Source organism: Acinetobacter sp. PK01 (assembly GCF_022819285.1).
GTDB lineage: Bacteria > Pseudomonadota > Gammaproteobacteria > Pseudomonadales > Moraxellaceae > Acinetobacter > Acinetobacter tandoii.
The window spans coordinates 807,399-1,038,084 of sequence record NZ_CP094643.1 but is presented as its reverse complement, the minus strand read 5'-3'; the positions used below and the strand labels follow the sequence as shown (position 1 = coordinate 1,038,084).

Annotated in this window: 200 protein-coding genes, 1 tRNA gene and 10 pseudogenes (2 of these 211 only partly in view); 77 read left to right on the top strand and 134 right to left on the bottom strand. The window is 39.6% G+C overall.

The genetic code is table 11. The annotated features are described in order from the left end of the window. Nucleotides 1–2,755, bottom strand: the 5' portion of a protein-coding gene (locus MP622_RS04960) for a translocation/assembly module TamB domain-containing protein (protein ID WP_243792820.1). Its footprint begins 1,766 nt before the window's first position; 2,755 of the gene's 4,521 nt are visible here — the first part of the coding sequence; the start codon lies at nt 2,753–2,755; its stop codon lies beyond the left edge, outside the window. Nucleotides 2,756–2,787: 32 nt separating this feature from the next. Next, the gene (locus MP622_RS04955) at nt 2,788–5,556 is read right to left on the bottom strand and encodes a BamA/TamA family outer membrane protein (protein ID WP_151505003.1); all 2,769 of its coding nucleotides are present in this window, start codon (nt 5,554–5,556) and stop codon (nt 2,788–2,790) included. Between the two features lie 201 nt (nt 5,557–5,757). Here MP622_RS04955 and MP622_RS04950 point away from each other — a divergent pair, with 201 nt between their 5' ends. After that, on the top strand, nt 5,758–7,077 hold the full coding sequence (locus MP622_RS04950; protein WP_243792818.1) for an MFS transporter: 1,320 nt from the start codon (nt 5,758–5,760) through the stop codon (nt 7,075–7,077). A 4-nt stretch (nt 7,078–7,081) separates the two neighbouring features. Then, nucleotides 7,082–7,717 (top strand): 2-polyprenyl-3-methyl-6-methoxy-1,4-benzoquinone monooxygenase, encoded by a 636-nt coding sequence (coq7, locus tag MP622_RS04945; RefSeq protein WP_044740395.1) that lies wholly within the window; start codon nt 7,082–7,084, stop codon nt 7,715–7,717. A 68-nt stretch (nt 7,718–7,785) separates the two neighbouring features. On the opposite strand, the gene MP622_RS04940 is transcribed toward coq7, so the two are convergent. The 5 genes from MP622_RS04940 to MP622_RS04920 form a co-directional block, all read right to left on the bottom strand. Beyond that, complete coding sequence (locus MP622_RS04940) at nt 7,786–8,310, bottom strand: hypothetical protein (protein ID WP_243792815.1); 525 nt, start codon at nt 8,308–8,310, stop codon at nt 7,786–7,788. 65 nt (nt 8,311–8,375) lie between these two features. After that, nucleotides 8,376–8,825, bottom strand: coding sequence for a 2-amino-4-hydroxy-6-hydroxymethyldihydropteridine diphosphokinase (locus MP622_RS04935; RefSeq protein WP_104442023.1), 450 nt, complete (start codon nt 8,823–8,825; stop codon nt 8,376–8,378). Continuing rightward, the gene (gene folB / locus MP622_RS04930; protein ID WP_044740393.1) at nt 8,782–9,162 is read right to left on the bottom strand and encodes a dihydroneopterin aldolase; all 381 of its coding nucleotides are present in this window, start codon (nt 9,160–9,162) and stop codon (nt 8,782–8,784) included. Before folB ends, MP622_RS04935 begins: the two co-directional genes overlap by 44 nt. Before the next feature lie 83 nt (nt 9,163–9,245). After that, complete coding sequence (locus MP622_RS04925; protein WP_044740467.1) at nt 9,246–10,544, bottom strand: AarF/UbiB family protein; 1,299 nt, start codon at nt 10,542–10,544, stop codon at nt 9,246–9,248. Nucleotides 10,545–10,592: 48 nt separating this feature from the next. Beyond that, nucleotides 10,593–11,336 (bottom strand): HesA/MoeB/ThiF family protein, encoded by a 744-nt coding sequence (locus tag MP622_RS04920; RefSeq protein ID WP_243793458.1) that lies wholly within the window; start codon nt 11,334–11,336, stop codon nt 10,593–10,595. 260 nt (nt 11,337–11,596) lie between these two features. Here MP622_RS04920 and MP622_RS04915 point away from each other — a divergent pair, with 260 nt between their 5' ends. Next, the gene (locus MP622_RS04915) at nt 11,597–12,076 is read left to right on the top strand and encodes a spore coat U domain-containing protein (protein WP_243792813.1); all 480 of its coding nucleotides are present in this window, start codon (nt 11,597–11,599) and stop codon (nt 12,074–12,076) included. On the opposite strand, the gene MP622_RS04910 is transcribed toward MP622_RS04915, so the two are convergent. From MP622_RS04910 to MP622_RS04880, 7 genes are all read right to left on the bottom strand, one after another. Then, entirely contained in the window at nt 12,073–13,086 is a 1,014-nt protein-coding gene (locus MP622_RS04910; RefSeq protein ID WP_243792810.1) for a spore coat protein U domain-containing protein, read from the bottom strand. The two genes, MP622_RS04915 and MP622_RS04910, sit on opposite strands and share 4 nt — an antisense overlap. Next, a complete protein-coding gene (locus MP622_RS04905) occupies nt 13,077–15,368 on the bottom strand; it encodes a fimbria/pilus outer membrane usher protein (RefSeq protein ID WP_243792808.1) in 2,292 nt (763 codons plus the stop codon). The genes MP622_RS04910 and MP622_RS04905 overlap by 10 nt, the downstream gene beginning before the upstream one ends. A gap of 93 nt (nt 15,369–15,461) precedes the next feature. Then, nucleotides 15,462–16,187 (bottom strand): fimbria/pilus periplasmic chaperone, encoded by a 726-nt coding sequence (locus MP622_RS04900; protein ID WP_243792806.1) that lies wholly within the window; start codon nt 16,185–16,187, stop codon nt 15,462–15,464. A 33-nt stretch (nt 16,188–16,220) separates the two neighbouring features. Further along, entirely contained in the window at nt 16,221–16,691 is a 471-nt protein-coding gene (locus MP622_RS04895; protein ID WP_044740387.1) for a spore coat U domain-containing protein, read from the bottom strand. 198 nt (nt 16,692–16,889) lie between these two features. Then, on the bottom strand, nt 16,890–18,533 hold the full coding sequence (locus tag MP622_RS04890; protein WP_243792804.1) for an AMP-binding protein: 1,644 nt from the start codon (nt 18,531–18,533) through the stop codon (nt 16,890–16,892). Between the two features lie 195 nt (nt 18,534–18,728). Next, on the bottom strand, nt 18,729–19,865 hold the full coding sequence (locus MP622_RS04885; RefSeq protein ID WP_243792803.1) for an acyl-CoA dehydrogenase: 1,137 nt from the start codon (nt 19,863–19,865) through the stop codon (nt 18,729–18,731). Nucleotides 19,866–19,946: 81 nt separating this feature from the next. Beyond that, nucleotides 19,947–20,717 (bottom strand): 3-hydroxyacyl-CoA dehydrogenase, encoded by a 771-nt coding sequence (locus MP622_RS04880; RefSeq protein ID WP_243792796.1) that lies wholly within the window; start codon nt 20,715–20,717, stop codon nt 19,947–19,949. Between the two features lie 140 nt (nt 20,718–20,857). Between MP622_RS04880 and MP622_RS04875 the strand changes: the two genes are divergently transcribed. From MP622_RS04875 to MP622_RS04865, 3 genes are all read left to right on the top strand, one after another. Beyond that, a complete protein-coding gene (locus tag MP622_RS04875) occupies nt 20,858–21,877 on the top strand; it encodes an AraC family transcriptional regulator (protein ID WP_243792795.1) in 1,020 nt (339 codons plus the stop codon). Nucleotides 21,878–22,053: 176 nt separating this feature from the next. Further along, entirely contained in the window at nt 22,054–22,404 is a 351-nt protein-coding gene (locus MP622_RS04870) for a hypothetical protein (RefSeq protein WP_016166392.1), read from the top strand. A 137-nt stretch (nt 22,405–22,541) separates the two neighbouring features. Continuing rightward, complete coding sequence (locus MP622_RS04865) at nt 22,542–23,453, top strand: bestrophin family protein (protein WP_151504967.1); 912 nt, start codon at nt 22,542–22,544, stop codon at nt 23,451–23,453. Nucleotides 23,454–23,565: 112 nt separating this feature from the next. Here MP622_RS04865 and prmC read toward each other — a convergent pair whose 3' ends face one another. Both prmC and prfA read right to left on the bottom strand, forming a co-directional pair. Then, nucleotides 23,566–24,381 carry a peptide chain release factor N(5)-glutamine methyltransferase gene (gene prmC / locus MP622_RS04860; protein ID WP_151504968.1) on the bottom strand — a complete coding sequence of 272 codons (816 nt, stop codon included), beginning with the start codon at nt 24,379–24,381 and terminating at the stop codon, nt 23,566–23,568. Next, nucleotides 24,381–25,469 (bottom strand): peptide chain release factor 1, encoded by a 1,089-nt coding sequence (prfA, locus tag MP622_RS04855; RefSeq protein ID WP_151504969.1) that lies wholly within the window; start codon nt 25,467–25,469, stop codon nt 24,381–24,383. The genes prmC and prfA overlap by 1 nt, the downstream gene beginning before the upstream one ends. A gap of 353 nt (nt 25,470–25,822) precedes the next feature. On the opposite strand from prfA, the gene MP622_RS04850 reads away from it, so the two are divergent. The 4 genes from MP622_RS04850 to MP622_RS04835 all read left to right on the top strand — a co-directional run bounded on the left by MP622_RS04850 (nt 25,823) and on the right by MP622_RS04835 (nt 28,878). After that, the gene (locus MP622_RS04850) at nt 25,823–26,254 is read left to right on the top strand and encodes a glycine zipper domain-containing protein (protein WP_243792793.1); all 432 of its coding nucleotides are present in this window, start codon (nt 25,823–25,825) and stop codon (nt 26,252–26,254) included. 228 nt (nt 26,255–26,482) lie between these two features. Next, nucleotides 26,483–26,992 (top strand): hypothetical protein, encoded by a 510-nt coding sequence (locus tag MP622_RS04845; protein ID WP_016166397.1) that lies wholly within the window; start codon nt 26,483–26,485, stop codon nt 26,990–26,992. A gap of 125 nt (nt 26,993–27,117) precedes the next feature. Further along, complete coding sequence (locus MP622_RS04840) at nt 27,118–28,122, top strand: LLM class flavin-dependent oxidoreductase (protein ID WP_243792791.1); 1,005 nt, start codon at nt 27,118–27,120, stop codon at nt 28,120–28,122. Nucleotides 28,123–28,311: 189 nt separating this feature from the next. Further along, nucleotides 28,312–28,878, top strand: coding sequence for a flavoprotein (locus MP622_RS04835; protein WP_243792789.1), 567 nt, complete (start codon nt 28,312–28,314; stop codon nt 28,876–28,878). A 126-nt stretch (nt 28,879–29,004) separates the two neighbouring features. On the opposite strand, the gene MP622_RS04830 is transcribed toward MP622_RS04835, so the two are convergent. Then, the gene (locus MP622_RS04830) at nt 29,005–29,841 is read right to left on the bottom strand and encodes a pyruvate, water dikinase regulatory protein (protein ID WP_044740377.1); all 837 of its coding nucleotides are present in this window, start codon (nt 29,839–29,841) and stop codon (nt 29,005–29,007) included. A gap of 155 nt (nt 29,842–29,996) precedes the next feature. Between MP622_RS04830 and ppsA the strand changes: the two genes are divergently transcribed. The 12 genes from ppsA (at nt 29,997) to alr (ending at nt 42,749) form a co-directional block, all read left to right on the top strand. After that, nucleotides 29,997–32,375 (top strand): phosphoenolpyruvate synthase, encoded by a 2,379-nt coding sequence (gene ppsA / locus MP622_RS04825; RefSeq protein ID WP_044740376.1) that lies wholly within the window; start codon nt 29,997–29,999, stop codon nt 32,373–32,375. A 71-nt stretch (nt 32,376–32,446) separates the two neighbouring features. Continuing rightward, nucleotides 32,447–33,202: an RDD family protein gene (locus MP622_RS04820; RefSeq protein ID WP_151504973.1), complete on the top strand. Its 756-nt coding sequence runs from the start codon at nt 32,447–32,449 to the stop codon at nt 33,200–33,202. A 301-nt stretch (nt 33,203–33,503) separates the two neighbouring features. Further along, nucleotides 33,504–34,574 carry a ubiquinol oxidase subunit II gene (gene cyoA, locus MP622_RS04815; RefSeq protein ID WP_243792788.1) on the top strand — a complete coding sequence of 357 codons (1,071 nt, stop codon included), beginning with the start codon at nt 33,504–33,506 and terminating at the stop codon, nt 34,572–34,574. A 3-nt stretch (nt 34,575–34,577) separates the two neighbouring features. Further along, complete coding sequence (gene cyoB, locus MP622_RS04810; protein WP_044740373.1) at nt 34,578–36,566, top strand: cytochrome o ubiquinol oxidase subunit I; 1,989 nt, start codon at nt 34,578–34,580, stop codon at nt 36,564–36,566. Between the two features lie 4 nt (nt 36,567–36,570). Continuing rightward, nucleotides 36,571–37,191: a cytochrome o ubiquinol oxidase subunit III gene (gene cyoC / locus MP622_RS04805; RefSeq protein WP_016166405.1), complete on the top strand. Its 621-nt coding sequence runs from the start codon at nt 36,571–36,573 to the stop codon at nt 37,189–37,191. Continuing rightward, nucleotides 37,191–37,520, top strand: a complete 330-nt coding sequence (cyoD, locus tag MP622_RS04800) for a cytochrome o ubiquinol oxidase subunit IV (protein WP_016166406.1) — start codon at nt 37,191–37,193, stop codon at nt 37,518–37,520. The genes cyoC and cyoD overlap by 1 nt, the downstream gene beginning before the upstream one ends. 10 nt (nt 37,521–37,530) lie before the next feature. Then, a complete protein-coding gene (gene cyoE, locus MP622_RS04795) occupies nt 37,531–38,409 on the top strand; it encodes a heme o synthase (RefSeq protein WP_243792787.1) in 879 nt (292 codons plus the stop codon). A gap of 259 nt (nt 38,410–38,668) precedes the next feature. Further along, entirely contained in the window at nt 38,669–39,058 is a 390-nt protein-coding gene (rpsF, locus tag MP622_RS04790) for a 30S ribosomal protein S6 (RefSeq protein ID WP_016166408.1), read from the top strand. Nucleotides 39,059–39,069: 11 nt separating this feature from the next. Further along, entirely contained in the window at nt 39,070–39,297 is a 228-nt protein-coding gene (gene rpsR, locus MP622_RS04785; RefSeq protein WP_004278792.1) for a 30S ribosomal protein S18, read from the top strand. Nucleotides 39,298–39,306: 9 nt separating this feature from the next. Continuing rightward, complete coding sequence (rplI, locus tag MP622_RS04780) at nt 39,307–39,753, top strand: 50S ribosomal protein L9 (RefSeq protein ID WP_016166409.1); 447 nt, start codon at nt 39,307–39,309, stop codon at nt 39,751–39,753. A gap of 201 nt (nt 39,754–39,954) precedes the next feature. Next, nucleotides 39,955–41,400, top strand: coding sequence for a replicative DNA helicase (gene dnaB / locus MP622_RS04775; RefSeq protein WP_044740372.1), 1,446 nt, complete (start codon nt 39,955–39,957; stop codon nt 41,398–41,400). Between the two features lie 278 nt (nt 41,401–41,678). Further along, complete coding sequence (alr, locus tag MP622_RS04770; protein WP_243792786.1) at nt 41,679–42,749, top strand: alanine racemase; 1,071 nt, start codon at nt 41,679–41,681, stop codon at nt 42,747–42,749. A 72-nt stretch (nt 42,750–42,821) separates the two neighbouring features. Here the strand turns inward: alr and MP622_RS04765 are convergent, their stop codons facing one another. The 5 genes from MP622_RS04765 to MP622_RS04745 form a co-directional block, all read right to left on the bottom strand. Further along, nucleotides 42,822–43,244, bottom strand: a complete 423-nt coding sequence (locus tag MP622_RS04765) for a BLUF domain-containing protein (protein WP_243792784.1) — start codon at nt 43,242–43,244, stop codon at nt 42,822–42,824. Nucleotides 43,245–43,335: 91 nt separating this feature from the next. Next, a complete protein-coding gene (locus MP622_RS04760; protein WP_243792782.1) occupies nt 43,336–44,070 on the bottom strand; it encodes a proteasome-type protease in 735 nt (244 codons plus the stop codon). A gap of 23 nt (nt 44,071–44,093) precedes the next feature. Then, a complete protein-coding gene (locus MP622_RS04755; protein WP_243792781.1) occupies nt 44,094–44,876 on the bottom strand; it encodes a transglutaminase family protein in 783 nt (260 codons plus the stop codon). Beyond that, entirely contained in the window at nt 44,873–45,475 is a 603-nt protein-coding gene (locus tag MP622_RS04750; protein ID WP_243792779.1) for an alpha-E domain-containing protein, read from the bottom strand. The genes MP622_RS04755 and MP622_RS04750 overlap by 4 nt, the downstream gene beginning before the upstream one ends. Nucleotides 45,476–45,503: 28 nt before the next feature. Further along, entirely contained in the window at nt 45,504–47,051 is a 1,548-nt protein-coding gene (locus MP622_RS04745; protein WP_347881057.1) for a circularly permuted type 2 ATP-grasp protein, read from the bottom strand. A gap of 259 nt (nt 47,052–47,310) precedes the next feature. On the opposite strand from MP622_RS04745, the gene MP622_RS04740 reads away from it, so the two are divergent. Beyond that, nucleotides 47,311–48,303, top strand: a complete 993-nt coding sequence (locus MP622_RS04740) for a WYL domain-containing protein (protein WP_243792776.1) — start codon at nt 47,311–47,313, stop codon at nt 48,301–48,303. Between the two features lie 394 nt (nt 48,304–48,697). Here the strand turns inward: MP622_RS04740 and MP622_RS04735 are convergent, their stop codons facing one another. The 9 genes from MP622_RS04735 to madL form a co-directional block, all read right to left on the bottom strand. Further along, on the bottom strand, nt 48,698–49,621 hold the full coding sequence (locus tag MP622_RS04735) for an acyltransferase domain-containing protein (protein WP_243792774.1): 924 nt from the start codon (nt 49,619–49,621) through the stop codon (nt 48,698–48,700). Further along, nucleotides 49,599–50,474, bottom strand: a complete 876-nt coding sequence (gene mdcB, locus MP622_RS04730; RefSeq protein WP_243792773.1) for a triphosphoribosyl-dephospho-CoA synthase MdcB — start codon at nt 50,472–50,474, stop codon at nt 49,599–49,601. The genes MP622_RS04735 and mdcB overlap by 23 nt, the downstream gene beginning before the upstream one ends. Continuing rightward, complete coding sequence (gene mdcG / locus MP622_RS04725) at nt 50,452–51,132, bottom strand: malonate decarboxylase holo-[acyl-carrier-protein] synthase (protein WP_243792772.1); 681 nt, start codon at nt 51,130–51,132, stop codon at nt 50,452–50,454. The genes mdcB and mdcG overlap by 23 nt, the downstream gene beginning before the upstream one ends. A gap of 10 nt (nt 51,133–51,142) precedes the next feature. Next, the gene (gene mdcE, locus MP622_RS04720; protein ID WP_243792769.1) at nt 51,143–51,859 is read right to left on the bottom strand and encodes a biotin-independent malonate decarboxylase subunit gamma; all 717 of its coding nucleotides are present in this window, start codon (nt 51,857–51,859) and stop codon (nt 51,143–51,145) included. 4 nt (nt 51,860–51,863) lie between these two features. Further along, a complete protein-coding gene (locus MP622_RS04715) occupies nt 51,864–52,751 on the bottom strand; it encodes a biotin-independent malonate decarboxylase subunit beta (RefSeq protein WP_243792765.1) in 888 nt (295 codons plus the stop codon). 3 nt (nt 52,752–52,754) lie between these two features. Further along, complete coding sequence (gene mdcC, locus MP622_RS04710; protein ID WP_016166424.1) at nt 52,755–53,063, bottom strand: malonate decarboxylase acyl carrier protein; 309 nt, start codon at nt 53,061–53,063, stop codon at nt 52,755–52,757. 5 nt (nt 53,064–53,068) lie between these two features. Then, complete coding sequence (gene mdcA / locus MP622_RS04705) at nt 53,069–54,724, bottom strand: malonate decarboxylase subunit alpha (RefSeq protein WP_016166425.1); 1,656 nt, start codon at nt 54,722–54,724, stop codon at nt 53,069–53,071. A gap of 21 nt (nt 54,725–54,745) precedes the next feature. After that, complete coding sequence (gene madM, locus MP622_RS04700; protein ID WP_243792763.1) at nt 54,746–55,507, bottom strand: malonate transporter subunit MadM; 762 nt, start codon at nt 55,505–55,507, stop codon at nt 54,746–54,748. A gap of 61 nt (nt 55,508–55,568) precedes the next feature. Then, nucleotides 55,569–55,970 carry a malonate transporter subunit MadL gene (gene madL, locus MP622_RS04695; protein WP_243792761.1) on the bottom strand — a complete coding sequence of 134 codons (402 nt, stop codon included), beginning with the start codon at nt 55,968–55,970 and terminating at the stop codon, nt 55,569–55,571. A gap of 136 nt (nt 55,971–56,106) precedes the next feature. Between madL and MP622_RS04690 the strand changes: the two genes are divergently transcribed. Beyond that, nucleotides 56,107–56,781, top strand: a complete 675-nt coding sequence (locus MP622_RS04690) for a GntR family transcriptional regulator (protein ID WP_016166428.1) — start codon at nt 56,107–56,109, stop codon at nt 56,779–56,781. A gap of 60 nt (nt 56,782–56,841) precedes the next feature. Here the strand turns inward: MP622_RS04690 and MP622_RS04685 are convergent, their stop codons facing one another. From MP622_RS04685 to MP622_RS04660, 6 genes are all read right to left on the bottom strand, one after another. After that, a complete protein-coding gene (locus tag MP622_RS04685; RefSeq protein WP_016166429.1) occupies nt 56,842–57,672 on the bottom strand; it encodes an SDR family oxidoreductase in 831 nt (276 codons plus the stop codon). Nucleotides 57,673–57,707: 35 nt separating this feature from the next. Then, nucleotides 57,708–58,586: a TauD/TfdA family dioxygenase gene (locus MP622_RS04680; RefSeq protein WP_243792760.1), complete on the bottom strand. Its 879-nt coding sequence runs from the start codon at nt 58,584–58,586 to the stop codon at nt 57,708–57,710. A gap of 90 nt (nt 58,587–58,676) precedes the next feature. After that, entirely contained in the window at nt 58,677–60,200 is a 1,524-nt protein-coding gene (locus MP622_RS04675; protein ID WP_243792759.1) for an AMP-binding protein, read from the bottom strand. After that, nucleotides 60,197–60,802 carry a thermostable hemolysin gene (locus MP622_RS04670; protein WP_243792758.1) on the bottom strand — a complete coding sequence of 202 codons (606 nt, stop codon included), beginning with the start codon at nt 60,800–60,802 and terminating at the stop codon, nt 60,197–60,199. Before MP622_RS04670 ends, MP622_RS04675 begins: the two co-directional genes overlap by 4 nt. Nucleotides 60,803–61,466: 664 nt before the next feature. Then, nucleotides 61,467–63,185 (bottom strand): GMC family oxidoreductase, encoded by a 1,719-nt coding sequence (locus MP622_RS04665; RefSeq protein WP_243792756.1) that lies wholly within the window; start codon nt 63,183–63,185, stop codon nt 61,467–61,469. Between the two features lie 109 nt (nt 63,186–63,294). Next, nucleotides 63,295–64,740, bottom strand: a complete 1,446-nt coding sequence (locus tag MP622_RS04660; RefSeq protein ID WP_044740357.1) for a coniferyl aldehyde dehydrogenase — start codon at nt 64,738–64,740, stop codon at nt 63,295–63,297. 148 nt (nt 64,741–64,888) lie between these two features. On the opposite strand from MP622_RS04660, the gene MP622_RS04655 reads away from it, so the two are divergent. Next, nucleotides 64,889–65,908 carry an AraC family transcriptional regulator gene (locus MP622_RS04655; RefSeq protein ID WP_243792755.1) on the top strand — a complete coding sequence of 340 codons (1,020 nt, stop codon included), beginning with the start codon at nt 64,889–64,891 and terminating at the stop codon, nt 65,906–65,908. Between the two features lie 197 nt (nt 65,909–66,105). On the opposite strand, the gene MP622_RS04650 is transcribed toward MP622_RS04655, so the two are convergent. From MP622_RS04650 to MP622_RS04640, 3 genes are all read right to left on the bottom strand, one after another. Beyond that, the gene (locus tag MP622_RS04650) at nt 66,106–66,885 is read right to left on the bottom strand and encodes a sulfite exporter TauE/SafE family protein (RefSeq protein WP_016166437.1); all 780 of its coding nucleotides are present in this window, start codon (nt 66,883–66,885) and stop codon (nt 66,106–66,108) included. 109 nt (nt 66,886–66,994) lie between these two features. After that, complete coding sequence (locus tag MP622_RS04645) at nt 66,995–68,650, bottom strand: bifunctional protein tyrosine phosphatase family protein/NAD(P)/FAD-dependent oxidoreductase (protein ID WP_243792753.1); 1,656 nt, start codon at nt 68,648–68,650, stop codon at nt 66,995–66,997. A 12-nt stretch (nt 68,651–68,662) separates the two neighbouring features. Next, nucleotides 68,663–69,346: an MBL fold metallo-hydrolase gene (locus tag MP622_RS04640; protein ID WP_243792751.1), complete on the bottom strand. Its 684-nt coding sequence runs from the start codon at nt 69,344–69,346 to the stop codon at nt 68,663–68,665. Between the two features lie 193 nt (nt 69,347–69,539). Between MP622_RS04640 and MP622_RS04635 the strand changes: the two genes are divergently transcribed. After that, nucleotides 69,540–70,829, top strand: a complete 1,290-nt coding sequence (locus MP622_RS04635; RefSeq protein ID WP_243792746.1) for a sigma-54 dependent transcriptional regulator — start codon at nt 69,540–69,542, stop codon at nt 70,827–70,829. Nucleotides 70,830–70,925: 96 nt separating this feature from the next. Here the strand turns inward: MP622_RS04635 and MP622_RS04630 are convergent, their stop codons facing one another. Further along, on the bottom strand, nt 70,926–71,579 hold the full coding sequence (locus tag MP622_RS04630; protein WP_243792745.1) for an NAD(P)H-dependent oxidoreductase: 654 nt from the start codon (nt 71,577–71,579) through the stop codon (nt 70,926–70,928). Between the two features lie 122 nt (nt 71,580–71,701). On the opposite strand from MP622_RS04630, the gene MP622_RS04625 reads away from it, so the two are divergent. The 4 genes from MP622_RS04625 (at nt 71,702) to antC (ending at nt 75,424) form a co-directional block, all read left to right on the top strand. Next, nucleotides 71,702–72,310: a TetR/AcrR family transcriptional regulator gene (locus MP622_RS04625; RefSeq protein WP_044740351.1), complete on the top strand. Its 609-nt coding sequence runs from the start codon at nt 71,702–71,704 to the stop codon at nt 72,308–72,310. 161 nt (nt 72,311–72,471) lie between these two features. Next, nucleotides 72,472–73,887: an anthranilate 1,2-dioxygenase large subunit gene (gene antA / locus MP622_RS04620; protein WP_243792744.1), complete on the top strand. Its 1,416-nt coding sequence runs from the start codon at nt 72,472–72,474 to the stop codon at nt 73,885–73,887. Nucleotides 73,888–73,889: 2 nt separating this feature from the next. Next, entirely contained in the window at nt 73,890–74,381 is a 492-nt protein-coding gene (gene antB, locus MP622_RS04615) for an anthranilate 1,2-dioxygenase small subunit (RefSeq protein ID WP_044740349.1), read from the top strand. A gap of 5 nt (nt 74,382–74,386) precedes the next feature. Then, entirely contained in the window at nt 74,387–75,424 is a 1,038-nt protein-coding gene (antC, locus tag MP622_RS04610; RefSeq protein WP_243793457.1) for an anthranilate 1,2-dioxygenase electron transfer component AntC, read from the top strand. Between the two features lie 188 nt (nt 75,425–75,612). Here antC and MP622_RS04605 read toward each other — a convergent pair whose 3' ends face one another. The 9 genes from MP622_RS04605 to MP622_RS04565 are packed head-to-tail and all read right to left on the bottom strand — an operon-like array spanning nt 75,613 to nt 83,366. Then, nucleotides 75,613–76,566 carry a p-hydroxyphenylacetate 3-hydroxylase reductase component gene (locus tag MP622_RS04605; protein WP_243792743.1) on the bottom strand — a complete coding sequence of 318 codons (954 nt, stop codon included), beginning with the start codon at nt 76,564–76,566 and terminating at the stop codon, nt 75,613–75,615. 37 nt (nt 76,567–76,603) lie between these two features. Beyond that, complete coding sequence (locus MP622_RS04600; protein ID WP_243792741.1) at nt 76,604–77,557, bottom strand: PDR/VanB family oxidoreductase; 954 nt, start codon at nt 77,555–77,557, stop codon at nt 76,604–76,606. 36 nt (nt 77,558–77,593) lie between these two features. Then, nucleotides 77,594–78,331 (bottom strand): SDR family oxidoreductase, encoded by a 738-nt coding sequence (locus MP622_RS04595; protein ID WP_243792740.1) that lies wholly within the window; start codon nt 78,329–78,331, stop codon nt 77,594–77,596. A 10-nt stretch (nt 78,332–78,341) separates the two neighbouring features. Beyond that, nucleotides 78,342–78,827, bottom strand: coding sequence for an aromatic-ring-hydroxylating dioxygenase subunit beta (locus tag MP622_RS04590; RefSeq protein WP_243792739.1), 486 nt, complete (start codon nt 78,825–78,827; stop codon nt 78,342–78,344). A gap of 10 nt (nt 78,828–78,837) precedes the next feature. After that, nucleotides 78,838–80,115, bottom strand: a complete 1,278-nt coding sequence (locus MP622_RS04585) for an aromatic ring-hydroxylating dioxygenase subunit alpha (protein ID WP_243792738.1) — start codon at nt 80,113–80,115, stop codon at nt 78,838–78,840. A gap of 28 nt (nt 80,116–80,143) precedes the next feature. Next, the gene (locus MP622_RS04580; protein ID WP_243792736.1) at nt 80,144–80,671 is read right to left on the bottom strand and encodes a nuclear transport factor 2 family protein; all 528 of its coding nucleotides are present in this window, start codon (nt 80,669–80,671) and stop codon (nt 80,144–80,146) included. A gap of 10 nt (nt 80,672–80,681) precedes the next feature. Then, nucleotides 80,682–81,041, bottom strand: a complete 360-nt coding sequence (locus MP622_RS04575) for a hypothetical protein (RefSeq protein WP_016166452.1) — start codon at nt 81,039–81,041, stop codon at nt 80,682–80,684. 27 nt (nt 81,042–81,068) lie between these two features. Next, nucleotides 81,069–82,217, bottom strand: a complete 1,149-nt coding sequence (locus MP622_RS04570; RefSeq protein ID WP_243793451.1) for an acyl-CoA dehydrogenase family protein — start codon at nt 82,215–82,217, stop codon at nt 81,069–81,071. 45 nt (nt 82,218–82,262) lie between these two features. Continuing rightward, complete coding sequence (locus MP622_RS04565) at nt 82,263–83,366, bottom strand: amidase (RefSeq protein WP_243792735.1); 1,104 nt, start codon at nt 83,364–83,366, stop codon at nt 82,263–82,265. Between the two features lie 147 nt (nt 83,367–83,513). On the opposite strand from MP622_RS04565, the gene MP622_RS04560 reads away from it, so the two are divergent. The 3 genes from MP622_RS04560 (at nt 83,514) to MP622_RS04550 (ending at nt 87,112) form a co-directional block, all read left to right on the top strand. Then, nucleotides 83,514–83,981, top strand: coding sequence for a MarR family winged helix-turn-helix transcriptional regulator (locus MP622_RS04560; RefSeq protein WP_016166455.1), 468 nt, complete (start codon nt 83,514–83,516; stop codon nt 83,979–83,981). Between the two features lie 394 nt (nt 83,982–84,375). Next, the gene (locus MP622_RS04555) at nt 84,376–85,728 is read left to right on the top strand and encodes an MFS transporter (RefSeq protein ID WP_243792734.1); all 1,353 of its coding nucleotides are present in this window, start codon (nt 84,376–84,378) and stop codon (nt 85,726–85,728) included. Nucleotides 85,729–85,843: 115 nt separating this feature from the next. Beyond that, entirely contained in the window at nt 85,844–87,112 is a 1,269-nt protein-coding gene (locus MP622_RS04550; RefSeq protein ID WP_243792732.1) for an OprD family outer membrane porin, read from the top strand. An 84-nt stretch (nt 87,113–87,196) separates the two neighbouring features. On the opposite strand, the gene MP622_RS04545 is transcribed toward MP622_RS04550, so the two are convergent. Continuing rightward, on the bottom strand, nt 87,197–88,108 hold the full coding sequence (locus tag MP622_RS04545; RefSeq protein WP_016166458.1) for a LysR family transcriptional regulator: 912 nt from the start codon (nt 88,106–88,108) through the stop codon (nt 87,197–87,199). A gap of 100 nt (nt 88,109–88,208) precedes the next feature. Here MP622_RS04545 and MP622_RS04540 point away from each other — a divergent pair, with 100 nt between their 5' ends. The 8 genes from MP622_RS04540 (at nt 88,209) to MP622_RS04505 (ending at nt 96,087) form a co-directional block, all read left to right on the top strand. Then, on the top strand, nt 88,209–89,372 hold the full coding sequence (locus tag MP622_RS04540; RefSeq protein ID WP_016166459.1) for a muconate/chloromuconate family cycloisomerase: 1,164 nt from the start codon (nt 88,209–88,211) through the stop codon (nt 89,370–89,372). Further along, nucleotides 89,332–89,622: a muconolactone Delta-isomerase gene (catC, locus tag MP622_RS04535; RefSeq protein ID WP_016166460.1), complete on the top strand. Its 291-nt coding sequence runs from the start codon at nt 89,332–89,334 to the stop codon at nt 89,620–89,622. Before MP622_RS04540 ends, catC begins: the two co-directional genes overlap by 41 nt. Before the next feature lie 122 nt (nt 89,623–89,744). Next, nucleotides 89,745–90,665, top strand: a complete 921-nt coding sequence (gene catA / locus MP622_RS04530; protein ID WP_243792731.1) for a catechol 1,2-dioxygenase — start codon at nt 89,745–89,747, stop codon at nt 90,663–90,665. Between the two features lie 159 nt (nt 90,666–90,824). Continuing rightward, nucleotides 90,825–91,505, top strand: coding sequence for a 3-oxoacid CoA-transferase subunit A (locus MP622_RS04525; protein ID WP_243792729.1), 681 nt, complete (start codon nt 90,825–90,827; stop codon nt 91,503–91,505). A gap of 13 nt (nt 91,506–91,518) precedes the next feature. Next, complete coding sequence (locus tag MP622_RS04520) at nt 91,519–92,169, top strand: 3-oxoacid CoA-transferase subunit B (protein WP_104441951.1); 651 nt, start codon at nt 91,519–91,521, stop codon at nt 92,167–92,169. Between the two features lie 454 nt (nt 92,170–92,623). Next, complete coding sequence (gene pcaF, locus MP622_RS04515; RefSeq protein ID WP_243792727.1) at nt 92,624–93,829, top strand: 3-oxoadipyl-CoA thiolase; 1,206 nt, start codon at nt 92,624–92,626, stop codon at nt 93,827–93,829. A 62-nt stretch (nt 93,830–93,891) separates the two neighbouring features. Then, complete coding sequence (gene pcaD, locus MP622_RS04510; protein ID WP_243792725.1) at nt 93,892–94,683, top strand: 3-oxoadipate enol-lactonase; 792 nt, start codon at nt 93,892–93,894, stop codon at nt 94,681–94,683. A 384-nt stretch (nt 94,684–95,067) separates the two neighbouring features. Continuing rightward, the gene (locus tag MP622_RS04505) at nt 95,068–96,087 is read left to right on the top strand and encodes an AraC family transcriptional regulator (RefSeq protein WP_243792724.1); all 1,020 of its coding nucleotides are present in this window, start codon (nt 95,068–95,070) and stop codon (nt 96,085–96,087) included. A 78-nt stretch (nt 96,088–96,165) separates the two neighbouring features. Here MP622_RS04505 and MP622_RS04500 read toward each other — a convergent pair whose 3' ends face one another. The 5 genes from MP622_RS04500 to MP622_RS04480 are packed head-to-tail and all read right to left on the bottom strand — an operon-like array spanning nt 96,166 to nt 101,054. After that, nucleotides 96,166–97,113, bottom strand: coding sequence for a transporter (locus tag MP622_RS04500; RefSeq protein ID WP_243792723.1), 948 nt, complete (start codon nt 97,111–97,113; stop codon nt 96,166–96,168). 49 nt (nt 97,114–97,162) lie between these two features. Beyond that, nucleotides 97,163–97,693 carry a flavin reductase family protein gene (locus tag MP622_RS04495; protein ID WP_161932772.1) on the bottom strand — a complete coding sequence of 177 codons (531 nt, stop codon included), beginning with the start codon at nt 97,691–97,693 and terminating at the stop codon, nt 97,163–97,165. Between the two features lie 29 nt (nt 97,694–97,722). Beyond that, nucleotides 97,723–98,961 carry a styrene monooxygenase/indole monooxygenase family protein gene (locus MP622_RS04490; RefSeq protein ID WP_243792720.1) on the bottom strand — a complete coding sequence of 413 codons (1,239 nt, stop codon included), beginning with the start codon at nt 98,959–98,961 and terminating at the stop codon, nt 97,723–97,725. A gap of 45 nt (nt 98,962–99,006) precedes the next feature. Continuing rightward, the gene (locus MP622_RS04485) at nt 99,007–99,792 is read right to left on the bottom strand and encodes an SDR family oxidoreductase (protein WP_243792719.1); all 786 of its coding nucleotides are present in this window, start codon (nt 99,790–99,792) and stop codon (nt 99,007–99,009) included. A 2-nt stretch (nt 99,793–99,794) separates the two neighbouring features. Beyond that, on the bottom strand, nt 99,795–101,054 hold the full coding sequence (locus MP622_RS04480; RefSeq protein ID WP_243792718.1) for a dienelactone hydrolase family protein: 1,260 nt from the start codon (nt 101,052–101,054) through the stop codon (nt 99,795–99,797). Between the two features lie 464 nt (nt 101,055–101,518). Between MP622_RS04480 and MP622_RS04475 the strand changes: the two genes are divergently transcribed. Next, nucleotides 101,519–102,859 carry an aromatic acid/H+ symport family MFS transporter gene (locus MP622_RS04475; RefSeq protein ID WP_243792717.1) on the top strand — a complete coding sequence of 447 codons (1,341 nt, stop codon included), beginning with the start codon at nt 101,519–101,521 and terminating at the stop codon, nt 102,857–102,859. Between the two features lie 70 nt (nt 102,860–102,929). On the opposite strand, the gene MP622_RS04470 is transcribed toward MP622_RS04475, so the two are convergent. After that, nucleotides 102,930–103,919, bottom strand: coding sequence for an AraC family transcriptional regulator (locus MP622_RS04470; RefSeq protein ID WP_243792716.1), 990 nt, complete (start codon nt 103,917–103,919; stop codon nt 102,930–102,932). Nucleotides 103,920–104,374: 455 nt separating this feature from the next. Next, nucleotides 104,375–105,850 (bottom strand): PLP-dependent aminotransferase family protein, encoded by a 1,476-nt coding sequence (locus MP622_RS04465; protein ID WP_243792715.1) that lies wholly within the window; start codon nt 105,848–105,850, stop codon nt 104,375–104,377. Between the two features lie 105 nt (nt 105,851–105,955). Between MP622_RS04465 and MP622_RS04460 the strand changes: the two genes are divergently transcribed. Beyond that, nucleotides 105,956–107,182: a benzoate/H(+) symporter BenE family transporter gene (locus MP622_RS04460; RefSeq protein ID WP_243792714.1), complete on the top strand. Its 1,227-nt coding sequence runs from the start codon at nt 105,956–105,958 to the stop codon at nt 107,180–107,182. Nucleotides 107,183–107,346: 164 nt separating this feature from the next. Beyond that, nucleotides 107,347–107,799, top strand: a complete 453-nt coding sequence (locus MP622_RS04455) for a GNAT family N-acetyltransferase (RefSeq protein WP_243792713.1) — start codon at nt 107,347–107,349, stop codon at nt 107,797–107,799. Between the two features lie 56 nt (nt 107,800–107,855). Here the strand turns inward: MP622_RS04455 and MP622_RS04450 are convergent, their stop codons facing one another. Next, entirely contained in the window at nt 107,856–109,319 is a 1,464-nt protein-coding gene (locus MP622_RS04450) for a PLP-dependent aminotransferase family protein (RefSeq protein WP_243792712.1), read from the bottom strand. A 90-nt stretch (nt 109,320–109,409) separates the two neighbouring features. On the opposite strand from MP622_RS04450, the gene MP622_RS04445 reads away from it, so the two are divergent. From MP622_RS04445 to MP622_RS04435, 3 genes and pseudogenes are all read left to right on the top strand, one after another. Further along, nucleotides 109,410–110,186, top strand: coding sequence for an aldolase (locus MP622_RS04445; RefSeq protein ID WP_243792711.1), 777 nt, complete (start codon nt 109,410–109,412; stop codon nt 110,184–110,186). A 12-nt stretch (nt 110,187–110,198) separates the two neighbouring features. Then, nucleotides 110,199–111,083, top strand: a complete 885-nt coding sequence (locus MP622_RS04440; protein ID WP_243792710.1) for a dihydrodipicolinate synthase family protein — start codon at nt 110,199–110,201, stop codon at nt 111,081–111,083. An 81-nt stretch (nt 111,084–111,164) separates the two neighbouring features. Next, nucleotides 111,165–111,697: pseudogene (locus MP622_RS04435) on the top strand (sigma 54-interacting transcriptional regulator); the annotation flags it as partial. 562 nt (nt 111,698–112,259) lie between these two features. On the opposite strand, the gene MP622_RS04430 reads toward MP622_RS04435, so the two are convergent. The 9 genes from MP622_RS04430 to MP622_RS04390 form a co-directional block, all read right to left on the bottom strand. Further along, complete coding sequence (locus MP622_RS04430; RefSeq protein ID WP_044737992.1) at nt 112,260–113,375, bottom strand: NAD(P)-dependent alcohol dehydrogenase; 1,116 nt, start codon at nt 113,373–113,375, stop codon at nt 112,260–112,262. Nucleotides 113,376–113,408: 33 nt separating this feature from the next. Beyond that, on the bottom strand, nt 113,409–114,863 hold the full coding sequence (locus MP622_RS04425; protein WP_243792709.1) for a benzaldehyde dehydrogenase: 1,455 nt from the start codon (nt 114,861–114,863) through the stop codon (nt 113,409–113,411). A 101-nt stretch (nt 114,864–114,964) separates the two neighbouring features. Next, nucleotides 114,965–115,846 carry a transporter gene (locus MP622_RS04420; protein ID WP_243792708.1) on the bottom strand — a complete coding sequence of 294 codons (882 nt, stop codon included), beginning with the start codon at nt 115,844–115,846 and terminating at the stop codon, nt 114,965–114,967. A 372-nt stretch (nt 115,847–116,218) separates the two neighbouring features. Beyond that, nucleotides 116,219–118,015: a sigma 54-interacting transcriptional regulator gene (locus MP622_RS04415; protein ID WP_243792707.1), complete on the bottom strand. Its 1,797-nt coding sequence runs from the start codon at nt 118,013–118,015 to the stop codon at nt 116,219–116,221. A 248-nt stretch (nt 118,016–118,263) separates the two neighbouring features. Further along, on the bottom strand, nt 118,264–119,190 hold the full coding sequence (locus tag MP622_RS04410; RefSeq protein ID WP_243792706.1) for a hypothetical protein: 927 nt from the start codon (nt 119,188–119,190) through the stop codon (nt 118,264–118,266). Between the two features lie 20 nt (nt 119,191–119,210). Then, the gene (locus tag MP622_RS04405; RefSeq protein ID WP_243792705.1) at nt 119,211–119,921 is read right to left on the bottom strand and encodes an LrgB family protein; all 711 of its coding nucleotides are present in this window, start codon (nt 119,919–119,921) and stop codon (nt 119,211–119,213) included. After that, nucleotides 119,914–120,318 (bottom strand): CidA/LrgA family protein, encoded by a 405-nt coding sequence (locus tag MP622_RS04400; RefSeq protein WP_104441938.1) that lies wholly within the window; start codon nt 120,316–120,318, stop codon nt 119,914–119,916. The genes MP622_RS04405 and MP622_RS04400 overlap by 8 nt, the downstream gene beginning before the upstream one ends. Further along, a complete protein-coding gene (locus MP622_RS04395) occupies nt 120,318–121,970 on the bottom strand; it encodes a nitrite/sulfite reductase (RefSeq protein WP_104441937.1) in 1,653 nt (550 codons plus the stop codon). The genes MP622_RS04400 and MP622_RS04395 overlap by 1 nt, the downstream gene beginning before the upstream one ends. 66 nt (nt 121,971–122,036) lie before the next feature. Further along, nucleotides 122,037–122,858: a hypothetical protein gene (locus MP622_RS04390; protein ID WP_243792704.1), complete on the bottom strand. Its 822-nt coding sequence runs from the start codon at nt 122,856–122,858 to the stop codon at nt 122,037–122,039. A 291-nt stretch (nt 122,859–123,149) separates the two neighbouring features. Between MP622_RS04390 and MP622_RS04385 the strand changes: the two genes are divergently transcribed. The 4 genes from MP622_RS04385 (at nt 123,150) to MP622_RS04370 (ending at nt 127,227) form a co-directional block, all read left to right on the top strand. Beyond that, complete coding sequence (locus MP622_RS04385; protein WP_243792703.1) at nt 123,150–124,607, top strand: cytochrome ubiquinol oxidase subunit I; 1,458 nt, start codon at nt 123,150–123,152, stop codon at nt 124,605–124,607. Further along, entirely contained in the window at nt 124,600–125,604 is a 1,005-nt protein-coding gene (gene cydB, locus MP622_RS04380; RefSeq protein WP_044737982.1) for a cytochrome d ubiquinol oxidase subunit II, read from the top strand. Before MP622_RS04385 ends, cydB begins: the two co-directional genes overlap by 8 nt. Nucleotides 125,605–125,618: 14 nt before the next feature. After that, the gene (locus tag MP622_RS04375) at nt 125,619–125,741 is read left to right on the top strand and encodes a DUF2474 family protein (protein WP_104441935.1); all 123 of its coding nucleotides are present in this window, start codon (nt 125,619–125,621) and stop codon (nt 125,739–125,741) included. Between the two features lie 70 nt (nt 125,742–125,811). Then, nucleotides 125,812–127,227, top strand: coding sequence for a PLP-dependent aminotransferase family protein (locus MP622_RS04370; protein ID WP_243792702.1), 1,416 nt, complete (start codon nt 125,812–125,814; stop codon nt 127,225–127,227). Nucleotides 127,228–127,547: 320 nt separating this feature from the next. On the opposite strand, the gene MP622_RS04365 is transcribed toward MP622_RS04370, so the two are convergent. Continuing rightward, complete coding sequence (locus tag MP622_RS04365) at nt 127,548–128,570, bottom strand: AraC family transcriptional regulator (protein ID WP_044737980.1); 1,023 nt, start codon at nt 128,568–128,570, stop codon at nt 127,548–127,550. A gap of 101 nt (nt 128,571–128,671) precedes the next feature. On the opposite strand from MP622_RS04365, the gene MP622_RS04360 reads away from it, so the two are divergent. Further along, on the top strand, nt 128,672–130,162 hold the full coding sequence (locus tag MP622_RS04360; RefSeq protein WP_151503970.1) for an NAD(P)/FAD-dependent oxidoreductase: 1,491 nt from the start codon (nt 128,672–128,674) through the stop codon (nt 130,160–130,162). 76 nt (nt 130,163–130,238) lie between these two features. After that, nucleotides 130,239–131,141: an alpha/beta fold hydrolase gene (locus MP622_RS04355; RefSeq protein ID WP_243792701.1), complete on the top strand. Its 903-nt coding sequence runs from the start codon at nt 130,239–130,241 to the stop codon at nt 131,139–131,141. Between the two features lie 174 nt (nt 131,142–131,315). On the opposite strand, the pseudogene MP622_RS04350 reads toward MP622_RS04355, so the two are convergent. From MP622_RS04350 to MP622_RS04340, 3 genes and pseudogenes are all read right to left on the bottom strand, one after another. After that, a pseudogene (locus MP622_RS04350) lies at nt 131,316–132,083 on the bottom strand (LLM class flavin-dependent oxidoreductase); the annotation flags it as partial. 53 nt (nt 132,084–132,136) lie between these two features. Further along, nucleotides 132,137–132,376 carry a sensor histidine kinase gene (locus MP622_RS04345; protein ID WP_044737976.1) on the bottom strand — a complete coding sequence of 80 codons (240 nt, stop codon included), beginning with the start codon at nt 132,374–132,376 and terminating at the stop codon, nt 132,137–132,139. Between the two features lie 166 nt (nt 132,377–132,542). Continuing rightward, a complete protein-coding gene (locus tag MP622_RS04340; RefSeq protein WP_243792700.1) occupies nt 132,543–134,111 on the bottom strand; it encodes an MFS transporter in 1,569 nt (522 codons plus the stop codon). A 135-nt stretch (nt 134,112–134,246) separates the two neighbouring features. Here MP622_RS04340 and MP622_RS04335 point away from each other — a divergent pair, with 135 nt between their 5' ends. Beyond that, nucleotides 134,247–135,149, top strand: a complete 903-nt coding sequence (locus tag MP622_RS04335; protein ID WP_243792699.1) for a LysR family transcriptional regulator — start codon at nt 134,247–134,249, stop codon at nt 135,147–135,149. A 163-nt stretch (nt 135,150–135,312) separates the two neighbouring features. Here the strand turns inward: MP622_RS04335 and MP622_RS04330 are convergent. Beyond that, nucleotides 135,313–135,519 (bottom strand): annotated as a pseudogene (locus MP622_RS04330) (transposase); the annotation flags it as partial. 90 nt (nt 135,520–135,609) lie between these two features. On the opposite strand from MP622_RS04330, the pseudogene MP622_RS04325 reads away from it, so the two are divergent. Further along, a pseudogene (locus MP622_RS04325) lies at nt 135,610–136,496 on the top strand (IS982 family transposase). Between the two features lie 35 nt (nt 136,497–136,531). Here the strand turns inward: MP622_RS04325 and MP622_RS04320 are convergent. The 10 genes and pseudogenes from MP622_RS04320 to MP622_RS04275 all read right to left on the bottom strand — a co-directional run bounded on the left by MP622_RS04320 (nt 136,532) and on the right by MP622_RS04275 (nt 150,325). Continuing rightward, nucleotides 136,532–136,924 (bottom strand): hypothetical protein, encoded by a 393-nt coding sequence (locus MP622_RS04320; protein WP_243792698.1) that lies wholly within the window; start codon nt 136,922–136,924, stop codon nt 136,532–136,534. 1,248 nt (nt 136,925–138,172) lie between these two features. Continuing rightward, the gene (locus MP622_RS04315; protein ID WP_243792697.1) at nt 138,173–138,829 is read right to left on the bottom strand and encodes a hypothetical protein; all 657 of its coding nucleotides are present in this window, start codon (nt 138,827–138,829) and stop codon (nt 138,173–138,175) included. Between the two features lie 221 nt (nt 138,830–139,050). Then, nucleotides 139,051–139,374: pseudogene (locus MP622_RS04310) on the bottom strand (hypothetical protein); the annotation flags it as partial. A 181-nt stretch (nt 139,375–139,555) separates the two neighbouring features. Beyond that, complete coding sequence (locus MP622_RS04305; protein WP_243792696.1) at nt 139,556–139,954, bottom strand: hypothetical protein; 399 nt, start codon at nt 139,952–139,954, stop codon at nt 139,556–139,558. Further along, a pseudogene (locus MP622_RS04300) lies at nt 139,954–140,922 on the bottom strand (RHS repeat-associated core domain-containing protein); the annotation flags it as partial. The gene MP622_RS04305 and the pseudogene MP622_RS04300, both read right to left, overlap by 1 nt. A gap of 305 nt (nt 140,923–141,227) precedes the next feature. Beyond that, nucleotides 141,228–141,566, bottom strand: a pseudogene (locus tag MP622_RS04295) (hypothetical protein); the annotation flags it as partial. A 177-nt stretch (nt 141,567–141,743) separates the two neighbouring features. Beyond that, a complete protein-coding gene (locus tag MP622_RS04290) occupies nt 141,744–142,088 on the bottom strand; it encodes a hypothetical protein (protein ID WP_243792695.1) in 345 nt (114 codons plus the stop codon). Between the two features lie 35 nt (nt 142,089–142,123). Then, entirely contained in the window at nt 142,124–142,519 is a 396-nt protein-coding gene (locus MP622_RS04285) for a hypothetical protein (RefSeq protein ID WP_005111383.1), read from the bottom strand. Continuing rightward, nucleotides 142,507–147,288, bottom strand: coding sequence for an RHS repeat-associated core domain-containing protein (locus tag MP622_RS04280; RefSeq protein WP_243792694.1), 4,782 nt, complete (start codon nt 147,286–147,288; stop codon nt 142,507–142,509). Before MP622_RS04280 ends, MP622_RS04285 begins: the two co-directional genes overlap by 13 nt. A gap of 7 nt (nt 147,289–147,295) precedes the next feature. Beyond that, nucleotides 147,296–150,325, bottom strand: a complete 3,030-nt coding sequence (locus tag MP622_RS04275) for a type VI secretion system Vgr family protein (RefSeq protein WP_243792693.1) — start codon at nt 150,323–150,325, stop codon at nt 147,296–147,298. 116 nt (nt 150,326–150,441) lie between these two features. Between MP622_RS04275 and MP622_RS04270 the strand changes: the two are divergent. After that, nucleotides 150,442–150,631 (top strand): annotated as a pseudogene (locus tag MP622_RS04270) (transposase); the annotation flags it as partial. A 10-nt stretch (nt 150,632–150,641) separates the two neighbouring features. Here the strand turns inward: MP622_RS04270 and MP622_RS04265 are convergent. Then, a pseudogene (locus tag MP622_RS04265) lies at nt 150,642–150,809 on the bottom strand (IS982 family transposase); the annotation flags it as partial. Between the two features lie 309 nt (nt 150,810–151,118). On the opposite strand from MP622_RS04265, the gene mutS reads away from it, so the two are divergent. After that, entirely contained in the window at nt 151,119–153,755 is a 2,637-nt protein-coding gene (mutS, locus tag MP622_RS04260; RefSeq protein ID WP_243792692.1) for a DNA mismatch repair protein MutS, read from the top strand. A gap of 59 nt (nt 153,756–153,814) precedes the next feature. Here mutS and MP622_RS04255 read toward each other — a convergent pair whose 3' ends face one another. Beyond that, nucleotides 153,815–154,408, bottom strand: a complete 594-nt coding sequence (locus MP622_RS04255) for a GNAT family protein (RefSeq protein ID WP_016166503.1) — start codon at nt 154,406–154,408, stop codon at nt 153,815–153,817. 19 nt (nt 154,409–154,427) lie between these two features. Then, the gene (locus MP622_RS04250; protein ID WP_243792691.1) at nt 154,428–155,063 is read right to left on the bottom strand and encodes an FMN-binding negative transcriptional regulator; all 636 of its coding nucleotides are present in this window, start codon (nt 155,061–155,063) and stop codon (nt 154,428–154,430) included. Nucleotides 155,064–155,179: 116 nt separating this feature from the next. Between MP622_RS04250 and MP622_RS04245 the strand changes: the two genes are divergently transcribed. From MP622_RS04245 to MP622_RS04230, 4 genes are all read left to right on the top strand, one after another. After that, the gene (locus MP622_RS04245) at nt 155,180–156,661 is read left to right on the top strand and encodes a PLP-dependent aminotransferase family protein (RefSeq protein WP_243792690.1); all 1,482 of its coding nucleotides are present in this window, start codon (nt 155,180–155,182) and stop codon (nt 156,659–156,661) included. Nucleotides 156,662–157,081: 420 nt separating this feature from the next. Then, the gene (gene fdxA / locus MP622_RS04240) at nt 157,082–157,405 is read left to right on the top strand and encodes a ferredoxin FdxA (protein ID WP_004938070.1); all 324 of its coding nucleotides are present in this window, start codon (nt 157,082–157,084) and stop codon (nt 157,403–157,405) included. A 135-nt stretch (nt 157,406–157,540) separates the two neighbouring features. Next, nucleotides 157,541–158,257, top strand: a complete 717-nt coding sequence (locus MP622_RS04235) for a D-Ala-D-Ala carboxypeptidase family metallohydrolase (protein WP_044737941.1) — start codon at nt 157,541–157,543, stop codon at nt 158,255–158,257. Nucleotides 158,258–158,383: 126 nt separating this feature from the next. After that, a complete protein-coding gene (locus MP622_RS04230; protein ID WP_243792689.1) occupies nt 158,384–159,049 on the top strand; it encodes an O-methyltransferase in 666 nt (221 codons plus the stop codon). Between the two features lie 127 nt (nt 159,050–159,176). On the opposite strand, the gene MP622_RS04225 is transcribed toward MP622_RS04230, so the two are convergent. The 8 genes from MP622_RS04225 to MP622_RS04190 all read right to left on the bottom strand — a co-directional run bounded on the left by MP622_RS04225 (nt 159,177) and on the right by MP622_RS04190 (nt 164,889). Beyond that, nucleotides 159,177–160,019: a universal stress protein gene (locus MP622_RS04225; protein ID WP_044737939.1), complete on the bottom strand. Its 843-nt coding sequence runs from the start codon at nt 160,017–160,019 to the stop codon at nt 159,177–159,179. 122 nt (nt 160,020–160,141) lie between these two features. Next, a complete protein-coding gene (locus MP622_RS04220) occupies nt 160,142–160,759 on the bottom strand; it encodes a DapH/DapD/GlmU-related protein (protein WP_243792688.1) in 618 nt (205 codons plus the stop codon). After that, on the bottom strand, nt 160,752–161,348 hold the full coding sequence (locus MP622_RS04215) for a YigZ family protein (protein WP_044737937.1): 597 nt from the start codon (nt 161,346–161,348) through the stop codon (nt 160,752–160,754). Before MP622_RS04215 ends, MP622_RS04220 begins: the two co-directional genes overlap by 8 nt. A gap of 125 nt (nt 161,349–161,473) precedes the next feature. Further along, nucleotides 161,474–162,220, bottom strand: coding sequence for an LPS export ABC transporter ATP-binding protein (gene lptB / locus MP622_RS04210; protein ID WP_016166511.1), 747 nt, complete (start codon nt 162,218–162,220; stop codon nt 161,474–161,476). Next, complete coding sequence (gene lptA, locus MP622_RS04205) at nt 162,220–162,786, bottom strand: lipopolysaccharide transport periplasmic protein LptA (RefSeq protein WP_016166512.1); 567 nt, start codon at nt 162,784–162,786, stop codon at nt 162,220–162,222. The genes lptB and lptA overlap by 1 nt, the downstream gene beginning before the upstream one ends. After that, on the bottom strand, nt 162,770–163,324 hold the full coding sequence (gene lptC / locus MP622_RS04200) for an LPS export ABC transporter periplasmic protein LptC (RefSeq protein WP_243792687.1): 555 nt from the start codon (nt 163,322–163,324) through the stop codon (nt 162,770–162,772). Before lptC ends, lptA begins: the two co-directional genes overlap by 17 nt. Before the next feature lie 44 nt (nt 163,325–163,368). Beyond that, nucleotides 163,369–163,908: an HAD-IIIA family hydrolase gene (locus MP622_RS04195; protein WP_044737935.1), complete on the bottom strand. Its 540-nt coding sequence runs from the start codon at nt 163,906–163,908 to the stop codon at nt 163,369–163,371. 3 nt (nt 163,909–163,911) lie between these two features. Then, nucleotides 163,912–164,889: a KpsF/GutQ family sugar-phosphate isomerase gene (locus MP622_RS04190; RefSeq protein WP_243793449.1), complete on the bottom strand. Its 978-nt coding sequence runs from the start codon at nt 164,887–164,889 to the stop codon at nt 163,912–163,914. Between the two features lie 255 nt (nt 164,890–165,144). Between MP622_RS04190 and cysS the strand changes: the two genes are divergently transcribed. Together cysS and MP622_RS04180 are read left to right on the top strand one after the other, a co-directional pair. Further along, nucleotides 165,145–166,566 (top strand): cysteine--tRNA ligase, encoded by a 1,422-nt coding sequence (cysS, locus tag MP622_RS04185; RefSeq protein WP_243792686.1) that lies wholly within the window; start codon nt 165,145–165,147, stop codon nt 166,564–166,566. A 64-nt stretch (nt 166,567–166,630) separates the two neighbouring features. Next, nucleotides 166,631–166,706: transfer RNA gene (locus tag MP622_RS04180), tRNA-Gly, on the top strand. Nucleotides 166,707–166,863: 157 nt separating this feature from the next. Here the strand turns inward: MP622_RS04180 and MP622_RS04175 are convergent. After that, nucleotides 166,864–167,241 (bottom strand): MerR family transcriptional regulator, encoded by a 378-nt coding sequence (locus tag MP622_RS04175; protein ID WP_016166517.1) that lies wholly within the window; start codon nt 167,239–167,241, stop codon nt 166,864–166,866. 95 nt (nt 167,242–167,336) lie between these two features. Here MP622_RS04175 and MP622_RS04170 point away from each other — a divergent pair, with 95 nt between their 5' ends. Further along, nucleotides 167,337–168,407 (top strand): SDR family oxidoreductase, encoded by a 1,071-nt coding sequence (locus tag MP622_RS04170; protein ID WP_243792684.1) that lies wholly within the window; start codon nt 167,337–167,339, stop codon nt 168,405–168,407. Between the two features lie 512 nt (nt 168,408–168,919). Here MP622_RS04170 and MP622_RS04165 read toward each other — a convergent pair. Then, nucleotides 168,920–170,755 (bottom strand): DUF1302 domain-containing protein, encoded by a 1,836-nt coding sequence (locus tag MP622_RS04165; protein ID WP_243792683.1) that lies wholly within the window; start codon nt 170,753–170,755, stop codon nt 168,920–168,922. A 276-nt stretch (nt 170,756–171,031) separates the two neighbouring features. Then, nucleotides 171,032–171,619 (bottom strand): alpha/beta hydrolase, encoded by a 588-nt coding sequence (locus MP622_RS04160; RefSeq protein WP_243792681.1) that lies wholly within the window; start codon nt 171,617–171,619, stop codon nt 171,032–171,034. Nucleotides 171,620–171,885: 266 nt separating this feature from the next. Here MP622_RS04160 and MP622_RS04155 point away from each other — a divergent pair, with 266 nt between their 5' ends. Beyond that, nucleotides 171,886–172,902 carry an AraC family transcriptional regulator gene (locus MP622_RS04155; protein WP_016166521.1) on the top strand — a complete coding sequence of 339 codons (1,017 nt, stop codon included), beginning with the start codon at nt 171,886–171,888 and terminating at the stop codon, nt 172,900–172,902. Nucleotides 172,903–172,978: 76 nt separating this feature from the next. Here the strand turns inward: MP622_RS04155 and MP622_RS04150 are convergent, their stop codons facing one another. From MP622_RS04150 to MP622_RS04045, 22 genes are all read right to left on the bottom strand, one after another. After that, nucleotides 172,979–173,980 carry a YeiH family protein gene (locus MP622_RS04150; RefSeq protein ID WP_243793447.1) on the bottom strand — a complete coding sequence of 334 codons (1,002 nt, stop codon included), beginning with the start codon at nt 173,978–173,980 and terminating at the stop codon, nt 172,979–172,981. Between the two features lie 28 nt (nt 173,981–174,008). Beyond that, complete coding sequence (locus MP622_RS04145; protein ID WP_044740627.1) at nt 174,009–174,326, bottom strand: Rieske 2Fe-2S domain-containing protein; 318 nt, start codon at nt 174,324–174,326, stop codon at nt 174,009–174,011. Then, the gene (locus MP622_RS04140) at nt 174,323–174,976 is read right to left on the bottom strand and encodes a DsbA family oxidoreductase (protein WP_151503952.1); all 654 of its coding nucleotides are present in this window, start codon (nt 174,974–174,976) and stop codon (nt 174,323–174,325) included. The genes MP622_RS04145 and MP622_RS04140 overlap by 4 nt, the downstream gene beginning before the upstream one ends. Next, nucleotides 174,976–176,307 (bottom strand): MFS transporter, encoded by a 1,332-nt coding sequence (locus MP622_RS04135; protein ID WP_044740625.1) that lies wholly within the window; start codon nt 176,305–176,307, stop codon nt 174,976–174,978. Before MP622_RS04135 ends, MP622_RS04140 begins: the two co-directional genes overlap by 1 nt. Nucleotides 176,308–176,453: 146 nt before the next feature. Continuing rightward, nucleotides 176,454–177,557: a 3-keto-5-aminohexanoate cleavage protein gene (locus MP622_RS04130; protein ID WP_044740624.1), complete on the bottom strand. Its 1,104-nt coding sequence runs from the start codon at nt 177,555–177,557 to the stop codon at nt 176,454–176,456. Nucleotides 177,558–177,617: 60 nt separating this feature from the next. Further along, on the bottom strand, nt 177,618–178,466 hold the full coding sequence (locus tag MP622_RS04125; RefSeq protein WP_044740623.1) for a TauD/TfdA family dioxygenase: 849 nt from the start codon (nt 178,464–178,466) through the stop codon (nt 177,618–177,620). Between the two features lie 12 nt (nt 178,467–178,478). Continuing rightward, the gene (locus MP622_RS04120) at nt 178,479–179,465 is read right to left on the bottom strand and encodes a quinone oxidoreductase (protein ID WP_243792679.1); all 987 of its coding nucleotides are present in this window, start codon (nt 179,463–179,465) and stop codon (nt 178,479–178,481) included. A gap of 378 nt (nt 179,466–179,843) precedes the next feature. Then, nucleotides 179,844–181,160 (bottom strand): NAD(P)/FAD-dependent oxidoreductase, encoded by a 1,317-nt coding sequence (locus tag MP622_RS04115; RefSeq protein ID WP_243792677.1) that lies wholly within the window; start codon nt 181,158–181,160, stop codon nt 179,844–179,846. A 648-nt stretch (nt 181,161–181,808) separates the two neighbouring features. Beyond that, a complete protein-coding gene (locus MP622_RS04110) occupies nt 181,809–184,028 on the bottom strand; it encodes an OsmC domain/YcaO domain-containing protein (RefSeq protein ID WP_016166530.1) in 2,220 nt (739 codons plus the stop codon). Nucleotides 184,029–184,457: 429 nt separating this feature from the next. Further along, nucleotides 184,458–184,913 carry a copper resistance protein NlpE N-terminal domain-containing protein gene (locus tag MP622_RS04105; protein ID WP_243792675.1) on the bottom strand — a complete coding sequence of 152 codons (456 nt, stop codon included), beginning with the start codon at nt 184,911–184,913 and terminating at the stop codon, nt 184,458–184,460. Further along, nucleotides 184,914–187,094 carry a TonB-dependent receptor gene (locus MP622_RS04100; RefSeq protein ID WP_243792673.1) on the bottom strand — a complete coding sequence of 727 codons (2,181 nt, stop codon included), beginning with the start codon at nt 187,092–187,094 and terminating at the stop codon, nt 184,914–184,916. 78 nt (nt 187,095–187,172) lie between these two features. Next, entirely contained in the window at nt 187,173–187,595 is a 423-nt protein-coding gene (locus tag MP622_RS04095; protein WP_243793446.1) for a DUF2946 family protein, read from the bottom strand. Between the two features lie 328 nt (nt 187,596–187,923). Beyond that, nucleotides 187,924–189,321, bottom strand: coding sequence for a glutamine synthetase family protein (locus MP622_RS04090; protein ID WP_243792672.1), 1,398 nt, complete (start codon nt 189,319–189,321; stop codon nt 187,924–187,926). Between the two features lie 333 nt (nt 189,322–189,654). Beyond that, nucleotides 189,655–190,455 carry a glutamate racemase gene (murI, locus tag MP622_RS04085; RefSeq protein ID WP_151503948.1) on the bottom strand — a complete coding sequence of 267 codons (801 nt, stop codon included), beginning with the start codon at nt 190,453–190,455 and terminating at the stop codon, nt 189,655–189,657. A gap of 23 nt (nt 190,456–190,478) precedes the next feature. After that, nucleotides 190,479–191,117 carry an HAD family hydrolase gene (locus MP622_RS04080; protein WP_243792670.1) on the bottom strand — a complete coding sequence of 213 codons (639 nt, stop codon included), beginning with the start codon at nt 191,115–191,117 and terminating at the stop codon, nt 190,479–190,481. A 105-nt stretch (nt 191,118–191,222) separates the two neighbouring features. After that, nucleotides 191,223–192,146 carry a formimidoylglutamase gene (hutG, locus tag MP622_RS04075; protein WP_243792668.1) on the bottom strand — a complete coding sequence of 308 codons (924 nt, stop codon included), beginning with the start codon at nt 192,144–192,146 and terminating at the stop codon, nt 191,223–191,225. A 10-nt stretch (nt 192,147–192,156) separates the two neighbouring features. Beyond that, a complete protein-coding gene (gene hutI, locus MP622_RS04070; RefSeq protein WP_243792667.1) occupies nt 192,157–193,362 on the bottom strand; it encodes an imidazolonepropionase in 1,206 nt (401 codons plus the stop codon). Between the two features lie 52 nt (nt 193,363–193,414). Beyond that, nucleotides 193,415–194,827 carry an amino acid permease gene (locus MP622_RS04065; RefSeq protein WP_243792665.1) on the bottom strand — a complete coding sequence of 471 codons (1,413 nt, stop codon included), beginning with the start codon at nt 194,825–194,827 and terminating at the stop codon, nt 193,415–193,417. 74 nt (nt 194,828–194,901) lie between these two features. Then, on the bottom strand, nt 194,902–196,431 hold the full coding sequence (hutH, locus tag MP622_RS04060) for a histidine ammonia-lyase (protein ID WP_243792663.1): 1,530 nt from the start codon (nt 196,429–196,431) through the stop codon (nt 194,902–194,904). Nucleotides 196,432–196,518: 87 nt separating this feature from the next. Continuing rightward, entirely contained in the window at nt 196,519–198,195 is a 1,677-nt protein-coding gene (hutU, locus tag MP622_RS04055) for a urocanate hydratase (RefSeq protein ID WP_243792661.1), read from the bottom strand. A 412-nt stretch (nt 198,196–198,607) separates the two neighbouring features. Then, nucleotides 198,608–199,357 (bottom strand): histidine utilization repressor, encoded by a 750-nt coding sequence (hutC, locus tag MP622_RS04050; protein ID WP_104442357.1) that lies wholly within the window; start codon nt 199,355–199,357, stop codon nt 198,608–198,610. Nucleotides 199,358–199,695: 338 nt separating this feature from the next. Next, the gene (locus MP622_RS04045) at nt 199,696–201,918 is read right to left on the bottom strand and encodes a TonB-dependent siderophore receptor (protein WP_243792660.1); all 2,223 of its coding nucleotides are present in this window, start codon (nt 201,916–201,918) and stop codon (nt 199,696–199,698) included. A 295-nt stretch (nt 201,919–202,213) separates the two neighbouring features. On the opposite strand from MP622_RS04045, the gene MP622_RS04040 reads away from it, so the two are divergent. The 3 genes from MP622_RS04040 (at nt 202,214) to MP622_RS04030 (ending at nt 204,106) form a co-directional block, all read left to right on the top strand. After that, nucleotides 202,214–202,633 carry a DUF1398 family protein gene (locus MP622_RS04040; RefSeq protein ID WP_243792658.1) on the top strand — a complete coding sequence of 140 codons (420 nt, stop codon included), beginning with the start codon at nt 202,214–202,216 and terminating at the stop codon, nt 202,631–202,633. 457 nt (nt 202,634–203,090) lie between these two features. Continuing rightward, nucleotides 203,091–203,690, top strand: a complete 600-nt coding sequence (locus MP622_RS04035) for a TetR/AcrR family transcriptional regulator (protein ID WP_016166542.1) — start codon at nt 203,091–203,093, stop codon at nt 203,688–203,690. 113 nt (nt 203,691–203,803) lie between these two features. Then, nucleotides 203,804–204,106 carry a monooxygenase gene (locus MP622_RS04030; RefSeq protein ID WP_151503942.1) on the top strand — a complete coding sequence of 101 codons (303 nt, stop codon included), beginning with the start codon at nt 203,804–203,806 and terminating at the stop codon, nt 204,104–204,106. A 20-nt stretch (nt 204,107–204,126) separates the two neighbouring features. Here the strand turns inward: MP622_RS04030 and MP622_RS04025 are convergent, their stop codons facing one another. Next, complete coding sequence (locus tag MP622_RS04025; protein WP_016166544.1) at nt 204,127–204,369, bottom strand: hypothetical protein; 243 nt, start codon at nt 204,367–204,369, stop codon at nt 204,127–204,129. A 304-nt stretch (nt 204,370–204,673) separates the two neighbouring features. Here MP622_RS04025 and MP622_RS04020 point away from each other — a divergent pair, with 304 nt between their 5' ends. After that, a complete protein-coding gene (locus tag MP622_RS04020; protein ID WP_016166545.1) occupies nt 204,674–204,865 on the top strand; it encodes a hypothetical protein in 192 nt (63 codons plus the stop codon). Here the strand turns inward: MP622_RS04020 and MP622_RS04015 are convergent. After that, nucleotides 204,849–205,481 (bottom strand): LysE family transporter, encoded by a 633-nt coding sequence (locus MP622_RS04015; protein ID WP_243792657.1) that lies wholly within the window; start codon nt 205,479–205,481, stop codon nt 204,849–204,851. The two genes, MP622_RS04020 and MP622_RS04015, sit on opposite strands and share 17 nt — an antisense overlap. A gap of 140 nt (nt 205,482–205,621) precedes the next feature. After that, the gene (locus tag MP622_RS04010) at nt 205,622–206,200 is read right to left on the bottom strand and encodes an FxsA family protein (RefSeq protein ID WP_044740606.1); all 579 of its coding nucleotides are present in this window, start codon (nt 206,198–206,200) and stop codon (nt 205,622–205,624) included. A 355-nt stretch (nt 206,201–206,555) separates the two neighbouring features. Here MP622_RS04010 and MP622_RS04005 point away from each other — a divergent pair. Both MP622_RS04005 and ruvC read left to right on the top strand, forming a co-directional pair. Continuing rightward, a pseudogene (locus MP622_RS04005) lies at nt 206,556–208,649 on the top strand (TonB-dependent siderophore receptor). A 231-nt stretch (nt 208,650–208,880) separates the two neighbouring features. Further along, on the top strand, nt 208,881–209,426 hold the full coding sequence (gene ruvC, locus MP622_RS04000) for a crossover junction endodeoxyribonuclease RuvC (protein ID WP_016166549.1): 546 nt from the start codon (nt 208,881–208,883) through the stop codon (nt 209,424–209,426). 17 nt (nt 209,427–209,443) lie between these two features. Here the strand turns inward: ruvC and MP622_RS03995 are convergent, their stop codons facing one another. Together MP622_RS03995 and MP622_RS03990 are read right to left on the bottom strand one after the other, a co-directional pair. Beyond that, entirely contained in the window at nt 209,444–209,722 is a 279-nt protein-coding gene (locus MP622_RS03995) for an acylphosphatase (protein WP_151503938.1), read from the bottom strand. Between the two features lies 1 nt (nt 209,723). Next, nucleotides 209,724–211,214, bottom strand: coding sequence for an NAD(P)H-hydrate dehydratase (locus MP622_RS03990; RefSeq protein WP_243792655.1), 1,491 nt, complete (start codon nt 211,212–211,214; stop codon nt 209,724–209,726). Nucleotides 211,215–211,235: 21 nt separating this feature from the next. Between MP622_RS03990 and queG the strand changes: the two genes are divergently transcribed. Both queG and bioB read left to right on the top strand, forming a co-directional pair. After that, nucleotides 211,236–212,336 (top strand): tRNA epoxyqueuosine(34) reductase QueG, encoded by a 1,101-nt coding sequence (queG, locus tag MP622_RS03985; protein WP_243792653.1) that lies wholly within the window; start codon nt 211,236–211,238, stop codon nt 212,334–212,336. Between the two features lie 299 nt (nt 212,337–212,635). Further along, nucleotides 212,636–213,625, top strand: coding sequence for a biotin synthase BioB (bioB, locus tag MP622_RS03980; RefSeq protein ID WP_243792651.1), 990 nt, complete (start codon nt 212,636–212,638; stop codon nt 213,623–213,625). A gap of 108 nt (nt 213,626–213,733) precedes the next feature. Here bioB and MP622_RS03975 read toward each other — a convergent pair whose 3' ends face one another. From MP622_RS03975 to MP622_RS03950, 6 genes are all read right to left on the bottom strand, one after another. After that, a complete protein-coding gene (locus MP622_RS03975; RefSeq protein ID WP_016166554.1) occupies nt 213,734–213,958 on the bottom strand; it encodes a hypothetical protein in 225 nt (74 codons plus the stop codon). Nucleotides 213,959–214,409: 451 nt separating this feature from the next. Continuing rightward, nucleotides 214,410–215,111, bottom strand: coding sequence for a VIT family protein (locus tag MP622_RS03970; protein ID WP_151503934.1), 702 nt, complete (start codon nt 215,109–215,111; stop codon nt 214,410–214,412). A 187-nt stretch (nt 215,112–215,298) separates the two neighbouring features. Continuing rightward, a complete protein-coding gene (locus MP622_RS03965; RefSeq protein WP_243792650.1) occupies nt 215,299–216,759 on the bottom strand; it encodes an OmpA family protein in 1,461 nt (486 codons plus the stop codon). Between the two features lie 156 nt (nt 216,760–216,915). Further along, a complete protein-coding gene (locus MP622_RS03960; RefSeq protein WP_243792648.1) occupies nt 216,916–218,151 on the bottom strand; it encodes a dihydroorotase in 1,236 nt (411 codons plus the stop codon). 9 nt (nt 218,152–218,160) lie between these two features. Then, nucleotides 218,161–219,177, bottom strand: coding sequence for an aspartate carbamoyltransferase catalytic subunit (locus tag MP622_RS03955; RefSeq protein WP_243792646.1), 1,017 nt, complete (start codon nt 219,175–219,177; stop codon nt 218,161–218,163). A gap of 249 nt (nt 219,178–219,426) precedes the next feature. Then, nucleotides 219,427–219,780 carry a hypothetical protein gene (locus tag MP622_RS03950; protein ID WP_171492386.1) on the bottom strand — a complete coding sequence of 118 codons (354 nt, stop codon included), beginning with the start codon at nt 219,778–219,780 and terminating at the stop codon, nt 219,427–219,429. A 252-nt stretch (nt 219,781–220,032) separates the two neighbouring features. Here MP622_RS03950 and rlmKL point away from each other — a divergent pair, with 252 nt between their 5' ends. Further along, a complete protein-coding gene (gene rlmKL, locus MP622_RS03945; protein ID WP_243792644.1) occupies nt 220,033–222,237 on the top strand; it encodes a bifunctional 23S rRNA (guanine(2069)-N(7))-methyltransferase RlmK/23S rRNA (guanine(2445)-N(2))-methyltransferase RlmL in 2,205 nt (734 codons plus the stop codon). A 57-nt stretch (nt 222,238–222,294) separates the two neighbouring features. On the opposite strand, the gene MP622_RS03940 is transcribed toward rlmKL, so the two are convergent. Further along, complete coding sequence (locus MP622_RS03940; RefSeq protein WP_243792642.1) at nt 222,295–223,578, bottom strand: dicarboxylate/amino acid:cation symporter; 1,284 nt, start codon at nt 223,576–223,578, stop codon at nt 222,295–222,297. A 528-nt stretch (nt 223,579–224,106) separates the two neighbouring features. On the opposite strand from MP622_RS03940, the gene MP622_RS03935 reads away from it, so the two are divergent. From MP622_RS03935 to MP622_RS03925, 3 genes are read left to right on the top strand one after another with little or no spacing between them, the layout of a single operon-like run. Beyond that, nucleotides 224,107–224,355: a hypothetical protein gene (locus MP622_RS03935; RefSeq protein ID WP_243792641.1), complete on the top strand. Its 249-nt coding sequence runs from the start codon at nt 224,107–224,109 to the stop codon at nt 224,353–224,355. Continuing rightward, nucleotides 224,285–225,007 (top strand): TauD/TfdA family dioxygenase, encoded by a 723-nt coding sequence (locus MP622_RS03930; protein WP_243792639.1) that lies wholly within the window; start codon nt 224,285–224,287, stop codon nt 225,005–225,007. The genes MP622_RS03935 and MP622_RS03930 overlap by 71 nt, the downstream gene beginning before the upstream one ends. Nucleotides 225,008–225,018: 11 nt before the next feature. Beyond that, complete coding sequence (locus MP622_RS03925) at nt 225,019–225,924, top strand: AEC family transporter (RefSeq protein ID WP_243792637.1); 906 nt, start codon at nt 225,019–225,021, stop codon at nt 225,922–225,924. Between the two features lie 211 nt (nt 225,925–226,135). Here MP622_RS03925 and MP622_RS03920 read toward each other — a convergent pair whose 3' ends face one another. The 3 genes from MP622_RS03920 to MP622_RS03910 form a co-directional block, all read right to left on the bottom strand. Next, entirely contained in the window at nt 226,136–227,425 is a 1,290-nt protein-coding gene (locus tag MP622_RS03920) for a DUF945 family protein (protein ID WP_243792635.1), read from the bottom strand. Nucleotides 227,426–227,635: 210 nt separating this feature from the next. Then, on the bottom strand, nt 227,636–230,215 hold the full coding sequence (clpB, locus tag MP622_RS03915; RefSeq protein WP_151503927.1) for an ATP-dependent chaperone ClpB: 2,580 nt from the start codon (nt 230,213–230,215) through the stop codon (nt 227,636–227,638). Nucleotides 230,216–230,509: 294 nt separating this feature from the next. After that, nucleotides 230,510–230,686: the 3' end of an OsmC family protein gene (locus MP622_RS03910; RefSeq protein ID WP_044738505.1), read on the bottom strand. 246 nt of this gene lie beyond the right edge of the window; the window shows 177 of its 423 coding nt (coding positions 247–423); its start codon lies off the right edge, out of view — the gene reads right to left on this strand; its stop codon occupies nt 230,510–230,512.

The window sequence follows — 230,686 nt, the reverse complement described above, 5'->3', positions numbered from 1 at the left end:
GTTGCACCAAACGTACGCGAACCGAGTCAAAGTCACCCTTTTGAATCTGACCTAACCATGAGTTATTACCATTAAACCCACCAGCAAGCTGTACATAAAAATTACTAAATCGGTTATTGCCTTGGACCTTTAATACATGTGCTTTTCTCGTTCCTGCAAGTGAAACTACACCATGTTGGATTTCTCTATTGCCACTTCGTAAATTTGTCATTTCAGCTTTAAGCAATGTTGGTGTAATTTCAGAAGTTGGTAACTGACCTTGTACGCGCAATTTTTGCATACTCAGAATATTACCCACTCTAAAATCATCAACTGCAAGATTTGCCGTTGCCTGTAAACGCGGTTGCGACTGTATATTAAGATAACCGTAAGCTCTACCTCTTAAGCCGCCATACAGTTCGTATAATGCAGGTGCATTAATTTTAAGTCTTAAATTTTGCGCATTGCCTGTGGCTTGAATTTGGTTATTTGCATAAGACATATACAAATTATTGGCTTCAAAGTGCTGTGGTAAAAAACCTTTTTGCGTGTTATTTAAAACCAAAGCCAAATTACCCGTACCACGTACAGGCTTATTATTAATATAGCCTGCTACATTCAACTTCTGAATATTGATACGTTTGAGTGCATCAGACCAAAAGCCTTCTGTTTGAACAATACCTGATATTTCACCACGAACCGTAGAGACGAAATACTGAGGTTTAAAGCGGACCAATGAAGCATTAATATTCCAACCTATCCCCTTGCTTAAATCGACTTTACCTTGTGCAAGAATTTTACCAGCAATACCATCATGTTGAAGTTGATCGATTTTAAGTAGCTGAGGTGTACCAGAAATTTTAACTTTTAACAGTCCGGTACTTTCTTGGATTTTGCTCGATTTTAATGCACCATCGTAATTTACTGCAAAGCTTTTAAAGCCACCACCTACTTTAGCATCATGAAAAAGTACAGCTACTGTACTTTTACCTGTGAGTTGTACAGTTTCTTGTTGAGCCTGTTGTGGTAAATGCCCAATCAGGTTAATTCCTTTAAGCTCAATAATATGTTGATTCGGTTTTGCATATCCGCTCGCCTGTATTTGACCATTAACTAAATCGACTGGTGCAGCAGTAACAACAGTTTGTGGGTTGAAATCTTGAGCCTTAAGCTTAGCATCCCATTTTAATTGCGTTTTCTCTGTAGGCAAAATGACATTCGCCTGCCCACTTAAACTCCCTTTATTGGCAACATAACTAAAACTTGGCACTTTTAATATATTTTGCTTAATATTGAGTTGCGCCTTATATTGACCTGCTGGAAGTAAGGCTGATTCATGCTGACTAATCACCGAAGAAACCACCACATTTTGCTGACCTTCAATTAAGCGAAGCTGAACATCGCCTGAATCACTCTTTAGCCACCCAATATAAGGCATCGCACGATCAATATTTCTCCACGCAACGTCAAGTAACATTGGTTGATGCTGTTTCGGTTTCGCTTCATTCTGATTTAATTTTAAATTCCAAGTTTCATATTGATCAAAATCAACCAAACCTGTCAGATGTAACCCTTTTTCTAAACGACCAGTCGAAGCAATTTTTGCATCAAGGCTTGGCGGTAAGAAATCTTTAACTACTTGCGGAATCAACTTATCTTTTGGGTTAATTTTATTTAAACGTCCCTGTACATCCCAATGTACATGCTTTTCCCAACTGACCAGACCCTTGGCATCAACTGTTCCATTCATCACTTGACCATTAAACTGGTCAATGTTCAATTGATGTACCAAGTCCGTGTGCATAGCAGCAGTATATTTACCTTTTGGAAGATTTTGTCCTGTTAAATCAGTTGATAATCCGAGATTGAGGCGTTGTATATCCCCTTGATAACGAAGAACACCTGCTTGGGTAAATAATTTTTGATCGGTCAGTAATGGCCAGTGATAATTTTCGAACTTTAATTGTCCAAACATAGGAACATGACTACGAACGGGATGTACAACCCCCCAACCAGACAGCAAATCAGGTGTGTTAGTCGCAAATCCAGCTGTAACCGTATCCAAACTTCCTTTCGCAACAACCTGAATATCACGAACATTTAGACTATGATTTAACGCTGGAATATTCACTATTGCTTTTGCATGTAATGGATATTTACCCTGAAAATCCATATTTCCAGTCGCATTTTTAATGGCTACATAGCCCATATCCGCACTAGAGTCTTCAAACTCTAATTTGGTGTTGGACCATAATGCTTCATTTAATTGAATATCTTTAAAGTTCACTGATGCTGCATGTGTTTTAATCAATAAATGATCAACATCTGCATGATCTAAACGAAGGGTAAATGGCAACTTAATTTCTTTAAACTGAAAAGGCTCATTACTGGGTGCCGTTTTGGTGATGACCTGCAAATTACGGACATCGGCACTATATAAATGAACTTCTTTATGAACCAAAGCCCTCCACCCTAAAGTCACTTCGGCACGATCAATCTTCACATCTACCGCAGACAAGGTCACCAAAATATTTTTTAAAACAATGCCTTTTAAAAGATTACCACCTTCATATTCATAATGAATAATATGTTGCCGTTCCAACACGCGATTCAGGAGAAACTTACTTCCTTTGTCGGTCGAAAACATGATGGCAAAAGCAGATACAAGCAAAATTACCAAAAGGAGTAGCGTTAAAAGGACACTCCTCATAACACGACGCTTTTTAGGCAGTGGTGATTCGGGCAATTCTTGTTTTTGCTGTTCTACTTCAGCCATAACCTTCTCAAGTATAAAATTAAGTTTAAATTTTAAAGTGGTGAACCAATAAAGAAATGCACGCGAATTGGATGATCTTCATCCGAAATACCCGATGCAACATCTATGCGTAAAGGCCCAATAGGAGATGCCCAGCGAATGCCTAGACCAACGCTATATTCTGTATCATTACTAAAGTTTTTATCATACGCATTACCAAAGTCACTAAATAATGCTGCACGCCATCCATCTTTAAATTGATAGTTATATTCGAGTGAACCAACTGCTAAAGCTTGCCCCCCAATTTTATAACCATCCACTTCTGGTGTTAAACTCTTATAGTCAAAACCACGAATAGATTGATCTCCACCCGCAAAATACCGAAGATTATAAGGAATTTTATTAAAGTCTTCAGTCACGATATAGCCCAAGTCACTACGGCCTATAAACTGGTGGTCATTATTTTCACCCAAGGAATAAATGAATCGCCAGCCTGCATTTAATATTGCCATATTTGCATCAGATAAAAGTGCCTCACTTCCGACTTCTACTTTATAAATTTGTCGAAAGCCTTTTGTTGGATTTACACGTTTATCTGAATCTACACGTGAAGCTTCATAACCTACCAGCAACGATTGTTGCTCCGTATCCGAGCTCGCTAAAAATGCATCAGGAATATCACTTTCATCAATTACCCCATTTTGGCTTAGACGGTCTAATCGATAACGCAAACCAAATGTATGCTGCCAATTGCCCACGGAACGCTTAATAATACGGTCCGCCCCGACAACCGCAGATTCGATGGTTAAACTATTCCCCTGAGCAACACCATCTCGCTCTTCACGCTCATATCCTCCGACTAAACTAATATAATCGTTTAATGGATGGTTATATGGAATGTTATAGCGGGTATCCACCGCTTGTCGAATTTGTGATAACTCTAAGTTCGCATCAAATGAGTGACCTCTTGAGTTCACAATAGCTCGACGATAAGTCGTTCTTAATCTTGCACCTGTATCCGAACCCCAGCCTAAACCAACTTCAGCATTATTTAAACGGTCTGCATTTAAAGTAACAATTACTGGTACTTTTTTCTCATCACGTGCTTGTATTTTCAGTCGTTCATCTTCTTCTAAACGAGATTCTTGAGCGGCTCTCTGCTGTTTAATATCAGGACCAAGTTCCTTATCATTTGCACCAGCAAATTGATCTTCGTTGACCACAGATTGCGTTACTTCCTTCGCAGAATTTACGTCTTTTTGGTCTTGAACTTGCAAATCGCTACTTGCAATTTTTTCTTGGTCAACTAAGGCTTGCAAATCTGGTGGAAGCTCTAAAGGCAACTCAACGGGGTCAGGACGTACCGCATCAACCAAAGTATAGTTAAAATAGCGTGAATTGGTTAAATTGTTTGCTAAAGTATTCACACGCCACAATGCATAATCCGCACCATCCTCCCATGGCACCATCATCTTTAAGATATCCATATCCAGCGGGAATGGTTTAGCGGGATCACTCATGCGAAATTCTACGTCAGCAAGCTTATAACGTTCACCCGTTTCAAACCGCAAATTAATGTCAGCCAAGTCTTGAGGCTGAGCAACTTTCACATCATGCAAACGCCAATAGGCGTCAAAATAACCGTTGTTTGTAGAAGCATCGACAATCCGTTTTTTTGTATTTTCATACTGCCCGTGATTGAATACATCTCCAATATCTAAGTCTGGTAACACGCTAATGACTTGGAACTGCGGACTATTGGCACCGCCACCACTAAATTCAATGTTCTGACTATTAACCAAAACGGGCATATTCGGTTTAATGCTAACTTTGACACGACTTTCGCTGGTTTTGTGGAACTGAAATTCAGCATGATAAAATCCTACGGCCTGAGCAGCTAAATTGGCTAAACTTCTTAACTGAGGTAAAGCTGCATTAAAATCACCATAAGATTCCTGCGTAAAGCTAGACAGTTTCGCACCCACGTTATTTTTTAAATTTAAAAGTGCTTGTTGATACTCTTTTTCAGGCAAATCTGGATTAGTATTTTTTGCATCCACTATGACAATTTCAGCTTTAATCCGCGGCACTTTCGTCGAAGTCAGCTCATTTTTAGACGGCCTAAATTTATAATACCAACGTTTTAAAAAGCCCTTTTCTTCTACTGCAGGTTCCGTGACTAAGCCTAATTCTGGCAATGTTTTACCTGACTCATTTGCCTCTACGACAATTTGGCTGTCCGCCTGAATACGATTCATTAATTGGTCGACATTTACTGGCGCCTGATTAATTTCGGTCAGTTCCTGCGGAGTCGGATTACGTATTACTACTTCTTGAGTCTGACCTGCACGATATCTTTCTGCCTCAGCCTTTGCTTCGTTCGCTACTTTATAAATTTCATTTGCCATACCCTGATCGACGGGTGTTTCAGGCAGCTCTTCTAAATCTTCAAAGGCAATTGGCTTAAAAGCATCGATTTGACCATTCTGTTGGATTTGATCTTGGAGCATTACATAACTATCAGGTACTGAATCCTTATTTTGATAGTTTTCAACTTTTTCTAGTTGCTCCGCTTGGCTTAAATTCTGCGTCTGTGCTTCTGCTTGAATTTGTGCATTCAGCTCATCTTTAGCCGCCTGCTCAATATGGGACGTGGCTGCATTTTTAGGTTGTACCACACTCATCTCTTGAGCGAAGCCATGTTGGGCAAAAAACATTAAAAAAGCGCTCAAACACAAACTTTTATTGGTATGATTCAACTCCAAGATAGAGTTCATACTTAGGGTTAAAGTCGACTTTTTAAAATTGGTTTTTACAAGCATAGAATACTCTAAACTCATGATGGGTCTAATCAACAGCCCTTCGTATTTGTAATGAAAAGTTTAAAATTTACACTGGCTAAAGAACTCAATTTTATTGATTTTTTCACCACAGCATAGGATTAAAATATCATACATGATTTTCATGGCTATTTTACCAGATGCTCACATTTCTTAATAAAACTTTATGAAGTTCACATTGTCATGGAAAAAAAAGAACATCTTTTAAGCACTCGTCGTTTTTTACCGATGTTTATGACTCAGTTTTTAGGCGCATTAAACGACAATGTTTATAAACAAGCCTTGTTGTTGGTGATTACCTATGGATGGATTAATCAGCAAAGTGCCAGTGTAAGTACACTCAATAACCTTGCAGCACTATTGTTTATTCTCCCTTACTTCATTTTTTCAGCAACAGCGGGACAAATTGCTGACAAATATGAACGTGCGCGCTTGGTGCGCGGTATTAAAATTCTTGAAATCATTATTATGTTGATTGGTAGTGCAGGTTTTTTGCTTGGACATTTATGGCTATTGCTACTCGCGCTGTTCCTGATGGGCACGCACTCTACCTTTTTTGGCCCTATTAAATATGCAATCTTGCCCGAAATATTAAAACCAAATGAATTGATGTCGGGGAATGCCTTATTTCAATCGGGTACTTCAATGGCTATCTTAATTGGTATGATTTTGGGCGGTGCTGTTATTTCTGCTTCAGATGGTAATTTACTCTGGATTAGTTTGACGATCGTTACGATTGCGATTCTGGGTTACCTCTCTAGCCGTTTTATTCTTAAGCAAAATGTCACCACACCTGATTTAGAAATTGATTGGAACTTTTTCAGAACCAGTTTTCAAACATTAAAGTATGCAAAGAGCATTCCGCTCATTTATTTAGTGCTATTGGGGAACTCTTGGTATTGGTTTTACGGAGCAACCTATTTAACTCAAATCCCACAACTAACGCAGCAAAATTTACATGCATCTGAAAATGTCGTCAGTCTTCTATTAACCTTTTTCTCTGTAGGAATCGGTATTGGTTCATTATTATGTCGCAGAATTGGTGGCACAGAAGTTAATTTAAAAATGGTTCCAATTGGTGCCATTGGCTTAACGGTATTTGCCTTATATTTGGCTGCCAGTCTCACTTTTGTTCCTGTACGCACAGGGGAACTCCTACATCTTGCCGATGTATTCCAGCAAGGTTGGAGTTATTACCATGTCATGTTGGCGGTTACTCTACTTGGAATTAGTGGCGGTTTTTACATTGTTCCACTGTATGCCATGATGCAAGCGTATTCACCTCGATCACATCGTGCACGTGTTGTTGCTGCAAACAACATATTAAATGCAGTGTTTATGGTCAGCTCGGCTATTTTTTCTATTATCATTTTAAGTATTTTAAAAATTGATATTAAAATACTGTTCTGTATTACCGCTGTACTTAGTGCAATATTTAGCGTTTGGCTATTGGTTCGTTTAAAACCACTAGTCAACACAGCTCAAGTCTCTTTAGAGGATTAACCCTATGCGTCACTATACGGGCATTGATAAGCTCATTAACTCTTTTGACCAAGCACTTCGCAGTCTCGTGCCAGGGACGACAGCAGCTCAGCGAGAAAATCCTGCTGTTCCAGAAGAAACGCAATTGGCTGTAAGTGAAGCACGTCATGTGGCAGGACTCATGCGTGTCAACCATAGTGGTGAAGTATGTGCTCAAGCGTTATATCATGGGCAAGCTCTCACGGCTAAACTGCCGAATGTCCGCCTTGAAATGGAAAAAGCGGCTCTTGAAGAGCAAGATCATTTAGCATGGTGTGAAGACCGCTTAAAAGAGCTCGATAGCCACACTAGTCTACTCAATCCTATCTGGTATAGCTTGTCTTTTGGTATGGGGGCACTCGCTGGTATTGCAGGTGACAAATACAGTCTAGGTTTTGTGGCTGAAACTGAACGCCAAGTCAGTCTGCATTTACAACATCATATTAGTCAACTGCCTGCTCAAGATAACCGTTCACGTAAAATTTTAGAACAAATGAATGAAGATGAGCTGCATCATCGTGATACAGCGCTCAATGCTGGTGGTGTAGATTTGCCTATGCCTGTTCGCATGACCATGACCGCCATTTCAAAACTCATGACTAAAACCAGTTATTTTATTTAACTGACTCAATATATTTTGCAGTAAAAAGCAGTGCCAAATGACACTGCTTTTTACATTTTCAAATTTCGTTATTGAATTAGAACCCTGTTTCCACTTTGTTGCAAGTTACCTGTATATTTAGGTTCTAGTGAAGGGTTACCTGGATAACTTCGACCATTAAACTTTAGAATGACTTGTCCCGAACCACGTGAATAAACCGACAAATCTGACCAACCTTGCGTCTTACTATTTAAAACCACAATGGGTACATCAGCTACAGTCATTTTACTGTGGGGCTGAAATTTATCACGACTCATGCCCTGATAAACCAATACTGTACATCCGCCTGAGCCACACCAATTTGTACCTTTCAACATCACAATCGCATCTTGAATACCATCTTGATTCAAATCATAGAATGCATACTGATATAGAGGCTGTTCCTGAAGAGACAAATAGACGGCTTGTTTGAGCGCATGCAGCATCGTTTCATCACCAGCCAAATCCGTTATAGAAATTGGTGGTGTCGTTTGTGTATTTTCCATAGGAGTATTTGAGCTACATCCCACGACTAGACCACTCAGCAGTGTACATAGAAAAAGATGAATTTTCATAACAGCAAATCTCTTACAGCTGATTCAATATTCATTTTAAAATAGTCAATAAAACAACCTCGTTTTTATATGTTAATAACTTCTAGACATTTAATTGTAGGGAACTCATGTTTTGAATCCTCAAAACTTGGATGTGACCAAACATCCGCCATCGGAATTTTCACATCGAGTGCTAAAGGCATTTTTTTAGGGTTAAATTGCATCTGCTCTAATGACATTCCCCATGCAATCAGATCAACATCCAATGATATTTGATGAGATGGACGAACACGACCTGTATCTGCTTCCCATTGCTTTAATTGTGCAATAATTTGCTCAGGGGTTAATTTTGAATGTAATAGGCAAGCTGCATTCCAATAGTCTGCCCCTACACCATCACGGCATGGAATCACATAAATTTTAGAAAACTCAACCACACCAAGCCCACATATCTGATGATAGGCATAACGAAAATTGTGTTGGGAATTAAGATTACTCGCCAGTGCTAAGGCGTAAATCGTTTCGGTGGCGTTCAATACGAATTCCTACAGAATTGGCTTCTGCAATAATGGCAGGCTTACGAATCGTAATTTTAATCGATTCTATCGCAGGATAGGTAGAAAAAAGCGCATTAAGTACCAATTTTGCAGCATGTTCAATTAATTTAGGCTGAGCTTTTTGGATCACTTCTGCAGAAATGCTACAAATTTCAGCATAATTTAATGTGTCTTCAAGTTCATCCGAACTGGCTGCTGCTTCTAAATCAGCATGAATGGTCAAATCTAACATTAAAGGTTGAATGATCTGTCGCTCCCAATTAAAGCAACCTACCACGGTATTCACCTTTAAGCCTTCAATGACTATCGCATCCATAAAACATGATCCTTAAATCTCAAACTATTCATGGCTTAATGGCTTTGCCTTTTAGCCATGAATAGATAATAGAAATTTGAATATTAATTTTTCAACATCAAACTTGGATCGATAGTTTGCACCATTTGCAAACGTTGGTCTGCATAAATATCAGTATAAGGTGCAAGGACGCGCATAAATCGATCAAAATACAGCATTTGTTTGAACAATAAGGCAAAATCACGCGGGAAGCGGATACCATGACGCTCACCAACAGCAACCATGTCCATCATAATGTCATTTAAGTCCGCTGGGTTAGAACTCAAAATTTCTTGAGGATCTGCCAACAAAACTCCACTAAATAGTCGTTCCAAATCTGCAGCTAAAACCTGAGTATCAATAGCGACATCAGTCATCCCCATTTTGAGCATGTTCTCTGCCATGAGCTTATAGTCTGTCCGTTGCAATGCATCCATAAATGCCATACAAGCGGTCCAAACTTCAGGTTTCAACTGCCCCACAATACCAAAGTCGATAAAACCAATACGTCCATCTTCGAGTAGCATTAAATTGCCTGCATGCAAGTCTGCATGGAAGCTATTACACATCATTAGACTACCAAACCAAGTATTCATTGCTGTAATCAGAACTTGCGATGGATCTTTAGAGTATTTTTTTACCACTTCAAAATCAGTCAGAGGTACACCAAATAAACGTTGCATCGTCAACACGCGACGGGTTGAAAACTGATGATAAACTTTGGGTGCAGTTGCAGCTTTATTATTCGTCACATTCAAATAATTGACAAAATCATCAATATTTTGAGCTTCTTCAATAAAATCAACTTCACGAACCATACGGGTTTTAATTTCATCGACAATGTCTGCCAATGAAGCAAATTTAACTTTGGGTACTGCTTTTTCCAAAATTTTGGTGGCCCAGTGCAAGACATTCAAATCGGTATAGAGAATTGTTTCTACACCTGGTTTTTGAACTTTGAGTACGACATCTTCACCTGTAACCAACTTTGCAGCATGTACCTGTGCAATTGAAGCAGATGCCAGCGGCTTTTCCTCAATTGAAGCAAAGATTTCATCTAAATTTCGACCAGCAAATTCAGAGGCTAAAACCTGTTGAACATAGCTAAACGGTAAAGATGGCGTCTGGTCTAAGCAACCTTGAAATTCTTCTACAAACTCACGAGGAAATAACGATGGTGTACTTGCAATAAATTGCCCAAGCTTGATATAGGTCGAACCTAAATCTTCAAAAGTTTCACGCATTAATTTGGCATTACTTGGCTTTTCAGTTGCATATTTAAAGCCAGCCTTTGCCGCAACAACTGCGGTTTCCCCCATACGGGCAACGGAACGCAGTCCATCGAGCCAGATATTATTTTTCATCATATTTAAATGTGGTTAAAAATTCATAGTCGTGAGTTTAACAAAAAATTAAGACTCTAAGGTCGATCTTGCCTGACAGTCTGAACAATTTTGGTCTCTCTCAAATGCCAAGATTCGCTGTTTCATAGTTAAACCATCCCAAAGCAACAGTTTCTGAAGTAATGGCATACGGTTTAAACCTAAGTACAATAAAGCATGATGCGCTTGCAAACTGGCCATCACATTCGGCGTGGTCGAAAGCACACCCGAATCGGCACAGCGTAGGCTTTCATTGTGATGCTGTTCTTTAGGGAATAAGCAGTTATAACAGGCAGAGTTCCCTTCAACCATGAATAATTGCCCTTGAAAACCAATTGCTGATGCACTAATCAAGGCGACATTCAACTGTTTACAAGTTTGGTTGACCAAATATCGTGTGGTGAAATTATCGCAACCATCAAGCACTAAATCTTGCTCGCTGACCAATGACATCGCATTGGTTTCATCAAGTTTGGCGACATGATGTTCAACCCGAATATATGGATTTATTTGAATTAAGCGCTTTGCTAGAATTTCTGATTTATAAAAACCAATGTCCGGTTGAGTAAATGCAATTTGTCGCTGTAAATTACTGATCTCAATATGGTCTGCATCAATTAGGGTTATTTTACCAACCCCTGCTCGTGCTAATAACTCTGCAACTGTACAGCCAATTCCCCCACATCCTACAATCAGAACATTCGCTAATTTTAGTTTTTCTTGTGCGTCTAAATCCCAACCTTCTAACAAAATTTGTCGGCTATACAAATGCATTTCTTCGTCTGTTAATTCCAGATCATTCTCAGGTACTAAATTCACTGTTCTTCCGTTGAAGGGGTTATGACTGCTGGTCAATTATAATGGATAACTTGGCGTTGCCGACTAAATTTTATTACACTTAATAAGTGACTTAGTGCACTAATTCAGCATTATTAAGTTAAAATATGAACAGTTACCACGTCTAATTTCGGACGAAGTTATTTATTTCAGGTATGCTGAAATAAAACGTATAAATGTAAAAAAACCCGCACGTTATGAAATTATATTATTCTGCTTTTTTCGTCTGTACTCTAGCAGCAGCATCTGTTTATATTTATGCTGCGCAACAAGACTCAACTTCATTTAATGTCAGCATCACCATTAAAGAGATGTGTAATATCACAACAGGGAATGGAACAGACTTAGATTTTGGTACAGTCAGTCGTGCCTCGAACCCCAATATGCAAAGTACACACCTTGCTGTAACTTGTACACAAGGTACACCTTATAATATCGCTCTACAAAGTCAACGAAAGATGACTTCCACAGAAGTCAATAATGTCAGTATTCCTTACAACCTTTATCAAGATGCCAATAGAACTACCCTTTGGGGAGCTGAAGCTCAAAATGCTTATCGCAATATAGGTACAGGTAGAACACAAACCGTACCAGTATGGGGCACAATAAATCACTCCGATACAGATGTACCTGCTGGGGTTTATAGCGATAAAGTCACTGCTGTGATTACCTACTAATAAGTTAATGTGACCGTGATGGTATCTTGATAATCTCCTGGCGGAACACTCAAGGCACTAGGTGGAACTTTGCCATAAATTTGAATTGTTTGCATCCCATTCGTCCCTGTTCCCTGTGAAGTATTCATACTATTCCAAAACTGCTTATAACTCACATCTTGGTAAAGATCATAGGCAATGTAGTCTGTACCATTTCGCATACGGCGAGTTTTACCATCATAATTCAGCCCTTGATCCAACCCTACCTTCCATGTTGTATTGAGTGGGCAAGATAAACTGACAGTTGTACTACTCATAACCCCTTTAGATAAATCATCAATATGCCCAAAATTTAAGTCTGAGGCTGCCATAAGGTTGCAACTATTTTCATAGTTGGCAGTTACGCTTAGGCTATTTGATGTTTGATTTGAAGATTGCTTTGCCATCACATCTTCTGTAGTTGGCTGTTTCTCTTCGCTAAAGCCGTACAATAAGGTGACCGCAACATCATTATTATTTCTAAAACTACCTGCGGTGACATTTTGACCCGAATATACTCGTCCATATAAAGGCAAATCGAATACTTTGGTATTTTGATTGACTGATATGGTTTTATAAATACACTGTAGCGTTGATAAATCAGCTTTAGTATCAATACGTTTCGTTAAAGCAGCATCATAAAACAGGTCATAAGCTAAATAACTCTGTGGCCAAGTGGAATAATTAACCATCAAACGTCTGTTATTGAGTAAACCCAATCCACCTGCTGTTGCATATGGGCACAATGCAACATTCACCGTTTGTTTATGGCCATATTGATTACACGTTACTTGCCAGTTGGTGTAATTACTTTTACCGTTACTCGAAACGGAACCAAAATTTAAGGCTGGACCTGACAGCCAACAGCTTCCCGTAGCTGCATGTACAGAAGAACTCAACAAAGTTGTACTAAAAATGATAATGACTGCAAATAGGCTATATAAACTCAACGCTCGAATTATTGTTTTTTGAGAGAAAAGACTTACTGACATTGTACGCTCCCCATATCCAGAAAGCCGTATTGTTGACTAAAATCTGGTAGAACCACATTACATACCTGTCCATCTTGCTCAACATAAAGTTGTTGCGATGATGGATTTTCGAGATAGATCATTCCGTCACGTCCCACAATCGTGTGTTCTATTGACTCCAAATTCGGCAAAGTATCTTGTACCCAAACACGACTACCCATTTTCATTGGAATACCTTGCGGATCTGTTACGCTCAATTGAATTGCACGCATTTTATAAATTGGAAATTGAATCACCACACCGCTAGCGTTATATGGCACTGCATCTATACGTGTAGTTTCAATTTTATATTCCAATGGCAAGTCTAAGGTATCAATCGAAATATCATTATGTTGATAGGGATTTAATGTATCGATGAGCATTAAACCCTTTCGATTAGTTTTACCAACCACTCGATTTTCTAAGCGAACTGGAATGTCAGAAACCCCTTCGGTCGAAACCACAGCAAAAGAGTTAAGCGATTGTCTCATTGGGAACACTGACTTTTCCATCATCACCAAACTGCCTCGGGCAGAACCGACCACTGTAGTATAGTCTTCCGAATGAGTTTTAGCGCTTTGTAAACCGACATCCCATTCACCCGTCTGCGTTTCACGCTGAATCTGCCCTTGCAAGCTATAGTTGTTGTTATCACTAAACTCAAGACTCGTTTGCCAACCCCAATCATCTTCATTCTGTATTGCTGTTTTACGAATATTGGCAGAAAACTTATTTCGGTCGGCATCCTGCTGAGCATTTAAGGTCGCATTGACCTGACGATCCAAAGGTATATTTAAAGAGAGAAAGAAGGTGTTTTCTTGTTCATTTAAATTTCGAGTCATATTTAAAGTTAAATATTTCTTTGAAGGAAAGTAGTAAGACCAGTTAAAAACCAAATATTCATTTTCAGAATTCTGATTTTTTTGTGCTACATAACTTCCACCAAATTGACCATAATCTGTATTTACACCTAAGAAAACATGATCAGACTGCTTAATATAACCATAACCTAGAGCACTAGCTAAATCACCAAAATCACCATCACTTTTTTGATGTTGTAGAGAAAAATTCACATAAGGATTGTTCCACTCATAACCTACAGCATAAGATTGCCCTAAGTTTTGATTGAGATCGCTATAGCTATAAGCCCCATTGATTAGGCCCCAAGTATTTGGCAAACGGTGGATGACACCAAATCCTGCCAAAGCGACATCACGTGAATATTCAGCATGACTCTCAATAGTCGTATTATTACTTAAACCATGCCTTAATGTTGCATTTACTACAGGATCATCTGAATAACTAAATGATTTAACTGCATAATCGAGCTTATGGACCCCCAGATTAACCTCCCAATCAGTCAAACCTTTTTGCAATAATTGTGAAGTACCAAATAATGAGAAATTTACAACTCGCTGCTGACCATTTAAATCGGTTATGAGAAGCTGTGCATTACCTGCCCCAGTAATAGAGGGTGATGCTTGTATATCGAATTGCCCAGGAAGTACATCACTGGTACTTTGTTGTATACCATTAATTAATAAATCAACTGTCGAAGGTACAAGCACTGAACCTTTAAAGGACTCCAGTGGTGATGTGACTTGATAAGGTTGTAAACTGAAATTTTTAGCTATTTTGATTCCCGAAATACGTGTTGAACGCGTCCACTCTAAAGCACGGGATTGACTATCACCGACTGTCAAAGTAATTGCTTGATCAGCAAAATCTTTTTGCCAATAGGTATCTAAAATTTGGCTTAAAAGCTCATTCGTCGTTTTGGTTTTTGTATAAGCATGATTGGCAGAAATACTGAATGTATTCCCTGTCCCTATACCAAATAACCGCAATTCATTCCATCCACTTAAAGACCAGACATCGTCTGTAACTTGAGAATAAAGATCATAATTAAACAATAGACCTGGCTTAATCTGTGCAGGATTAACTTTGGCAGGCGGAATTTGCTCGTAGCCCAAAGTGGTACGTGCTTTTAAAACCTCAACAGGTACAGTGAGTTCAATGTTCTGCTCTGCTGAATTATATTGATAACTAAGCCCTTTAATTTGGGATAAAGCAACGAAACCTGTGTAACCTAAAGCATCCACAGCGTGAATGCTTAACTGTAATTCTTGTAGTGTTTCTCGAGAAATTAATAAATCTTGTGGTGTCTGAATAAAATGCCCATAGACTGGACTAGATGCCTGATTCAATACCACACTTAAATACAGTTCTTGCTGATCAACAACATCAGAACTAGGGTGAATCATCTCATTTGCCAGAGTGACTTGTGCATGTAATGAAGATGTGCATAACAGAGCTCGACATAGAGCACAACGGTAAACAAACTTGTTCATCACCAATTATGGAATAAGTAATGTCTGAGCTAAACCATCGGCATTTATTCGCGCTTCAAACCTACCTTTAGGCTGCATTTGTGCATGAGATGGAATATCCCACTGCATGGTTTGACCATTCAGAACATACCCTACCAAACCCTGAATTAACGGAATTTTTTCACCATTTGGGTTGATATAGCTTAATTCACTTAAACGAATATGGCTTTTACCATTATTCTGAACACTAAGCTTTTGATTACTATAATTAAATATGACTTGATCAAGTGAGGTTAAGCCACTTTTAGATGGTGTAATTTCTGTCGATTGAACAAATACAGGAATAGAATATTGTAATAGAAGCTGCAATCCAGTTTGTTGATTACCATGACTTGAGTTCGGAAGTTCATCAATCAATAATCGATAAGTCTGCTCTTGCACTGTATTCTGCACATTCATGCTTAATACACGAATCAATTGACGGTCACCTGCTTTTATTTCAGTTATTGAAGGACTGGCGACCAAATCTCTTGAAGCATTCAGTTGATCTTTGCCTGCTTCTTGCGTCCAACTGAGCACTCGTGTTTGTGCACGAATCGGTTGATCACTAGTGTTCGTTAACCAAATCTCTTTGGCTTTTTCACCGGTGGAAAATGTCACTGAAATAGGTGAAACTTGCAAACTCGCAGCCGAAAGATTGAATGAACAAAGTGAAACAATAGCTGCACAAATACTTGGAATAAATTTGTTCATATATTGCGTCACTCTATTTATTCTACTTCAAACTTAGTAAGTTACTGTCGCAACCACTGTATCTACATAGTTACCCGCTTCAACGTTCGTATCGCCTGCCAATTTAGCATAGACAGGAATTGCTTGGTCTTTACCACTACCTGTTTTACCTAATAAATTGATTGCATCCCATTCTGTTTTACGTGCTGCATCTTGATACAATTTGTACGGAACTTTACTGGTTGATCCAGTATTTGTATTCTGCATTGCACCTGTACCAGCTAAGGCAATTTTATAAGGTGTATTTAATGTACAAGTCACATTCAATTGACCCGTAGCAGTACTATCCGTACTGCTTGAGCGATCAACAGCAGCAAATACCACATCATCTTTAGAGGTAAATTTACAAGATTCATTAACCGTAATCTTTACTTGAAACTGAGTTGTATCCGTTCCTGCAGCATGTGCAGCAATAGAAGAAAATGCAAAAGTAGCAATAACTGAAGAAAGAATGATTTTTTTCATAAACAACCCCAAAAAAGTGACTTATGACACAGTTACACAAGAATGTTTGGCATTATATCGTTCATTTATTGTCTGTAAAGGCTTTTTACAAATTTTAATCACATGAAAAATATTTTTAAATTACTTAAAAAATAGAGTAAATGATTAAAAAAACGCCCCGTAGGGCGCAAGAGCAAAATTAGTTGAGTTTAAAAGTTATTAACATGCGTGCTGTATTTGCTGTAACGCAATCTCTTGTTGTTTTAAAAGATTACGTTGGATTTTACCACTCGATGTTTTAGGTAAACTTTCTACAAATTCAATTTCTTTAGGATAAGCATGTTTTGATAAGCGAGAACGAACATATTGCTGTAATTTTTGATTCAAATCTTCACTCGGCTGATATTGCGGCTTCAAGACAACAAATGCTTTCACAATTTCAGTACGTTCTGGGTCTGGTTTACCAATGACAGCAGACTCCAGCACTTCCTCACACTCTAATAATGTACTTTCCACATCAAAAGGCCCCACACGATAGCCTGACGTTGTAATGACATCATCATCACGTCCAATAAAATCTATACCGCCATACTCATTCAGTTGAACCATATCACCTGTCAAATAATAGTTACCGACAAAGGATTTACGATTCTGCCCATCATAGCCCTTAAACCAGAATAAAGCGGATTTAGAACAGTCGATTGCCAAAGTCCCTACTTCTCCCTGTTTTACTTCCTGATGCTGTGCATTCAGGACTGCGAAGCGATGCCCAGGGATGGCAAAGCCCGCAGAACCCACTTTTTTCGGATGTGCTAATGCATGATGATTCGCAATGACCATTCCAAGTTCTGTTTGGCCATATTGATCATAAATATTGACGTCTAAATCATGGTTAAACCAATGAATCACTTCTGGCGTCAGTGGTTCACCAGCACTACTTACTACACGTAAATGTTGTTTAATTGACCCATTAAATTTCTCTTTGAATCCAAAGAACATTCGAAAAGCAGTCGGTGAACCTGTCAAATTAGAAACCTTATGTTTTTGAATCACTTGAATGGCTTGATCTACATTAAATGCGCGCTCATCCATAATAATGCTATGACCTAAACTGAGCGGACCAGTAATGCCATAATACAAACCATAAGCCCAACCTGGATCTGCCAGATTCCAAAAAGAATCTTCTTCACGTAAATCTACAGCATGAGTCATATATCCCTTAAATGCTAAAATCGCACGTAATGGTACTGGAACCGATTTCGCCAAACCTGTCGTACCTGATGTAAACATCATCAAAAAGTCATCATCAAAATCCCGCATTACCGCAGGACATTCTGCATCTTTCGCATTAAGTTCTTGCCAGAAATCTGCATCGGTTTTAAGGCTTTGTTTATCATGATGTACAGTCAAAATTTGAGCAATATGAATATGATTCAGCTTAGACCGTTGTTCAGAATTGGTCACAATCAGTTTTGTTTTAGCAACCTCAATACGATGCTCAATGGCCTTAGACTCAAATGCAGTAAATAAAGGCTGATAAATTGCACCAATACGCCAAGTTGCTAGAACAGTAATCAGTAATTCAGGGGTTCGTGGCAAAAGCCCTGCAATACAATCACCTGCCTGAATTCCAGATTGCAAAAAATAGTTTGCCAATTTACCTGAAGCTTCATCCAACTGCTCAAAGCTCCAACGTTCTGATTCACCCTGTTTACCTTCCCAGATTAAAGCCGTTTTATGTTGTCCTAAATAACGTGCACAACATTCAACATAAGCATTTATGGCTTGCGGAGTTCCGACTAAATGATCTTGAATTGCTTTTTCAAGACTAAATTCTTGATGGGCTTCTACTAACGTCTTCATGACTTGAACCTCTTCCTGATACAAAGCATCTCGCCTTGTTGCTTAGCTTTTATTGTTTTCCACAATCTATTCTAAAATAGGGTGATCTGTACTTAGCTAATCATGCCTTGATGGCTGCATCAATTTCCAAATCCATCAATCTGATTGCTGTTTTATGCACATCAAGAACAAGACATCTTTGATGTGCATAATGGCTTAAATATGAGTAATTTCTCGGGCAATCAACAGTCTTTGTATATCGGATGCACCTTCATAAATTTGGCTAACACGCACATCTCGATAAATACGTTCCACTGGAAAATCATTTACATAGCCATAGCCGCCATAAATTTGAATCGCGTCGGAACAGACTCTTTCTGCCATAGTAGATGCAAACAATTTGGCCATTGAGGCTTCTTTTAAACAGGGCTGTCCAGCATCTTTTAAACTTGCAGCATGCAAAATCAGTTGTCGTGCTGCTTCAATTTGTGTTGCCATGTCGGCTAAACGGAAAGCCACAGCTTGATGCTGTACCAACTCCACTCCAAAAGCCTTACGTTCATTGGCATATTCAATAGCCGAATCTAAAGCCGCGCGAGCCATACCAACTGACTGCGCCGCAATACCAATACGACCCGACTCTAAGTTGGATAATGCAATCTTGTAGCCTTGACCTTCTTCACCCAATATATTTTCAGCAGGAATTCGGCAATTCTCAAACACAATAGTGGCTGTGTCTGAACAATGCTGCCCCATTTTTTCCTCAATTCGCGACACGATATACCCCGGGGTATCCGTTGGTACGAGGAAGCAAGAAATGCCTTTTTTCCCTGCGGACTTATCCGTCACAGCAAAAACTATTGCTAACTGCGCATGCTTGCCTGTCGTAATAAACTGCTTTGTTCCATTCAAAACCCATGTATCACCCTCACGCTCTGCACGACATTGCAATGCCCCAGCATCAGAGCCTGCCTGCGGCTCAGTTAAGCAAAAGCAGCCTAACCACTCTCCTGTTGCCAATTTTGCTAGATATTTCTGCTTTTGTTGTTCTGTACCATATTTATAGGTAATGCCACATGGCAATGAATTTTGAACACTAACAATTGTGGAAATTGCACCATCACCCGCTGCAATTTCTTCAAGGGCCAAGACCAGTGATACATAATCCAGACCTGCACCACCCCATTCTGGCGGTATGGTCATACCCAACGCACCGAGTTCACCTAACTGCTTTAACTCTTCGGCAGGAAATTGCCCAGTTCTATCACGCTCAGCCGCTGTCGGTTTCAGTTGTGTCTGTGAAAAATCGCGCAACATCTCCTGAACCATTTTTTGTTCATCATTTAAAATCATGTAAATACTCTTATCAATTTTCTATTCTTTCTTTTGCACATCCCAATTGTACAAACTTATTATCTATACACGTATTTAGCTTTATTTTGGTGCCATACGAATCGCACCATCTAGACGAATCACTTCACCATTCAAATACGTATTTTCAACAATGTGCCCAACCAGACTTGCAAATTCTTCAGGTTTGGCTAAACGTGGTGGAAACGGCACCATTTGTCCCAAAGCATCTTGTACATTTTGCGGCATACCTTTAAGCATAGGCGTTTCCATAATGCCAGGTGCAATGGTCATTACACGTATCGCATTCCGTGCCAGTTCACGTGCAAGCGGTAAAGTCATAGCCACAATTGCACCTTTTGATGCCGAATAAGCTGCTTGACCAATTTGACCATCGTATGCGGCAACGGAGGCTGTATTAATAATCACACCTCGATCTTCTTCGTCGTTTTGTAATTCATACTTCGCCATCAATTCCGCAGCAAAACGAATCATATTAAAGCTACCTGTGACATTCACTTCTAGGACTTTTTGAAACATCGCCAAGTCATGTAAACCATCACGCCCTAATACTTTTGCCGACGGCGCAATGCCAGCACAGTTCACCAAGCCATTCAGTTGACCAAAATCTTGCTCTACATTTAAAAAGAAAGATTTCACGGTTTGTTCATTGGTGACATCTAAAGGATAGAACTTCGCATTTTCCCCTAAATGTTGTTTTAAGGCATAGCCTAGTTCTTGATTCATATCAACAAAAGCAACACGAGCACCTGCATGAACCAGATATTTAACTGTGGCAGCACCTAAACCTGAAGCACCGCCTGTGACTACAAAAACTTTATTTTGAATTTTCATTTCCCTGTCCTATCTTTTTGAAAGTTCATACTCGACTTTAACTGCAGAGTAAACACTGTCAAGCTTGAGTACAATTTCCAAATATTGCATTCTTAATGATGGATTTGGACAGTGGAATGTCTGGAGATTTGGATTTTTACATGCGTGAACCACAATTAAATTTCGATAAAGGCAGTATTTCGATGAGTCTAGTACAGGAAGCTGTACTTTCTGCGCATCATCAAGGACACAATATTCAGGAAATCTTACACAGTGCAGGAATTCCCGCAGAATTAATGCAATCCAATAAGGCCCGTGTATCTATTTCACAATATGCACAACTTTGGATTGAACTGGCTAATCGTATGAACGATGAGTTTTTTGGTATGGATCACCATGCTTTAAGGCGTGGCAGTTATCAATTTATTTCTAAAGCTGTTATTCAGAGTGAAACCGTTGAAAAAGCACTGAAAGATATATTAAAGTTTTTTAATTTGGTGTTGGATGATTTCCAAAGTGAATTAATTCTTGAACAGCATGTTGCACGTATTATTATTCATGATAAAAAGCAGCCAAAGCGCATGTTTAGTTATGCAACCTACCTGATGTTAATTCATACTTTAATGTGTTGGTTAGCCAGTCAACGTATTCCCCTCAACTCAATCCAACTCAAGTGTGAAAAACCTTTAACAGATGAAGATTATCGCATTCGATTCTGTTCCAATATTGCCTATTCTACTCAGCAAAACGTCGTCGAGTTTGATCGAGACTATTTAAAGATCAAAATTAAACAAGATAAAAAATCGTGGTATGAGTTTATTTCACAAACGCCACACAATCTCTTGGTCCGCTTTAAAAATCCACATGCACTCAGTACCCAAGTACGTAAATATCTACTTCAAGCCCCACCCGCAGAATGGATTGAACTGAATGTACTGGCACAACAACTTAATATGTCTGAGGCAACCGTACGCCGCCGACTGAATAGTGAAGGTTGTAATTATCAACAATTAAAAAATGATATTCGTCGTGATACAGCAATAGAACTTTTAACTAAAACTGATAAACCCCTGCATGAAATTAGTGATGAACTGAATTTTCATGACCCAAGTGCTTTTCATCGTGCCTTTAAAAAATGGACTGGACTGAGCCCTGGTGCTTATCGTCAATCCAAAGAATAAGCACGCTCACAACGAAATGATAAAGCCATAACTTTTTTATTACTGCTCAGTCATCTAGATTGAATTGCAAATTTCGCCATATTAGTATATTTTTCACTCAATTCTAAAGCATAACTTTATGCTTATTTTCGGCTGTCCTCCTCCTGTTTTATCACCTTAACTTAAAGGTAAACATTATGTTTAAGATGATTGATGTACTAGATCAAAATCTCGTGCAAAATTTTACCCATTCTCTAAACTCCCCAACTGAATTAGATGAATTATTCTGTCAAAGCTTGTTGAATGTTTCTGAAATTGAGCTACAAAATGTGATTGCCCAATTTTTCTCGCAACATGATGCTATGGCAAAAGCAAAGGCACTCGAACTGAGTGATGAAGCTATTCTGCGCTTACGTACAGGTGAGAACCTAACTCAAGGCACAACGCTTACTCATACCTCTAAAATTGTCGCACTCTGTCTGGCAGAAGAAATTGATGCATTATCGAAAGTTGAGATTTCCGAAATTTCATCAGACTATTTCGTTTAATACATTATTTTAGCTATTAGAATGAACTGGAAAAGACGACATTGATGTCGTCTTTTCTTATAAATGATTTCACTGTCTCTTGCACAGCACAGTTTGTCTGTGGAACACTGTTCTTGTTATAGTGATGGTGTAGATCAATGATTGTTAGAGATAAAAATAATAGTTTCAAATTACTTTTCGCATGGTCTGGCACCATACTTCCTAAAGTACTCCCTGCACTATTAATCGTCATATTGATTTCAGCGATTCTGGTCTACCTATCTTCACATCAATACTTCACTATCCCTGCGGTTCCAGCGATTGGCTTTACCATTTTCGGTATCATCCTCTCCATCTTTTTAAGCTTCCGTAACAACGCCTGTTATGACCGTTGGTGGGAAGGACGTAAACTCTGGGGTGCATTAATTGCCAATTCACGACATATCTCTCGTGATTCGCATGTTCTCAGTAATGAACGTCGCAATATCTTGATGTATCGTGTCATGCTATTTACTCACTTATTACGTGATCGTCTTAGAGCTCAACCTCAATCTTTCGAGTTTTATCACGATAAAGTGGATTTCAATTCAACACAGTTGCAACAACTCAGCAAAAAAATTAATGCTGCGCAATATGTGCTTGAAGCTATTCAAAAAGATTTAGTCCTTGCATTACGTAACGCAGAAGTATCGGACATTATTTATAATAGTTTAAATCAGCATATTGTCGATTTAGGCAATATTCAGGCTGGATGCGATCGTATTTTAAGTACTCCTTTACCCTATTCATATTCAGTACTTTTACATCGTACCGTTTATTGTTTCTGCTTTATTTTACCCTTTAGCCTAGAAGCGAGTTTAGGCATTTGGACTCCAATTTTAGTGGGCTTAATTGCTTATTTATTTTTAGGCTTAGATGCACTGAGTGCACAAATTGAAGAGCCTTTTGGATTACAAGACAATGATCTGCCATTAAATTCAATTGTGCGTTTAATCGAACGAGAAATGTCAGAATCACTTGAAGTTGAATTACCTCCCGCAATTCAACCAATGAATCATAATTTAACTTAAGTCTTGCACCGTTTAATACTCTGTGGCTTTATTTAAAGCCTTATTCAATCAAATTAAAAAAGCACAACTGTTGGGTCGTGCTTTTTAATTTTACAAGTATAAAACGCGATAATTACTGCAGTTGCCCCAAAGTCACACGGTCATTACCACCATAATCTTTGACAGTTCTGACCTCTTTAAAACCCGAATTTTTAAAGATATTACGTACCGCTTCACCCTGATCATAGCCATGCTCAAGTACAATCCAACCTTGTGCAGCTAGCCACTTTTTGCCCTGCTGAATAATATGTTCAATATCCGCCAAGCCTTGTTTTTCCGCAACCAAAGCTCGTTCAGGTTCAGCAGCTAAACTCAGCATGTGCTCATCTTTTGCATCAATATATGGCGGATTAGACACAATCACATCAAAATATTGACGATTCAACGCAGCAAACCAACTGCCTAAAAAGAACTTCACCTGTGTTAGATCATGCTTTTCGGCATTTTGCAGGGCTACTTCTAATGTCGGTTCATAAATGTCTGTTGCAATGACAGACCAGTTAGGACGTTCGCTCGCCAGAGACAATGCGATTGCCCCCGTACCTGTACCTAAATCCACAACACGTGTGTCTTCGGGTAAATCCAGACGTAAAACGGTTTCTACCAATACTTCAGTATCTGGGCGAGGCACCAAAGTATCCTGAGTCACGATCAGGTCTAAGGTCCAAAATGGTTGAGAACCCGTGACATAAGCCAAAGGTTCACCTGCTGCAATCCGAGCCAAACCATTTACATAATCTTGCTCTTGCTCTGCGGTAAGTTCTTGTGCAGATTTGAGTGATAAATCAAAAGCATCAATTTTGAGAATATGCTCAAGTAACCAAGCATTCTCTTGACGCTCATAACTTTCAGCCTCTCCACGTAAGGCTAATGCCTGTGCAATATTCATTAGCCACCGTTTTGTTGAGCTAGCATTGCCAATTGATCTGCCTGATATTCACGGTGCAGACTATCAAGCAATTCGTTTAAATCACCTTCCATCACAGCATCTAACTTATATAAAGTTAAGTTGATGCGATGGTCAGTCATACGACCTTGCGGATAGTTATAAGTACGGATTCGTTCAGAACGATCACCCGAACCTACCAAATCTCGACGCATTTCAGAAGTCGCTGCATCAGCCGCAGCACGTTTTGCATTTTCTAAACGTGAAGCCAGTAAAGCCATCGCTTTGGCTTTGTTTTTATGCTGTGACCGTTCTTCCTGACATTCCACCACAGTTCCAGTAGGAATATGGGTAATACGAACAGCCGAATCAGTTTTGTTGACGTGCTGACCACCCGCACCTGAAGCACGGTAAGTATCAATACGCAAGTCTGAAGGATTGATATCTACAGTCGTATCTACATCAATCTCAGGTAAAATCGCAACTGTACACGCTGAAGTGTGTACACGACCTTGTGACTCTGTCGCAGGGACACGTTGTACACGGTGAGCGCCACTTTCAAACTTCAAGCGACCATATACCCCTTCACCATTCACTAGGCAGATAACTTCTTTGTAGCCGCCATGTTCGCCTTCATTTTCTGAAAGCACCTCTATACGCCAACCTTTCGACTCAGCATACTTACTGTACATACGGAATAAATCACCAGAGAAAATAGCGGCTTCATCACCACCAGTTCCTGCACGGATTTCTAAATAGGCCGAATTTGCATCATTTGGATCCTTAGGAATCATCAAGATATTAAGATCAGCTTCGAGCTGTTCAATAATAGCCTTATTTTCCTTAATTTCTTCTTGAGCCATTTCTTTAAAATCTGGATCAGACAACATAGCATTTGCTGTTTCAATATCAGCTTCTGCTTGTCTATACTTTGCCCAGACTTCCGTAATTTCTGTTAGATCATTATGTTCGCGTGACAATTGACGAAAACGCTTGTTATCCGAAATAACCTCAGCATCAGCCAATAGTGCTGTTAACTCTTCATGACGGTCAGAAAGCTGATCTAATCGCAAACGTAACGATTCTTTCATTGTTTAATCTATCTCAATAGCTCAAGCAGTCTAAATTAGGCTGCATAATTTCAAATTTGAGCATAGTTTACCGATTCTGCCCTTTAATTGACATATCTATTATGCTGATAAATAAGCTTTGGAACCTTTCACATTGCTCATATTTTACTTTTTTCTGCTCTTCAAAAAGTTGTTGCTTATTTACCCATACAATGATTAATCAGCCATAAAATGAACGATTTTAATTAAACTCATACAAAGCACTTACCTAACAGTACAACTTAGTGTCTTGCTCTCCACATTTATGACGATGCGTTTTGTTAGATTTGCCACATCAAAAAATTTCGTCCGCATTTTTGGACATGGAGAATACGATGAAATTGAATGCCGTTTTATTAAGCACCGCATTGGCTGCCTCTTCAATGTTTGCAATGAATACTCACGCTGATAGCACAACACGTGTTGCAGCAGCAAGCGCACTAGGTAGTGTTGCGGGTACTGCTGTAGGTAAAAGCATGGGTGGTACTACAGGTGCTACAATTGGTGCTGTACTCGGTGGTGCGGGCGGCGCAACGGTAGCAAGTGATCGCCGAAACCGCACAGAATCTGCTATTGGTGGTGCTTTAGGTGGTGGTACAGGTTATACCGTCGGTAAAAGCATGGGTGGTACTAGCGGTGGTTACATTGGTTCTGCACTAGGTGCTGCGGGTGGTGCTGCTTTAGGGAACAAAATTTCTAAAGACAAAGCTGAAGAAAAGGCCAAATCTTCACGTAAATGGAAAAAACGTCACCGTCACTACCGTTAATCGCTTCAGTTCCATCATTCAAGCACCATTAGGTGCTTGTCTTACGTTGGGTTAGAACAGCGAGATCTGAAACTGAAGTATTGGGTTCTAAATTGTGAATTTGTTATGAAGAAACAATACAAAGTAATGACAAAAGCCTCATGCTCAAACACAAAGTCCTTCATTTTAATCCGCTCAACTCTTTTAGATTGGACTTAAGCACATAGCACTTTAAAAATGGAGTTTGCAATGAAACTGAATCATTTAATTTACGCCTCATTAATCGCGACCACAATGATGGGAACTGCATATGCCGATAATGGTACTCGTGTTGCAGCAACATCTGCCTTAGGTAGTGTCGCAGGCACAGCAATCGGCAAACAACTAGGCGGTACTACTGGCGCTACAATTGGCGCTGCACTTGGTGGTGCAGGTGGTGCTGCGGTGGCAAGTGATCGCCGTAACCGCACATCTGCGGCGATTGGTGGAGGTCTTGGTGGTGCTGGTGGTTATACTGTAGGTAAAAATGTTGCTGGAACCAATGGTGGCTATGTTGGTGCCGCTTTAGGTGCCGCAGGTGGTTCAGCGCTAGGACGTAAAGTAGCTGAAGATCGCCGTGATGATGAACGCTATGATAATCGTGGCTATCGCTCAGATCGTAATTATCGCTATAACGATGCACGTTACAATGATCGCTATTACCGTCATGACAACGGACGCCATTTGGGTCACCACAAGAAAAAACGTTGGGATGATTAATCCAACACACTACAAAGCATCTTCGGATGCTTTTATTTTGCGCTCAAGCAATATATCGAAATTAAACGATATACAATAACCCACTTATATCGTATTATTTCGATATATAGTTTTCGAGTCTGGATATGCCTACTCTACAAAATACCCAATTTTCAATTCTGGAACTAGCCCCAGTCCGCGATGATAAAAGTATTGCCTTTTCTCTGCATCACGCCCTTGAGCTTGCTCAACACGCTGAAAAATTGGGCTTTGAACGCTTCTGGTTAGCCGAACATCACAATATGGATGGTATTGCCAGTTCCGCTACAGCCGTATTACTAGGCTATATTCTTGCCAACACGCAAACACTTAAAGTCGGTTCAGGTGGAATTATGCTGCCTAATCATGCACCGCTTGTTGTTGCTGAACAATTTGGGACTTTAGCCACACTTTATCCTAACCGTATTGAGCTTGGTTTAGGTCGTGCACCTGGTACAGATCAAGTGACTATGCGTGCTTTACGTCGTGGGCGCCAAGAAACTGAGGATCAATTTCCACAAGATGTCGCGGAAATATTACAGTACTTTAAAGCGCCTGAAGAACATCAAAAAATTGTTGCTACACCAGGTCAATCTACCCATGTGCCTGTTTGGCTTTTAGGATCTAGCCTTTTTAGTGCCCAACTTGCTGCGCGTTTAGGACTTCCTTACTCTTTCGCATCGCACTTTGCACCAAGAATGCTCGGGCAAGCGATTCAACTTTACCGCGATAATTTCCAACCATCAGAATATCTGGATCAACCTTATGTTTCGATGGGCGTGCCCACAGTCATTGCAGACACCGATGAAGAAGCTCAATATCTTGCAACAAGTGCCTTCCAACGTGTACTTGCCTTAATGCGAGGACATAGCCTAAAACTTAAACCGCCTGTAGAAAGCATGCAAAATCTATGGTCACCCGTCGAAAAAATGTCAGTGAATAACTTCTTTGCCTTAGCACAAATTGGGTCGGCCCAAACTGTAAAAGAAGGTCTTGAAGATTTACTCAAGACCTATCAAGTAGATGAATTTATTTTCACCTGTGATATCTATGATACTGAAAAGCGTTTAAAAAACTTTAGCTACCTGATGGATATCAAAAATAATATTTGATTAAACCCATTTGAATGCCATCAAGCCTAAGAAGAATCATTCTTAGGCTTTTAATATTTTTCACAATCGAAATCCTTCAATCCGTCAAAAATGACTCCCGAGTTGCTGAATCAACTTTACGCAGCAGATGAATTAATATTCAATTAGAAAACAAAAATTCTGACAATAAAAAATGATTAAGGGATAATCATGCAACAATTTAGTAAGCTGAATACTTCCGGCTATATTTTTCAACATCAAAAACAAGATTATGAAGTATTTAAAGGACTAATCCGAACATCAGCAGAACTAAGCCTAGATACATGCATCGAGCAAAGAGTTGCAATCATTGGGATCGATCAAAAAATTGCAGCATTGCTTGAAAAAATTCGTAATGTTTCAAGCTCGGTGTATGTTTTTCAGATACAACCTGCCCTCATTCTTCCACAGTCAGAGCAACGATATAGCCGTTATGTACACCATCCATTACTCTTTAAAAACAAGCGCCTCATCAACCCCCGTATCAAAAGCATTTTAGCCCTGCGTTTTTTGGATTCTCAAATTCAGGACAACTGGCTAAAACGACAACTAACGCCAAATATTACGCGTGAAAAGAAAGAATTTCTGAAATCTGATGATTATTATCACGCCTTGCAACAAGAAAAATGTCAACTTATTACTTGGCCAGTCAAAAAAATTACAGAAAGCTGCATTGAATGTGTAGATGGCTCTATTTATCCTGTCGACTTAATTATTACAACGAATTTGCATCAATAATTGCAGAGAATTTCAAATGAAGTTTCATATTTATAATTAAAATAAGTGCAAAAAAAACCCAATCTAATTATTTAAATTGGGTATTAATTCATTCAATTTTTATATGAATAGCGGCGTAATTTAATACTATCCGATTCGACGTTTTAAACCGGTCATTTGTAAGACACGCGTAGAAATTTCTTCAATCGACATTTCAGATACATTCAGATATTTAATCCCTTCTGAGATATAAATACCTTCAATTGCGCGCAACTCCATTTGACATTGGCTAAAGCTTGCATAGCGGCTATTGGCTTTACGCTCTGAGCGAATCGCAACCAAACGCTCAGCATCAATCATGAGTCCAAACAGCTTATGCTTATGCGCTTTCAGCACAGAAGGCAAACGATTGTCATCTAAATCTTCTTCCGTAAGTGGGTAATTTGCTACACGAATTCCAAATTGTAATGACAAATAAATGGATGTTGGTGTCTTCCCTGAACGAGAAACACCAATCAGAATTAAGTCAGCTTTATCATAATGACGAGTACGTGCGCCATCATCATTATCAAGTGCAAAATGTACAGCATCAATACGTGCTTTATAAGACTCCGAATCGGTCACGGCATGCGTTTGTCCGACTAAAGTTGTAGGTGGTGTACCCAACTCTTCAGACAACTTACTAATAAGCCCTTCAAACACATCCAAATTCACAGCATTCGCCGTATTAATAATATCTCGCACATAAGGATCTACTAAGGTATCGAACACCAAAGGCTGCTGTCCATCACGCTCAGCTCTTTGATTTATCTCAGAAACTACATTCATAGCAGCTTCTTCAGACGTAATATAAGGGATAATATGAATGTCAAAATCTACATTTGGAAACTGGGCCAGTAAAGAGTGTCCAAGCGTTTCTGCTGTAATCGCAGTTCCATCAGAAATAAAAAACACACTTCGCTTTATTTGTTTACCTTCTGACATTAAAATTCTCCTCGAATATTTGTCTAAGTGCTATATAATCATTATAGTAAACTGATCTTACATGACTGTCGCTTAGTAAAATTAAAAAGCTAAGCAGATTTGTTTTAAATTCATGCCAAGATAGTGATTAATACTGCAAAAGTGGAGTAACAACTTTGGAAGCGCGCGTAATAGGTCTAGAAAAATTAGGGAAACACGATGTAGAGCTCGTGGGTGGGAAAAACTCATCACTGGGTGAGATGATTAGCCATCTAGCGAATGCAGGTGTATCAGTACCTGGAGGCTTTGCTACCACTGCTGCCGCGTATCGTGAATTTCTCGAGCAAAGTGGCCTTAACGCTAAAATTAACGCAGAACTTGCAGCATTAAATGTTGATGATGTTGTTGCACTTGCAGAAACTGGTGCAAAAATCCGTCAATGGATTGTCGACACCCCGCTTACTGCAGATCTCGAAAAGGAAGTCCGCGACGCTTTCGCCACCCTTTCAAACGGCAACCCTGATATCGCGGTTGCCGTTCGTTCATCTGCGACAGCAGAAGACTTACCTGATGCGTCTTTTGCAGGTCAGCAGGAAACCTTCTTAAACATCCGTGGTATTGACAACGTTCTTATTGCGATTAAAGAAGTCTTTGCTTCACTTTATAATGACCGTGCTATTGCTTACCGTGTTCACCAAAACTTCGCGCATGACATCGTTGCATTATCTGCGGGTATCCAGCGAATGGTTCGTTCTGAAACTGGTGCAGCGGGTGTAATGTTCACTCTAGATACAGAATCAGGCTTCCGTGATGCTGTATTCATTACTGCTTCATATGGTTTAGGCGAAATGGTTGTACAGGGCGCAGTAAACCCTGATGAATTCTATATTTCTAAACCACTTCTGAAAAATGGCAAACATGCTATTTTACGTCGTAATCTTGGTTCTAAACACCAAAAAATGGTATATGGCGAAGAAGGTGCTGCCGGCAAATCAGTGGTCGTCGTGGATGTTGAAAAAGCAGAACGCCAACAATTTGCATTAAATGATCACGAGCTTCAAGAGCTTGCTAAACAAGCCCTGATCATCGAAGAGCACTATCAAGCACCTATGGATATTGAATGGGCTAAAGATGGTGACGACGGTCAAATCTATATCGTTCAAGCACGTCCAGAAACAGTTAAAAGCCGTGAAAATGTCGGCACCATGGAACGTTACCTACTTAAGCAAAAAGGTACTGTAATTTGCGAAGGTCGCTCAATCGGTCAACGTATCGGCTCTGGCAAAGTACGCATCGTGACGTCTATTAAAGAAATGGACAAAGTACAAGAAGGTGACGTACTTGTTTCAGACATGACTGACCCAGACTGGGAACCAGTAATGAAACGTGCTGCTGCGATTGTTACAAACCGTGGTGGTCGTACTTGTCATGCAGCAATTATTGCTCGTGAACTTGGTGTACCTGCAATCGTAGGTTGTGGTAATGCAACCGAGGTTTTAACCGACGGACAAGAAGTGACTGTTTCATGTGCTGAAGGTGATACAGGCTTTATTTATGAAGGTTCGTTAGATTTCGAAATTCAACGTAACTCTATTAACTCAATGCCAAAACTTCCGTTCAAAATCATGATGAACGTAGGTAACCCTGACCGTGCATTTGACTTTGCTCAAATTCCTAACGAAGGTATTGGTCTTGCACGTTTAGAGTTCATTATTAACCGTATGATCGGCGTACACCCTAAAGCGTTATTGAACATTGACAGCTTGCCACGTGAAACTCGTGCAGCAGTTTTGGCTCGTACTGCAGGTTATGCTTCTCCTATCGAATTCTACGTTGAAAAACTTGTAGAAGGTATTTCTACACTTGCTGCGGCATTTGCTGATAAGCCCGTGATTGTTCGTATGTCTGACTTTAAGTCAAACGAATATGCGAACCTAATTGGCGGTAAGCTTTATGAACCAGAAGAAGAAAACCCAATGCTTGGTTTCCGTGGTGCAAGCCGTTATGTATCTGACAACTTCCGTGATTGTTTCGAATTAGAATGTCGTGCATTGAAAAAAGCACGCGATGAAATGGGCTTGACCAATATTCAAATCATGATTCCATTCGTTCGTACTGTACATGAAGCAAAACGTGTCATCGAATTGCTTGCTCAAAATGGTCTTAAACGTGGTGAAAATGGTCTTAAAGTGATCATGATGTGTGAATTACCAACTAACGCACTGTTAGCTGAACAATTCCTTGAACACTTTGATGGCTTCTCTATCGGTTCTAACGACTTGACTCAGCTTACATTGGGTCTGGATCGTGACTCAGGTATTGTTTCTCACCTGTTTGATGAACGTGATGCGGCAGTTAAAGCATTGCTTTCTATGGCAATTCATGCATGTCGCAAAGCTGGCAAATATGTTGGTATTTGTGGTCAAGGACCATCTGATCATCCTGACCTTGCAAAATGGTTGATGGAACAAGGAATTGAGTCAGTTTCTCTTAACCCAGACTCAGTTTTAGACACTTGGTTCTTCCTTGCAGAAGAAAAAGCTCAACAAGCTTAAGAAAACATGTTAAAAAAAGACCCATTAGTTGGGTCTTTTTTTCTCTTTTCATTTTTTGAGATTTTATTTTTATGCAAATTTACTTGGCACGTAATAATCAACAAGCTGGTCCGTATACTTTAGAACAGTTGAATCAAATGCTTGCCAGCCAACAAGTACTCTTAACAGATTTAGCTTGGCATGAAGGTATGACCGAATGGAAAGCTTTAGGTGAATTAACCCAAGGGAAACTTGTATACACACCAACAGGTTATGTTCCTCCAACACACACGCCGTTACATAACCCCACAATTATCCAAACTAAAGTTGAAGGCAACGTATCTAAAACTGAACTTGCATCAGTCAATATTCGCGCATTAGCAAAAATCATTGATTTATTACTTTGGTTGCCTGCGGCAGCAATTCCTTCTTTCTTTCTTAACGCCAATCAGGTGAATGAGCTAGCTAGCATTCAGCAAAAAATGCAAGCCGCAGATACATCCACTCAAGCAATGCAATTGCAACATCAACTTTTTGCGCTTATTCCAATTGAAGCTTGGCAAACAATGTTTGCCTATATCATTATTATGTTGGCTATTCAGGCGTTCTTTTTAGCAAAGTCTGGGCAAAGCATTGGTAAAAAGTTAACTCGAATTCAAATTGTAGATGCTGATAGCGGTGAAAAAGTTAATTTGACGCGAATCTTCCTGTTACGCAGTATTGTATTTATCATTTTAAATATGCTGTTTATGCCGTTTATTACGATTGCCGATTATTTATTCGCATTCGGTAAAAAGCGACAAACATTGCATGATAAACTAGCAAAAACCATCGTGATAAAGCAATAAACGTGACAAAAATAAAGGGATGATCGGTTCATCCCTTTTTTTATACATAAGTTTGATATTTCAATAAAAAAAAACCAAAAACATCCAATTCCGACCACTAAAATCAGGTTTTATAACAGACATTTAAAGCGACTTTATATATAGCTTAGTTTAACGATATCAGGCATAATGCCCTACAACGTAGCGGTGCCACATGCTTGAGAAGTTTTTTTTATTCAAAAATCAAAATTCTCAATCATGCGACACTTTAATCGCTATCCCATATTATTTAGGGAATGGGACTCTTCACCGAGGTTGTAAAATGAGACAAACGATTTTAGCTGTATTGTCTTTATCAACGATTGCTGCACTCTTAACTGGGTGTGGTGGTGATATGGTACTTCTAAACTCTAAAGGTCCAGTTGCACAAGGTCAAAGTGACTTGATGATGACTGCGATCTATTTAATGCTATTGGTCGTAATTCCTTCGATCTTAATGGCATTATGGTTTGGTTGGAAATATCGCTCGTCGAATAAAGATGCAGACTATAAACCTACTTGGGCACACTCAACTGCTATTGAAATTGTAGTTTGGGGTGTTCCAGTTATTATTATTGGTATTCTAGCTTGGTTAACTTGGTGGGGTTCACACAAGTATGACCCGTACCGCCCAATCGATTCTGATAAAGCACCATTAACAGTTCAAGTTATCGCTGAACAGTTTAAGTGGATCTTTATCTATCCTGAGCAAGAAATTGCGACTGTTAACGAAATTCGCTTCCCAGAGAAAACTCCTGTGAACTTGCGTTTGACGTCTAACTTCACAATGAACTCGTTCTTCATTCCTGCACTTTCTGGCCAAATTTATACCATGGCTGGTATGCAAACTCACCTGCATTTGTTAGCAAATGAAACTAGCCCAGCTGAAGGCTACCGCGGTTTCTCTTCTAACTACTCAGGTTATGGCTTCTCGCAAATGCGTTTCCGTGCGCATTCAGTGACTGAAGCTCAGTTTGCTGATTGGGTCGCAGCGGTGAAAGCAGGCAACGGTACTTCAATTAACCCTGCTGCAATTCAGAAAGGTGTTTTAGACCAAGCCGAATTCGCAACCTTGCGTGATGGCAACCGTTCGCATCATCAGATCGAAGTTCTTATCGCTAAAGCGACTACTCCTGAAGAAAAGGCTGCTGCTGAAGCAATGAAGCCTTATCCAACTAAGCCACATCCAGTGACTTACTACTCTTCTGTTGAGAAAGGCTTATTTGAATCAGTGATCAACAAATACATGAGTAACTATCACGGTGCTGATCATTCAGCTACTGCGAGTGCTCACGGGGCTGCTGCTGACGCACATGCCGTAGTTGAACCTGCTTCATCGGCTGTAGGGGAATAAGACATGAGCTTCTTAGGTAAGTTAGGTCCAGACTCGATTCCACACGATCCAATCGTGTTGGTAACGGTTGCATTAATGATTTTAGGTGGTATCGTTGCTGTCGCAGGTATTACCTACTTCAAAAAATGGAGCTACTTGTGGAACGAATGGTTCACATCTGTAGACCATAAAAAAATTGGTATCATGTATATTTTGGTATCTGTGGTCATGTTACTTCGTGGCTTCGCAGATGCGATCATGATGCGCTTACAACTTTTCCTCGCTCGTGGTGGCGGTGAAGGTTACTTACACCCAGAACACTATGACCAGATCTTCACCGCTCACGGTGTAATCATGATCTTCTTCGTAGCAATGGGTCTTGTTGTTGGCTTAATGAACATCTCTGTACCTTTACAGATTGGTGCTCGTGACGTTGCCTTCCCATTGTTAAACTCTGTAAGTTTCTGGCTATTCGCTGGTGCTGCTGGCTTAATGATGGTTTCACTTGCTTTAGGTGAATTCGCTGCTACAGGTTGGATGGCTTACCCTCCTCTTTCTGGCATTGAATACTCTCCTGGTGTTGGTGTTGACTACTATATCTGGGCGTTACAGATTTCAGGTTTAGGTACGCTTTTAACTGGTGTTAACTTCTTTGTTACCATCATCAAAATGCGCGCACCTGGCATGAAACTTATGGATATGCCAATTTTCACTTGGACTGCACTTTGTACAGCAGTTCTGATTATTGCTGCATTCCCAGTGTTAACTGCAACAATTGCAATGTTATCTCTAGATCGTTACTTCGGCTTCCATTTCTTCACAAATGAGCTTGGCGGTAGCCCAATGCTTTATGTGAACTTGATCTGGACATGGGGTCACCCAGAAGTATATATCTTGGTATTACCAGCGTTTGGTATTTACTCAGAAGTTGTATCAACATTTGCTCGCAAAACGTTGTTCGGCTACAAGTCTATGGTGTATGCAACAGTTGCAATTACAGTATTGTCATTTGTTGTATGGCTTCACCACTTCTTTACCATGGGTGCAGGTGCCAACGTTAACGCGTTCTTCGGTATCATGACTATGGTTATTGCGATCCCGACTGGTGTGAAAATCTTCTCTTGGTTATTCACCATGTATAAAGGTCGCATTACGTACACAACTCCAATGCTATGGACACTTGGTTTCCTTGTGACTTTTGGTATCGGTGGTTTGACTGGTGTATTAATGGCTGTTCCACCTGCGGACTTCCTTGTACACAACTCTTTATTCCTTATCGCTCACTTCCATAACGTAATTATTGGTGGTGTTGTGTTCGCAATGTTTGCGGGTATCATTTTCTACTGGCCAAAAATGTTTGGTTGGAAGCTTAATGAAGCTTGGGGTAAAGCAGCATTCTGGTTCTGGTTCTTCGGTTTCTATTTTGCATTCATGCCGCTTTATATCCTTGGCTTCATGGGTATGACTCGTCGTTTGAATACATATGACAACCCTGAATGGGATCCGTACATCACAATCGCATTGTTTGGTGCAGTATTAATCGCAATCGGTATTGCATGTTTCTTAATGCAAATCATTGTTGGTTTCTTACAACGCCATGACAACATGGACGTTACAGGCGATCCATGGGATGGTCGTGTACTTGAATGGTCTACATCTTCACCTGCTCCGTTCTATAACTTTGCTCATCTTCCAAAAATCAGCGGTATCGATACATTCTGGAATGACAAAGAGAATGGTGTTGCTTATGCACGTCCAACGTCTTATGAAGATGTACATATGCCAACGAACCGTGCTGCTGGCTTTGTAATCGCAATGTTTATTACTGTTATGGGCTTCGGTTTAATCTGGCACATTTGGTGGTTAGTTGTCGTGACCTTTGTTGCTGCAATCATCAGCTTCATCGTAAGCTCTTTCACTAAGAAAGTTGATTACTATGTTCCTGCTGCTGAAGTTGAGCGCATTGAAAACGAACGCTATGCGATTCTTGAAAAACACTTGAAGAAGGACTAAGACAATGGCTGAAGTACTTCATCACGATAACCACGGACACGATGAACATCATCATCATGATGATACAGACATTACTGTCTTTGGTTTCTGGTCTTACTTGATGAGTGACTTGATCCTATTCGGTACACTCTTCATTGCTTTCGTTGTATTAAGTGGTCATGTTCCACCAGGTACCCCAAGTGCTAAAGAACTATTCGGCGAGTCTTTAGGTTTCGTATTAACAGAAACTTTTGCTCTCTTAATTTCTTCAGTTACATTTGGTTTTGCTGTACTTGCATCATACAAAAAGAATGTTAGCCAAGTTTTAATTTGGTTAGCAATTACTTGGGTATTTGGTGCATCATTCATTGGCATGGAACTGTACGAGTTTAATCACCTTGTACATGCTGGTCATGGTCCAAGCACAAGTGCGTTCTTATCTGCGTTCTTCACTTTAGTTGGTACGCATGGTATTCACGTAACTTCTGGTTTGGTATGGATGATCGTGTTAATGGTTCAAATCAAAAAATATGGTTTGACATTACCGAATACACGTCGCCTTGCTTGCTTGAGCTTGTTCTGGCACTTCCTTGACATCGTATGGATCTGTGTATTCAGCGTAGTTTATTTGCGGGGAGTTCTCTAATGGGTCACGATAATCATGCGTCTGATGCAGCTCACGGCACCGTGAAGCAATATACTATTGGTTTTATTGTCTCTGTGGTATTAACCATTGTTCCATTCTATATGGCAATGAACCCAGAAAACTTCGGTCGTGGCGCAACCCTTGCAGTAGTTGGTATTACTGCAGTTGCTCAGGTTCTTGTACAATTGATTTTCTTCTTGCACATGAACTCATCTGCAGAGCAACGTTGGAACGTAATTGCATTTATTTATACAATTCTTACAATTGCCGTTCTTTTGATCGGTTCTGTATGGGTTATGAATTACCTCCACTTCAACATGATGCTCTAAACTGGTTGTCATGTTAAAAAAGTATTTATTCCTGACTAAACCAGGAATTCTCTTTGGTAACTTCGTTACCACTTTGGGCGGCTTCTTCTTAGCCGCCCAAGGTTCTGTAGATTTCCTTTTACTTCTGATTACACTACTAGCTACAACTTTGGTTGTTGCATCAGGATGTGTAGTTAACAATGTCATTGATCAAGACATTGACCAGAAGATGCAACGTACTCAAAACCGTGCACTTGTTAAAAAAACGATTAGTCCTAGTGTGGCACTGATTTTTGCCGCAGCTTTAGGTCTTTTAGGCTTTGGCATGTTATGGTTTTTTGTCAATGCATATGCTTTTGGTTTTGCTGTTCTTGGTTTTGTTGTTTATGTTGGGTTTTATAGTCTTTGGAGCAAACGTACCACCATTCACCAAACAGTGATTGGAAGTATCTCTGGTGCAAGTCCACCTGTGATTGGTTACACGGCTGTTTCTAACGAATTCGATGTAGCTGCTTTGCTTATTTTCTTAGCTTATGCACTTTGGCAAATGCCTCATTCATGGGGAATTGCAATCTATCGTTTCGATGACTACAAAAATGCAGGTATTCCTATTTTACCTGTTGCACGTTCAGTTTTTCGTACTAAAGTCGAAAGTCTGATTTATGTACTTTTATTTGCAGCAGTATTAAATGGGTTATATTGCTTTGGTTATACAAACTTATTCTTCTTGATTACTTTTAATGGTTTATGTGCTTATTGGGTATATTTATCAATTATTGGTTTTAAGGCCGAGAATGATCAAGTTTGGGCTAAACGTTATTTCTTGTATTCTGTGATTCTGATCACGGCATTAAGTTTTAGCTTTAGTTTTAGCTATGTAAGCCCTGCCCCGCATTTACCCCTGTTTTAAAAGATAGAGACCTCCTCTCTATCTTTTAAAGCTGGTCTTCATTTCTATACATAATTACTATTTGTAAGTTAATATCTATTCCACACCTAGATAAATCTTCTATATCGCCACTTCTTTGCGCATAAATTTAATATTGCTTGAATTTTATTGCCAAACCTTCTAAAATTCACCCCTCGCATCTAATGCGACACAACCTTGGTTGTGACTCCTTGCTTCTAACAATTACGTTAGGGGCTGTATAATCCGTAAGGAGCTGACAATGCGTCACTACGAAATCGTACTTCTGGTACACCCAGATCAAAGCGATCAAGTTGTGGGTATGGTAGAACGTTACCTAACTCACATCAAAGAAGCTGAAGGTCAAATCCACCGTCTTGAAGACTGGGGTCGTCGTCAATTGGCTTACCCAATCAACAAGATCCACAAAGCTCACTACATTCTTATGAATGTTGAGTGTGGTCAAACTACTCTTGATGAGTTAGAAGAATTGTTCCGTTACAACGACGCGATCCTTCGTAGCTTAATCATCCGTCGTGAAAACGCAATCACTGAAGAGTCATTATTGGCTAAGAGTGCTGAAGAAAAGCGTGCGCGTAAAGCTCAACGTGAAGAAGCACAACTAGCTGCTCAAGACTCTGCTGAAGCATAAGGAGAACATCAATGGCACGTTTTTACCGTCGTCGCAAGTTCTGCCGCTTTACAGCTGAGAACGTTACGTACATCGACTACAAAGATATCGACACTTTAAAACAGTACATCACTGAAAATGGCAAGATTGTTCCTAGCCGTATTACAGGTACTAAAGCTCGTTACCAACGTCAATTAGCGCTTGCTATTAAACAAGCTCGCTACTTGTCTTTGATCCCTTACACTGACAATCATAAGTGAGGTTGAGCTGTGGATATTATCTTATTACAACGCATTAAAAACCTTGGTAAATTAGGCGACAAAGTATCAGTTAAAGCTGGTTACGGTCGTAACTTCTTGATCCCTCAAGGTAAAGCTGTAGCTGCAACTGAAGCTAACACTGCTGCTTTTGAAGCTCGTCGCGCTGAACTTGAAAAACAAGAAGCTGAAGTATTAGGTGCTGCTACTGCACGTGCTGATCAATTGAACGAAGTTAACATCGTTATCACTGCTAAAGCTGGTGACGAAGGTAAACTTTTCGGTTCTATCGGTACGCGTGACATCGCTGACGCTTTAACTAATGCTGGTCTTGTTGTTGACCGTGCAGAAGTTCGTTTACCAAACGGCGCTCTTCGTCACACTGGCGAATTCAACATCGCAATCCAATTGCACCATGATGTTGTTGCTGAAGTTCTCGTTACTATCGTATCTGAGTAATTTCTTGCAAGAAAAAAGGGCATGCTCACGCATGCTCTTTTTTTATCTCTACATTTTTCTAATCTTCAAATGTCAGGCTAAAATCAGCTGAAATTTTGATTCTATTTTTATATCAGAGTGCGTATTATTGATGAAATTATCATGATGCGATGCACTTCAATATGCATGATTCATCCCTGCTTTTATCTTTAGGTTTTTGATATGTCTCAGGCGAATGCCACTGCTACACCAAACTCACCCAAAGCAGACAACAAAATAAATGAGTCGAATCAACTCAAAGAATTTCGTACACCACCACATAATTTAGCTATTGAACAGGCTGTACTTGCAGCACTAATGACTGTTGCTGAGTCATTTGAGCAAGTAAGTGATGTGCTCAATGAACAAGATTTTTATGCAACACGCCATAAGTACATTTATCGTGCAATTGAAAAACTTGCACAAGAAAATTCTCCTTATGATGCAGTATTGGTGAATGACTGGTTAATTAAGCAAAATTTGCTTGATGCAATTGGTGGTGAAGAATATTTAATGCAACTTATGGCAGACTCTCCTTCAAGTTTTTATAACCTTGAAACCTATGCCAATAAAATTAAAGAATTCTCGACTTTACGCAATATGATTAAAGTCAGCTCTGAAATTTTACAAAATGCCTATGACACCAAAGGTCGTAGTGTGAGTGAAATTTTAGATTTAGCTGAGACCAATATTTTCTCAATTGCCGAACAGCACAATAATAATAAGAAAAATTCAGGTCCTAAAGCCATCAACACTGTTGTTGCAGATGTCTTTGATAAATTAAATGAATTGTCACAGCTAGATGGCAATATCACTGGTTTAACAACAGGTTTTGTTGAATTAGACAATAAAACCTCAGGTATGCAAGCGGGAGACATGATTATTGTCGCAGCGCGTCCATCTATGGGGAAAACTACTTTTGCCATGAACTTGGTTGAAAGTGTATTGTTTAACTGTGACTTACCCGCGTTGGTGTTCTCAATGGAAATGCCCGCGGACTCGATTGCTATGCGTTTAATTTCTGCATACGGCAAAGTACATCAAGGGCATTTACGTTCAGGCAAACTCGACGGTGATGAATGGTCTAAAGTCACAGGTACGATTTTACAGCTACAAGAGAAGCATCTGTATATTGATGACTCTTCTGCCCTACCTCCAACTGAATTACGTGCTCGTGCGCGTCGTATCGCCAAACAGCATGGTGGTAAATTGGGCTGTATCATGGTCGACTACTTACAATTAATGAAAGTCCCTGGTATGGGTGATAACCGTGTTGGTGAAATTGGTGAAATTTCTCGTAGCTTAAAAGCTCTTGCAAAAGAAATGCAGTGTCCCGTCATTGCTTTATCACAGCTTAACCGCTCTCTGGAAAACCGTCCTAATAAGCGCCCAGTCATGTCTGACTTGCGTGAATCAGGTGCGATTGAGCAGGATGCCGACTTAATTATGTTTATTTACCGTGACGAGGTTTATAACAAAGAGTCGAAGGAAGCTGGTACGGCTGAAATTATTATTGGTAAGCAGCGTAATGGCCCGATTGGTACAGTCCGATTGGCTTTCGAAGGTCAATATACACGTTTTAGTAACTTATCGCCTGAGTACTATAGTCAGTACGATGATGAAGAATAAAAAATGGGCACTCAGCCCATTTTTTATTTACTCATGAATAATGCAAATAGCATCATTTTACAATCGTCTTTATCGAACAAAACCGATAACTCATAGATTTAAATAGAATAAAGCCATGAAATAAGATGGGTATTTGATTTTTATAGGTCTACAATAACTAACGTATTTTATGGATATTTGCCTGAACGGTAATACCCTTCCATGTTTCTGATTCGATGACTTGAAATAAAACCCTAGTTTTAATCTTGCCATTCTCTATTCCCAAAGGAGTCATTCGGGTGCGCCAAGCAACAGTTTGTATTGATCAATCAGCACTTCAATATAATTTAAACCGTGTTAAACAACTTGCCCCTAAGGCAAAAATCGTGAGCATGGTCAAAGCCAATGCTTATGGACATGGTATCAAAGACTGTCTTGCAGCCTTGAATAATACCGATGCTTTTGGTGTCGCCTGCTTGCAAGAGGCAGTAGAAATTCGTGCCTTAGGCTATGAACAACCGATTACATTAATTGAAGGAATATTTTCAGCGGATGAAATGCCGACTGTCATAGAACAAAAGCTTGAATGTGTCGTGCATCAACAACAACAAGTGAACTGGTTACTTGCCCATCAAGAGCAATACAATGCACTTGGACTTAAAGTCTGGATTAAACTCAATAGCGGCATGAACCGACTTGGTTTTAAAGCAAGTGAAATTATTGCCGTCATTAACACTCTAAAAGCGGCTGGTTTTACCTGTGTATTAACTATGCATTTTGCTAATGCTGATGCCGATCACCCCTTAAATGAACAGCAAATTGCACAATTTATTGATATAAAACAAAGTTGTGCTCCAATTCTGGCTTCATGCTGTAATTCTGCTGCAATTTACCGTTGGCCTGAACTCCATTTTGATTATGTTCGCCCAGGCATTATGCTGTATGGTGCAACACCATTTGCAGACCAAACAGTAAGAGACTTAGACTTACAACCTGTCATGACTTTTACTGCTGCAGTTATTGCCTTGAATCATATCCAAAAAGGCGAAAAAGTGGGCTATGGTTCAACCTATACTGCAACACAAAATACCGATTTGGCTATTGTTTCTATTGGCTATGGCGATGGTTACCCGCGTGCATATGTCAAACAAAATTATGTAGTAATTGAAGGGAAAATGCTTCCTGTTGTCGGACGTGTAGCGATGGATATGGTTGCTATTGATGTTACAGGGTTAAAAGTTGCTCTAGGCACACCTGTTGAGCTTTGGGGCAAACAACGTTTGGTCGATGATGTTGCTGATGCAAATGGTACCATTGGGTATGAGATTTTATGCCGTTTGAGCCAACGCCCTCATCGAATAGTGAAATAATAAAATATTGCTTTAGATACTGCTTTCTTCGATGAGTGGTATCTAGGGTTGTATGGCTGAGCTGAATAGAATTTATAATTGCTGTTCTGGAATACGATATAACAACTGCAAAAAAAGCTGTAATGATTCATGTTGCAGCAATAAAGGATTAAATGTGCTAGATCCCAATTGCTCAAAATAATGATGTACTTCTGAATGCCGACCTATATATTTCATACTCCAATCTGAAAAATGCGAATCACTCAGAATGTATTGTTGTGACAATATCGTTAAATCAAAGTGTCGTTGATCTTTTTCTATTTTATTCAACAAATTTAAAACCGAATCTTGTTCTCCTTCCAAACATTGGAAGAAGCAGCCATCTGCATAACACAATACGCCTTTGATCTTCAGCTTTACGTTAAAATCTCGGGCTTCTGATAGAATGTCTCTTAAATCTTGTAGTAGTGTTTCGGGGTGAAATTTGGCCTGACTGGCATAGCAAAGTTGGTACATTTTTGATTTCCTATCTTATTGTTTTATTGATTGTATAAATAAAAGCATAGCGCGATTTTTCGCGCTATGCTTTAAAAATAATAATACATGATTATTTAAAATAATCTTCCGACGGCTTTGGTAAATTCTGTAATCCACTCCGTAGTGTATCTGACCATTCCTTACTAATATGTTCGAAGTAAGGGTCTTCTTCTGTGATTCGCTTACCTTCAGGAATATGTAAACTGTTCTTGTTATAGATGAGCGCATCAAGTGGCATACCCACCGATACGTTTGAGCGCAATGTCGAATCAAATGAAATTAAGCTGCAACGTAAAGCTTCACTGAGTGGCATATCATAACTTAAGGCACGATCTAAAATTGGCTTACCATATTTGCTTTCTCCAATCTGGAAATAAGGTGTATCGCTGGTTGCACAAATAAAATTACCTTGTGGGTAAATATTATAAAGCTGCATTTCTGCTTGACCAATTTGTCCACCTACCAACAAACTACAGTAATAATTACTTTGTTCCTGCGTGTTTTCAGTTACATCTGCAATGACCTTTTGCAAGGTATGACCGACCAATTCAGCTACTTCAAACATGGTATTTACACTATATAAATTTGGTGTTTGTTGTAATTCTAAATGGTTTTTTAGATGTCCAATCACGGCCTGCGTTGTCGCTAAATTACCCGATGTTTGAATCGTGATAAAACGTTCGCCTTCAATTCCAAATGTATAAAGCTTTCGAAATACAGAAATATGATCTACTCCCGCATTCGTTCGCGTGTCACTGATAAAGACGAGACCTTCTTTTAATCTAAGCGCACAACAATAAGTCATCTCTTCCCCTTAACTTACATCCATTAACATGCAAGTACTTGAACAATTGAGTGCATCGTTTCAATTCCCCCTTTTTCGCGCACTCCACGAATTGGGGCAACATCCCAATAATCTCGACCAATTGCCACATAAATATGCTTGTCTGGGCTAAAAGTCTGGTTACTGATATCGAAACAATACCATGTGTTTCCCAGAAATACTTCCGCCCATGCGTGACTGGCAAGGTGTGATGTATTTGGCACAAATAAATAACCTGAAACATAACGCGCTGGCAAGCCCAAAGCTTTGCACATCGCAATAAAAACATGACTATGGTCTTGGCATACCCCCTGACGATTATGAAATGCTTCAATGGCAGACGTATTGACTGAAGTGTGATTTGGAATATAAGGAATATGCTGCAAAATGGCTTCAGCAAGTTTAGCCAAATTTTCATGCGTAAATTCAGGTACAAAACGATGCGCAAATTCTTTCATTTCCGCATTGCACATGGTCGTTGGCGTTGGTTGTAAGAATTGATAAGGATTTAGATGATCTATTAGACCCATCACCGAAGGCTGCTTATTCAGCTCAACAATGCCCTGCGCCATAATTGTCATTTGCTCATAAGCATAACGTTGTGAACTGGTAATCCAGATGTTATTGAACGAATCTCTCTTCGTACAACGCTCACCTGGCACACTGACATCCCAGTAATGCACATTCTGATGTGCATTATTCAATGGGGTCATTTTAATATACTGAATACTATTACATGCCTGTTCAGTATATTGATAGTGTGTCTGGTGATTGATCATGAGTTTCATGCATTCACCTCAAAGAAATATTGAATTTGGTCACTAAAGTTATAAAAATTCATTTGATCAGGTTGAGCTTTAAGTTGTTGCCAAGCCGTATCTAAACTATCCCAACCCATTTGCGCTAAAACTTCGATTAATGCTGCAATTTGCACTAAGGTTTGTGTCTGATCTTGCTTTAAGCGAAGTTGTCGATCTAGTTTCTCTAAAGTTTGCCCCAAAGAATAGAACAAGAAAGTTTCTTCAGGCTCAGTTTCTAGGACTTCACGACAATCTGCAATCACATCACAAATACACGTCGAACTCGCACTCGCATTCCGAATATATTGATTGAGTTCTGCATAGGTTTTTGCAGAAAAAACGCCTCTCAATTCTTGAACATTGTCTTTGGCAAACTGAAACTGTTGAATAAATGAATAAGGTTGTTCTGGGTCTAATACCAATTCATTTAGCGAGCTTGCATCAAATGCAGGTAAACAAAAAGCATGGGCATAAGACACAGCTTTCTGATCATCCATAAATGGAAATTGCTGACATAAATATTCAATACGCGTTAAATAACGACCTAACCAAAAAATTTGCTGTGCATTCGTGCTGAGTAAGATCATGAAATTGCTCCTTCATTGTTTTGGTTACTTATGAATGTAAATGGTCTACAACCCATGTATCTTTAATGCCACCACCCTGTGAAGAATTCACCACAAGAGAGCCTTCTTGCATTGCCATGCGTGTTAACCCCCCCGGTACAATTTCGGTACGATAAGGTGAACTCAGCACAAATGGACGCAAGTCAATATGACGTTCTGATAACCCTGTATCAGTTAACATCGGACAAACTGACAAATCCAATGTAGGTTGAGCAATGTACAAATGTGGCGTTGCTAAAATTTTATCTTTGAAAGTCGCAATTTGCTGTGCAGAAGCATGTGGCCCGATGAGCATGCCATATCCTCCTGAACCCTGTGCTTCTTTCACAACCAGTTGAGCTAAGTTGTCTAATACATATTCAAGGTCTTTGCTTTCACGACATTGATAAGTCGGTACATTTTTAAGGACAGGTTGTTCAGCTAAATAAAACTGAATCATTTTATCGACGTACGGATAAATGGATTTGTCATCTGCAACTCCTGTACCAGGCGCATTTGCAATCACGACATTCTTTTGTAAATAGGCAGACATTAAACCCGCAACACCAAGTGTACTGTCAGGCATAAAACACAATGGATCGAGATAATCATCATCAATACGTCGATAAATTACATCAACTTGCTGTTTGCCTCGCACCGTTTTGACATAAACCTTATCGTTTTCGACGTAAAGGTCACGCGATGTTACTAAAGGCACACCCATTTCCCTTGCCAAAAAAGAATGCTCATAATATGCGCTGTTAAAACGACCTGGCGTTAAAATGACAATAAAGGGATTATCGTTAAAGGCATTTTCGGCCAATATTTCTTTCAGTAGTAATGGATAATGCTCAATACCTTGTAAGTTATTTTGCAAACACAATTCAGGCATCAGTTTTTGGCTGATTTTTCGGCTTTCCAACATATAAGACACACCCGATGGCGTTCTTAAATTATCCTCAAGCACATAAAACTCACCATGACGATCTCGGACAATATCAATGCCACTAATTTGGCTGTAAATTTTGCCTTTTAAGCTCTGATTACACATATGTGGCTGAAAAGCCTCATGCTTGAGAACTTGTAGTTCAGGCACAATACCTGCTTTAAGAATATCTTGCTGATGATAAATATCATGTAAAAACAGATTTAAAGCCTTGACGCGTTGTGCACAGCCAAGCGATATCTTATTCCATTGCTTTTTCGCAATTACTCGTGGGATCACATCATAAGGAATGGTACGCTCTGTGCCTTCTGCTTCTCCATATACCGTAAATGTAATGCCTTCATATAAAAAATGCGCTTTGGCATGCTGATTTAAAGCTTGTAATTCATCTAAATTGTATTGTGAAAGCCAATGTTCAATTTTTGCGCAAGCGGTTTCTGAAACTGCTTGATCATCTAACATTTCATTAAAAAAAACAGAGTTCGTTCGCTCAAAAAGTAACTGTGTCTTCTCCTGCGGTTTTGCTACACCCTCCACTTTTGCTGTCAATTGCTTATTATTCACTTCTAGTGATAAACCATTAATATCTAAAATCTCTTTTTCATTAAGCATATGACCCTCTTTATAGTTATAGCCAAACTCATTTTTTATTAAGCAATAAGAATGCCACTCCTTGCATCTCTTATACTGATTTACTATTAATCCATTCTTTTCACTTCGACTCAATGTCATTTCTGCTTGATCTTGTGTCTAAATTTATTGAACTTTCTTTGCCCGATTCGGTGATAAATACTTGCCAATTCAGTTAGGTTTTCTTATTGTGTTTAACACTGTCTTGTTAATTCCCCACTTATTTATTTTTATTTGAATTATGTCTGCACAAGAAAAAGAAACATCGAATAGCCTTTATCGACAATGGCAAATCCTGTCCCGTCTTTCTACAGGAAAATGGATGGGAACTCGTGAAATACAGGAAATTTTGCAAAGAGAAGGCATCGATATCAGCTTGCGCACCATTCAGCGTGATTTGAATCAGATTTCACAGCGATTTCCAATTGAGAGCAACAAAACCGTTCCACAGGGATGGCGTTGGCGTTCTGATGCGCCGATTCAAAGTTTGCCCCATATGACCAGTTCTCAAGCCGTCACTTTTATGATGGTTGAGGAACACTTAAAGCACCTTCTTCCTCCAAGTTTACTGGAAGAAATGAATCCGTGGTTTGATTTGGCTCGTCGTAGTTTATCTACCCAAAATAATGTACGCCAATGGATTAATCGAGTACGTATAGTTCCTGCTAATCAACCTTTAATTCCACCTGTGGTGGATCGTGCTGCACAACAAGCTATTTATGAAGGTTTATTACAAGACAAACAATTGGAATGTGTTTATCAAAAACGTCCTCAAGCTGAAGAAAGCGTTTATACATTGAACCCTTTGGCATTGGTGCAAAAAGGTGCAACTATTTATTTAATTTGCACTCGCTATGATAAAACCGATATTCAAACTTTTGCTTTGCACCGTTTTAAGTCAGCCAAAGTACTAGATTCTCGTGCACTACATCCTGTCAATTTCGACATTGATGCCTATATTGACTCAGGTGCACTTGGATTTAGAGTCGACTATAACAAACCAACAGATAATGTTGCTTTAAAACTGACCATTCCAGAATGCGAGTCACATTATTTTGAAGAAAGCCAATTAAGTCGAGATCAGGTGATTACTCCACTTGAGCATAATCTGGTTCAAATTTCTGCAACGATTCCTTTTACCTCTCAACTCACGTGGTGGCTTCGCAGTTTTGGTAATAAAATTCAGAAAATTGAGCCTGAAGATGTTGAACGTGTAGTCCGACAACTTGACTGAAATGATTGTGGCAAAAATTTCTAGGCAAAAAAAAGTCCCAACTATTGGGACTTTATAATTTTATTGTATTTATCTGTTTTAATTTATAATCTTGCGTGGTGAAAGTTTTAGACATTATGTTTCTGAACCCCGACTCATATTGTCTACATCGATTGTATTTTTTGCTGCACATGGGATGGTTCAGCAAGCAAGTTCTCCTCGGTTATATCGAATGGATTTAGTGGTCATCACTGGTTTCTCCGTGTGGTTTAAGTTCATTTAATATACTGAATCTTCTACTTGACCTGAAATAAGCAATTGTTCCAATCAAATCATATTTTCTGCTTAAATCAATTTATGCAAATCATCTAATAAATGAGATCATCAATAAAACGTCATCTTGTGTTTATTTTATTTAAGAATAAATATTCTGCTGCTTTTCAATCCAAAGTTCTAAACCAGAAAACGTCTTAAAATCATCCACTGCTCTTACATTTAGATGTGGACTACGCTCCAATACCATTTTACTTAAAGCATTGCCTGGCCCAATTTCTAACACAATATCGGGCTGGTTTTCTTGCATAGCGGTTAAACACGAATCCCAATCTATGGCATGGTTCATTTGATCAATCAGCGCTTCGACTGCATCGCAGCTTTTAAAATATTTATGCCCACCTGAACCACTAATGATAGGTACTTCCAAACGATTAAACAGATGCTGTTGTAAAACCTGCCGATAAGGAGCTACAGCACCATTCATTAAAGAGGTATGGGAAGGAATACTGACATTCAGTCGCTTCACCGAATGTGTTCCCACCTGTTTAAGTTGTTGTGTCAATTGTTGTAAGTTCGATGCCAGACCACCGACAATAAAATGGCTATCGCTAATTTTTATTGATAATTCAGTCTCTATGTTTGCCAAAATGGGGGATACCCCTACCCAATTCATGCCCTGAATAGCCAACAAACCACTCGGTACATGCACCGCGTTTGACATCAATATGCCCCGCTGTCGGGCTAAATAAAGTCCTTGTGCAAAATCTGTTTGAGTTGAGCAAATCAGTGCACTTAATTCACCAAGTGAGTAACCTGAAAAACTCATCGTTTCTTCTAAGCAATGTTTTAACTTTTGCCAGCGACACCACTGTAGGGCAAAAATAAAGGGTTGAGCAAAATCATTACAATACAAATCTGTCTCAGATAAGTCAGCCTTAAACAACTCAGGCAGATGTTGCGTGAGCTGCAAGTTGACATCTAACTCTATAGCAAGGTCTTTCAATTGCTGAACATGAGCTAAGTTCTGCACCCCTTGCCCACTAAATAATATTGCGAAATTCATGTTCCACCTTCAGCATGAACAAAGTTACCCCCAATAAGTCTGCACTTCCGCCAGGACTAAGATGATGTTGAACAAAGTAATCTTCGATTCTTTTCACTTCTTGCATCCAGTCGACTTGTAGTACCCCACCGCGTACCAAAAACTGCTTCGCCATATCTTGCACAATATATAGAGCCGATAAACCGCCACGCCAAACAATATTGGTATCTTGTAAATGAGACATTAATGCAAATAAAGCTTGAAGCGATGCACGCTTTTTATCTTCTGTTTTTGCATAAATCTCTAAATAATGTGGAACTGCAACATCTAACACTGTTTTAAAACCTGAAGCGACTTCCTCAATTGCACCTGTAATGCCGTATTGACTGCGCATGCGTTGCCCGTGGCTGTTGGGATTACGCTCTAGATGATGGAGTAATTCCTCTTGCCATGTTTGCTGAATCATACGACTAATCGAAATCGCATTCAGTGCAATATCTTGAGCAAAGCATTTTCCTACTGCTGCGCTGGCAAATCCTAAATTAAAAATAGCCCCTTTGTGGGTGTTAATCTGTGCAGTTGCATCCATCATTTTTTGTTCAGCTTGAATGCCACATTGCCGAATATTATCAAAAGCAACGTGCTGATAACCATTCAAACATTGGGATTGAAAATAACCCTGTAAAGCGTCAATACTGCGCTGAAATAATGGAAAATCCATATCAGTATGACTGCCCTGTGTTGTCGGACATACTAAACCGGGCTTTTGTTCTAAACTCACTTCTTCATAAAGCGCTGTTCGCGCTAAATGATCTAATCGCATAGCATACTGTGAAATATCCAATACACAGTCATGCTTCTGTATAATCTGCATCTTCAAGCGTACCTTCTAATAATTGTTCTAATCTCAGCATATCCACCCGCTGCAATCCTTTTACAATAATGCTCTGCGATTGGTCTGGATAAATCATCAGGAGTTCATTAAACGATACATGCCAAGCTGGGTGTATTTGGATTTCTCCATCCAAACGTATCTGGCTCAGTGCTTGAGCCTGTTGAAGCAGATTTAGAATCGCTGAAATTTGTGTTAAATCTTTTGGATATAACACCAAATCCAAGTCGGATGTTGAACGTACATAGGCTTCTTTAGTGAGATATTCATAGGCATAAGACCCGTAGACATACACTTCGCAGCCAAGCTGTTGCAAAGCCTCGGCAAAATCATGAATTACTGTATCTGAAAAGGTGTTTGCATGCTCTTTTAAGAGCATATGTAAAGATAGTGGTCGGGCGATCAGTTCAATTTCAGTAATATCGACTAAACAAGCAACCCGATATTTACACCCCTCAACAAAGCAGTTGATCGCCAGCTTAACTTGTCCATCAGCCGAACTTTCCTGCCGACATACCGTCATTGGAATGTGCTGATTCAACAACTGGTACACTTTTTGTCTAGCAGGTTCAGGTAAGGAACTATCCAAAAAATGTAATGTTGCTGAATCATAGAGATAAGCTAAGTCATGACGATCCATATTCTACTCCTTAGCTGAGTGCTACTTTCTCGACAATTTGATTACAAAGCATTCGCCCCTGACGTTGCTGACCAACTACACGGCGCTGATCTGTCATATAACTTTCGAGATGTTGCTGTTGATTGACTAATGCTTGACTCACCCAATCGGTGTCCAAGTTTTCCCATACGGCGTTGATAGCGCCCATCTTGTAGAAATTTTCGACTCCTGGGGCAAAGATGGCTGAGCTTTGCGACAGTTGTTTCAACTTTTCTACAGGAATTTTGGTGACACGCGCCATCGCGTTCAGATCCATGACTTTGACCTGAGAATCGCTCAGTGCATACACTTCATTTGCCATTAATCCATAAGACAGGAAGCCACCACTGACAGCTTGACCGAAAATAATGGCAAGATTGGCATGTCCACTACGGCGTAATAAATCTACACATGAAGCTAAATGTGCAAAAGTACGATTGAGACACAACAATTCATCGGCACGGGAAAGATCTTGTCCTTGCGTATCTACAATAAAAACCACAGGAGTTTGATCACCTTGTTGTACCAATTTTAAAATTTCAGAAGACAACTGAATGGCAATGTCTTGATTAATCGGCGCGGCATTAACCGTACCCAAAATTCGTACTGGGCCAACCGCAGTCTGTGCATCCCCTTTAATGACATAACCCTCAATCTGATAATTCAGTTGATTTGGAAAAAGTTGTTTCAAAACTAATTCTGTATTCATTGCATCATCCTTGCTTTAGCATCACGACTTCATGCGCCGATAGCATTGGAATTTTTTCTGGCTGAGCAATGCCCATTTCATGCCAAATCTGTAAGCCATCGTTTTTACCAAACCAGCGTTGCTGTTGTTGCTCAAGCTGTTGCTGTTGCTGCAATAATTGTTCTAAGTCTAGAGGGGCCGTCTTAACATCTAGCTGCGTTAAAATCGCATCGCGAATATCTGTAATATCATCCTCAACCAAAGCTTGTACATGATTGAGTAAATAACGATGTTTACCACCTGTGACACGCCAAACCAAAGCACGGTCTTTCGAGTCAAATTCTTCCACGCCTTTGACCGTTTCAATCACTTCTGGACCCGATAAAGCCAAACGCCCTTCTTCTGTCATGATGATGGCACTGCTCAAACATGCACTAATACCCATACCACCAAAAGCACCACAGGTTCCACCAATCACCGTAATAATCGGAATACCTGCATGTCGCACTTGCAACATGGCACGCATGATTTCTGAAATTGCGATCAGGCCCGCATTGGCTTCATGTAAACGCACACCACCTGAATCCACAAAGAACACCACGGCTTGTGATTGATCCTGAATGGCTTTTTGTAAAAGACCGACTATTTTTGCCCCGTGGATTTCCCCCACGGCACCGCCCATGAACTGTCCTTCTTGGGCAATAATATGAATTGGGGTTTGATTGATCGCTGCTGTACCTATAATCACACCATCATCAAAACTGCCTGGAATGTCCAAAGCAGACAAGTGCGGACTGACTTCGATTTCGGTCGGCTTCAAGATTTCTTTAAAGCTGTTTTCATCGACCACAGCTTGAATACGTACACGTGCGGTTTTTTCATAAAAACTGTTTTTGAGCATCACTTGATCCATGTTCTATACTCCCTTAAACATAGATATTGCTTGGCTTAAGCGCAGGTTCACTACCGCTGGGGTCGCCCCCATATCATTTAACTGAAATTTAAGCCCTGCTACCGCATGACGTTGTGCAAACTCATTCAGTACAGACTGCCAAACATGTTGAAAACCAACGGCTGACGTAGTGACTTCAATCTGACAAATATCTGCCTGATCATGCTGTGAAACTAAGACTTCTAAATTTCCAGAACCAACCACACCACAAATAACAGCCGCCTGTTCAGCACTCAGCGGTGCTGATTGCAATTCAAATTTTAACTTTTCCATGTCAATCACCAGTTTCTAAAGCGGCTTGGGGGGCTATATAAACCACCCGACCATTTAACTAAATCTTTCACCGATTTTGCTGCGAGCAAATCACGACTCACTTGTGTCGGATCAATGCCTAAATCTTCTGGACGTTGAATAATGCCGCGCTGACGTAATTCTTCAACTTTCGCTGTATCACGCTTCATCCCCACTGGGGTATAACCTGCTACACCACGAATCGCTTGTTCCCGTTCTTCTGGGGTCCGACATAACAGTAAGTTGGCAATGCCTTCTTCCGTCACAATATGGGTCACGTCTTCGCCATAAATCATGATTGGTGGGAGTTCGCTGTCCATTTTGTCTTGTAACTGCCACGCATCTAACTCTTCTACAAAGACAGGATGCATATGTTCACGGTACGTTTCGACCAACTGCACTACCAGTTTGCGACCTTTTATGAGTTTGCCGTCCACCGCTTCACGCCCTGCTTTGGTATAGGCATAACTGGCATGACGACGTCCATGCGGGTCAGAACCCATATTCGGTGCCCCCCCAAAACCAGAAATACGGTCTACCGTCGCGGTTGAGCTGTTGCCTTGCAAATCAATTTGTAATGTTGAACCAATGAACAAATCACACGCATATAAACCCGCAGTTTGACTAAAGGCACGATTCGAGCGCATGCTGCCATCACTACCCGTAAAGAACACATCTGGACGTTCTTTAATATAGTCTTCCATCCCGACTTCAGAACCAAAGCTATGAATTGATTCGACAAAACCACTTTCAATTGCTGGAATTAAAGTTGGGTGCGGATTCAAAGCCCAATTGGTACAGATCTGCCCCTTTAACCCCAATGAAGCCGCATAAGTAGGCAGCAATAATTCAATCGCCGCAGTATCAAAACCAATGCCATGATTTAATCGTTGAATTTGATATGGTGCATAGATACCTTTAATAACCATCATCGCCATTAAAATTTGCACTTCGGTAATTTGTGCAGGATCACGAGTAAATAACGGTTCTATATAGTTGTGCTTGGGACTTTCAATATAAAAATCGACCCAATCCGCAGGCACATCCACACGAGGTAACTTATCGACAATTTCATTGACCTGCGCAATCACAATGCCGCTTTTAAATGCAGTCGCTTCAATAATTGCAGGCGTATCTTCTGTATTGGCACCCGTATATAAATTTCCTTGACGGTCTGCCGCATGTGCCGTGATTAAACACACATTTGGAGTGAGGTCGATAAAATAACGCCCGTATAACTCTAAATAGGTATGAATTGATCCGATACTAATTCTTTGCTGCTGAACCAATTGAGCCAGACGCAAACTTTGTGGGCCAGCAAAAGAAAAATCAACTTTAGAAGCAATACCCTTTTCAAAGACGTCTATGTGACTCGGTAAAGCCAATACAGACTGAACAATGTGTAAATTATTCACCACATCTGGATTACATTGACTTAAGCTCTTGGAGAGAAAATCTGCCTGTTTCTGGTTATTGCCTTCTAAACACACTCGATCTCCGCAAGCAATGACCGTTTCTAATAGTTCAATGACACGTGCATGTTCAACTTTCTTTTCAAAGCCTTTTTGCTTTGCTTGATTGAGTTTTTCTTGTCTACGGGTTCTCTGCTTATCCCATAAATGCTTCTTAACCATCTGGTTCATGTTGACACCTTTATGCTTTGATTAACCGAAAATGGCATTGATCGTGAGGAAAAATACCGATGGAGCGAGCAAACAACCCAAACCTGTATAGAATGTTGCAACTAAAGCACCATAAGGAACTAAGCGCACATCTGTACCTGCCAAGCCAGCCGCTGTACCACTGGTTGTACCCGCCAGACCACCAAAAACCATGGCAGAACGAGGGCTTTTTAAATACATGAATTTTGCAAGTAATGGTGTTCCGACCATAAAGAACACTGACTTAATCAAACCAATCGCAATTGATAACGCAATTACTTCTGAGCTTGCACCCACTGCTGTGCCTGTTACTGGGCCCACGATATAGGTCATTGCGCCTGCACCAATTGTGGTCATAGATGCTGGATCTTTATAGCCCATGAGCCAAGCGACCATAGCACCAATCACAAAGGGAATCACACAACCCAACAGCAGCGCGATCAGGCCAACTTTGCCTGCTTTCTTGACTTCTTTTACATCGACTTCAAATGCAGTAGAAGCAATTGCCAAGTCACGTAACATGGCGCCACCAAGCAAAGCAAAACCACCAAAAATTGCGATGTCTGAAATGCCTTTTTCACCTTGGGTATATACGCCTGCAAAGTACGCCAAAACCAAGCCCATGGTGATGGCAATCGCTGAACTTTGTAATTTACCTTTGGTCAGATATTTTGAGAGGAGATGCGAGACATACATCATCAACCCCGTTACTGCCAACGCTGTGACTAACGCATTTTTCGTCAATACTGTGACTATTTCTTCCATTACGTTTCTTCCTTGTAACCTAACCAACCGTTTTTATTCTGTATCCATGCCTGACTGGCTGTTAGACCGCTTTTTCTACTGTTTCAACTGACCATTCATAGGTTGCATAATCACCGCTAGATTTGTTTAACCAACGAATGACCAATACCGTACCAATGAGTGAAGCGACAGAAACAATCAGTCCCAACATACCGCCTGATAAAGCGGCAACTACGTTTTGCCCTGCTGACATGGCAACCACGATTGGAATGTACATCCCTGACCAATACAACACACCGAACTGTGTGACTTGTGGCAGGTGTCCACGTTTTGCTAAAAGCTCCTTTGAGATAATGAGTAAAATCATGGCAATTGCGACACCACCAACATTGGCTTTAACGCCAAGTGCCATACCTAGAATATTGCCTAGATAAACACCGAGTAGATGGCAGACTGCCAGTATGGCTGTTCCGTAAATAATCATCGCTGAATCCTCCCTGGATCATGCTTTGCTTCTAATAATCTGACTTATAATTTGCTATAGTTATAGCCTATCTGTATTCAGTGTACAATGTTTTGTACTCAAATAAACATAAATTGTATACAATTTTTGGTGGTGTATGACTTCTATTGCAGAACTCCCTCTTTCTATTCAAATTAGTAAAAAGTTAGAGGACGATATTATTTATGGTTTCTTCTTACCTGGAACCAAACTTGATGAACAAGAACTGTGTGATCGCTATGGTGCTTCTCGTACCCCAATTCGTGAGGCATTAAAGCTTCTTGCAGCCGAAGGTCTGGTCGAAATTCGCCCACGTCGTGGCGCCATTATTCCGACCATTAACCCATTAACTTTATGTGAAATGTTTGAAGTGATGGCTGAATTAGAAGCCATGTGTGGACGTTTAGCCGCACGTCGTATTCAACCTGAAGAAAAACAAGAATTACAGCGTTTGCATCTATTGTGTCAGGATTATTTAAAGCAAAATGATTCAGAAAACTATTATGAAGCCAACCGCTTATTTCACTTTGCCATTTATCAGGCCAGTCATAATGCTTTTTTAATTGAACAAGCATCCACCTTACATAAACGTTTACATCCCTATCGACGACTACAGCTTCGTGTAAATAATCGAATGAATAATTCTTTTTCGGAACACAATGCCATTTTAGATGCCATTTTTGCAGGTGATGAACAACAAGCTGAAGATTTATTGAAAGCCCATGTGGTCATTCAGGGTCAAAAATTTACAGACTTTATTTCAACAATCGAGAGTATTCAGCCCAAAAGTTAGTCTTTTGTAGAGATTCGAGCACCCAGATAGGTGCTCGTCAGTTCAGCCACTTAAAACAGTTCACGTTGATGAAACCGTCGTGATTTTTGGGTGGTTCAATTCTGCAAAATTTTGAATTTTATCAATGTCTTTTTGAATCGAGCTCGACACCACATTCGGTAGCACCTGATTCACTTTGACAAAGATTTTTTCAGGATATCCCACTTGATAGTACAACTTATCGTTCTGTAAAAATTGATATAGCTCTTCAGCTACAAAAGCAGGGCTGTCCATTTTTACACCCAGCTTTGCATTCATTTCCACTACTACTGGACTGTTCATGGTGGTGGCGGTTGCCCGAGGTGAAAAGTATTTAAACTGAATCGGTGAGTTGGAATATTCACGTGCCAAGGCTTCGGTTGCACCGCGTAAGGCAAATTTACTGGCACAATAACTCACATAACCTGGGTAACCAATACTGCCAAAAGTCGAACCCATGTTAATAATTTGACTTGGTGCAGTTTTCGACATTAATGGAATAATGTGCTGAATCAATTGCAGTGGATAAACCACGTTAATCAGCATCATCTGTTCAATCGCGTCGCTAGATTGATGACTAAACAAAGAAAAATCATTCACCCCTGCATTATTAATATAGTAATTAATGTGAATCTTTTGCTGCGTCAGTGCTTGAATAAATTGTTCACGACTCTCGGCATCGCTCAAATCGCAACGCAGACTTTGTAGCTTTAATTGAGGATATTGTGCTTTAAGCTCTGCCTGCATAACTTGTAATGCTTCAGCATTACGTGCCACAAGTATCACGTTCACATTGTTTTTACATAAATTTTCAACGATAGCTTTACCTATGCCACCTGTTGCCCCAACAATCACTGCAGTTAAATTTGACATAACCCTATTCCTTTTCATTGTATTAAGACTAGTGCTTAAAATGTTTCGTTCAATCCTAAACCCATACTGATATAGAGTTTACGCTGCTCAAGAGGGACTAAAATTTCACGTCGACCATGCATAAAACGTTTGTTGTCGATAATCGCAACATCACCATCTTGCCATTCAATTTCCTGCGTATGCTGTTCGCAAAGTTCCGCAAGTTCTGTAATCAGTTCCTGACTTATCTCGCGACCATCCGCAAAAGTAAATTTCGGTTTTTGATAATTGTAGGAGGGTCCCAAAATGGTATTGGCAAATGCAGGCACGCCTTTCAAATTATCATGGCGAATCATGTTCATTTGCAGATGGTATTCCACACCTTGATCGTGAGAGGGAGTGATCGTTTGTCCTGGAATCATCCGAATAAACTTATTTAAATCCTCCCAAGTTACCGAATCCACCTCCGCAATATTGAAAGCAGTCGCCACATATTTCTGCCAAATCTGTTTTGGTAAATAGCGGCTAATGGTCATCGGTGCAGCAAACTTTTGTTTTAACGGCTCGGATAAGTTTTTCCATACTACATGTCCATCACACACAGTGGTCTGTGAACCTTGAGAAGCACTCACTTCACTAAAAAAAGCAATAATATCTGGAGGTAATGGCGTAGAACCATTTTCAATATGCAACCCAACAGCCTGAGTGCCTGCATCCACTTTCTGAGATTGTTGCGTGATATTTTCACGAGCAGGATCATAAGTCAGCTTTTGGCATAAGGCTGTCATCAACTCACTAAAACGGTGCACGTCATAATGTTCATGTCTGAGTAAAATCCAACCTTGCTCACGTAAGGTATTTTTAATTTCTGCATGGCTTGATGGTGAATAGCTGTCGCTATGCTCAAGGTCAAATACGGATTGTTCAATATTCATATCTTTACTCACTATTTAGTGAAATTTTATGCGTGGAAATTAAATCTTCAGGTCTTATTGCGGCTATCGTTTGCTTAGCTGAACGACAGCTCATTGAAGCGATAAATACTGCCCAAATTGCTTTTTAATTTCGTTGCGTCTCAATTTCCCGTTGTCGGTTAACATCTGATTATTCAGTGAAAATGGTTCTGATGATCGATACCATTGCTTAATTTGGGCATAGTCAGGCATGCGGTCATTCGCTTTCTGTATCGCTTGCGCTAACATGCCATCCGATACATTGTCTTTGGCATAAATCACGGCAGAAAGATAAGGCTGTGCTTCCCCAAAGATAGCAATCTGATTAATTTCGGGTTCACTCGAACCATTCGATTCCACCCATTCAGGTGAAATATTGCGCCCAAAACTACTGACAATAATTTGCTTAATACGACCCGTAATAAACAGATAACCGTCTTTATCAAAGAAGCCTGCATCACCTGTGTGAATCAGAGGATCAACTGCAACCTCATTGAGATAACCCTGCATGGCATTGCCGCGTACTACCACCTCACCATTGTCCGCAATTTGCACATCTACATGGGGTAATGGTTTGCCGACACTGCCAATTTTTCTGGCATTCGGCAAATTGAGGCTAACCACTGAAGCGCATTCTGATAGTCCATAACCCTCATAAACAGGCAAATTCAACTGTTGCGACTGCAACAACAAATCAGTCGAAACCTTACCACCACCAACTGCAATAAATTTCAAACTCGCAAAAGCCTGAGCACCAAATTGCTGAATATATTCCACCATTGCCTTGAGCATTTGCGGCAACAAAATCACGCTCTGAATCTGGTATTGCTGTACCGTTGCTGCAAAGTTTTCCACCTTAAACTCATGGTTCGATACCAGTCCAAAATGACTGACATTATCGACTACAATTGAACGTCCCATATTCAAGGCAACATAAATGCCTGCAATGTTTTCCAATAAAGTAGCAAATGGAATCAAACATAAATGTCGTCCCAATTGGCTCGACTGTAATGCTGCACTGAGCGATTCTGTAATCGACTGAATCGTGTCTTCCGCCAGACATACCCCTTTAGGTGTACCTGTGCTGCCTGAGGTGTAAGTAATCTTTGCAGGAACGACAGAATCCATCGTTGTTGGTGCAGTCACATTTAAACGAATAAAAGTGCCAGAAGCCTGTTCAGCATTAAGTAATTGTTGAATACGGCCTTGCTCACTCAAGGTATGCAACCATGTATGATTTTGCGCCACACAATCAAGGTGATACGCTGACAGGGTAAGATTTACATCTGCCATAAAAATCGTATCGACTGCACTGTCTTTTAACAGATGTAAAATCTGCTGAGCACTAAAAAATAGAGGGATCGGAATCACGGTAATCCCTGCTTTTTTAGCAGCTAAATCAATCAACACCCAATCAATACTATTCATGCCCCAGATCGCAAGTTTCTGCGTCTGTAACAGCCCCAGTTCCTTACTGAGGCGTTCCATAGCATGATGAAGTTCTGCATAACTTACTGTACGTACTTCGGTCACAATCGCTTCACGTTTAGGCGTTTGTTTAGCATACGCTGCAATAACATCGAAAAGTTGATTCATAGACTTCCCCCACTGATTGCAGCATGATTCACTTTGAAATCATAATGTTGTTGGGTTACAGCCAAAGCATCAGCAACATTAATTGCCAACACCAATGGTTTTTGCTGATAGTAATTTCCCCACTGTTTTTTGGCTTCACCCAACACTTCAGGATTTGCCTTTTCTAATACATGAAAATGCAACCCCATTTGCTGTAGTACATAACGTACGGCTATCGTACCCGTACATACCGCCCACTCGACTTCCGCTACCGTGAGATAGAACACCAAAAATGCCACGATCATTTTGGCGTATTCCATGTTCTGAGAGGCCAGATTACCAATTTCTACAATCTTGTCTCGCGCCACATCGCGTTGAATCATTTTTGTTAACGTTTGTTCAATCGGTTGTACGAGGTACTGCTCTAAAAATGCCTGATGGGACTTGAGCGGTTCAATGCCAATCGCCACTTGAGTTTGATGCTGAAATTCCCCTACAAATAAGGTGGAGGAATAATGTGATAATGTTGCTTTATGCATTTCCTGATACTTAGTACTGATAAAAGCTTCCACCTGTTTTCGCTCAGGTTGGCCTTCTTGCACAGCATGAATATGGAGCATCATCTTTTTTTGATGTGACACGACTCGATAATTTTTCTGACAGTTTAATCCATTCAAATATTCTAGTTTTAATACAGAATTTTCATAAATTTTATGATTTTTATAATAATTCAGACCACTAAATGTAGTTGAAAATTTTTTCCCAAAGATGAATGTCGTCATAGTCATCTCGCCATAAATTGATTCATTAAAAAATAAGTTTTTAAACTTAAAATTTACTTAAATATTTATGACAATTTTATGACAACCACAACTCTTAATAATTTATTTATTTTTATATTCAAACACTTATATTATTTCAGCTTCATTACATGAGATTTAAGATACAAAACAACATATTGTAAACCATGACCCACAATCTAACTGAAAATTATTATCTTTTACACTATTCATTATACTCACCGAGTGCTGATGAGATATTTTACAAAGCCTAATTCGAAAAACTAAAATAAATACACACTAAACAATTAAAATAATTATATTTTATTAAAATATATAAAGTATAAAATTACCATCTCCATTTTTTTAATTCACTCAAATGAAATTGATTATAGCTTACACTTAGTTTTAGTCTTGAAAAATACTAAAAAATTTTTTTAATAAAACAATATATTGGATAATTTGACCTATAACTACCCATTGAGTCATAGGTCAAATATTGAATCTATTAAGCTTGAGCCAAGGCAATCGCTAAGTCACCCGTACCTTTTAATTCCGAGACTTGCCCATCTAAAGGCTGACTGAACTGAATACGCTTGATCTTCGAAGCTTTTTGTTCAGAAAAGACTGGAATTTGGCTCATGGCAAATTCAGACAATGCAGTAATGGTTAAAGATGGATTTACCCCTAAATTACCTGGGACAATTGAGCCATCAATCACACGTAGGTTTTTATAACCAAATACTTGCCCTGTAAAATCAACCACACCATTTGACTGGTCACGCCCCATCGGCACACCACTCATAATATGAGCTGTGGTAGGTGTTCCCAATATAATTTCTGTCAATGCAGAACCAGGTTCTCCACCCAGTTTTTCAGCAATCAGTTTGGTCGCTTTTTCAGCCGCAGGGAATGAAACCGTCAATGGTGTGTCTTCAGGCTTTTGAACTGCAGTAATACTATTTTTAAACAATCGATACCACTTACGGCGCCATTCCAGATGAATAAAGGCTTCTGACTTTTGCATGACCAATAAGATAATAGAATTTTTAGCTTTGCCCTTATAACGCAGGACTTTATAAGTTTTCCAAGGGTGTAACAAGGTATTGAATACAAACTTCATAAAACGAATAAAACCTTGTCCTGTGACCATAGGTACATAAGGAATGTAGATCCAAGAAGCATCCGCCCCTTCAGGAAAACGAGTCACCTCAATATTGGTATCTTCATCGACTGAAATAAAGGAACTGATCGCTACGCCATCATCTAATCGTTCACGCGTGTTGTTCGCTGTGGTTAAGGTTTCCGAATTGGTGCGAATCTCTTGCCCTAAGAGTTTCGAGATATTCGGTAAAGTCTTGTGTTGATCCCGCATCTTGAGCAGCATCGGCACAGTACCCATGACTCCCGCGGACAGCACCACACCACGACTGCGTAGACTATATTGACGAACCTGCTTCCCTAGTATTTCTTTAACAATGATTTCATAACCTGCACTACCATCTTCATTCAGCGGGGTAATTTTGATGACTTCAGAACTTGGACGAATCTCAACCCCATTACGTTCGGCAAAATACAGATAATTCTTCATCAAGGTGTTTTTCGAATTATTACGGCAACCCAACATACATGCACCACAGTAATTGCAAGTTTTACGTTCTGGTCCATCACCATTGAAATACGGGTCCTTCACTGCTTTATTTTGTTGACCATCCGCTTGCGGAAAAAAGACGCCAGTAGTCACCGTTTTAAAAGAATTGGCATAGCCCATTTCGCTTGCGACTGCTTTTAAGGTATGGTCTGCTACATTGGTATAGGTATTATGGGTTGTTCCTAACATGCGCTGCGCCAAACCGTAAAATGGTTTGAGCGTTTCTTTCCAGTCTTTCCGAATTTTAGTCCATGCCTCTGACTCAAAAACCGCATCGGGTGGAATCAAATGTACATTGGCATAAATTTGTGAGCCGCCACCGACCCCTACGCCATGTAAGATGGTTGTCTTACTGGTAAAGGTAAATTGCATGGTGCCTTTGAATCCTAATTCAGGCATCCACAAATAATTTTTGGTATCTAAATTGGTGGTTGGAAAATCATGGTCTTCGCGGCGTAAACCTTTCTCTAAGATCAGGACGTTATAGCCTTTTTCACTTAAGCGTAGCGCACTGACCGAACCACCAAAACCAGATCCAATGACAATCTGATCAAAATCAAAATGTTGATCACCCATTCTATTAACTCCTTTAATAGCTTTTTTTATTTTTAAACATGCATCAGCCCTGAGCTTCAAAAATTATTCTGAAGCTCAACTGCCCTATTTAAGGGTTTAAACAGTAAAACTAAGACTTCATACGAATTAAAAAATTCAGCACCCAAGTGGCAAACTTGCCATACGGCGGCGCCAGAAACTTCAAACTCGAAAACCCTGCCTGATAAAATACTGGGCGCATTTTTGAGAACGTGAGAAAGCCTTCATAACCATGATAATGCCCCATCCCACTTGCCCCCACACCACCAAAAGGCAAGTCATGTTGTCCAACGTGGAATAATGCATCATTTACAGACACACCTCCCGACATGACATGACTAATATAGAACTCGACTAAGCGTTTATTGTGACTAAATGGATAAAATGCCAATGGTCGATCACGATGTACAATGTAATCGACCACTTGATCAGGGCTTTGATAGGTTTTCACCATCAAAATGGGACCAAAGGTTTCACGCGTATCAATTTCCATCTCAGCAGTGCTGTTGAGCACCAAAGTCAGCGGAATTTTTCGTGTTGCAGCATCGGCTTCTTGTTGGTTTAAATTAATCAGCGTTGCCCCTTTGGCTTCAGCGTCAGCTAGACTGTGAACTAAACGCTGGTAAGCACGATGATCAATCACCGAAGTATAATCTTTACTATGAATATCAGGCACATGCTCTTGCACCCAAGCCTTCGCAGTTTCAATAAATTCCTGAAGTTTCGATTCATGCACAAATAAATAATCGACATTGGTACAAATTTGTCCCGCATTAAACTGCTTCACGAACATAATCCGCTCAACCGCTTTGTCGGTAGGATATTCTGGATCGATGACCGCAGGTGATTTACCACCGAGTTCCAAAGTCACAGGAGTTAAGTTTTCAGCCGCAGCCGCCATTACTTTACGTCCTGTAGTACCAGAACCCGTAAACATCAGATGATCAAATGGCAGTTTTGAAAATGCGACACCAACTTCGCCTGTTTCATCAAAAATTTGTAATTTTTCTTTGGCAAAATATTTAGGGCTAATCTCAATAAGCAACTCTGCCAAATGACGTGAATTTTCCGACATTTTCACCATAGCGGTATTCCCCGCAGCAAACACGGCAGACAATTGCGAGAACATCAAATTGACTGGAAAATTCCACGGCACAATAACGCCAATCACACCCAGTGGTTGAGGAATTAGGCGATTCTTGGCACCAAAGTACATGCTGTGATCGACTCTACGCTTTTGTACCTTCGTCCATTGGTTCAAATGTTTAATACTGCTATTAATATCGTCAGTAGCCGTAATAATTTCTGCCAGTAAAGTTTCATGACGTGAACGATTGCCATAATCACGATTTAAAGCTTCAATAATCGCTTCCCGATGATTATTGATCATGGCCTTTAAATTCAATAAATGCTGTTTGCGTTGTGAATTGCTTTCAATGCCTTGCTGATGAAAGCTCGTGCGCTGTAATTGGAAACAGTCTTGTAATGTCTGTTCGATAACTGTTTGCTCTAAATGCGACTGAACTGTAAGTTCCATAGTCTTTCCTTTTAATGGCTAACGGTGGTAGACGCGTTCTTATGCCTAAATGGAGAAAATCTCTTACTCTACTCTAACAAAACACTTGAATTGAGCTTGACTTTTTAGGACACTAACTTGATCTTTTAGGACATTCAGGATCATTGTTATGGCAAGTTATATCCGTGCAGCCAGCCTTGGCGGGTTCGAAGAACTTGTTCGTAGTTACAGTGTAAATCCTATAGAAATATTAAAACAAGTCGGTATTTTGCCATCTTTACTACGCGATCCAGATGCTTTCATTCATTATGATCATTATTTAAGTTTATTAGAAAATGCTGCTTTGCACTGCCAAGAAGAATGTTTTGGTTTAAAACTTGGCGCACTACAAAATATTAGCACGATTGGTTTAATTGGCGTGTATATGTCCCGACAATCGACTATTTTAGATGCATTACGTGTTGCACAGAAATATGTCTATCTGCATGCTGAAGGCGTGGTTTTTCATGTCAGCGAAGTGAGTGAACAACTTTGTAAACTCTCTTTTGTTCGCTTAAGTGAATACAATGTCGAAGTCCCACAAAAGTCACAACTGGCAATCTGCCTCGTGACTAACATTTTAAAAGATTTGATTGGACCCGCATGGCATGCCGAAAAAATTCATCTTAAGCAACATGCTCCCAAACACCCTAAAGTATTTACTGACCATTTCGCTTGCCGAGTTGAGTTCAAAACAGAAGAAGATGCACTGTATTTTCCAGCCAGTTTTTTAACGCATAAACCTTATGCGTTTAATGAAGATCTGGTAGATCAACTGATCGTACAGCGACTGGAAACGCAAAGTAGTACCAAAGGTGATAACGACACTTCTCTAATTGAAAGCTCAGTTCGCATGTTAATGGCAACAGGTGACTGTAGTATTGAAAATATTGCTTTATGTATGGGCATGCATCCAAAAAAGTTACAACGGCTCTTAAAAATGCAAGGCACGACTTATCGAGGCTTGCTCGAAAACGTCCGCAAGAAAGAAGCGCTTCGTATGATTAACGCGGGTAATGTCAGTCTCACAGATCTAGCCTTACAACTCGGTTATGCAGAACTCTCCATTTTCAGTCGTAATTTTAAACATTGGTTTGGCACAAGTCCTTCCGAATGGCGTGATCACAATAAACAAGCGTTTACACATTAAAACCATATTGAGTCTTTGAGCATAATTCGATTAGCTTCAACGCATTCACACATAGAATATGCTCTTCATCATGATGAGCGATTGGTAGATGTCGTAATATTGCTATAAAAAGTAAAGCTAAGGATGACGACCCATCCTTAGCTTTACTTTTTATCTTCAGTTGTAGATTTATCGTCTTATATCAATCTTGGGATACATCAAGCCAGCACTTTAACCAACATTGAAATAGCGACCACAATCACAGTTATGGCAAAAATCTTTTGAATAACGCTTGATGGCACAAGGTTTGTTGCTTTACGTCCTAATAACATACCCACAATACAGGCAATCACAAAGGTTACTGAAATACTGATAGGATACTGAAAACCATCCAATACATGGATTGAAATACTTACACCACCGATCAAGAAGATAATCATCAGTGAAGTTGCAACAATACTATTCATGTCTAGATCAGTAGCCTTGCGCAATGCAGGCACAATCACGAAGCCTCCGCCTACACCTAGTAGTCCAGTCAACAACCCTGCAACCACACCAATAAAACCCAATACAGAAGCTGTTTTGAAATTCCAGATGAGTCGTCCAGTCGATTTATTCACTTTACAAGGTGGATTTTCCATATCATTGACTTTATTAAAAAAGACTCGATAAGCCACCACCAACATCACTAAGCTAAAAGCAATACTCAACCAGACTGGAGAAATGATATTAGAAAGCTGTACACCATAACGTGCTGAAGGAATACTAATCAGTGCAATCCAAATCGCAGCACGATAACGCACGATTTTTTTGAAGAAACCCTGAATTGTTCCCACAAAAGCGGATAAGGTAACAGCCAATAAGCCAACTGGGGCTGCCTGAGCTACACTCCATCCCTGACTCGCCATCAGTGCAGGAACTGCGAGTATTCCTCCGCCAGCACCCGTCATGCCAAGCAAACATCCTATTGCCAAGCCTTCTAAAACTAACAACCACATGGTTCTAGACCTCTTTACCTCATGGTGGACTCTTTTTTAAATAAAAGAGTCCCTCACCCATCTGTAAAATTACAGATAGGGACTGGTTTTTTTATGGAGTTAAAAATAATTAGCGTTTAGGTTTAACCATCCATTCATGCCCTTTGAGCATGCCATCCCAATACATCGGTGGAAGAATCTGCTCTTTTAACAGCCATGCCAATCGTGTCGGTTGTTCACCATTAAGCAGCCATTTTGGAAAGCTTGGGAGCAATTTTCCACCATAACCAAACTCGGCCAGTACAATTTTTCCACGCTCTACAGTCAGTGGGCATGAACCATAACCATCGTATTGGGCAAAATTGGTACCACCTTGTAAATACTCCAGTACATTCACAGCCACAATCGGTGCCTGCTTACGTGCTGCGGCGGCTGTTTTGGCATTTGGTGCATTCATGACATCACCCAAAGCAAAAATATGCGGATATTGGGTATGCTGTAAGGTATGTTGATCGACACTGACCCAACCTGCCTGATCGACTAAATTACTTGCCCGAATAAAGTCTGGAGCTTGCTGTGGTGGTACCACATGAATCATGTCAAAATCGGTTTCAATAATAGGACTGTTTTCACCATTCAGTTGCTTAAACCAAGCTCGCTTTTGTCGACCATCCACCTTGATGAGTTGATGGTTAAAATGCAAATTAGCGTCATAACGTTTGACATATTCCATCAAGGCAGGCACATAGGCTGGCACGCCAAATAACGCTGCACCCGTATTGTAAAAATCAATCTGGATATCTTTAAGTACGCTCTGCTTTTGCCAATGATCCGCAGATAAATACATGGCTTTCTGCGGTGCACCCGCGCATTTAATTGGCATCGGCGGTTGGGTAAAAACTGCCTTACCGCTTTTCATTTCTCGGACTAACTGCCAAGTGTAAGGGGCTAAATCATAACGATAGTTAGAAGTCACACCATTTTTGCCCAAGGTTTCAACCAAGCCCTCAATACCATGCCAATTTAGTTTTAACCCTGGGCAAACCACCAAGACCTCATAATTCAGCGGCTTGCACCCTTCCAACAGCACTTGCTTATTGTCTGGATCAAAAGCTGCCACTGCCGCTTTAATCCATTGCACTTGTTTTGGAATTAAACTGGCCATGGTTCGCACAGTTTTTTCAGGCTTAAAAATACCACCTCCCACCATGGTCCAACCCGGTTGGTAGTAATGAACTTCTGCGGGATCTATAATGGCGATGTCTAAATTCGGCTGACGTGAAAGTAAGCTTGACGCCACAGAAATACCCGCAGCACCACCACCGACAATGACCACACTCAACTTTGGAATATGTTCTTGTGCATGTGCCGATTGCTTTAAAATACGGGGGATTACACCTTGCAAGTCGTATCCTAAAGTTCTTGCTGTCAATAACATTTGCTCTAGGGTCTGATCTGTTACTTGAGACAACGCCCAAAGGGTAATAGACCGTGTTCCAGATCGGCAATATGCCAATAATGGCTTTTGCGCCTGTAGATACAGGTGTTTGAATTCCTCGGCTTGCTCATCAGTCACTTTACCGCTCACCACAGGCAAATACTGAATTTGAATCCCGTAAGGTTGTAAAGCCTGTTCAATTTCAGCCACATTCGGTTGATCGGGACCTTCACCATCAGGACGATTACAAAAGATGGTTTTAATGCCACGTGCTGCGATCAATTCAATGTCTTGCGTAGTAATTTGATCGGCAACCCAAAATTCAGTATTGACTTGTTTTAATTGCATCTTCTCTCTCCTTTACTGACCACAAGCTTTATTGGCAGGTAATGCGATATCAATTTTTTTTGGATAAGGAAGATTTAAATTGTTCATAATTTCTACAAATTCAGCTTTACTTTTGCCTGCGCCCAAACGTGAATTGTGCAGACGCTCATGCCCGACTGTCGAAGCCAAACGACCTTTATAATCATGACCTGGGTAAACAATAGTCTCGTCTGGCAAAGTAAAGATTTGAGTATGAATGCTGTCATACAAGATTTCGGCATTGCCTTCCTGAAAGTCGGTACGTCCGCAACCATCAATCAGTAAAGCATCCCCTGTAAACACCATACCCTCAGCAACATAACTGGTACATGCATTGGTGTGCCCTGGGGTATAACGTGCTTCAATATTTATTTCACCTATCCGAATCACACTTTGATCGGTGATAAATATATCGCCACAGTTCACACCTGAATTGCGATGCAATACAGTCTTACAGCCAAACTTTTCACGTAATAAATTGGCAGCGGTAACATGATCCGCATGGACATGCGTATCCAAACTATAGACCAGTGTTAAGTTATGCATTTCTAAATACTGGGTATAGATGTCTATTTCAGAAGCAACTGGGTCAATCAATACTGCTTCACGTGTCTGCTCTGAAGCCAATAGATAAGTATAAGTTGAACTTTCTACTTCAAAAAATTGATGAAAGATCATGTTGTAACACCTGAATAAATACGTTTCTTTATTCTTAAATTGCAAACTCAGTGCCAACTTTTAGCTTTTTTAATTATATTCATTAAAAACAATATATTAAAGTTTAAATTATAAATTTAATCGTCTCTACCATTTCACCATTGTTTCATTTTATGTTTCAATAAGAAACAATTGAAACAGATAGTGAAACATTATGCTAACACTTAGTTTTACCTTACAAACTCAGCTAGAATTATTTTTAGAACAATTACAAAGTCTTATTGATGAAAGTTTGATCTTGATTCAAGAACAGCAGAGTCAAAACTTTATTTACGAATATGGCACATCCGAATTTAATAAAAAAACTATCACGACATTTAAAAATTTAATTCAAAATACACAACTACAAACTAGGCTGATTCATCTGCCTGAAAGCTCTGCACAATATTTATTGACTAGAAAAAAACTCGATGTCCTTGATCAACAGTTTGTAGGCGAAATTTTTGTATTACAGCCTGTCTCTTTAAATACGTTAAACCCAAAGCCTGTAACATCTTTATCTCTGCATGAGACTTTTCATAGCCAGTCAAGTTCGATGCAGCATATGTTCTCCATTATTGAGCGGGTTGCGATTACCGAATTTCCTGTATTGGTTCGGGGCGAATCAGGCAGTGGAAAAGAACTTGTGGCACAGGCTATTCATCAATACAGTCAAAGAAAAAAGCATCCGTTTATTGCCATCAACTGTGCTGCGCTCAATGCCAGTCTGTTAGAAAGTGAATTATTTGGGCATGTTAAAGGAGCTTTTACTGGCGCAATCCGTGAACATAAAGGTGTCTTTGAACGTGCGGCAGGTGGTACCTTATTTCTGGATGAAATTGCCGAAATTCCACTGGAACTACAAGCCAAATTATTACGGGTACTCGAAACAGGAGAGTTCACGCCTTTAGGTGGTGAAAAATCGTTAAAGTCGAATGTCCGTATTATTGCAGCGACTCATCGTGCACTACGTGAAGAAGTCAAGTCAGGACGCTTCCGCCAAGACTTGCTCTACCGTTTAAGGGTCATCCCGATTTTCGTACCGCCACTGCGTGAACGCAAAGAAGATATCCCTTTGATTGCCGAGTTTCTACTGAATGAACATCGGACTTCAGCACAAGCCCCTCTTCTTTCAGAGGATACCTTGCAAACTTTAATGGCATATGACTGGCCGGGGAATGTCCGCGAACTCAAGAATACGTTGTTATATGCACTGGCAATGGCGAATGGTCGTACCGCAATTACGATTTCTGATTTACCTGATGAGATCATTCATGGAGCACAAGATTCTGAATCTACAACTGAAACAAATGAGCAACCTATACGAATCAACTCCACAAAACTGGATGCCTATACCTTGCAGCAAACTCTCAAAAAATATCAATATGACTTGGGATTGACAGCACAGGCTCTAGGAATTAGCCGAACCAGTTTGTGGCGCTACCGCAAGAAATTTGGAATATAAACCTCTTTTCATGCGGGCTTTAGTCATTTGTAGAAAATAGAATCTGTTTTGCATTGAGTGTGGATAGGATACTTTTGCCTTACTATTTCAATGTTTTCAATGACTGAAATAAAGCCGAAGCCGTTGCACTAATCCTGGATCGGATTTTTTCATCAAGTTGGCATAATCACGTTGAGCCAGTTCTTTCATTAATCCCAGCCAGATTTGACGTTGCGCTAAACTAGAACCTCGTATAGAACCCAAATAATGTGTTTTTACCGACCCTACACCACAAAACTTTAATATCGTATCTTTAAGTTGTCGTGTGCTCGGTTCGCCAAAATACCATTTATACGTCCAACCTGGTTGGTCTAAGGTGGTAATGATTTTGGCCGTTTTGCGTTTTAAATGCCCACGAATACGGTTGCTGTTTTCAAAATAACTAAAGGCCTGACTAGGAAGAAATAAACGATCAATAAACCCTTTCGCTACAGCAGGTAAACCACCCCACCACACTGGGAAAATCCAAACCAAATGATCCGCACTCATTATTTTAGACCATGCTGCTTGTAAATCAGGTTCAAGCTCCATTCTTTGTTCATAACCATATTTCAGATTTGGATCAAAATGTAATTTACCAATTTCAATCACTTCAACCTGCAAGTCAGATGGTACAGCTTCAATATAGGCTTGCATTAAAGCTTGATTAAAACTGGTTGATGATGGATGAGCATTGATGACCACTATTTTTCTTTTCAACTGCTTACTCATATTCTTCTCTAGGTTAGAACAGATTTATCTTTTCAGATATCACATGATATCCGAAATAGACCTAGCCAAAATAACGCTTAAAGTTTAAGATATCAAGTGATATTTGAAATTTAAATTAATCTATGAAACCCACAAAAATTTCTCGTGATGAAAAACAAATTCAAACTAGAAATCAGTTAATTGAAGCAGGCTTTCATCTTATATCTGAGCAAGGCTATAGTGCGGTATCTATCCGGAATCTTTCAAAAAAGGCGGGCTATACGCAAGGTGCTTTTTATTCAAATTTTGAGCACAAAGAAGATTTTTTACTGACCTTAATGAAAATTCAATTTGAACAAGAAAATCTGCAATTACAGAAAATTATTACTCAGACACATTTGACGCAGTCTGATTTAATGGCCGCACTCGAACAGTGGTTCATCGAATTTTTCCAGAATGATGAATGGCTGAAAATTTCAATTGAATTGCAATTATATGCGGCACGTGACGAATTATTTTCCAATGAATATCAGCAAGTTTGGCAGAATCATCAGGCGCAAGTTTCTGAAGTTTTACAACAACTCATTCCAAATTTTTCTGCGGCAGAGTCAGCTCAGCATGAACATAAGCTTCTCGAAATTATCTCTTTGAGTTATGGCTTAGCGCTTCAATATATGATTTTTAAAGATGATGTGCATAAATATGTAAATATTATGATGCAGCAACTCACCCAAATAATGCCAGCTCGTTAAAGTTGGCTCTTTCAATACCTATCCCCTCATCAACCCCCGCATCTAAGCGCTTTAAAATAAAAGCAGCACAGACTGGATAAACATCTGGAAAAAGTGGATAGAGACAAGTGCTTAATCACGTTTCAATCAAGCTAAAGCTGATTGACTAAAGGATTGAGCACATGACCTCATCAAATTTACAACAATGGAATGACTTGGTGGATGGATGCATCGATTTCCGCCCTCAAGATGGTGTGTTTCGCGTCGCAAGGGATATGTTTACCCAACCAGAACTGTTCGATCTGGAAATGGAATTCATTTTTGAAAAAGTCTGGATTTATGCCTGCCATGAAAGTGAAATTCCCAACAAACATGACTTTTTGACCGTTCAAATTGGACGTCAGCCCATTATTGTCAGTCGTGATGGCAACGGCGAGTTACATGCCATGGTCAATGCCTGCGAACACCGTGGTGCAACACTTACCCGTGTTGCGAAAGGCAATCAATCGACTTTTACCTGCCCGTTCCATGCATGGTGCTATAAATCGGATGGTCGTTTGGTCAAAGTCAAAGCACCAAGTGAATACTGTGAAGATTTTGATAAATCAAGCCGTGGGCTTAAACAAGGACGCATTGCGAGTTATCGGGGTTTTGTGTTTGTTAGCCTAGACACGCAAGCCACAGATACCTTAGAAGATTTCTTGGGCGATGCCAAAATTTTCCTTGATTTAATGGTGAATCAATCCCCAACGGGAGAACTTGAAGTTCTACAAGGCAAATCAGCCTATACCTTTGCAGGGAACTGGAAACTGCAAAATGAAAATGGCTTAGATGGCTATCATGTCAGTACAGTGCATTATAACTATGTTTCTACGGTGCAACATCGTCAGCAAGTAAATGCTGCCAAAGGTGGAGAAATGGATACCCTCGATTACAGTAAATTGGGGGCTGGCGATGCTGAAACTGACGATGGCTGGTTTAGTTTTAAAAATGGACATAGTGTTTTATTCAGTGATATGCCAAATCCAACGGTACGTCCAGGTTATGAAACCGTTATGCCCTATATGGTCGAGAAATATGGTCAAAAATATGCTGAATGGGCAATGCATCGTTTAAGAAACTTGAACCTGTACCCTAGCTTATTCTTTATGGACCAAATTAGCTCGCAACTCCGAATTGTCCGCCCTGTGGCTTGGAACAAAACCGAAGTCATCAGCCAATGTATCGGTGTAAAAGGTGAATCCGTTGAAGCACGTCGTAACCGTATCCGTCAATTTGAAGATTTCTTTAATGTTTCAGGTTTAGGCACCCCTGATGACTTGGTCGAATTCCGTGAACAGCAAAAAGGGTTTCAAGCCCGACTAGAACGTTGGAGTGACATTTCACGTGGTTATCAAGCTTGGGAATATGGTCCAAGCAAAAACTCAATTGATTTGGGCATTGAACCTGTTATCACAGGGCGTGAATTTACCCATGAGGGTCTCTATGTCAATCAACATGGTCATTGGCAACGCCTAATGCTCGATGGCTTCAAGAAAAAGTCATTAAAAATGTTCGACATCACTTTTCAAAATCAAAACGTAGCGGATGAGGTGTAACCATGTCACAACAACTACAATTTGCAGTTTCTCAATTTTTGTATAAAAAATCAGAGCTTTGCGATAAATATGACTGGGATGCCTATCTTGATCTTTATGATGAGGACAGTGAATATCACATTCCACAGTGGATTGATGACCACAATTATGTGCAAGATCCGAATCAAGGCTTGTCCTATATTTACTATGCGGATCGCTCAGGTTTAGAAGACCGTGTATTTCGCATTCGTACAGGTAAAGCTGCATCGGCGAATCCTTTACCTCGCACCTTTCACAGCATTAACAATGTGCAGGTACAAACTCGTGAAGATGGTTTGGTTGAAGCCAAAGTGGCTTGGCATACCTTATATAATCGCCAAGGTTTGGAAGGTTCCTTCTATGGTCATGCGACTTATCTACTCCGTCAAACAGAGCAAAGCTTCAAGATTCGTCGTCAGCACAGCATTTTGCTGAATGACAAAATTGATTCTGTTTTAGACTTCTACCACGTTTAAGGAGCATAGAAATGGGACATTCTGTTGCTTTAAATTTTGCCGATGGTAAAACCTTTTTCATCTCTGTGAACCAAGACGAATTGCTACTTGATGCAGCGGTTCGACAGGGGATTAATTTACCACTCGATTGCCGTGAAGGCGTGTGTGGAACCTGCCAAGGAAAATGTGAAACGGGTATCTATGCGCAAGATTATGTCGATGAAGATGCTTTAAGTGAACGTGATTTGGCAGAACGAAAAATGTTGGCTTGCCAAACTCGAGTAAAGTCTGATGCCGCATTTTATTTTGATCATAATTCAAGCATCTGTAATGCGGGTGAAACTTTAAAAATCGCAACAACAGTCACTGCCGTTGAATTGGTTTCAGAGACTACCGCCATTTTACATTTGGACGCTAGTAGCTTTAGCACTCAACTACAATTCTTAGCTGGGCAATATGCGCGTTTGCAGATTCCAGACACGGATGACTGGCGCTCTTACTCCTTTGCTAACCGACCAAACGCCACAAACCAATTACAATTTTTAATTCGCCTATTACCCGATGGCGTAATGAGCAATTACTTACGCGAGCGCTGTCAAATAGGTCAGACGCTACTGATTGAAGCACCTTTAGGCAGCTTCTATTTACGTGAAATAGAACGCCCACTGGTCTTTATTGCAGGTGGTACAGGATTATCCGCATTTTTAGGTATGCTCGACAATTTGGTTGAACAACCGAATACCCCACCGATTCAACTTTATTATGGAGTCAATTCAGAGTCAGATTTATGCGAGCAACAGCGTTTACATCACTATACTGAGCGATTTTCGAACTTTAGTTATCACCCGATTGTGACCAAGGCATCAGATGAGTGGCAAGGCAAAGCGGGTTATATTCATGAACATTTGAACAAAGTACAACTGGCAGAACAAGCATTCGATATGTATTTATGTGGTCCGCCACCAATGATTGAAGCCGTTAAAAGTTGGCTTGATGAACAATCCTTACAAGACTATCGACTGTATAGTGAAAAGTTTTTACAGAGTAATACTGCACGAACCTAATTTTAAAACCTAAATTATGCATTCTTCATGGTAATTTCTAGTAAATAACCCCAAAAGAGCCAAGATTATCCTTGGCTCTTTTTTGTCACATCAAAATACGTATCTGATAAACATATATTCGGTCTTAAACATCAATACAGAGATCAAATAAAACTGATAAATCCGAAGATTTATCAGTACATTTTTGCTTAAGCCACACCAGCAAAGTCACGCAACATGCTAATGAATGCTTCTTTTTCCTGTTGTGGATATTTTTCAAACACTCCATTTTGATGGCTATCAGCGATTTCAAACAGATATTGTGCTGTTTGTTTGCCCTTTTCTGTCAATTGATACAAGTTCTCGTGATCTGAAAGTAGCCCTTCACGTTTTAAAATTTCCGCTGCGCGTTCTACTTCTTGCATCGGCATAGCAATATCCCGTGGTAAATCTTCCTTGCTCGAAGCAGTTCCGCTGGCAAGCACTAACAGCAATCGAGATTCACTGGTACGAAAACCCGATGCCAATTGCTTCGGAATATAATCCGTTTGATAGGCTTTAAAGGCACGGCTCATTAAATAACAAACATTGTTATATAAATGCCCTTGTTGTGGAATTTCAGAAAGTGTTGGTTCACTGTGTTTTAGCTTTAAACTTGGATGTGGCATCACGCATGAATATGCACCTTGGTGATAGACCAAAGGACTGCGCCCTTGATCATGAAATTTCACCACTTTACCAATCATAATCCAGTGATCGCCCCCTTCAATCACTTGATGGCGTTCACATTCAAATATGGCAGAACAGTTTTCTAATAATAAACTCGCACCTTCACCTTCTTGATAATTGGTTCCTTCAAACTTATCAATATTGCGGCGTGAAAACTTGTTGGACAGTTCAATTTGCGAACCTGATAAAATATTGACAGCAAAATGTGTTGCTTGCTCAAACACAGAAAAACTAGATGATTTTTTATCAATGCTCCATAAAATCAGCGGTGGATCGAGTGACACTGAGTTAAAACTATTGGCAGTTACCCCGACTTTTTCACCCTGTTCATTTTGCGCAGTGATAATGGTCACACCCGTTGCAAAATTGCCCAATGCGCGTCGGAATTGCAAAGGATCTATACTTAACGGTTGTACTTTTTGTATTACATTCATCTTTTTCTCCTTAATTTCCATATCACAAGGGAAAGGCTTAAATATCTAAAACTAAACGGGAGGATTTGGAACGAGAGCAGCAGACCAAAATTTGTTCATTACTGGCTTTTTCTTCATCGGTAAAATACACATCACGATGATCGGGTTCACCTTCAATCACATCACACATACAGGTACCACAGACCCCTTGCTCACAAGACATTTCAATGTTGATGCCTTGTTTGGCTAGTGCCTGCAAAATGGTTTCCCCCGCATCCACCAAAATAATTTTCCCACTACGCTCAGCGACCACTTCAAACGCATCCCCAGAAGTATCCGTTTCAACTTGGAAATATTCTTTATGAATCTGAGCTTGGGGAAAGTTATGCGTCGTAGCGAGATTAATTACCCAGTCCATAAAACCCACAGGGCCGCAAGTATAAATATGACTTGCTAAATCAATATGCTGAATCGCAGCTTCAAAAAACTGTCGATGGCTCGCTCCTTCAGATTTAAAGTGGAACGTTGTAAATTGTGCTAGTTCGCCATTTTTAATTTCATTGACAAAGGCACAACGGTCTTCGCTCGCACCGCAATAATGCAGCTCGAAAGATGCACCCTCATGCGCTAATTGATATGCCATGGTGATGAGCGGTGTAATGCCAATGCCTCCACCGATCAACACCGTATGTTTCGCTGGGTACAATGGAAATAAATTTTTGGGTGCACTCACCTGAATGTGCATTCCATCTTTTAAATCATCAAAAGCTGAAATTGAACCACCTCGTGATTCTGCATCTCTTAAAATGCCTAATCTGAACTTGCCAGCCTGATTTGGATTTTGGCAAAGCGAGTATTGACGAACCAGACCATTCGGTAAGTGCACATCAATATGGGCACCTGCTTCAATTTTAGGTAATACTTCGGCATTGGCAGACTCAAATTCCATGACAGCAATATTGCCACCTTCTACATGGTGGTTTTTTACGACAACATCATAAAGTGTAGTCATTTTTGTTTTCTCCTTTTCACTTGCTTGGCATAAGGCTTAGCGCATGAATAAACCACCATTAATATCCCAAGTTGCGCCTGTGACGAACCCAGCATTTGGACTTGCCAATAACGCGCAGGTTTCGGCAATAAACGACATATTGCCTAATGCTTTAACAGGAATATTCTGGATAAATTGTTCCATTTTTTCGTCTGACACTACGCTATGCACAATGGCTGATTCCATTGGCCCAGGAGCAACGGCATTTACTGTCACACCTTTAGCTGCAAATTCTTTAGCAAAGATTTTGGTTAAAGTCACAATGGCACCTTTGCTCGCTGCATAATGTGCGCCTGTTGCCGTACCACCATTTTGCCCTGCCAAAGACGCCATATTAATAATGCGCCCATAGCCTTTTTGCGCCATGTACTGACCAACAATTTGGCAGGACTGGAATGTACCGCGCTGATTAACTTGGGTAATCCAGTCAAAATCAGCAGCCGTAATCTCCAAAACTGGGGTTGCCTTAGTGACCGTCGCGTTATTGATCAACACATCAAGCTTTGCAAATTTTTGTTCGATCCACTGCACCACGGCATGAAAGTCGTCTTCAACTGAAATATCCAGTTTCACTGGAAACATTTGCTCGGGAAACTGACTTTCTACTTTGGCTTTTTCCGCCTTTTCCAAAGTACTGGCAGATAAAATTACCTGATGACCTTGGCTAGCAAAATATTCTGCAATGACATTGCCCAAACCTGAAGCAGCACCTGTCACTAATACAACCTGTTGCATGCCGATGCTCCTATAGAATGTAGCTAATACCTGCCAAGGTATCGGTAGAATTAATTAAATTAATGATTTTACGGTTAATTTTTAAACCTGCGTCGGTATCACGGTTTAAATGGTAAGTCACATCTGCGGTGTAGTGTTTGAGATTCTCTTTACGGAATTCACGCAAGTTTTGCGCACAACGTAAAACAATTTCACCATCTTCATCCTTTATAATACGAATACGTGAAATGCTCCGAACCGTATTTGCCTTGGGTGAAGTTGAAATTGCTTCGCCATTTTCTAAACGCTGAACACGCAATTTACGCATGTGATGATCGTCATAGGCATAGTTCAGGTTGTTTTCATAATCGGTAAGCGTCGGATCAATTGGAATGATATACACTCCTTTTTCATTCCAAAGATTTAACCAAGCATCATGCTCAGAGTGATCCAGCATATCGGCTTCTGCCCAAATAAACGCTGTGACTTCATTGAGTAAATTTAAATCAATTTTCATGTTATTCCCCTTAAGTCATCATCAACTTTTTCCACTGTTGATAGGCAGAGCGCATCCCTGTTTCAGCACTCACATCACTTTTTAAACCATCTTCAGTTTGTACTTCGCCAGCTAAACCACGGTTCAACATAATCCAGAGATTTTCGCCCGCGGCTGCCCCTTTTTGCACACGTTCCCATGCTTCGGCATCATCGGGCGTACCAAAACCAAATGGGCCTTGGAAATGCTCATGCAAACGCAGGCGATATTGATTCGCAATTTGTGGGCCACCATCCATCGTAATCACAGAGTGATGAATTTCTGTTTTATCGACTGAAATCGGCTGCATGACTCGGAAAAATGCCATTGAACAGGCAATGTTCGGAAACAGGTTTAAGTTAAAACCAGAACCGCCCACAGCGCGCACAATACGACGCACTTCCAATTCCGCATGACCTTCATCACGTAAAGCTTGTGCTAAATCTTCAAAACGTTCCTGAATTGGACGTTCCATTAATTCTTCGTCTAAATCGACCAATTCAGGAATCATCACCATCACGCTGTGACCATTGCCTAAGTCTTCGACATAACCGGGTTGATTTTCAAAGTTAAATAATTCTTCTGTTTTTTCATCAACTGAACTTAAGAAAGACTTGTGCACCAACGGAAAATGATAAGCATCAGTGGTGTTTTCAAGCTGGATTTTCCAGTTCCCTGGAAAAGTAAAACGATGTTCGCCTAAAACTTTAATTGGATAACCTGCACCTTGTTTCATGAACAAATCAATCCACTTTTTCGCAGGTCCAAGAAAATGTTCTAAAGGCTCTACATCATGATTGAATGACGCGAAAATCATGCCGTTATATTCTTCAACACGCAGGCTGACCAATGGCAATTCTGATTTATCTAAACATTCACCATAACTTTCTGGGGAAGGAACGCCGCGTAAACTGCCATCAAGTGCATAACTCCAACCGTGGTATGGACAAACAAAGCTATTGGTTTTGCCTTTTTTGTGTTCACAGACTGTCGCAGCACGATGACGACAACGGTTAAGCAATACATGCACTTTTTTCTTGCGGTCACGAACTACGACGACGGGTTGTTTGCCAATGTTGATGGTTTTATAGCTACCGCCTTCTGGGATTTCGCTAGCATGTGCTACCCAAACCCATGTGCTGTAGAAAATCTTCTGCATTTCCTCATCAAAGATACGCTCATCTTTGTATAAAGACGTATGTGCACGATCACTTTGCACCAATGCTTCATAATCCACACCAATATTCAGTGTTGATATAATTCCATTCATTTCAATAATCCTTTGATAAATTGGTAATTTAATTCTGGGTCGGGACAGGTAATTCAGCGTCACTGTGCCAATTTGTCACTGGTCGACTAAAAATATTCTGGGTTTGAAAATGCTTGATTTTCCAACTACCATCCGTCTGTTGTGCAAATTTCACGTTCAGCTTGGCGCTATTTAAATGACTGCGTCCATCGCGAAAAGTGGAGGTTTGCAACATCAGCCAAGTTGCCGTGGCATATTGTTGCTGCACTTCAATTTGCTCCGAACTGACAAAGTGAGCATTCATGACAAAGTGTGATTCTTTTTGGGTATAAGCTTTGAACATGTCGTAAATTGCTTGCCAAGAGTCATAACGCCCAAAAGATTTAGCGTACTTTTCCCCTATACCTTCCCAAATGCACTCCGCATCAAAAAGCCCCATCAGCTCATCTAAATTGGTCTTTGGACTCAGCTCATCACAAATTTCCATATAACGATTGAGACAATTACGGATGGCGTTATGTGCTTCCAACTGTTCTAAACGTGAGAGGATTTTTACCAAATTCACTTTGTCATCCATGTCCTGCACCTTAGCGTTGAATAATCAATTCACGTCCAACACGTGCTTCGACTTTGCAGTATTTCCAAAGTTTGTAAGGACCTTCGCCTACCACCGTGGTTCTGAACAAATTACACGCCGCATGTACAGTTTCAATATCAGGCACATCTGCCAATAAGTAGGTTGTCCATGGCCAGCCTGTACTAGGGCCAACCATGCTTTGGTCATCATCGAGATTGCCAAAAACATGTACGCCCGGCAGGTCATGAATTGCGTTCCACATCTCACCAAATGCAGCCCAAACCGCTTTTGCTTCGGCAGGTTCTGCATCAAAAAAATTCTGATTAATGCCCATACAGAACAACACACGTAAAGTTTTTTTAGCGTCCATTTTGATTTCCTTGTCTCAAGTTTAAACTTATAAATATCCTGGGCTTGGCTTTAAGCCAAAACGAATTGAACCCGCATTTTGTAATGTGGCATCCCCCATAAAGGCATGTTGTGTGACGACATTGGTGTCATTCACAAAACGACTAAATGGATTGTTGGTATAAATGGCGGTCATGCCTGCTAACATTTGCATTTTGCGCGTGACTTTGGCGCAAACCCGAGCAGCATGGGTACAGGCTAAACGCATATCACTAATCTGTTGTGTGGTTGCTACACGCCCTGCAACGACTTCGTGCCAAACGCTATCCATGGTCTGATAGAACCATGCTTTGGCTGCCTGAAATTCTGCATCTGCTTGAGCAAATTCATATTGAGTTACAGGACGATTCGTAATTTCAGCACCACCTGTAATCGATGCTTTTCCCGGTGCTAAAATTTGAAATTCTTCTAAAGCGGCGGCTGCGACACCAATCCCAACAACGGTTAAAACTTGAGTGGCTAGCGAAAGCGAAGGATATTTAAAGAAGGGTTCTGGTAGTTTGGAAGGTTCACCACGTACGAATGTCCAGTGCTTTTCCACTAGTACATCTTCCACAACCAAATCGTGACTACCTGTGCCTTTTAAACCCACTGTGTCCCATGTCATTTCAATTTTGGCTTTATGGGCAGGCATCACTGCCATGCGCGGTAGGCCCTGCATTTCATTATTTTTTAAAGGTGCAATACCAACGCCTATAATGTCTGCACCCATGCAGCCACTAGAAAACTTCCAACGTCCACTGACTCGAACGCCTTCATCGGTAATTTCCGCAGGTTGTGGTGGGAAAATTCCTCCCGCAAAAACCACATCAGGGCCATCTTTATACAGTTCTTCAAGTGTTGCTTCTGGCAGACTGCCTAAATAGGCTGGACTCATCCCAAAACTTGCCACCCAACCTACCGAACCATCCGCCTTAGACAAGGTTTCAATCAGTTCACAAAACTCACGCGGTGAAACGGCATCACCACCAAAGCGTTTTGGCACAAGCGCGCGGTAAACTCCCAATTGCTTGAGTTTTTCAATCATGTCCTGACTAACAAAGGCTTGATTATCAAATTCGCCCGTACAGGCTCTTGCTCGAATTTCTTGACATAAAGCATCTAGATCAACGGCTTTTTCTGATGCTACAAACTCCATTTTAGATAATTCATTCATTATCTAACTCCTTGTAATATATTTGTTTTAGTGCGAAAGATATTTTGCAATCGCGCATAATTTTTCGTCTTGCTGATGCCCAGCAACCAACTGTAGACCTACAGGGAAACCATTTTCGGTCTGTAATGGAATTGAAATGGCAGGATGTCCAGACAAATTAAAAGGACGAACTAAACGGGTTAAATTCAGGAAGGCAACTGTATTTTCAGCATCTTTTACTTTGGGTGGAATTTGTGGCAATGTCGGCAAAACTAAAGCATCATATTGATTTAATAACGTATTTAAAGCTTGGGTGAATTGTAATTTGACCTGTTCTGCCAGTTTCACCTGCTCTAGGCTAGTATCCGCTGCTTTTAATAGACGCTGCTTTACATCAGCACCAATTAAACCTGTTTGAGTTAATTCACCAAAGGCTTGCCAGTTTTCATAATTGATCATCTGCATGCCTGCATCATACGCAGCGTCAAACGAGTCGATGGCTTCATGCGGTAAATCAAGCTGATGCTGTGCAAAGAATTGCTCAATACAACGCCATACTTCATCACTCGCAGCTACATTTAAATAAGCCAACTTGGGCGGCTGTTGCAGTTTTGCAGCAGGCTGAAAACTTGGCTCAATAATCTGCATGGCAACTTCAAGCATTTCGACTGAATTTGCAAAAGGTCCAACACAATCCAAACTGCTTGTTACTGGATGCACTCCTTGACGACTGACACGCCCAAAAGTCGGTTTTAAACCATAAACACCACAGCATGCAGCGGGCATACGAATAGAACCACCCGTATCGGTTCCTAAAGAAAAATCTGCCAGTTTTGCCGCCACTGCCGCAGCCGAACCACTCGAAGATCCACCTGGAATTAATTCAGGATATTTAGGGTTAACAGGTGTTCCAAAAGCATGATTAATTCCCGTAATGCCAAATGCCAATTCATGTAAATTGGTTTTAGCAGTGATTTGACAATTCCCTTTCAAAATATTGTCGACCACTTCCGCATTGTGCTCTGCAGGTGGAATATTTAAATAAGCTTTACTGCCTGCAACCGTTTTAAAGCCTTGAATATCAATCGTATCCTTGATCATGACTTTAAGTTCGCCATGTCCTCGCGAAAGTGATTGTGCAATAATATTCATTCACTTTTCCATGTATTTTTATAACTTAATTCAAATATGGGAAATTTAAATGTAATTGTCAAGTAATTTTTACAAGAGTCATTAAGGCAAGCTGCAAAATTTTGTTTATAATAGCTTTCTCAATTTTTACTAAGTCCTTGCTTAGCCATGCTGAACCATTTAGAACAATTTTTACCTAACAATGAACCAGAAAGTCTTAAAAATTTCCCTTTTTTCTGGATTTCCCAAGTTAATGGAAAATACTCTCAACTTATTGAAAAATCTATTAAAAAATTAGGAATAGACAATACACGTCGTAAAATTATCCTGAGTACCAATGCCTTGGGGGAAGCCAGTATTACTGATATTGCTAATCTTTCTACACTCAAACTCACTACCGCAACCAAAGCGGTGTATCGCTTAGTGGAAGATGGCATTGTTGAAGTTTTTTCTTCCGCGACAGATGAACGTATTTCTATGGTAAAGCTAACAGATAAAGGCTTAAACCTTGTCGAACAGATTAACCAAATCAGTGCCGTTACTTTAGCAGGCATTTTGAATGCCTTTTCTGAAGATGAACTTCATCATCTGAACCTACAACTAAAAAAACTATTTGAATTGATGCCTTCTAGCTAAGTCTTACTTTTTAATTGTATTCAGCAGTTGATGAGTGAAAACTCATCTGCTGCACTCTTCTTTCCTGCAAACTCCTATCTAAAATTATAAGAATAAATCTTTGATCTAAAATTATTTTTTAGCTTAGTCATGTAAATAAAATACCCATAGGGTATTTTTAAATACTCAAAAAGTAATGGAATTTTACATATAAAAAGAAAATAATCCTTCAATGATCAACATCTCAATCGCTGAATGGCTGACTGAATTTTAATTATTTTACCTAAAAATATGATTGATCAAATACAAAAGTTAAGCCTCTGAATCTAATCCGCACTAAATCCATTCGTTTAGCGCAAGCAAACCTTATTCAGAAATTTCAAACCGAGCAAGCTAAATACAAAAGGACAAATCAATGGATCATGTAGATGTCTACGTAGAAAAAGCGGAGCATAAAAAAACCCATCTGTATTCATGGTATGTGGTCATACTCTGTATGCTGGCCTATATCTTCTCTTTTATTGACAGACAAATCTTAGCGCTCATGATTGAGCCAATTAAAGCCGATTTACATTTAACCGATACTCAATTTAGTTTATTACATGGCCTCGCCTTTTCCTTGTTTTATGCCTTTATGGGATTACCTTTAGCCTATATTGCTGACCGTTTTTCTCGCCCTAAACTCATCTCTATTGGCATTATTATCTGGAGTCTTGCAACAGCAGCCTGTGGCATGAGTAAAAACTTCATTCAATTATTTTTATGCCGTATGGGTGTTGGGATTGGTGAAGCAGCGTTGTCTCCAGCAGCTTACTCCATGTTTAGTGACATGTTTAGCAAGGACAAATTAGGACGTGCTGTAGGAATTTACTCTATTGGCGCATTCTTAGGCGGTGGTATCGCATTTCTCGTGGGTGGGTATGTCATTAAACTACTTAAAGGTGCAACTTTAATTCATGTTCCCTTATTAGGCGCTATGAAGGCTTGGCAAGTTGCCTTTCTGGTGGTGGGTTTACCCGGTATTTTCATTGGTTTACTGTTCATTTTGACCGTACGAGACCCTGAACGTAAAGGTCAGCGATTGAATACCTATGGTCATGTCGAAAAAGGTGAATTTAAGCAATGTTTACAATTTATCCGTAAACATGGCAAAACCATTACTTGTCATTATTTAGGTTTCACCTTTTATGCTATGGCTTTATATAGCCTAACCAGTTGGACTCCCGCTTTTTACATTCGCAACTTTTCGCTTTCACCGACTGAAACTGGCTATATGCTCGGTTCCATTATGTTAATTGCCAATACCTTAGGTGTTTTTTGTGCAGGCTGGCTGAATGACTGGCTCATTAAGAAAGGCAGACAAAATGCACCGATGCTCACAGGTGTGATTGGTATTATTGGTTTAACTCTCCCGATCTCTCTTTTCACCCAAGTCCAAAATCTACAAATTTCGGTAGCGTTACTTGTTCCTGCCATGTTTTTTGCCTCCTTCCCTTTGGTAATTTCTGCAACTGCTTTACAAATGTTGGCTCCCAATCAATTTCGTGCTCGTCTGTCTGCCATTTTCTTATTGGTCAGTAACCTGATTGGTTTGGGTATTGGCACCACTTTAGTGGCAATTTTGACGGATAAATACTTTGGCAACCCAATCATGGTGGGATCTTCATTGTCAATTATTGGTGGCGCATCGTGTGTGTTTGCTTTCATTCTCTTGCTTAAAGGCTGCAAATTTTTCAACGACAGTATGCAACGCGAAAAATTACATTAATTCCCATTTTAATCTCTGCATTCTGATGTCTGTCCCAAAGCAATGTTTTGGGAAGGCACTTCAGAATATTTAAAAAGTTAATGCCCGATATAAGCATTCACCTCTTGGAAATAATATGCAACGCTCAACGCATTTCAAACAACAAAAACTCGCCCTAGCCACCCTGCTGATATTCAATGGATTTGCAATAACAGCTATTCACGCAGCTGAATCTACAGCAGCACCAACAGATGAATGGAAATTCACGCTCAGAAATGCCTATATTGATCGTGATTTTGATAATGCTAGTGTCAAAGATACGGGCAGTTGGTCACAGGCAGCCTCTTTATTCTATAAATCTAAAATGCTAGATACCCCCTTAAATATTGCCGATCAACCCATCACAATTGGTGCTGATGCTTCTGTGCAATATGCTGTGCGTCTAAGTTCGGATAAGCATGTTTCCGATTCCATTCTTCCTTTTGATAAAGCCAACCAGTCACAAGCCTCTGATTTTTTAAAATATGGCGCAACTTTAAAACTTGGTTATGGTAATTCCTTATTAAGAAGGGGTGAACTCTGGTTGGATCTGCCTGTGACTTCAGTGGATACCAGTCGCCAGTTGTTAACCTCTTATTGGGGAACCAATCTTCGCTCGCAAATTACCGATCAATTTCAGACTGAAATTGGTCGCATCGAAAAAGTCTCGCCACGTAATGAAGAAGAGTTTCGTAAATTTTCCTATACCTCTAAAGGGGTCACACACTATTCAGATGGGTTGAACTATATTGACCTGCGTTATCAAATTACCCCAACGTTAAAGGGTGAATATTATTTTGGCAATCTGGAAGATTTATATAATACGCACTATGCAAGTTTAGATCACACATGGAAACAAGCGAATTTTTCGCTTAATTCAAAACTGAAATATTTTAATTCTAAAGACCATGAGGATAGGTTCACTATTGATGCGCAAAACATTGGTCTGATGGAAACATTGAAAGTGAGTAATCATTCTTTTGGCTTGGGCTATCAGCAAATTATTGGCGATTCTGCCTATCCATTATTAGATGGTTATCTACCTGAAACCTATTTTATTAACTGGAACGTCACAGGCTTTGCCAAACAAGATGAAAAATCTTATCACTTCATTTATAGCTATGATTTTAAGGACTTTGTACCAGGGCTCAGCACTGCGGTGAAATGGGTTTATGGTCATGATTTCAAATCATCCACAGGGGAAGATAATCAAGAAACCGAAGCCAATTATGTCCTCAATTACGCTTTTCAACAGCCTTATCTCAAAGGGCTCGGCTTTCAATATATTCACATTAATTATAATGTGAAATATGGCAATGACTTTACTGAAGACCGTATTTTTATGAATTATATGAAGAAGTTTTAAAGTTATTGCTTTCAGTCCAGATGCCTCATCCCGTATGAGGCATCTTTTGGCTTGTAGAATTTTTCAATGAAATCTGACATCTGATCAATTTAAGTTAGTAGAAATATTCTCAGTCCGATAAATTTCTTCAATACATTCTAAAATTTTGGGAATATACGCACTTTGATCCATGTTGCGCATCGACAACGAGACTGGACTATACGCTTCTAAATCTAAAATATCCAAATATTCCACATTCTTCATGCCAATATCGCACGCACTTTCTGGAATTAAGCAAATACCCTCGCCTGAGGCCACCAAACCCAAAGCCATGTGAATTTCACGCACTTCCGTCCACTTGGTCGGAATTAAACCTAACTGGGTAAACATCGCTTGTATGGTGGTTGAAAAATTCGGTTTCGGCGTATTGGGATAGGAAAAAATAGTTTCATTCACAATTTGCGATAAATACACGCCTTTTTCCTGATAGGCATTTAAAGGATGCTTTTTATAAATTGCCAGTTTTAATCTTTCTTTGCGTAGCAACAGTCTTTTAACGGCAGGATCACTGATTGGCAAACGACCAAAACCAATGTCAATTTTACCGAGTTTTAATGCCTCGACCTGATCTTTGGTACTACATTCAATCAACTCGACTTGAATCTCTGGATTTTTTTGGCGAAACAAATAAATAATCTGTGGCAATAACCCATATAACAAAGAACTCACATAGCCAATTTTTACACTGGTATTGACTGAGTTAATTTTCTTGATCATGGTCGTGGCTTGCGCCGCATGCGTTAAAATCTGCACCGCATGCTGATAAAAATATAAACCTGCTTCCGTCGCTTTTAAAGGTCGAGAACCTTTTTCAAAAAGATCAATCCCTAACTCTTCTTCTAATTTTTTAATTTGGCGAGTCAATGGTGGTTGAGCAATAAACAGCTTTTCCGCAGCTTTAGTAATACTTTGCTCTTCAACTACGGTCACAAAATATCGTAAATGTCTTAATTCCATCAACATACCTTTTTAGTATTTTAAAATACCACTTCATATCTATTTTAGGTGATTACATTCTTCTATGGTATACAAACAAGTTCGAAACAGTTGAAACTTCATGTATAAAAGCATAGAAACCATACTCGTGGATATCCCTACAATCCGCCCGCATCAACTGTCTGTGACAACGATGCGTATTCAAACATTGGTACTGGTAAAAATAACAACTACGGATGGTTTTGTCGGTTGGGGCGAAGCTACCACCATTGGTGGGCTGAATTATGGCGAAGAAAGCCCTGAAAGTGTTAAAGCCAATATTGATACTTACTTTGCACCATTACTGACTTCAGTTAAAGCATTAAATGTTGCACAAACCTTAAAACTAATCCGCAAAAATATTAATGGCAATAGATTTGCCAAGTGTGCCATTCAAACTGCGCTGCTGGATATTCAAGCTAAACGTTTAGGTTTACCTATTAGCGAATTACTGGGTGGACGTTTACGCGAAAGTTTACCTGTGCTGTGGACACTGGCTTCGGGTGATACTGAAAAAGATATTGCCGAAGCAAAACAAATGATTGAGCTGAAACGTCATAACACGTTCAAACTCAAAATTGGTGCACGTCCTTTACAGCAAGATGTTGACCATGTGATTGCAATTAAAAAAGCCTTGGGTGCAGACATCAGTGTTCGTGTAGACGTCAACCGTGCTTGGTCAGAACTGGAATGTATTCGTGGTATTCAGCAACTTCAAGATGGTGGTATCGACCTCATTGAACAACCGTGTGCTATTCAAAATACGGATGCTTTAGCACGTTTAACTCAACGTTTTGACGTTGCCATTATGGCAGACGAAGCCCTTACAGGCCCTGACAGTGCTTACCGCATTGCCAAAAGTCATGGCGCAGATGTATTTGCAGTCAAGATTGAACAATCAGGTGGTCTGCTCGAAGCCTGCGAAGTTGCCAAGATTGCATGTCTGGCAGGTATCGATTTGTACGGTGGCACCATGCTGGAAGGCCCTATTGGCAGTATTGCTTCTGCACATGCCTTCTCGACCTTTGAATCTTTAGCTTTTGGTACAGAATTATTTGGCCCACTACTTTTAACCGAAGAAATTTTAAAAACACCGCTTCGTTATGAAAATTTTGAACTTCATCTGCCTACAGGTGCAGGTTTAGGCATCGAAATTGACGAAGACAAAATTGAACAATTACGCCGTAAGAATAAGGAAGCTGTAAATGTTATTTCACGTACGCATGGATGTGCATATTCCGCTTGATATGCCCGTTGAAAAAGTCAATGAAATAAAAGCCATTGAAAAGGCATATTCTCAGGAATTACAACGTTCTGGAAAATGGCGACATATCTGGCGTATTACAGGCCAGTACTCCAACATTAGTATTTTTGATGTTGCGAGTAATGAAGAGTTGCATAACATTTTACAAGGTTTACCACTCTATCCATTTATGAATATTGAAGTCATGCCTTTAAATCGGCATCCATCTTCCATCCGTGAGGATGATTCATAGAGTCTGAATCACCATTAACCTGTATTTTAAACATAACAAGGACTGTGGCATTAGAACCAACTAGCTAAATCAATAGCCAATAATAATGCCATCCATAATCTACATACTTCAGGAGTTATAGTATGAACCGTCAACAAATTGATGCACTTGTAAAAAAAATGAATGTCGATACCGCACAAGGACCTGTCGATGAACGCATTCAACAAATTATTGTTCGCTTACTTGGCGATCTGTTCCAAGCCATTGAAGATTTAGATATCCAACCTTCTGAGGTATGGAAAGGCTTGGAATATTTTACCGATGCTGGTCAAGCCAATGAATTGGGCTTATTGGCTGCTGGTTTAGGTTTAGAACATTATCTAGATTTGCGTGCTGACGAAGCGGATGCCAAAGCAGGCATCACTGGTGGTACACCACGTACCATTGAGGGTCCTTTATATGTGGCTGGTGCACCTGAAACAGTTGGTTTTGCACGTATGGATGATGGCAGCGAATCGGACAAAATTGATACCTTACTTATTGAAGGTATTGTCCGTGATGCAGACGGTCAAATCATTGAAAATGCCAAAGTTGAAGTTTGGCATGCGAACAGCTTAGGAAACTACTCATTCTTTGATAAGTCTCAGTCTGAGTTTAACTTACGTCGTACTATTTTAACCGATGCACAGGGTCAATATGTGGCTTTAACCACTATGCCTGTAGGTTATGGCTGCCCTCCTGAAGGCACGACTCAAGCCGTACTGAATAAGTTAGGTCGTCATGGTAACCGTCCGTCACATGTGCATTATTTTGTCTCTGCGCCAGGTTTCCGTAAGCTCACTACACAATTCAACATTGAAGGTGACAAATACCTTTGGGATGACTTTGCTTTTGCAACTCGTGATGGCTTAGTGGCTACAGCAGTTGATGTGACTGACCCTGCTGAAATCCAGCGTCGTGGTCTAGACAAACCTTTTAAGCACATTACCTTCAATATTGAGTTAGTTAAAGAAGCTGCTTCTGCTCCTTCGACTGAAGTTGATCGTCGTCGTGCAGTAGCATAACGCTTTAATCGTTAAACTATGAATGAGCGAAGGCATCTCTTAGCTCATTCAATTCAGTTTCCAATTCACATTGCAACTTTTTAATTTCCTACTCCCCTTTTCGACATTTGATATTTGCACGAAAGAAGCAGATCCAAAATCAATGTATGGGTGCTTTACATGATCAATAAATCCTCGACTTCAATTCATGAAGTTTTATCCCAGATACAAGACGGCTCAACCATCATGATTGGTGGTTTTGGAACAGCAGGACAACCCGCTGAACTCATTGACGGGCTGATCAAACTTGGACGTAAAGACCTCACCATCGTCAGCAACAACGCAGGCAATGGCGATTATGGTCTGGCGAAACTGTTGAAAGCCGGTGCAGTGAAAAAAGTCATCTGCTCATTCCCGCGTCAGTCCGACTCTTGGGTTTTCGATGAACTCTATCGTGCAGGCAAAATCGAATTGGAATTAGTACCACAAGGTAACCTCGCTTGCCGTATTCAAGCCGCAGGCATGGGACTCGGTGCAGTCTTTACCCCTACAGGCTTTGGTACTTTATTGGCCGAAGGTAAAGAAACTCGTCACATCGACGGTAAAGATTATGTACTCGAATACCCAATCAAAGCTGACTTCGCTTTGATTAAAGCCCAACAAGGCGACCGTTGGGGCAATCTGGTCTACCGTAAATCGGCACGTAACTTTGGCCCAATCATGGCCATGGCAGCCAATGTGACCATTGCCCAAGTGTCTGAAGTGGTGGAACTCGGGACGCTTGATCCAGAACACATCATCACCCCAGGCATCTTCGTTCAACATGTGGTGCAGGTTCAGCCTGAACCTGTGGCTGTGTAATCGGGAGAACATCATGAGCTATCAAAAACTCAACCGCAACCAGATTGCTGAACGTGTGGCCCAAGATATTCCGGATGGGGCTTATGTCAATTTAGGCATTGGCTTACCCACCAAGATTGCCAGCTACTTACCGAATGACAAAGAGATCTTCCTGCATTCTGAAAATGGTTTATTGGCTTTTGGTCCACCACCTGCCGCAGGTGAAGAAGATCCTGAGCTGATCAATGCGGGTAAAGAATATGTGACCATGTTACAAGGCGGCGCCTTTTTCCATCATGGGGATTCGTTTGCCATGATGCGTGGTGGGCATTTGGATATTGCAGTCCTTGGTGCCTTTCAAGTCGCAGCCAATGGTGACTTGGCCAACTGGCATACTGGTGCATCCGATGCAATTCCATCGGTAGGTGGAGCGATGGATTTGGCCGTCGGCGCTAAAAAAGTGTTTATCACCACCGATCATGTCACCAAGAACGGTGAACCAAAAATTGTGGCTGAGCTGACTTACCCCGCCACAGGACAAAAGTGTGTTGACCGTATTTATACCGACCTGTGTGTGATTGATGTCACTGCGGAAGGGTTAAAAGTGATTGAGAAAGTCGACGGTCTAAGCTTTGCAGAATTGCAGGCCATGACGGGTGCTCCGTTGGTGGATGCGACACATTAACTGATTAGTTTGAAAATTTAATTGTTTGAATAAGGTCATTGCCTCGAATACTGGTTCAAACAAAAACGTTTCGTGTAGGCGATACCCTTACTTTTCAGAGATGAAAAGTAACAAAAATCTTTGTTGGGCTGATGGTATATCCATATACCACAGTCCAACGGGCGGCATCCATGCCGCCATCGAGAAATACTGAATGGAACACTTTGAATACGGTTCTTGCTTATTAAGATTTGGATTTTCCCCGTAATTCACTATCGTGACAGGCGACATGGATGTCGCTAAGTTGAACAGGGAGGCAAGGAAGCCTCCTCTGTTCAACAAAGGTTTTTGGTCACTTTTTTAAAAAAGTGACAAGAACGAGCTACTGGCATTTAGCTGAACATGGTAAGACTCCATCGTGACTAGATACAGTTTATCTATCAGCAGAGTCCCGTTTCAAAGGACAAGATTAAACATGAAAGACGCTTATATTATCGATGCCATCCGTACCCCATTCGGCCGTTATGCCGGTGGACTCGCACCAGTCCGTGCAGATGACTTGGGTGCTGTGCCGATTCAGGCCTTAATGCAACGTAATCCAAACGTGGACTGGAAACAAGTTGATGATGTGATTTACGGCTGTGCCAACCAAGCGGGTGAAGACAACCGTAATGTGGGGCGTATGTCAGCACTACTTGCAGGTTTACCTGTCGAAGTTCCAGCAACGACGATTAACCGTTTATGTGGTTCATCTTTAGATGCGATTGCGATTGCAGCCCGTGCCATTAAAGCGGGTGAAGCAAACCTGATCATTGCGGGTGGTGTGGAAAGCATGTCGCGTGCTCCGTTTGTGATGGGTAAATCAGAAACGGCTTATGGTCGTAGCCAGAAGATTGAAGACACCACCATGGGATGGCGTTTTATCAATCCGAAGCTGAAAGCCATGTATGGTGTAGAGACCATGCCACAGACTGCAGAGAATGTGGCACAACAATTTAAGATTGATCGTGCAGATCAAGACCAGTTTGCCTTGACGAGTCAACAGCGCACAGCAACCGCGCAAGCTCAAGGCTTTTTTAAACATGAGATCGTCCCTGTAAGTATTCCTCAGCGTAAGGGTGATCCGATTGTGGTGGATACCGATGAACATCCTCGTGCATCGACCACATTAGCAGGTTTGGCGAAACTGAAGCCAGTCGTCACAGCAGAAGGCACCGTCACAGCGGGAAACGCGTCAGGCATCAATGACGGTGCGGCTGCTGTACTGATTGCTTCGGAACAAGCCGTCGAGCAATACCAACTTAAACCACGTGCCAAGATTATTGCATCTACGGCTGTGGGGGTTGAACCGCGCATTATGGGCTTTGCTCCAGCACCAGCGATTAAGAAATTGCTGAAACAAGCTAATCTCAGCATCGAGCAGATGGATGTGATTGAGCTGAATGAAGCCTTTGCGGCACAGGCACTGGCGGTTACCCGTGATTTAGGTCTGGCAGACGATACGACACAAGTGAATCCAAATGGTGGTGCGATTGCGATTGGTCATCCGTTGGGTGCTTCAGGTGCACGTTTAGTCACCACAGCCTTAAACCAATTAGAACAAACGGGTGGTACTTATGCCTTATGTTCGATGTGTATTGGTGTCGGTCAAGGCATTGCAATGATTATTCAGCGCGTTTAACAAATCATAACTATTTAAGATATTTCCCCTCCCTTTTTTAAAGGGAGGTCGGGAGGGATTTTATGCCAACATTTATTTCAAATGATGCAACCATCAATTACGCAACTTTTGGTGATGCCACCAATCCTGCTTTGGTATTTTCCAATTCTTTGGGGACCAATTATGGCATGTGGCAACAGCAGTTTAATGCTTTAAAAGAGCAGTTCTTTGTGGTGTGTTATGACACGCGTGGTCATGGTGCTTCGTCTACCCCGCAAGGTCCTTATAGCCTGCAACAATTGGGTGAAGATGTGATTCATTTGCTGGATCATTTAAAGATTTCAAAAGCTGCATTTTGTGGGATTTCTATGGGGGGCTTAACCGGTCAATGGTTGGCTATTCATTATCCTGAGCGTTTTAGCCATGTGGTGGTGTGTAATACGGCGGCTAAAATTGGTCAGGAGCAGGCTTGGCTGGATCGGGCGGCTTTGGTCAGATCTCAAGGTTTACAATCTATCGCGGACAGTGCAGCTTCGCGATGGTTTACAGTTCCCTTTATCCAAAGCAACGCGGCAACGGTTGCAACGCTTTCAAACGACTTAGGCGCTGGCAGCCCAGAAGGTTATGCGAGTTGTTGTGAAGCTTTGGCTAAAGCGGATGTTCGGGAGCAATTAAAGACAATTACGGTGCCCGTATTGATTGTTGCAGGACGGCAAGATCCTGTGACAACGGTGGCGGATGCTGAGTTTATGCAGAGTCAAATTCCCAAGAGTCAGTTGGTCGAAATTGATGCATCGCATATTTCTAATGTGGAACAGCCAACGGCGTTTAATCAGAATCTTATGAATTTCCTACAAATGAATGTATGTCTCTAAGCATATATTCATTTAAATACATCATATTTCAATAAGATCAGCAGAATCCAAGTGATCATAAAATTGACCAGATCACTTGGATTTGCTATAAAATTGTATAGATCTTAAGGACTAAGATCTGAATAAGAAAACCAAGCGCATGGAATGGAATCTTCAAGTATATGCCTGTTATTAAACACTTAAAATAAGGATCTTGATTCCTTCACTGAATACTTGTTGAAAGCAGCATTTTTTGGCAATTCTGGTCTGTATCTTGCATTGATCTTTATATATTTTGCGCACAACTGAATCATCTAAGTGCAGTATTTACATCCCTTCAAAATTCTTCCGAGCAGAATTTTCAAAGGTGAAATACAAGCAGGAGTTAGCCAAAGGAATAACGATATGTATCAAGCCAACTCTTCTGAATTAAATGGACGGAATTTCCAGCAGGAATCTATTTTTTCTCCCCATAATTTACTCTTCAACCATCAAGATATAAATGAAACCTGTAAAAATGTAGGGCAAGTTTTTAAGCCTCACCTGTTAAAAATCTCTAAGCCACAGAAAAATTTTAGTGCAACCATGCACCATGTTAAAACAGGTGCCCTATCCATTAGCCGTTTAGTCTACGGTGCGGATGTGATTATAGAACCCGACCATTTAGACAAATTTTATTTAATCCAAATTCCAACCCATGGTTATGCCGAAATTGAATTTGGACGTCAAAAATTCATGTCCTATTCGCAAGTCGCATCCATCATCTCACCGCAACAATCTTTGCGGATGCGCTGGCATGCCAACTCTCCGCAACTTATTTTAAAAATTTCTAAAGATGATTTTCTGCATCATTGTCGCCAGCATATTCCTGACACTGACAACACTCCGCTTATTTTTGATCCTAAACTCGATTTTACCACCCAAAATGGCAGCTACTTTTTGCAATTGCTCCGCACCTTAATGGATGCACTGGCATGCGACAAACATCCACTGCATCATCCATTGGCTTTTAAACAGTTTGAATCGAATCTATTAAACGCGCTGATTTATGGGCAGCCCAATAATGGCTTAGATAAAATTGACTCTCATAAAGACAAAACCATTTCGCCACACTTTATTAAGCGGACTGAAGCCTATATCCAACAACATTTACATGAGCCGTTAAGTGTGGAAACGCTGGCCGAACAAGCGGGTGTAAGTGTACGTACGCTATTTACGGGCTTTAAAAACTATTTGGGCACGACCCCAATGGCATATCTGAGAGAATTACGTTTTGAGCAGGCGCACTTAGAACTCGTACGAAATGAACACTTAACCGTTACGGACGTGGCATTTAAATGGGGATTTACGCATTTAGGTAGATTTTCTCAAGAATATAAAAGACGCTTTGGAACTTTACCGTCATCTACACGTCGTTGTAGCTAAGGCAATTTAAATACTATCTGCAATAACTCATAAATTAATTGCCTTTTATCCTGCAAGGGATAAAAGGCATTGTTTTAATTAGAAATGATGAATATAACGAACTTGCATCCGCGTCCCTTCAGGACGATTTTCTGCATCTTGTTCAAAATAGGCATTGGCCACTACATGGTTATTCGGTGAAAAACTGTACATCGCACCTGGACCAATTGCCCAAACTTTTTCTTTACGTCCTTTTACTTTCTCGCCATCCACTTCGGTATCGGTAATTTGCTTTAACCAATACCCATTCAGCCCTAAGCGAAATTGTGGCGTAACTGCATAATCTGTTGCAAAGTTAGCATGTAATGCCTGTCCTGCTTGAATCTCATCTGCACCTGAAAATGCATAACTTGGATCATCATTTTTAAAATTATACAGATAATGCATACGTGTCGAAGCTGTCCATTTGGGATTAAACCAGTAGGTTGCCGCCCAATACGGATTCAACGAAACTGCATGATTACTTGGGTTGATATCTTTTTGTGAACTGTAATCCCCTGTTGGCAGGTTCACTTGGAATTCAATCCGATGTACAAATTTGGGACCCGCTGCTCCCATAATTGGATCGAATTGTACAAAAGGACCAATCATGATGTCACCAAAACCACCCTGTGATTTGATTGCCATTTGATTTAATCCATCATCCATATCCATTTTGCTCACAAATGGAATCAGAAAATTCATCCCTAAACTGGCATGATCGCCTAATCTTACATTAGACAAATAACTGACTTGTTCAACCAGTACTTGATAATTCAGATCTGTTTTGGGCAAGCCCAATTTATTTCCCTGAGCATCGACCAATTCATCACTGTCATAGTTTTGAAAATAGGTTTGTGCATACCAACCCGTTCCAGCAGGTAAGCCGCCATCTAAAAAACTGGTCATGCCTAAATTTACAGTTGGCAAATCATAGGCTTGAGCCATGACAGAAATACAACTCAAACTACAGAGCAAAACACTTTTTTGTACTACATGAGACTTCATTGTTTTTTCCTAAATAAAAAAGTCACGATGAAACATCGTGACTAAATCTTTAATTGCTTAGCTCTGGATGAGCAGCCGCGACTCGGTATTTCCCTGCATGGAAAACCAATGGCTCTCCCTGCCGTTGTTGATATTGCTCAATCTGACCAATAAAAATAAGGTGATCACCTCCTTCATATTGGGTCACATTTCGACAGACAAGGGTTGCCAGCACATCCTCCAGAATGGGTACACCTACGTCACATTCTCGATGTGCAATTCCAGCGAATTTATCGGCAGAAGCTTTGGCAAAATGCCCAGAAAGCAGATGATGTTCTTGCGCCAACATGTGAATGGCAAAGTGTTCTGCATCAACAAAATCTGACAGGCTTGGGGCCGTTTTAGACAAACTCCATAAAATTAATGGCGGGTCGAGTGACAAGGAGGAAAAAGAGTTGGCTGTCATGCCGACTTTACGTCCCTGCTTACTCCGAGTGGTAATCACCGTGACCCCTGTTGCAAACTGGCCGAGTAAATTCCGTATCTCTCTCGGGTTTTCTACATTTACTGGCTGTAGTGCCATATCTACAATACTATCCATCATGTCTAAGCTCCTTTTACCCAACCTGATTACGCAACTTTTTGTGCCGTTTTCGAAGCAATAAAATGCTGTGCCTGTTCGGCATCAAACCACCACGGCGCAAAGTCACGTGGGTCATCAAAGTTATTTGCCATCACTGATGCAATCGCTTGGTTCTGGCTGGCAGCGGCAAGTAATTCCACGACATGCGGTTGTGGTGGCAACAGCAGACTATTGGTCCATGCCACGACTTTTTCGGCGTATGCCCAATAGCGCTCAAAGGTTTGTTGCATCCATGCTTCACTAAAGGCTTGATCATCATTAGACAAAATGGCATCGAAATAGATCTTGCTGCATTTGGCTGCATTATTTGAGCCTTGACCAGTAATTGGATCATTTACAACTAAGGCATCTGCCATACCAAAGACTTTTTTGCCTGAAGGCAGCGTCAAAACAGGTTTACGCACTGTTGGTGGGAATCGACCTGCCAAATAACCGCCTGCATCGGTAAGTTCAACATTGCTGCAACGCTCAAATTCCCATGGCGCATATTTTTTAAGCAGTTCAAGACTGCGCTGTAAATGCTGTTCAGGCGTTTGTACATCTTGCCAACAGTCCATAGGGCCGTTGGGTATGCCTTCAAAAACCATAATGTCGCATGGTCCATTAATGGTCAGTGCTGGGAAAGAGAAGTATTCGCCCACTTCTGGAATGATGTTGAAAGTGACACGTGAATATGGGGAAACAGGTTTCATGCCTTTAACATAGGTCAGTGCCAAGGCACGTTGCGGTCGATCAAAAGTGCTTCGTTCCGCATCACGTTCAAACTGTTTGACAACCTCACCCTTTCCTGCGGCGAGCAAGACCAATTCATATTCATTGGCCAGTTGCTCTAGTTCTTCTATCCCAACATCCTGAATGATTAATCGACCACCACGTTTTTCAAATTCCTGCATCCAAAAGGGCATTTTCACGCGCTGATCGACCGATTGTGCATAGCGTTCCAGACGTGCACTCCATTCAAAGGCTTTGCCACCATGTTCAGGATTGACCAAAGCCAAGCCAATTCCTTCCACTGCAGGACATTGCTCTTCCCAAAAATTCAGCCCTAAATCCCGTTCAGTTTGTAAGGCAGTATGAAACATACATTGGCTAGACATGACTTTGCCCTGACGGATTTCATCAGCTGTACGGTTGGTAATTAACGTTACGTCATAGCCTGTATCTAACAGACCTAAGCCCAGTTGCAGACCTGATTGTCCTGCTCCAACAATTGCAATACGGCGCATGTGCTTCTCCAAATTTTTTAATGTTCTGAATAATGAATGTCTGTCTTAGCTGGCTAAGCGCGGAATGGCAGGTTGAGAACCTTCAGGTCCCATCACTGAATAGCCACCATCGACGGCATAATCTGCCCCTGTCACAAAGCTTGCTGCGGGTGAAAGTAAGAACTGCACCACATTGGCGACTTCTTCTGGATGCCCCAAACGACCCAATAAGTGATAATCCGCTGCAACGCCATCTGCTTTTTCACGGTTGTTGCCGCTGACTTCGGCAATCACCCGCGACCATGTCCAACCTGGGGAAATCGAATTGACCCGAATACCATCAGCGGCAAAATCCATGGCCATACTTTGAGTTAATTGGCGAATAGCCGCTTTGGATACGGGATATAACCAGCGTCCTGTTTGCGCATACTTGGCAGAAATCGAAGTAAAATTCACAATCGAACCACGATGCTCTTTTAAGTCTGGATAAAAGGCACGCGTTAACTCCACTACAGACAACACATTGACATCCAATGCCTTTAGCCAGTCCTGACGCGAGGACTGAAAGCCATCATCTAAGTAAGTACATGCCAAGTTCACCAAACAACTGACTTCCCCCAAATGCTGATGAATGTTCTTGACTGCCTGTTGAATCGCCACATCACTGGTCAAATCCACTTGTATGAACATCACGTCATAAGGAAAACTTTCTGCAACTTTCTTTCCGTTGGCATCGATATCTAGAATGGCAACGCGTGCGCCTGCATTCACCAAAGCCTGAACCACGGCCTTTCCAATGAGGGTTGCACCGCCACTGACCACGGCAACCTTGCCTTTTAAATCAATGTTCATAATCACACTCCCTCACCAATGGGTTTACCTTCGCTGCTGTTCCATGACGGCATCAGCGTATTGGAAGGTAAATCTTCATTCAGGAGTTTTTTAGCCGTCTCAACACCGGCCACAGGCAATCCCTCAGGGTTGAGTAAACCAATTTGCACTAGTACCGATGCCTGATCCCAATAAATATGTTCATGACACAGTTTAGAACCGCGAAATTGAATAACACCCAGCATTGGAATTTCGACGTATTTGCCTGTTGGTTTCACCCCTGGCAATAGCCAATCAATTTCGGTGTCGTGAGTAAAACTCATGATAAATTCATCGACCACCTGTGTTGATCCCACCGTGCGTGATATAGAGGTAATCTTCATGTCTTCAGGGTTTTGATGGACAAAATGGTAACGATAGAAACGCGCTAACTGACTTTGCCCCACACCACCTGTTAACGTTGGAATGTGATTTACATAAGGTTCAGCCACCATGGTTGCCATGGTCGCAGGGACATCTCGTGTATCAAACTCATGCCGAATATGCTCTTCCCATAACGCCACCAAATCATAATGTGGTCCAATCGTGTCATGCAGTGCAGTCACCGTTCGCTCATGGGCAAATCGGGCTGATGGTTTGTGGTAATGTTCACTTTTCGGTCTAGCAAAAGCATGATCGACATCTTCATAGACATAGGCTTTGACATTGCTATATTGACTCGCGGCTTGCAAAATCGCTTGTCGTGCGTCTGGTGGGGTGAATTGATCTAACTCTGCAGTATGCAGCACCAAACGTCCTTTTAGGTTAGCTAGCTCATCCAGTACATTTTCTAAACCAACCCCGTAGTATCCAACGGCGCAAGCAACTTCTGGTAAACGACAGGCAGCTAAATACGCCAGTTTTCCGCCCAAGCAATACCCAACAACACCCAGCCCTGTAGACGTATCACATTCAGGTCGTGTTTGCAGATAAGTCAGACTGTCCTGAATATCTTCTACCCCTAAATTTTCATCGTATTGTTGATAAAGTGCATAAGCTTTTTGAAAATCTTCTGGGGTATAGCCCAATTCAATATTGGCCGCACTCCGCCAAAACAAATCAGGAACAAGAACGGTGTATCCCTCTTCGGCAAGAAAGTTTGCCTTTTCCCGCATTGCGGCATTGACCCCAAAGATTTCCTGACACAACACAATGCCTGGACCTTTACCTGAAGATGGGGCGACCAAGTAAGCACTAAATTGTTTACCAGTCTCGGTTTTTATCTGAATCGTTTGACCAGCCATAATCGTCAACTCCTGACTTTGTTATGGCTTTATCTTCTATCCAAATTTTTAGGATGACTGTCCAAAAGCTGCGAGCACTATCCAATCCATGCGCAATTCTAAATTGCGTGTCTAAATATGGATGCTTCTTTTGCTTGCACAGGTGACAAAAATAATCTGTTAAAAAAAACGATCCAGCACGAATGGAAAAAATGGATGAAGTTCAGGAGTTAGTGGATAGTCCTCAAAGTATAAAAATAGTTCAATCAAGATATGTTCATACCTCGCGATAGCGCAACTTTCTCTACCGTTTAAAAAGAGTCTTTCTGTCGATCAGAACAAGGCGATGACTCTGGTGTAAATCGAACACCTTTCACTCATGCGCGAACATTGCTAACGCAAAATTCATCCATCAATGCCATGAGTAAATTTGTACAAAAAGGGTCAATCCAACCGAGCTAAAACATACATTCAAAGGAAGAATTATGAGAACAATTGAAGTAAATCAGATTATTAATCGGGAGAAGCTCTCCCCCCTACAATGGCTCGTTTTTATACTGGGTTTTTTGGTTTTTTTCTGTGATGGTCTAGATACAGGAATTATTGGCTTTATTGCACCTGCTTTACTGGATGATTGGGGCATTAGCAAACCACAACTGGCACCCGTACTCAGTGCCGCATTGGTCGGCATGTCAATCGGTGCGATTATCTCGGGGCCCCTGTCCGATAAGTTTGGTCGTAAAGGCATTATTGTCACAACCACCCTTTTATTCTCGGTGTTTACCATTCTTTGTGGCTTTGCTAGCTCTACCCAAGAACTGATGATTTACCGTTTTATTACAGGGGTTGGATTAGGTGCAGCCATGCCAAACATCAGTACAATGGTATCTGAATATATGCCAGTTAAGCGCAAAGCCTTTCTCACAGGACTCGCAGGTTGTGGTTTTATGTTAGGCATTTCTTGTGGTGGTGTATTGTCCGCTTATTTACTCGAAGGATTTGGTTGGTCGAAAGTCATTATTCTTGGCGGTAGTATTCCTTTACTATTGGTCATTGCATTACTGCTTGCTTTACCTGAATCGACACAATCGCTGATTGCGCGCAACCGCCAAGATAAAGCACTCGCCATCTTAGAAAAAATTCAAGGACATCCGTTTAGCGAACCTGTGAAACTGGTGTTACCACAAACCGAAACCACCAATGAAAATCCTGTAAAAATTGTATTGGGCAAATACTTATGGGGTTCAAGTATGCTGTGGTTATGCTGTTTTACCAGCCTCTTGGTGTTTTATCTTTTAACCAGTTGGATGCCAACTATTTTAAAAACAGCGGGCTTTAGTACACAACAATTTAGCTTAATTGCCGCCATCTTCCCTTTTGGTGGTGTAATTGGCGCAACCATCATGGGTTGGTATATGGATAAGGTGAATCCAACCACCGTAATCAAATATGCTTACCTCATTGCGTTCGGCTTATTCCTTGTTGCAGGTGTAGTCAGCTCAAATATTTTATTGCTTGGCATCACCATTTTCTTGATTGGTGCATTGCTTGCAGGAGCACAGTCATCACTCCTACCATTAGCAACTATGTTCTATCCAGCCGTTTGCCGCGCAGTTGGTGTGTCTTGGATGCATGGTATCGGACGGATTGGTGCGATCTTGGGGGCATTCTTTGGTTCCCTTATTTTCACCTTTAACCTAAGTTTAGGTGGCATCTTCTTTGTACTGGCTATCCCAACTTTCATTTCATTTATGGCTTTAACCCTAAAAGTCATTTATGAAAAATCTAAAACTAAAGCAATCTATAACTTAGAAAATTCAGTCTAAACCATTTGTATATTGCATTAAAAAACCCCTGATGAAATTTCTCAATCAGGGGTTTCTTATATCTCATCATTTATTCACGTGACTTATTTTTAGTTTCACTCGGCTTTTCACCAAACTCCTCTTTATAGTCTTGGGAAAAACGACTGAGGTGGGTAAAACCCCAATCATAAGCCAGTTTTGAAATCGATAACTTAGCATTCATATTGGCATGACTTAAAATTCTATAAATTTGCTGCAAGCGATATTTGCGCAAAAAAGACATCGGGCTAGTACCATAATATTGCTGAAACTCATCATACAGCTTTGACTTTGAAACACCTGCCAAACGTTGTAAATCATCAGCACGAATATCTTCATGCGCATGTTCAATAATGAAATTTTTAACTTTGCGAATATAGACCGGCTCTTGTTGCTGTGCATGTACTTTCAATGCCGCAGAATAATTATGCTCTTGAGAAAGCAATAACGCCTTAATCACAAAATTTTCATAATCATCAGACAGCATTTGTAAGCCAAAAAAACCATTATTCTGTGCATTAAACTGCAAGAAATTTTGGATGTTTTTCCACCATGCATGAATTAATTGAGTTGAATCGATATGCATTTCTGGATTAAAAATAATAGGCTGGTCAATGGACTGATTTAACAAATCCGCCAAAACCATATGCATACTTCGCTCAGGAATCACGACCTGTAATTTCTGACAATCACGGTTAATAACTAATTCCTGACAATCATTATTCGAGACAATTAACCCTCTATTCTCATCCGAAACATAATTTTCACCACGAATACTTAGCGCCTGTTTCCCCTGTAAAGGCAAGCTAATACTGTAAGCTTTTAAATTGGAAATATTGATGGCAACATTTGCACCATAACGAATCGTACCAATCGCCATTTTCCGATTAGGCAAACGCATACCATCGTAATGAAAATCTAAGGTATCGCGTGCACTTGTATCTAAACGATGTTCGCCACAAATGCTCGACATTAAATTCTGAGCAAAATCTGCTTGCCGAGAATGGTGGTTCACATTCATCTGTTGGCTGAGTGATGTCATATCCTTTTCACCTAGCTAAGACCCTATTGCTTAAAAAAGCAACTTTTATGCCAATCAAAATCCTTCGATTGGTCATTCTTCTATCCTTTCATTAAAACTATATATCAAGACAGAATCTTTTTCTTTTTTTAAAAGAAAAATTTAATTTTGTGAAATACCTCTAGAGTATATTTTTATATCAAACTGATTCATCGCGTTTGTTTTTGTTATATTTTTTAGAAGCTTTTCCGACTCCACAATCAGCATCGTACACCCATAAATCCTTTTTCAACGACAAAATATACAGACTTATATTCCAATTGCTTTTTAAAATTCTTATCACTAAATAATGCATCAATAATTCTTAAATGTATGCATAATAAAGAAGCATCTATAGTGAATTTAATTATGTGCATAGCAAAATTAGTCTTCTCATATTTTAGAAACTAACGGGCATATTTTAAATTATCAAAAAACTAATACAGAGATTGCGCAAGCTTTTTAATATTTGCTTGTATTTCATCAGGCGTATGTGCTGCATAACCAAACAGTACGGCGGGTCTTTGGGATGCGACTTGACAATATCTGGATAAAGGCTGTACAGCTAAACCCACTTTTTCACATTCAATAAGAAATTCTTTTTCAGTCCAACCATTCTTAAGCCAACAAACTAAATGAATTCCTGAATCGGTAGGCTGTACAGTTAGTACATCTGAAAGATAGGTTTCAATTGCTACAATTAAAGCCTGTTGACGTTCGTAGCAGGCTTTACGGACTTTACGTACATGTCGTGCATAATGACCATCTTTAATAAATGCCGCCAGTGCCACCTGTTCCAGATAGGAACTACGCGTGTCGGTATAATATTTTGCCAGACTAAAAACTTCAATTAAGGCTTCAGGAACGACCATAAACCCAAGTCGGAATTCAGGAAACATCATCTTAGAAAATGTGCCTGCATAAATCACACGATGCTGTTCATCTAAACCTTGTAATGCTTGTATAGGATGCGTTCCATAACGAAATTCGCTATTGTAGTCGTCTTCAAAGATCCATTTTTGATATTGGGTAGCCCAGTCCAATAAAGCAAATCGGCGAGCAAGGCTCAGAGTGTCACCAAGTGGAAATTGATGTGAGGGAGCTGTGTAAATGAGTTTGCTTTCAGCATGGTCATGAATAATTTCTTCAACTCTCATCCCCTCCTCATCACTAGTAATAGGGTTTACTATGGCACCAAAACTACGGAATATATTTAAGGCTGCGTCATAACCCGGCTCATCTAAACACACTTGGTCATTTGGCTGTAACAGCGCATATGCAGCCAAATGAATTGCCTGTTGTGTTCCATTCACAATCAGAATTTGTTCTTCCTGACAGTTTAATCCTCGTGTTGACTTAACATAATGACAAATTGCCTGACGTAAAGGCAGATAGCCTCGTGGATCATGAAATTGGCCTAATTGATAATAAGATTGTCGCCATGCACGCCCTAATAATTTCCCCCAGAGTTCATGTGGAAATAAGTCGACACAGCCTACACCCACATGAAATATTTTCTTCTCTTGACTTGATAATGTCTGCTTATTCCAATGAAGCAACAAATTAGTGAAATGTGGATTAATGTTGATGCTTTGCGTAGGTTGAGATTTTGTCTGGGTTATATCGTTTTGAATTTGAATTAATTGGTCTGGAATGACAGCAGCAACATAAGTTCCTGAACTTGGTTTAGTGACTAAATAGCCTTCATCGAGCAAACGTTCTAATCCCGCCAATACAGAATTACGGGAAATGGACATCATCTCTGCCAAATTGCGACTTGAGGGTAGTTTTGTTCCCCCAGATAGACGGCCTTCTAGAATTGCATCTCGTAAAACACAATATAAACCATCTTTTATGGGTTGCCCTTTAGGCAAAATTAAATGTGGAAAATAAGCAGAAGATGACGTTGTCATAGTGAACTGGTACTTCTAAAAACACCCAAACTGTATCTTATGACAATACCATGATTAAAAATACACTCAACGCTTTCATGGTTAAAGTTTTCAGAGGTTGGGGTTATGTCGGTTCGACTCGCAGTTTTTCACCGTTATTCCAAGGATTTACTCCCTCCTATTTTGGCAGGATTAATTTCGGTAATTGTCAATTATGGGAGTACATTCATTTTAATCTTCCAAGCAGCACAAATGGCAGGACTTAGCCCAGAGCTTACAGCTTCATGGGTATGGTCGATTTCTATTGGTGTTGGTATTACTGGAATATTATTAAGTTGGTACACTCGAGAACCCATCATTACGGCATGGTCTACTCCTGCTGCTGCATTTCTCATTACTGCTCTTGCAACTATTCCCTATGCTGAAGCGATTGGCGCATATTTACTTTCTGCCTTAGCCTTCGTAATTTTAGGAGTTACTGGTTATTTTGAAAAACTGATTCGCCTCATTCCTGTAAGTATTGCGTCAGGTTTGTTGGCAGGGATTTTATTACAATTTGGTATAACTGCCTTTACCAACACCATAATCGACCCACTTCTGACCCTGTCATTATTTCTAATTTATCTGGTTGTTAAACGTTTTTCTGCACGATATGCCATCGTCAGTGTTTTGGTTTTTGGTTTTATTTTTTTAATCATTCAGACTCGAATTGATTTTGCAGGATTTGAATTAAAATTAGCATCACCGATTCTTACTGCTCCTGATTTTTCCATCAATTCCACATTAAGTATTGCCATGCCTTTATTTTTAATCACATTAACAGGGCAATATATGCCAGGTTTACTGGTCTTAAAAAATGATGGATTTAAAACCAATGCCAAACCCATTCTTATTGTCACAGGTTTAGGTTCCTTCATCATGGCACCTTTTGGCGCTCACGCATTTAATCTTGCAGCAATTACCGCTGCAATCTGTACAGGTAAGGAATCTCATGAAGATCCTTCTAAACGCTGGATAGCAGGAATTGCCGCGGGAATATTTTATATTTTGGTTGGGATTTTTGGCGTCACACTCGCTGCAATATTTACAGCATTTCCAATAACATTTATTAGTACGCTGGCAGGTCTTGCATTATTAGGCACTATTACTGGAAGTCTAACCAATGCTATGAGTGATGGTGAAAACCGTGAAGCAGCTTTAATTACCTTTCTTGCCAGTGCTGCCAATATTACATTATTGGGGATTGGCGGAGCATTTTGGGGATTGATTTTAGGCTTAATCGCCAATTGTGTCTTGAATGGAAAATTTAAACGATTTGTTTCAGATAATTTTATAAATACGGTGAATGATTAGAAATCTTCAATATGCTGTTGGAAGTATTTTTTTCACGGCGTTTGGTATAAAAATCTTAAACTGGTACTGTAAAAAATACGAAAACCGTATCTTAAAACAGTACCATATCAAGATTATGCTTTACCAATCAATTTTTAATCACCAAAAATGATGGGAACATCACTATGCAAAAGCACAATATTCAAGTAATACCAGCGCAGTATCAAGACTACCAACAATGGCTACCGTATTGGCTTGCCTATCAAGAATTTTATAAAGTTAATTTATCTCATGAAGTCACACAAACCACATGGCAACGCTTTTTTGATGATGCTGAACCTGTGTACTGTGCTGTTGCCAAAGAAGGCGACAAAGTTTTAGGCTTTGTCCATTATGTGATTCACCGCTCAACTTGGGCAGAAACAGACTATTGTTATTTAGAGGACTTATATGTATCGCCTGAATCACGTGGGCAACACGTCGGGAAACGTTTAATAGAATATGTCCAAAAACAAGCGCTTACTCAAAAGTGTGATCGTTTATATTGGCATACTCAAGAGACAAACCAGACTGCTCAGAAACTTTATAACTGGATCGCTGAAAAACCTGGAATTATTGAGTATCGTATGCCTTTATAATTAGGTTATGTAGCAAAGCCAAAGTCCACAAGATTTTGGCTTTTATATTTTTCAACTTACAATTCAGTCATGAAAATTTGATGTAATGTTTGAATAATCTTGGTTATTTCAGTTTCATTCAGTGCAGCAAAGCCAAAGCGTATGTGAAAATATTCTAAACTGGTATTTTCTACACAAGAACCAAAGCAATATTCAGAATCAATCTGCAAATGACTTAAAGCTTCAGTATAGTGAGTTTGATAAGCTAGATTAAACCGCACCCATAATGCCATTCCCCCTGCTGGTGCAGTAATTTCAACGTTGTCCTGAAAAAATTGCTGAAAAGTCATCACAGCAAAATCTCGACGATTTTGATAAATTTTGCGCATCTTCCTTGTATGCCGCTTGATTTCACCTTGTTGCATCAACTCTGCAATCGCCAGTTCTGTAATGGCATTGCCCTGCTTATCAATAAGTAAAATATCCTGTTTCATGGCTTGGATAATTTCCAAATCAGCAACCACATAGCCCACTCTTAAACTTGGTGCAAAGACTTTGGACAATGAACCGATATGAATCACTTTTTCAGCCGCAGGTAAACTGATTAAAGGAGGGATAGGACGACTGTCATAGTGGAATTCGTGATCATAATCATCTTCAATAATATAAAAATCAAAAGTTTTAGATAGTTCCAAAAGCCTTAGTCGCCGATCCATCGACATGGAAACAGTCGTTGGATATTGATGATGTGGCGTAGTGTATACGGCTGCAACCGAATGACTTTTTAGTATTTCTGTTAAGTGTTCGGTATCTAAACCATATTGATCTAATCTGACCCGCACAATTTGAAAATGGTTGGATAGGAAGGTTTCAACTGCTGGTGGATAAGACCACTGCTCCACGACAATGACCTGACCTTGTACTTGTGGCTTGGCAAGCACTCGAGCTGCAAGGAATATCCCCATTTGGCTTCCACGAACTATACAAATATGCTGTATTGTGGTCTGAATAAATCGCTCCATTGACAACATATTTAATAAGGCTTGACGTAATTCCAGCGCCCCTTGCGGGTCACCATACCCCATAATTTGCTGCCTCGTCACCTTAATCAAGGCATGACGATAAGCACGCGAAAATAACTCATATGGAATCAGCCGAGTATCAGGAATCCCATCATTTTTAATCGTCGCTTCCTGTGGAGTAGATAATTCAGTAGAAGTTTGAGCTGATGTCATTAGAGCTAATGCTGAGTCAAGTTTGAGATCGGGTAACTGTTCAGAAATAAACGTCCCTTGTCTTGGCTTTGAGACTAACCAGCCCTGAGCTTCTAAATCTTCATAAACGGATTGTACTGTTTTACGATTAATTCCCAACTCATCCGCTAAGGTCCGCGAACCTTGCAAACGTGTGCCCTGCTTTAATCGCCCAGACAAGATTTCCTGAATAATCTGGTTTGTCAGTTTAAGAAAAATAGTTTTTTCTTTACGTTCAGCAAGATGTAGTCGCATTTCCCACGATTGTTGCATGATTATCTGGACCATATAAGTTTTAAAAACTGGATATTTTCTACCATCCACAAGTTTCTTATTCTGCCCATGTCCAAATGACAAATCAACCGAATAGGAGGTCTTATGGAAACTGCACTACTTGATAAACAGCAGCTCATGCACAACGCTCAACAAAGTATGCAACAACATTTTCAAGATGAAGATTACACCGATCCACAAAAACTGGCCTTAACTTGCCGTATCTTATTTGATCATGGTCATGATGCTGGACTTGCTGGACAAATCACCAGCCGAACAGATAAAGGAAATACCTTTATTACTCAACGTTTTGGTTTAGGCTTTGATGAAATCACTGCGGCCAACTTATTAGAAGTAGATCAAGACCTGAAACCTTTAAATGGTGAAGGCATGGCAAACCCAGCCAACCGTTTTCATACTTGGATTTATAAAGAGCACCCCGAAGTGAATTGTATTATTCACACCCATCCAACGCATGTCGCTGCATTGTCTATGCTCCGTGTGCCACTCGTTATCTCACATATGGATACCTGTGCTTTGTACGAAGATTGTTCTTTCGTAGGAGATTGGCCTGGTGTTCCTGTTGGCAATGAAGAAGGGATCTTTATTTCTTCAGCATTGGGTAAAAATCGTGCTGTTTTATTGTCTCACCATGGACAGTTGGTCACAGGAAAAACCATCGAGGAAGCTTGTAATCTCGCAATTTTGATTGAACGTGCTGCACGCTTACAACTTTTGGCCATGGCGGCAGGTCAAATTCAACAGATTCCACACGAATTAGCCAAAGAAGCACATGACTGGGTGTCTACAGATAAACGCAACAAAATCAATTTCGCTTATTACGCTCGTAAAGCTTTGAAAAATCACTCAGATTGCATTTAAAGGAGAATAACCATGAAATTAGAAGGCATTATTGCTTACCCCATTACTCCTTTTAAAGCTGAAACACAGGAAGTTGATTTTGATGCATTGACGATTACGCTAAATGCGTTGCTTGAGCATCAATGTGATGCGATTGCACCACTTGGCAGTGCTGGAGAAAGTGCTTATTTATCTTGGCAGGAATGGCAACAAGTTGCTCAAAAAAGTATTGAAGTTGTTAATCATCGTGTCCCTGTCATTTTAGGAATTTCCGAACTCACGACCTCAATGGCAATTCAAAAAGCTCAAAAGGCTGAAGAGTTAGGCGCAGATGTGATTATGGTCATTCCTGTTTCCTATTGGAAACTGACGGATCAAGAAGTTTATGAGTATTATCAAAAAATTGCAGCAGCGACTAAACTCCCGATTATGGTCTATAACAACCCTGCAACGAGTGGTTTGGATATGTCGCCTGAATTAATTGTCAAAATGTTTGAAGAGATTGAAAACATTTCTATGGTCAAAGACAGTACGGGGGATATTCAACGTATGCATAAATTCCATGAGCTGACACAAGGGAAATTGCCTTTTTATAATGGCTGTAATCCTTTGGCTCTTGAGGCATTTTGTGCTGGTGCAAGTGGTTGGTGTACCGTTGCCCCAAATCTGTTAGGCAAACTCCCCAATCAGCTCTATCAAGCAGTCAAAAATGGAGATCTAACTCAGGCACAAAACCTTTTCTATAAGCAACTTCCTTTATTGCGGTTTATTGTGCAAGGTGGTTTACCCAAAACAGTGAAGGCTGGATTGAATGAACTAGGTTTCTGTGTCGGAGACCCTAGAAAACCTTTACAAAAGGCTAGCTTAGCCGAAACTAACCAGTTACTAGGTTTTATTAAGCAAGCAACGAGTATTTAATTTTATTGGTTTCTTAACGCTGTATTTGACTCTATAAAGTTAAGTACAGCGTGCAGTCAAGTTATGCATTTGCGCGAATTATCATTTACAAGTGCAGTTCGTAATTGGGCTGGATGCTTTGAACTTGCCGATTAAGGGATTTTATTTTTAGATTAAATTGTCGAGCCACTCGAATTACAAAGTAAATTGCTATACGTATTACATGCATGAAGGTACTTTCGAAAGAGTTGGAGAAGAGAAAATACGATACGTTGAAGTTAGGATTATTGCCGCGACTAATCGAAAATAAAAACTGACCCAGTAATATTCGTGAATTACAAAATGTGTTGGAACATGCATTAATCACGACCATACACGATGCTGTTTCTTTTCAATATTTGCTTGAACAAGAACCATCTCAGACCATATAGTCCAATCACGTCTCTACAATCGAGCAAGTACTGACGATACAACAACTCAAACCGTTAGAAACTGAAAATCTTAAATCAGCAATCAAACAATGTGAAGGTAAAATTTTTGGTGATGTTGGTGCAGCTAAACTGTTAGGTTTTAATCCAACGACACTGATTTTAAAATTAAACAAATGGGAATTAAATATTAAACCCCACTCTTGAAAGCATGATCATGCTTTTCAACCAGAAATTAAATCTTAAATCCCTTATGTATCTAAAAAGATTAATGTTTCATTACTTGCGTGGGGTTGGGACTTAAGACAGAGGCATTCCTGCCTCAGCAGGAAAATGGATATCAAAAGGCTTATTGGTAATAAATAACATCAAAACATCATTATCACTTCGCGCACCATGAAACATGATTGCCCCCCTCAGGAAGCCAGACAAAACTTCCGAGTCCAAACTCGTCCTCGCTCGTAGCCAAATATCTCTCTAATACATACATGCCGTGTGCGCAATTATGCCAATGCTCTACCGTGCTAAACCCAGCAGGATAGCGCAACCTCCAAATCATTATGCCTGTATCTGGGTCTTGCAAACAGGTTTTTACTGGTAATTCACTCTTTAAATGGAATAGAAATAAATTCCCACGGCATGGTATTGGTATTTCACACAAAAGGTTTATCCGTCATTTTCTATTCTTCCCAGCGTTCTTTTTTTAAATTTTTAAATGGAATAACCTGATGACATCAATATAATCAGGTCACTCCCAATTAACCCCAAATCAGCCAATTTTAATAATAGGCTTTAGTGTGATTCCTTTATGGCTGTCTAGTGCGGCTTGATTGATTTCATCAAAGGCATAGAATTTCACTAACCGATCAAATGGAAACTTTCCTTGTTGATATAGTGTAACTAGCTCTGGGATAAATTTCTTCGGTGCACCACTGCCTTCAACCACACCCATAATGGTTTTTCCACCGAGTAATAAATCATTCACATCAAACTGTGCCGTGGTTCCTAAAGGGGGTGCACCAACAACTGCTATTTTGCCTAAAATACCCAAAGCATCTATGCCTTGTTTTAAGATTTCAGGGCGTCCCGTAGACTCAAGTGCAAAGTTAATTCCACCGCCCGTAATCTCTTTGATTGCAGCCACAGGATCTTGCGTTTTACTATTGATCACATGGGTTGCACCCAACTGTTTTGCCAACTCCAAACGTGATTCGACAATATCAACAGCAATAATGGTTGATGCGCCACAGACTTTCGCCGCAAGCAATGCACTTAAACCTACCGCACCAGCGCCCCATGTCACAAAACTACTGGCAGGGCTTACTTTAAGCGCATTGATACATGCCCCTGCACCCGTTTGAATACCGCAGCCTAATGGTCCCAGTAACTCAATAGGAACCTCTTTGGTTACCTTCACTGCATTATTTTCACGACTTAAGGCATAAGTCGCAAAGGAAGACTGGGCAAAAAAATGATCGTGTACTACGGTATGATCATGCCTACAAATCGCACTTTTACCTTCTAAGTCAGCACCGCTGAAGTTACGTCCGAAGAACTCTGAGCAATAAGCAGGATTACCTGTATTGCACTGGGTGCATTTTCCACAATAACCATAACTTAACACCACATGATCACCCACTTGCAGGTCAGTCACATTTGGTCCAATCGCTTCAATAATTCCCGCGCCTTCATGTCCAAGCACAGCAGGCAATGGCACAGGATAATACTGATCACGGACAATTAAGTCGGTATGACACATCCCCGTCGCGACAACTTTCACCAGCACCTCATCACCTTGAGGTTGACGGATTTTAAGGGGTTGCAATTCAAAATCCGCGCCTTTACATGCCGTCACAGCGGCAACGATGTCTTTCATTTCGTTCATGCGATTACTTCCTGTAATAAATAATTTAACTGATTAAAAAGGATAATGTGGTGCTTGCGCCTGTACGGTCATCCATTGCCACTGGGTAAACTCATCCGCATTGGCAGGACCGCCAATACGCGTCCCATTTCCTGATGCACCAAAACCACCAAATGGGTTGACCGTTTCATCATTTACAGTTTGGTCATTGATGTGTAGTAAACCGACTTTAAGTTGTGTACCAAGCTGCATCGCACGTCCAACATTTGAACTAATCACACCTGCTGAAAGCCCAAAGTCTCCATCGTTAGCAAGTTCAATTGCCTGTTCATCAGTAGTAAAAGGAATTAGTACAGCCACAGGTCCAAAAATTTCTTCACTGAAAATTGGATTATTTGAAGTTACATTCGAAAGCACAGTTGGTTCAAAAAATACGCCATCAGCACGCCCACCCACTTCTAATGTTGCGCCTTCCGCAACTGCGACATTCACCAGTTGTTCGACACGTTGCGCTTGTTTAGCATTAATCAGAGGGCCAATGGTGACATGACTTTCACACGGATTACCAACTACAAATTTTTTGACTTTTTCGATCACACGTTGTTTGACTTGTGCATAAATTTTCTGATGGATCAGAATTTTGCCAGAAGTCATACAAATCTGACCTGAATGCAAAAATGCTCCCCATGCGATATTTTCAGCAGCCAATTCAATATCAGCATCGTCCAAAATGATCAGTGAGTTTTTACCGCCTAACTCCAAAGAGACTTTCTTCAAAGTTTTTGCAGCATTGGCACCGACTATACGCCCGACATTCGTTGATCCAGTAAATTGAATACTGGCAATATTTTTATCCAGTGTCAGTGCTTCCCCGACCTCTGCACCGCCTGGTAATACATGCAATAACCCCTTCGGGAGACCTGCTAGCTCAAAAATACGTGCTATGGCATAACCACTACACACGGCTGTACGTTCATCAGGTTTAAGCACGACTGCATTGCCTAATGCTAAAGCTGGTGCTACAGCACGTAAAGCCAAATACAGTGGAAAATTAAACGGTGAAATGACCCCGACCACACCAAGCGGTACGCGTTTTGCAATACTGAGTTTTCCATTTTGAGTTGGCAAGACTGTGCCCTGATCCATAGCAGGCAATCCGATACAATGCTTAAGTACCTGAATGGCGATACTCACTTCAAAACCTGCTTTAAGCTGTAAAGAGCCGCTTTCTTTAACTAGCCAATCAATCAAATCGGCTTGGTGCTCTGTGAGCAAAGCTGCTGCACGTTCAAAGACTGCTTGGCGCTCTTGATAACTCAATGCCCACCATGCCTGTTGTGCTGATTTACCTTGTTTGGCTGCATTTACCACATCTTGAGCAGCAGCATAGCCAATCTCGCCCAGCTCTTGACCAGTTGCCACTTCAACAACCTTGTATAACTGCGGGGCTGACTGCCATAAGCCATTGAACAGTTTTTTATCCCAAATCTCTTTTGTTAATATCGACATAATGACCTCGTTAAAATTGTCTTGAACAACCCATACATCATTTCACTTTCATCGTGGCAAAATTAAAGCAATGGATGTGTTGTCATCACACATGTTTTGAATTAGAAAATGTAAAAAAGCCGAAAGTTTAGTCCTAGTTCTTTCTTGAAGCCGCTTTCAACTTGAGTATCTGAAGCTAGCTGTGCACTCAATTGAGTTTTGGCATTCATCATGTGTTGAAACTCAAATCGTACTTGCTGCTTTTCCATGTTCTGATTGAGTCTGATGCCATCCAAAAATTGCTCGCCACCATAGTTTGCTGCATAACCGAATGCCAGGCGTTGCTTGGCATTCAAGTCATAACGTAAATTGACCTGTGTTTGATAACTGGTGTCTTGAGACAAGGTCTGATTACCCTTGCCCGCTTCATCATTATCCCCATACCAGATGGCATCTTGATAAAATTCGAAACCCCATTTGCCAGAGAGCGGTTGTACCCAAGCCAACTGCACATCGTATTTAAAGCGGTTTTCTCCCAGATTCACGGCGTCATATTTGTCATACTGGCCCAGTGGCAAATAAATAAACGGTGTAAGGGCAAGATAACGTCCTGAAGCTCCTTGTTCAGGTTGATTAATCAACCAAAATGCAGAAGCAATAATCAGGTCTGCAAAACCAGATGCATGATTTAAATGCACATCGCCAATTTGAGTATTTCGCACTGAACCAAATGGAATGACCACCTGAGGTGTTGCCCGTAATCCAGCGATGTCAGTGTAATGAATGAAGCGTGCAATCCCAATATCTGAACGGGAGTCGGCATCGGTTTTATCATCCCTTTGATAATAGCCATCCATTTCACTATGTTGATAGTAAAAGACACCAACATTGGTTCCTCTTGGGAGGGTTGTATAATCTCCGACATTGACATCAATGGCGTAACTCTGTTGAGTAAGCAATGCACCCAATATGAGTAATCCCGCATTTTTATTCGCAAAATGCATAACCTGTTCCCTTTTCTTTAATTTGTCCTTATTTACTCATTCCGAAGACTGAAAATTTTTATGGACATTCCATCCATAGCCGATGTGCTAATCAGTTCAATCTAGCGATTAATCAAATATGAGTCAGAGAATAATTGCAGTTTGCATGCCAAGTTTTTAATTATTTAAAATCAATATCTTAAAGTTAGACAAGGATTTACCATGTCCATCATATTGACACATTAAAAAAGGACTGTTCAGTTCCTGAACAGTCCTTTGATATTAAGTATCTTAAAAAAAAACAGCGGGATGAATAGTTCCTACACAATGCTGCACAAACATCTATTTATGTCATTCAATAAACACTTCATTTTAAGCTAAATACAAAAGAACCTAACTGCTGATATATTTATACACCGTCGTTCTCGAAATATTTAAGCGCTTTGCTGTGCGTGCAATATTGCCATTCTCTTCATCTAATACCTGCATGACCATGTGTTTGGTCATTGCATTTAAATGTTGGTTTTTCGCTGCTAGCATAGGCTGATTCATTGTTTGAAGACTGACTGAGGACTCAGGCAAATAAAGTCGTGTCAGAACATCGCCCTCATTAAACGCCACCGATAACCTTACAATGTGAATGAGCTCACGAATATTCCCCGACCATGTATAAGTCTGAAACTGCTGCTCAACCTTGGCTGACCATTGTGATATGCCGAATTGATGCAGAATTTTATGGAAAATAGCCTGCTTATCCTGACGTAAACGTAAAGGCTCCAGATGCACTTGAAAGCCACAGATCCGATAATATAAATCGCTACGGAATGTCTGCTGTTCAATTTTCATTTTTAAGTCTTGATGGGTTGCGCATAATAACTTAAATGCTGATTTAATCGGTTTGCGTCCCCCAACCCGATAAAACCGTTGGTCTTGCAAGACGCGTAAAATTTTGACTTGCAAATGTAAGGGCAAATCACCAATTTCATCGAGAAATAGAATTCCTTGATCCGCCAACTCAATGAGACCTTTTTCACCCTGTTTTTTCGCCCCTGTAAAAGCACCGCCCTCATAACCAAACAGTTCTGCCTCCAATAAATGATCAGGTATCGCACCACAGTTAATGGAAATAAAAGGTAAATCAGCATCGAGCTTTTGATGTAATTGCTGTGCAAAGTGGTCTTTTCCTGTCCCTGTTTCTCCTGTAATCAGCACTGGAATATCTGCCTTTAAGGCTTTCAGTGCCTGATCAAGCGAATGAAGTGCAGTAATGGCTCTGGCTGGACTAGGAACATTTACATTGAACTGATGAAATTGTGCGTAGAAAAAAGCATGGTCATGACTTTGAATAAAAAAGGCATTATTGGTGTCAACCTGAGTCAAATGCTCAATAACAAAGAAATTATAAATCGTTTGATCCAAGACCTGCTCAATGGAACCATTGAGTAATTTCAATGCCATTTGGTTGGCTTTAATAACTCTATGCTGCTCATCCAGTACGATCATGCCTGTATAGGCATTTTCGAGTAAATCTTTGGAGTGCTGAAAATAAAGTATGTGCTGATTTGGTTTGATTTCAGCAAGAATCACTTTATTTTCTAAAATATAACTTTGATAAAGCAAATGTCTGAGCCAATTGCTTGCTAAAAGCCCTCGCGGTGAAGTGATATCCAAAGCACCCAAAACCGCTCCTGCCCCATTAAACACGGGGACTGCGGCGCAAGAATAATTGGCAAACTCATCTAAATAATGCTGATGTCCAGTCATGATCATCGGCTGTTTCGACAGAACACTACATGTAGGAGCAATCGCACCAAAGATAGAAGGATCTATCACCCGACCTGTCCGTAAAAAATGATATTGTTCATCTAAGTTTGGGTTGTGTCGTTCTGCAATAATCTTCAACTGCTGATTAATTAAGAAAACACTGACATCCTGCTGTCCAAATAACTGCCAAATGTCATTTAAAACCACTTCTGCCAATTCCGCGAATTTCATATCTTCTTTAGAAAGGTGGTCGACAGGAAAATCATATAAAGACGTCAGTTTAGAAAAAGGACTTAAGCCTGATTTTTTAGCACTTTCCCATGCTTGTAAAATCGGTGAATCCCGCTCCACCAGCTCAGGTAGTGCACCTGTACTGTAAAAATTATATTTTATATTTTGCCAAGAAAATTCAGATAAACTATCCATGAGCATATTCCAAACCAATCCATTTCTTTAAACCAAATACAGATAGATTGGAATGCATTTTGAATCTTCTTCAACGACCCATTTATAAGGTTTAGGCCAGTGACATTTAAGAACATTAAACGACATTCCATCTAAGCATAGGCAGCATCCTAGTTTTCATCACGTTTAACCATGACTTTTCCAGTTTTTCCTACAATTCAAGTATGCAATCATGATGAAAAGCCTTCGATGGCTACATCACCATAAAACTATGAATACGATTTCTCAATAGCAATATGTTGAAAATAAGTTCGATAGAGATAAACGCATCCGAGTGAAAAACTCACCATCAAACATGAAGCAACTGGTAAGTGCATCACACTGTCTTGTGGAAAGACAAAGACCAAAAATGGAAAGGCATACACCGCAGGAATCCGCATATCAAACAACTTGAGCAAAACAAACATTAAGGGCATATAAATGAAAGTGAGCAGCATCCAATCTTGAATCAAGAACAGCATCGCAACGGCTATAGAGATAGACAGTGTCAATAGAGCAACCTGCATAAGATACATTTTCAACGAATACATCATCATATTCAGAGACTCATACACCACCACCGTAATTGGAGGAATGAGTGCCATCGCTTCGACCTTGAATATCGCAGCGAGTGCAAAACCCATTAATGTAATACTGGCATACACCCCTATCTTTCTTCGATCAAAGTTCCCTTTCCGTTCCAACCCTTGGTTCAGTTTAAATAACACAACACCCAACATCAGGATAAAACTGGTGACCAAGATGGAAATCAAAAATGATAGTTCATCAGCTTGGGTTACAATCGGCAAGAAACCCGTGGCCAGTGCGGGTGGTAAGATATAATTAAACGTCCACATGACCAGCAGCATGGCACATAGCACCAAAACCAGTTTAAACAGGTACGAAACTGGCATTAGATTAATGCAAAAGCCAATTACTGCCGTCAAACTAGGCAAAATAAAAATTTTATCGGGTTGATTCAACCACTGTTTATCTCGATAAACCCATAACCCAACAGCCATCGCGACTATTTCAGGTAATATAATTTCTCGGTCATGCAAGCCATAAGCTGCCGCCACCATGAGCAAAATAAAGAGAAAAGCAGCAACATAACTTTTAGAGCTTAAAGTTATCTTTACATGTGACATAGGATTCATTTGCGATTCCTTATTTTGATTTAAAATGATATAGCGCCAAGGATGTGTTTCGTCAGTGCGATCACTGTAGGAGCAAATAGCACCATGATGATTCCTGAAATAATCATGGAAAGGCTGGCAATCACACCTTCTAATTCATGCCGTTGTCTTGCACGGGCAATCCCCATGGCATGTGCGGCATTGCCGAATGCTGCCCCTGAAGCAATCTTGTTCTTGAACCGTATCCATAGCAGCAGAGCATCTCCCAACAACATGCCGACCAAACCTGTAATCACGGTAAAGAGCGGAATTAAGCTAATTGAACCGCCAACTTTTTCAGTCAGCACAAAAGCAAAGGGAATTGAAATGGAACGTGCCAATAAACTATTTTTGACAATGTCATCGAAATTCATCAGACTGGCCAAAAACCAGCTACTGAAAATACCCACCAACATAGCAAGGCTAGAAGTCAACATGAGTACTTTAAAATGTTGCTGAATCATGCTGCGATAGCGAAATACAGGAATCGCAAAAGCCACTGTGATGGGACCAAGCATCGCGACCAAATACTGGGTATAGCGGTAATAGTCTTGGAACTGATGCCGTAACATAAAAATCAGCACGATGCTCAAAATAGGGACGACAATAATTGGCGATAAATAGATTTTTTGTGTTCGAACAAAGAACTGCTTTGCTATGAAATAACACACTACGGTCCAAACTAAGTAAAAAATCCCCCAGAACTCAGTCATACTGACCTTCCTGTTTTAGATCTTCACGCTTTAAGAACATCCGCACCGCATATACAGAAGCCATCATGACCAGAGTTGTGCTGATCAAAATCACCAACAGTATTTTCCAACCACTGATAATCAATAAGTCCTGATACTGAATCACACCGACCACAGGTGGAATAAAAAACAGTAACAGCTCGCCAAGTAAAAAGTCGGCACCATGTTCAACCTGAGCTAATTTCAACCACTTCATCTCAAGCAAGAACAACAACAGGAAAAAGCCCAACACACCAGATGCCAGAGGCAAGCTCAGTAGCCTTTGCAATACATAAGCACAGCTCCAAACCGCCAAAATGATGATAATTTGGTAGCTTGAGCTTTTTAGCCTGCTGGGCAGAGTTAAGATATCCAACATCAGCCTATGTCCGCATAAGCCCGTTCTTTAAATGGCTGAATCGAGACACGTTGGTAGGTTTCTAAAAAAGATTCATGCGCTAAACGCAAATCCAAATAAGTATTCAGAATTTCTTCGAGCACATCAGGAATATCTTCTGCTGGAAATGACGGTCCTAAAATATCGCCAACAGATGCGTCATGGTCGGAGTTACCTCCTAAAGTAATTTGATAATATTCAGCACCTTTTTTATCGACACCTAAAATGCCAATATTGCCGACATGGTGATGCCCACACGCATTCATACAGCCAGAAATGTTCAGATCAACCTTGCCTAAATTATATATAGTGTCTAGATCATCAAAACGACGAGCAATCGCTTCATAAACAGGAATAGATTTCGCATTCGCCAATGAACAAAAGTCACCACCGGGGCAGCAAATCATGTCGGTCAGAAAACCAATATGTGCACGGGCTAGATTGGCACGATCCAAAACTTGCCACAGTTCAAATAAATCTTTTTGTCGCACATCAGTTAAAGCTATATTTTGCTCATGTGTCGTGCGGAGTTCACCAAAAGTATATTGATCAGCTAAATCTGCAATTAAACGCATTTCATCGGAAGTCATATCTCCAGGGGCTACACCAGCCCTTTTTAAACTAATTGTGACTATACGATAGCCTGCCACTTTATGAGGATGAGTATTGATATTGAACCAGTGTTTAAATTTCGGATATTGCTTGAATAAAGCTTCAAAATCATACTGTTCTAAGTTTTCATACGTAAATGGCTGAAATACGACATCCATTTGCTCTAAAACACTTTGTTGAACTTTGAGTTGAGTCTGAGTATAGGCAAATTCTGCTTCAACTTTTTCAGCAAAGCCCTCAGGAGTTAATGCTTTAACGAGAATTTTGATGCGTGCTTTATATTTATTATCGCGACGACCATGTAAATTATATACGCGCATGATGGCATCTAAATAAGCAATTAAGTCTTCACGCGCTAAAAAGTGCTTGATCACATGCCCAGCTAAAGGTGTGCGACCCAAACCACCACCTACTTTAATTTGATAGCCAATTTCCCCTGTTTCATTTTTTACAATATACACCCCAACATCATGGAATGTTGTTGCAGCTCGATCCTCTTCTGGGTGTGCACAAACTGCGATTTTAAATTTACGTGGCAAGAATGAAAATTCAGGATGGAAGGTACTCCATTGGCGAATCAGTTCACAGGTTGGACGCGGATCGGTCAATTCCCCTTCAACAACACCTGCATACTGATCTGTAGTGGTGTTTCGAATACAGTTCCCACTCGTTTGAATGGAGTGCATGTGTACCGTAGCCAGTTCCTGCAAAATATCAGGTACATCTTCCAGCTGCGGCCAATTCAGTTGAATATTTTGACGGGTTGAAATATGTGCATAACCACGATCATACTTCTGTGCAACCTCAGCTACCTTACGCAATTGCTTTGCATTCATTAAGCCATAAGGCACAGCTAAACGTAACATCGGTGCATAACGCTGAATATATAGACCATTTTGCAACCGTAATGGTCTATATTCTTCTTCGGTCAGTTTTCCCTCTAAATAACGCTGGGTTTGATTACGAAATTGTGCAACACGTTCATTCAATAAATTCTGGTCAAAATCTGTATATAGAAACATCTGGGCTACCTATCTATTTATGCGATAAATATGAAATAAATGCATTTTTGATGAGAATGGAATGGATCAAGCTGAAAAAGTTACAGGATGATTAGAGACAGCATTCTGTAGACAGGTCTGCATATATTCAGCATAAACAGATAACTTTTCATAAACATGCTCTGCATAGAACATGTCTTCGACCAATTGCGTGGCTTGTTCTTGGTTGTAACTTCCATTCACACTGAGTAACTGCGCATTGAGTTTGGATAACTTTTCACACAATTCGATATAGCTTTGATCTTTATGTTTAAACAATAACTTACGCATATTTAATTCAGCACTGTCCATCATCTTGTCTAATGGATTAGTCTGAATACAATAGATTTTGATCTTAAAAAACTTCGCAATTGCAGCAATTTTTTGCATATCAACATTTAAATGGGTGATTAAAAAAATTTGAGTCACATCAGCTCTGCACAAGGCGTTTAGCAAGGCATAATAAAAAAACTCAATATCATCTAGGTCATTGTCATGCAGATCCAAATAGATATTTAAAGCTTGCAGCACATCATCAATTTTTAGGTGCGGTTTTTTCTCTGCCTGATAGTAACGGCTTAATAGATTCAGTACAGACGCGGTCGCTTGGCTATGGTAGATAGTGGTTTGATTTAAATTCCCTAGAATAAATGGCGCAAATAAGTAAGCCAAACTAGATTGTTCATGCTGAATTGCCGACTGTACAATATAGTTTGCTTTCGCCTTGGAAAGCTCGCGCAAGACTTTTGCTCGGAGTAGTGTTGCTTCTAAATTCACGAATTTCTGTGTCAGCTTCTTTTTCAACTTCGCTGAAAAAGCTCCCTGTTCAACTATCTCAGGAATTTTATTCAGACTTTCTGTAACAAACATTTCATCACCATCCAGATTGATTCATATTTGTTATTTTGATTCTTTTTCAAATCAGCAGTAGCTACAGAATTGTGCTGTATAAATATAACAGAGTATTTTTATCTACTTTCTCTGTTATATTTTATATAACATATTTTTGTACCTACATCTTGAATTCTGTGTCCTGCAAAATCTTGATAATTATTCAAAGTAGGTAGTTTTGATGAAACGATCTATAATTTTTTATAACACTAAAATAAATAGTGTTGATTTAAAAAATCTCAGAAACCCATGTCTAAAATGGGAGGTCCTATGAGCCTCGGTTTAACCGCACTTGAACTCGCACGAATTCAATTTGCCTTTACAGTTTCATTTCACATCATTTTTCCCGCTACTTCGATTGGCTTGGCCTGCTTTCTAGCACTGCTGGAATGGAAATGGCTGCGCACCCAAAACCCAATTTATAAAGATCTGTTCAAATACTGGATTAAGATCTTTGCCGTCGCCTTTGCCATGGGGGTCGTATCAGGCATAGTCATGGCGTATCAGTTCGGTACCAACTGGAGTGAATTTTCTCGAATTGCTGGTTCAGTCACTGGTCCATTGCTGACTTATGAAGTGCTAAGCGCCTTTTTCCTTGAAGCTGGCTTTCTCGGCATCATGCTGTTCGGTTGGGGGCGTGTTGGTCCTAAGGCACATTTTTTTGCTACCTTGATGGTCGCCATTGGTACCTGTATTTCTATGTTCTGGATTTTATCGTCCAACAGTTGGATGCAGACCCCACAAGGCTTTGCCATTGAAAATGGTATTATTGTTCCATCTGACTGGTGGGCAATTGTGTTTAACCCATCCTTCCCCTATCGCTTTGCCCATATGGCAACCGCAGCTTTCCTTGTATCTTCATTATTGGTTGTTGGTACAGCTGCTTGGCATTTATTCAAAGGTCGTCGCGATGAGTTAGTCAAGAAATCCTTCTCTATGGGACTTTGGATGGTACTCGTAACTTCATGCCTGCAAGTGGTGATTGGGGATCAGCATGGTCTGAATACCCTTGAGCATCAACCGACTAAATTGGCTGCAATTGAGGGTCACTGGGAAACCAACCATGATCATGGTATGCCGTTACTGTTATTCGCTTTACCCAATATGGAGAATGAACGTAATGCCTTTGAACTAGGCATCCCAAACTTAGGTAGCTTAATTTTAACCCATTCTATGGATGGCAAAGTCACTGGCTTAAAAGACTTTGCCCCTGAAGATCGTCCACCTGTTCCAATCGTGTTCTGGAGTTTCCGCGTGATGGTGGGACTCGGCATGCTCATGGTGTTGATGTCACTGACTGCTTTATGGTTACGTAAACAAGACCGATTATATGAAAGCCGCTGGTTTCATAAGTTTGCTACCGTTATGGGACCCACAGGTTATATCGCCTTGCTCGCAGGTTGGGTCACCACGGAAGTCGGCAGACAGCCTTGGGTGGTCTATGGAGTAATTCGTACTCAGCATGGATTATCACATACCGTGACTGCAGAACAAGTGGGTCTTAGTCTGATTATTTTTGTACTGGTCTATACCGTCGTTTTCGGCACAGGCATCTATTACATGCTGAAATTAATCAAGGTAGGTCCTTTACATATAGACAGTGTTGATCAGCAACTTGCAGGTCCTGGGCACTTTAAAACGCCAATGCGACCATTGAGTGCTGTTGATGAAACAATTGATGGTTCAGCAAGCCAAACACCTGAAAATAAGGAGCAGCATCATGATTGATCTTGCATTAGTCTGGGTCGGTATCATTGGCTTAGGTGTATTGATTTACGTGGTTATGGATGGCTTTGATCTGGGCATAGGCATACTGTTTCCATTTATTCAAGGGCATCAAGAACGCGACGTGATGATGAACACCGTTGCCCCTGTCTGGGATGGCAACGAAACTTGGATGGTCTTGGGTGGTGCAGGTTTATTTGCTGCCTTTCCGCTAGTCTATTCCACCGTGTTATCTGCCTTGTATTTACCGATCATTTTTATGGTAGTGGCTTTAATTTTCCGAGGCGTGGCTTTCGAATTCCGCTTTAAGGCCCACCGTAGCAAGCCGCTATGGGATCAAGCATTTATTTGGGGTTCATTCTTTTCTAGCTTCTTCCAAGGAGTTATTCTGGGAGCTTATATTCAAGGAATTGAAACACAAAATGGCATTTATAGCGGTGGCACACTCGACTGGCTGACTCCATTCTCTTTGTTTGTGGGCTTGGGTGTAGTTATCATGTATAGCGCATTAGGCTGCGCATGGCTCATCATGAAAACCGAGGCAGATTTACAAGCAAAAATGTATAGGCTGATGCCTAAGCTAATTATTACCTTATTAATTGTCTTTGGTGCAGTCAGTATCTACACACCCATCAGCCATCCTGAAATTGCACAGCGCTGGTTTAGCTTACCAAATCTGTTCTATTTCAGCCCTGTACCGGTGTTGGTACTGATCTGTTCTGGGCTTATTTTGAAAGCATGTGCACAGCAAAAAGATGCTCAACCCTTTGTTTTAACGCTGGGTCTGGTATTTTTAGCCTTTACGGGTTTTGTAATTAGTTTATGGCCCAACATCATTCCACCAACTATTTCCATCTGGCAAGCTGCTGCTCCTGAATCAAGTATGAAATTTGCACTGGTAGGTGCTGTCATTCTAATTCCGATTATTCTGGTTTATACCTTTTTATCCTACTGGGTGTTCCGTGACAAAGTGCGTATTGGTGATGAAGGCTATCATTAAGCAAGGTGACCCTGATGAAAAAAATGCAAAATCGTTTGAATCCTACAACATGGTTCATCTTATTATGGTGTTTTGGTTTCCTATCCCTAGGCTTAATTGCAGGAATTTTTAGACTGCTACTCAGCTTGGCTTATTAAAAGCATCTTTGATAAAACCTCGGATAGCCATGCAATCATGGCTATCCCCTTCTCATATGAGCATGTCCTTATGTATAAATCAGAACAACTCGCCTTAAGCCTCAAACATCTTATTGAAACAGGGACTTGGAAAACAGATGAGAAACTTCCTTCTTTAAGACAACAAGTCGAAATTTCTGGGTTTAGCTTAATTACAGTAATGAACGCCTATCAGGAACTGGAAGCACAAGGGCTGATCTATTCAAAAGAAAAATTAGGTTACTTTGTTACAGAGAATCCCTTACAAACTGCACTCGCAAAAAGAGTCATTGTGAATGAAAAAATTGAGATTAACTCACTGGTATTTCGTTATTTAAAATCCATTCAATCTGAAAAAATCATTCCCTTAGGAAGTGCTTTTCCCGATAGCCAACTGCTTTATTCTCCAAAACTAATGCAGACTTTAGCACAACAGGCAAAATACCGTGTTGGTTATGAGCAGATGCCGAGTTTACCACCTGGAAACTACGAGCTCAGAAAACTAATTGCTCAACGCTATTGTATGCAAGGCATTCCCACCGATCCCTCTGACATTGTGATTACCTCAGGTGGTCTAGATGCTTTAAATCTGTCTTTAAGAGCCATGACTCAAGCAGGTGATTATATTCTTCTGCAAGAAACTATTTTCTATGGAGCTTGGCAAGTTGCTGAAAATCTGGGCTTAAAGGTCATTACCATTCCAGAACACCCAGAACATGGATTGGATTTGGAGGCCTTTAAGAAAGCCATTACAAGCTATCCAATTAAAGTCTGTCTATTGATGCTGAACAGCCATAATCCGATTGGATTTACAGTCAGTGATGAGATTAAATTCGAATTGGCTAAACTGTTACACCAGCATGAAATTTATTTGATTGAAGATGATGTCTATGAAGAGCTTTATTATGATCAAAAACGACCGCTATCCATGAAGTATTATGATCAACAAAACTTGGTCTTGCACTGCTCTTCTTTTTCCAAAACTTTGGGAGCAGGTTTCCGTGTTGGTTGGGTTTATGCGGGAAAATTTTCTGAACATATACAACATCTACAATTAATGAGTACCATCTCTGTCAACTCTTTCATTCAAAATGCTTTAGTCGATTATCTCTCACATCGTCATTATGAAAAACATTTAAAAGGTCTTCGTACAACCTTTAAAAAGCTTAAAAATCAATATTATCAATATCTCAGCAAGAACTTACCCGAAAATTGTACTATTCATTATTATCCATCGGGCTATTTTCTGTGGGTAACACTACCTGAAGAAGTAGACAGCAGCAGCATTTATGAAAAAATGATTCAAAAAGATATTGGTATTTCCCCAAGTATTCTTTTTTATCGCAAGAATAAAAAGCATAACCACATTCGTATCAATTGCTCTTTTGAAATGAATGAAACCATCATTCAAGCACTTGATCTCTTGATTGAACAGATTTCAATGATGCTGGATGATCTGCATCTTTGAATCAATCGCGATTGAGGAAATAACTAAGCCTATCTCTCTAAATAAAGTAAGATCCCATTAAACCTAACTTTATTGGGTTGGATTCTGTGTTTTTTATGTTTTTAGATTACTTTATTACAACCATGGAGCATTCCTGTTACTTCATTTTGCTCAGATTTGGACTGATGATACAACAGTGCTTTGTATATGATATAAAATAATTTTTATAGGCTAACCTAAACCGCCCAGATTTTATCCTCACTGCCAGCAACAAAAATCTATCTTAAAACCATTCAGCACCGAACTTGAATTTTATCTAGACACAATTCAAGTTCATTATTTTAAATACTCAGTTGCCCTTTAGCATTACGGACTTCTTTAGGAGAACGACCAAACCAGCGTTTAGTGGCACGACTTAAAGCAGATTGTTCAGAAAATCCTAAGATATTGGCCAACTGGCTCATCGGAATTTTTGTTTCCCACAAATACTGTAAGGCAAGCTCTTTGCGAATTTCGTCCTTAATCTCATCAAAACTTGTCCCTTCACTGGCAAGCTTACGCTGTAGAGTACGTGGATGTAAGCCCAACATAGCTGCGATGCGAATTTTATCTGCACGCGGTGTGGCTAAATGAATTCTTAAAGCTTTGCGTACACTAGAACTGACCATTTCAGCAGGATTTCGAAAGTGCCGAGTAATATAATCTTGTGCGATTTCCCGTAAGGCAGGGTTACTGCTGTGTGGCTGACTTTCAAGGGTTCGTCTATGTAAATGTAATGCTGCTCTTTCTTGATTAACCAAAATAGGCGCACCAAAAAAACGTTGATATTCACTAATTGCAGCAATAGGTTTATGTGGTAAGGAAACGGCCTTTAATTCATAGTTTTCAGCAGCAAGCCATTTTAAAATACGATGGGTAGTCCCCAAACAGTTATCAATCGTTTGCCGCTGGGGTGCATAGCCATTGATTTGAATTTCAAATATAACTTCTGCGGCATCTTCAAAAAGTGGACTAGGTTGGTTTAGTGACATCACCAAACCTGGACCATGCAAAAACATAAAATCTGAAGTGTATTCAATCACACCACGTATAGACGATGCGCTTTGGAGAATAATCCCTAAAACCCCTAAAACACTGATGTCCTGATGGCGCGAAACACGTAGCCCCAAATCTGGACATTGCGCAATTGCTGCAGTTTGCTCAAACAAATTTATGACGCTTCTTTGGCATAGCCAAGCATCATCCTGTTTGAGTTGATCCAGCGTAATATTGTGCTGTGCGAGTAGCGGTTCTGGGTCAAAATTCAGATCTTGCATGACCTCAAGATAACCACGAATCCCACTGGCATGTACCATAATTGTCATGTCTTCTAGAGTTAAATATCTGTCTCCTAAAGTCAAGTTTAAATTTGATCAACCGCTAGTATTAAAGAAGGAAAAAAACAAAAGCGACAAGGAGCCGCAAAATGCAAATGGAATATGATGTAGTCATCATCGGAGCAGGTTTAGGTGGAATTGGCATGGGATGCCAACTTTTACAACAGAACCCCAATAAATCATTCACAATATTAGAGCGCCGACAAGCACTAGGTGGAACGTGGGATCTGTTTCGCTATCCAGGCATTCGCTCAGACTCAGACGTGATTAGCTTTGGCTATAAATTCAGTCCGTGGAATAGCGATAAAGTGCTTGCTGCGGGTGAGTCGATTAAGCAGTATTTGCAAGAAACAGCTCAGAAATTTAAGATTGATCAAAAAATTCGTTACGGCATCAAAATTATCTCTGCTAATTTTTCAACCCAAACCAATAAATGGACGGTAGAAACGGTTAATGAAACAACGGGAGAAAGTTGCCAATTCAACTGTAATTATCTCATTGCTGCAACGGGTTACTACAACCATGACCAAGGTTATACGCCTAAGTTTGAAGGTGTTGAAAACTTTAAAGGCCAAATCGTTCATCCACAGCACTGGCCTGAAAATTTAGACTATAGCAATAAGCGAGTCGTGGTGATTGGTAGCGGTGCGACAGCGGTGACTTTAATTCCTGCAATGGCCAATGATACTGCACATATCACCATGTTACAGCGCTCACCAAGCTATGTCATTAATGTGCCAAATACTGACAAACTGGTCGATGCTTGTCGAAAAGTCCTGTCTGAAAAACTGGTGTATAAAATTTTCCGTAAGCGTAATATTTTTATGCAGCGCAGTATTTATAAAGTCTGTCGTCGCTTCCCGAAACAAATGCGTTCATTCTTGCTTTCAAATGTTCAAAAAGCCTTGGGTGATCAATATGATATGTCCCACTTTACACCAGAATATATGCCTTGGGATGAGCGTCTCTGTGCCATTCCAGACAACGATTTATTTGACGTGATTCGTGACGGCAAAGCATCTGTTGTGACCGATCAAATTGAACGTTTCACTGAAAATGGTATTTTGCTCAAATCTGGTAAAACCCTAGAAGCAGACATCATTGTGACAGCAACAGGTCTTGAATTACAGTTGTTTGGTGGTATTCAACTTTTTGTAGATCAAGAGCAGATCAAACCTAATGAGAAAATGAGCTACAAAGGTACATTAATTGAAGATGTCCCGAATTTTGCTTACTTATTTGGTTATACCAATGCACCGTGGACCTTAAAAATTGATTTATCCAGCGACTATATTTGTCGTTTAATCAATGAGCTCGATATTCGTCAAATGACGGCAGTCAAACCTGTTGCACCTGCAAATGAAAAAACAAGCAACAGTATTGTTCACGGTATGCGATCAGGTTATGTACAACGTGGAGATTGGGTCTTGCCGCGCCAAGGTAAATCTACCGAGTGGTTTGTAAGCCATAACTTCGAAAAAGATGAAGCGATGTATAACTTGCCAATCGAAAGCCAGCATCTGGTTTGGACTAGCGCTGCGCAACAGCCTAAAGCGAAGGCTAAATCAAAAGTAGCTTAAGCCATCATTGATCATAGATTCATATGGAGATTCTTCATATGAATCTAGTGTGAACAACAAAAAATGGAAAATAATGATGAAAACTTCACAACTCAATTTTATCAGTCAAGGCACACGTTGCACGGGCACACTCCAGTTACCTGAATGTAATCGTAAAGCCCCCGTGATTATCATGGCGCAAGGCTTTGGTCTGATTAAAGAAGTGGGGCTCCCCCAATTTGCTGAACGCTTTGTTGCACAAGGCTATGCTGTATTTTCTTTTGATTATCGAGGTTTTGGCGAAAGTGAAGGCCACCCACGTCATTGGGTCAGTCCAAAACGTCATTTAGAAGACTGGAAAGCGGCATTAGACTTTATCAGAACACTGACCACAGTGGATACCCAACAAGTAATTCTGTGGGGCTATTCATTTTCTGGCGGACATGCGATTCAAACTGCTGCCGCTGATGGTCAAGTGAAAGCCGTTATTTTACAAGCTCCCCATGTCGATGGCCGATCAAGTTTAAAAGGTGTGCCATTTTCTAAGCTGGCAAAACTAAGCCTAGCAGGATTCATGGATCTATTTGGTGGCTTGGTTAATAAACCAGTTTATCGTCCGATTATTGGTCGTGAAAACGATATTGCTGCTATGACGGCTCCCGAGGCGTGGGACGGATATCTATCTCAAATCCCAGAGAATGCCAATTGGGAAAACAAAACCCGTGCACGTATTTTCTTAGAAGTTGCAAATTACAATCCAACTCGTTTTGTGCATAAATTGACGATGTCTACTTTGGTAATTTCAGGACAGCGCGATAGTATTATTCCCGAAGCATTGATTCGTAAAGCTGTGCAGAAAATGCCGAATGCTCAATACTTCATGCTGAACAGAAACCATTTTGAATTCTGCGAAGGTGATGTTTTTGAAAAGAACATTGCATTACAGCTCGAATTTTTAAAAGAAAATGTTCCTACTCATTCAATTGCAGCAGTGGCTTAAAAGAGAGGCTTCACGCCTCTCTTTTTTCTAAATTCGTACCACAAATCATACTGACCCTGTTACTGTTTCAATGTTCATAGCGCAAATTTTTTTCAAATTATAAATACCTCAACGCGCCTTTGATTGTTCATCATGCTTAAAAATAAATTTGGTTTTATATGATTGAGTTCGATTCTAGGCAATACGATAGTTTGACTCTTCTGGAATACGTTGCAATCCCTGACGTTGCTTTTTAAAGTATGGAAGAACGTGTTCACCAAGACGGTATGACTCTTCAAGATGTGGATAGCCAGCAAGAAAGAATAACTCTATGCCAATACTATTGTATTCTTCAATACGCTCAATAATCTGTTGGTAGCTGCCTACCAAAGCAACAACGGGTGGCACACCAATATATCCAAATCCAGACCAAACATTTGGATGGATAAAAAAGTCACTGACATTTTTACTGCCATCTTTTTCGGCATACTCTTTTTCAAAGCTTAATACCCGCGCTGAGCGTAAACCCGCATGGGCTGCCGCCGCGTGTAAACGTTGCTTTTCAGCAGCTTCATCAAGAAAGCGCTGTGCTTCAGCCAATGCTTCTTGTTCAGTACGGCGAGCAATGGTATCGATCGATAGACCAAATTTTATATTTTCACGACCATATTTTTTTGCACGACTACGTACGTCTGCAATAAATGCGGCAATTTCTGCTGGTTTTTCAGCTCGCATTAAATAATAGTCGGCATGTTTTGCTCCAAACTCGCGAGCAGCTTCCGAAGAACCTGCTGTGCAAATAATGGGAAGGCTTGCTTTAAGTGGATATTTTAAACCACCGCCTTCTACCAAATAGTACTTTCCTTTATAGTGAAATGAAGGATTATTCCAATATCCTTTTACAACATCTAGAAACTCTGTAGCATACGCATAACGTTCATCATGTGGTAAGTCATCGCCTAACCCAATCTATAATTTTTAAAATTACTCCTCAGCCCTTTAAATAGTGCCATTATTTACTTCTGATGGTTAAATTCAATCCTAACCATTTGGCCACCAACAACATTTGTCCGACGTAACTCAACTTTTCCGTGATATAAATCGACAATTTGCTTAACAATCGATAAGCCGAGGCTACTGTCAATAATGACACTGTTCTGATTCACCCTATAAAATCTTTGGAAAATCAGAGGTGTTTGTACTTCATCCAAACCAATTTCATTATCCTCAATCTGTACAAAATGGCTTTGTTGCATAAAGCCTTTAAAGATAGAACATTTCTAAGTCACTCAAATTTAAGTGATAACTTGGGTATGAGGTCTGCTTAATTCTGCAAAAAGAAGCACTTTTGCTCAGCTATTTACACTATTACTGTATCTCATACCGATATATCCAAAGACTGACTAATCAATGGAATTACCGTCATATCGTGTCTGACTTTGATTCAATATGCTCATTGTCTGAATAACCGCAATTCGTATGCGATGTGCGATTCAGGAAGAAGAAGGCAATAACAGCAGACAAGAGAGTAATGACGATCAAAACATGAGTCAGACTCTGGAACGCATTGGTATAACTCGAAAGAAGAAGGTTATGACTCATCTCCGGCAACATTACAGATGCAGAAGAGAGATCGCCTACAGCAATATGCTGTGACGCTTCCGTGATTCGCAAAGCTGTAACAGAGCTCGCACTATTTGATAATAAAAACTGTAGCCTCATGCTAGCGAAAGTCGACAGCAAAGCTATGGTAATGGCCAGCGCAATACCCTCGCTCGCAACTCGCGTGGTATTAAAAATACCAGTCGCCATCCCTGCCCTTTCTATAGGCACGACACTGATTGCAAGCTCGTCCATGAGTCCCCACGGCATACCAGCGCCAATCCCAATAAGTAACATTGCAATGATGACGGCATACCCAGAGTGACCATCGTTGATCAAGCCAAGCAAATAAAGCCCAATGGCAGCGATTAAAAAACCAATTCCGCACAGAACACTGGCTGAAATCCAGCGTGTCAACGAAGCAACCAGCATGGGGATCACGAGCAATGGTGCCGATAAAGCCAGCATCAACTGACCTGCTTCGATTTCAGAATAGCCACCAACGCCAATAAAGCGCAGCGGTAATAGTACAATCAACACGATATAGCAATAACAAGTTCCGATAGGCAGCATCTGCACGCCTATAAAACGTGGATAACGAAACAAACTGAGATCAAGCATTGGTTTCGTCACCCGTAGTTCAATTAAAATAAAGATGACCGACAAAACCAATGAGGCAATCAATAAAGTCATCACCTTTGGACTCATCCAGCCACTTTCAGGCACCTCAATGACACTAAATGTGAAAAGCGTCAAGGCCCCTGTAAAGGTCAGCATCCCTAACCAGTCGAATTCTGTCGCATCGGGATCGCGTGTTTCACGCATTTGTGACATTCCCAAAATCAGTGCCACAGTACCAATGCCTGCAATTGCAAAGAAAATTGACGGCCAACCAAATATATCAATCAATGCACCGGCCATTAGAGGACCGAAAGCAAGGCCTACCCCAAAGCTTGTGCCCAGCATACTGAAAGCGCGTGTACGCGCATGTCCCTCGAACTCCTGTGCCAGCGCAGATGAACCACCAGACAGCGATGCCGCTGCAGCGGCTCCCTGTATGGCACGTAATACATCAAGCCATGCTACAGTCGAGCACACGCTTAAAACCAGCGAAGTAATAATGAATAATGCCATACCCAGAATAAACATCCGTTTCCGACCAAATTTATCGGCCAAGGCCCCAGCGGCCATTAACAGACTGCCAAAACTTAACATAAAAGCGTTGGTGATCCATGTAAGGGCTGTGGCACTACCGCCCAAAGTATGGCCAATCATAGGCGTTGCAACTACTCCTCCGGTAAAGCTCAATGGCAGGACTACCGCAGCAAGGCAGATCGAAACCAGAATGAGCACTTTGCTGCGGTCAGTGGTGAAAGTCGCATTTGTCATGGAAATACCTATTTTGAAAAGGATGGATTCAGTGAATGGATTGCTATGATGAGTATAAATTCGACTTAATATTAGATAAATACGATATAATTCCACTTATAATGGAATAAAATTCTATAATTAATCGGGTATTTCATGGATAACTTTAATGGAATTGTCTACTTCGTAAAAACAGCTGAAGCACTCAGCTTTGTCGGCGCTGCCCGCGCACTCGGTGTTTCAGCATCTGCTGTGGGTAAAAGTATTGCTAAGCTTGAACAAACAATGGGAGTACGATTGTTTCAGCGCAGCACGCGCAAAGTTAATTTGACTGCTGAAGGTGAGATGTTCTATCAGCGTTGTCGATCAATCTTGGACGATCTCGACGAAGCACAGGCCATGCTGTCGCATGCCATTCAGACACCACGCGGTAAGCTACGATTAAGCTTGCCGACTATCGGTTACCACTTCTTACTTCCTGAGCTACCTGAATTTCGCCGACTTTATCCAGAAATTGAGCTAGACATTGATTTTAATGACCAACTTGTCGATGTCATCAAGGAAGGTTTTGATATCGTCATACGTAGTGGAGATCTGCCAGATTCTAAACTGATGTCGCAGCGGCTAGGAACGTGTCGCCACGTATTGTGTGCAGCGCCTGCATATCTGGCACATAGGGGCATCCCACGCACACCTGTTGAATTGGAACAGCATGACTGCATACGTTATCGCTTTCCAAATACTGGGAAGCTCATGGCATGGACGATGTCAGCCGATCCCCTCTGGTCACAACTACGGTTAAATACCATCTTAACGTTTAACAACATGGAGGCTGTATTGACTGCTACGATTGATGGGCACGGGATTGCTTACATGCCTGATTTCTTGGTGCATAAAGCTTTCGACGAGGGAAAGCTTCAAATTGTATTGAATAATGCCGAACGGGAACTCGTTCAGTTCTGGGCATTATGGCCGTCAAACCGTCATCTTTCTCCCAAAATCAGGGCTTTTGTGGATTTTATTTCAAAGAAGTTGTTTAGACTAAACTGGCTTTGTTGAACAAAGATTTAAAAATTAAGATTTCCTATATCTACTCAAATTTACATGGCAATTTGGGTGTGAGCTCGGCCTAATTCCGTAAATTCATTTAAGACTTGAGCAGCATTGCTACGCAAGGTGCATGCATCTCATTGACTTGGCTTTGAAAGTTTCTCGCACTGATCCATTCACCTTCACTTAAAAACTTTAAGCCAGTGGAGTCGACGAGTAGATGAAGACCATCACTACTTTTTTGATAGCTAATCGCAATATCAATATGCTTTTGTTTTCTGCAAAGGGTAGAATAATCCAGAGCGGTCCAGTTCAAACCAGATCGTTTAATGAGACTTTGAACAAAGCCAGTAACCATCCTTAAAGAAAGTCTAAATAACCCAAATCGCGGATAATCAATTAACTTGAAAAAGAGAAGGACTAGAGCCATCAGTTGAGTTACCACACCAAACTCACAACTCTAGTCCTTATGATTGATAGTACCCAATTATTCTGCATAATTGATGATTTCTTTCTAAAATTTGAATCTATCTATTGGAATTTCTTAAAGCAGAACCTTCGATGCTCAAGAGTTCGCCCTGCTCAGCTCAGTATTTCTGAAATTACCTTTATTGCAATTTGGTATAAGTGCTCTCATTTCAATAATTTCAAAGCATTCTTTACAGCGTTAAAATATAATAATAGCCATCTATTTAAACATCTACCGTGTTATCAACGCATGATTCATCTGATGAATACACATCAACTGGCTTTGCATGCCCTACATTTTGCTTTGATCAAAGATCAGCAAAGCAATTATTTTTGGATTGATTCAACCGTATTACCTGTCTGTAAAAATCAGCGAATACAACGTCATAAGTCTTTATCGGCTATTGCAACACGTGGAAAAAGCTCAATGGGTTGGTTCTTTGGCTGTAAGCTGCATTTGCTGATGAATCAATCAGGTGGAATAGTAAATACGATTTTATCCAATGGGCATACAGCAGATATCAAAATGGTGGAGCAACTCGTCAAAGGAATGACTGCCAAATTGTATGCTGATCGTGGCTATATTAGTCATGAGCTTAAGCGCAGGCTTAAATATCAAGGTATTGATTTGATGACCTATCATCGTAAAAACATGCAAGCGATTAAATTATCAAAAGCTGATAACTACCACATAAAACAACGCAATAAAATAGAAACATTATTCAGCTTGTTAAAAGGGACATACAACTTAGTCACAAGCAAAGCACGGAGTATTAGAGGTTATTTAGCTGGTATTTATGCATCTTTATGTGCTTATCAAATTTATGTGCTTATCAAATATGTCATCAAAAAAAGCCAATGATTCGTATTATAGAAACATCGGCTTAAGCAGGATTCAGGTTAATTTAAAATATAATTATTAATTAATCTTCAAAAAAAATATACTGATCTTTAAATCCATATTTAAATTTAATATATTTCAATGCAGAGACATAACTAAATTGGCTCAACTTATTTACTAATTCAAGCACATCCTTAATATTAAAGTTATTATCAATAATATACACATCTGCTTGATTTAAACTATATATTTCCAAAAAAATACCAATATCTGTATTTCGGATATTAAAACACAGTAAATCTGTTAAATCCATTTCCTGAATTACTATAACTTCTTTATCCATTAAATTTCCACTATTTATATAAGGATTTAACTTAACTCCATCCTCCTTATTAAAATCTGAATCTGATAAAATAGAATAAAATTTATTAGATTTAGTTTGAAATTTATATTTTCTCCAGAGCTTATTTTTCATTAATATCCTTTCCCATCTACAATCAAATATTTTTTATACAATAAATTTGTATTTACTGCCCTATCTAAATTAATTAAATTTTAATCAAAAACACATAGAACATGTTAAAACTATTAACACAAGCTCTATATATTTTCCTCTCAATATTTATCAGTTTCTCGCAATCAAAAACATCAATCTCTTAATATTTTCTCTAAGTTACTCCTCCTTACTAAATCTTCTAAAAAATTATTAATTTGATAGCTTTCATTTTGAATAATTCCATTTAAATTAAGCGATAAAAATGGTAAAAAATATTAATTAGCCCTAATAAATTAAAAAATATTTTCTACATCAAACTCAATAAAATCTAAAATTTTATTTTTTCACTTGAGTTAGCTAAACTTAAACAAAGTTCATATTCAAAACTAACACATTCAGCACCTAAATATTATTATATATAATATTTGATATATTCTCCTTTAAGCTCTTTATATCCCCACACTCTTTTTCAATTATAGGTGATTTCCAATTCATATCTTTTATTAATACAACTCTAAAAAAACCATCCACCTCTAGATCCGGATACCATCCAACATCTAATATTTTATTATTAAAAGAAATTTGTAATAAATCTTCAGATAAATCAAAAACTGTATCTTCATTTATTTCAAAATTATCATCAATCCAAGAAATGGAGTCATGACTAACAACTCCATTTTAATATCAATATTCCACCAAATATTCATTATAACCTCTTTTGATATTTATTGTGTGTATCTTTTTATATTGGATGACCATGTATTATCCCTTACGAGCACTCAATACATATATACTCTGTTTCTTTTCCACTATTAGTTCCAATTATATCGGATGACTTATATACTTTCCATGTTGAATTCTTACCTGCACCCGCATTTACTTTAGTACCATTAGCCCAAGCTACTCGATCAAGTGCCTGAATATTAATACCAGATTTATATTTAGCAGCATTATCATTTTTATACTATTTACTATCTACTTCCAACTTAATTTATTTTGTGATACATGCTTATTTCCATGATTACTCCATCCAATATTTATTGAATTCTCACATAGGACTGATTAAAAAGGCATGATCACAACAATAGAACCATACCTCATGCTCCATTTTAGAAACCCATAAAATTGGATAATAGGTTTATAATAGACCATTGCATATACCTTTTATCAAATTAAAAATAATTACAAATATTATTTTTAATATGAAAGAGATATCTACTAAATTGGTCACACAAATTTATTCACCTCATCTTCGCTCAAAAACATAAAACTAAAATCATCAGAATCTCTCCATTGAGCCAAACTAAGGTCAAAAATATTTATATCTTGATATTTATTTTTTTCAATTTCTTCTTTAACGAACTCACTGATAAAAAAAGTATCTTGAGCAGAATCCACATTATCAATTTTCAATATATTAACATCTAAATTATTTAAAAAATCTGCCTTCTCTAAAACTAAAAAATCATTATCCAATCTATAAATTGACTTATTTAAATCTAAGACATTTTTAAAATAAAAAATTTGATTAAATCTAAAAATATAATAATTTTTGTTATTTATTTTTCCAAACTCTCTCAACACCTCAACCCTTATAAAATCAAAATTAATATATTTCCCAAAAATATTTTTAAAAACTTCATCAACAACATATATATTTTCGTTTATATTTCCAATACTTATTTCTATTTTTTTACTTTTTAAGATAAGTACACCTTCGATAGGTAAATCACAGTTTTTGCTAGTTTTATAACTATACCACGGTAAAAATCCACATTCGATACTTTGGCTAGCTTGCTCTTTATTCATATATAGAACAGCATCATCCACAAGTGAAATTGGACAAAGACTACTTTGCGTCGCACTTAAAACAAAATACTTCATATTTATTTAACCCCAATCCAATTTAATTAACCAATTAATTTCTAAATAATTATTAATTTTTAGTATTCCAAGAAATTCATTTTGAATTTAAATTTATTAACAATAACAACAAATTTTCTGCTCACTAGGTAAATATAAGGTTTATCATTATCTCTAGCAATAAAAAAGCCATCTACTACAAGATCATTTTTTATAAAGTAATCTTCTTCTAATAAATTATTTTTTCTTTTAATATACATGGCATAAATATCTGCTTCTTGATTTCTTACATAACATCGATAGAAATCACATTCGTCTACAAGAACTTCCTTCATTTCATTAAAAAATCTTTTTGAAAAAATTAGAATTCCTGAAGATGAATAATAAAAATCCGTCTCAAATATTTCATTCAATTGATCAGAAAAAAGATTGTCATAATCTAAATTTATTCTAGGATTTTTTAAAAATTGATTACTTAAGTCAAATTTAAAATAGTCAACAATAATTTCTTGCTTCCCTTTCAAATCAAAAGAAAAATCTCTATCAATATACTCAGAAGAATAAATTTTATAAAATTACATCAACCAGCCTTTTAAAATACTTTATTTTAAATAGCACTTAAAAAGTACTATTTAAATTTTCAAACTATTCGGGCAATTTAACCATATGTCATAATAATATACAATTTCATTATAAAAATTATCACACTCAAACTAACTAATCATTTTATATGATAGTTCCAACACATCAATTCAACAAAAATATTGACAACTCTTCCTCATGATAGTTTTCAATAACCCATTTTTTATTTCCGCCAATAATCCAAAAATCCCAATCCTCATCAAAAATATTTTCTAAATTTTCTAATACAAACTTAATATCACAAAGAATTGAATATTTATTTAAATTTGACCAGAATACATGGACTTCCTCATGAATCGGCTTCTTCATTAAATATTTCCGTATCATATTCAGCAAGGATTCTCTATCATCCTGAACTATTAATTCCACCTTATCTGTCTCTTTATCTATTACTCCGTAGTTTAAAACATCCAAACCTAAACTTTTAATTGTATTTTCTAAATCAATTGAACTTAATGAAACTCTATTTAATAGAGTTTCATTAAGAAATGAAGGGATGATCATTAAGTATTCCTTTTTAAAAGAGTTACAAATGTTTTTTCATTACCTGGGAATTTTATAGCATAGCGCTTTCCACAAATACCTTTACCTACATCTACATTAATATGAGGGCCTTTAAGTGGATCATAATCCAATCTATATCGAACGTATTCTTTTTTTGCAGCACTAATCCCATAAAATCCAACCTTTTTCCCTTTTCCTTGACCTAGACTACCAATCTGTTCCTGTCGCGTACCTGGGACTAAAGGGCCAATTAACTGTAATGCACGAGTTCGTGCAGCTTCAAATGATCTAAAATTTTCAACTATTTCTGGTTCCCTTTTAGGGACATTACAATCTTTTTTTGGGGATAACCCTAACTGATCAATCCAATTATTAGGATTCGGCGCATATTCATAAACATTAACCCAATTGGATCTTTACTGACAAACCTACCTACATACGGCGAATAATATCGATAGCGATTGTAATGTAATCCTGTCTCTTCATCAAAATACTGTCCTTGAAAACGGATATTATTTGAAATAGTTTCACTGTTTTCGAAGAAATTCGACTTGGCTTTCTCTGCTTTACACTCACCCCAAGCTTTATATTCAGCTTTCCAAATAATTGCACCTGTATGGTCAGTCATTTCTTGCGGCGTACCTAAGTGGTCACAGTGATAGAACCATACATCATCAAATTCTTTAGCCTGTTTTTCAGTTTTCCAAAGCGGGTCACGGTGTATGTTATAAGGTCTATCTGACCAATCTGGAGTTTGGTGTAATTCTATTGGACTTAAATAAACAGCCTGTAGCATTGGTACAAAACTGTCTTTCATAGATGTAATGCTTGGTCAGTTCCTCTGTGGACTCATAAGCAAGCGTATCGCCATCCCATCCATAAATAATGTTCTGCTCTTGACCTGTATGGTGATGTTTACTCCGCTTTTGAATACGGCGGCCTAATGCATCATAGCGATATTCTGCCGTATTTTATATTCTAAACCTTATTGCCCACATATAACCCTCTGTCAACTATTCTAAACATCCCATGTTGCCAAAAATAAAAAATCTTCAGGTCTAATAATGAATTAATAATTTAAATAATTAACTCACTATTAAAAATTATTAATTCTAGTATTCCAAGAAATTCATTTTGAATTTAAATTTATTAACAATATCTATAAATTTTTTCTCACTACGTAGATATATGGTTTATCAGTATCTCTAACAATAAAAAAGTCATCTATTACAAGATCATTTTTTATAAAGTCATCTTCATCTAATAAATTATTTTTTCTTTTAACATACATGGCGTAAATATCTGCTTCTTGATTTCTTACATAACATTGATAGAAATCACATTCGTCTGCAAGAACTTCCTTCATTTCATTAAAAAATCTTTTTGAAAAAAGTAAAACTCCTGAAGATGAATAATAAAAATCTGTCTCCAATATTTCATTCAATTGATCAGAAAAAATATTGTCAAAATCTAAATTTATTATAGGTTTTTTTAAAAATTGATTACTTAAGTCAAATTTAAAATAATCAACAATAATTTCTTGCTTCCCTTTCAAATCAAAAGAAAAATCTCGATCAATATACTCAGACGGATAAATTGTATAAAAGCTCACAAAACCTACAAATTAGTTAAAAAAGTTATGAATATTTCAACTATATATTAAAAACACACCTAATAATTATTTAAGTTTTAAAAGCATTAGCCAGACTAATACTTTTAAAACTTTATCTATTAATTATTTAAAAATTCAATTTTGATTTTTTCAAAATTTTCAATAGGAATAACTACTTTAAAACTTCCTATAACTTAAAAAAAATTTAAATTTACTTTCTCTCAAACCATATCCAATGCTATTACCTTCTCTCACATCATACATAAAATCACCAAAATCTGCAGAAGGAATATAAACTCCATTTTTTACATTTAGTGTGTCTTTTATATTTTCAATAGATAAAAAACATATACCATCACTTTTACTCGAAAAACTACTAAAAAAGTTTTGAAAAGGAAAAGTGATACGAATAGTTTTATCAAAATTACCATGAGCTATAGTCAACATAATTTCATCTTGACCACAACTCAAATCCAATAACTTTGAATCATCACTGTTTTCAATTATTTCTAATAAACTCACAGATTTAAATGAAACTCTATACAACCTATTTCTAATTAAGTTACATTCCTATCATTTACAGTTGGTAAAAAAGAATAACCTTTCGCATATATTTCAAAGCAGTGATCATATGTCCATAAAAGATAGAGATTCAAACCATTCTTGTCATAATTTGTATAGTCTAAATTTGAATTGGATTTATGTGAATAAATATGCTCAAAATCATCATATTGAAACATTTTAAAATTATTCACATTTGTAAAAACAATTGATAACAACTCAGAAGATTTAAAACTTTTACCCTTTTCATCTTTTTTAATCTGACTAAATGTTAAATCAACTTCCAAGTTATTGCCTTGTGGATTAAATTTAAACTCATTTAACCAAAAATCAGTGCGAGATGAAAGAATCCCAAATTTTGTATGAATTGGTAAAAAATTTAATTGTGACATATAGTTTTTCCTGCATCATTTGTTGAGAATCGACGTAAAGTGGCTTCTTGCTGTATTTCTTCAGGAGTAGCCCATCGTGTATTTACGCCAGTTTTTGACTGTTTTGCAGCGGCTAACCTTCTATTGTCGAGTGAATACACCATATTGCTTTTGGCACCTTGTTCCAATAACTTTGCCTGAACATTCTGTGGAAGATCTTTAAATCTCACCAATCTAATCGGTTCGACTTTAGCGGCATAAGACGGATCCGCTGCCAATCTATGCGCCAGACCATTCACATTACCTCCATCTCCAAAACATGGGCTATAGCCATTTTGACTATATCGAATTGTCTTAGGTGATTTTATTCGTTCTAATCCTAAAGGATCAACCCAGCCGACAGGACTCGGTGCATAAACATAAATATTAGAGCCACCCAACAATCCAATCGGGTCCTTACTAATAAACCGCCCTACATACGGCGAATAATAGCGATAACGGTTGTAATGAAGCCCCGTTTCGCCATCAAAATACTGACCTTGGAAACGGATATTATTTGAAATAATTTCACTGTTTTCGAAGAAATTCGACTTAGCTTTCTCTGTTTTACACTCACCCCAAGCTTTATATTCGGCTTTCCAAATAATTGCACCTGTATGGTCGGTCATTTCCTGCGGCGTACCTAAGTGGTCACAGTGATAGAACCATACATCATCAAAGCCTTTACTTTGCTTGGTGATTTTCCATAGTGGATCACGATGTACACTATATGGTTTATCTGACCAATCAGGTGTTTGATGTAATTCAATAGGGCTTTGATAGACAGCTTGTAGCATTGGTATAAAGCTGTCTTTTTCGTAAATGTAATGCTTGGTGACTTGTTCTGTCGATTCATAAGCCAATGTGTCACCATCCCATCCATAGATGATGTTATGTTCAGCACCTGTATAGTAGTGCTTACTAAGTTTTTGAATCCGACGACCTAAAGCGTCATAACGATAAACAGTTGTATATTGAGCATTATGGCTATGTACTAATCTCCCTGATGCGTCCCATTCTAAAATTAAATCACCTTGACTTGATTTTTGCCGAGTGAGCTGACCATAAGCATCATACTGATATTGCTGATCAAGATACTCTTGAACCACGTTATTAACAAGTCGATTATAACCATAGCGTTTTTCTTCAACTGTTTGAGAATCGCTTTGGTTTTTATTTTTATTATATTGATCGATAATGTTATTTGCTGGGTCAAAATCAAACGTTTCTTTGCCTAATTTACCATTCGCCTCTAGCAATCTGCCTACAGGATCATACTTATAACTGATACTTCCTCTTTGAGTATCCTTAATATCTGTTAACTGTCCTGTTCTATCATACTTGTATAAACGCTGGACTAGTTTTTGCGAATCTTTAAGTGCATTATTTTGTTGTTTAATCGATGACTGATAGCCAAACTCATGATCACGAATAACTTGCTGCTGAATTAATCGCCCCATTACATCATAATGTTGCTCTTGACTGATCCCATTAGCATAGTGACGGATGCTTTCTCTGTGTAGATCATCTCTTTCAAAACTGACAATGTCTTGACCATTGACAATCAAACTTTGTGCATGAGCGCTTCCATAGGTAAGCCAATCTATATTTTGACCATCGGGACGTATTGTTTTAATCCGATCATTAATTTCGTCGTAGCCATGTTTCCAAACGGCAGTAGTTTTAGCTATAAAATCTTCATGATGTTCAATGTTCAAATTTCCGACAGGGTCATAAAAGAATTTCAGTTGACTTTCAGCGTTCTTCGCTAAAATAAGCCTCCCATGTGAATCATATGCAAACTCTTCAATTAATTGTTGTTCTAATTCATGTTCGATTGATCCAAAACCGATTTTACGTTGCTCTAGTCGTCCATTAATGTCAAATTCGAATAGCTGAACTCTATCTTTACCTGAAACCACTTTTTCTACTGTACTTACCAACTCACCAGTTGAATAACGATAATTATATTCGGTATTTTTTCCATCAAAATCTATTTCTTTAACTAAACGACCAACTTTGTCATAAAAAAACTCATATTTTGCTCCATTCTCATTAAATAAATTTTTCAACCGACCAAGTAAATCCCATTCATATTTCAATTTATGATTATTAGCATCAATTTTTTCAACAATAAGCCCTGCTTCATTATATTTGTATTGAGTAACTTGATTATTTGAATCTTCAAAAACCAATACACGCCCTTCTGCATCATGTATATATTTTACAACCGTGCCATCTGGAGATTTTATAGTTTCTAATTGACCATTTGCATTGCGTAATAAACTACTATCTTCATGATTTTCGACTGAGTAAAAATATTCAGTTTTATGACCTAAAGCATTTTCACTGCAAACTAATCTTCCATCATTATCATATACCCATTTACTCGACTTACCTGAGCAATCCGTAAATTCCACAAGATTTCCAGCACTATCATACTGTAAGGTTTTAACTCCATTTTTTGCATCAGTAATACTTATTGGCAAACCGGATTCATTGTAGTTGTATTTTATCTCTCGTTTAAGCGGATCAATTTCTTTTATTATGTTTCCTTTTTGATCATATTCTCGGAACCATCGACCACCATTCGCATCAGAAATTGCAACTGGTTGGTTTTTTTCATCGTATGCAATCACGATTATCGAGCCATCTGGTTGAATCTTTTTAACTAAATTTCCAGATTCATCATATTCAAAACAAGTTACTGCACCGTTAGGTTCAAAATGCTTAGTAATTCTTTTTGCATGGTCGCGGTAAAACCACTCCTCTAAGCCTGACGCATATTCAATTGATGTCGTGTATCCATCAATGTCATAATTGTGGACCGTTTCTGCTCCTGTAATATCTTTTACAGTTGTAGATCTAAAACGATTTGACCAAGTTAAAGTAACCTCAAAGCTCCCATCATCTGCCCACTCTCTAAAAGCTCTAGAAAGATACGAAGTACCATCCCAAGCTAAATTCATTCCACGTCCAGTTAAATCTGAATAATAAGTAATTAAATGGTTTGAATATTTATATCGATGAGATGCTCCATATTCATTTATCGCTTCCGTTAAATTTCCATTAATGTCATATTGATATTCAGCTAGTTTTTTAAATAATTGATTATCTTTAATTAACCATAACTTATTTATTAATCCATTTTTACTCAATTCACAAGCAATATGGAATAACTCCTTATCACCTTGCTTAAGCACTATATCTGAGATTAAGGTTTTATCATAACCAGCTTTATTTTTTATTTTATGGTCATAACATATTCCTAAAGAAAATCCCTTCGGATATTGAATAGCACTTAAACGGAATCTTTTTAAATCCTTTTCAAAATAATAAACTGTTTCATCTCTACGAATTATTACTATAGTATTTTCATCAATCATTTTGATTGAAAAATTTTCAATTTCCAGATGATATTTCTGCCCAATTTTCATATCAGGTAAATTTATAGATCGCGCATTTTCATCAATAAATTGCCACTTATTTTTATTCTTATGATGTTGAACAATTTGTATAGTCCATGGCAACACCCATCTTGAACCAAACTCACTTTCATCAAGCTGAACTAAATTTGAAGCATATTTTCGACTAACATTTATGCCTAATATATTGTTTAATCGCGCATCTAAATGCTCAATAGACTCATAACCTAGTGCAAAGTTAATACTAGAACCTGTATCTACAGGTGCAGGACAATTCAAGCATGAATTTGGAGTTGTATCTTCATGTGTTTTTTTCTGCCCTGGAACAACCTCACTAGGGTTTTGCCCGTGTTGATTATGGGCTTGCCCCGTTTGATTTGCAGGAACATTCCCACCTTTTCTTTTACTTTTTCTTCCGGCTAAACCAGCTGCAAATACTTCAACATACCACGCAATACTTTCGGCATTTTTAGCGTCCCCCATAAACTTTACTTTGTTTATTAATTCAGTTTTCAATTTATTTAATTTTGGTAATTGTTCACGTAAAATTTGTTTTATGTCTTCTGGTAATGCAATTTGCCATGTTGATTTAAATGTATTAACACTAAAGTTTTTATAATAGCTTCCTAAATATTTAAAAAAATTACGCACTGGCTTTTTAGGTTCATACCAACCAGCTATGTCTTTTTCCATATCTGCATTTATATTTTTTACAAAATCACTTGCTGGTTTATTGGCGATATCATCAATACCTTGTATTAATCCTGAAATTAGCTCATCACCTTTTTTTGCAACTTCATCTAACCATGTCGGTAATTTTACTTTTGCCTCGTTTACAAAGCCTTCTAAATTTCCAGCTGCAAAAAACCAAAGATCATTTTCAATTAGATTAAAAATAATTTCAGGTAAATCAACCTCATTTTTATTTAGGCTACTTTTAGCTAATACTTTTTTTTGCTTTTGAACTGCTTTAGAAACTTTCCCTATAGTGACTCTAAATGGGGCTATTGCAGATCCCATCGCGGGTACGATACCTAAAATAGAAATACATAACAAAACCCAATCTAAATTTTCTACTTCAAAATCTCTTTCAATAAAATCAACCATTACTGATACAGTACTAGCTGCTGCAATAACATTACCAACGACAGGTACAACACTAGCAACTGTTTCAAGTCTGTCTAACGTTATATATCCATCACTAATTTTCCTTAACCAAGCATCGAAATCATTTGCAAGATTTACCCCATCCTCTTCAATAGCTTCAGCAGTTACAACGATTGTTGCTAATTGAACAGGTTCATTATTATTTTCAATATCACTCATGTCTAGCTTATCCTCTAAAATTCATTAAATTCGGTAATGCTAAATTATTGTTGTTTTTAATCTGTGAATTTGATAATTCTTGAAATAATTGAATAGCACTAGTTCCATTTATATTCTTCATTTTTTTAATTTCATTTTTCATTTGAGTAGGATTTTGTAAGAGCTCTTTAAATTGAGTGTTAATAGTCTTTTGTAATCCTTTAGCCACATTATTTAGCCCCTCTGATGCTTTCTTTTTAACATCAAATTTAAGTTGATTATTAAATTCACTAGCAGGATCAAATGGATTTCTTTCATCTTTATCAAAAAGTATCTGTACACGCCCTGTCGCTAAACCTGAAACCAAAGCATACCCTTCTTTATTTAATTTCCCAGTAAATGTCTTACCTAATGAATCTACAACTGTGTAGTTAGACATAACACCCTGAGATAGTTCATATTTATTAAAAAGCTCTAAATTCCCAATTGTTTTTTTAGGTGGTGGCGGCAGATTAGATTTAGCACTAACACTTGCCCCAGATGTAAACACATGCTGCCCCGCCTTTACTTCAAACTTTCCACCCGTTTTGGGGAAAATTCCAGAATTATTCAGTGCAATCTGCGATGAACCACCTGTAATCAATACTTCTTTTGGGCTACTGATTTCAATGCGATCATCCGTCGAAGAAATTGTTATGCCTAGCTTGGCAAATACATCTAAAGCATCTGACTGTGCCTGAATCTCGACTTTACTCTGCGCTGCAATAGCTTTAATGCCACCTTGAGCAGCAAATAAACTGAGTTTGTTTTGCGCGTGTGCAATCAAATTCTTTTGCGTACTTAAGTTGATGCTATCGCCTGCAATTTGATTGATCTGCGAATCTGCGGAGATATGAATATCTTCAGGAGTACTTAAGGCAATCCCATCTGGTGAGTTTAATAAAAGCAAGGCTTTATTAAATTTAGCAATTTTTTGCTCTAACTGTTGTGCAAATTCTTTGAGTTGTTCAACCGATTCGATTTCATCCGTCTTTTGGTTTTTGGCAATATCACTCAAGGCTTTACTGTTGGTCTGACTACCCTCAAGTTGCTTTTTGGCAAGCTCTGAATCAAGGTGATCACCTTTTGCTTGGTCTTGTTTGTAAGTTGAGATGAGTAGGCCTTGTCCTGCACGTACTGCTCCCCATTGGTCAGTCCTTAATTCAAATCCTTCACCACGGTCTTCACTTTCTTCGGTGGCTTTGGGATGACTCAGTTTACCTAAATTGAGTTGACTTGCCGCATGGCTGCTTTGCAACTGGGCACTAATTTGACCCGTGGTATCGTCAAATCTCAGTTGGTTAAATCCGCCCCCATCGACTTCTTTAGAACGGATACCACTGAGCTTTTTGGTATCAGGCAGTTGTCCTGCATTATCGAATTTTGTAGGAGAACGCTGTGCTTCATGAAGACGTCCCACCACGAAAGGACGATCTATGTCTCCTTGAAAGAAGTCAATGACTACAATTTCCCCAATTCGTGGCAAGAAACGTGCCCCGTAGCCTTCACCTGCCCATGGGGTTAATACATCCACCCAAGCAGAGTCCGTATCGTTATCATTGCTGCCCGCACCACCATCATGTGTATGGTCTTCATTTCTTGTGAATAAAAAGCGAACTTTGATGCGCCCCCATTCATCGACATGGATTTCTTCACCATTCGGTCCAACCACCTGAGCACGTTGCGGGTAGGCAGCTGGGCGATGCTGCTCGGGATGATAAGCGGGGACAGTTTTAATATGTCGACGTTGTAAGCTCAGCAGATTGCCTTGGCGCTGTTCACTTGCAATGCTGCTCAGTGTAGACGTGAATTGCCAGTGACTTTGTTGGAGAAGTTGCTCCAATTGCTGGTTTAAATCTTTAGGTAGGTTATTTTGGCTATAAAAGGTTTTTTCGGTAATGAGAAATTCTTTGTCTACACCACTGTGTTGATTAATTTCAGGATGATCTTGCAGTTCAAACCAGTAACCCACATGAGCATCTCGCACCGTAGACTGTGCACAGAAATGCTTGGCTTGTGCATTGTAGTAGTCCGATAGCTGCTGGTTAAATTGTTCTAGTTGTGGATTGCCCGATGCTGTTGCACCATCCTCCCCATTCAGGTCTTGCATCCATGCGGGTGAAAAATGCCATGATTGCTCTAGCCCTAAACTTGCAACATCATATTGCTCACTCTGCTGATGTTTGCTTTGCACGCTGCCTGCACCATCATCTTGTGTCAGTGCATCAGCTTGCCAGCGCTGAACATGCACTGCTGTGGGCTGTAACTGGCGTTGTGCCTGCCAATCGATAATGCTATCTGCGGCTTGAACAGCACTACTCTGATGAAAGCGGATAAAACGTCGTGGCAGGGCTTGGTAGTGCTGGTTATCGTCAATTAAGCGTAGCTTTTGTGCTTGAATCGGTTGGTGAATTTGGGCAAGCAGTGTTTGTGCTTCATCAATCAGCCAACTCATCCCTTCACTTCTGAGTAGACGTGTCAGAAAGTCATAATCACTTTCATTGCTTTGCATGATGAAAGGTCGAATGTCGTACTCTCGGCTCAGCCCTGCTAAATCAAGGCTCAGGCTTGCCGCAAATAGCGGACTTTTTTGTTGCCACTCTTGGAACAGTATGTTGACCACATCCACCACATTTTTATTCATAAACACACGACTGTTACGGCGTTGTTTCCATAATGTGGTCGGGTCTTCAAGTGTGAGGCGATATAAGGTCAGTGCACCATCGCTTGCTCCAGCTTGAGCTTGGGTGATGATGCCTGTGATACGGCTCAATTGGCCTGTGTCAGTCACTTGGTCTATAGCGACCTGACAGCCAATAAACTGTTTTAGTGGAATAAATGCATGTGTCGACAAGCAAATTAAACTGGCGGTTAAGCCTTGATTTAAGCCATGCGTCCCGTCTATTCGCTGTAAATAGACCTGCTGATTCAGCAACGCATTGGCAAACTGGATATGCAATACACGTTTTTGTGTAGTGAATCCCAGCTGTTCTAAAGCAGCATAAATATGATTCAACATAATGTTTTTAATAAATATAAAGTGGATGTCGTAATTATAAAGTTTGCCGTATAGTATAAAAATTTAGCGTTTTTGACCAGTGCTAGGCTGAATTTTATGGCACTTTATGACATAAATTGCGTACGATTACAGGCTTTATCCAGATAGGTTATGTGGTTTGACTTGGACAGCCCCAGATTACTCTAAACTTTGTATAAGACTAAAACATATTGATATTGCAATTAGCTATCAGAAAAGCAGTGATGGCTTCATCTACTCGTGGACTCTACTGGCTTGAGGTTTTTAGGTAAAAAGGAATGGAAACAGCTCTGTTGCATAATGCGAGTTGATGTAATTGAATAAAGTGAACCATGCGCTGGTAACAAGGTAAATGCTCAAATAAGTGGTTATTATTGTGCTTTAAGGCATCAAAGAATGCTTTGAAATTATTGAAATGAGAGCATTTGTACCACACAGTAATGAACACAATTTCAGAAAGGTGGAGTTAGTGCTGGATAATGACCTATAGTGATCGTTTTAAGCGAATTATCTATAGGCTACGATATCTCTATTTAAAACTTTTAACCCCTGTCTTACCACAGCCTAATTCCATTTCTCTTTTGTTCATTGACCTGAATTTGCTACCATACTCACCTGAGTCAGTAGAGAACTAACTCGCTCACTCCGCCAAGATCTTTTACATGTTTATAGATGGTCTTTTTCTACTTATAATGAAGTTTACAAATCATCATTTTTGTAGATTCTAAAATTTAACCCATATTTTATACGATTGAAACTTAAGGATTTCATATACATGAGCTTGCAAGACATCATAGCCAATATTGATTCACATACCCCTATGATGCAACAGTATTTAAAAGTCAAAATGCAGCATCCTCATGCCTTAATGTTTTATCGTATGGGCGATTTCTACGAACTTTTTTTTGACGATGCGCATAAAGCAGCCAAACTGCTCGGCATTACGCTTACCCACCGTGGTAAAACCAATGGTAACCCAATCCCAATGGCTGGCGTACCCTTTCATGCAGCAGAAGGTTATCTCGCACGTCTAGTCAAAAAAGGCGAAACTGTCGTGATTTGCGAACAAGTGGGCGAAGTCACAGGCAAAGGCCCTGTAGATCGTCAGGTGGTTCGTATTCTCACCCCTGGTACACTCACTGATGATGCCTTACTCAATAGTCATCAATCTTCGAATTTGGTTGCACTATGCTTACAGCAAAACCAAATTGGTATTGCCCTACTCGACTTAAGTGCAGGTATTTTTAAAGTCCAACAGCAGGATTTCAAGCTAGAACAATTGAGCATCGAACTGGCACGTCTTATGCCAAGTGAAATTCTAGTCGATGAAGATATTGTTGACCCCAACATTTTAGAACAAGTCAAAAAACAACTCGACTGTCCTGTGACTAAGCGCCCAAATGTGGACTTTAATTTAAATAATGCGCAAAAAACCTTGTGTGATCAGCTTGGGGTTTCAACGCTTTCTGGTTTTGGGATTGATCATTTGCCGTTGGCAAAAGCTGCGGCGGCCGCACTGATTCATTATGCCAAAGAAACACAAAAAACCGCATTGCCCCACATCCGAAGTATTCAGTTAGAACAAAGCAGTGACTTTATTGCACTTGATCCTGTGACACGTCGCAACTTAGAAATTGTGGATCCGTTATTCGAACATGGGACGTCATTATTTCAACTCATCAATGATTGCCAAACTGCTATGGGAAGTCGGTTATTAAGCCGAACCCTCATGCAACCACTACGCGATACAGCTCTACTTGATGCACGTCTTGACGCCATTCAAGCTTTTATTGATGGTTATCATGAAGCTCCTATTCGATTAGTCCTGAAAGAAATTGGGGACATTGAACGCGTGCTTAGCCGCGTTGCTCTAGGAAACGCGCGTCCACGCGACTTGGTACAACTGCGTCAGGCGAGCGCCCAGCTTCCATTTTTACGTCATGCTTTAAACCCAGTTGTGACCAATCAACAATCTCGATTGGTTCAACAGTTAAATGAGGAATTAGGTGATTTTAATGGTTTATACCAGCGCCTCCTCGCAGCAATCGTTGAAAATCCACCTGTGCTGTTACGTGATGGCAATGTCATAGCAGAAGGGTTTGACAGTGAACTGGATGAATTACGCAAAATACGTGACCATGCTGGGCAGTTCCTGATCGATTTAGAAATTAAAGAGCGTGAACAATCGGGTATTCCTACCCTGAAAATCGGCTATAACCGTGTCAGTGGCTATTACATAGAGTTAACTCGTGCTCAGGCAGAACAGGCACCCGAACACTATATTCGCCGTCAGACCCTCAAAAATACCGAACGCTATATCACGCCAGAACTGAAAAGTTTTGAAGATAAAGTGTTGTCCAGTGAATCTCGTGCTTTAGCGCGTGAAAAAATGCTATTTGAAATGCTTTTAGATGAGCTACGTCAAGACATTGCAAATTTACAAGTTATGAGTGCAGCCATCGCTCAAATTGATTTGCTCAGTAACTTTGCACATCAAGCCCGTTTAAGAAACTGGTCTCGACCCGAATTTAGCCCAGAAACGGGCATCAAAATTATGGCGGGTCGTCATCCTGTAGTCGAAGCATTAAGTAAAACAGCATTTACGCCGAATGACACCCATTTGGATTATGCACATCGCATGGCAATTATCACTGGTCCTAACATGGGTGGTAAATCGACCTTTATGCGTCAAACCGCATTAATTAGTTTACTGGCTTATTGTGGTAGTTTTGTCCCTGCGCAGTCCGCTACGTTAGGTCCGATTGACCGTATTTTTACCCGTATTGGTTCTGCCGATGATTTATCGACAGGCAAATCGACCTTTATGGTGGAAATGACCGAAACTTCGCAAATTCTGCATCATGCCACCAACCAATCTTTGGTGCTCATGGATGAAGTGGGTCGTGGAACCAGTACCTATGACGGCTTGTCCTTGGCTTGGGCTTGTGTTTTAGACCTAAGTAAACGAGTGAAATGCTTATGCTTGTTTGCCACCCATTACTTTGAACTGACTGAACTGAGTAAAGAATCGGGCATTTACAATTATCATGTCAGCGCCAAAGAACTGAATGGTAATTTGATTTTGCTGCATAAAGTACAACAAGGTCCTGCCAGTCAGAGTCATGGCCTACAAGTCGCAAAATTAGCGGGTATTCCTACGAATGTGATTAAAGAAGCGCAAAACCGTTTAAGAATTTTAGAGCGCCAACAGCAACAGCACGTCAATACGGCGGTACAACGTGATTTATTTGCACCTGCCGTGCAAGCAGAGCCTAATATTATTGAACGCGTTGTTGAAGTTGAAAAAGTCTCTCCAGCACTGCAAATTTTAAAAGCGTTAGATGTCGATAACCTAACTCCACGTGAAGCTTTACAGCATTTGTATCAACTGAAAGAACAATTAGAAAGTTAAGCTTTTAAAAAAAGGTCGGTTGAATATCACCGACCTTTTCATTTTGAGCATCACTTCACTCATCGAGATTGCTCAAGTTTCCACGTTAAGTTTTGTTGTACGGCAGGCCATTCATTTTTCAAAATACTGTATACATAGGTATCACGTAAAATATCATCCTGCACGATTTGATGGCTTCTTAACACGCCATCTAATTTCGCCCCTAAGCGTTCAATTGCAGCACGACTTTTCAAATTAAAAGACGATGTTCTGAACTCAACGGCAATACAGTTTAATATTTCAAATGCATGCTTAAGCAGTAATTGCTTCGCCTCTGTATTCACAGCACTCCGCTGAACAGATTGTCTATACCATGTTGAACCAATTTCCACGCGACGATGTTCAGCAACCACGTTCATATAGCTGGTCATGCCAAGGATCTGACCACTGTGCTGTTCAATCACCACAAAGGGCAACATACTTCCCCTCTGCTGCAACTCAAGTCGTCTTTTTATCTCGCTATGTATAAGTTCAGGTTTAGGAATAAAGGTATACCAAAGTTTCCAGAGTTCACCATCACACACAGCTTCTCTCAGTGCTAACTCATGCTCTAAACTTAAGGGTTCCAATTTAATGTTTTTACCCACCAAAGTGACTGGCTTTAACCACGACATGTTTCATCTTCCTTTAGAGTTAATTTTTGGATGCTGCCACTTGGTACATTGCTTTGCTTATCTCCCGCTGTCCTATTGTAGATAATGCATTTGCGACACCCACTATATCTCGATGCTCTTTATTCTGCCCTAATTTGGATTTGCCCTGAATTTTGGTAATTTCAATCTCTATCCCCACGATGGCTTTTAACATTGGCTCGATATAATTTTTTGGCGCATCCGACATTTTCCATGGTTCAGCTTGCGTAGCTTCATGGGTACGGGTTAAACGTGCCACTACTCCGCGCACGTAACGCTCATCATCACGTATTTTGACCTTGCCATGCGCATGAACTACTCGATAGTTCCAAGTCGGTACTTGCTGGTGATGCTCTTGTTTACTCGGATACCATTGTGGCGAAATATAGGCATCACCTGCTCGAAAGACTACCAGCACTTCATCACCATCTTGAACATCTTGCCAAACTGGATTTTTCCTTGCCACATGTGCATGCAGTACACCCAATTCAGTCACCTCAGTATCAAGTTCAAAAGGCAGATGATTCGCATCCAAACCATTTTGCCCATGCGTCAGCAAAATTCCCAAAGGATATTGTTTTATAAGTTCATGCAGAACCTCTATTTGTGTTTCTTCAAATTCTGCGGGGACGTACATGGTCTATAACTCCTCTTATGTTCCTAATCTCAGTCTGTATTTCCTGTTGTAAATTTTCAGTTTTAATTGGATTATAAAAAAGAACCAGTTTATCTAAATTTTAGTAGACCAGAATTATGGCAAGAATGACCAAAGTAATAGATCTTCCATCGATGACAAAACTAAATAAGGCCAATGGGCAGATCAGCACTCAACTCATTCACATTTTTAGAGCAGCCGTTCAACAGGGTGATTTACAATCTGGTGATGCCTTACCCTCTTCCCGTGAGCTAGCACAAACATTAAATGTTGCCCGGGGTACTGTGATTGAAGCTTATGAGCAACTTATCGCAGAAGGTGTATTTGAATCTCATGCCCGAAAAGGGACTTTTGTTTCACAAACTTTAAACCATTCGACTACAGAGACGTTAAAAAGAGAAAAACAAGAAACCGACATCCCGCTTACATCAGCTGCACAAGCATTTGCAGAAATACTCAAAGAATTTAGACCATTACCGCATCGACCTTTTGCCGTTTCTGTGCCCACAGGCCGTACTCAACCGAATGATATGTGGCGGAAATATGGCAATCAATACCGTGCCCGTGGCATAGCAGCACCGTCAGGTTATGATGATCCACAAGGCATATTGTCTTTACGCATTGCTATTGCTGATTATGTTCGGCGTTCGCGTTCTGTGCATTGTGACCCTGCACAAATTGTGATTACTAGCGGAATCCAACAAGCACTTTATATTTGCAGTCAAATTTTATTCAATGCGAATGATACCGTTTGGGTTGAAGATCCTGCTTATCGTGGGACTACAGCCATACTTGAGCATTCATTACATCATTTAAAAATCATACGTGTACCTGTTGATGAAGAAGGCATTCAAGTCAATATAGGTCGTACACTTGCGGAAAATGCCCGTGCTGCATTTGTGACTCCTTCTCATCAATACCCGATCGGTATGCCGATGAGCTTAGCAAGACGAACCGCATTACTCGCATGGGCAAAACAGCAGAACGCTTGGATTATTGAAGATGATTACGACAGCGAACTTCGCTACAGTGGCCAACCGTTTCCTGCACTACAAGGCATGGCATCGGATCAAGTCATATATTTGGGTACGTTTAGCAAAGTCCTTTTTCCATCATTACGTTTAGGTTATGCCATTCTGCCAAAAAAACTGGTTGCTGCATTTTGTGGGCTAAGAGCATTGATTGACCGTCACCCACCTTCAGCCGATCAGCATGTATTGGCAGCCTTTATTCAAGAAGGTCATTTAGAAAGACATATTCGGCGTATACGAAAAGTTTATGCAGAAAATCGTCTGCAATTAATTGATATGATAGAACGCCACATACCAAAACACCTTGGCGTTTTACAGTCAGGCGATCAAGGTATGCATATGTTGCTATGGCTAGCCGATCATTTAGATGACCGTGCTATTGCCCAATCAGCACTTGAGAGCGAAATTTCAATTAAAGCCATTTCACCCACTTATTCAAATCAAACGAAACGTTCTGGACTTATACTCGGATTAGGAGACTTTGATATTCAACAAATGGAGCACTCTATAACTCAGTTGTCAAAAATCATTCAACACCATGACAGATAAAAAAATGAAAGAGACTATTGAAGCTTATAGCGCCTTATTGAATAGGTACTTTTGTTTGAATGAACTACTTTTTTGATGGTATATCGATGACTTTCTAGGCAAAAAAATTAAGAATTTAATCATTCAGGTACTTACTTTAACTTTGAAATTTTTCATTTCCAATATACTCTGTAATTTTATTACGCCATAATACGAAAACCAAAAAATACCATAACAAACTGTTTTTTATAATTTATTTTATACATAAGCAATATTTATGTCAGTTTCTCAAATATATTGTTGCTATCAATTATCATTTACTTAAATGTATTTCATGCATTTAAATAACAAATATCAATAAAAGCAATTGTTAGTTATCCCCATTTTTGCCTAAAATACGGGATGAGTAATTAAAACCATATTATTTAGGTAGCTGTCGCCATGACCTTTGTTGTCACTGAAAACTGTATTAAATGTAAATATCAAGACTGTGTAGAAGTTTGCCCTGTTGACTGTTTCTACGAAGGTCCTAACTTCTTGGTGATTAACCCAGATGAATGTATCGACTGTGCATTATGCGAACCAGAATGCCCTGCAAATGCAATTTTCTCTGAAGATGAGTTGCCAGAAGGTCAAGAAGTATTTATCGAACTAAATGCAGAACTTGCACAAAAATGGCCAAACATTACTCAAATTGGTGACCAACCTGCCGACCGTGAAGAATGGAATGGTAAGGCAGACAAGTTACAATATCTTGAAAAATAAGCCATAAAAAAAGATCAGCAATTGCTGATCTTTTTTTATACCAAAAACACACATTTGATTGCAAATTTTCCAAATTTACTCCCCCCTTTTCGATTAAAATAAGCACCTATATTTCTAAGCATTTGATTTTCATACATGAAGCAATTTTTCAAGGGCGTGCTCAGTTTGAGTATCATCCCTCTGGTTATGATCGGATGTAGTTCATCTCCTCATAAATCTGGGCAAGGCACACCTCATGGAAAACGGATTTTCATTCCTCACGAACGTGTAAGCGTCGAACGCCCAATCCCTCCTAAAATTATTCCATATACCTATAATAGTTGGGTTGCTGCCAGTGATAACTTGCGACGCGTACGTGAATATGAAGTTTTCCTAGAAAAAAATAATGTCGGGAATATTATTCCGACTTTTGAATTATTACGTACCGCGCGCGACTGGCAAAAGTGTGGACGTTCTCAATATATGATTCCAACTCGTGAGTTGTGGGCAAATCAGATCCCCACACTTAAGGTTTTTAAATATCTTGTCGCATCCAAAGTATTAACCGACTTTGAAGTCACATCTGTTTACCGTGACTTAACGCTAAACCAATGTGCTGGTGGTGCAAGCTCTTCACGCCACTTGTTTAATTCAGCAATCGATTTTCGTATTGGTCCCGAATATCCACAACCAGAAGATTACACGTTTATTGAAAATACCAAATTTAAGCTGTGTCAGTTCTGGGAACAATATGGTCAAAGTCTCAATATGGGTCTAGGTTTGTATGCTTCTGGACAAATCCATATTGATACTCAAGGCTTTCGTACTTGGGGGCCTGATTTAAGTCGTTCCTCATCCATGTGTAATTATTAACATGTATTCCATGACAGAGGTCTAAGTACCTCTGTTTTTTATTTTCAGTGATTAATATTCTGAGAGAATTGAACTCTGTCTAGAAATGTTTAAAATGCACTGATTCGATATTTAGGCGCTAAGATTATGCAAGAAATGTGGTCAGAGATTGATGATTTTATCGATTCACATTTAATTCCTGAAGACCCAATTCTGTTACAAACACTTGAAAATACAGCTCAAAAAGGTTTTCCTGATCATCTAGCTGTTGCTCCTAATCAAGGCATGTTGTTGCAAATGCTTATTCAAATGAATCAGTGTAAACGTGTCCTCGAGCTTGGCACATTTGCAGCTTACAGTACTATGTGGCTAGCACGTGCACTGCCTAAAGATGGTTATATTCTTACCATTGAAGGACGTGATACTCATGCAGCATTAGGTCAAGAAAATATTCACCGCGCTAATTTGCCACAAACCATTGAACTGAAAGTCGGACGTGCTGCTGACGTACTTAAAGCACTTCCAGCAGATTTTGAACCTTTTGATTTTATTTTTATTGATGCTGACAAACAAAGCTATCCTGAATACTTAGAACTCAGCTTAGACTTATCTCACTCAGGCACCATTATTGTGCTCGATAATGTGATTCGTGCTGGTGATATTGTAAATCCAGAAAATCATAAGCCAAGTATAGAAGGTATTCGAGAAACTTTTGTGCGTTTAAAAAACCATCCAAGATTGCTGTCTTGCACAGCGTTACAGACGGTTGGCAGTAAAGGGCATGATGGTTTTGCAATTGCGATTGTAAAATAGCAATCAAAGCACAAAAAACACTCTATTGTATTTTTAATTTAAAATACAAGTACTTACAAATATTGTCCATATAGTTATCCACATTTAATGCGGATAACTATAAATTTACGTAATCCATTCTAAATTCTTATTTTGCAACCAAGAGTGGAACTGTTGAATTTCTGAATATTGTGGTGGTAATACTTCCTAAAAAGAATTGGTGAATCTTGCTGTGGCTAAATGCCCCCATAACCACTAATTTAATATCATGTTCTCGCTGATATTCCAAGATGTTTTCTGAAACATCACCATAACGGTATTCAACAACAACATCTAAACCTGCATCTCTTAAGAACTGTGAGGGTTCATTTAAAATTTCGGGATGATCTCCAACATAAAGCAAATGACATTGTAATAAGCGCAATAAATCACTTTGCGCAATTCGATGCATCATCTTGGTACAGGTAGGAGAATATTCATAAGCAAAAATAAAGCGAGTCGGCGGTACAAACTTCTCTCCAACTGTTAGTACAGTACTACTTACACCACGAATAAAGTTTTCAACATTGCCACCAATGGGTTTATTCCGCTCTGCCGAGCGCTCACCCACCCGACCAATCACAGCAATATCATCTTCTTTAAGTACATGAAAACTTTGTTCTAGAAAATCACCTTTTTCCTGAATATGGGTCGCATCTAAACCATATTTATCTTTGACCATTTCAGAAATATGATTGAGTAGGTTGTTGCTATAATCAAGTGCTAGTTGGCTTTGTTTCTGCTCAAGTTCAGCAAGCTCTTTGAGTAACATTGCATTACTTTCAAAACCAATGACTCCGCTAATTTCACCTAAATGGTAACTGGCAGGATAGTAGTCCAACACTTGTAATAACACGAGTTCGCGTTGTGTTTGTTTTGCAATCCAAGCTGCTGCTTCTGCGACAGCATTGATGCAGGGAGAAGAATCTATACACGCTATTACCCGTTTCATTGTTCGCCTCTCAATTAGTCTCTAGGGACTATAGGTCTAGTTGTTGTCTCTAAACTTAGCACATCTAGTGATGAGTTGGCATCTTTTGTGTAACCGAGATTGATGAAAAATATACAATTATTCTATTCACGGTAACGAATAAAGCGGGCTGGATTACCTGCCACAACTTCTCTTTCCCCCACATCTTTTGTGACCATACTTTGCATTCCAACAATTGCATGATCCCCTATCTTGACACCATCTTTTACCCCGACATGCGCCCCCAACCAAACATCACGGCCAATTTCAATTCCTTGTGAGCGTACAGGTTGCTGGTAAATAGGTTGATCTAACTGCATGCCATGGTCAAAAGCATAAAGATGACTGTAAGCAGCAACACGTACTTGATCATGCAATTTAATCCCGACTCGCCCACCATCTAAAATACAGTGATGATTAATGGCAACTTCATTACCAATGTCCAGTGGTCCATGCAAGGTACAATCTGCGGCAATAAAACAATTATCACCAATCTTGATGGTACGTCCTCGCTCCGCAAAAATATGGGCCAAAGGAGAAATAAAACAGTTCTTGCCAATCTCAACCGTTTCCATTTCTCTCAAATATTGTTGATATTCATTTTGCCATTGTTCCGCCCATGCACGATGTTTCGGCTTTAAAGTCCAGTAAAGCCAAGGCATGTAGTTGAGTCGGTGCTTATGTTGCTCACGATATTTCAGTAATGGATCTTGTTCACTCATGCTGTTCTTCCACTAACTTAAGTTGTTCACGACCACGAGTAACATCCCGAATTTTATCTGCCAGTTCTGGAATTTGGTGAACTTGTAACTGTAGCTCGACAACAACTCCCTCCGCAGTATATTGCTCTTGAAAATCAATTCCCTGATGTTGCATTTCATATTTAAAGATCGACCACTCCGAAAACTGACAACCAAAATATGCCTTTTTCTTCTCGATTAATTCAATTTTCTCTGCTAGAAGTAAACATTGTCCCGCACTACCGCCATAGGCACGTACCAAACCACCTGTGCCCAACTTTATTCCGCCATACCAGCGGTTTACGAGTACTAGCACATTCGTCAGCTCATTGCCTTCTATCGTTGCCAATATAGGGCGTCCCGCTGTACCGGAAGGTTCACCATCATCATTAAAGCGAACCTGATGCCCAATTTTCCATGCCCAACATTGATGGGTCGTCGTGATATCTTTGTTTGCTTCAAGAAACGTTTTTACAGCTTCTTCATTTTCGACAGGAACAGCTATCGCTTGAAAACGGCTTTTCTTTATTTCTTCTTCATAACTGACTTGGGCTGCGATAGTGAATGGCATATTCAAAGATAACTAACAGGAATAGAATAATTGTAACGTGTTTCAACAAGCAACTTAAACCAAGGGTAATAAAAAACCTCCATATATATGGAGGTTTTATCTTAAAGATTATTCAGCGTTTATGCTTAAACCATGAAATCTTCGCCCAAGTAAACCTGACGAACAGTTTCATTTTCTAAAATTTCTTGTGGTGTACCTTCTGCAATCACGGAACCTTCACTCACAATATAAGCACGTTCACAAATTGCCAAAGTCTCACGTACATTGTGATCGGTAATGAGTACACCAATACCACGATCTTTAAGCGTACGAATAATGTCTTTAATGTCATTTACAGAAATTGGATCGACCCCTGCAAATGGCTCATCTAACAGCATGAATTTAGGATCTGCAGCTAAGGCACGGGCGATTTCAGCACGACGGCGCTCACCACCCGAAACACTCATGCCCAACGAGTCTTTAATGTGGGTAATTTTAAAATCTGCCAATAACTCTGTTAAACGCTGTTGTCGTTGCTGCTTATTTAGATCTTTGCGGGTTTCTAAAATTGCCATAATATTTTCAGAAATCGTTAATTTTCTAAAAATAGAGGCTTCTTGCGGTAAATAACCAATGCCTTTACGTGCACGTTCATGCATGGCAAGGTCTGACATATCCAAATCATCAAGATGGATCTCGCCTTTATCCATTCGCACCAGTCCAACCACCATATAGAAACTGGTGGTTTTACCCGCACCGTTCGGACCGAGCAAACCTACAATTTGCCCACTTTGCATACTAAAGGAAACGTCTTTTACAACCCAACGTTTACTATAGTTCTTCGCAAGGTGCTTAATACAAAGGGTTTGTGTTGCAGTCTCAACATGATCCATTAATCACGCGCTCCTGGGAAGGATTTAGTACTTGAAGGCGGAATCACAATTTGTACACGACCAGACGATGAACCTGTGCTATTTGGTGTTCCTGTCGCTTCAATATCACCCTTATTCATGCTGTATTTTAATGTGTTACCACGAATACTCGCACCATCTTGTTCTAATAGCGCACCACCAGACATGGTGATAATGCCAGTTTCCGCATTATAAACAATTTTTTGTGCTTGTCCTTTAGCTAAGCCTTTATTGGCATCTAGCTGTTGCTGGAAGCGCGCAGGGCCGCCTGTGGCAGTAATTGAACTGATCTGTTTTTTCTGATTCAGATTGGCAACAATTGAGTTTGCTTGTAAACGCATCGTACCTTGTTCAATAATCACATTGCCAGAGTAAGTCGTTACCCCAGTTTTTTCGTTAAAAGTCGCACGGTCTGCCACCAAAGAAATTGGTTGATTGCGATCCGAAGGAATTGCAAAAGCACTAGATGCCGCAACAATCGCTATACTGAGTACAACTGCTTTTTTAAGGAAAGCTTTATAAGCTTGAAACTTAAGATTTTGGTTCATACTTTCCTCGAATATTAAAAAATTCGTATTGACCATCATTTAAATTGGCTTTCAATCCCTGACTGACAAACTCTGCTTGTGGAGATTGCACGGTCACTTGACGGTTTGTTTCTATAACTCGGGTCTGCGGGAATGCCGTCAGCTCATCAGTTAAAAACTGCATTTTCCCCTGCCCTTGATCTAATAACTTGGTAGCAACGACCTCTTGAGACAAAACAACTTTTTTATTGTCTTCATAACCATTCGCTTGCTTAGCAAAAAATGTCGCATCTACAGTGCCATCTTTATACATTGAAGCATTCAAGTTCTCGAGTTTAGTGGTCTGTTTTTGCATATCCTGCTCAAGTCGATCAACTTGAGCACGAATATATAAATTTCCTGCATCATCGGTTTGGGTTAAATTAATTTTTTCTGCGGAATACGTCATACTTCGCGCAGATGCAGTTTCTAATTTATTCCCTTTACCACTGTAATAGTAATAACCACCACTTACAGCAGCAATTGCAATCGCCGTGACATATAAAACTTTGGTATCCATAAGTGTGGTTCTTCACTAAAAACAATTATGTACGTATATAAGCATTAATGCGGGATTGTAATAAATTTTTCAAGTAGCTCTTGGTAAGTCCCTTTTGCCATTAACAGCATGTCGCAAACTTCACGTACTGCACCACGACCACCCATCGCCTGTGTGACTAAATCAGCGCGACGACGTACTTCAACATGACCATTCGGTACCGTGACTTTCATCCCTGCAATAGCAAAGGCTGAAAGATCAGGCCAGTCATCACCCATATATAAACAATCATCTGGTGAAAGATTAAGCTGAGCACACGCTTCACGCAAAGCTACACCTTTATCTTCACGCCCTTGAAAAACTAAGTCGACACCTAAATCTGACATACGCTTTTCTACAATATTACTTTTACGGCCAGTAATAATAATCACTTTCATACCAGACTTTTGCACCAACTTCATGCCTAAACCATCACGAATATCAAAGGATTTAATTTCATCCCCCGAATTGGTTAAAGTCACAAAACCATCACTTAAAATACCATCGACATCTAATACGAGCGCTTGAATATGACGTGCTTGTTCTAATAAAACATAAGATGCCATGGATTAATTTACCCCTGCTTGAATTAAGTCATGCATGCTAATCACACCAATGACTTTATTGGCATCATCAACAACTACAAATTGATTGATTTTTTTGTCGCGTAATTTTTCTAAAGCTTGCACTGCACGTGCTTCTTGCGAAATCGTTGCTGGGTTTTGAATCATTACTTCAGACACAGGGAGATTGACATCAAAACCTTGCTGTTTATCAATTAAACGACGCAAATCACCATCAGTGAAAATTCCCAATAATCGATTTTCTGAATCGACAACGGTAGTTAAACCCAAACGTTTATTTGAAATTTCGTATAGCACTTTATTCATTGGCGTTTCAGGTGCAACTTTTGGTAATTCTTCACCTGTGTGCATTAAGTGTTTTACATGCAACAACAAGCGTTTACCTAAAGCACCAGCAGGATGCGAACGTGCAAAATCATCCGCCGTGAAGCCACGTGCTTCCAATAAAGCTACAGCTAAAGCATCACCCAATGCCAAAGTGGCAGTCGTACTTGATGTTGGTGCAAGACCCAATGGGCAAGCTTCTTGAATGTTGCCTAAAGTGAGTGCCACATCAGCATTTTGCGGCATTGGACCAGTATCATCACCGCTAATGGTAATTAAAGGCACTTTTAAATGTTTGATTAGTGGCATTAACATCATAATTTCATCACTCTTTCCCGAGTTTGAAATTGCAATCAATACATCTCCACGAACCAACATGCCCAAATCGCCATGCCCCGCTTCACCTGGGTGCATAAAGAATGAAGGTGTACCTGTTGATGCAAATGTCGCTGCCATTTTACGACCAATATGCCCTGATTTCCCCATACCTGTTACCACTAAGCGCCCTTTGCACTGTAAGATAATTTCACAGGCACGACTGAAACGCTCATCTATTTGCGTTGCTAATACCCCTAAAGCTTGTTCTTCAATGCGCAAAGTTTCTAATGCGGCTTTCTGAAAATCGATTGGATTCGGCATGGTTTGTAAATTCAACGTTAGCAACCTTAAACTCGATAAGAGCTGATTTCAGGGTATTTCATCATTATGGAAATAATGACTTACCCCAGTTTCAAGTAAAAAATAATTTTCGCAATTTTATCATATCTATGCAAATGCATCGTTTCTAAATGTATAAGTTTTCACTTACTTATAAAAATAACGTATAAAACTTTGTGAATCATGGACCTTACGTTATGATGAGAAATCTTTTTGTTATCGCAATATGTAAGCCCTATGCACCCTTTTGTTCTTTACAATTCAGAGCAACGTAAAAAAGTAGAATTTGTACCGCGTAAAGAAGGTCATATCGACATGTATGTCTGCGGCATGACCGTCTACGACTACTGTCATATTGGACATGCGCGTGTAATGGTTGCATTCGACTATATCATTCGTTTTTTACGTAGTCAGGGCTGGAACGTCAAATACGTTCGTAACATTACCGATATTGACGACAAAATTATTAAACGCGCCAACGAAAATGGTGAAAGCATTACTGCGCTTACCGACCGCTTTATTCAAGCTATGAATGAAGATGCTGAGAATTTGGGCTGTTTACACCCCGATGAAGCACCACGTGCGACAGAATATATTGACCAAATGCAAAGCATGATTGGCAATCTGGTTAATAAAGGCACAGCCTACCCTGCAAATAATGGTGATGTATATTTCCAAGTAGAAAAATTTGCAAAATATGGTCGTCTTTCAGGTCGTAAACTTGACGATATGCAAGCAGGTGCATCAGAACGTGTTGATGTGGAAGTTGAGAAAAAACATCCTTTCGACTTCGTACTCTGGAAGCATGCCAAAGAAAATGAGCCTGCTTGGGCTTCGCCTTGGGGCAATGGCCGTCCAGGTTGGCATATTGAATGTTCTGCTATGTCAACATGCTGCTTAGGCAACCATTTTGACATTCATGGTGGTGGTTCGGACCTCATGTTCCCTCACCATGAAAACGAAATTGCCCAAAGTGAAGCATCGACAGGCGAACAATATGTAAATTATTGGATGCACGTGGGCTTTATTAACGTTGATGGCGAAAAAATGTCGAAGTCTTTAGGCAACTTCTTCACCATTCGTGATGTAATGGATAAATTCCATCCTGAAGTCATTCGTTACTTTATTGTGTCTTCACACTATCGTAGCCCAGTGAACTTCTCAGATGTGGCTTTAAGAGAAGCAAAAACTACATTAAGCCGTTTCTACCACTCATTCAAAGCCTATCAACAAATATACGGCACCAATGTGGTTGAACAACTAGATGATGCTTTGGTTGAACGTTTTAATGCTGCAATGCGTGATGACTTTAATACCGCCGAAGCAATTGCTGTGTTGTTTGAAATTAACAAAGAGCTCAATCGTTCAGTTAAAGAAGAAAATGCTGAACAAGCAGCAATTTATTATTCAACGTTGCGTCACCTCACCAACATTCTAGGTCTGGTACAGCATGACGTAGAAGAGTTTTTAAAGTCAGATATTGGGCAAGAAGCTTTAGGCTTGTCTGAAGCAGACATTGAAGATCTCATTCAACAACGTCAAGATGCGAAGAAAGCGAAGGATTTCGCAAAAGCTGACGGCATTCGTCAGTCACTATTGGATCAGGGTGTGGTTTTGGAAGATACACGCCAAGGTACTGTATGGCGTCGTGCTGATTAATTCAGCAATTGCATTATAGAGAGTTGACAGTCAAATTAAACTCTCTATAATGCACATCCATATTGCGGGAATAGCTCAGTTGGTAGAGCACAACCTTGCCAAGGTTGGGGTCGCGAGTTCGAGTCTCGTTTCCCGCTCCAAAATTTAAAAAGCGCTTATCAAAGGATAAGCGCTTTTTTATTAATTTTATATAAGCTTGTTTTTATAAAAATTTCTTAAACTTAAAATATGACATCACACAATTACTCTTTTAAAAGTCATATCAAAAGACCATTTTAAATTAGGTCTTTTTCAGTACTATTTCAATTCGATGACTTCACATCCTTTCCTTAAAGGACAAGGTTCGCCCCCTAGCAAATTTTCAAGCATATTTTGTATATGTTGCAATTGTCCCATTTTCTCCTGAATCATCACTAATTTTTCTCGCAAAATTAGCTGAAATTGCTCAGCGGGAATCTCGTTTTCTCCCACGATATTAATAATTTGTTTTATTTCAGCAAGTGTAAAGCCTAGATTTTTAGCGGTCTGGATAAGTTTTAGTTGTTGCAGCGTTTGTTCAGGATAATCCTTGTAGCCATTATTGCGTACCAAAGGCTGAATCAGTTCCATCTTTTCATAAAAACGGATTGTGTCCCGACTTAAATTAATTTGTTGTGATAGCTCGCCGATTAGCATATTCAGTTTCCTTTTATATTTTTTAAAAAACTCTTGACTGTGGACTATACTCCACAGTTTAGCTTAAGCATTAACAATTAATCGAGTTTAATTTTATGCTTATGTCATCGCAAACTGCACTTGTAGTCGGTGCAACTGGATTTATTGGTAAGTTCCTTGTCGCACAATTACTTAGAGATCGTGCAAAAGTGTTTGCTTTATGTCGCAATATCAATGAACAAGAACCTCAATTGCGTCGTTGGCTGACACAGCAAAATATCAATGATCAAGAGCTGAGTTTTATTCAAGGTGATATTACTTTACCCAATTTAGGGTTATCACCTGAAGACTGGAAAACATTGAAAGAAGTGAATTATCTATATAATGCTAGTGCATTATTCAAATGGCATCTGTCTATGCAGCAGGCTAAAGCAGTCAATGTTGATGGACTAACCAATCTGCTTCATAGCGTGAACAAACATTGCCATTTAGAACGCGCAGTACACTTGTCAGGCTTTATGTTGACCCTAGATCAACATTTAAAAGCAGCGGGCATATTCCGAGAAAATATCGAAAAAACTGACTGGCCAAAAATTTATGAGGCACTAGGCGCTTATGAAGCTTCAAAAATTGAAGGGCATTTTAACTGGATTAAACAAGCAGACTTATTAAATATACCATGGACAGTCATCCACCCTGCCACCGTGATTGGAGATGAAATAACGGGGGAAATTCCAGCATCTCAACCTATTACTGCTCTAATTCAACAGCTTCAACAAAGAAAAATGAGTGCTCTTCCTGGTACACCACAACATTCTCTACCTTTGGTATCAGTTACTATGTTGGTGAATGCTATGGTACATGCTAGTGAAGACCCTGAAACAGTTAAGCAGGAAATTCTAGTGGCGAATCCTCAGCAAATATCGCTTCAAACTTTAGTACAAATCGTTGCTCAGTCATTAGAAATTAATCCTCCACGGCATTTTATTTCTATCTCTTTTTTAACATGGCTTTTAAAGTGGCAATGGTTAGCAAAAAAATTAGATATGTCCCCTGAAATGCTAAACTTTATCAGAACTGAGCAGCTTGATCTGGGAGCATTCAATCGACTAAATCAACAATGGAAAATCCCTCCAACCGAGCTGAAAGAAACCATGCAAAAGACTGTGGAGTGGGTTACTCGCTGATATTAATATCATCGTTTGATATTAAATACATCCTAGTCTTTACGGCATTATCAACTTTATTAAAATCTAGTTCACTGTGCATTTTTAAAAGAGAATGCACAGCAATACAAATCGGCATATTTCGTCGTACCACAACGCCCATTCACTCGGCTAATTCATAACAACAATCCTGTTACAAAATGAATACCTCCTCCATCAATATAAATAGCAACAGTTTGTGGAATAAGATCCATCTTATTGTGTAAATCCATCTAAAATTGTCAAATGTATATGGATTTCATTCACTAGATGATGAAAACTGCTTGAGCCAAATTTGATTTAATAAGATCGAATTCAAAGCCAATCACCATAGATAAAAACAAGCAAAATATGACTTTATTCATCTGACAACATTTAATAGCCTTGTCGGAATAGATTTGAACCCCTAGTTTGCTGAGTTTTTTGATTGAACACACTATTGAATTACTGAATACGCCTTGAGAAACTGATTGCTATAACAAAATCACCTACACTTAAAAATTAACTTTAAATGCAACTGATGCAAAATCTCGATCATCAATAGTACTGAAATTATTGGAACCAAAAAAGTTTACGTAAGCAAACTCTACATTATATTTTTGCTGATACGTTGCCGAAACAGCCGCAGTCAAACTCATTTGTCCTTCTTGAAAATTTTGGCTAAAGCCATATAGGTCGTGGCGAAACAACACACTTGGTGTAATAACCATGGCAGGTAGCACATCTTTATAAGTCAGAGTGCCACGTAAACGGTATCCATATGACCATTGGGTAAAAAAGCCATCTGTGTTACAAAAACGTTTATTTAAATGGTCAATTTCATCATTGGATAGATGCGCTGTACCATAAGGCGTGCATTGATTTTCCTTGGTTTCAGGATTATAAGCACCAGATGACAGTTCACTGCGTCCAAATGCACCGACTCGACCAAAGCGATAGTTACCAATATCACCAATATGATTCATGGCCAATTCAGTAGCCCAATTCAGGGTATTCGCACCCAATACATTGTTCAAGCTATCACTGACACCAAATGAAAACTGTGTTACAGGTGCACGCACATAACCTTGTAAATATTGTCCAAATTCAGCAGAAGTTCCTCTATCCGTCAGTGGCGTATTTTTGTCTAAGACCTGAGCATAAACAATATCTGTACCATTAAACTGCAAAGGCTGATTAGGTTTGTGGCTTAATTCACTAAAAACAGATGTCGTACCGACTTTTGCTGCCAAGCTCAGTCCATACATTTTGATATCTTCTGGATAGATTGAGAAAAATTGCGCTGTATTAAAATTTGTAGGGCCGACTGCAGTTACAGCGGTTCCATCAAAATTAGCATTGCGGCTATGATAATTTGCAAAATACAACCCAAGCTCAGCATTATTGAACTTAGGCAAAGTTTGTTTTAAAGAAAATCCATACTGTCCACTGTCTTTGGCATATCGACTTTCACTCCGCGGAATATAAGATTTGTTCTGTAACGCGGTATCAGACAGTTTATCACCTGGCATGACCGTAATCAGAATTGGTCCACAGTTTTCAGGTACGAAGTCTGAAATAGCAAAGAATGTTCCGCAGCCATCGACCACAGAGGGTCTAAATTTAAACTGATAGAAACCAGCAAACTTTAAATACGGGTTTATGCCTGCTTCAAAAGAAAACATTTCTGTTGGAATCACACGCTCTCTAGTATCACCACCTGGACGATTCATCGCAGCATAATCAAAAGCACTTACACTGTTTAATCCATTTTGGAAGAATTGTGATTTGCCCCACTGCAAAGTCTGCTTGCCTAGTTTCATACTCGCCGTTTGACCCTGATCTAAAGCAAAGTTTTTCCAGATATAAGCATCCCACAAGTCGATACCTTTAAACTTAGCAAGTCGTGGCCACGCAGAATCATCAAAGGCTTTTAAGTCACCTTCTCCAGTTTCATAGGCATGGTCATACCAATACTTTGCACTAACAACAGCACCCTGCTGTTTTCCTGTTAAGCTGAGCTCACTCAAGCCTTTGATCACTTGAGATATTGCATCGCCTTCATTGAAATTCACGCGACCGTCATCACCATTAATATCAATGCTATGACCATCTTTTCCAATGTAGTTCGCATCAGGTTTATAGACCAGTGAACTAGAAGCACCTTGAGTACTCCAATTTGTCCCATAGCTGAGCGACGTTTTGCTTTCAAGCTTCCATTCCCCATTTAAATCGAAACTTGCAGCGAAAACCTCACACATAGCCAAGCTCAGACTTAAACAAAGAACCGTTTTTTTCATCAGTGAAATATGATGATTTTGTCCATTCAAAGACACAAAATAACTGACCATATCATCTCCATATCGATATGATTTAATTTAAATACTGTGATTAATTTCAATAAGAATGCTGAAAATTCGGCTTACTTTGCCACGACTGACCATGCAGCATTTTTGTTTAAATTCAACATTTTTGCTCCACATCTCTATTTATTCTGTAAAGCCATCCTTTGGCCCGATATTTAAATTGACTGTTTTAAAATGTACGAATTTATCTTTAAGTCATACCAATTAGTCGTTCAGTCATTTACACGAAATCATTTTTAGATATTGGAATTCATCTACAAACTAAGAAACACTTTTAATTTGCAGAGCATCTAGCTGCAAAATCAATTGCTCCGCTAGAGGCCAATACCCAAAACCAGAAGCGGGGTTCAAGTGTCCGACTATCCCTGCATTAACCAATTGACTTCCCCATATCTTCGCCATAGCTTCAACAGCTTGAAATGTTGCTAAATGATCATTGGTACTGGCAACCACAATGCTAGGAAAAGGTAGTTTTTGACTCGGTAATGGACACCAACCTTCTTTTTTAAGCGTCTCTGGACTTGGGTAACTATCAGGCCAGCTTTCAGACAAGTCAGGTGGTGTAACTAGAAGTGCACCCTGAATGTTATATTGATACAAAGCAGCCCAATGTATCGTCATCAATACACCCGCACTATGCGCCACCAAAATAACAGGCCCTTCAATTTTTCTGAGTTCCGCCTCAATCCGTGCCACACGGTTTGCGCAATTTAACTTCTCTGTTTCCACGGGCGGTACTGAATAAACTTTACCTAAACGTGATGCCAGTATGGTTTGCCAATGATCCTCTACATGATCCCGTAACCCTGGAATAATCAAAACTATCGCGTGTGTGAATATTTTTTCCATAGTTCTACACCCTGAGCTCCTTGCTCTTTCAGGCTAATGGTTATTTTTATTTCTTATTCACAATAAGTTTTCAGTTAAACGCTCGATATACATTTCGCGACAACGCCTTTTCATTTGACGACAATAAGGTGTTAACAATTTTAGAAATTGAGTGGTTTTGGTCTAAGCTATGGTGTAAAAGCAATATCGAATACTTTGCTAAATCTGATATTTTCGTTATAACTAGAAACTAACCAGGATGGTTAAAATACAGAAGGAAAAAGATCGTGGTTCCTCTCGCGCATACAGCTATGCTCAAAAACTATTTGAATGTGAGCCAACAGTTAAACCTCAATCCTTACCATTTATTGTCAAATGTCGGGCTTTATCCTACTCAACTCAATGATCCAAAATTACGAATTTCTGTAGACAAAGCCATTCAGCTTTTAGAACAATCTGCTCAGGAGAGTGGTTGTGAAACTTTTGGCTTACATATGGCAGAACAACGCCAAATTGCAGATTTTGGGGAACTAAGCTTATTGCTCAATTATCAGCTAACCTTGCGTGATGCTTTACAAACAATTGTTCGCTATCGAAACCTCATTAATAATGCTTTAGAAATATATATTGAAGAAGTTGGCCATACAGTCATTATTCACATCGAAGTGATCTCTGCTACCCAGCAATATAGTCGCCAAGCAATTGAACTCGCTCTAGGAATCACACACCGCTTTTGTGCTGCTTTATTATCACAGAAATGGCGCCCACTCAGTATACACTTCACACATGATGCTCCGCAGAATTTAAACATTCATCAACGGGTCTTTGGTTGTTTACTCGAATTTGGTAGTGAGTTTAATGGCATTGTTTGTACATCTTCTGAATTGGATAAAGCAAACCCACAAGCCAATATTGCAATGGCAGATCATGCCCGACGTTATCTCGATATTGATATATTGCAACATGAAAATGAATCTTCAACTGTTTTTGAAGTTCGTAAAAGTATCTATGTTCTTTTACCTATGGGACGTGCGACCATTGAACAAGTTGCTCAAACACACGGCGTGAATGTACGTACACTGCAACGTAAATTAGAAACTGCTGAAACTAGCTTTAGCATTTTAATCAACGATGTACGTCGCACACTAGTGGTTCGTTATTTGAATAACTTAAATTACTCACTGGCTCAAGTTTCCGACATTTTGGGCTATTCTGTACCGAGCTCATTTACTCGTTGGTTTATTAGCCAATTTGGTGTTTCACCAACAATATGGCGTAATCAACAAAACCCTTCTATTAAGTAAAGGATGCTGAGATGAAGTTTCACAGAACAAACATTTGAAACCATGAAACCTCTATCCATAACCTTGATAAAAGAGATTAGAACAGCCAATGCATTATGGTTAAGACCAGCAAAACAAGGAAAACACTCTCACATATCATTAAAAGGATCGGCTTAATACCCACCGTTGCGAGTTCTTTCAGTTGTGTTTTCATACCCAAAGCACTAATTGAAATAATCAAGCACCAACGAGATAACTCATTAATACCACCTTGCACCATAACTGGAACCCAACCAGAACTATTAACACAAGCAAGAATTAGGAATCCCACAGCAAACCATGGTAATAAAGGTGGTCGCTTTCCATCTGATGAGACACCTTGCATACGTGTAATCGTGGCAGCACAAACAATAACAGGTAACAACATAGCCACCCGCATAAGCTTAACTACAGTTGCGGTATCACCCGTTTCCGCGGACATACTATAACCTGCACCCACCACTTGAGCGACATCATGAATAGTTGCCCCTAAGAAAATACCTGCTTCTTTTGGAGATAAAGCCAGCCAGTGGGCAATCATTGGATATACAATCATTGCCAAAGTAGACAGTGCAGATACACCAATGACTGTAAATAATGTCGCTTTTTCCTTATTGGGATGATTTGGTAATGCAACAGAAATTGCGAGTGCCGCTGACGCACCACAAATCGCGGTGGCTCCTCCCGTCAACATACCAAATAGTTTCTGAAAACCGATCCATTTCGCAACGAATATAGATACGGAAATCGTCACAATTATGAGTATGATCACCAATGCCACCGGTTGCCAACCTAATGCTGTAATTTGTCCTAATGTAATCCGCATACCAAGCAAAGCAATACCGACCCGCATGACTGTTTTGGCAGTAAATTCTATGCCTGCTTTACACTTTCCTTCCACAGCCAGAAAATTCAATCCCATACCTAGCAATAACGCGAACAACATTACAGGTGCGCCATAATGTTCCGAAAGAAAGCTTGCTGCTGCAGCGGCTACTAAACTGACCGTGAACCCTGGTGTGAGTTCTCGGATTTTTTGATGCAGACCAATTTGTTGCATATAATCAAGTTGACTCAAATTACTCACACTATTCTCCAGCATTCAACTTAATAAATACTTGTTCGCCAATGACTTCTACAGGGTATGAGGCAACTTTTAGTTGTGTTGAATTGATCAAACATCCATTAGCTAAATCAAAACGCAAACCATGTGCACAGCACTGAATTACACGCCCGTCTAATTTCCCTCCAAATAATGAAGCTCCTTGATGTGGACATCGATCATCAATGGCATAAAATTGAGCTGCAATGTTAAATAATGCCAATGCCTTATTCCCTATGATTAAAAAGGCTCGTTCACCTAGCTTAGGAATTTTTTCTTGTGGTACTTCAAAACGAACTGTCATACGGCTTGTCCTTGTGTAGCAAGAACCTCAAGCATTGCCTGATAAAGCACATCTGCTGATTGAGCCCCTGCAATCGCAAAACTTTTATCAAATACAAAATATGGCACGCCCTTTCCTCCTGTATTTGCCGACAAAAATGGTGTCGTTGTTGTATTACTTATATTGTTCAATTCTTCTTCAGGGACTCCTAAATAGGCTGCAATCCTCTTTAGAACTGTTACATCCCCAATATCTTCTGAATGCAAGAAATAGGCTGAAAATATTCCTTCTAATAGCCGATTCCGTAACATCAGATCGCCCTTAGTTTCGATATGCTTAATTAACTGATGAGCTTTTCTTGTATTCGGCATACGTTGAATACGATCAAAATTTATCTCTAAGCAAACAGCTTTTGCAGCTTGACGTACTTGATTCTGACGCATTCGAACTGCGGTAATACTCCCTAATCTTTTTAAATAGAAAGCTTGAAAAGGAACACCTTCTTCTGGAATTTCAGTTAATAACTGTACGCCTTTCCATTGCAATTTGACTTCTACATCAGGATCGCTCTGTTGCAGCAATTGAATGGCCACTTCTAATTGCCGTTTGCCAATCAGACACCAAGGGCAAATAAAATCAAAATACACATCAATATGAATCAAACGAGACATCAGCGATCACCTGTATTAAATAACTGAGTCGGTTCCAATTTGGTTTGTGCTTCAAAACGAGTGATGTCTCGAAGATAGTGACGTTTAGCATAGAAAAATACGGCTGCCGCAGCGATGCTCATTAAAGGCATAAGTTGAAAGGCACTGTGCAAGCCAATCACATCCGATATCTTTCCAATAACCAAAGGACCTAAAGCCAAACCAAGAAAATTATTGGCTAAAGTTAAGGTTGCAAATGCTGTGCTATGTACAGAATTATGGGTCAGGTTTGCGACCATCGCACTAGAAGGACCATTGGTTCCAAGTGCAATAAACATCCCAATACAGATCATGAGCAGTTGCCCATTTCCAGCAGGCATCCCAAAGGCAATTGACAACAGAACACAACCAATCAAACAAAATGCGATTGCTAGACTCACTTTGCGATCAGGTCGATTACGCCCCAAACGATCACACAACATTCCACAAAGAATGGTGCCAATTGCACTACTCAGCACAATCACCGCAGCGATAACACCTGCTCTATCTGTACTCATGCCATAAAATCGATTGAGGTAACTCGGCAACCAAACGATGACTGTGCCCCCAACAAATAACTGCAAACCGCTGCCAATATAGGTTGCAAGCACAGAACGGCTGGAATAAATAGATTTTAGTGGTTGTTTAAATTGATCAGGTTTGGCTTCAGACTTAATCTTACGGGACTGAATTCCTATCTTTTTCTCTTTGACGACCATTGGGTATAAAAGTGCTAAACACAACCCAAACACCGCCATGCCACCAAATGCCCAACGCCAACCATAGTGTTCAGCCATAACACCACCTAAAGCCATGCCCAAGAAGGAACCAAACACTCCACCTGCCATAAATGCACTGGCTAATGTTGCACGCATTTCACGGGGAAAGACGGCTACGACTACCGCAATCCCTACACTGCCATAAGCTGCTTCACCGACACCCACCATAAAACGGGCGATAAACATCTGTTGGTAATTTTCCGCAATTGCACAACCAAGCGTTGCCAAACTCCATAACACAGCCATAAAAGTGAGACTTTTAATTTTGCCGAAACGGTCAGCCAATATTGATAAAGGTAATGTTAACAATCCAACCATTAAAGCGACGATGCCACTTAATAAGCCGAGCTGACTATCTGACAAGGCCCATTCATTTTTAATTAAAGGAAAAACCGCATTAAGCACTTGGCGCGACATATAGTCCGAAATAAGCAAACCAAAAGTTAAAGCAAAAACTAACCACGCATACTTACGTGGTATGTCGACTGATGTATCTAAGCCATCTGTAGAACTGGCATACTGATGTGCACCCATACGACCTCCTTGTGTTTCTTATACTTTCTAATTCTCATTCTTCATAAAAATTGTGCCTGATCCGCCGCACAATCAACTTAGTATCTTAGCCAAACCAACATTCCATTTGACTCGGCTGCTGTTGCGTTCGTTTGATACGTTAGCCATTAACCAACTTTACGATTTATGTCATATGACGTTTGGTCAAATATAATTTCACCAGTACGTTGAGGAACCCCTTTTTGACCTACTTTTCGGTTCGGTGCCATACCATTGGCGAGTAAGGTCTCTTCAATACTGTTGTATTGCACGCCTATGCGATAAATCTCACGTGCCTCTTTGCCATTTGCTACTTCACGACCAAGCTCATGCGCAATACGAACAGTTTGTTGAATTTGCTGCACAGAACTAAAACGCTCACCACGATGATCGATAATTGTGTCCTCATTACCTACACGCGCATGCAAACCCATCGCCATAGACATGGTGTTAAATGGCAAAACGTTTTTAAGCAATGATTCTGAGGTCAAAGTACAGCCATCTGGGACACGGTGAATAAAGTTAAAGAAGTTAAATGGATTTGGACCATCAAAACCGCCACCAATACCAATCCATGTCAGATTCAATGGCCCCATGTATAAACCTTTACGCACCATCCGTTCCAAGGTTTCTAAACCATGCATACCAGTTAATTGAAAGTGCGGCTGAATGCCATTTTTACACAAACGCTTTAAGTGCTCAGTTAACCATGCCGGTCCTGCGGGTACAGTCATTTCGGCATATGCTTCTTGAATGGCAGGATGTTCAAGTGATGTACCTTTCAAATATTCAGGATACAGAAGTTCCATAATATTCATTTGCGTAGTGTTCACTGCAACCGTCACCTGATCTGGCTTTGGGGTCAGTTCTGCGAGCATATGGCGCGTATCATCACTAAGCCAAAGGGCAGCTTCACCTTCACTTTCAGGTGCAAATGAAATTGAACCACCGACCTGAATAATCATGTCAGGTACAGCTTCACGCACACCTGCAATCAGTTCATTAAACTTAGATAAGCGTTTTGAGCCTTTGCCATCAAGTTCACGCACGTGCAAATGTAGTACCGATGCACCTGCTTCATAACACTCCACAGCTTTTTGGATTTGCTCATCCATGGTTACCGGAATATCTTCTGGAAAATCCTCTGGCATCCACTCTGGGCCGTAAGGTGCAACCGTAATAACCACTTTTTCCATATTTTCTGGGTGCAAAGAATCATCAAAGAATTGCATATGCATCTCCTCGTATAGTGTTCAAATTGTGAATTGAGTAAAATGTTTTAATTCTTAAACTTAGTAAGTGGCATTACCAATAATGCCCGCGCGTTCCATTTTGCGGTGACATGCAGGATAGTCCATGACTGCATAATGCTGTGTGCTACGATTATCCCAAATGGCAATACTGTTTGGCTTCCAACGCCAGCGAACTTGGTACTCTGGAATATAAGCCTGTGAAATTAAATAACGCATTAGATCAGCAGCACCCGGATTGGCATCTTGTCCAAAACGCACCATATCTTTGGTATGAAAATTACTGAAGTGCGTCGTAAATGCATTCACGTACAGAATTTTTTCGCCTGTTTCTGGATGGGTACGAACCACAGGATGCTCTGCATCTGGAAACTGTTGTTTCAGAGCTAACCGTTTTTCAATCGGCATCGCTGCACCAAAGCTAGCTTCTATACTGTGGTAAGCGCGTAAATTGGCAATTTTGGCCTTAACATCATTTGGTAAATTTTCATACGCCATCACCATATTCGTCCACATGGTGTCGCCACCAACTGGAGGACACTCAATACAACGCAGGACACAACCCATTGGTGGAACTTTGCGCCAACTGGCATCGCTATGCCACGCGTTTTCATAGCGATCAATTGGACTTTCTGGACTTTTATAAATTTGCACCAACCCCGGATGCTCTGGGTGACTTCCCACCGCAGGATGGTCTTCCAACTGTCCAAAACGCTCTGCAAATGCCACATGCTCAGCACGAGTTAGATTTTGATCTCTTAAGAACAAAACACGATGTTTTAAAAGATGAGCGCGAATTTCAGAGAACAGACCATCATCATGAATTGCATCTGCCAGATTTATCCCGCTTAGTTCTGCGCCAATATGGCAGCTTAATTGTTCAATTTGCATATGAAATCCTTTTCAAATTACAAAAATAGAAGAACCTGTGGTTTTACGTGATTCCAAATCACGATGTGCCTGTACTGCGTCTTTCAGTTCATAACGTTGATTAATTTCAATTTTGATTCGACCACTTGCGACATGATCAAACAGTTCATTAGCTAAAGCTTGTTTCTCCACTGGGTCGGCAATGTAGTCTGCGAGTGCTGGACGGGTAATATATAATGAGCCTTTTATTGCCAGCAAAACTGGGTTGAAGTCTGGAATCGGCCCTGATGCCGTACCAACGCACACCATTAAACCACGACGTTTTAACGAGTCTAAAGACGACATAAAGGTGTCTTTACCTACACTGTCAAAAACGACATTAACACCAACACCGTTGGTTAACTCACGTACACGCTCTGCAACATTTTCATGGCTATAGTTAATTACATGATCACACCCGTGTGCTTTGGCAATCGCAGCTTTTGCATCCGAAGAGGTTGTGCCAATAACGGTTAAACCGAGTAACTTTGCCCACTGCGCCACAATCAAACCCACACCACCTGCCGCAGCGTGTAATAAAATTGTATCTCCTGCCTTAAAGTCATAAATTCGACGCATTAAATAACTAGCAGTTAAACCGCGCATGGTCATTGCAGCTGCTGTCTCGCAGGAAATTTCTTCTGGTAATTTGATTAAAACATTTGCTGCAATTAAACGTGCCGTACTATATGCACCTAAGGTATTTAAAAACCCTGTGTAAGTTACACGTTCCCCGACTTTAAAGTCGGTCACACCCTCACCCACAGCTTCAATTACGCCTGCAGCTTCTACCCCCATACCATTGGCTAAAGGAATCTGATAAGTACCATCACGAAAATAAGTATCAGCATAGTTCAAACCAACAGCTACATGTCGCAGTCTTACTTGCCCAGTATCCGGCTCACCGACTATTATATCCTCGTAACGCATTACTTCAGGGGTTCCTGTTTCATAGAACCTGATTGCTTTATTCATCGTCATTTTACTATCCGTGTCGTATTCTTATTCGGTGCTTAAAGAAGCATGTACTCAAACTACAACATAGCTAGGGTGACAACTTCGCATTAGACGACATTGATTTAGCATTTTACGACATGGCATAAGTAAGGATAGCTGCAGACTACAATTCTGTCGAAATCATAACTTGAAACTCTTATGCGTCCCTAGACGGTATAAAACATGAAAATTATTGAATTAAAGCACGCACAATGATCATGAATTTCAAGAAAATTTGCATAAGAACAAAATAAGCTCAAATTCAACCTGATCATTAACCCAATAACAGAGTAGCGATTAGCTCAAATTTGAGCTAATCGCTATACCGTTTTATATCAATAAACTAAATTTATCTGTGAAATATCAATGCATTTTTAATTGTGGTCTAGCCGACTTAGATAAAACATCCTTTAACATCAGAATGCTGGTTTTAAATAATCCATGCAAAGCGATCTGATGAAATCGATATAGTGACATATACATTAAACGAGCAACAAACCCTTCAATATTGATATTGCCCATAACATGTCCAACACTATTACGGTCACTTAAAGACACGAGTGAGCCTTTATCCTTAAAGACAAATTCTGGAAGTGGTTGACCAGTGATATAAGCCGCTAAGGCTTTTTCCAAAAAAATTGCCTGTTGATTGGCGACTTGAGCACGCGGTGCTAAAGGACGCTCCTTGCCTTTTGGTGTATAGCTCGCGCAATCCCCCATTGCAAAAATTGAATCATCTCGTGTCGTTTGCAAAGTCGGCTTAACGATGAGTTGATTAATACGATTGGTTTCTAATTCTGCAATGTTATTGAGAAAATCTGGGGCTTTAATTCCTGCAGACCAGACCTTTAAGTCAGCAGCTAATTGCGTTCCATCATCAAAATAAATATGTGTTTCATCAATTTTTTGTACTCGACTTTTGGTTCTGACCTGAATACCCATGTTGACTAATTCTGCTTCAGCCAAACTTGATATTTTAGAGTTCAGCACTGGCAATACTCGATCAGCCGCCTCAATTAAGGTAATACACACATTATCGGGTTGAATACTGTCTAAACCATATTTACAAAATTGATGTGCCGCGAAATGCAATTCCGCTGCCAATTCAACCCCTGTTGCACCTGCACCAATAATCGCAATATTCAGTAAGCTACGCTGCGTATCTTCAATTAGGGTATTGGCTTGAGCTTGGAGATATAGATTTAAAAACTCTTTCTGTAAATAATCTGCCTGAGCACGCGAATCCAGACACACACAATGTTCTTTTGCGCCTTCGGTATTAAAGTCATTTGAAGTTGATCCTACTGAAACAACTAAAATATCGTAAGCAATAGAACGACATGGTGCAATTTTCTCACCTAGATGAGAGCTTAATTCCGCAAGTTGAATCTTTTTTTCGGTGCGATCAATATTAATCATTTTCCCCAAAAAGAACTCAAAATGATTTTTATTGGCATGTGCAAAGTAATTCAATTCATCATCATGCGAATTCAATGTTCCTGAAGCCACTTCATGTAAAAGCGGTTTCCAAATGTGGGTTAAAGTTGCATCGACCAAGATAATTTCGGCTTTATTTTTTTTACCTAAACGGTTCCCTAAACGCGTCGCGAGTTCGAGCCCACCTGCTCCACCACCGACAATTACGATACGTTTCTTACAATTTTTATTTTCCAGTTGCATTGTTGTTTCTCCAATTGTTTGATGGTTAGGAAACGTTCGATTCATAATCATCAAATAATTGTCTAGCGTTCCATTGCGCTTAGAGTTGTATCAAAATGTATCGCAAAATAATAAAATACAAATAAATGATAGTGAACATTTATTTAATAAATAGTTCTAAGAATTTAACGTAATCAGATGAAATTTTTCACTTCAAATATCAGCAACAAAAAATTTAAATATATTTATTTTTATATATTTTTTAAAAATATATTTTGACTAAATTTTAAAAACTCATATAAATTTTATGAAAACAAAGGAGATAAAGTTCTAATTTTTTAATATACAATTCAACTTTCAAATGTTCTTTTTTTGATCAAAATAAGCAATATTTACAAAACAAAGGAAAAAGTTACCCTGCATTTGGCTTCGCTTATCAGGAGAACTTCTGACATGGATCACTTAGAAAATTATGGTTTTTTAAAACTCAAAATAGCCCAAAATTTTGAATAATTTTTTATATGCTGCGTTTAAAAGTCAGCCATTCATATACAAATCTTGGTGCTTAAATAAGACCATTTTTAATAATGACAGCAAGAAAAAGTCACACCCCTTTTTCAAGAGGTATGACTAAAATTATTAGGTTTATTGCAACTCAAATTAAATCAATTAGGCCAACAATTTGACTTTGGCAAGATTCGAATATTTGGCACGTGCAGCATGTAGTTTTTGATAACTATCAAGTAAACGTTGATGACGATCTAACCCTTCAAGTTTCATACTGGTTGGCGTTAAACCATAGAATCGAACACTACCATCGACTGAACCCACGGCTGCATCCATGTGTTCATCACCAAACATACGGCGGAAATTGACTTCATAATCTTCAAGTTCCATTTCATCATCGAGTTCAACTTCTAACACAACATTTAAACATTGGTAGAATAAACCTCGTTCCACTGTATTGGTGTTGTATTGCAAGAAAGTTTCAACCAAGTCTTTGGCTTCTTCAAATTGCTGTAAAGCCAAATAAATCATCAGCTTGAGTTCAAGTATCGTAAGTTGTCCCCAAACCGTATTGTCATCAAACTCAATCCCAATCAGGGTTTTGATATCGGTGTAGTCATCCAACTCGCTTTCTTCTAAACGTTCAACCAAGGCTTCAAGCTGCTCATCATCTAAACGGTGTAAATTCAGCGTGTCTTCGCGGAACCACAACGCCTTATTGGTATTGTCCCAAATTAAGTCTTCAACCAAATAAACTTCTGAATAGCCAGGCACTAAAATACGGCAGGCTGTAGCACCTAAATGCTCATAAACAGCCATATAAACTTCTTTGCCCATATCTTTGAGGATATCAAACAAGATTTTGGCTTCATCAACATTTTTCGCATGTCCTTCAGCACTAAAATCCCAATCGACAAAATCATAATCCGATTTCGCACTAAAGAAACGCCAAGACACCAAGCCACTTGAATCGATAAAGTGTTCTACAAAGTTGTTCGGTTCTGTGACCGCCTGCGAACTAAAAGTTGGACGTGGTAAATCATTTAGTCCTTCAAAACTACGACCTTGCATTAATTCAGTTAAGCTACGTTCAATCGCCACTTGCATATTTGGATGAGCACCAAACGAAGCAAATACGCCACCAGTCCGTGGATTCATTAAGGTGACACACATCACTGGGTACTTTCCGCCCAATGATGCATCTTTCACCAAAATTGGGAACCCTTGCTCTTCTAAGCCTTTAATCCCTTCAATGATGCTCGGATATTGCGCCAGTACATCCGCAGGTACGTCTGGAAGTGCAATTTCCCCTTCAATGATTTCACGCTTCACTGCACGTTCAAAAATCTCGGATAAACATTGAACTTGCGCTTCTGCAAGCGTGTTACCTGCACTCATCCCATTACTTAAATATAAGTTTTCAATCAAATTGGTTGGGAAGTACACCACTTCACCATCTGACTGACGCACGTAAGGTAATGAACAAATACCACGCTCGATATTGCCTGAGTTGGTATCGTATAAATGCGTGCCTAAAAGTTCATTTTCAGGATCATAAATTGCCTTGCAATATTCATCCAGAATCTCTGGTGGTAATTCACCGTTTGGACCAGGTTGGAACCATTTTTCATCTGGATAATGTACAAATTCGGCATTGGCTATTTCTTCACCCCAGAATTGATCATTGTAGAACAAATTACAGTTCAAACGTTCAATAAACTCGCCCAAGGCTGAAGCTAAAGCACTTTCTTTCGTTGCACCTTTGCCATTAGAGAAACACATTGGAGAATGCGCATCACGAATATGCAACGACCATACATTTGGCACAATATTGCGCCAAGACGCAATTTCAATTTTCATGCCTAAGTTCGCCAATAAGCCTGACATGTTGGCAATGGTTTCCTCTAAAGGTAAGTCCTTGCCTGTGATATGAGTCAAGTGTTCAGACGCCAAATTCGGCATTAAAAGCGCTTGTGCATCTGCATCAATACTTTCAACTTCTTCAATGACAAAATCAGGTCCTGTTTGGATCACTTTCTTTACTGTACAGCGGTCAATCGAACGTAAAATCCCTTGGCGGTCTTTTTCTGAAATATCGGCTGGTAGCTCAACTTGGATTTTAAAAATCTGTTTATATCGGTCTTCAGGATCAACAATATTATTTTGCGATAAGCGAATGTTATCGGTTGGAATGTTACGTGCAAGGCAATAGACCTTAACAAAGTAAGCGGCACACATCGCTGAAGATGCTAAGAAATAGTCGAATGGTCCTGGGGCTGAACCATCGCCTTTGTAGCGAATAGGTTGGTCAGCAATTACAGTAAAGTCATCAAATTTAGCTTCGAGTCGAAGGTTATCGAGATAATTGACTTTAATTTCCATGTTGGCACCTAATGATGCTTATATGCCTACACCAGACAGATAAGCGTCGAAAATATTGAATTAAAAGCAGAATGCAATGAAGAAATTGGTTTGCAAAAAGAATCAGCCAAAGGCTTGGCGCTGATTAAAAAACGGCTTAACGAATGCGCGTAGATTTTACAGATTTCTGGCTCAAAGTGGAAATGCTATCTTGAGATTTATGCAATTTTTCCCATAAGCCCATACATTTTAAATATGCACTATATTCAATTGCTCGGTTTTTCAAAACAAAACTCATCTAAACAATATGTATAGCATTTACAGTGCAGATGAATCCTGTATTGATGAAACACCGTGATATTCCCCTGAATTCTCAGGGAAACATCAAAAATCTGTCCTTGGTCAATTCGACCCGTGCAAGCTTGGCATCACAATTTTGATGACAATATGCTAACTCAATTTCTCTAACTGAAAATCTTCAAATGCATCAAATGGCCGACCCGAATTTGGGTCAATAACTTCTACATAATTTTGCCCCCATACGATGAGGTTACGCTCTTTTACACCATGAAGTTGAATCTGGAGCTTTCCATCATCATTAAACGCAAACTTCCCGTTAAAAGTTTCAGACTTCTTGTTGCCGCTATTGGCTGTCCGTATCAATTCAAAGCTTTGATCCTGATTTAATTTCAAGTCAATTGTGGATCCTTCACAGCCATCACAGAACGTAGGACAAGTCACGCATGGCGTAATGCCTCGGTATTGCCCCACCCACAGTTGCAATTGAGGATCTACAGCTTTTGTGGATTTTTCAGTTTCACTGGTTGAATGTTCAGCTTGTTTTGACTGGCTACAGCCCAAACATAAACTGGCAAAAACGAATGAACACAGTAATGTTTTTTTCATTTAGAAGGTCCAATTCAAGGTAGCGGTTGCCTTAAGTGGTTCACCAGGTTGAACCCAATTATTGGTATAGCTTGCAACGTAATAATCTTGATCAAACAGGTTATCAATATTAAGTTGCACGCGTAAATCAGGACGAAGTTGTGCATACGCCCCCACATTTAAAATCGTAAAATCAGGTAAGCTCGTACCATTATCAATATAATTTGCACTGCGCTTGCCATAATAATTCACATGACCAATCAAACCTGCATCATATCCCGCAAGGTTGAATTGGTAATTTGCACTCAAATTTGCCGTATGCTTCGGGATATTCTTTAATTTTGCCCCTTTTGCCTCAACCTCACTCTCAACGATAGATGCATCCGTAAACGTATAGTTTGCACTTAAACGCAGATGATCGGTCAATTGGTGTTGTAATTCAAATTCAACCCCGTGGCTTTGCACGCGTCCACTATCAACATAACTATCACTGATTCCTTCGGTTAACAGATGTTGTTTATCGAGATCAAAATAAGTGAGTCCCAACCAACTTTTTGCTCGAAATTGATATTTTGCACCGACTTCCCAACTTTCAGTTTTCTCAGGATCATACAAGTCATTGTTTTTATTTAATCCTGTATTCAGTTCAAATGCTTTGCCCCAATTCGTATAGAAAGATAGTTTCTCAGTTGGTTGATAATTGATTCCTGCTCGAGGAGTAAATGGTGTAAACGCTTGTTCAGCAGATTTTCCACTACGGTGGTCATCGATTTGCTGTTCTAAACGATTTAAACGCCCACCAACAAGTACATTCCACTGATCATTCAAGAAGATTTGATCTTGCAGATTAAATCCCAGCATTTGCTGCATTTCTTTGGTATTTTTGGTGGTTCGTGTTAATGGCAAAATATTCTGACCATATACGGGGTGATCAAGATCAATCTGACTCGATGCTCCCGCGGCACTACGGCGTTGTAACTGATCAATCGTATAGTGGCCTGCTTCTATGTTAGTGACCAACTCATGTCGAATTGGTCCTGTATTCAATTTACCCCGCAAAATCGACTGAAAGTTCGTCGTCTCGGTTTCAAATTGACGTGAACGACGGAAACGGTTTGCGGTCTGCCCATCTGAGGTGATGGAAGAAATTTCAGTCGATGTCCCCTCTCGTTCACCATGACTATAAGTAAGGGCTGTCGTGTTGTTCCAATCATCATTAAATGCATGATTCACACGCAGTTGAACCATTTGATCTTGAATTTCAATATCACCGTCGCTAGGTTCGCCCAAAAATGTTTTTTTGTTCAGCTTCAATTGGCCATTAACCATTGGAATACCTCGGTCGAATACCCCTTTCGATTGAGCAAACTCGGTATCCAAATTCAACTGGGTTTGCGCTGAAAGCTTCCAAGCCAGTTGCGGCGCAATATAATAATGTTGGCTATCGACTTGATCTCGAAAGCTCTGATTATTTTCATAAGCCAAACCCAGTCGATAAGCCACATCCTGATTCATTGCACCTGTGGTATCCAATGCAGCACGATATTCTTCAAGGGTGCTACCACTCACACTTAGGCTATTTATAGATTCCCATTCGGGCTGTTTGGTGGTGATATTCATAATCCCGCCAATTGCACCTTGCCCATACATTGCTGCCATAGGGCCTTTTAGGAAATCAATCGCGTGGATATTCACCATGTCTCGTGGTGTATGAATACCACTCACTGAACTTAAACCATTTCGCATATAGATGGTGCCCATATTGGGGTCTGTGCTAAATCCTCGAAAAGAATAATTATCCCAAAAACCACCACCATAACTGTCTTGATAAACCACACCATTGACCAATGACAGAGCATCACTAACTCGCTGAACATGATGATTTTGAATGTCCTCATTGGAAACATGGGACTTTGTAAATGGAACTTCTAATAAGTCATGATTAAATTGGGTAATCGCCTGAGATGAGGTATGCCGCTCATCCTGCTTTTCAGCCGTTAAATTAATGGTCGACAACTGGGTTGTTTCTATTTTTGCTTCAACTTCTGCTGCATGACTGCTTTGAGCATTGAAGCCAGATATCGTACCCAGTATTACACTGCATAAAACTTTAAAAATTCGAGGGCTAATCTGTGTTTGAACATGTGGCGAAACCATAACGCCATTCCCTTTAAGGAACGGATTTAACTTGAATTGAGACATTTCAATTCCTTTAATGCGTAAAATTCCATGAGAACTTTCCATGCTTAGAAAAGTTCTCTGACTAAAATGTTGTGAAATTTAGGCAAATAAAGGTGGGGCTCGCCCTTGAGGAGTAAGAAATAGTCGCTGTAAAACAAAAAAGACATGCTTAAATGCTTTTTGGAATGCAAGCATACGAACTTGCATACGCGTAAAGACTTCTTGGATGCCAAGATTTAAATGAGCAACTAAATGTCCATACACCGTACAAAAAATACAGTGATGATCTAAATGATGTTGATGCTGAGATGGCTGATTCTGCATGATTTGCAAATCATGCATAGATTCAGCATGTGCATGATGGCTAGTCTGTTGAGTTGCTTTCGTCTGGACTGCTAATTCAGCAATAGTGATACAGACCTGAGCAATTTGGAGTTTCTCAGGTAATAAGGGCTGCAAAAAAACTGCAACATGTATCCACATCGCTATTAAAGCGAGCACGAAAGATGCTCTCAACCCTATTCCGTCTAAAATGATCAACGCGGAAAACTAACATAGATGTAACACTTGAATCAATTACCCTGCCTAAAATTCGAAATACTGTTAAAAATCATTTCTTGATCAACCATATCCAATGCTGAATCAAAGTTCTATTCAGTTCATTCTTGAAATACCTTGTTCTTTTATCACCATATCAATCATTTTTTATACTTAGAGGATGCATGATATTTATGCATTCATAATTCCACATCGACATTTTGAAAATTATATTTCAGGGACAGTGAAGAATCATACGAGTCAATTCTCTATCAGACGATTCAACTTTATTCATGTGGCTATAAGGCAGCTTTTAAATATTCCACATTTGTTCTATGGAAGTAATTTGACTATACACATGCTGATGTTCTGCACGTTTAACAGCACACCAAAGTTCCATAAAACGCTTACCCAAATAGCTCTGTAAAATATGGTTTTCTTTAAACAGTGCTAAAGCATCCAACTGATTTGTCGCTAAAAAAATACGTTCAGTAGGATCACTCATTTGGTTCGTTGCTGTAGGAACGACTAAAGGATGGGTCAAGCCATGTAATGTTCCAATCAAAATCACGGCAATGGTCAAATATGGATTACAGTCTGCACCTGCCACTCGATATTCTAATCGACTATTTTCAGCATCCGAACATGGAATCCGAATTGCGACATTGCGGTTATTCAGTCCCCAATTTGCCTCTAAAGGCACATGGTTGCCTTTCTGAAAGCGTCGAAAAGAATTGATATTAGGTGCAAGTATCGCCATGCTTGGAGGTAAAAGTAGAATCAGCCCGCTAATCACTTTTAATAATTCAGCCGATACCGATTCATTTGGCTGCATACGAAACACATTCCGCTTGGCTCGATCTAAAAGACTCATATGAAAGTGCATACCACTCCCTGCTTTATGAAGATCAGGTTTTGCTAAGAAACTGGCCTTTAATCCATTTTTTAAAGCCACTTGTTTGATCGTGCGCTTTAAAAGCATAATTTGGTCGCATAATTTAAGAATATCGTCCATATGCTGAATATTAATTTCATATTGCCCAGCAGATGATTCAGCCACAATGCCCGTAATGTTTATACCTTGCAAAGCAGCAATATATTCAACTTCATCTAGAACCTGTTGATAGCTATTAGGCGCCTGAACATCAAAACACTGGCTAGATACGATAATCCCTACATTTGCATTCTGATCGGATAGGTAAAACTCTAATTCCGCAGCCATACATGGATATAAATGCTGCTTTTCGAGTTGTGCCAATATGTTCTTTAAAATATTTCGTGGTTCATATTCGCAATCAGCGCCCCCTTCTTTCATACTTAATAATAATTGAGCATTCAATTCAGGCTCTAACGGACAAGGCTGCAAACTTCCCAATACTGGTTTGCAAAAATAATCTGGCTCTCCAATTTGTTTTCCCAATCCAGTTTCTTCTATTACCTCCCCATCTAGGCTCATCGCATAAATCGAGAGCGGAAAATAACACCCTTTACTCAGTTTTCTAAGACTGCTTACATCGATACGTTTACCACGCATATGGCCATTAATGTCATGCAGACAAATATCAATATGCTTGGTATTGGGATATCGAGTGAAATAGTTTTCTACTTCTTCTAAAAACAATATTTCGTCTAAATCCAAAGTTGAAGGATCAAGGGGGATGTTTATTCTTGAACTGTGTTGTTTATCTTGTATCGTGAGTAAGCTACTCATCATCTCTAACCCTATTCATCTGAATGGACTCAAGATAAATGAGGCATGCCATGAAGTAACGTAAATGTTGCGTAAATTTTTTAAATAACTATATAAAACAAAATATTAAAATTTATTTAACCTTTATTAAATTTATTTTAAGATACTCATTTCAGGCTTATGACTACATAAAATTAAATAAAAAAGCCCGAAATGATTTCGAGCTTTTTTTAAAATCGAACTAAATTTATTGACTGCTTTAGCCAATTACATCAGTTAAAAATTTACGAAATCAAAAAATCTACATCCCTTATGGGTAGACTCATTTTTATGGGCTTAGACGTTTTCTTAACTTTAAAAATCTGTAGTTTCTACGGGTAAATGCGTACCTAACAAAGAAAAAGTCACGTCCGCAACTTCCAACGGGTCTGAACTGGTCCAGATAATATGATTCCCCTCATGTGTACGTTCAGAACTTAAATGATATTGATTGAGCTGCCGAATTAGTTGTGCTGTTACAGCCTCCGAAGGCTCAATAATTTGAATATCATGACCTACAATTTCCTGAATCGTATCTGAAACAAACGGATAATGTGTGCATCCTAAAATAATCGTATCGACTTTTTGCTCGACCAACGGCGCTAAAATATTTTTTAAATAATCTTTAACTTCCGCGGTATGTGCTTTACCTGTTTCAATTTTTTCGGCTAAGCCAATACACGGCACTAGAGACACTTTAATATCTTGTGCGTAAGTTTTAATTAAACTTTTTAAGTTTTTGCCCTTAACCGTCGTTGCTGTTGCCAAGACAGCAATATGCTTGCTTTGTGTCATTGCTACTGCGGGTTTTACCGCTGGTTCTATCGCAATAAGTGGCACATTAATTTGCGCTCTAATCGTCTCAATCGCTACAGCCGTCATGGTATTACAAGCAACAACGATCGCTTTGCACTTCCCGTCATTTATAAGATTCGAGATTAAGTGAGTGGTTCTTGAAACAATCCAGTCACTTTCTTTGTCCCCATAAGGAACATATTTCGAGTCCGCGAAATAGATAATATCTTCATTCGGAAGGGCCTGCCGAATATGCTTAAATAGTGACAGCCCGCCTAAACCAGAATCAATCATTCCAATCGGGTTGTTATTGTTACTCATGATTTATCCTGCACTTAATATATTTAGAAAAATTCTTTCATGGTTGCCAAATCTTTGAGCAAAACTTTGGGTTGAATGGCTTTTAATTTTTCAGCCGACGTATAACCCCAACCGACGGCAGCAAAATCAATGCCTGCTTTATGAGCCGCTTCGCCATCAGTCATTTGGTCGCCGACATAAATGACCTGCTCTTTACTTAAATTTAAAATGTTGAGAACACGCCTAATTCTTTTTGCCTTACCAAATACAGAAGAGCCACCATCAATATGAGCAAAAAGCTCACATAGCTCTGCACCCAGAAGATTTTGACAGTTTTCTTTAGAGTTTGAAGTAATAATTGCGAGCGTATACCCTCGATTATGCAGTTCTATTAGCTGATCCTGCATACCTTCAAACATATAAATTTCTTGATCTCTTTCTTTCATTAAGCGAATGAAATCCTTAGCAATCCAAGGCAGTTTCCATCTGGAGACTTTCATCTCTTTCATAATTTCTCTAGGCGTGAGTTGTTTGTAATACTCAACCTCATGAAGGCCTACTGATTTAAAGTTATACTTTGTAGAAAGTTGATTTAAAGCACCTAAAAAGAAGCTAAAGGAGTCGACTAGAGTACCATCCATATCAAAAATAATAGCTTGATATTTTTTTAAGGCTTTTTCCATTTTAAATTCTAAAACAAACTATATTTTTCATTATTATATTATATTTTTTATAGCCTTTTAAATCAGGCCTTAACTGAAGACCTGATTTAAAAATATATCTTTAACTTATTGATTAAACAAATATTGATAAACAATATACGCAGCCAGTTTTGCTGTTCTATTGTCTAAATCAAATTTTGGATTGCACTCAGCAATATCTAAAAGTTTGATTTTCCCAGTCTCTTGAATATGCTTAAAAATTGCTTCAAAAGTGGCTAAATCAATTCCTTTTACAGCTGGTGCACTGACTCCCGGTGCAACCGCGGCTGCGAAGACATCTAAATCAATCGTAACGTACAAACTGTCTACTTTTTCAATAAAAGCATCAACTGCCGCGAGCACGTTGTTTAAGTTAAAAATATTAACCTCATGGTCACGTAAATATGAACAATTCAACGCATCGGCTGTATCAAACAAAACTTTAGTATTGGCATGGTTGGCGACCCCAATACATAAATAATTAAATTGTTTTTGATACTGTTCTGAAAGTCGCGCTGCTTGTAAAAAAGGTGTTCCAGAAGTTGCATGCTCTGCTTCACGCAAATCAAAATGGGCATCGAAATTAATAATGCCTATTTTTTTATCTGGTGCGTGGGCTTGTACATATTGGAACAGACCACTAAAGCTACCAAATGCAACTTCATGTCCACCACCCAATACAATCGGCTTTAAACCATTTTGCAAGCTGTTTGCGACTTGTTCAGCTAACTCAGCTTGTGCTTGCTCTAAATTCTCAGATTCGCAGGTCACTGTACCTAAATCGACAATACTGACTGGATGATGAATCGGTAAGTTAGCAAGCTGATTACGGATTGCATCTGGCGCATCGGCAGCACCGACTCGACCCTTGTTACGCTTCACGCCTTCATCAGAGCTAAAACCAATCAACGCAAATTCGGCATGTTGGGTTTTATTCATAATATGGTGAATACGTTGGTGTGCTTCACCCTCGCCATCATGGCGACCTTGCCATTTAAATGTGTGATTCATGTGACACCGTTTAAAAAATAACTTCTTGTCCATGCTGAACGACTCGCTTAGGCAAATCTCCGCCCAGCCAGTAAACAATTTCAGATGGATGCTCAATATCCCAAGCCACAAAGTCAGCGACTTTACCCTGCTCTAAACTACCGTGCGTTTGCTCTAAACCGAGCGCTTGTGCAGCATGAATGGTGACACCAGCTAATGCTTGCTCAGGCGTTAAACGGAAGAGCGTACTGCCCATGTTCAGCATTAAACGTACAGAAAGTGCTGGAGATGTACCCGGGTTTAAATCACTCGACAGCGCAATACGTACGCCATGTTTAATGAGGCTTTCAATTGGTGGATATTGTGTTTCACGCAATAAATAAAAGGCGCCCGGTAGTAACACAGCAACCGTACCCGACTCTGCCATAGCTTTGACATCGTCTTCGGTCATGTACTCTAAATGGTCAGCCGACAAAGCATGATAACGTGCTGCCAAACTTGAACCGCCTAGCGATGAAAGCTGCTCCGCATGAAGCTTAACGGGTAGACCCAATGATTGTGCCGTTTTAAAAACACGTTCAACCTGAGCTGGTGAAAATGCCAAATGCTCGCAGAACGCATCTACAGCATCGACCAAACCTTCTGCATGTAGTTTAGGCAGCATTTCTGTACAGATATGCTCGATATAAGCATCGCTTTGGTCTTTGTATTCTGGCGGTAAAGCATGAGCAGCCAAGCAAGTGCTTTTTACCGTCATTGGTAAAGCTTCACCAATTTGACGGATCACACGCAGCATCTTGCGTTCATTTTCGTAATTGAGTCCGTAACCAGATTTGATCTCGATAGTGGTAACGCCGTCTTTTTGCATACAGCGAATACGTTTAAGTGCTGAATTTAATAGTTGTTCTTCGCTTGCTTCACGCGTTGCACGCACTGTACTGGCAATGCCGCCACCGCTTGCTGCAATTTCAGCATAGCTCACACCTTGCAAGCGTTTTTCAAACTCAACACTACGGTTGCCACCAAATACGCTATGCGTATGACAGTCGATGAACCCTGGGGTTACCCAAGCGCCATTTAAGTCAACTGTTTCGGAATACGTGTCGGCAGGAAGTTGTTGTTGTTTTCCAATCCAATGAATAAGATGCCCTTCTGTGACAATTGCAGCATCTTCAATGTAGGAATATTGCCCATTTTGCATGGTCGCAATGTGGCAATTTTGCCAAAGTTTTTTCATGACTCATTCCTAAAATTGCTCAAATACCCATTTATATTTGAGCAATTAATATTTAACGCTCTAATTTAAGATTATCGGGAAGCTCTGATTCAACTTTTACTGTAGTTTGCTTCGGCTTTACCCAAATATTAAAAGCAATCCAAAGCAATGCTAACCAACCTGCACCAACATATATGGCAGGGCGCGAGTCTGGGAAATAACCAATCATTGCCAAAATAAAGAGTAAGAAAATAATTGCGAATGCGGGTGCGTACGGCCATCCAATGACAGGAAAATCAAGGGCTTTAATTTCAGCAGTAGATAACTTACGGCGCATAGCAACCTGAGAAAGTAAAATCATGAGCCACACCCAAACTGTAGCAAAAGTCGCAATTGAGGCAATGATCATGAAGATATTTTCAGGAATGAGATAGTTCAGAATAACACCGACCAACAGTACGCCTGCCATAACAACAACCGTCATCCATGGCACACCATTACGTGATAGTTTTTGGAATACTTTCGGTGCTTGACCATGATTAGCCATACCAAATAGCATACGTCCTGCACCAAATACATCACTGTTAATTGCTGAGACTGCCGCGGTAATGACTACGATATTCAAGATGGTTGCTGCTGAACCGATGCCTAGATTTTCAAAAATTTGTACAAATGGACTGCCCTGACTACCAATTTGGTTCCATGGGAAAATCGACATTAATACAAAGATGGTCAACACATAGAATAATAAAATACGAACAGGTACTGCATTAATTGCACGGGGAATGGTCTTTTTAGGATCTTGTGATTCCCCAGCAGTTAACCCAATAATTTCAATACCACCAAAAGCAAAAACCACTACAGACAAACAAGCCACTAAACCCGTGATTCCATTCGGCATGAAACCTTCATGAATCCATAAGTTCTGAATACCCGGTACAAAGCTACTATGGTCTGCATGAAAGCCATAAAACATTAATCCGAAGCCACCTAAAATCATGGCAACAATGGCACTGACTTTGACAATGGACAGCCAGAACTCTAACTCTCCAAATACTTTGACATGGATCAGGTTTATACCGCCTAAGAACATAATCAGTGAAAGAATCCAGATCCAACGCGGTACATCGGGATACCAAAAGCCCATATAAATACCGAAAGCAGTAATATCGGCCAAAGCAACAATGATCATTTCAAAGACATAGGTCCATCCCGTAGTAAAACCCGCCAATGGACCAATATATTGTGTAGCATATTCACTAAATGAGCCTGAAACTGGATTTTTAACCGCCATCTCACCCAATGCACGCATGACAATATAAATAGCAATGCCGCATACAATATATGCCAATAAAACAGATGGCCCCGCCAATTTTATGGCAGTTGCCGAACCATAAAACAGTCCTGTTCCAATGGCTGAACCTAAAGCTAAAAATCGAATATGACGGGTATTTAGCCCCCGTTGAAGTGAAGCCTGTTGTGACATATTAATCTCCAATCCTTGAGGAAATTGAGTTAGGTACGACCACTCCATGTGGCCGTTTTTTATCCATCACATATTTATAAACTTGGCAATAAACGAGAAAGCAGCAATTCATTTAAACAACCGCTTGCCAGCAATTCACTTGCCTGCTCAATATCAGGGGCAAAGAAACGGTCTTCACTGTAGTAAGGAACTTGGTCGCGCAGGATTTTACGGGCTTGTTCAAGTTTAGGCGAGCTTTTTAAGCCTTCACGGAAGTCTAAACCCTGACAAGCGCCTAACCATTCGACAGCTAGAATGCCACGGACGTTGTCAGCCATATACCAAAGACGTTTACCCGCATTCGGAGCCATTGATACGTGGTCTTCTTGGTTGGCAGAAGTTGGCAAGCTATCCACACTTGCTGGATGTGCAAGCGCTTTGTTGTCACTCGCAAGAGCAGCAGCAGTTACTTGGGCAATCATAAAGCCTGAGTTCACACCACCATTTGCCACCAAGAACGGTGGAAGTTGTGACATGTGACGGTCCATCATCATCGAAATACGACGTTCAGACAGTGAACCAATTTCTGCAATTGCCAATGCTAAATTATCAGCCGCCATTGCAACAGGTTCTGCATGGAAGTTACCACCAGAAATCACATCACCTTGTTCAGCAAAAACAAGCGGGTTATCAGATACAGCATTTGCTTCAATTTCTAAAACTTCAGCAGCCTGACGGATTTGAGTTAGACATGCACCCATCACCTGTGGTTGGCAACGTAAAGAATACGGATCTTGAACTTTGCTACAGTCTTCGTGTGAATGTGCAATTTCACTCGAATCCGTCAATAAGTCACGATAAGCCGCCGCAACATCAATTTGACCACGTTGACCACGTACTTCATGAATACGTGCATCGAACGGTGAGCGTGAACCCAGCATTGCTTCAACACTTAAGCCACCACAAACTGTCGCAGCAGCAAATAAATCTTCAGCTTCAAACAAGCCACGTAAAGCATAAGCAGTCGAAACTTGTGTACCATTTAAAAGTGCCAAGCCTTCTTTCGCTGCTAAAGAAATTGGTTCTAAACCTGCAATTTTTAAAGCTTCAACTGCTGGTAACCATTCACCTTTATAACGTGCTTTACTTTCACCAAGTAAAATCAATGACATATGTGCAAGTGGTGCCAAGTCACCTGAAGCGCCGACTGAACCTTTAAGAGGAATGTGCGGATAAACTTCAGCATTAATTAAAGCCAACAAAGCATCAATGACTTTACGGCGAATACCTGAGAAGCCACGTGCCAAGCTATTTGCTTTCAATAGAATAATTAAACGAACCATTGCATCATCAAGTGCTTCACCTACACCCGCTGCATGTGAAAGAACTAACGAACGCTGTAATTTTTCTAAATCTTCAGGGGCAATCTTGGTTGAAGCAAGTAAACCAAAACCTGTGTTAATGCCGTAAGCTGTACGTCCTTCATTTACAATCTGTTCTACACAAGCCACGCTTGCGTTGATTGCAGCTGACGCACTTTCATCTAACTTAACTTTAATCGGGTTGAGGTAAGCTTGACGTAAATCAGCTAAGGTTAATTTTCCCGGTTGGATCAGTAATTCCATGTTGGCTTCCTAATTTTTTGCACTATATTCTGCTGAGACAGTGCTTTTCACAATTGCAAAAAGCACCGCCAGTTCTTCCATGTATTTTTATTGCGTGATCATTGGCAAGTTTAAGCCTTGCTCTTTCGCACAGTTAATCGCAATTTCATAACCGGCATCGGCATGACGCATAACACCTGTTGCAGGGTCATTGGTCAGTACACGAGCAATACGTGCAGCAGCTTCATCTGTACCGTCACACACAATCACAACGCCTGAGTGTTGAGAGAAGCCCATACCTACACCACCACCATGGTGTAAAGAAACCCAAGTTGCGCCGCCTGCTGTATTAAGCAAAGCGTTTAATAAAGGCCAGTCTGATACTGCATCTGATCCATCTTGCATTGCTTCAGTTTCACGGTTTGGACTCGCAACTGAACCTGAGTCTAAGTGGTCACGACCAATCACAACTGGAGCTGATAATTCACCGCTACGAACCATTTCGTTAAATGCCAAACCAAGTTTTGCACGTAAGCCTAGACCAACCCAACAAATACGTGCTGGTAAGCCTTGGAAGCTAATACGTTCACGAGCCATGTCTAACCAGTGATGTAAATGTTCATCATCAGGAATTAACTCTTTAACTTTGGCATCTGTTTTATAAATGTCTTCTGGGTCACCAGAAAGCGCTGCCCAACGGAATGGACCAATGCCACGGCAGAACAATGGACGGATATATGCAGGTACGAAGCCAGGGAAATCAAAAGCGTTTTCTACGCCTTCTTCTTTCGCCATTTGACGGATGTTATTACCGTAGTCAAATGTTGGAACACCCATTTTCTGGAAATCGAGCATCGCTTGTACGTGTTTCGCCATCGACTGTTTTGCAGCTTTTACAACAGCTTCTGGTTCAGTTTTGGCACGTTCACGGTATTCATCCCAAGTCCAGCCTACTGGTAAGTAGCCATTGAGTGGATCGTGTGCACTTGTTTGGTCGGTTACCATGTCAGGACGTACACCACGGCGTACAAGCTCAGGTAAAATTTCAGCAGCGTTACCATGAAGCGCAATTGAAATTGCTTTACCTTCTTTTGTATAGCGGTCAATACGCGCTAAAGCATCGTCTAAATCAGTTGCTTGTTCATCTACATAACGAGTACGTAAACGGAAATCGATACTTGCTTGTTGGCATTCAATGTTTAAAGAACACGCACCTGCAAGTGTTGCAGCTAAAGGCTGAGCGCCCCCCATACCGCCTAAACCAGCAGTAAGAACCCAACGGCCTTTTAGATCACCGTTGTAGTGTTGGCGGCCTGCTTCAACGAAAGTTTCGTAAGTCCCTTGTACAATGCCTTGGCTACCAATGTAGATCCATGAACCTGCTGTCATTTGACCATACATGGCCAAACCTTTGGCATCGAGTTCATTAAAGTGTTCCCAATTGGCCCAGTGTGGCACCAAGTTTGAATTGGCAATTAACACACGCGGTGCATCTTTATGGGTTTTAAATACACCGACCGGTTTACCTGATTGCACCAAAAGGGTTTCGTCTTCTTCAAGTTTTTTGAGTGTTTCTACAATTTTATCGAAGCATTCCCAGTCACGTGCTGCACGGCCAATACCACCATATACAACAAGTTCTTTGGGATTTTCAGCCACATCAGGGTCAAGGTTATTCATTAACATGCGCAACGGCGCTTCTGTTAACCAGCTTTTTGTATTTAAAGTTGTCCCTCTAGGTGCACGAATTTCAATGTCACGATAACGTGGATTATTTGCTTTCACAAACAGACTCCTTTCCTTTTAAAAATAATGTCCACAAGAATCATCTTATGGGAAACCACATGTTCATACTTGTATATACATATATATACTATATATTTTTTCATTAATACAATAATTTTTTTAATTTTCCATCAACCCATTAATTTAAATACAAAAAAAATGCATAAGAAGACTTATGCATTTCCGAAAGAAATTTGAATTTCCAAATTTTAAGCTTAAAACTTGTATGACTTCACGCTATTCAACCAACTTTTTTATTGAACACACCAGAGTAACAACGTTGTGGATGATGGTAGATAAATCTTCAAATTGAAGGATTCATTTTTTAAATTTGAACTTTTATCGGGTCTCAACAAAGCTTCGCACTGAGATATAAGCTACTTTAAATGCCTATTTACATCCATCTGTTGTCTTAGGGATTAAACTTACCTTCCAAATGATATCGATTGCCTGGATAAATCAAACGCGCACTAGAAATGAGGTTTTTATTTGACCATGTTCTACGTTGAATAAATAAACAAGGTTCTGCCTTATTGATTTTGAGCCATTTACACTCTTGGGCAGATGCCAAAACTGCTTTTACAATATGCTCTCCCTCAGTCACTGGTGAATTTTGCATTAAGTAAGCATTCGGCGTTATTTGCGAAAAATCTTGTTTTAAATAATTCGGCACCAAATATGAATTGACCAATCTATCTTCAATTTGCACAGGAATATCATTTTCATAATGAATAATAATCGAATGATAAAGTAGCTGACCTTCTTGTACCTCCATTTGCAGGCTTTGTAATGCATTTGCCCGAAGACTTTCTAGAACAATGACCTCGGCACGATGCTCATGCTTTCGGGCTTGAATTTCATCCGCAATATTATTAATTTGAAACAACGAAGTTTGTCCTTGTTGCTCTGCGACAAAAGAACCCACCCCTTGAACTCGAACCAATACACCTTCTGCTGTGAGCTCCCGTAGCGCACGATTAATGGTCATACGACTACAACCCAACTGGTTAACCAATTCACTTTCAGAAGGAATTTTTTGATTGGTCGACCATAACCCTTGATTAATTTTGGTGGTAATTAATTGCTTCACTCGCATGTAAATAGGGATTGGGCTATCTGCATCAATGGTTAGCTCTAGGTCTTGTTTAGGCTCTTTTTTTATTGCCATGTAATTACTCGATACAGATTAACTTAATTCTTCGCAGTTTACCCTGTACCCCTCAAAAGGTATATACAGATATAGTCAAGTTATCAATATGTTCCACACCCGTAATTCTAGGTCAGCAGAATTTGATAGGTAAAACTTAAAAACCTTCTTTTACAGCTCCCATCCATCCCCGTAAACCAGATTCGCTTTAAAGTTTCGCTATGGCTGTTCAAAATTTATAAAACTGAAACAAAGAAAATCAGCTTATAAAAAGGTGCTTCAACCTTAAAATAAATAAGGGACATTCGCCATCTGACAAATGTCCCTCAATTAAGCGGCTAGAAAATATTAAACTAGAAATTCACTGTCCATGAGAATTGTGCTGAACGCGGTGCACTTAAGAATAAGTAATCATCTCCAGCAAAGCTGCCCGCATCACGCCAATATTTTTTGTTAAACACGTTATCAATGTTTAAACGAAGCGTATTGTCATACCCATAAGCGCGGAAATTATAAGCTGAACCAATATCAAACACTGTAAAACTTGGAACTTTAACCGTGCCTGCTTTATTCGCATATTTATCGCTGCTGTATTGCATACCTGCCAACAATCTCAATCCCTCCACTTGTGGCACAGTATATGAAACATGACTGGCAAAGCGTAGTTTCGGCACATTTTGCATTTGATGTCCACTATATTCAGCAACATCAATGCCTTTAAGTTGTGAATGAGTCAACGCCAGTGTTGATGAAATATCAAGGTTTTGGCTTAGGCGCCCTTGTACACCCAGTTCAAGACCCAGATTATGCTGTTCACCATCTGTGACATACACATTGTCTAAGTTCGTATATTGATTATCCTGTTTGAGATCGAACAAGGCTGCGGTGAATAAAAATGCCTGCCACTGCTGCTTGATTCCCAGTTCATATTGAGTTGAATGGACAGGCGCTAGAGTCTCATAAGCATTGCCTGCGATACCTTTATCAGGATTACCGAAGGCATACCATGGCGCTTGTCCACCGTCACTTAAACCTTTGGCATAAGACGCATAAACATGAGTATGCTCCCACGGTTGATACATCACGGCGAATTGCGGCAAGAAACGATCTAAATTGGTTTCTCGAATATTACTTCCATCTGCGGCATAAGCATTTTCATTTAAATGCAACAGCTTACCGCCCAATAAAACCGACCATTGAGCATTAAAAGCAATCTGATCCAATACGTTTAAGGCTGTCTGCTGACTATCAAGAGATTTATAGTGATTACCTAAGAATTTTTCACTTGGGATATATTCAATAGGGTCACTATTAATGTTCCCTATAGCGTCAAAATCATTGCTTACTGGTTCAAAAATCGCATCGTACTGCCCGTGGCGTTTATAGGTCTGCGATAATTCTAAATTCAGGCTATGTTGCCACGTTCCTGTATTGAACTTCCCGTTTAGACCCGTTTTAAACTGATTGGTCAGGTAACTGTCATTTGGACTGCGAAACTCATAAATATCGTAATTACCATTTTGGTCAAAGGTATTACCTAAACCTGTATACTGACACACACTGCTATAAGCGCAGCCATATGGAAATGCTGAATAATCATCGACCACTACACGACTTTGTGAAGCTACCAAATTCCCTGTCCAATTGTCATTAAACTGGTAGGTATATTTTAAGCCAGCATTTAAACTTTCAGTGGTAACAGGTTTGCCCCAGCTTTGATAACCTAATAACCGATCCCATTCCACCCCAGTCGGTACGGTTGTGCCATCAAGTAACTGATAGCCTGGTACTGAACGTTGGCGCTGGCGTTGTGACTCAATATCAAACTCCAATTTTGAACGATCTGATACTTTCCAGTCCAAAGCCAAAGAACCAAATACACGCTGACCATCGGCATGATCCACATAAGGGTGGATTTCTTCTTTTGCAAGATTTATACGATAACCAAACTGCTGATGTTCCCCGAATAACCCACCAAGATCAGTCGCTACACGATTGCCTCCATGACTATCCCCTTCAACCGTTAAAGAACGGATATTTTCAGGGCGTTTAGTCACATAGTTGACTACACCGCCAGGCGTAGACATGCCACTTTGAATGGCGCTAATTCCCTTTAAAATTTCAACTTGTGCTTTATTTTCAAGGGCTACATTTTGTTGGCCACGGAGTAGATTACCATTCAGTAAATAGCTTGACCCTGCATTGAGCATGAAACCGCGCATCATAAAATTTGGGTAGTAACCAATTGGTGCATAACCATCACCGACGGCTGCATCATTTTTAACGACATCAGTCAGTGTTTTGGCATGTTGGTCTGCAATAAGTTGTGCTGTAACTGTCGTCAGTGAAGCAGGTATTTCAGCCTGAGTTTGCTGTGTAAACCCCATCAAATTCACTTGAGGCTGGTAATACGCAGCCTGCGCTTGCTCAGCAGTTACTGTAATTGTCGCAAGTTGTGCAGTTTCATTTTCATCTGCTGCATAAGCCATTCCTGAGCTTAGTCCTAGACATGAAAATGAACCAACTGCCAGTAGTGCTTTTTGTAAATGAGAAAATGAAAATGGATACGTATTCACAGTTATTGCCTAACCCCAAAAGATAATCTTACAACATGAATTTTCGGGCATGAGTATTCACAATTTTTACGTATAGAACAATGCTTTTCTCAGACTTATTTTTCTTTTTATACGAAATAATTTTATTAAAAAGTTCAACCGAATAAAAACCTAAAATATTCATCTGAATGACCTTGTTTTAAAGAATTAAATACCAGAAAAAGCCTCCAAGCTTTCGAGCAAATAAAGTTAAAAAGCACTGAAGATTAACCAGTTCGTGTCATAATAAAATCAGCCGAATAATGAAGTAAAAAATATGAGTACAGCTATAGAAATCATCGAACAAGCAATACAAAAAGGCATAAATCATCGCCCTCAAATTGGTGGATTTCCTTATTTAGCCGAAGCTTTACGCGAAGCAGGCGTAACCATAAATGAATGGATTCTTCCATGTTGCCAAAGTCTTTATCAGACCAATAGTGGGGCTGTCATTTTTCCTCATCCATCACTGATTACAAAGGCAACAGACATTCCTACATTTAATCAAGACTTACTCATCCAAGCATTACGAGCAGACCAAGCAGGACACACCTCATTTCCAGAGTTTTTACAAGCAATCTGGTCTGCTGGAATAATTCGCTACACCGTTAATTTAGAAGCACGTTACGTCGTTTATTATGGTAGTTCTGATGAAAGCTACATGGAAAAATACCCTGCAGTTACACTACCAATTTAATTGACATTTCTTGTATTTATCGTTCAAGGAAACTTTTTAATTACCCAATTGAATTTATTGAATCGAAATAAAGGAGGCTTTTGCTCACACAGAAGTTAACAATGCGTCAGATAATCAATGTGATACTTTTTAGAAATTTCAAATAAAGGCAAAATCTTAAAAATAATTATCTGATTTAATTAAGGAAAAATTTTGTTATCATAATTTCTTTCAATTTGCTTTCTGCTTAAACTTTACAAACCCTTTTTAAATCATTATTTTGACCAAATTAATGATAGGTATCCAAATTTAGATATCTCCCCCTCAGGTTATAGCATGGCTGTTTCAAGCTTAATTAAACTAGGCTAATTGTTGTTTTTATCGGCATTTCTTCTACAATAGTTTAATTATGTTCAAGAAAAAATTGCTATAGTCTTCTCACAAGTTCTTTTATAGTGATCTTATACGGAACATATGCATGAATTCAGAACGCCAACAAAATTTTCTTTTGCGTAAAGAAAAAATCTTAGCAATGGCCGAGAAATTATTACTCGATAATAATCAGGACATTACTCTTGAAGAACTTGCTTCTGAATTAGATATTGCCAAAGGCACAATTTACAAGCATTTCGACAGTAAAAATCAACTTTATTTAGAACTTATTATTCTAAACGAAAAACGTTTACTTGATATTTCACACAAATTCAACACAGACATCAATTCGTATGTTTCAGAATACATGCTCTACAACATGTTAAATTCAAACCGTACAATATTGCTGCATGTGATTGAAGAACGTCTGACCAACAACGAACGTAAACTGAATAACTTATTTGATGAACTCTATAAAATCCGTGAAGCGCGGATTTTAAGTATTAAAGAAATCACTGATAAATATTTAAAAGAAAACAACAGTGCAATGTCCATTCGAGACTATCAATCTTATGTTTGGACTGTCACTTATGGTGCTTGTTTGTTGCTCAATTCAACCCATTACCAAAAAGCTATTGGCTCTCGTGATCGCTTAATAAAATTGTATATTAATCAGGTATTAATGACACCTGATAAAGTTGTTTAAATAACGCTTAAAGGAGATCTGATGAGATCTCCTTTTTATTTTTTGCGGTCACTTTTTTAAACCAAACACTGCGATAAAATCGTACAACACTATAAATTTTCGGGGTTATTCACATGACTGTTTTATTACAAATTGATTTTCCCAGTACTGGACCTTTTGCAGAAGAAATGACTCAAGCATTTACTTCACTTGCAGAAAGTATTAATCAGGAAACTGGGCTTATTTGGAAAATCTGGACAGAAAATAATGATGCCCAAGAAGCAGGTGGAGTCTACCTATTTGATTCGATGGAAAATGCAAAGCGCTATTTAGTCATGCACAGCGCACGTTTAGAAAGCTTCGGCATTACCAATATTCGCAGCAAAATTTTTCAGGTGAATACAGATCTTTCAAAAATCAACCATGCCCCACTTTAAAATGATAAGTCCTGAATTTGTCAGGACTTATCATTACTTAAATGTAATGTTTCAAGTAAAGTTGGCTGCACAGGTGCTTCAGCCTGATTATGAAGATAAACTTGCGCAACTTTAAACACAATCACAACGGCTAAACACGTCGCTATACAAAAAATCCAGAAACCAAATGGACTTCGAATGTTATGTGAGCCGCAATTCGGACACTCTTTAACGTCCGAATCGACCACTAAATCACAGCAAGCACAATGGTATTGATACAGCATAGGTATACTCCTATTTCACTGTAGTGGTTGTATTTATTATCACATTCCCAAGTCCATGGCAATGTAATCTTTCTTCATGTTATGTGAGTATTTGTAAATGCACAAGCCAAGTCACAAAGAAAAGTCGACTGAAGCGTTCAAAATTAATGTGTACTTCACTTATCTACTGTTTTAATTTTTGAATTTATGAAAATTATGACCTTGATGAATATGTACGGAAGTTTAAGTATCTTAAAATTCAACTCCTTCCATAATTCAAGTACTATAGTAGCTCAACTCCAGTTTTCCAGTGTGGATTTTAGCAATGGTACAATTGATTAAAAAAGGTGGTCTACGTGAGCGTGCAAACCGTAGCCGAAAATTTCAAGGCTCAGAAAATACCGAAACCACACTCAAGCCCAATAGCTATGCAGAAACTACAAAAAATGCCACAACTGTAAACTTGGCTTGCACACAGATTCAAGAAACCAATACTCAATCTAAAACATCTGAATAGCGTCGTACCAAAGCCATAGCGCAAACACTAGAAATAAAGCCCCCGAAAGAATATCAATATAGTGTCCTGACCGCTGATACAACGCTTTAATTTTTGGCGTAGACATGATGAACATGAATAAACTAAATACCAAAAACGTTTGTAATGGGATAATAAATGCCAATTGAGTTTTTAAATTGGCATTTGCAGATGAACCCAGTGCTAAGGAGAAGACACTACTGAAATAGATTAAAGTCTTTGGATTAGACAAATTGGTGAATAATCCCAATAAAAAATACTTTTGCTGACCATTTGGAAGAGTTAAAGTCCCTTCAAGTTGGGGTGTTTGTGCAGAAGTGAGTCCCTCCCTCAACATTCCCCAACCCATACGAGCCAAGAAGAATCCCCCAACGAGCATCAAAATTTGCTGAATCCAAGGGAATTGTTCAACCAATACTGTAAAGCCCAATAAGGTTAATACAACCCAAACGACAATCCCTGCCGAAATGCCCAAAATGATTTTTAAGGTATTTAACCGTGTTGTAGAAGCTGAGCTTTTTGCAATCAATAAAACATCAGGTCCAGGGGTTAATTGTGCGACAAAATGTAAAGCACAGATGGTAAGTAATAAAGACATATTTTTATAAAATGACCATTTTTTCAATGGGTGAATTATAACGCCTGTTTAAATTTTTATTGCATTAATCACGTATTAAGAATAAAAAACCGAAGTACTTTTGAAGGACTTCGGTTCAGATACATAGATAATCGGCTAGATTATTTATTTACATCTTTCATTTCAATTTTCTTAGCTTCAGGGGTTACTTCACGTGCTTCACCATCAATAATGCTTGAATCACGGTATTGACCACCACTCTGCTGATTTTGCATATCTTGCATTTGACGCATTAAATCAGCAAATGGATTCTGCCCTTGAGCACCTGTTGCCCCACCCATATCGCCCATCATGCCACCCATCATTTTGTTCATCATGGCTTGTTGGCGTTTCATCATGGTTTTCATAAATGCAGCTTGTAATGCTTTTTGAACAGCTGGAATTAGCAGTAACACTGCAAATACATCACTAACTAAACCAGGAATCAGTAATAGAAAACCTGCAAAAATTTTAGGCAAATTGCCTGTAAATGCTGGGTCTGAACTCACCTGACCTGATTGCATTTGTTGCATTTGCGGCATAATTCCCGCCGAATATTTACGGATAATATTTAATCCAATAAAGAAGGCAGCCACAAACCAGAAAAACACGTACCACATACTACCAACGAGGTCACCCACGCCGATCCAGACGAATACTTCTAGAATTAAGCCAGCAAGTACAATCAGAAATAATTTCATGAAAATTAATCAAATCTCTAAAATAATAAAAATGACCATGTTCAATGACTGTCACACTGTTCAGCATTTTTCTATGGTTAAGAATATCTATAAGGGCAGTTTTTTATTTTTAAAGTCTTTGGTCAAAAAATTGTAGAAACAATTCACATTCAAGAACTCTTTTAGGGGCGTTCTTATAAGGTGATTGTTTAAACGCACCTTAAAAGTGTATGTATCTCAATCAGTTCAAATTAAATTTAGAGAATCATAAGAATTATTCATTTTTTTTATTCATATTTTAGATAGAAATTACACTAGTATTCTAAGCACAAAAATATAGAATGTTATAACATTACACTAAATTCATTAATTACTTATGAAACAACCATTTCATCTCTTTTATTCTAGCCTTGGTTTATCTCTCCTCGCCCCCCTGACTTGGGCAGAAGGCTCCCCCGAATTACTCAAGACTATTCAACTACAAGCCGAAACGTTAACTGAAAGTTCAAGGCAAACCACAGCGTTAACTAAATTTTCACATGATATTCTCGATATCCCTTTTAGTCGCAGCCTACTGTCCAAAGACTTTATTCAACAAGAAGATGTACAACGTATAGACGATGCGCTGGCTCAGGTCAGTGGTGTCTATCATCAAACCAACTATGGAGGTGGCTTTTGGGACAACTATTCATTTCGGGGTTTTAGTACCGACCCCAATATTGGGGCTCAAATCATTAGAAATGGGCTTAGCGTCAATCGTGGACTCAGTGCCCCGCGGGATATGGTCAATATCGAATCACTTGACTTTTTAAAGGGTCCTACGGCTGCACTCTATGGTCGAGGTGAAACTGGTGGACTTTTGAATATCAACACCAAGCAGCCGAAATGGGAACCCCAAAGTGAAATTAACCTACGTGCCAATAGCCTAGAAAAATATCGAACGAGCTTTGAGCATACGGGTCCTATCAATAACGATATTGCCTATTGATTTGCGATTGCACATGAAGATAATCAAAGTTTCCGTGACCATGTATCCAGTGAACGTTGGTTTTTTTCACCTCAATTGACTTGGAAAATCTCTGATCAAACTCAATTCGATTTTGATAGCGAGTTTACGCAACAAAGGGGAACTTTCGACCGTGGAATCAGCAGTTATCAAAAACAATTTGTCATGCAACCAGAAACCTTTTTAGGCGAACCCAATGATGGTCAGCATCTTCAAAAGGACAATTTTTACCAGCTTCGTCTCTCACATCAATATAATGATGCTTGGAAAATCAATAATGCCTTGAGCTTTAAAGATGCTCAGTTAAAAGGTTTTTCCAGTGAGCCTCGTAAAATTCAAAGTGATGCTCAAACCTTAGAGCGTCAGCGTCGTTATCGTGACAATAAAAGTGATGATGTTTTATTTCAAACAGAATTTCTCGGCACTGTGCAGCAAGACAGGGCAAAACATGAAATCCTAGTAAGTTCTGAAGTTGGACGTTTAGATTATAGGCAGCTTCAACTTCGTCGTAATCACAGTAGCAGCGTTCCCAATACGATCGACATCTACACCCCTGTATATGGACAATATCTCCCTGCTCTTCCCTTATTCATTAATACCGAGGAAAAACAAGGTTATTTTGCATTGAATCTTCAGGATCAGATTTTTCTGAATGATCAATGGAGTGTGTTGATGGGTGCTCGCTTTGACCATGTCACACAAGATTTTCAGAACAAATTAACCCATACCACCAGTAAAAGAGACTTCAATCAGACCAGCCCACGCTTGGGTTTAAATTATCGCATCAATGATTTCTGGTCATGGTATGCAAATTATGGGCATTCTTTCGCACTTAATAGCGGTATGGATCGTTATGGTGAAGTCTTCGATCCTGAAAAAGGCAAAAGTTATGAAATTGGAAGCAAATATCAGATTAACCCACAAAGTCTCTTGAGTATCGCCCTTTTTAAAATGCTCAAAGAGAATGTATTGACGACAGATCCGACAGACAGCAACTATCAAGTTACAGCAGGTGAAGTTTCAAGCAAAGGCATTGAGATTGATTTAGCATCTCAACTCAACGATCAATTTTCCTTACGTGCCAATTATAGCTATACCGATGCTCAGGTTGAAAAAGACCTAATATTAAGTAAAGGTGGTCGCCTAAGTAATGTGCCAAAACACAGCGGTTCGCTCAGTGCCAATTACGAATGGGTATTGGCAAATGCAAATAAAATGGGGCTGGGCGCAACTGCGATTTATGTCGGAAAGCGTAGTGGGCACAGTACCGACAATGGATTTAATCTCCCTGAATACACACTAGTGAATTTAAACGCCTATTATGCGCCATCGGAACAATTACGTTATCAACTGAATATCAATAATCTACTGGACAAAACCTACTACGTTGCAAGTTATAACGAACTTTGGATTCAGCCTGGCGATCCTTTAAATGCTTCGTTGGCTTTACAGTGGAAATTCTAAATTCATTTATAGCCCGTGAATGATTCAATTCACGGGTTTCATCTGCATCAAGCTCATCAATTTCATTGAACAGCAAAACCCAAGCAGATGTGATTGAGAAAAATATAGGCGAATAGTCAGCTCTATCTATGATTCAAACGAAATAGCTGTGCGACATGGTCAGTAAAAACATATAATTCCAACATCACGTGCAAAACTGCATCAATATTTCAAATTTTATTAAGCGAAGTTATGTCACTAATCATTGGGATTGACCCCGGTTCACGCCTCACTGGCTACGGAATTATAGAAAAAGACGGTCAAAAATTACGCTTTGTGGATGCTGGCACGATTCGCACCGAAAGTCAGGATATGCCTGAGCGTTTGAAACGCATCTTTGCGGGTGTTGAGCGTATTGTAAAATTCCACGGTCCGACTGAAGCAGCAGTTGAACAAGTATTTATGGCTCAAAATCCTGATTCGGCATTAAAATTAGGACAAGCTCGTGGTGCAGCAATTGCTGCGCTTGTAAATCTGGATTTGCAAGTTGCTGAATATACTGCCCGTCAAATTAAACAATCAGTGGTTGGCTATGGCGCTGCGGATAAAGAACAAGTTCAAATGATGGTGGTCAAACTTCTGAATTTAAGTGTGACTCCACAAGCGGATGCAGCCGATGCACTGGCTGCCGCCATCTGTCATGCGCATGCCTCGGGCAGTATGAGTAAATTGGCTGTACTCAATGCTTTAGGCGGCATGGCTCGTGGGCGAAGTCGCTCAAGTAGCCGACGTCGTTAATTATTCGATAATTTTGTTTATTCACGGATAATCTGAAAGTCAGTCACGTCGAGAGCTTGTGATACTTCACAACTTCTCACCTGCTGCACTTTTGCATGAGATGGTCCTAAATAAGCCAGTTCGATCAGATGAGGTAGATTTTCTGCATCAGTGATCACCAAAGCCTCTACTTCCCCTGTAGCTAAATTTTTGACATAACCTTGTAATGCTAAAGCTTGAGCCTGCTGATAAAACCATCGACGATAGCCAACGCCCTGAACCCGTCCTGAAATGATGAGCCGAAATGCTTTTTGCATTTTAACCTCCATTCACAACAGAATAAATTGCTCGTCCCATATCATGTGCCTGTAAACCACGCATCCCCGATTCAGCCAATACATCCCCAGCTTGAGCATGTAAACTGACAATTTGATGTAAGGCAATTTGATCATGAAATTGAGCTTTTAAACTCGCCACCATTCCCGCGAGCACATCCCCCATGCCGCCAGTTCCCATGCCCGCATTACCTTGAGTACAAATATACAACTTATCCTCTAAAATCAAACTACCTGAACCTTTGAGTACCCATTGCCCAGCAAAAGTCGCACGTAATCGATGAATTGCGGCAATACGGTCTTGTTCAATCTCTTTAACCGTACAACCCAATAAGGTTGCAGCTTCGCCTGAATGTGGTGTTGCATAGATATGATCATTCAACTTTTGCTTTTCTTTCACTAAAAACCAAAGTCCATCCGCATCCAACACCACTTCTAAATGTGTACTTTGATTGAGTAGTTCGAACCATTGCTGAAAAATCTGCTCAGCCCAATCATCACGCCCCAACCCCATACCAAAACAAACAGCATCGACATGGCTTAATAACTGTTGAATTGCCTCAGAATTTAAAGCATTAATATCGCGTAGCATCATATTTGGAGCACGTGCCAAAATTGATGAGTGGTGCTTGGCATGACAGACCACACTGACTTTTCCAGCCCCCGCATGAAAAGCAGCTTCTGCCGCCATTATGACTGCCCCACCCATATCCGCATGACCACCCACCACCAGTACGTGACCATAACTACCTTTATGTCCGAAGGCTTGCCGTTGCGGTAATGTAAGATTCTTAGGCGATAACTGAGCAATTGGGTGTAGTTTCTCATCAGGTGGAATAAGGCTGAGTAAATGTAATTTTCCTACAAACTCTTTACCTTGCCCTGTAAATAAGCCTGCTTTATACCCCAGTAAAGTAAAGGTTTGATCGGCTTGAATGGCACAAGGTAAAGCCTGACCTGTATCCCCCTGCAAGCCACTCGGAATATCAATCGCAATTTTTAATCCAGTTTGCGCATTGAATAAGTGAATAATCCTTTGCCAATCTTGACTCAACTCACGGTTCAGTCCTATTCCAAATAAGGCATCTACATGACATTCAAAATATTCAAATTGTTGTTGTACCTTAGATTCTGAAAATCCTGTTTCGATTTCAACAAAAGACACATTCTGCGACTGGGCAAATAAATATGCTCGATGTAAATCTGGTGATGGTCCACGTTCAGTAGTTAATGCAGTGACTTGAAAACCAGCCTGCTTTAAGTAGCCTGCAATAAAATAACCATCCCCAGCATTATTGCCTTGCCCACACCATACCGCTATTTTTTTAATCTGCTTTTGTTCGAATTGTGGTAATAGCTGTTGCACAATTGTCCAAGCGGCTTGCCGCATTAAACCTAATGATGAATTTTGCTGAGCAAACCAACGTTGCTCCCATGCTTGAATTTCGCTGCTATGGTAAACTGAACGTTGCATGATTTCCCCTATTATTGGTTTATGGCTTCGACCTCTTCTTCCTCAAATATCTCACTACAACAGCTTGATCTTCAAGAGCTAAAAACATGGATCAAAACGCAGGCTTTGGACTTGGGTTTTGCTGATTGTGTCATTGCCAAACCAGATGCTCAAGCAGAATTAGAACGTTTTAAAGAATATTTAAAGCGTGGTTATCATGCAGATATGACTTATCTTGAGGAAAACTTGGACAAGCGTGCTGACCCCACCCTACTGGTTCCAGGCACACGAAGCATTATTTGTGTTCGGATGAACTATTTGGTCGAAACCCCCAAACCACGTTACGTTCCCAATGAGCCGAATGCCGCCATTATTGCGCGTTATGCACGTGGGCGGGATTATCATAAAATTATGCGTGGCCGTCTAAAAACATTGGCAACACGAATTCGGGAACGTGTGGGAGATTTTGAATCCCGTCCTTTTGCAGATTCTGCACCCATTTTTGAAAAGTCTTTGGCAGAAAATGCAGGGATGGGTTGGACAGGCAAACATACTTTACTCATTCATAAAAAATCAGGTTCATTTTTTGTTTTAGGGGAATTGTTTACTTCTCTTGATTTACCTTTTGATGGTCCAACCACAAAGCATTGTGGCTCCTGTACAGCTTGTATTGATATCTGCCCGACACAAGCCATTGTAGAACCCTATATGCTTGATGCACGTAAATGTATTGCTTATTTGACCATTGAATATAAAGGCATTATTCCAGAAGAACTCCGACGTGGAATCGGCAATCGGGTTTTTGGTTGTGATGACTGTCAACTGATTTGCCCTTGGAACAGTTTTGCGCAAAAAGCCAGTATTGAAGATTTTAATCCACGCCATGATCTAGATCGGGTCACTTTATTAGATTTATGGCACTGGGATGAAGCAACTTTTTTAAGCAATACCGAAGGCAGCCCAATACGGCGCACAGGCTATCAAAGTTTTATGCGTAATATTGCAATTGGTTTGGGAAATGCACTATTTTCTAGCTTAATTCTACAAACTTTGCATGAAACTCGTCACTTGCATGATGATATTGTGCAAGTCCATATTGATTGGGCCATTCAGGAACAATTGATTAAATCACAATCAGTTTAAAATCATGAATCTGCCGTCAACATAAAACTGTTATATTTACAGTTCTTTGCAAAGTTATTGTTTTATAAAAAGGATAGTCACGTGTTTGGCACAAAATTTATTGGATCAAACAAAAACTTTGCATGGAATACTCACTAAAAATAGCCGACTTTGTGACTAAATCTTCTATCTAATCATTCATTACATCGCCATATTTTAATCGTCAGATACTATAAGTTTTGGTTTTTTTTGCCTTTGGTTTTGGCACGAAATCTGTATGATAAAAGCCAATAAAGAATACAGATGATGGACTTCCTAGAATGACTGTACGTAATGATTGGACGCGTGAAGAAATTCAAGCTTTATACGAACAACCTTTTTTAGACTTGGTTTTCCAAGCTCAGAAAGTTCATCGTGAGCATTTCGATGCCAATACCATTCAAGTCAGCACTTTATTATCAATTAAAACAGGCAAATGCCCTGAAGATTGCAAATACTGCTCTCAATCTGCTCGTTATGATTCAAAACTAGAAGCAGAAAAGCGTATTGCAGTAGAAAAGGTTATTAGCGAAGCCAAAGAAGCATTAGAGTCAGGTTCTTCTCGCTTCTGTATGGGTGCTGCATGGCGTAACCCGCACGAACGCGATATGCCTTATGTGCTTGAAATGGTTCGTGAAGTAAAAGCTTTAGGTTTGGAAACTTGCATGACCTTAGGCATGTTAAACCAGTCTCAGGCTGAACGCTTAAAAGATGCAGGTTTAGATTACTATAACCACAACCTTGATACTTCGCGTGAGTATTATTCAAATATTATCAGTACCCGTACTTTCGATGATCGTTTAAATACGCTTGAATATGTACGTGGTGCAGGCATGAAAGTGTGTAGTGGTGGTATTGTGGGTTTGGGTGAAGACACTGCTGATCGTATTGGGCTATTACTTGAACTTGCAACACTACCTATTCATCCAGAATCTGTGCCAATTAACATGCTTGTTCCAATTGAAGGCACGCCATTGGCAGATGTAGAAAAGCTCGATGTGACTGAATGGATTCGTACCATTGCTGTTGCACGTATCATTATGCCAAAAAGCTATATTCGTCTTTCTGCAGGTCGTGAATCTTTGTCTGATTCAGACCAAGCATTGGCATTTATGGCAGGTGCAAACTCACTGTTCTCTGGTGAAAAATTGCTGACAACACCAAATGCTGGTGAAGGTCGCGACAAGCAGTTATTTAATAAATTAGGCTTAGTTGCTGAAAAAGCAAAACCAACTGTTTCTGAACTTTCAGTAGATGCTATGGCAGGCTAATAGAACTTCTAGTTCTTAAGCTCAATAAAAAAGCCAGTTCTATGAATTGGCTTTTTTATTTGAATTTGATTTAAGATTTTTATATTCACTGAATCAATGATCAGCAGCTTAACCTGCAAAATTATGCGCAGTAATCAAAATGCCGTATTGCGCAGTGAGATAATCCCCTTTTCGAATAATATCGGCACCGTTGGCGTGGAAAACCGTTAACTGTTCGGCTACTGCATCATATTCGAAACGTTCATAACAGTCTTGATGATGGCACAACCATGTCAGTGTATCCGCAAGTTGGTCATCTACAATATACGTTTGTTTTTGAAAATCTTTAGACATAGTGAATTGATTAATACAAGATGAAAACATTGTAATGGCTTTAAGGGATGAGAGAATAAATTTGATGAAAAAGAAACAGATCAATTTGACTAATGCCAAATGTACAAAATCCGAAATGATTAACTCACTTCGGATTTAGTTAGAACAATTCCAAGACTAGGAGGTTTTGTTCTCACCACATTTTCTACATTCCAGATGCTCACCTATTTCCTGCATTTGTTCATATTCATAAATGTGGAAACAAAGTAACTTTCTGAGTAATTGAAACATTTTAAACTCCTTGTTTAATTTTTTTCTGTCTCGCGCTTGTTTCGGTCCTGAAACATCGATGTATCAAGATGATTAGATACATTGCATTATAATTATCATATTTTTATCGAATGGCAAATAATTTACTCAAGCTTGAATTGCATTTCGTCGGAAAGTAAACTCATATTATAGACTTTATTCGTTATGTGACGTTTACATTAAACAATGACCCAATGGCACTGGTAATGAGCATGGCGAAGCATCCCCAAAACAGCACTCTTAAAGCCCCTTTCCAAATGGATGATCCTGCAGTATAGCTTGCTAATGCACCCAAACCGACTAAAGCAAAAATAGAAACAATCACAATCGCACTGGCTAAATAATGTTGTGGTGCGATAAGCACAGCCAACAACGGAATGGCTGCCCCAACCGAAAATGATAAAGCCGAAGACAAAGCGGCTTGCACTGGTTTTGCTGCAGTCATTTCAACAATGCCAATTTCATCGCGGGCATGTGCTCCCAAAGAATCATGGGCTGTTAACTGAATTGCCACCTCATGTGCTAACTTTTCATCTAAACCACGATGAATATAAATTTGGGTTAATTCTCTTAATTCTTGTTCTGGATTATTTTCTAATTCACGTTTCTCTAATGCTAGATCAGCTTCTTCAATATCAGCTTGCGACTTAACCGAAATATACTCCCCCGCAGCCATGGAGATGGCACCCGAAATCAATCCTGCTAAGCAAGTAATCAGAATGGTTTGTTGCCCTGCACCACTTGCCACAATACCAATTACCAGACTGGTGACTGAAATTATGCCATCATTCGCCCCCAAAACTGCCGCACGTAACCAACCCGTTTTTTCTAAATTATGCTTCTCTAGATGTATAGATCTTCTCATCAATGCTCTCGTCTTGATTTTTATTGATACTGCATAAATCCTTATTTTAGACCAATATTCTTAATATTCGCTTAACCAAAGCATTGGATTTACAAAACTTTTCTATATTTTTTCTAAGCAGCACCATATACAAAGTTAAGAGCATAACCATGAATAAGATATGCTCTGTCCCTATTAGATTCTAGTCTTAATAACCTTCAGTGTTTATACCTTGCTCGTTCACTTGACGTGCTTTACCTGTTTCAGTATTGAGCACAGTAAATTCAATTCTACGATTCTTAAACTGTCCCTCTGGCGTACTATTGTCTGCAATAGGTTTTTCAGCACCCATGCCCACAGCTTGCAATTTTGCAGGATCAACACCTTGTTTAATTAAATAATTCATAACCGCTTGAGCACGTTTCACTGACAGCTCTTTATTGTCTTGTGCCGTACCTACGTTATCCGTATGCCCTTCTATCACCAGATTAACTTGCGGTGCACGCCGAATTAATGCAGCCGCTTGATCTAAAATCGATTTATTAATTTCAGGAATTTCACTTGAATAAGGTTCAAAATTGATGATTTGTAAATTCAGTGCCGTCGCCACGTCTAAGGCACGTATATGCTCTGGATTTAAACTCGCCAATGCTTTTTCAGCATCGCTCACACTACTGCCAACCACTTGGTTTACATCTATAGGTTGCTGCATCACTATTTGCATATTTTTCACTAATGGTCGAATTTTTTGGGCTAACTCAGTTGCAGTTGTATTACTTTCGGTTTGGATCGACAATTGATCACCCAACCAAGTAATTGATACATTTGGCGTTCCTTTGATAATTTTCAAGACACTAGGTATTGCATCCTGATCGATAAAGTTTTCGTGTAATTGATTGTTGTCATCAACACCACATCCAACGGGATGTGCAAATATCTGTTTCACTTCTGCTTGTAAAATATCAATATACGACTTGTTTGATGTGAAGATCTGACAGGTCACCAACATTCCTTCTTGTCCAGTGGTTAGCTGAAATTTTGCTGGTTGACTGGCAACATTTGAACTGTCTTCCACAGTCGTAGGCTGTTCAACTCGGCTGCACATTTTAAAAAGCAACGCACTGATCAACCCCAATGCGACAATAAATAAAACAGGTATCCACCAACGGTTTTGTCTCTTTGTACCAATATAAGAAGCATTACTTGGGCTTTGATGTAGAGTTTGACCAACTAGTGTATTCACACCTAGTGCGGCAAGTAATGGTTTAGCCCACAAAGGTAAAGCTACTGCAATATCCGTATTGTGATTAAGTAAAAAATGCTCTATGGCATGCTGGTCACTTGAACCCGCCTGTGTCTCTAAAACCCCCAATGTCGGTGCTATCGCATGATTCAATGTTTCTTCAATTTCAGATGGTGGTGCTGTCGCACCAATTGCTTCAATAAATTTTTCTTTGAGCGATTGATGCGCCTTAAAAAGATCACTCAATCTGGGATTAAGATGGTTCTGTAACTCGGTAATATAATCTGGTTTTTCTTTTAATAAACTGAGTAAAATGGGATAAAAATTATCTAATGCATGTCTCTTTTCCAGCAAATGCTCTGTCTCAGATTGCAAAACAATAGGCGTAACTTGTTGCTGTAGTAATTCAATGATATTGGTCAGCATTTCCTGCCCTCTTATTCTTTTGTTGTTTTATTAAGTTAGTTTATATGTTCAATTTTTATACAGTGTAAATTATTGTATTTTATACACCCTTTGATCTATCTCAAATTTTTAGGCATAAAAAAGCCAGCGATTGCTGGCTTTTATAACAGTCAAAAATTAAGCATGAAAAGTTTGCAGTACTTTTCCTGTTAAAGTCTGATTGATTAATGGGGTATTTTTACCTTGTGAAAGAATACTTTCTTTGGTTAAAGTCCACTGTATTTCTGGGTCAACCAATACCCATCCCGCTTCTTGTTCCCAACGCTCTTGCATATTCGCAACTTTGGCAGGTGCTAGAGTAACTTTATCTACCCATTCTAAAGGCGTAAATAAACCTTCTTTGACCAATTGCACACCTAACGAAACATAAGTATCAAATGCAGTAAAACCTGGTTCAGTTTCTGCAAATGGTGCCATTTTTGCTGAGCTGCTCAATGGTTCATGATGAGTACAAATTGCATCGATTACACCATCTTTTACACCTTGGCGTAAACGCTCTTGATCTTTATCAGAACGTAATGGCGGGCGCACATGTGCCAATGCATTAAAACCGTCAATCAAACGATCTGTTAAGTGTAGTTGATGCATCGCCACATCAGCGGTTACGGGTAAGCCTTTTTCTTTGGCAATCTTGATTAACTCCACCGAAGCACCACATGACAGCAAGCTAAAGTGTGCATTTACACCTGTTGCTTCAATCATGAGTAAATACTTAGCAATCGCTACCGTTTCAGCCAAAGCTGGAATCATTGGCAAACCTTGACGTGAGGCAATAAAACCTTCGTGCACACAGCCATCTTTTGCAATTTGTGGTTCTTCTGCATAGAACACAACAGTTAAACCAAGACCTGCTGCATATTCCAATGTACGAATGACCACATCATCATTCGCAAAAGGTGCATTGGCATTTGAAACTGCGGTACAACCACCTTTTTTCAAAGCTGCCATGTTCGCAGGTTGTTGACCTTTTAAACCTTGGGTTTGCGCACCAATCACCTGAAGGTAAATACCACCATCTAACATGGCTTTTTCAACCAGACCATGAATCAAAGCACCATTATCTTGCACAATTGGCTTTGAATCTGGTGGCGTAAACACATGCAGAATCCCATTCTCACGTGCAGCCTTACCTTCAGACTTGAGCGTACCATGCTGCTGCTGACCTGGTTCACGTAAACGCGCACACAAATCGACCATGGTTGGCATTAACCATTTGCCTTGACCATCTAAGGTAACTTCAACTTCATCTGTAGCGGAAACCAATTTACCCTGTTCTAAATAAACTGTTTGCACCGAGTCGCTTTGCTGAATTGGGTCTAAGACACGGACATTTTCAATTTTTACAATACTCATGACTTTCTCTTATCCCGCAATCGCTTCTAATAGACCTTGTTCTTGTAATTGGCCTTGCATTGATAAGGCTAAAACAGCCATACGTACCGCAATACCGTTGGTGACCTGATTTAAGATTACCGATTGCGGACCATCTGCAATACTTGAATCAATTTCAACACCGCGGTTCATTGGACCAGGATGCATCACGATACAATCAGGTTTCGCCAATGCTAAACGTTCTTTGTTCAAACCAAACATTTTGTAAAATTCAGACTGCGAAGATAATGCGGGTGAATCAATACGTTCATTTTGAATACGCAGGGTAATGATCACATCACAATCCTTCACACCTTCATCCATTTTATTAAATAGACGAACACCTGCACCATATTCTTCAAAGCCATACGGTAATAATGTATTTGGAGCAATCACACGAATATCTTTACAACCTAAAGTCTGTAAAGCAGCAATATCTGAACGCGCCACACGCGAATGTTTAATATCACCAATAATCGCCACACTTAGTTTTTCAAATGGCTTTTTGGTTTCACGGCGAATGGTTAACATGTCTAACATGGCTTGGGTTGGATGCGCATGACGTCCGTCCCCCGCGTTGATAATTGCGACATGCGGACAAACTGTCTGAGCAATGAAATGTGCTGCACCAGAAGATGAATGACGCACCACAAAGATGTCTGCCGCCATCGCTTCTAAATTCCAAAGCGTGTCGCGTAAGGTTTCACCTTTGGACGTACTTGAGCGCGCAATATCAATATTCAATACATTTGCAGATAAACGCTTCGCTGCCGCTTCAAATGTTGTACGAGTACGAGTTGAGTTTTCAAAAAACAGGTTCATCACCGTACGACCTTCAAGCAGGTTGTTAGTAATCAACTGATTTTGGTCATTAAAAAAGGACTGCGCCGTGTCCAATATTTTCGTGAGTGTGGCTTTCGATAGCCCTTCGATGGTCAGGAAATGCTTTAAATTTCCTTCTTTATTGAGTTGAATCTGACTCGGAGTATGCAATTCCGCCAAGTGCATGAGAGATTCCTTATACGTTAAGTTAACGTATTATACAGAGATTCCCCCAATTTGGCAGATGAAGTTTTCGGCACTCAACAGAAAATTTGACGATATTTAAAATGACTTCTTATTTTCCTATGCATTATTTCAATAAGATAATTTAAACAAAATTTACCACTCAACACTGATTCTACCAATCACCATAAATTTGAGTTTTAAGGTGATTGGCTTAAACAAGATGATAAGTAAACTAATCTGCAACAAGATTTAGCGTAATGCACCAATATAGTGATGATGCACCTGTGCACGATAAATTTCTTCCTCGGTCACTTCATCCTCACGATACTGTGTCGGCTCAACTACGGTTTCAGCCACTACCTCTGGTTCAATCACTGTATCCAAATCCATGAAACTTCTTAAGCGTTCAGCCTGACGAACTAACTCTGTATCTCCTGTTGCCAAAGCCAAATCGACCACATGACGGGCATAATCCTTATTTTCAGCGAGGTACATCGCATCAATGACACGCCCCGACACACGACGCAAACGCGTATAAATTAAAGTTGCAGCGGAAAAAGCCTCAGGATGAGCAACGAATCCATGATTAGACATCTTTTTCAATCCCCCAGTTTTATTGAATTTAATACGAATAATGACTTCACAGCAGATTGCGCAAATAAAGTGAAATTTTAAATGCACATCGCCATTTAATGTACTTAACTTAGCAAAATACATACCAATTTTGAGAACCAAGTCGGTAAAAGTGCATTTTTTTATGATCTGCTTATGCAAACATGCAATTTAAAAAGCTTTCAAAGCCAAAATCAGTTAAACTTTGCCAAGTATTTTTTTAAATCTTGGTCTATCTAATTTATGAATAGCTCTTCCCGTTTAAGCAACTATTGGGTCACATGTGCAGATGGGCTAGAAACCTTACTCCAAGAAGAATTACAAGGTCTAGGCATCGAACAAATTGAACGCTTTCCAGGGCGTTTAGTTTTTAAAGGCACGCTAGAACAAGCCTATCGTATTTGCATGTGGTCACGTTTGGCTTCACGTGTTCTGCTCCCTATTCATACCCATGAACTTGAACGCAGCCATGATGCACGTGATGTTGCTGAAGAACTGTATGAAGGTGCGATCAGCTTTGACTGGTCACTTATTTTTGCACCACAAAGTACTTTTGCTATCCGTTTGCACGTTGAACGCGAAATTATGGTGAACAGCCAATTCGCGACTTTACGTGTTAAAGATGGTGTAGTGGACTCATTCATGGAAGCTGTTGGTCGTCGACCAAGCATTGATACCAAGCAACCTGAAATTACTCTATACGTCCTTGCAGGTAAAACTGAACATACTTATTGCTTAGACTTATCAGGCGATTCTTTACATAAACGTGGTTATCGTCGTTATATGACGGATGCCCCAATCAAAGAAAACTTGGCGGCTGCAATTTTGCAAAAAGCCAAACTTCAACAATTACGTCCAGACATTATCTTGGATCCAATGTGTGGTTCGGGTACTTTCATTATTGAATCTTTAATGTTGTTAACTGACCGTGCCCCTGGTTTAGTGCGTCGTTTTGGTTTTAATGGTTGGAATGGTCATAACCATGAGTTATGGATGTCCATTAAAGCGGAAGCTGCTGAACGTCATCAACAAGGTCTGGCTCAACCTTTACCAAAGTTTTATGCTTTTGATGCAGACTGGGAAGCAGTAAAGGCAACTAAACAAAATATTATTGCTGCGGGTTTTGAGAGTCTGCTCGAGCAAATTCAGATTGAAGAACGCACCCTTTCTGACTGGCCAGATTTTGAAGTCGGCAATAAAACGGCCTTTATCGTCACCAACCCTCCTTATGGTGAGCGTTTAGGCGATAAAGCATCGAACCGTGCATTGTATTTGGGTCTATCTGCGTTATTACAAAAAAACTTCCCGAATCAAACTGCCGCTGTGATCGCAGCAGCCGTTGAACAAGCGGACGTGATGGCATTTAGTGATCCGCAAACCATGCGTTTGATGAATGGTAAATTGCCAATCTACGTCCGCTTAGGCAAGATCAAGCCTGCAACCGTAGTGAAGCCATTCCTTGAAACTTGGCAACCTCTGCAATTTGACCCAATTGAAGGTGCAGAAGACTTTACCAATCGCTTACAGAAAAACATGCAGACCTTGAAAAAATGGGCAGTAAAAGAAGGCATTTTCTGTTTACGTTTATATGATGCCGACTTACCTGATTTTAATGTAGCTGTTGACTTGTATGGCGACCGTCTGCATGTGCAAGAATACGCGCCACCAAAAAGCATTGATCCTGAAAAAGCCAAAAAGCGTTTTAACTTGGCTTTAGCTGCGATTCGTGCAGTGACGGGTTTAAACCGTGATGCAATCTTCATTAAGACCCGTGCACGTCAAGAAGGTAAAAATCAGTACACCAAGCAAAGTACAGCATCTAAACGTTTTATCGTGCAAGAAGGTCAAGCGAAAATTTTGGTGAATATGACGGATTATCTCGATACAGGCCTGTTCCTCGATCACCGTCAAATTCGTTTACGTATTGCCAAAGAAGCGCGTGGTAAGCACTTCCTAAACTTGTATAGCTACACCTCGACAGCAAGCTTACATGCTGCCTTAGGCGGTGCAGCAAGTACCACCAGTGTGGATTTGTCGAATACATATCTGAACTGGTCGAAAGAAAACTTCGTCTTAAATGGTTTAACTGTCGATCATGCAGATGAACAGCATCAGTTCTTTGCTAGCGACTGTTTTGAATGGCTCAAAGAAGGTCATGAACAATATGACTTGATTTTCATCGATCCACCAACCTTCTCGAATTCGAAGAAGTTCTACGGCACCTTTGATGTACAACGTGACCACGTGTCTCTACTGAAACGTGCCATGAACCGTTTAACCACGGAAGGAACGCTTTACTTCTCTAACAATTACCGTGGTTTTGAGTTAGATGAAGAAATTGAAGCGATGTTTAATGTACAAGAAATCACTCAAGAAACCATTGGGCCGGACTTCAAGCGCAATCAAAAAATCCATCGCGCTTGGAAAATTCAGCATCACCCAGTCTAATCTTTCAGTTAAAAAAAAGACCGCTAAAGCGGTCTTTTTTTTAGTGAGCAACCAATACTAAAGCTTTTCACTTTGTGGTGCATCTACAACAATCGGGCTTGGAACTTCTTCTTCATCCAACTTCGTTGTCTTAGCAATAACAGCCGTTGCCACACTATTACCGATAATATTGGTTGCTGTGCGACCCATATCAAGGAAGTGATCAACTGCAAGGATAAGTAATAACCCTGCTTCTGGAAGTTTAAACATAGACAATGTAGCAGCAATAACAACCAGTGAAGCACGAGAAACACCCGCAATACCCTTACTGGTAATCATTAGAGTCAAAAGCATTAACAACTGTTGAGAAAGACTAAGATCGATGTTATATGCATGTGCAATAAATAATACGGCAAATGTCATATAGATCATCGAACCATCAAGGTTGAAAGAATAACCTAATGGTAAAACGAAACTAGTGATTCGCTTAGGAACTCCAAACTTCTCTAAAGATTCCATCAATTTTGGATATGCAGACTCACTACTCGCTGTAGCAAAACCCAAAACAACTGGTTCACGGATTGTTTTTAACAATCTGAACACATCCTTTTTCAAAAAGATAAATCCAGCCGTGATGATAACTGCCCAAAGAATAAATAAGCTGGCATAAAACTCAGCCATGAACGAGCCATAATCAAGAATAATCTTTGGACCTTTTACAGTAATTGCTCCTGCAACAGCAGCAAAAACAGCAATTGGGGCAAATGTCATTACGTAATCAGTAATCTTAAACATTACCAAGCTTAATTCATCAATGATCTTACCGATGATAGAGCCATCTTTTTGCAGATGATTAACGTAAGCCAACGCTGAACCGAAAAATATAGAGAAGATAAGAATCTGAAGAATCTCATTATTCGCCATCGCTTCAGCAAAGCTTTTTGGAAATATATGAGTAATGAAGGTTTGCAAACTGAGGTTTGTTGCGCTAACCCCTACATCGACTGGAGCAGTCGGAATAGGTAAATTCATTCCAACGCCTGTTTGGAAAAAATTAGCGAGTCCTAAACCCAATAAAAGAGAGATGAATGATGCACCAATAAACCAACTCATTGCCTTTAAGGTGATTTTACCTAAAGCTGAGGATTTACCCATTGAGATAATGCCTGAAACAATCGTTGCAAACACCAATGGCGCGATGATCATTTTAATTAATCTTAAAAATACATCGGTTAAAATTTTGAAATATGACGCAATATTTTCGGCTTGAACAGGTGTTAAATAATAGTGGAAGATGCAACCAATAACGATGCCTAAAACCATGGCAATAAGAATAAACTTCAGCAGTTTTTTCTGATTCATATCAAATGTCCTTTTACAACCTTAAAAACGACAAAGCAAGATATTGAAAAATATAGCTTTAATCTAATTTCATCAAAATCAAATCCTATTTGATTCAGAAACAATGGATGGAATTTAAACAAATTAAAAGAAAATTAATAATGAAAAAAAGTAGAAACCTATGCAAAAAATGCATAACTAATCCTAGTATTTTAAATAATTTGCCAATGACTTAATTGATTAATAAATCTTAAATATAGACCTTCAATTGTATTAATTATTTCAGTTACAAATAATATTTTACTGATTGGTAAATAATCCGATTTTATTCTTATTATTTCATTGAGAATATTTAAAACTCTATGTAATTGAAAATACGCATGAATACATTATTTAATTACGAACAGGAAGGATAATTAAGAACACATTCTCATTATATTTTCACATTCAAGGGAGAATCCAAAGAATAAATATCAACATTTTTCTCGGTTATTTAAATAGTACACATCCAAAGACTTTATAAGAATTGAATTCCGAAATAGGTAAAACATGCAAATTAAGATTGATAAGAATTTGGCTAATGCTTGGAAAAATGAATTAAAATTATTGCCCCAAATTAATGAATGCCTTTCGACAGAACTCATTGAACATTGTGCGAAATTAGCACAAAAATATCTAAATTTGAGAGATATTCATCTTAATGAATTAAAAGTAGGAGGTGGATTACTTGAGTTTTGCAATTTACCTATTGATGATCAGCTATGCCAACCTCCATCCAGTGCTGCAAGACCCTATTAAAGGGTATATCTCAGAACTCGTGCTACTAGGGGTTACAAAAGCGTGTGGTTTAAATCCTTTTGCTTACAAAGAAGAAAAAAAAGGAGCATTCGTACATGAAATCACACCTAAGGACTTAAAAAATAATATCCACATTTCTCCTGTAAGTATTGCAGAGTTTGACTTTCATACCGAGGGAGCTTATTTGTCTCGAAATATTAGACCACATACTCTGTCATTAATGTGCCTTGTAGATGAACAACGAACTGCTACTAATTTGGTAAAGATTTCGGATGTAATTAAAAAATTAAGTCATAAATCTAGAAGTGTGTTGGCTGAGTCAAGATTCGTCCATACAGCACCAGAAACATTTAAAGTACAGAATAAGCGAATAAAGAGTTCAATTTTTGACTTGGTCGATGGGAACTACGAAATTAAAGCAGCATTACACGACCTTAATGCAACAGATGAAGACAGTGAATCAGCATTGTATGAACTGAAATCAATAGTTTCTGAGAACCAAATTCAGAAATCATGGAATGCTGGAGATCTCATCATTTTTAATAACCTCCGTTGTTTACATAGACGTAGTGAAGTTAAAGGTAACCGCTGGTTACAGGGATGTTATGGCACATACACATTCTCATCAGCAACCGTTTTGGACATTCAATAGTTGGTTATTCAATGATTTTTGAAGTTGTAATCAGAGTTTTCTTGTTAATCACAATCTCAATTATTGGCTGGGGTGTGGGTAAGAAATTTAAATTAGATTCTAAAGATATTTCAACCTTGCTTGTTTATATTATTTCCCCATTCGTAATTTTTTATTCAATTATCGAATCACCAGCAAATTGGACCTACCTCAAATTTTCTTTAGGCGCATTTTTAGTGGCATCGCTCATGGCTGTAGCGGGGCTACTCTTTGCAAGATGCTTTTGGAAAGACAGCCGAGTAAATCTCTTTGGCTTCGCAGCAGGTACAGGTAACACAGGGTATTTCGCATTGCCATTGATTCTTGCAATTTTTGATAAAACACAAATAGCCATGGCTATTTTTATTATCATTGGTATTAACCTATATGAATTTACTGTGGGTTATTTGATTACTGCTAAAGGCTCACTGAACATTAAAGAAAGTATTTTAAAAGTCATAAAAATGCCTATTCTTTATGCTGCATTTTTAGGAATGATTTTTAAATATCTCGATATTCAATTTGATGAAGTCTTCCTTTCCTTCTTGGCGAATTTTAAAGGTGCATATAGCGTTTTGGGAATGATGACCATTGGGATTACAATTGCAAAATTTTCAAAAATTGAGATTGATTGGCTTTTCTCAGGATTGGCTTTGACTTGGAAACATCTTATTTATCCAGTTTTTGGCATTTTGATTTTCATGTTTATCATTCCTATAGATAAACAAATACTCCAAATTGTGGCTCTAATGGTTGCTACACCTATGGCTGGTAATGTTGTTGTTATTTCTAATACGTTAGGACTTCATCCTGAAAAAGCAGCCACATCCGTGATGTTGAGTACAATGTTGGCATTGATCACTGTACCAATAGCCCTGTTTTTTGTAATGAAGTTCTAAATCTATTCAACCTCCCCATCTAGCATAGTGGGAAGGCTGATCTTCTCATTGAGATATTATCAATAAACCTACAGGTCTTTAATTCAAGAATTTACTTGCTCTAGAAAACTTGATGTTGATTAATATCTCTAAGTCTAACTCAATTAAACTCTATCTCACCTAATACACACGAAAGTAAGATAGAGCTTTAGTTTTAAAATATTTTATAAAATCATTCTGTTAAAAATTTCTTCTCGCCATATTTATATTCCATCGACATTTTCATCACATCACCATCACGTTTTAGCTGTCCTGATTGCTGCATACTGCTGAGCATCGTTTCAATATCTTGATCCGACATTGACAGACCTGCCTTACCCGGAATGCTATTCATGATTGAAGCGACCATGTTCTTATCAAATTGCACATCGGCCTTATATTCAACTAGACTCGGTACCATAGCGACCATGCCTTTTAAGGTCTTTTGATGGCTTGGCATAAAACGACCTGTTAGACTGGCTTTAGCTTCACCTGTCCCAATCTTGATTTGATTATCACTAGAATCGAACTTAAAACCTTCATTAATGACTGCAAGTAAAGCAGGTTCCAAATCTTGTAATAATTTCTCTTGGGCTAAACAGCTATTCTCACTCTTTTCAATAATGTCGAACAACGCTTGGAGTTTGGCACGGTTTACGTCCTGTACGTTAAAGTTAAACTTCACATTTTGCATGACAGGTGAAAATGTCATTTTCATTTCACCAACTTGAACCGCCATTTTTGTATTTAAAACGCGATCTGTAAGATCACTTTCTGCTTCAACTCGATAATTTTTTAATTCAGCACTTATTGGGTTATTCAAACCTCGATCTGCCATTTTCAGCAAATCCATTTGAACCGTCGTTTTTCCTGCTTCCAGATAATTACCATTCAACCCTTGATTGGTTTCAATTTTCAAACCAGTCATTTGAAAATGAGTTTCTGCATCCATCACAGTCAAATTAGGAATGTCTAATTTCAAGTCCTGCATTTGCAATTGATCATTCACAGGCTTCGCACGATATTCCAAAGTGACTGGATCTAAACGCGTCTGTATTTTGGCTTCATTTCGCACAATCACGGGGGTGGTCAAGGTAGATTTCATTGTCCCTAACCAATTCACATGTGTGTTAAACTTTAATGGTTGATTCACTAAAGATTTCAAGGCACTATCTGCTTGTACAACTTTAACATCTGATTGAATTTGGTAACCATTCCAACTACGTTTAATCTGATCGCGCCCTGTAAGTTTAATCACTTCTTTTGGCTTACATGGATCAAGAATCAACTCAGCTGTCCAGTCGGCACTGCCTTGCAAAGCCCCCATCTGGAAGTTTTGATAGTTCAAGCTTAGATTTTTACTTGGTTGTTTCGCTTCTTGCTGATAATAAGTTTGCAAGCTTTTATCTGCATATAAATTTCCACCTACCGCTAATGTAGCAACTGCAACGACGCCACCAACACCCCATTTTATTTTCGACATGAATATATCTCATATTGTGTGTTTCTTATGTTTGCGCAGTATAATCAAAAACACCATATAAAGATAATTATTTTACATATAAAGGACTTATAGGTGATTATTATCACACTTTTGTGCGTTTAATTGTCAGTTTATGACCCAAAATATCAAATTAATACAAGTCTTGTAATGTAAAAAAACCAGCCGAAGCTGGTTTTTTTAGACTTAAAGTTAACTTAATTTCAATTTATCAAACAACAAATGTTGATGATCTGATTTGACCAAGATGGTATCTCCAGCTTGAAACTCTCCAGCCAGAATTTTCTGAGCCAGTGGATTTTCAATTTGTTGCTGAATGGCACGTTTCAATGGGCGTGCACCATAAATTGGATCAAAACCTGCATCAATCAATAAGTCGAAGGCAGTATCTTCAACAGATAAACTCAAGTCACGTTCAGCTAAACGGCTACGTAAACGATCTAATTGAATATCCGCAATGCCTCGAATCTGTGCTTTTTTCAACGAATGGAAAATCACGACTTCATCAATACGGTTAATGAACTCTGGACGGAAGTGTTGAGAAACTGCACTCATCACTACTGCACGCACTTCATCATCCGTAGCCCCCTCACCCAATTCACGTACATCTTGTGAACCAAGGTTAGAAGTCATCACAATCACTGTATTCTTAAAGTCAACCACACGACCTTGCGAATCCGTGAGACGACCATCATCCAACACCTGTAGCAAGATATTAAATACATCAGGATGCGCTTTCTCAACTTCATCAAACAGCACGACACTATACGGTTTACGGCGTACAGCTTCAGTCAATACACCACCTTCTTCGTAGCCAACATAACCCGGAGGCGCACCAACCAAACGACTCACCGAGTGTTTTTCCATGAACTCACTCATATCGATACGAATCATCGCATCATCACTGTCAAACAAGAAGTTTGCCAATGCCTTGGTAAGTTCAGTTTTACCCACACCTGTTGGCCCAAGGAACAAGAACGAACCACTTGGACGATTTGGATCAGACAAACCTGCTCTCGAACGGCGAACTGCATTCGATACTGCTACAACAGCTTCATTTTGTCCAACTACGCGGTTATGTAAGAACTCTTCCATTTGTAACAGCTTTTCACGTTCACCTTGTAACATTTTAGCGACTGGAATACCTGTTGCAGCACTTACTACTTCAGCAATTTCATTGTCCGTAACTTTGTTACGTAATAGTTTGGGTGCTTCGTTTTCTTCAGCAACCTCAATACGCTCTAATTGCTTCTGTAGCTCAGGAATCACGCCGTATTGCAGACGACCTGCTTCAGCCAAATCACCTTCACGCTGCGCCTTTTCTAAAGCAATACGCGCCTGATCCAACTTGATTTGAATATCTTTGTTGCCTTCAACTAAAGCTTTGTCGGCACGCCAGATTTCTTCAAGGTCGTTATATTCTTTCTCTACCGTTGCAATTTGTTCTTCAAGATGCTTAATCTCGCCTTTCGCACCTGCATCTTCATCTTTCTTCACGGCTTCAAGCTGCATTTTTAACTGAATGAGACGACGGTCAAGTTTATCCAGCGCTTCAGGCTTAGAGTCCAGTTCCATTTTGATACGTGATGCAGCTTCATCAATCAAATCAATCGCTTTATCTGGCAATTGACGGTCTGTGATATAACGATGCGACATTTTTGCAGCAGCAATAATGGCAGAGTCCAAAATCTGCACACCGTGATGCGTTGCATATTTCTCTTTTAGACCACGTAAAATTGCAATGGTATCTTCCACACTTGGTTCATCTACCAAAACTTTTTGGAAACGACGTTCTAGTGCAGCATCTTTTTCAATGTATTGACGATATTCATCTAGTGTAGTCGCACCAACACAACGTAATTCACCACGTGCCAAAGCAGGTTTCAACATATTCCCTGCATCCATTGCCCCATCACCTTTCCCTGCACCTACAAGGGTGTGCAGTTCATCAATAAACAGGATAATGTCACCTTCATGTTTGGCTAAATCTTTAAGAACAGCTTTTAAGCGCTCCTCAAATTCACCACGATATTTCGCGCCTGCGAGTAATGAGCCTAAGTCTAAAGAGAGAACACGTTTACCTTTCAAACTTTCAGGTACTTCACCATTCACTATACGCTGTGCCAAACCTTCAACAATCGCCGTTTTACCTACCCCTGGTTCACCAATCAGTACAGGGTTGTTTTTGGTACGACGAGACAACACCTGAATCGTACGACGAATTTCATCATCACGCCCAATAACAGGATCAAGTTTGCCTGCTAAGGCTCGTTCAGTCAGGTCTATCGTGTATTTATTCAATGAGTCACGTTGATCTTCATGATTATTACTCATGACCTTTTCATCCCCTCGAATTTTATTAACCACTTTACGTAGGCTATCACTAGTTACACCTACGCTATTTAATAAAGACTTGGTTGCGCCAACTTCCGCTAAACCTATTAACACCCAATCAGTAGATAGAAACTCATCTCCAGCTTTTTGGGCGTAACTATCTGCCAAATTCAGCGCTTTAACTGATTCTGGGCTAAGGTTAATTTCACCGGTCGGGTTAGCGAGCGTAGGTGCATCTTTCAATGCTTGTTGCAACTTGGTTTGCAATTCACGCAGATTTGCCCCCGCCTGTTGCAAAATACTGGCATTCGAAGCTTCTTCTAATAAAGTCGATAGCACATGAATGCCGTCAATGGAGGTATGATCTTTCCCCATTGCCAAAGATTGAGCATCAGAAAGGGCTTGCTGTAGGCGGTTTGTAAATTTTTCAAAACGCATTCTTGTTATTCCTCACAACAAATTTTTAACTTGTAAGATATATGGGAACTTATTTTTAGATTTCAAATAAATTTTTATATATTTTTCAATATCTTAAATTGAAAAATATTATAGAGGTTAGTTATAATATTGGTCTGATTATTTTTATTTTCAAGAGTATTGATGTAATTTTTCTCTATCTAAAAAATTGACCCAATTAAAACCAAATTCTAAAAGTGTTTTGTTGCATATTCGAATGCAAGCAGTATATTTAAAGTCAAAAAAAAAGCTGATGAATCACCAGCTTTCTCAGGCTTATACAGCTTCTATAATTTCAAAATCATGGGTAATTTCTACACCACCATCAGACAACATTTTACTTGCTGAACAGTACTTTTCTGCAGAGAGTTCGACAGCCTTCGCAACCTGTTTTTCCTTCACCGCAGTACCTGTCACCACGAAGTGTAAATGGATTTTGGTAAATACAGCAGG

Bases quoted from the DNA above. Each gene is read 5' to 3' on its own strand.
- MP622_RS04560 (WP_016166455.1), top strand. From the start codon at position 83,514: ATGCTGAACCATTTAGAACAATTTTTACCTAACAATGAACCAGAAAGT.
- MP622_RS04235 (WP_044737941.1), top strand. From the start codon at position 157,541: ATGAAGCAATTTTTCAAGGGCGTGCTCAGTTTGAGTATCATCCCTCTG.
- cydB (WP_044737982.1), top strand. From the start codon at position 124,600: ATGATTGATCTTGCATTAGTCTGGGTCGGTATCATTGGCTTAGGTGTA.
- MP622_RS04450 (WP_243792712.1), bottom strand. From the start codon at position 109,319: ATGGTCCAGATAATCATGCAACAATCGTGGGAAATGCGACTACATCTT.
- mdcC (WP_016166424.1), bottom strand. From the start codon at position 53,063: ATGGAAAAGTTAAAATTTGAATTGCAATCAGCACCGCTGAGTGCTGAA.
- MP622_RS04395 (WP_104441937.1), bottom strand. From the start codon at position 121,970: ATGTTTCTATATACAGATTTTGACCAGAATTTATTGAATGAACGTGTT.
- lptB (WP_016166511.1), bottom strand. From the start codon at position 162,220: ATGGATCATGTTGAGACTGCAACACAAACCCTTTGTATTAAGCACCTT.
- MP622_RS04500 (WP_243792723.1), bottom strand. From the start codon at position 97,113: ATGAAGTCTCATGTAGTACAAAAAAGTGTTTTGCTCTGTAGTTTGAGT.
- MP622_RS04840 (WP_243792791.1), top strand. From the start codon at position 27,118: ATGCCTACTCTACAAAATACCCAATTTTCAATTCTGGAACTAGCCCCA.
- MP622_RS03935 (WP_243792641.1), top strand. From the start codon at position 224,107: ATGCAAATTAAGATTGATAAGAATTTGGCTAATGCTTGGAAAAATGAA.
- MP622_RS04750 (WP_243792779.1), bottom strand. From the start codon at position 45,475: ATGATCTTACTCAGCACGAATGCACAGCAAATTTTTTGGTTAGGTCGT.
- MP622_RS04100 (WP_243792673.1), bottom strand. From the start codon at position 187,094: ATGTCTCAATTCAAGTTAAATCCGTTCCTTAAAGGGAATGGCGTTATG.
- MP622_RS04115 (WP_243792677.1), bottom strand. From the start codon at position 181,160: ATGCAACTGGAAAATAAAAATTGTAAGAAACGTATCGTAATTGTCGGT.
- MP622_RS03940 (WP_243792642.1), bottom strand. From the start codon at position 223,578: ATGAATCAGAAAAAACTGCTGAAGTTTATTCTTATTGCCATGGTTTTA.
- fdxA (WP_004938070.1), top strand. From the start codon at position 157,082: ATGACCTTTGTTGTCACTGAAAACTGTATTAAATGTAAATATCAAGAC.
- MP622_RS04685 (WP_016166429.1), bottom strand. From the start codon at position 57,672: ATGTCAAATTTAACTGCAGTGATTGTTGGGGCAACAGGTGGCATAGGT.
- MP622_RS04105 (WP_243792675.1), bottom strand. From the start codon at position 184,913: ATGAAAAAAACATTACTGTGTTCATTCGTTTTTGCCAGTTTATGTTTG.
- rlmKL (WP_243792644.1), top strand. From the start codon at position 220,033: ATGAATAGCTCTTCCCGTTTAAGCAACTATTGGGTCACATGTGCAGAT.
- MP622_RS04340 (WP_243792700.1), bottom strand. From the start codon at position 134,111: ATGACAAATGCGACTTTCACCACTGACCGCAGCAAAGTGCTCATTCTG.
- hutH (WP_243792663.1), bottom strand. From the start codon at position 196,431: ATGGAATTACTGATCCAACCGGGAAAATTAACCTTAGCTGATTTACGT.
- MP622_RS04735 (WP_243792774.1), bottom strand. From the start codon at position 49,621: ATGAATTTCGCAATATTATTTAGTGGGCAAGGGGTGCAGAACTTAGCT.
- prmC (WP_151504968.1), bottom strand. From the start codon at position 24,381: ATGAATATTGCACAGGCATTAGCCTTACGTGGAGAGGCTGAAAGTTAT.
- MP622_RS04820 (WP_151504973.1), top strand. From the start codon at position 32,447: ATGCAAATTTACTTGGCACGTAATAATCAACAAGCTGGTCCGTATACT.
- MP622_RS04490 (WP_243792720.1), bottom strand. From the start codon at position 98,961: ATGCGCCGTATTGCAATTGTTGGAGCAGGACAATCAGGTCTGCAACTG.
- coq7 (WP_044740395.1), top strand. From the start codon at position 7,082: ATGCGTCACTATACGGGCATTGATAAGCTCATTAACTCTTTTGACCAA.
- MP622_RS04410 (WP_243792706.1), bottom strand. From the start codon at position 119,190: ATGAATCCTATGTCACATGTAAAGATAACTTTAAGCTCTAAAAGTTAT.
- MP622_RS04540 (WP_016166459.1), top strand. From the start codon at position 88,209: ATGTATAAAAGCATAGAAACCATACTCGTGGATATCCCTACAATCCGC.
- MP622_RS04405 (WP_243792705.1), bottom strand. From the start codon at position 119,921: ATGACTGAGTTCTGGGGGATTTTTTACTTAGTTTGGACCGTAGTGTGT.
- MP622_RS03925 (WP_243792637.1), top strand. From the start codon at position 225,019: ATGATTTTTGAAGTTGTAATCAGAGTTTTCTTGTTAATCACAATCTCA.
- MP622_RS04465 (WP_243792715.1), bottom strand. From the start codon at position 105,850: ATGACAACGTCATCTTCTGCTTATTTTCCACATTTAATTTTGCCTAAA.
- MP622_RS04520 (WP_104441951.1), top strand. From the start codon at position 91,519: ATGAGCTATCAAAAACTCAACCGCAACCAGATTGCTGAACGTGTGGCC.
- cyoD (WP_016166406.1), top strand. From the start codon at position 37,191: ATGGGTCACGATAATCATGCGTCTGATGCAGCTCACGGCACCGTGAAG.
- MP622_RS04010 (WP_044740606.1), bottom strand. From the start codon at position 206,200: ATGAAATTATTTCTGATTGTACTTGCTGGCTTAATTCTAGAAGTATTC.
- MP622_RS04315 (WP_243792697.1), bottom strand. From the start codon at position 138,829: ATGAAGTATTTTGTTTTAAGTGCGACGCAAAGTAGTCTTTGTCCAATT.
- MP622_RS04090 (WP_243792672.1), bottom strand. From the start codon at position 189,321: ATGAGTAGCTTACTCACGATACAAGATAAACAACACAGTTCAAGAATA.
- cysS (WP_243792686.1), top strand. From the start codon at position 165,145: ATGCACCCTTTTGTTCTTTACAATTCAGAGCAACGTAAAAAAGTAGAA.
- MP622_RS03965 (WP_243792650.1), bottom strand. From the start codon at position 216,759: ATGCTGACCAATATCATTGAATTACTACAGCAACAAGTTACGCCTATT.
- madL (WP_243792761.1), bottom strand. From the start codon at position 55,970: ATGATTATTTACGGAACAGCCATACTGGCAGTCTGCCATCTACTCGGT.
- MP622_RS04015 (WP_243792657.1), bottom strand. From the start codon at position 205,481: ATGTCTTTATTACTTACCATCTGTGCTTTACATTTTGTCGCACAATTA.
- MP622_RS04280 (WP_243792694.1), bottom strand. From the start codon at position 147,288: ATGAGTGATATTGAAAATAATAATGAACCTGTTCAATTAGCAACAATC.
- prfA (WP_151504969.1), bottom strand. From the start codon at position 25,469: ATGAAAGAATCGTTACGTTTGCGATTAGATCAGCTTTCTGACCGTCAT.
- MP622_RS04900 (WP_243792806.1), bottom strand. From the start codon at position 16,187: ATGAACAAATTTATTCCAAGTATTTGTGCAGCTATTGTTTCACTTTGT.
- MP622_RS04630 (WP_243792745.1), bottom strand. From the start codon at position 71,579: ATGAGTAAGCAGTTGAAAAGAAAAATAGTGGTCATCAATGCTCATCCA.
- MP622_RS04905 (WP_243792808.1), bottom strand. From the start codon at position 15,368: ATGATTCACCCTAGTTCTGATGTTGTTGATCAGCAAGAACTGTATTTA.
- antA (WP_243792744.1), top strand. From the start codon at position 72,472: ATGACCTCATCAAATTTACAACAATGGAATGACTTGGTGGATGGATGC.
- lptC (WP_243792687.1), bottom strand. From the start codon at position 163,324: ATGGATACCAAAGTTTTATATGTCACGGCGATTGCAATTGCTGCTGTA.
- MP622_RS04165 (WP_243792683.1), bottom strand. From the start codon at position 170,755: ATGGTCAGTTATTTTGTGTCTTTGAATGGACAAAATCATCATATTTCA.
- MP622_RS04760 (WP_243792782.1), bottom strand. From the start codon at position 44,070: ATGACTTATTGTTGTGCGCTTAGATTAAAAGAAGGTCTCGTCTTTATC.
- lptA (WP_016166512.1), bottom strand. From the start codon at position 162,786: ATGAACCAAAATCTTAAGTTTCAAGCTTATAAAGCTTTCCTTAAAAAA.
- MP622_RS04375 (WP_104441935.1), top strand. From the start codon at position 125,619: ATGAAAAAAATGCAAAATCGTTTGAATCCTACAACATGGTTCATCTTA.
- MP622_RS03990 (WP_243792655.1), bottom strand. From the start codon at position 211,214: ATGCAACGTTCAGTTTACCATAGCAGCGAAATTCAAGCATGGGAGCAA.
- MP622_RS04765 (WP_243792784.1), bottom strand. From the start codon at position 43,244: ATGTACCAACTTTGCTATGCCAGTCAGGCCAAATTTCACCCCGAAACA.
- MP622_RS04850 (WP_243792793.1), top strand. From the start codon at position 25,823: ATGAAATTGAATGCCGTTTTATTAAGCACCGCATTGGCTGCCTCTTCA.
- MP622_RS04605 (WP_243792743.1), bottom strand. From the start codon at position 76,566: ATGAATGTAATACAAAAAGTACAACCGTTAAGTATAGATCCTTTGCAA.
- MP622_RS04160 (WP_243792681.1), bottom strand. From the start codon at position 171,619: ATGGAAAAAATATTCACACACGCGATAGTTTTGATTATTCCAGGGTTA.
- mdcB (WP_243792773.1), bottom strand. From the start codon at position 50,474: ATGCAGATTATACAGAAGCATGACTGTGTATTGGATATTTCACAGTAT.
- MP622_RS04365 (WP_044737980.1), bottom strand. From the start codon at position 128,570: ATGACAATTATGGTACATGCCAGTGGGATTCGTGGTTATCTTGAGGTC.
- MP622_RS04890 (WP_243792804.1), bottom strand. From the start codon at position 18,533: ATGAAGACGTTAGTAGAAGCCCATCAAGAATTTAGTCTTGAAAAAGCA.
- MP622_RS04875 (WP_243792795.1), top strand. From the start codon at position 20,858: ATGCGTGAACCACAATTAAATTTCGATAAAGGCAGTATTTCGATGAGT.
- ruvC (WP_016166549.1), top strand. From the start codon at position 208,881: ATGTCACTAATCATTGGGATTGACCCCGGTTCACGCCTCACTGGCTAC.
- MP622_RS03960 (WP_243792648.1), bottom strand. From the start codon at position 218,151: ATGAGTATTGTAAAAATTGAAAATGTCCGTGTCTTAGACCCAATTCAG.
- MP622_RS03955 (WP_243792646.1), bottom strand. From the start codon at position 219,177: ATGCACTTGGCGGAATTGCATACTCCGAGTCAGATTCAACTCAATAAA.
- MP622_RS04845 (WP_016166397.1), top strand. From the start codon at position 26,483: ATGAAACTGAATCATTTAATTTACGCCTCATTAATCGCGACCACAATG.
- MP622_RS04215 (WP_044737937.1), bottom strand. From the start codon at position 161,348: ATGCCATTCACTATCGCAGCCCAAGTCAGTTATGAAGAAGAAATAAAG.
- MP622_RS04430 (WP_044737992.1), bottom strand. From the start codon at position 113,375: ATGAACGAAATGAAAGACATCGTTGCCGCTGTGACGGCATGTAAAGGC.
- MP622_RS04040 (WP_243792658.1), top strand. From the start codon at position 202,214: ATGAGTACAGCTATAGAAATCATCGAACAAGCAATACAAAAAGGCATA.
- rpsR (WP_004278792.1), top strand. From the start codon at position 39,070: ATGGCACGTTTTTACCGTCGTCGCAAGTTCTGCCGCTTTACAGCTGAG.
- mutS (WP_243792692.1), top strand. From the start codon at position 151,119: ATGAGCTTGCAAGACATCATAGCCAATATTGATTCACATACCCCTATG.
- MP622_RS04285 (WP_005111383.1), bottom strand. From the start codon at position 142,519: ATGTCACAATTAAATTTTTTACCAATTCATACAAAATTTGGGATTCTT.
- MP622_RS04445 (WP_243792711.1), top strand. From the start codon at position 109,410: ATGGAAACTGCACTACTTGATAAACAGCAGCTCATGCACAACGCTCAA.
- MP622_RS04065 (WP_243792665.1), bottom strand. From the start codon at position 194,827: ATGTCACAACAGGCTTCACTTCAACGGGGGCTAAATACCCGTCATATT.
- MP622_RS04225 (WP_044737939.1), bottom strand. From the start codon at position 160,019: ATGAAACGGGTAATAGCGTGTATAGATTCTTCTCCCTGCATCAATGCT.
- MP622_RS04655 (WP_243792755.1), top strand. From the start codon at position 64,889: ATGGCAAGTTATATCCGTGCAGCCAGCCTTGGCGGGTTCGAAGAACTT.
- pcaD (WP_243792725.1), top strand. From the start codon at position 93,892: ATGCCAACATTTATTTCAAATGATGCAACCATCAATTACGCAACTTTT.
- murI (WP_151503948.1), bottom strand. From the start codon at position 190,455: ATGAGTAACAATAACAACCCGATTGGAATGATTGATTCTGGTTTAGGC.
- MP622_RS04625 (WP_044740351.1), top strand. From the start codon at position 71,702: ATGAAACCCACAAAAATTTCTCGTGATGAAAAACAAATTCAAACTAGA.
- MP622_RS04145 (WP_044740627.1), bottom strand. From the start codon at position 174,326: ATGACAGTTCGTTTTGAAGTACCACAAGAAAAAATTCCTAAGCTAGGT.
- MP622_RS04895 (WP_044740387.1), bottom strand. From the start codon at position 16,691: ATGAAAAAAATCATTCTTTCTTCAGTTATTGCTACTTTTGCATTTTCT.
- MP622_RS04740 (WP_243792776.1), top strand. From the start codon at position 47,311: ATGTCTGCACAAGAAAAAGAAACATCGAATAGCCTTTATCGACAATGG.
- MP622_RS04590 (WP_243792739.1), bottom strand. From the start codon at position 78,827: ATGAAAATTGATTTAAATTTACTCAATGAAGTCACAGCGTTTATTTGG.
- MP622_RS04835 (WP_243792789.1), top strand. From the start codon at position 28,312: ATGCAACAATTTAGTAAGCTGAATACTTCCGGCTATATTTTTCAACAT.
- dnaB (WP_044740372.1), top strand. From the start codon at position 39,955: ATGTCTCAGGCGAATGCCACTGCTACACCAAACTCACCCAAAGCAGAC.
- MP622_RS04470 (WP_243792716.1), bottom strand. From the start codon at position 103,919: ATGACATCACTCAGCCAACAGATGAATGTGAACCACCATTCTCGGCAA.
- MP622_RS04275 (WP_243792693.1), bottom strand. From the start codon at position 150,325: ATGTTGAATCATATTTATGCTGCTTTAGAACAGCTGGGATTCACTACA.
- MP622_RS04130 (WP_044740624.1), bottom strand. From the start codon at position 177,557: ATGCAATTCTTTGATGATTCTTTGCACCCAGAAAATATGGAAAAAGTG.
- MP622_RS04025 (WP_016166544.1), bottom strand. From the start codon at position 204,369: ATGCTGTATCAATACCATTGTGCTTGCTGTGATTTAGTGGTCGATTCG.
- MP622_RS04865 (WP_151504967.1), top strand. From the start codon at position 22,542: ATGATTGTTAGAGATAAAAATAATAGTTTCAAATTACTTTTCGCATGG.
- catA (WP_243792731.1), top strand. From the start codon at position 89,745: ATGAACCGTCAACAAATTGATGCACTTGTAAAAAAAATGAATGTCGAT.
- MP622_RS04580 (WP_243792736.1), bottom strand. From the start codon at position 80,671: ATGGATGACAAAGTGAATTTGGTAAAAATCCTCTCACGTTTAGAACAG.
- catC (WP_016166460.1), top strand. From the start codon at position 89,332: ATGTTATTTCACGTACGCATGGATGTGCATATTCCGCTTGATATGCCC.
- MP622_RS04140 (WP_151503952.1), bottom strand. From the start codon at position 174,976: ATGTCTCGTTTGATTCATATTGATGTGTATTTTGATTTTATTTGCCCT.
- MP622_RS04745 (WP_347881057.1), bottom strand. From the start codon at position 47,051: ATGCTTAATGAAAAAGAGATTTTAGATATTAATGGTTTATCACTAGAA.
- MP622_RS04880 (WP_243792796.1), bottom strand. From the start codon at position 20,717: ATGAAAATTCAAAATAAAGTTTTTGTAGTCACAGGCGGTGCTTCAGGT.
- MP622_RS04125 (WP_044740623.1), bottom strand. From the start codon at position 178,466: ATGCAAATTGAACAATTAAGCTGCCATATTGGCGCAGAACTAAGCGGG.
- MP622_RS04585 (WP_243792738.1), bottom strand. From the start codon at position 80,115: ATGAATGGAATTATATCAACACTGAATATTGGTGTGGATTATGAAGCA.
- MP622_RS04345 (WP_044737976.1), bottom strand. From the start codon at position 132,376: ATGCAACAAAGCCATTTTGTACAGATTGAGGATAATGAAATTGGTTTG.
- MP622_RS03995 (WP_151503938.1), bottom strand. From the start codon at position 209,722: ATGCAAAAAGCATTTCGGCTCATCATTTCAGGACGGGTTCAGGGCGTT.
- MP622_RS04250 (WP_243792691.1), bottom strand. From the start codon at position 155,063: ATGTACGTCCCCGCAGAATTTGAAGAAACACAAATAGAGGTTCTGCAT.
- MP622_RS04390 (WP_243792704.1), bottom strand. From the start codon at position 122,858: ATGTTTGTTACAGAAAGTCTGAATAAAATTCCTGAGATAGTTGAACAG.
- MP622_RS04385 (WP_243792703.1), top strand. From the start codon at position 123,150: ATGAGCCTCGGTTTAACCGCACTTGAACTCGCACGAATTCAATTTGCC.
- cyoE (WP_243792787.1), top strand. From the start codon at position 37,531: ATGTTAAAAAAGTATTTATTCCTGACTAAACCAGGAATTCTCTTTGGT.
- MP622_RS04940 (WP_243792815.1), bottom strand. From the start codon at position 8,310: ATGAAAATTCATCTTTTTCTATGTACACTGCTGAGTGGTCTAGTCGTG.
- MP622_RS04920 (WP_243793458.1), bottom strand. From the start codon at position 11,336: ATGCATTTGTATAGCCGACAAATTTTGTTAGAAGGTTGGGATTTAGAC.
- MP622_RS04460 (WP_243792714.1), top strand. From the start codon at position 105,956: ATGTCGGTTCGACTCGCAGTTTTTCACCGTTATTCCAAGGATTTACTC.
- rpsF (WP_016166408.1), top strand. From the start codon at position 38,669: ATGCGTCACTACGAAATCGTACTTCTGGTACACCCAGATCAAAGCGAT.
- MP622_RS04665 (WP_243792756.1), bottom strand. From the start codon at position 63,185: ATGGGTGATCAACATTTTGATTTTGATCAGATTGTCATTGGATCTGGT.
- MP622_RS04135 (WP_044740625.1), bottom strand. From the start codon at position 176,307: ATGGGTGCACATCAGTATGCCAGTTCTACAGATGGCTTAGATACATCA.
- MP622_RS04675 (WP_243792759.1), bottom strand. From the start codon at position 60,200: ATGAATCAACTTTTCGATGTTATTGCAGCGTATGCTAAACAAACGCCT.
- MP622_RS04660 (WP_044740357.1), bottom strand. From the start codon at position 64,740: ATGGAACTTACAGTTCAGTCGCATTTAGAGCAAACAGTTATCGAACAG.
- cyoC (WP_016166405.1), top strand. From the start codon at position 36,571: ATGGCTGAAGTACTTCATCACGATAACCACGGACACGATGAACATCAT.
- MP622_RS04645 (WP_243792753.1), bottom strand. From the start codon at position 68,650: ATGCAATTAAAACAAGTCAATACTGAATTTTGGGTTGCCGATCAAATT.
- MP622_RS04175 (WP_016166517.1), bottom strand. From the start codon at position 167,241: ATGCTAATCGGCGAGCTATCACAACAAATTAATTTAAGTCGGGACACA.
- MP622_RS04415 (WP_243792707.1), bottom strand. From the start codon at position 118,015: ATGGATAGTTTATCTGAATTTTCTTGGCAAAATATAAAATATAATTTT.
- MP622_RS04545 (WP_016166458.1), bottom strand. From the start codon at position 88,108: ATGGAATTAAGACATTTACGATATTTTGTGACCGTAGTTGAAGAGCAA.
- MP622_RS04555 (WP_243792734.1), top strand. From the start codon at position 84,376: ATGGATCATGTAGATGTCTACGTAGAAAAAGCGGAGCATAAAAAAACC.
- MP622_RS04670 (WP_243792758.1), bottom strand. From the start codon at position 60,802: ATGATGCTCCATATTCATGCTGTGCAAGAAGGCCAACCTGAGCGAAAA.
- MP622_RS04170 (WP_243792684.1), top strand. From the start codon at position 167,337: ATGCTTATGTCATCGCAAACTGCACTTGTAGTCGGTGCAACTGGATTT.
- MP622_RS04595 (WP_243792740.1), bottom strand. From the start codon at position 78,331: ATGCAACAGGTTGTATTAGTGACAGGTGCTGCTTCAGGTTTGGGCAAT.
- MP622_RS04230 (WP_243792689.1), top strand. From the start codon at position 158,384: ATGCAAGAAATGTGGTCAGAGATTGATGATTTTATCGATTCACATTTA.
- MP622_RS04195 (WP_044737935.1), bottom strand. From the start codon at position 163,908: ATGGCATCTTATGTTTTATTAGAACAAGCACGTCATATTCAAGCGCTC.
- antB (WP_044740349.1), top strand. From the start codon at position 73,890: ATGTCACAACAACTACAATTTGCAGTTTCTCAATTTTTGTATAAAAAA.
- MP622_RS04020 (WP_016166545.1), top strand. From the start codon at position 204,674: ATGGTACAATTGATTAAAAAAGGTGGTCTACGTGAGCGTGCAAACCGT.
- MP622_RS04440 (WP_243792710.1), top strand. From the start codon at position 110,199: ATGAAATTAGAAGGCATTATTGCTTACCCCATTACTCCTTTTAAAGCT.
- cyoB (WP_044740373.1), top strand. From the start codon at position 34,578: ATGAGCTTCTTAGGTAAGTTAGGTCCAGACTCGATTCCACACGATCCA.
- MP622_RS04425 (WP_243792709.1), bottom strand. From the start codon at position 114,863: ATGTCGATATTAACAAAAGAGATTTGGGATAAAAAACTGTTCAATGGC.
- MP622_RS04245 (WP_243792690.1), top strand. From the start codon at position 155,180: ATGGCAAGAATGACCAAAGTAATAGATCTTCCATCGATGACAAAACTA.
- MP622_RS04600 (WP_243792741.1), bottom strand. From the start codon at position 77,557: ATGACTACACTTTATGATGTTGTCGTAAAAAACCACCATGTAGAAGGT.
- hutG (WP_243792668.1), bottom strand. From the start codon at position 192,146: ATGAATCACACATTTAAATGGCAAGGTCGCCATGATGGCGAGGGTGAA.
- MP622_RS04420 (WP_243792708.1), bottom strand. From the start codon at position 115,846: ATGCATTTTGCGAATAAAAATGCGGGATTACTCATATTGGGTGCATTG.
- MP622_RS04495 (WP_161932772.1), bottom strand. From the start codon at position 97,693: ATGGATAGTATTGTAGATATGGCACTACAGCCAGTAAATGTAGAAAAC.
- MP622_RS04400 (WP_104441938.1), bottom strand. From the start codon at position 120,318: ATGTTGGATATCTTAACTCTGCCCAGCAGGCTAAAAAGCTCAAGCTAC.
- MP622_RS04255 (WP_016166503.1), bottom strand. From the start codon at position 154,408: ATGTCGTGGTTAAAGCCAGTCACTTTGGTGGGTAAAAACATTAAATTG.
- MP622_RS04080 (WP_243792670.1), bottom strand. From the start codon at position 191,117: ATGGAAAAAGCCTTAAAAAAATATCAAGCTATTATTTTTGATATGGAT.
- MP622_RS04885 (WP_243792803.1), bottom strand. From the start codon at position 19,865: ATGATTTTAAATGATGAACAAAAAATGGTTCAGGAGATGTTGCGCGAT.
- MP622_RS04565 (WP_243792735.1), bottom strand. From the start codon at position 83,366: ATGAATATTATTGCACAATCACTTTCGCGAGGACATGGCGAACTTAAA.
- madM (WP_243792763.1), bottom strand. From the start codon at position 55,507: ATGGAAGAAATAGTCACAGTATTGACGAAAAATGCGTTAGTCACAGCG.
- MP622_RS04120 (WP_243792679.1), bottom strand. From the start codon at position 179,465: ATGACGATGAATAAAGCAATCAGGTTCTATGAAACAGGAACCCCTGAA.
- MP622_RS04355 (WP_243792701.1), top strand. From the start codon at position 130,239: ATGAAAACTTCACAACTCAATTTTATCAGTCAAGGCACACGTTGCACG.
- MP622_RS04370 (WP_243792702.1), top strand. From the start codon at position 125,812: ATGTATAAATCAGAACAACTCGCCTTAAGCCTCAAACATCTTATTGAA.
- MP622_RS04035 (WP_016166542.1), top strand. From the start codon at position 203,091: ATGAATTCAGAACGCCAACAAAATTTTCTTTTGCGTAAAGAAAAAATC.
- MP622_RS04950 (WP_243792818.1), top strand. From the start codon at position 5,758: ATGGAAAAAAAAGAACATCTTTTAAGCACTCGTCGTTTTTTACCGATG.
- MP622_RS04570 (WP_243793451.1), bottom strand. From the start codon at position 82,217: ATGGAGTTTGTAGCATCAGAAAAAGCCGTTGATCTAGATGCTTTATGT.
- MP622_RS03970 (WP_151503934.1), bottom strand. From the start codon at position 215,111: ATGAGAAGATCTATACATCTAGAGAAGCATAATTTAGAAAAAACGGGT.
- MP622_RS04715 (WP_243792765.1), bottom strand. From the start codon at position 52,751: ATGGATCAAGTGATGCTCAAAAACAGTTTTTATGAAAAAACCGCACGT.
- MP622_RS04320 (WP_243792698.1), bottom strand. From the start codon at position 136,924: ATGAAAAATAAGCTCTGGAGAAAATATAAATTTCAAACTAAATCTAAT.
- MP622_RS04910 (WP_243792810.1), bottom strand. From the start codon at position 13,086: ATGTCAGTAAGTCTTTTCTCTCAAAAAACAATAATTCGAGCGTTGAGT.
- MP622_RS04335 (WP_243792699.1), top strand. From the start codon at position 134,247: ATGGATAACTTTAATGGAATTGTCTACTTCGTAAAAACAGCTGAAGCA.
- MP622_RS04525 (WP_243792729.1), top strand. From the start codon at position 90,825: ATGATCAATAAATCCTCGACTTCAATTCATGAAGTTTTATCCCAGATA.
- MP622_RS04915 (WP_243792813.1), top strand. From the start codon at position 11,597: ATGAAATTATATTATTCTGCTTTTTTCGTCTGTACTCTAGCAGCAGCA.
- MP622_RS04110 (WP_016166530.1), bottom strand. From the start codon at position 184,028: ATGGAAATTAAAGTCAATTATCTCGATAACCTTCGACTCGAAGCTAAA.
- MP622_RS04150 (WP_243793447.1), bottom strand. From the start codon at position 173,980: ATGCAACAAATTGGTCTGCATCAAAAAATCCGAGAACTCACACCAGGG.
- MP622_RS04455 (WP_243792713.1), top strand. From the start codon at position 107,347: ATGCAAAAGCACAATATTCAAGTAATACCAGCGCAGTATCAAGACTAC.
- MP622_RS04305 (WP_243792696.1), bottom strand. From the start codon at position 139,954: ATGATCATCCCTTCATTTCTTAATGAAACTCTATTAAATAGAGTTTCA.
- MP622_RS04550 (WP_243792732.1), top strand. From the start codon at position 85,844: ATGCAACGCTCAACGCATTTCAAACAACAAAAACTCGCCCTAGCCACC.
- MP622_RS04755 (WP_243792781.1), bottom strand. From the start codon at position 44,876: ATGAAACTCATGATCAATCACCAGACACACTATCAATATACTGAACAG.
- MP622_RS03975 (WP_016166554.1), bottom strand. From the start codon at position 213,958: ATGTCTAAAGATTTTCAAAAACAAACGTATATTGTAGATGACCAACTT.
- MP622_RS04650 (WP_016166437.1), bottom strand. From the start codon at position 66,885: ATGTGGTTGTTAGTTTTAGAAGGCTTGGCAATAGGATGTTTGCTTGGC.
- folB (WP_044740393.1), bottom strand. From the start codon at position 9,162: ATGGATGCGATAGTCATTGAAGGCTTAAAGGTGAATACCGTGGTAGGT.
- MP622_RS04360 (WP_151503970.1), top strand. From the start codon at position 128,672: ATGCAAATGGAATATGATGTAGTCATCATCGGAGCAGGTTTAGGTGGA.
- MP622_RS04680 (WP_243792760.1), bottom strand. From the start codon at position 58,586: ATGAATATTGAACAATCCGTATTTGACCTTGAGCATAGCGACAGCTAT.
- clpB (WP_151503927.1), bottom strand. From the start codon at position 230,215: ATGCGTTTTGAAAAATTTACAAACCGCCTACAGCAAGCCCTTTCTGAT.
- MP622_RS04475 (WP_243792717.1), top strand. From the start codon at position 101,519: ATGAGAACAATTGAAGTAAATCAGATTATTAATCGGGAGAAGCTCTCC.
- mdcG (WP_243792772.1), bottom strand. From the start codon at position 51,132: ATGGATCGTCATGACTTAGCTTATCTCTATGATTCAGCAACATTACAT.
- MP622_RS04955 (WP_151505003.1), bottom strand. From the start codon at position 5,556: ATGCTTGTAAAAACCAATTTTAAAAAGTCGACTTTAACCCTAAGTATG.
- cyoA (WP_243792788.1), top strand. From the start codon at position 33,504: ATGAGACAAACGATTTTAGCTGTATTGTCTTTATCAACGATTGCTGCA.
- MP622_RS04575 (WP_016166452.1), bottom strand. From the start codon at position 81,041: ATGGACGCTAAAAAAACTTTACGTGTGTTGTTCTGTATGGGCATTAAT.
- MP622_RS04925 (WP_044740467.1), bottom strand. From the start codon at position 10,544: ATGAAAAATAATATCTGGCTCGATGGACTGCGTTCCGTTGCCCGTATG.
- MP622_RS04505 (WP_243792724.1), top strand. From the start codon at position 95,068: ATGTATCAAGCCAACTCTTCTGAATTAAATGGACGGAATTTCCAGCAG.
- MP622_RS04030 (WP_151503942.1), top strand. From the start codon at position 203,804: ATGACTGTTTTATTACAAATTGATTTTCCCAGTACTGGACCTTTTGCA.
- hutI (WP_243792667.1), bottom strand. From the start codon at position 193,362: ATGAAAAAACTTTGGCAAAATTGCCACATTGCGACCATGCAAAATGGG.
- MP622_RS04870 (WP_016166392.1), top strand. From the start codon at position 22,054: ATGTTTAAGATGATTGATGTACTAGATCAAAATCTCGTGCAAAATTTT.
- MP622_RS04220 (WP_243792688.1), bottom strand. From the start codon at position 160,759: ATGAGTGAACAAGATCCATTACTGAAATATCGTGAGCAACATAAGCAC.
- MP622_RS04640 (WP_243792751.1), bottom strand. From the start codon at position 69,346: ATGATCTTTCATCAATTTTTTGAAGTAGAAAGTTCAACTTATACTTAT.
- mdcE (WP_243792769.1), bottom strand. From the start codon at position 51,859: ATGAATACAGAATTAGTTTTGAAACAACTTTTTCCAAATCAACTGAAT.
- MP622_RS04830 (WP_044740377.1), bottom strand. From the start codon at position 29,841: ATGTCAGAAGGTAAACAAATAAAGCGAAGTGTGTTTTTTATTTCTGAT.
- pcaF (WP_243792727.1), top strand. From the start codon at position 92,624: ATGAAAGACGCTTATATTATCGATGCCATCCGTACCCCATTCGGCCGT.
- queG (WP_243792653.1), top strand. From the start codon at position 211,236: ATGGCTTCGACCTCTTCTTCCTCAAATATCTCACTACAACAGCTTGAT.
- MP622_RS04480 (WP_243792718.1), bottom strand. From the start codon at position 101,054: ATGGCTGGTCAAACGATTCAGATAAAAACCGAGACTGGTAAACAATTT.
- bioB (WP_243792651.1), top strand. From the start codon at position 212,636: ATGACTGTACGTAATGATTGGACGCGTGAAGAAATTCAAGCTTTATAC.
- MP622_RS04485 (WP_243792719.1), bottom strand. From the start codon at position 99,792: ATGAACATTGATTTAAAAGGCAAGGTTGCCGTGGTCAGTGGCGGTGCA.
- MP622_RS04690 (WP_016166428.1), top strand. From the start codon at position 56,107: ATGACTTCTATTGCAGAACTCCCTCTTTCTATTCAAATTAGTAAAAAG.
- mdcA (WP_016166425.1), bottom strand. From the start codon at position 54,724: ATGAACCAGATGGTTAAGAAGCATTTATGGGATAAGCAGAGAACCCGT.
- MP622_RS04190 (WP_243793449.1), bottom strand. From the start codon at position 164,889: ATGCCGAATCCAATCGATTTTCAGAAAGCCGCATTAGAAACTTTGCGC.
- MP622_RS03920 (WP_243792635.1), bottom strand. From the start codon at position 227,425: ATGTCGAAAATAAAATGGGGTGTTGGTGGCGTCGTTGCAGTTGCTACA.
- MP622_RS04635 (WP_243792746.1), top strand. From the start codon at position 69,540: ATGCTAACACTTAGTTTTACCTTACAAACTCAGCTAGAATTATTTTTA.